Source organism: Spirosoma jeollabukense (assembly GCF_054777855.1).
This window is the reverse complement of the sequence record NZ_BAAHAD010000002.1, coordinates 1,038,084-1,268,769: the sequence shown is the minus strand read 5'-3', so window position 1 is coordinate 1,268,769 and position 230,686 is coordinate 1,038,084. Positions and strand designations below refer to the sequence as shown.

Here is a 230,686-nt window from a genome sequence, read left to right as displayed (position 1 = left end):
GACAAAATTGGCCATGACTGGAAAAACCCCGAGAGCTACAATGCCCTCGACGGATCCGTAGTGGACTGGTAAGTAAGGTATCCATGGGCTTTAGCCCGTGTTGTGACCAGGATGATTCCAGGGCTGAAGCCCGTGGATACCTTATTAAGACTATACAATCAAATCTCCTTTTTTCCTTAATAAACCTATACACATGAAAAAAACTGTAAAACTATTCGTTTTACTGCTGCTTCTGGGGCAAAGCTATGCCTTCGCCCAGAATGCCAGAGTAACCGGTAAAGTTACCGGTCCAGACAATCAGGGATTGCCTGGTGTCAATGTTCAGGTGAGTGGTACAACGACAGGTACCTCCAGCGATGCGGCAGGTAATTTCGCTATCAATGCAGCCAGTAACGCGTCGCTGGTATTTTCAAACATCGGGTATGTGGGTCAGACAGTTCCCATTAACGGGCGTTCGGTGATCAATATCCAGATGGCCGAAGACCAGAAAACACTGAGCGAAGTGGTGGTGGTTGGGTACGGTACGCAGCGCAAAGTCGACGTAACCGGCGCATTAACGGCCATTTCCACCAAAGAATTTGCGCAGCAACCCGTCACGCGGCTGGACCAGGTCTTGCAGGGCCGTGCTGCGGGTGTGCAGGTGAGCCAGACAAATGGCGCACCGGGTGGCGATGCCCGGATCAGGATCAGAGGGGCCAACTCCGTACTGGGCAGCAACAACCCGCTCTATGTCGTGGATGGATTCCTGGGCGCTGATTTCAACTTCGTAAACCCAAACGACATCGAAACCATTCAGATTTTGAAGGATGCCGCATCGACCTCCATTTACGGGAGTCGCGGGGCGAATGGCGTCGTTATCATTACGACCAAGAAAGGGTCTAAAGGCCTTAAAGTTAATTATGAAGGTCAGTTCAGTACGTCGGAAGTTATCAAAAAATATGACGTACTACCGGCTGGTGAATTTGCTGAAATCGTGAACGCCCGTTCTACTGCTGTCGGTACCGGTTTACCATTCACCAGTGACCAGATTGCGCAGTTCAAACAAAATGGCGGCACCGACTGGCAGAGCCTGGTATTCCGGAATGGTAGCGGCCAGCAACACCAGATTACCCTCTCGGGTGGTGGTGATAAAACGACCTTTCTCGTATCAGGGAACTACTTAAACCAAAACGGCATCGTCAATAACAGTGGGTTTAAGCGCTACAACCTGCGGACTAACATAAATACACAAATCAATGATAAACTTTCGTTTCGGTTGAATCTGTGGGGTACGCGCTCGCAAAACCACAATACCCTCGACGGTGGAGCCATCGTTCAGGCATTGGCCTGGGCACCCACAACGCCTGCTTATGGTGCTGATGGGCAGCCTACTTTTACGGACCCGATTGGTTCTGTGTATCGTAATCCGCTGGATTATTTGTATGATCAGTCAGTCGATGCGAACAAGAGTGGCCTCAACATTAACGCCGGGATAAACTACAAACTTCCTATCAAAGGGCTATCGATCGATCTGCAGTATGCCATCAATTACCTGAACACGCAAAACCTGAATCTGAACGGTAAGCGACTCTCGAACAACGTACCAACAGCTAGCCGGTATTCGTCGGAACAGTTGACACTGCAAAACACGAATAACCTGAATTACGACGTCAAAATCGGCGACCACTCGATCAACGCCGTTGCCGTTCTGGAAACGCAGCAGTTCACTGACCGTAACTTTACAGCGAGTGCATCGGGATTACGGTTTCCGCAGTTAGGCTACGACAATCTGGGCCTTAATACCGCGGCTACAGTTGCATCGGCCTATCAGAAATGGACAATCCTTTCGTTGCTGGGTCGTGTCAACTACGGTTACAAGGACAAATATCTGGTCACGGCGGCCGTTCGTCGGGATGGATCATCCAAGTTTGGGTCGGGGAACAAATACAGCGTTTTCCCCTCTGTAGCGGTAGGCTGGCGGTTATCGGAAGAGGAGTTTATCAAAAAACTTAACGTATTCAGCAACCTGAAACTGCGCGGAAGCTGGGGTATGACGGGTAGCCAGGCCCTCGGTGCTTACTCTACGATATCGACGTACAGCACAGCCCAGGTTGCCTACAATAATTCAGCCGCTACGGCGGGCGTGCTGTTAGGCAATCCGGGTAACCCAGATCTAAAATGGGAGACTACCAAGCAGGTCGATGTAGGTTTGGAAGCGGAATTCCTGAACGGTCGGCTACACATTGAAGCGGACTATTTCAAGAAAAATACGTCTGACCTGCTCCTGAACGTAGCGATTCCAAGCTATGCCGGTGGTGGTACTCAAGCCCGGAACGTGGGAGAAGTGGAAAACAAAGGGTTTGAATTTTCGATTGGAGGCACACCCCTGATTGCTGGCAGCTTCCGTTGGGAAACGAATCTGAATTTCTCGACTTTACAGAATAAAGTGCTCGATCTAGGTGGTTATCCAAGGCTTGGTACAGGCACGGGCGTCGGCGGTGGCATGTCCACGACCAACGAGTTTATGCTGATACCAGGGGAGCCGCTGGGTTCTTACTGGGGCCTGAATTATCTGGGCACCTGGAAACCTGGTGAAGCCGATGCGGCTGCCAAGCAAGGCCGCGTACCGGGCGATCCGCATTATCAGGATTTGAACGGCGACAACACCATCACAACGGATGACTTCCAGATTATTGGCCGGGCCTTCCCGAAAGCTACGGGCGGCTGGAACAACACCTTTTCGTACAAAGGGCTGACGCTGAACGTATTCTTCAACGGGGTGTTCGGCGTCGACAAGCTCAACTACACCCGGGCAGCTGCCATGTCGGGGGCGGGTGATGCCCGGCAGTTCATTCTGTCGGAAATCCGGGATTACTACCGACCCGGCAACGAGTCGTCTAACGTACCGGCCTTCACGAAGACATATCAGCCCTTCACGCAGTCGAGCCGGTTTATTGAAGATGGCAGCTTTGTTCGGCTGAAAAACGTCAGTCTGTCCTACAACGTACCAACGAGTTTCCTTAAAAACAAAGCGAACATCCGGGTATTTGCCAGCGCTACAAACCTGTTGACAATCACCAAATACAAAGGTCCAGATCCAGAGTCGGCTCGGGTGGGATCGAACTCCGATACCGCCATCGGTATTGACTACGGTTCTTATCCAAATGCAAAACAATACACACTCGGTATAAACCTGGGCTTCTAAACTCCTTGATAAATCATGAAAAAATTACTCATAATTGGCATGGCGGCTATGCTCACGGCAGGCTGCAAAGGGTACCTTGAAGAAGATACAACCGGGCTCTTATACGGCGGCAACGTTCTCTCAACCCAGGATGGGCTGGAGTCAGCCCTGACGGGCGCCTATCGGGGTCTGGGCAACCAGTGGACCTACGGGTTCCTGCATCCATCGGCCAATGCTGCCGTGCTGGGTGCCGACGACGTAACCACGCACCCAGCCAGTAACAAAGCCGACTGGCGCGAATTCGACCAGTTTAACGTATCGACCACAAACCAGCGTTCGGGCGCCGTTTATAATGGGTGTTATAAAGCGATTCAGGGCGCCAACAACGTCATTAACAACTACGCAAAAACGGTTGGTACCAAAGCGACGATTGATATTATTGCCGGAGAAGCCTTTTTTATTCGTGGGTTCTCCTACTATTGGCTGACCCGCTTTTATGGCAATATTCCGCTGGTCACGGCTGGTGAATATTCGGCCGACCTGTTAACCATCAAAAAATCGACACCCGCTGAAGTGTACGCCCTGATCGTTGAGGATTTGAAGAAAGCCGAAACGATGCTACCAAATACCCGTCGCGATCCGGGTCGGCCCAATGCGGGTTCGGCGAAGGCGTTCCTGGCCGATGTATATCTAACGATGGCTGGCTGGCCGCTGAAGCAAACCGACAAATATGATCTGGCTGCTGCTAAAGCGAAAGAAGTAATCGACAACCGCGCTACGTATGGTTTTGCCCTGATGCCAACGTTTGCCGAGGTCTTTGCGAACGACCCGGCCGTGGCAATCATTCCGGAATCGGTGTTTCAGATCAACGGCTTTACGGGCGGTAGCGGTACGGCAAATGCTACGTATGGTAACACGACCATGCCGGGCGAAGAAGGCGGCTGGGACGACATGTTTGCCGAGCTTAATTTCTTCAAAAATTTCCCATCCGGTCCCCGCAAAAACGCTACGTTCCGGACGCAGTTCGGATTAGGCGCCACTACCATCCCCTGGGAACAGAGTCTGACAAAACACCCATATTACCAGAAATGGTACATTAAGGGCAACATCGTTACGTCCAGCATTTCGCTGCCCACCGTTATGATGCGCTACCCGCACGTACTGACCATTTATGCCGAAGCCAAAGCCCGCGGCACGGGTGGTCCCGACCAGGCTGCGTATGATGCACTCAATGCGGTTCGGTCGCGGGGTTTACCGGCGGGTACAAAAGCCCTGACACCGGGCGACGGTCTCACGGCCGCTCAGTTTGCCGATGCGGTAGTACAGGAACGTGCCTGGGAGTTTGCCTGCGAACGTACGCGCTGGTTTGATCTGGTTCGTCTCGAACAGGTAGAAGCCGCCAACGCAGCCAAAAGCCCTGAGGATCTGCAACCCATCAAACCCATCACCAAGGCAAATTACTGGTTCACGCTGCCGTACACCGACACGTCAATAAATCCGAATCTGTAGGTGAATTGACCCCACCTCAACCCTCCCCTGAAAACCAGGGGAGGGAGCTGGCTAACTCTAATAATTGACTCTTGTATATTCGAGAACTCACCCCTCCCCTTAGTTCAAGGGGAGGGGCTGGGGGTGGGGTAAATTCACATAAAACACGTACCACATTGAAAAAGGCAATTATCGCAACAGTCGCATTTTTCGGGTTAGGTGCCGCGACCTTACCACTGGCCGACTTTCCACAGGCGGAGTTAACCAATGGCCTAATCCAGACATCATTATACTTACCCGATGCATCGGGCGGCTACTATCAGGGTACTCGCTTCGACTGGTCGGGGGCGTTTAAAGATCTGACGTACAAAGGCCATAGTTTCATCGAACCCTGGTTTGAAAACTACGACCCAAAACTGCACGATGCGATTAGCGGACCCGTAGAAGAATTTACGCCACTGGGTTACGCCGATACCAAGCCCGGCGATACGTTCGTGAAGATTGGCGTGGGTACGCTCCGCAAACCCGATGATAAAAACTACGCTTTTGCCAAGTATTACGACGTAGTGGATCAGGGAAAATGGACCATAAAAAAACAAAAAGACCATATTGACTTTACCCATGAATTAACCAGCCCAACAGGCTATGCCTATCGCTACACGAAAACCGTTCGACTGGCGAAAGGCAAACCTGAACTGGTGCTGGAACACAGCCTGAAAAACACCGGCAAATTACCCATCGAGACAAGTACGTATGACCACAACTTCTTCATCATTGACAAACAACCTACCGGCCCAACCGTAAACGTTGAGTTCCCATACACTATAAAGGCCGAGGGAAAAGGCTTCGGTACAACTATTCTGCCTCAGGGGAATCGTCTGGTTTATTCGCGGGATTTAGAGAAAAAAGAACAGGTCTACACGGCTAGTCTGACAGGGTACGACGCTACACCTAAAGGCTATGACATCCGCATCGAAAACCAGAAAACAGGCGCGGGCGTACACATCACCGGCGATCAGCCGCTGGAAAAAATAGTCTACTGGGCCTGCGCCACTACGTCCTGTCCGGAACCGTATATTCATTTGACGGCGGCCCCTGGCCAGGAAGTAAAGTGGAAAATAGCGTATGAGTTTTACGAAAAAGCGAAATAGCTGCCCGGCGTAGTCTCCAGACGCCGGTCGTAGATCGGGCAACGCCTGAACGTAGTCTGGAAAGTACGCTCAACAATGAAAAAAAGCATATAATCTAAAGAATTAACACACAAGCATTCATTCCTTAACCTATACCTAACTAACTCAACTTTCTAATGAACTTCTTATTAAAATCCTCCATCGGAATTCTGGTTCTGGGAGGTTTCCTGTCCGCAAACTGGGCTAATGACGTAGCAAATCCACAAGCACCAGCGGATGACTGGCCAACGTACGGTGGCAATAATGCCGGGAATCGGTACTCCCGATTGACGCAGATCAATACGCAAAATGTGAAGAATCTGACCCTTGCCTGGACCTACGAAACAGGCGACAATGCAACTGCCGGGCAGCGTGGTATGGACATTCAATGCCAGCCGATCGTCGTAAAGGGGGTGCTTTACGGCACATCGCCCCGCATGAAACTCTTTGCCGTCGATGCTGCCACGGGCAAACAACACTGGCAATTTGATCCCTTTGCCAATCCTGAAAAAAGGCCCCGGTTTCACCCGGTCCGTGGCGTTGTGTACTGGGAAGACGGCGACGACAAACGTATATTGTATTCAGTTGGCTCCTATTTATACGCCATCAATGCCTCAACGGGTAAGCTGATCGAGAGCTTCGGCAAGAACGGCGAAGTTGATCTGCACGAAGGTCTGGGCGATAAGGAAACCATCGGGCACGATCTGGCAAACTTCTCAATACGAGTCACCACACCCGGTGTCATTTACAAAGACTTACTGATTACAGGTTCAGCCGTAAACGAAGGTGGCGATGCCCCTCCGGGCTACATCCGGGCGTTTAACGTGCGTACCGGCAAACTAGCCTGGGTATTTCACACCATCCCGCTGCCCGGTGAGTTTGGGTATGAAACCTGGGCAAAAGATTCGTACAAAAAATTGGGTGGTGCCAACTGCTGGGCGGGTATGGTCATCGACGAAAAGCGGGGAATTGTCTACGCAGGCACGGGCTCGCCCTCGGTTGATTTCTACGGCGGTGCCCGGGAAGGGCAGAATCTGTTTGCCAACTGTGTCATCGCTTTGAACGCCGAAACGGGTAAACGGGTGTGGCACTTCCAAACCGTGCACCACGACCTATGGGATCGCGACCTGCCCTGCCCACCCAACCTGATTACGGTTAAACACAATGGCCCCGACGGTCGGCCCCGAATGGTTGATGCGGTAGCGCAGGCCACGAAGGACGGTTACGTATTTGTGTTTGACCGCGATACGGGGAAGCCGCTGTTTCCAGTAAATGAAGTACGCGTTCCCACTTCCCCGGCTTTGCCCGGCGAGAAACCCTGGCCTACCCAGCCCGTTCCGACTAAACCGGCGCCTTTTGTCCGGCAGGAATTAACGGAAGCTGAAATTACGACCCGCACACCCGAAGCCCACGCTTTCGTACTGGACCGGTACAAAAACAGCCGACACGGAAGCAAATACATGCCCCCCAGCGAAGAAGGCACGTTGTATTATGGCTTTGGCGGTGGTGCCGAATGGGGTGGCAATGCGGCCGATCCGGACGGCATTCTGTACCAGAACGCGAACACCATGTTGTGGTGGTTGAAGATGCGGGACAGCCGGATGCAGGGCAAGAACGTAGCGATGACACGCGGTTCGTCTCTTTTTAACACCAACTGTTCGGTATGCCACGGCTTGAGCAGTAAAGGAAGTGCTGAGGCCAAAGCGAGCGCGTCGGCAGCGCAGGCGTATCCTGACCTGACCGATGTAGGCAAGCGGCTGGACCGCGAGCAGATCAACACCCTTCTGGCAACCGGCCGCGGTCGGATGCCGTCATTCGGTCACTTATCCAAAGAAGATCGTGATGCCATCGTCAACTTTTTACTGAAGACAGAAACGAAACCCGCTAGTACGACAGCAGCGCCAGACATTCATAGCTCGGTTGTTACGTCGCCTGTGGCCGAAGGAGCTGATTTCCCATACATGCCGCCCTACCTGAACAATGGAAATACGCAGTTCCGGGATCAGGATAATTATCCGGCCATCAAACCACCCTGGGGGACCCTGAACGCCATTGACCTGAACACCGGCGAATATCTTTGGCAGGTACCCCTGGGTGAATATCCGGACCTGATCAAAAAAGGGCTGCCGCCCACAGGTACCGAAAACCATGGTGGGCCAATTGTGACGGCTGGTGGGCTGGTTTTCATTGCCGCTACGTATGACGAAAAACTTCGGGCCTTTGACAAAAAAACAGGTAAAATCGTGTGGGAATACAAGTTGCCCGCCGGAGGATTTGCTACACCTATTACGTATATGGCCAATGGAAAGCAGTATATCGTAATTGCCGCGGGCGGTACTCGCTATGGTCTCAAGCCAGGTGGTTCTTATGTTGCCTTTGCCTTGCCGTAAGTAGTACTAGAAAACGATAGAAATCATGAAAAACTATCTGTTAGGTTGCGACTGGGGTACGTCCTCTTTTCGGCTACGACTTATAAACACTACTGATATTCAGCTCATTGGAGAAATCACTTCGCAGGAAGGGATTGCCAATACGTTCACATCCTGGAAGGCAAATGGCGAGCCGACAGGGATTTCCAGAGAGCAGTTTTTCCGGGTGCAGCTACAGCGCCAGATTGACCTACTGGCCAAGCAGTTAACCATCAATCTGGATGATATTCCGGTGGTCATTTCCGGTATGGCCTCCTCCTCCATTGGCATGGACGAAGTGCCGTACGCTACGTTACCGTTCCCGACTGATGGTAGCCTGGCCAGCATCAAGCGCCTGGATACGCAGGTTGATTTTGCGCACGACATTATACTCATATCAGGTGTCAGAACGGAGCACGACGTTATGCGCGGGGAGGAAACTCAATTAATTGGCTTGCTCGCTTTATTAGACACTCTACATGTTGATAGTGAAGAGTCGATCCTGATTTTCCCAGGTACGCATTCGAAGCATATTTACATCCAGAATCAGCAGGTAGTCGACCTTCAAACGTTTATGACGGGCGAAGTATTTAACCTCATGTCGCACTACAGTATTCTGAAAGATTCTGTAGAGTCCAACGGTTTGACTGTTTTCGAAGAAAGTGAATTAGACGCCTTTAAAGCTGGTATCAATCAATCGCATGATTCCTCAATTCTCAATAGCCTTTTCAGGGTCAGGACGAATCAATTATTCAATCAATTAACCAAGCGGCAGAATGCGCTTTATTTGAGTGGATTATTAATTGGCAATGAGCTAAAATCACTTATAAACCAGCCGACCTGGCAATTGATTTTATGCAGTGGAAATAATTTATATGAACTGTATAAACTGGCGATGGAAGAACTTCACTTATCGGAACGGACAATTACTATTTCAGCTGATTTAATTGATAAAGCGACGATCGCTGGACAAGTAAAAATAGCCCAGAATCAGCTATTACCTTTAAGCAAATAACAGCATGGCACAAAACGCATTTTCTTGGGAGTTGTTTACAAAAGCGCCAATTGTCGGAATCATCAGGGGGTTATCGGCCGAGGTTGTTAGCCAGATTCTTCCCATCTATCGGGAAGCCGGTCTGACGACCATCGAGATAACCATGAATACCCCCGGTGCGGAAGCGATGATTCAACAGGCGCTGGAAACGAACAGTGAGGGATTGAATATTGGGGCTGGCACAGTTTGTACGAAAGAGGATCTCGACCGGGCGCTGGACGCTGGTGCACAGTTTATTGTCACGCCCATTATCAATAAAAAAGTTATTAAAGCCTGCGTGAAACGTAATGTGCCCATTTTCCCCGGTGCTTTTACACCCACCGAGATTTATAACGCCTGGTCACTTGGTGCTTCGATGGTGAAAGTTTACCCAGCTACGTCTTTAGGCCCCGACTATATAAAAGACCTGAAAGCGCCTATGAATCAGCTCAAAGTCATTCCAACGGGTGGCATTAGCCTCGACAATATGGCCGCTTATTTTAAAGCCGGTGCCAATGGTGTAGGTATTGGTAGTCATCTGTTCGATAAGTCGCTCATTCAGCAGAAAAACTGGTCAGGCTTGAAAGAACATTTTCAGCAATTCGTACAAACAATGATGAATTATAAATAATGAATGAATTTCCTTTAGGCGTATTTATAATTCATCATTTATAACTCTCTATCATGCTCAATTTCAAAATAAAAAATTATCGCTGGCTGATTGTTTTTCTATTATTTGCCGCAACGACAATTAATTACCTCGATCGGCAAATAATTGGTTTATTGAAGCCAATTCTGGAAAAAGAATTTAGCTGGAGTGAAACTGATTTTGCCCATATAGTCATGGCATTTACGGCAGCCTACGCGGTTGGTCTGTTAGGCTTTGGCTGGATCATTGATAAAATAGGAACGAAAGCGGGCTATTCTATTACCATTATTATCTGGAGCATTGCCGGTATGCTTCATGCCGTTGCCCGAAGTGTTACGGGCTTTAGTCTGGCACGTATTGGATTAGGTATTGGCGAAGCCGGAAATTACCCCGCTGCGGTAAAAACGGTGGCCGAATGGTTTCCCAAAAAAGAGCGTGGTCTGGCAACGGGTTTATTTAATGCGGGCACTAGTATTGGCGTTGTGGTAGCCGTAATTATTGTGCCCTGGATTTTAAATCATTTCGGTTGGCACGAAGTTTTCTGGATCACGGGCGCATTAGGTTTTGTCTGGCTACTATTTTGGCTGATCTTTTACGAAATTCCGACCAAACAAACGCGTTTAACCGCCGAAGAGCAACACTATATTGTCAGTGGTCAGGAAGAAACAAGTGGTGAAGAAAACGACAAACATTCGGTCAACTGGTTTAAATTATTTACCTATCCGCAAACCTGGGCCTACATTACGGGCAAGGGATTGATTGACCCGATTTACTGGTTTTTTCTATTTTGGCTTCCCTCCTATTTTGCCACTACGTTTAACCTGGACTTAAAGAAACCAAGTTTCGAATTAATGCTAATTTATACGGCTACCACAATTGGTAGTATCGGCGGTGGATATTTATCATCCTGGCTGATCAAGAACGGATGGCTGACTATTAAAGCCCGCAAAACGGTTTTGCTGGTATTTGCTACGTTAGAACTTTCGGTCATTCTGACTCAATTTGCAACTGATCGCTGGGTGGCTGTTGGGCTTATCAGTCTGGCCGTTGCCCTGCACCAGGCCTGGGCTACGAACGTTTTTACGCTGGCCTCCGACATGTTCCCGAAGCAGGCCGTCAGTTCGGTGGTGGGCATTGGCGGTACGGCGGGTGCGGTAGGTGGTATTCTTTTTCCGATTCTGGTCGGTAGTCTGCTCGATACGTACAAGGCTGCGGGGAATCTGGCGGGAGGCTACAATATATTATTTACCATTTGCGGATTTACCTATCTGGTGGCCTGGCTCATCATCCACCTGCTTACCCGAAACGCCCAACCCATTGATACGAATGAACTGACCGAAGTTAACGTGACACAGGCGCCCGCGCAGGTCTAAAAATTCAACTATTGACGCTGTTTAACTCGCTTAAACGAGGAAACAAGTTAGAGTCATTGAGCCGTGTCGATCATCAAGAGCGTCACGGCTTAATGAAGGGTATACGTTATCGGCTGATCATTTCTTTTCGTAGCGACTCATTATCCCAACCTTCCTCTACTTCCCGAAGCCAGCGGTCGGTTTCGTCGGAACGTATCAGTTCTTCCAGTTCTTTGATTCGGCGTCGGGTTGTATCGAAATACTGGCTGCGATCCCCCCGGACACCGGCCTGTTCTTGTAGGGCGTCTTCGTCGTGCCGACGGAATAACCGCGCCGAACGCTCCGCATAATAGGCCCGACCACCCAATAAACGCATGACATCAACCCCCGTTCGCAGGGACGTATCCAGGGTTTCACGATAGATATGTTCTACACCCGCCCCCAGAAAATCGTAGGCATCCCCCCTATCGTGCGCCCGTACAAAAATGGTTAAATTCGGGAAATGCTTCTTAACGGTCTTCACTAACTCGAGCGATTTATGAGCTGACTCCAAAGCGATTACGATAATTTTGGCCTCATGGGCTCCGGCCGAGTGTAGCAGATCATAACGCGATGCATCTCCATAATACACCTTCAACCCAATTTTTCGCAGGGTTTCTACCCGATCGGCGTCAAAATCCAGTACGGTTGTGCCAACGCCATTGGCGCGCAGAAAACGACCGACGACATTATTGAACGTATCAAATCCGGCAATAATGACCGGGTTCTTTTCTTCGATCCGATCGGCCTCTTTTTCGGGTTGCAAACTCCGGGTGAGCCGGGGCAACAACACCTTCTCGGTAAGCAGAAAAAGAATGGGTGTCAAGGCCATACTAATGGCCACTACGGCGGTCAACACCCCGGCGGTGTAGCTGTTCAGGATGCCGTTCTGCTGCGTGAATGAAAGCAGTACAAACGCAAATTCGCCAATTTGTGAGAGTCCCAGCGCGAATAGCAAGTTCTGATCTTTGGCGAGTTTAAAGCGATTGCCCAACACGCCCAGCACAATCGCCTTTAACGTCATTAAGCCCAACACGAGCCCAGCGATTAGCAGTGGATTATCGAGAATTAATGAAAAATCGACGGACGCACCCACCGAAATAAAGAATAAGCCTAACAGCAATCCCCGGAACGGGCTAATGTCGCTCTCCAACTCGTGTTTGTACTCGCTGTTGGCCAGAACAACGCCCGACACAAAAGCACCCAGGGCCGGACTGAGTCCTACTGATTCCATCAGCCAGGCCACTCCTCCTACCAGGAGAAAAGCAGATGCAATGAATACCTCCCGCAAACCCGTTCGGGCAATGATGCGAAAAACCGGACGCATAACGAACCGCCCCAGCAAAACGACTAATAGCACGGCACCCACTACCGCCAATGGCTGCACCCAACTCGGCAAGCCACTCAACATGGACTCCGTTTCGGCCCCTTCGCCAGCGTGCTCTACCGGAAACGTAGCCAGCAAGGGTAGTATAGCCAGAATGGGAATAACGGCGATATCCTGAAATAACAACACCGAGAACGTCGACTGGCCGGCCGGTGTTTGTATCAAGCCCTTTTCGGTCATGGTTTGTAAAACAATCGCCGTTGACGACATCGCCATAACCATGCCGATTGCCAGCGCTTCCTGCCACGGTAGTCCAACCAGAATTGCTCCGCCCCCAATAACTAGGGAGGTAACCAGCACCTGCAAACCACCCAGACCCACGACCGGCACACGTAGTTTCCAGAGCAATTCGGGTTCCAGTTCCAGGCCAACCAGAAACAGCATGATCACTACGCCAAATTCAGCGACGTGCATAACCCCTTTTCCTTCTTCACCGATCAGCCCCAACACGGCAGGCCCGATCACCATACCCGCTATCAGGTAGCCTAATACCGACCCTAGTCCTAAACGTTTGGCAATGGGAACGAACACGACTCCGGCTGCCAGATAAATAATCGCTTGTTCTAGTACTAAATGACTCATAATGGATAAGGTTGGGTTATTAAGTCGTTGGCATAAACCGATTGTTGCGCAAGGGTTATGTCAATATCATCGGCTGTCAGGCGTTGTACCAGCGTACGATACTGCTGAGCAGCGGCCAGCACTTCTTCATCCGTCATGCGGTGGGTTCCATGCACAGCAAAGGGGGGCAGGTAGATCATTTTACAGAGCGTAGCGGTTCGCTCAAAAGGCGTTAGAAACTGGCGTACCGTGAACTGATGAAATCCGGTTTTGGTATACGCTTCCTGGGGCCCTCCTGACGTAAAAACGTTCATCATCTTTTTGCCAACCAGCGCATTACCCTCCTTGCCATAGGCCCACCCGTGTTCCAGCGTCAGGTCCTCCCACTGTTTGACGATGGCAGGAGCGCTGTACCAGTACATGGGATGATGTAATAAAATATACTCATGACGAAGGAGTAGATCCTGCTCACGGTCGATGTCAATATCAAAATCCGGATACTGTTCGTAGAGATCATTTACCGTCACCGAAGGCAAATCACGCACGGCGTCAATAAGCACTCGGTTGGTTCTTGACTTCTCCAGAGCGGGATGAGCAAAATGAATCAGAACGTTGGACATAAGAACGGGTAGGACAAAATACACGAAGTAACCAGGCAGCCTGCTTCGTGATTTCGTGGCGTTGAGTTTTACTTATTTATCAGGCGAAACTATAATAATACTAAATCTATTGCCAATAACATAAGCAGAACGGCACAATTTTACTTTTTTAGTACTTTACCAAGAATGATACGTATACAAATCGTACCGGCTAATCGAAGAGCAGGTTAACTAAAACATACCTCTTCCGGTTATCTTTTTGCTACCGTTCGGTCAATAGTTGACAAATTGTAACATTTTGTAACTTATCTTACTTTCAGAAGCTGTACTCTATTTTTTAATTATCGCTTATCACCAAGTTATTTACGCATGTGAACTCTTCCTGCCGATTATGTCAACATAAAAAATTGCCCGACTAAGCCTATCAATAACAATTAATTTGAGAGGCATTCGAACCCGAAACGCCACAGGTAAGCACCGACGTACGTACATACGTCTATACTCTGAACTTCGTCATGGAAGATTTCACTCCGGAACAAATTATTGGAATCACGAATAGCTATACAAACATGGCCCGTGCCCTGAATAAATTTCAGGTTATGCACTGGCCGGACCTGACCCTTGAGCAACAATTAGACCTCAATGCCTATCAGAATAGCCTGCTTAACCGAGGACAGGATATTTATACGCGAACGATTCGCCCTGCCTTTAAAAGTGCAAGCGAAATGTCGGCCATTGTTCGGCATGCCACCGACGAAGCGACACTCAGTCTACAACGGATGAACGACCCGGTCGTTGCCCTTAACATTGGCGCGATTACCGTTGCTCTTGCCGCTTATGTAGCCCGGTCGAACGTACGAGGCATTCAGACGGCCCTTCGGGAACTCAGCGAACTTCTACAAATGGAAATAGAGTAAGGGAGAAAAGGGACGAGGGGGACAAAAGGGAGAAAGGATTTGCCTGCGCACATACCCTATTCCCGTTTGTCCCCCTCGTCCCTTTTCTCCCTTTCCTATAGAATCAATCCAGAAGGCGATTTAACACCTACGAGTTCAATGGCAAAGGTCAAATCCTGACCAGCCAATGGATGGTTTGCATCGAGTGTTACGTTCGTATCGGTAAGTTCACGAACAATAACCGGAATAGGTCGTGGATTACCATCTTCGTGCATATTGAGGGTCATGCCCACTTCCAGTGGAATATCATTCGGGATATCCTCTCGGTTCAGCGTAAAGATCATATCTTCATTGGCCGGTCCGTAAGCGTCTTCTACGGGGATGCTAATGGTTTTCTTCTCGCCCTGGTTCATTCCAGCAACGCCTTCATCGAAGCCTTTGATTACCTGTCCACTACCAACAGTGAACTCCAGCGGAGTGCGGCCTTCTGATGAGTCGAAGATTGTACCGTCGGTCAGGGTTCCGGTATAATGCACCTGAACGGTATCGCCAGATTTTGCTTGTGCCATAATGCTACGTGTTTTTTGGTAACGTGCCGTAAAAGTACCGGAACTTCCGGCAAGGTTGGAGCTACACGCTAACTTTTGACCAACTAGCTAGTAAGGGCAAAAGTTCACAATTCAGCCTTTTCCAGGGCCATTAATGAGGCATTTTACCGACTCGTTACCCGGCGTATTACCAGCCTGTGATGCACGATTTTGGTAACTGAGTTTAGCTTAAACCAGCATTTTTTTCAAATTTTCATAACTAGTCGTAATGCTCTCAATGGGCTGTGCCGCTAAATCCTGCTCAACAAAAAAGTACTTTAAACCGGCCGTTTTAGCCGCAGCAAACGCCTTTTTAAAATCGACAACGCCATTACCGACTTCTGTGATGGTTTTAAGATCGGCCTTGATGTCTTTGGTATGCCAGAGTGGAAAACGACCGGGATGCTCATCAAACAATTTAACCGGATCTTTGCCGGCTTTTGTCGCCCAGGCCAGATCTAATTCCATCTTGACCAAGTCCTTATCCGTCTGCGACAGGATCAGATCATACGGCGTTTTGCCACCCTCCACCGGGTCAAATTCCGTAGCGTGGTTATGGTAAGCAAAGCCGATTCCTGCTTTTTTGCAGGCTTCACCCGTTTTCTGAAATACCTCAATCGACTTCTTAATTTCGTCGAGTGTCGCTACGGGCGTACTGGCACAAACCAGATACGTTAATCCACCTTCGCCCGCTTCATCGACAAGCTGCTGGTAGTTATCCCGAAGGCTCAGCAACGGCGGCATTTTGGAAAAATCCATCGATGGACGCGGGGTTGCCCCGGCTTGCCCACCACCCGTTGCTCCCGTAGTGCTACTCGGCGGAGCAGGTCTTGGCTTAAAGGGGGCTCCCATAGCATGATGCGCCCGCCAGGTCATGCCCAGACCTTCCACCAGTGATTTAAATTCTTTCGCTTTATAGCCGTAATAACCACCCCGCAAACTAAACGCCGATTCGATTTCTTTATAGCCAACAGCCGCTACTTTTTCGAGCGTCCCCTTCGGATCGTCGCTCATTGGCTTAAAAAGGGTAAATAGCTGAAGGCCAATTGGAGGGGCAGCCACAGCTGGCAAGAGTGGGCTGCCTTTGGCAAATTGTGGCAATACAAGGCCGGGTAGTGCCAGGCCACCCAGGGTTAGGGCTCCAGCATCCCGCAGGAATGAACGTCTGGTTTTCATAGGTTGGTCATTTGAAACGTAAGACAGGTTTATCAAAGCCCTGGGGCAAAACTCCTTCCGGGCAGTTACTAGGCCGAAAAAGTTGGACTAAGTAACAACTTTTCCCACCGTCGGCGAAAAATAAATTTTGAATATATTGGAAGCTTATATATTATTACAGTAGTTTATACAACGTACTTGGCTTTATGCAATATGGAACCATCAGGTAATGAATTTCTGCGGGGTACCCTGAAAACAATTGTGTTGAAGCTCCTGGCCGAACGAGGTACGTCGGAGCCAACCCGGATGTATGGGTACGAAATTACGCAGGCCGTTAAAGAACGAACGAAGGGCGAAATTGTCCTGTCGTTTGGGGCGTTATATCCCATTTTGCACAAGTTAGAGCAGGAAGGTCTTTTGACAACAGAAACTGAAGAAGTAGAAGGACGACTACGTAAGTATTACTCACTAACACCGCAAGGCACTGAAACGGCTGTCCAGAAAGTCTCTGACTTTGAACGCTTTATGGATACAATGCGTGGTCTGTTGCAACTACCCATTACTTTAGCGACTGGTCACTGAGCCCTACTTAAACCAACCCATAAACCTATACAGAATCATGGAAAAACTCAGCCCGCAACAAATGGCGACGTTGCACAACCACCTGATTCATAGTGGCTCTAATGACGCTCTGGTCGACGAACTGTTAGATCATATTGCCTGCGAGGTAGAATATTACATTTATCTGGGGCTACCGTTTGAGAAAGCGCTGAGCACGGTTCTGGAACAAGCTGATATAAAGGCTGTTCGGCATCTACGTGACACGTATCAGACTGATCTGGCCATGACAGACGAGCAGCTTCAACAGGCAAGTTTGGATGACATCGTGTTTGAGTTCCGCAATAAAGCCTACGGAGCTTACGACTTACGACAGGCGTACCGTACTACGTTGCGAAACGCCTTCATTATGGCCATCGGACTATGTATGATGCTTATGGCTATGATGGACGGTATCAGCCGACGAAGCTGGTCGTACACCAGTCTGGCGGGCATAGTCTGGCTGATTGGCCTCTCTGGCGTTACGTTCGCGGTGTATAGCTGGTATATGCAACGCATGCGTCAGCAGCAGCTCTCACTTAGGTAGTGTAGTTGACACTACTGAAATTAAAAAAGGCGGCCGGATGGCCGCCTTTTTTAATAAGCCCGTGCAAACACGACTCGACCTGTTGAGGGTTTGCCAGAGAAAATGCAAACGCCTTCTTCAGCTTCCTGATCAAACGGGATGCAGCGTATCGTAGCTTTTGTAGCTTCTTTAATCGCTTCTTCGGTTTCGCTGGTACCGTCCCAGTGAGCTAGCAGGAAGCCACCTTTTTCAATCTGCTCTTGAAACTGCTCGAACGTATCGACCCGGAACATATTCGCCTGACGGAACGCCTTTGCCTTCTCGTATATCGTCTGCTGAATATCGTCCAGCAGATTTTTGATACGTTCTGTCAATCCGTCGAAGGACACCGTTTCCTTGATTTTCAGATCACGACGGGCAATTTCAACCGTACCATTTTCCAGGTCACGACCACCCATCGCCAACCGAACGGGCACACCCCGAAGCTCGTATTCTGCAAATTTCCAGCCGGGTTTGTTCGCGTCCGAATCGTCGTATTTTACCGAAATACCAGCTTTCTTTAACTCCTGCACGAGGGGCTTAATTTTCGCCGAAAGGGCGTCCAGTTGTTCTTCAGTACGGTAGATCGGCACGATAACGACCTGAATTGGCGCCAGTTTTGGCGGCAACACCAGCCCGTCGTCGTCGGAGTGCGCCATAATGAGGGCACCCATCAATCGCGTGGAAACGCCCCACGAGGTTCCCCATACGTAATCAAGCTGGTTCTGTTTGTTCAGGAACTGCACATCAAACGCCTTCGCAAAATTCTGTCCCAGAAAATGTGAGGTACCGGCCTGCAGCGCCTTACCATCCTGCATCATCGCTTCAATGCACAACGTATCTTCAGCCCCGGCAAACCGCTCATTAGCGGTTTTAGCGCCTTTTATGACAGGTACGGCCATCCATTCCTCGGCAAACTGTGCATACACGTCAAGCATCTGTCGCGTTTCGGCCTGGGCTTCGTCGGACGTAGCATGAGCGGTATGGCCTTCCTGCCAGAGAAATTCGGTGGTACGCAGAAAAATTCGGGTTCGCATCTCCCAACGTACTACATTAGCCCACTGGTTAATAAGCAATGGCAGATCCCGGTAGGACTGAATCCAGTTTTTGTACGTACTCCAGATAACGGTTTCCGACGTGGGCCGTACGATCAGCTCTTCTTCAAGTTTTGCTTCAGGATCAACAATGATGCCCGAACCATCTTCGGCATTTTTCAGCCGGTAATGCGTCACTACGGCACATTCTTTAGCAAAACCAGCCACGTGCGAGGCTTCTTTGCTTAGGAACGACTTGGGGATAAACAGCGGAAAATAGGCGTTACTATGGCCTGTTTCCTTGAACATATCGTCCAGAGCGCGCTGCATTTTTTCCCAGATCGAAAAGCCGTAGGGTTTGATGACCATACAGCCCCGTACCGCAGAATTTTCGGCCAGATCGGCTCGTTTAATTAACTCATTATACCACTCGGAGTAGTTTTCACTACGGGACGGAATCGCTTTTGCCATGCGTAAGTAAGTCGTCAGTCGATAGTTGATAGTCAAAAGCTACTGGATAATTGTTACAACTCCGTTACTCTTGACTGACGACTAGCGACTATAATTGACTTTTTTTAGAACAGATTAAACCTTTATTAACAAATAGGAATCTAATAACAGAGAACTTGCAAAGATAGGTTTTTATGCTATTTTTGTAATCAAACCGATCAATCCCGTGTTATAGATTGAAAGGACGCTCAATATGAGTTTTTACTACTTTAATTCCCTTGCCAAATGAAAACGCAACGCCTATATAGCTATCTTTCTCTGGCTGCGCTGATGGGGTTCTGGAGTTGTACATCCAGCCGTCAGACGGCCCAGAACACTGGCGAAATGGATGATTTGTATGGCAATAATGGCAACTCTGCCTTGTACGCCAGCAACTCGTCTGATTACTCGTCTCTGTCTCCGCGTCAGCAACGTCAACAACAACGAGCGCTTCGTAATGCCAATCCCGATTATGTCGATGATCAGCAGTATGCAGCCAACGGTACGTCCAACACCGATGAGTATTATTCGGAGTTAAGTACCCGCAAACTGAACCGGGGGTTATCTCCTGATCCGGGCTGGAACGACAACAGCTATAACTCCGGCTTCGTCAATGGCTACAATGCAGCCTCGACGTCTGCCTACAGCTGGAATCGCTGGGGCTTCAACAATACCGGCTTCTACAACGGGTTGGGGCTTGGTTTAGGCTTAGGCATGATGGGCGGTTATGGTGGCTACGGCAGCGGTTTTAACATCGGCTTTGGCAGTCCTTTTTATTCTCCGTTCAATTCACCTTACGGCTACGGTAGTGCGTTTGGGTACAGTCCATTCTATTCACCGTATGGATATGATCCGTTCTATAGTTCCTACGCGTTCGGTGGGTATGGTGGTTACGGCGGATTCTACAACCCATTCTATAGTAGTTACTATGGTGGTGGCTACTACGGAAGCCCTGTTTACGTCAACAATGGCTACGTAGTGGGTGCCGATCCGTATCGCAGCAACCGTACCTCTGGGCCTCGCTTTACCAACGGTGCAGCAGCCCGAAACAGCTATTCGGCTTCGAGGAGTGGTTATAACGGAGATTTCGTAAATACGCCCCGTTCGACGAATAACAATAGTGGCAACGGTCGTGCAGGTGCCTATGCACCAGGTAGTTCGAACAATGCAGCTGTTAATTCAAGAAACGGCAGCAATAACGGATACTACGCAGCTCCTCGCTCTAACAACAGTGGTACGTATTATTACGATAATGGTACAAGTGGCAATGGCGGTCGTTCAAGTGCTAACACAGCTAACACTGCAGTGCCCTCCTACAATAGCAGCCGAGGATCAAACAGCGATTATTACGCTCGTCCACGGCAGAGTGCTCAAAGCTATACACCATCTACAAATGGCTACAGCAATGGTCGGAGCAGTTACCAACAGTCTCAGCAGAGCTATCAACAGCCGAGCTACCAACAGCCAAGCCGCAGTTTCCAGCAATCGCAGCCGAGCTACCAGCAGCCAAGTTACAGCCCCCCAAGCCGTAGCTTTAGTGCACCGAGCTCAGGTGGTGGTGGTTTCTCAGGCGGGGGTGGTCACTCCGGCGGAGGTGGTCGCGGTCCACGTTAATCAAAATATAGTTTTTTCATAAAAAATAAATCCCGTCGGTTAGCCAATCGACGGGATTTTTCGTTTTACTCACAGGAGCGATTAAACGCCAGCAAATAAAGATTGTCTTACAGCTAAAGCGCACCTTTTACCTTATTATAGAAATGAATAAATGCATAGGAATAACCGCGGGCTTTCTATTAACAGCTGCGGTTTCTTACGGGCAGGATTACTCGGCTGATGCCTTCCGTTATTCGGAACAGCCCATTACAGGTACGGCTCGCTTTCAGGGTCTTGGTGGTAACCATGCAGCCTTAGGTGGCGACGCCAGCAATGCCTGGGGCAATGCGGCCGGATTGGGTTTCTACAACCGGTCTGAAATCAGCATCAGCCCATCACTGCGGTTACTAAACAACAGCACGAATTATCTGGGCCAGACAACTAATACGTCAAAATCGTTTCCATTTGTTGGCTCGGCAACGGCTGTTTTTGCGGGAATGCCCAACAATACCTCCAGTCGGGGTCCGCGACGAACGGTTTGGGCAATCAGCTATTCGCGGCAGGCCAGTCTGGGCAATGAGTTTGTAGCGCAAGGCCAAAACAACCGTAGTTCAGTAGTTGATTCGTATATTGAAAATGCGAATGGAACGAGCAGCACTAATTTGGATAGCCAGTATGATTTCAACAACAAGATTGCCTATCCAAATACGTACTCTGACGGTTATACTGTTGGTGGACTTACAGCAGCGGCTTATCAGCATTACCTGATTAATCCATATTCATATCCACAGGATACATTGAGTTACTTCCGTTATGATAATGGCGTTCCCGTTAACCAACGTGCCAGTTTCTCATCCAGTGGAGCCGTGTCGCAATGGGGTGTATCGGTAGCCAGTAATTTTAAGGACAAGTTTTACATCGGTGGCACGCTCGCGCTTTCGCACACGAAATACAACTATACCAGCGTCATCAATGAGCAATATATTGGTGGCCGGGTATTTCGGGGTATTCAGGAAAATACCGATTATTCCGTAACGGGTAATGGTATTAATCTGTCAGTAGGCGCTATTTACCGTGCAGACCAAAACATTCAGTTTGGATTAAATATCATCTCTCCCACCTGGACAACCCGATCGTATCAGGAAACAACTGATCAGTCGCTGACTATTGATCCTATCGGTATTCCAAAACTCGATAATAACGGCAATCCAGTAAATTTCATACCCGACTTAAAAACGATTGCGGTCGCCCCGAATGACTTCAATTTCTCCATTTCTACACCCCTACGGCTGTCGGGTGGTGTCACTTATTTTTTGGGGAAAAGTGGATTCCTGACGGCCACAGCCGAATATGTCAATTATGGTGGCATGCGGGTTAACACAAACTATTATACAGCGGGTGGTGATAATCAGGCATTCAAACAGGATCAGACCAGCTACGTAAAAGGTATCTATCAGAACACGGTTAATTTCCGCGTAGGAGGTGAGTTCAGAAGTGGAATTTTCCGGGCACGCGTGGGTGGCGCTTATTTGCCGAGTGCGTACAAATCGACATTTGACTTACTCGCCCGCAACGGCGACCGCAATACGCTCATGTATTCGGGCGGTCTTGGGGTACGTAATGACCGCTTTTTTGCCGATCTGGCAGGCGTTTTTTACACGACCAAAACGTCCTATACCCCCTATTACCTGAATAATTCAAGTGATTATGCATCAGCCGCGTTAACAAACAAATACGCTAATTTCACTTTATCGGTAGGAGCGTTTTTCTAAAAGGACAATACAAACTGAATTATAAAAAGACGACCACCTTGGTCGTCTTTTTATGTTTATAGCCATTCTCCAAGCCTGTTTAATACGTCATTTTCAGTTGCTTCGCCTGAAATGATAATATTAGCCTGGCTATAAATCGGCAAACGGGTCACGTAGCGCTGCGTTAAGTTTTTCAGCAATTCAGGATCGTTAGGACTGTGAAGCGGCCGATCTTCCTGGGCATGGGACAGCATACGACGAACCAGAATGTCAACCGGTACGTCCAGAAATACGGATACGCCCGTAGCGTTGATGTATTCCATATTTTCGTGGAAACAGGGCATCCCTCCGCCCGTGGAAATTACCAGGCCTGCACCGGGCCGGATAGTACGTAGTACACGTCGTTCAGACTCCCGAAAATAAGCTTCACCTGATTTGGCAAAAATCTCGGCAATTGAGCGACCTTCTTCGCGAATAATAAGTTTATCGGTATCGACGAAACGACATTGCAAGGCGTCTGCAATACGCTTTCCCAGCGTACTTTTGCCCGATGAAGGCATGCCAATAAGGAAGATGTTTTTCATTAATTGAAAGAGCGAATGAGTGAATGAGTGAATGAGTGAGAAGCCATTCGGCTACATTTTTCGCTCATTCGCTCTTTCATTCTTTCGCTCATTTTACTCTTTCTAGTACCTCTGCGGCCTCGGGTGTTCTGTTGTAATGCCACTTGCCAAGAACGGTACCGTTTTTCATCAGCCAGGTACCTGGGTTCGAGCGCATTATTGTTTTCAGAACGGTAGCATCGGCTTTATAATAAGGGACATTTATCAATTGAAACTCTTTTCGAAACGCTTCTATCTCAGCGTCGCTGGTCGATGTAAGGATATATGGTGCTACGTTCGAGCCCTGCAAGCCTTCAACCAGTGATCGAATGGCGGGCAACGTACCGGCATCAATATCTTTTGTGTTTTTGACGATAATGAAGAGTTTATTGCCTTCAAAAGTCTGCTGGGTAAAATCACCTTCATCATTCCAGACGCGATAGTCTGTAATTTTGGGTTTGGCACTTGGATTCACCAGCACCATTTCCTTGAACTTATAGGTCGAATCCGTCGGATACTGCTCGAATTCGCTCTTTTTGCCGTCCTTCTCCATAATATACTTATAGCGAAGTGGCTCCGACGGTTTCATTTCGGAAGGAATATTTTTACCAACTGCATAGGGCAACAAATCCAGCGGAGGCAGAAACTGGACAGCGTAGATGCCAAGTGCCAGCGTTAGAATAATTGTCAGGTTAACCAGCCAACCCGTATTGCGGGAGCGTAACCGGTTTCGATGACCGATGATAAACAAAATCAGCACGGTCAGGACAACATCCTTGCCAAATGAGGTCCACGGTTTAAGTTTGATCGCATCGCCGAAACAACCACAGTCGGTTACCCGATCGAAATAGGCCGAATAGAACGTCAGAAACGTAAAGAACGTAATTAGAAAAAATAAGAGCCAGACCGTCACTTTAGGTTTGTAAGAAGCCAGTAAAGCGACTCCCAGAATGATTTCAGCCGCACAAAACAGCACCGACATAATCAGGGTAAACGGCACCAGCGCCATGAAAAAATTGTGCAGAAACGGTAAGTCCTGCGCAAAGACCTCAAAATATTCCTCAAACTTGATCTGTGTCCCAACGGGGTCGTTCAGTTTAATAAGGCCCGAAAAGATAAAGACAACCCCGACCAGAATCCGGGCGATACGAGCGGCAATAAGCATCGGGGGCGTGCCGGTCTTAACTTTAGGCTGCGTGGTAATTGGGTTCATAGTATGTAATGCGGCCGGGCTGGCGTACCAGCGGAAACCCGCTCTGAAGCTACAATTGCGGGTTGCCACCCGCATTACTTTTTATAAGACAAAAAACCGCGTAATTAATCATGTCCATGTAATTGGCCTCAACGCCTTCTGATACCAACGTATTGCCCCGATTGTCTTCAATCTGCTTCGTACGCAATAATTTCATCAGAATAATATCGGTCATGGAACTCACTCGCATCTCACGCCAGGCCTCGCCGTAGTCATGGTTCTTGGCAAAAAGCAAATCAATTACCTGCCCAATCTGCGCATCGTATAGCTGTTCGAGTTCATCGGTTGGAATATCAGTCCGTGCGTCTTTGGTCAACCGCAACTGAATCAGGGCCATAACGCAGTAATTAATGATCCCGACGAATTCTGGTTCGATGCCCTCGCCAACTTTACTAACTCCCGTTTCCTGCAAAGTACGGATGCGTTGGGCTTTGATGAAAATTTGATCCGTTATGCTTGGCAAGCGTAAAATCCGCCAGGCAGTCCCATAATCTTTATTTTTTTTTAGAAATAAATCTTTGCAGCGTTGGATAACCTGCCGATATTCGGTCTCAGTATTGCTCATAGTCGACAGTCAACAGTCACAAGTAAATAGCAAATCACAGAAACAAATTACTGACCGCAACGGCGGACCGTGACTATCGACCTAATGGCAATTGACTTTTTTTATGCCGAAAGTTACGAAAAAAACGTTGAACTGCCGGGGACGGCTGGTTGATTTGACTACCCCCGCCGTGATGGGTATTCTGAACGTAACACCCGATTCGTTCTTCGCCGGTAGCCGACTTTCGGTTGAAAATAGTATCTCGTCCGCAGCCGTGGACGTTGCCCAACGAATGCTCGGCGACGGTGCTACGTTTTTGGATATTGGTGGCTATTCGACCCGACCGGGTGCTGCCGAAGTCTCCCCAACCGAAGAAGTCGACCGGGTTTTACCCGTCATCGAAGCTATCTTGACAAACTTTCCGGATGCGCTGATTTCGATCGACACCTTTCGGGCATCGGTAGCACGGCAGGCCGTTAACGCGGGAGCGGTCATCATTAACGACGTAGCGGGTGGCACGCTCGATCCGGCCATGTTCCAAACAGTTGTTGCTCTTGACGTGCCTTACATCCTCACGCACATGCGCGGCACACCCCAAACTATGCAGTCGCTGGCCAAGTACACAGATGTTACAACCGAAGTGATTGATGAGCTAGCCGTACGCGTAGCTGAACTTCGGTCTTTTGGTCAAAAAGACATTATTCTGGACCCTGGCTTCGGGTTTGCCAAGACGATTTCACAGAATTTTGACCTGCTACATCACCTGGAGGCTCTTAGGCTATTTGACGAACCATTGCTAGTAGGTGTTTCGCGCAAGACAACCATCTGGAAAACTTTGGCTATCAGCGCCGATGAAGCCTTAAATGGCACCACTGTTCTCAACACAATTGCGCTCACGAAAGGGGCCTCAATACTACGGGTGCATGACGTTCGCGAGGCCGTCCAAGCCATCAGGCTGACACAAGAATTAACTTTTTTTTAAGTTTACTCTTGCGCTTATAAAATCAAAACCCTACTTTTGCATTCCCAAACGACAAGGACTTGTTTGCCGAATGGGAAAAATGATCTGGTAGCTCAGCTGGTAGAGCAATACACTTTTAATGTATGGGTCCTGGGTTCGAATCCCAGCCGGATCACAAAAGACTAAAGCCGCTCGTTTGAGCGGCTTTTTTTATGATACGTTTCCCAAAACATCTAACCGGTATCAGGCAGCGACAACGGGTTACGCTTGTCATGTTGGGCGTAAAATAGTAAAGGATGAAAATAGTTTTCAACTTACAGCTCCCCTTTCAGTAATTCTTCCATTTGTATACCGATTTACTATGAATTCAACTAGATTATACTAGCTTTTTTACATTCATAGGGGCATCAAGTACATTCAAATTGGTATTTTTCAAGAACAATTATAATCAAATTCACAATTGGTACCGTTTACTATTAAATTCTGACAAAAGCTGTTTTTGCCGAATTTTTTTGTTAGTATATTGCATGACTTTGTCACAAACGCTCGTCAGTCCAGTTGCTATCTTCCGATAAATTTACACGCTGGACTACCCTTTAATTTAGATTTTCTCAATAATCGCCCCTGTTTATTGCAATTCTTCAAATAGAAGACCAAGAAACAAGTGGCCTTATCCAACACTGTTACGACCATGTCTGATCAGGTTGACCAATTGGCGGGACTCTACCGCCCCGAGTTTGAACACGACAATTGCGGCATTGGCTTCGTGGCCCATATTAAAGGTCGCAAATCCCATCAAATCGTTTCGGATGCGCTCCAGATGCTTCGGCGGATGGAACACCGGGGCGCCGTTGGCTCTGAGCCTAACTCCGGCGACGGAGCGGGATTACTCATTCAGATTCCACACGAGTTTTTCATCGACGAAACCCGTAAACTGGGTGTTCATCTGCCACCCGCGTTTGAATACGGCGTGGGAATGGTTTATTTTCCGAAAGATGTATGGCTGCGCGAAGAATGCCGGGCCGTACTGAATCGGAAGATGAAGAAACTCGGGCTGGAATTGCTATGCTATCGTGTAGTACCGGTCAACAACAGTGATCTTGGCAACGGTTCGCGCTCGGCGGAGCCGCAAATGGAGCAGGTGTTTATTAAACGCCCGGCCGACGTTACCAATGCCGAAGATTTTGAGCGTAAACTCTACATCCTGCGCAACTCCAGTACCCGTGTCATCAATGAGACCATTGCGGGCGTTGATACGTTCTATTTCTCGTCGCTCTCCTGCCGTACGATTACGTATAAAGGGCAATTGACGACGCTGCAATTAGAACCGTACTTCCCTGATCTTCAGAACGAAGCTGTGGTTTCGGCGCTTGGCGTTGTGCATTCGCGTTTTTCAACCAATACGTTCCCGTCCTGGAAATTGGCGCAACCATTCCGGTATATTGCCCACAACGGTGAAATTAATACCGTACGGGGTAACGTAAACTGGATGAAAGCGGCCGAAGGTCTGCTCGAATCGTCGAAGTTTACGAAAGAAGAGATGGACATGCTGCTGCCCATCTGCGATCAGCGCCAGTCCGACTCGGCCAATCTCGACAATGCCATTGAACTATTAGTCATGAGCGGGCGGTCATTGCCGCACGTCATGATGATGCTCGTGCCTGAAGCCTGGGACGGCAACGATCACATGGATCCCGTTCGGAAGGCGTTTTATGAATTCCACGCAGCCCTGATCGAGCCCTGGGATGGCCCAGCGTCTATTTCGTTTACAGATGGACGTATCGTTGGCGCCACACTTGATCGGAATGGCCTGCGCCCGTCGCGTTTCTGGGTGACCAATGAAGACATCGTTATAATGGCTTCGGAGGTCGGTGTGCTGGATATTGATCCGGCAACGGTCGTTTCGAAAGGCCGCCTGCAGCCCGGCAAAATGTTCCTGGTCGATATGGAACAGGGACGTATCGTATCCGACGAAGAAATTAAAGCGGAAATCTGCGCCCGACAGCCCTATCAGACCTGGCTCTCCGAGAACAAAATAAAGATTCAGGATTTAGAAGCCCCCATCCGGTCATATAATCCTTACGACCCCGCCAAACTGTTGCGGATGCAACAGGCATTCGGTTTAACCTCCGAAGACCTGCGTATGATCCTGGCTCCAATGGTCGAAACAGGCAAGGAAGCCCTTGGTTCGATGGGTATCGACATTCCACTGGCCATACTCTCCGAGCAGAGCCAACACATGAGTCATTACTTCAAACAGTTGTTTGCGCAGGTGACCAACCCGCCCATCGACTCGATTCGGGAGCGGGCTATCATGTCGCTCATCTCATTTGTTGGGGCAACGTATAACCTGCTCAGTGAATCGCCGGAACATTGCCGTCAGGTTGAACTGGAGCAGCCAGTACTAACGACGCAGGAGTTCGACAAACTCCGGTTTATTGACAAACCGAAGTTCCAGGCTAAAACGATTAACTGTCTCTTTACCGCTGATGGAAAAGGGCAGTCGCTCGAACGCGCCCTCGAACGAATTTGCCGATATGCCGAAGATGCCATTCAGGATGGCTATTCCATTCTGGTACTGTCGGACCGGGCCATTGATTCCAGCCACGCGCCCATTCCATCACTGCTTTCGACATCCGCTATTCACCATTACCTGATTCGTCAGGGGTTACGTGGTAAAGTTGGGCTTGTGGTTGAAGCGGGCGATGTTTGGGAAACACACCACGTAGCTACGCTTATTGGCTACGGGGCATCGGGCGTAAATCCCTACATGGCGTTCGAGACGATCGCCAACATGAAGAGCAAAGGGTTGTTGCAGGTTGATTATGACCTCGACAAACTGTTCAAAAACTATGTAAAGGCCGTTAATGGCGAACTGCTCAAGATCTTCTCCAAGATGGGCATTTCAACCCTGCAATCGTATCAGGGTGCTATGATTTTCGAGTGTCTTGGCCTGAATGATGACGTAGTAAGCCGGTATTTCACAGGCACGGTATCGCGTATTGGCGGTATGGGGCTGGACGAAATTGCCCGCGAGATTCTGGTTCGTCACGCCGTTGCGTTCCCTGCCATGCCTGTCTTGGCACCACGTCTGGAAGTTGGTGGTATTTATCAATGGAAACAACGGGGCGAAAAGCACATCTTCAATCCCGATACAATTCACCTGCTACAACAGTCAACACAAAAGAATGATTACTCGATCTTCAAGAAGTACTCCAAACTAATTGACGATCAAACACAGAAGGCCATTACACTACGGGGTGTGATGAAATTCAAGAAAGGAGCCTCTGTCCCGTTAGACGAAGTTGAATCCATTGAAAGCATTTTCAAACGCTTTGCAACGGGTGCGATGTCGTTTGGTTCGATTTCCTGGGAAGCTCACACGACGTTAGCCATTGCCATGAACCGCATTGGTGGTAAAAGCAACTCGGGTGAAGGTGGCGAAGATGAACTGCGCTATAAGCCCCTTGAGAATGGCGACAGCATGAACTCAAGCATTAAGCAGGTAGCCTCGGGCCGGTTTGGCGTAACGAGCTACTACCTGACCAATGCCCGTGAATTGCAAATCAAGATGGCGCAGGGGGCCAAACCCGGTGAAGGTGGACAGTTGCCCGGCTTCAAAGTCGATGACTGGATTGGTCGGACGCGTCACTCGACGCCCGGTGTGGGTCTTATTTCGCCCCCACCCCACCACGACATCTATTCGATTGAAGATTTAGCCCAGCTTATTTCTGACCTCAAAAATGCAAACCGGGCGGCTCGCATCAGCGTCAAGCTTGTGTCGGAAGCCGGGGTTGGTACCATTGCGGCTGGAGTTGCCAAAGCCCATGCCGATCATATCCTGATTTCGGGGCATGACGGTGGAACGGGAGCCTCTCCCCTCTCGTCGATTCGTCACGCGGGGTTACCTTGGGAGCTTGGTCTGGCTGAAGCTCACCAAACGTTGGTTAAAAATAAACTCCGTGGCCGCGTTACGTTGCAAGCCGACGGCCAGATGCGTACAGGTCGTGACCTGGCCATTGCTGCGCTACTGGGCGCTGAAGAATTTGGTGTCGCTACAGCTGCACTGGTAGCCGCCGGTTGCATTATGATGCGAAAGTGTCATTTAAACACTTGCCCGGTTGGTGTTGCCACCCAGAACAAGGAACTGCGTGCGCTGTTTACGGGCAAGCCCGAACACGTAGTGAACATGTTCACCTTCCTGGCGATGGAGCTTCGCGAGATCATGGCCGAACTGGGCTTCCGTACCATCAACGAGATGGTCGGTCAGGCGCAGATGCTCGAACTTCGCGAAAATCTGCCGCACTGGAAATACAAGAAAATTAACCTGAACGCGCTGCTGTACAAAGAGCCAACCAATCTCGACGTAGCGCTGTATAAGCAGGAAGAGCAGAATCACTATTTAGATGACGTCCTTGACCGGAAACTGATCAAAGTAGCGCAACCCGTACTGGATGGTACGACGGTTGGCTCAGGTGAATCGGTTTACGCCGAATTTACAGTCCAAAACATTGACCGTAGTATTGGCACGATGTTGTCCAACGAAATCTCGAAGGTATACGGTGGTCCAGGATTGCCCGATAGTACGATTCATATCAAACTACGGGGTACGGCAGGCCAGAGTTTCGGCGCCTTTAGCACAAGCGGTATTAAACTTGAGCTTGAAGGTGACGCCAATGACTATTTTGGCAAAGGCCTTTGTGGAGCGCAGCTGATTGTGTATCCTGACCGGGTCGCGCAGTTTAAACCCGAAGAAAACAGCATTATCGGGAACGTATCGTTTTATGGTGCCACCTCGGGCGAAGCCTTCATTCGGGGTATGGCTGGGGAGCGGTTCTGCGTTCGTAACTCGGGTGCGAAGGTCGTGGTAGAAGGCGTTGGCGATCACGGCTTGGAATACATGACCGGTGGACTGGTGGTTATTCTTGGAAAGACGGGGTACAATTTCGCAGCTGGCATGTCAGGTGGTGTGGCGTATGTGTTCGATCAGGATGGCACGTTTGCCGCAAAAGTAAACCCCGAAATGGTCAGTCTGGAAAGTGTAAATGACGAAGATCAGGGCATTATTCGGGAGTACATCGAGAAGCATTTCCAGTATACCACCAGCAACGTAGCCCTTTCCCTTATTCAGAACTGGGATGAGCAGATTGGTTCATTTGTCAAAGTAATGCCGGCTGATTTCCGTAAGGCCCTCGCTGGACGGGGCATCTCACTGGCTGATCAGATTCGCGACAAAAACGTAGTGTATCAGGACATAACCGTAGACGTGACGCAGGGGTAATTAAGAAAGTACAATGGGAAAACCTACCGGATTTTTAGAATTTGCGCGTGAATTACCCAAAAAGCGCGACCCGCAACAGCGGATTCATGATTACAAGGAAATTGAAATGCCGTTTTCGGAGGAGGATTCCAAACGGCAGGCAGCCCGTTGTATGGACTGTGGCACGCCCTTCTGTCACAGCGGCTGCCCCCTTGGTAACATTATTCCCGAGTTTAACGATGCGGTTTATGAACAGAACTGGGCGTATGCCTATGAGATTCTGGCCAGCACCAATAACTTCCCGGAGTTTACGGGCCGTATTTGCCCCGCCCCCTGCGAAGCGTCTTGTGTGCTAGGTATTAATAAGCCGCCCGTTGCCATCGAGTTCATCGAAAAATCGATCGCCGAAGTTGCGTTTGAGCAAGGATACGTGACGGCTAAACCACCCAAAGATCGAACCGGCAAACAAGTAGCTGTGATTGGTTCTGGTCCGGCCGGACTGGCAGCCGCAGCCCAGCTCAATAAGGCGGGTCATACCGTAACGCTGTTCGAACGGGCCGACCAGATTGGTGGTTTGCTACGGTACGGCATCCCCGATTTTAAGCTCGAAAAGTGGACGATCGACCGTCGGTTAGCCGTCATGGAAGCCGAAGGGGTTACCTTTAAAACAGGCGTCAATGTTGGTGTAGACCTGAAAGCTAATGACTTACTGGACCAATTTGATCTGGTGATGCTCACCGGTGGTTCTACTGTTCCGCGCGATCTGCCAATTCCCGGCCGCGACCTGAAAGGGGTTTATCCGGCGATGGAGTTCCTCAGCCAGCAGAATAAACGTAACGCCAACCTACCCGTAGAGGTAGATCATCAGGGTAAACCGTATAGTGACGGTGAGTTATTGGCAACGGACAAACATGTTGTTGTGATTGGTGGTGGCGACACCGGTTCCGATTGCGTCGGTACGTCGAACCGGCATGGGGCCAAAAGCGTCACGCAGATTGAACTGATGCCAATGCCCCCCAAAGAGCGGGCGGCTAACACGCCCTGGCCAAACTGGCCTATGATGCTTCGTACCAGCACTTCACACGAGGAAGGCTGCGAGCGGCAATGGTCTATCAATACCAAGGCATTTATTGGCGACGAAAACGGAAATCTGAAGGCGCTACGTCTTGTAGACCTGACCTGGAAAAACGAAAATGGCCGGATGAATATGGTCGAGCTGCCTGGTTCTGAGCGTGACGTTCCCTGCGAATTAGCGCTGTTAGCCGCCGGTTTCCTGCATCCACAACACAACGGCCTCCTTGATGACCTCGGCGTGGAGTATGACGAACGGGGCAATGTGAAAGCAACGAACTACCAGACCACAACGAATCCAAAAGTATTTGCTGCGGGCGACATGCGCCGGGGTCAATCGCTGGTTGTGTGGGCTATTTCGGAAGGCCGCGAAGCCGCCCGGGCCGCCGACTGCTACCTGATGGGCGAAAGCCGACTCGAAGCCAAAGCTGTTTCAATGATAGCGGTTGAGTAAAATTAATTAAACAGGCATAGAAAAGCCGTCCCGATTGTCGGGACGGCTTTTCTATGCCTGTTTTTACAACGTTACGGCTTCTTCTTTCTCATCGAAAAATAGGTAATTCAGCAAATCGCAGTAGGGTTTGATGATCCGGCAACCACGCACGATTTCATCGGCGAAGTTGGGTTTCAGTACCTCTTTGTCAGTGTAGCGATGCAGGAAAAACAGTTCTTTTCGACGTAGTAAATCAATTTCAGGGTGATCGATCGGGTAACCTTTGGGCGACGTTTTCATTACTTCACCCGACGCTTCGGGGAAATACACCTTGAATTCATCAGCCTCAATAATGTTCTTTAGCTCCTCGACATTGTAATCGACCTCCTGCCGGAATTTAGCCAGGTTAGCCGGTGTCGGTTGCCACATGCCCGCGCCCAGAAAAGACTGATTGCCTGGCTGGATATGGACGTAGTAATCAATGCGACCCGAGTGTCGACCGCCGGGACCAATCGCAAATGCCAGATTAGATTTATAGGGTGACTTTTCTTTCGAGAAGCGAATGTCGCGGTTAATGCGAAAGATGCAATCTTTTACGGATGTGTTGGCCAGCGGTTCAAACGAACTCATGCTCGTCAGTACCCGCTCGACTACGTCACAGAGTTCTGTTTTGGCCGCATCGTAGCGAGGTCGGTTCGCATGAAACCACTCACGATTGTTGTTTTGAACGAGTTCGCGCATGAACTCCAGCGTAGGCGCTGTAAAGGCCGCTTTCGAAGCAGATTTTGTTGTCATAACTAATCAAAGATAAGCAATCCTGCCCAATCTTGATTCGATGTCCCCGTCAATTCAGCCCGAAAAGCTGCCGCTTGAATTGACGGGGACAGATGTGCTCCACGGAGCGGAAGGCATTGCTAAAATGCGTCAGGCTGTTGAACCCGGATTCGTAGCAGGCATCCGTAATCGTTTTAGCTGGATTGCTCAAAACAAGTTTGGCCAGTCGGATACGTTCGGTTAGTATAAACTGCGCAGGAGAAACACCCAGCTCGCTTTTGAAGAGCCGGAAGAAATGGGATTTCGACAAACAGGCCTTATCGCTCAGTTCCTCGACCGAGAGGGCTTTAGTCAGGTTCTCCCGGATATAGGCTACTACGTATGCCAGCCGATTCGTGCTGATGTGCTGGCTCGTTTGCCCTAGCAAGCCGTGCCGCACCTGCGTTTGCGATAGCCGGACAATGAGTTCACGTAGGGTGTTTTTGATAAAAAATGGCTTAAACGGATTGTTCTCCCGGAATAGACGTATCAGTTTATCAATTAACGAGCTAATCTCGGTATCGTTCTGCAAGAGGTAGTTCTCCGTATCCAACTGCCACTGGTCGCTGCTTTCGACTCGTGGTACCTGATCGTTCAGTTCAGCGACAGTTTCGCGGATAAAGTCGTCCGAGATCGTCAGCGCAAGGCAGCGGGTGGGATCGTTGGTCGTGGCATCGGGAAAATCAATCTGCATGAGCCGGTCCGACGGCAACAAAAGCGATTCGCCAGGCTGATAATCGAAGGGGTCCATGCTGCTGAGATGCATCACTTTCCGCCCACTCAGCATGCTCGTCATTACGGGCGAATTAAAGCGCAACTGAATCAGCGTGGCCTGTTGAAACGTCTCATACAAGTGTAGTTCGGCCTCATCATGACTGAGTGTCAACTTATTCTCTACCAGGGTGTCCAGCCGGTTTCCCCAGGCACTAACGGCTTCGTTCGTGACGCTTTTTCCTGCTTGTTTCATGATGATCGAGTATGGGAGGATTCCGCAAGTATATGAGAGGATAACGTAAAAATAGTTGTACAATTACAGCAAACTTTGTAAAAAAACCTATTAACTCATATAAACCTATTTCGAAGATGCAAACTGCAGAAGCAACGAGCAAGATTGCGCCCCGGCCCATGTTTAAAACTCAGTATGAGAACTATATTGGGGGCAAATGGGTACCACCTGTTGGAGGAGAATATTTTGATAACCAGTCGCCGGTAGATGGCAGTTTAATAGCCAAAATGCCCCGCTCGAAAGCGGCAGATGTCGATTTGGCCGTTGACGCAGCCCAAAAAGCATTTGAAACCTGGGGTAAGACCTCTGCTACGGAACGTAGTAAAGTACTGCTTCAGATTGCCGACGTCATTGAGCAGAATCTGGAGTTTCTGGCCCGTGTCGAAACGGTCGAGAATGGCAAAGCACTACGTGAAACTATGGCCGCTGACATGCCACTCGTCGTCGATCACTTCCGTTATTTTGCGGGTGTGATCCGGGCGGAAGAAGGTTCAGCCACCGAACTTAACGCTGATACGTTGTCGCTGATTATCAAAGAGCCAATCGGTGTAGTAGGTCAGATTATTCCCTGGAATTTCCCGCTGCTGATGGCCACCTGGAAACTGGCTCCGGCGTTAGCTGCTGGTTGTTGCGTGGTAATTAAGCCAGCTGAGCAGACGCCAACGTCGATCGCCGTTCTGTTCGAGTTGCTGGAAGGTATTGTGCCTCCTGGCGTGGTCAATATCATCCAGGGATTTGGGCCGGAAGCCGGCAAGCCGCTGGCGCAGCACAAACGCGTCAACAAAGTAGCCTTTACGGGCGAAACGACAACCGGTCGGCTTATTATGCAGTATGCGTCCGAAAACCTTATTCCTGTCACTATGGAATTAGGGGGCAAATCGCCCAATATTTTCATGAAATCCGTTGCGGATGCCGATGACGAGTTTTTCGACAAGTGCGTAGAGGGTGCTGTTATGTTTGCGCTCAACCAGGGCGAAATCTGCACCTGTCCATCGCGTCTGCTAGTTCAGGAAGACATTTACGACAAGTTTATGGAGCGGGTGATTCAGCGCACGAAAGCCATTAAACTCGGTCATCCACTGGATCCGGAAACGATGATGGGCGCTCAAGCCAGCAACGATCAGTACGAAAAAATTCTGTCCTACATCGACATCGGCAAAAAAGAAGGCGCTGAAGTCCTGACCGGTGGTGGTCCGGCCGACAGTGTAGAAGGTGGCTATTACATTCAGCCAACAATCTTCAAAGGGCACAATAAAATGCGAATCTTCCAGGAAGAAATATTCGGACCTGTCCTGTCGGTTACTACGTTTAAAGATGCCGCCGAAGCAGTTGCCATTGCCAATGATACGTTGTATGGACTGGGGGCAGGCTTCTGGTCACGCGATGCGCATGAACTATACACGATTCCACGGCAGATTCAGGCAGGTCGCGTGTGGGTGAACTGCTACCACGACTACCCAGCTCACGCACCATTTGGTGGCTACAAGAAATCGGGCTTCGGGCGTGAAAACCACCTGATGATGCTGAACCACTATCGTCAGGTCAAAAACCTGCTGATCTCGTATAGCAAAAACAAATTAGGTTTCTTTTGATTAATCAAAGAGGGAACGAGTGAATGAGCGAAAACTGGATGCGCCGGTTATATGCTTTTTCACTCGTTCAAAATTCCAGTCACTATGAATCGCGTAGACATCACTCCGGCCGCAGCCGACGTATTGAACAAAATCCGCGCTGAGCACGGACCGTTGATGTTTCATCAAAGTGGAGGCTGCTGCGACGGTTCCTCACCGATGTGTTACGAAGCCGGTGATTTCATTATTGGTTCGTCGGATGTGTTGCTGGGCCAGATTGATGGGTGCGACTTCTGGATGTCAGGCGATCAGTTTGAGTATTGGCAATACACCCATCTGACAGTTGACGTAACACCCGGGCGCGGGGCCAGTTTCTCGCTCGAAATTCCGATGGGTGTTCGGTTTCTAATTCGATCCCGCCTGTTCGAACCCGACGAAATGGCCAATTTAACGCCCATACACGTTGGTCCGCTGGAGGAAGTTTAAGCACTAGGACCAGCCAAAAAACGCACTAAAAAGTCGGCTTTAAGGAGCCGACTTTTTGGTATGCCAATACGCCAAAAACGCCAAATAACTATCTGACAATCAGCTTGCTTTTAACGGATCATACTACTATATTCGATTAGTATTCTCTAAACACCTGTAGTTATGAACCTGTTACATCGTGTTGAAAACTGGGGTGATGCGCATCACCCCGCCTGGACAGATGCCCTGCGAATTGTGCTGGGTATTATTCTGGTTTTGAAAGGTGTCAGTTTTATTAGTGACACAGCCTATCTGATGCGTCTGATGGGCGGACTGCATTTTCAGCTTTTTCCCGTAATGGCCGTTCACTACGTAGCCTTTGCTCACTTAGTAGGCGGCTTGCTCATTGCACTTGGCTGTCTGACGCGTCTGATGGCTATTCTTCAACTGCCCATTCTGGTAGCCGCCGTTTTCTTTGTTAACATTCGTCAGGGCTTTTCACCGCTGAATGCGGAACTTTGGCTGTCACTTATCGTGCTGATTCTGTTAATGGTTTTTATCGTACTCGGCTCAGGAAAGTTCTCGATGGACGAATACGTCAGGCAAAACGCCCGTTAACTAATCTGAATCATACTGGCGATCTACGAGGCTTCTAAAATAAACCCAAGTCTGAGTACGCTAAATAGCAAGATCGTGCTGTTTCTGTATAGTGGGCAGAAACAGCACGATCTTATTTTATATCCCCTAACCTAGTTCAATGAACAGTGCAGGGTATTCCTATTTATAATAGTCGACTAGGCATTTCGTATCATACTGGTATCCAGGCGAATTTGCTTCATGAGCGTCGAGAATGCCTGATCACATTTCTCCTGCGTCTTTCTGGAGGCATTATACCGCCGGGTTTCCTTATAAGAAGCATCAAAGGAAGCACCTTCCTTATTTTTGGTATTTACCAGACTTTGCCAGGCACCTTCATACGTACTTTTCTCCGGTACAGGGGGATCGCCTTCAGTAAGTTGATCTTCGGGCGTCATCTGTGCAAGTTCATCCACCAGGATCAGGAGTTCATCCAGGCATCCGTCCACCAAAAAAGGTCTATCAGAGAGGGTTTCAATCTCTCTTATTTTAGCTTTAATCCTCTGCACTTGTTCGACTTTAGTCATATTTCAGTTTGTTACATGTGATGAAGTCCCTCTGTACCAGCCGCTTAGCTTACCCTGCTCGAGATTGGCATCCTTGAGTCATCCGAAGCAGGCGCGGGGCAGTTATTCAACACGTTACAGTTCACACAGGCAAATATACGCCGAAGCTAGCGTTCGTCCCCTGTTTTCCACTGACCATTATAGCGCGTTTGTAATTTATTAACCGATAGCCTAAACAATATAGCTATCTGAACCAGGCTGAAACTAATAAATTTATAGCCTCTGGTAGACCTAGCGGCCACTTGCGCGGCTTAGATCAGGCTCGACAACTTTGGATGACTGATAACCAAAAGCCTGAAATATTCCTGGTTATACTACAATCGCTCAGTAAACGTGATGATTCACTGTTGTTTATTGAATGACTACGTCGCGTTCAAGCGGAATTCCGTCGATAACCGTGCCGTCTCCACGTACTACCTGTATGGTTAGTTGATAACGCCCGGTTGGCAGTGTTCCGGGGAACGTTATTTGTTCAACGCCCGTCGGTGGGTTACTACCAAACGTGACTGTATACACTTGCGCCGGATCGTCTAAACCCGTAAGCCGTAACCGTTTGATTGCCTTACTATCGTTTTGCGTAAATAAATAATAATTTGCGTTGAGACTGTAAGCTACTTCTCTAGCTAACACGATAGGCGTGTCAAACGAATAGGAATCCCCCAGTAGATTTTTAAGTGTCGCTTGTCCGGGCAACGACAACGCTTCAATAATCAGCGGTCGAGCCTGATCACTGATCGTTATGCGCCCGGTCGATGGGGTAGCTACGCCATTGATAAGTAACTGGGCATAATAATAACCGGGGGTAAGATTGATCGCCGTTGGCAGCCGAATACCCGGTTGTTTATCAACGAAGCCCAGCGCATCCAACGTCAGTGCTGGCTGATTACGCCCCAGAATACGAACACTCAACTTATCATCTTTATAGAAATTCGACCCATACAAAAGATAATCACCCGAGTTAAGCTGGAATGTATAATTGGCGTTAAAATTTGCCTGGGTCGTTCCTTTGAGCAGTTGAATGGACTGAGCCAGGGTAGCCGTTCGTCCATTTGGCTTAGTTAACTCGACAGTATAGTCGCCGGGCTTGTAGTAGGTTTCATAGCCATTCAGGTAAATAGACACAATCGTAGCGCCATCTGTTGCAGACGTGCGATCGCAAATCGATTCGCGTCCAAACACCACAACACTTGGCTGAACCCGTTCGCCAGACACCTTATTGATAAGTGTTAACGTGTTGTTTTGGTAGCCAGATCCGTCAACGTAATTATACACCGGCAAGCATATATAGTTAGTCTGGTTACCAACGGAATAGGCCTGAGGACCTGATAACGTACCAAACCTCAGATCGCCAGCAGCCTTCAAAACTATTGTGTATGTGTTCGTTTTGTTGTCACTCGTTCTGACTATCAAGGGAAAGTTACTGGCAACCGCGAAAATATCAAGTACGTAATCGTTCCCATAAGCCACCGTCGTACTGGGTGTCAACGTCAGCGTTGGCTTGAGAAAACTGGCCGAATAGCCTGTCGGTATGGTTACCGTTATTTGTTTGGTATCCTGATTGACCTGGATATTTTGGTCTGGAATGTCAGGAATACGAACGGCCAGAACGCGTGGTTCGCCATTAGGGCCAAAACCCGGATCAACCTCATTTTCTTTCCTGCAGGACTGGGTAAGCAAAAGCAAAGAAAGGCCTAAAAATAGGGTGACGGAATAAAGACTACTCCGGTACCTGATTCGCTGAGTTAACATACGCATCTGCCTGATCACTTATTTTGTTGAAACCAGACAGCTTATCGTTTGTTGTTAAAAACTAACTAATGTCGAAACAAAAAGGCCCTGTTCTGAGCCGTTAACGAACTATATGATTCAGAAAATGTAGCGAATCTCACACCAGGGAATCTCCTCCTGTACCAGGCCTTTGAACACCTCAACCATCTTGCTTTTCAACTGGTGAGCATAGCGGATATTCCATCCTCCAAACTGGCTGACTTTGCTCTCCTGCAACTCGGGCACCCACAGCAATTCCTCAGCTTTTGGATTTATAGCCAGATTCGCCTGGTGTTGCCATTGGTTATGCGTCAGAAAGATCACTTCAGCTTTGAGTTGCGCCCGGACTTCAGGCCGTAAAGCCGCATCAAGCTGGCGAAATAAGTCACGATAATCGTTGCGCCAGGCTTTTCGGTCGCCATCGGGACCGCTATACACGATAACCGGCGAAAAATTGATATGCACCTCATAGCCTGCGTCATAGAAGTCATTGATAGCGGCAATACGTTTCTCAATGCTGTCGGTACGCACATCCACCAGTTTACTCACATGGCTGGGCATCAGGCTAAATCGAATGCGCACTTTATGTTTGGGGTCAAAATCGAGCAGGTCACGGTTGACAAATTTGGTCGCAAAGGTCGCTTTAGCCCGGGGGTGATCGCGGTAGAATTCGAACACCTGCTGAATGCCCTCCGTCAGGTTATAGTCAATCGAAATATCGGAATTACAGCCGATGTCATACGTCCAGTACGTAGCATCGGTTTGATTAGCGGGCTTAGGCCATGCCAATGCCTGAACGTGCTGATCGATGGTTGCCATGTTCTCCTCAACGTTTGTAAACAGCGTGATCGGATTAACATTCTTGTGCCGATCAACGTAGCAGTAGGTGCAGCCGCCAAAGCATCCGTTGGCTAAACTTGGCGCGATATAATCTGCACTCCGGCCACTCCATTTTACATCCCGACTTTTTAGTTTACCCAACACGAGCACATCGGATTTGACCTTGAAATGATTCATGCCCAATTCCGGCAGGCGATTGTGCTGTTTCACTTCAAGTCGTTCTGCATCGGGGAACTGCGCCAGTACGGCTTCTCCACGATCATTGAGGGCATCGGCGGTGTAGAGAATGAGAGACGGTTTGAAATCAGGCATTAAACAGACGTTGAGTGTATATCCTTAATAACGTCTGACAACAACGCTTAGTTCAAAGAATTATTTAGATAATCGTCTGAATAACAAATCTTTATAAAATAAAAACAGGTTTTACTCAGGCTTAATTTTAGCAGGCAGCAAATGGTCTGTGTTCTTTGTAGACGAGTCAAATTTATCCTCGAAAGCAACGGTTCCATCAGGTTGCGAGAAACGAACGAAATCTACCGATCCGGTCCCTTCGAAGTCATAACTAATACCAACAATGTCCTGGGCGACCGTAGGTATGCGGGTTTTATAGGCCATTTTACCACCAACAAACACCTGCATTTGCCCATTTCGAACGTCGCAACGCAGGTCTGTCCACTTCGATAAATCCGTGCCAAAGGCCGACAAATCCGTCGTTTTAGCTTCGGCCGAATGCCCCGCCAGGTAGAGTTGCAAATCGCCAATGCATCCTTTCGCCGACAGTGGAATAGAGAAAATCTCATTCTTGCAAAGAATGGTGATTGTAACGTACTGACAAACGGAGGAACCCTGTTTGACATCACTTTTCAGCCGTGTTTCCAGCGTAAAATTATTATCACGAAGATTCTTGAAGTCCCGAACGTAGCGGTAGCGAACCGTCGGTGGTTGGGGCTGCATGGGAACATTATGCTGCTGAATCAATGCTACCGGCAAACTCAACACGCCATTTCGAATGACCTCGTTTGGTTTGACATAAACGGGTACTGGTTCCTGCATGATCACTACGTGCCAGCCGCCCGACGGAATCAGGAGATCATGCTCCCGAACGATCTGATCGCCCACCACCAGCTTCGCCCGAAAATAGCCAGGATGGTAGTAGATCGAGCTGTGTTCGTGACCGTTCCTGGGTACGGCCTGGCGTCGGCGCGGATCCCACGATTGCTGAATAAACACTGAATCGGTTGGCGAAGCGGTGGCGTCGTAATGAAACACAACCGAGTTCGGAATGCCGCTCGTTACGTATTGACTGCTGAACGAAAAATCATCGGGCGAAAGGGGCGCTCGTTTGACGTAATTTAGAAAAAACAACCCCACACCGACTAGCCCAACAAGCAGTCCCGCTCCCATCCACCAGCGTTTCAAGGTAGATCGGCGTTCTGAACGAACCGGCTCCGATACAATGGGATCAGCGATTTCAGAAGCCGACTCTGGCGCTATTGGTTCTGGCTGCGATGCGCGTTTAAAATGCTGCCAGTTTTCGTATCCTACAAACTGGACCAACGCAGTCAGTGTCGTGGCGGTAGGTGCGGATTTGTACTTCACCCGCCCCCATACCCGCTTGAGAGTCGTAACACTGAGCGACACGCCTGTTTGTTCAGCAATACGTTCGCTGAGCCGCTCAAAATCCTGCGTTGCCCAACTGTCACTACGTCCCCACCCTACCTTCTCTTCGATCAGCCGACGACAACGGATAAGCTCCTGATCTTCCTGTTGGGTTATCATGTTTTCTCTTTATCAGCGGGTTACCCGTTTGTACAAACTTGAACGCAAGTTGAACGACATTGAACGGACCGTTGGCCAGCAAATTCGCAGGTTTGTTTCCGTTCGTTTTACCAAATGTACAGAAACAACCCATGAAAAACTGGCGTCGCGCCCTCATCGGCTGGCTTATTGCGCTCATGCATACAGCCGTTGCTCAACCGAAAATCCCCTACGGAAACAATTCGCAGGCTGGTCATTACCACAACGTAGGTGATGCCAGACTCTATTATGAAATCTACGGAAAAGGTAAGCCCATCGTCCTCCTGCACGGTGGTTTGTTCGGCTACATTGACGAATACGAATTCCTGATACCGAAGCTAGCCCAAACCCATCAGGTAATCGCGATTGGTACCCGAGGCCACGCCAAATCAGAAATTGGTACCAAACCCTTTTCGTATGCTCAATTAGCCGACGATGCCTATGCCGTTATTCGAAGCCTGACCAAAGACAGTGTTCTTGTACTCGGTTTCAGCGACGGTGGTATCACCGGGTATAATCTTACGGCTAAACACCCTGAACTGGTTCGGAAATTGATCGCGGTTGGTTCGCCGAGACGGCCCAGTGATCGGACGCTAAGCACTGAGGAAGAAGGAAAAATGACCACCGAACGACTGGATAAGATCGCGCCTGATTTTGTAAAATCCCGAAAACAGCTCATGCCCGAACCGGCTCGCTGGCCTGAGCTTCTGGATAAGCTGGACCAAATGTGGAATCAGCCCACTTTCATTTCTGACAAAGAACTTCACCAGATCAAATGCCCGGTTCTGGTCATGGCTGGCGATCAGGACCCTTATTTCAAAACCGAAAAGATCACCGAAACCTTTCGGCTGCTTCAACACGGCCAACTCTCTTTAATTCCGAACTGTGGACACGTAGTACTTTACTGCAACTTCCCCGCAGCCTGGGAAGCTATTTTGCCTTTTGTCAAGTAGAATTTTTCGTCTGACCGTGTCGCGATCCAGGTCGTGCATTAGCGAAGCGAAAAGTTTAGTAACCCAATCAACCCATTACATGAAAGCCCAACTAATCACCTTCTTAGTATTCGTCAGCCATTACGTCCTCGCGCAAACGACTGTTCCTTTCGATGATTCACACTGGACAATTGCGGGTAAAATGACAAAAGAATCGTTTCAGGGAAAAGACGGCATTCGCCTGACCGATGGAAAGATCGTTTTGAAAGACAGTACATTTTTAAATGGTACAATCGAGTTTGACATGGCGCTTACTAATACCCGCTATTTCCCCGGATTTGGCTTCCGAATGCGGGACAACAGCAATTATGAAGACGTTTACCTACGTCCACATCGAGTGAACAACCCCGACGCCATGCAATATATGCCGGTCTTTAATGGACAGGAATCCTGGCAACTTTACCACGGCGATGGCTATTCGGCCACCGTAACGTATTCATTAGATGAGTGGATTCATATTAAAATGGTGGTTCGGGGCACGCAGGCAGAGGTATATGTAGGCGATCAGCGTAAGCCTGCGCTGGTGATTCACCAACTAAAACGGGAAGTCAAACCCGGCCGAATTATGCTGGACAACGGCGCTCCGGCACCTGCCATCACGCTATTTGCCAATTTCCAATACACCAAAACGGCTACCCCGACCATGTTAGGGACGTTCAAGCCCGAAGCACCCGCCCAACCCGGTACCATTATGAGTTGGCAGGTTTCTACTACGTTCGACGAGAAGCGGCTACAGACCAGCTACACCATTCCGAAAGATTTGGCTAAACAACTGACGTGGCAAGCTCTGCCGGTCGAATCCTCGGGCATTGCCAACCTGTCCAGAATCAGCAAGTTAGGCGAAGGGGCCAACACGGTTTTTGCGAAAGTGACCATCCTGTCAGACCAACCGCAGATCAGGAAACTCCAGCTTGGCTTCAGCGATCAGGTTAAAGTTTATTGCAATGACCGGTTGCTGTATAGCGGCCAGGATGTTTTCCTGTCCCGAGACTACCGCTTTCTGGGCACCATCGGCTACTTCGACGAGCTTTATCTTGATTTAAAGAAGGGCAAAAACGAACTCTGGATTGCCGTTTCGGAAACCTTCGGAGGCTGGGGTCTCAAAGGAATCATTGCCGATCAAACCGGGATAACAATTGAACTATAAAAGCACGTAACGGGAATCTTCAATTTGCCTGACGTCCAATAATTCATCATTGATTTTATGGTGAGTCTAGTTGTTTAACATGGATTCGAATTCAAAAAAGTTTGAGCATTTTTTGCAACAAGTGTTTGATCTAACAAATGACCTTTGTAACCAATTTAAACTACTTAGCTTATTTATAGTAATTTTGTCGTATGAGTAAACAAGTCAGCCAGTACGACAAGATCTTCAAAGAAAATATAGAAGTCGTCATACCTGGCCTGATGCGAAAAGTACTTGGTATTACAGCCGTTTCGTCTGAGGAATTACCCGATGATATTCAACATACCAAAGAGCGGAAACCAGATGTGTTGAAGAAGATTACTGATGATCAAGGTAAAACATTCGTGTTGCAAATTGAATTCCAAGTAGTTGATGAACCAAAGATGGTTTATCGAATGGCTGAATATTATGTCATGTTAGCGCGTAAATACGAATTACCTGTTGAGCAATTCGTGATTTTCCTGGGCGCATCTGATCCAGAAATGGAAACTCGGCTTGATAGCAATCATATGAAATTTAGTTTTTCTCTTATTTCATTGGCTAACCTTGACTATTGCGTTTTTCTAAAATCTTTTCAACCTGAAGAAGTCGTTTTAGGAATCTTAGCCGATTTTAAAGGAGACAGTCCCGAAAGAGCGTTAAAGCGGATTATTGGCCGTATTGAGGAAACGACAAGGGGTGACTTTTCGTTGAGAAGGTACTTCAATCAGTTGCGTGTGTTAGCGCAATTGCGTAACTTGGAACTAAACTTAAAGAACGCTATGGACAGCATTGCCCAACATATTAATGAGGAAAGAGACGTTCTTTACTTAAGAGGTCTTGATAAAGCAAAAGCGCAAGAACAGGCTAAGTTTGTCACTAATCTATTGATAGAAAGCGATTTCAGTCTGGAACGGATAGCCAAAATTGCAGATGTCTCAGTCGAGTTTGTGACAAACATTCAACACAAACTCTCATCCAATAAGTAAGCTTCCATCTTCTATTACTGATTCGTCAACAGTCTCTATCTTTAGCCAATGGAGCAGCCTGGAAACCTAGCGAACGGCGGCTCAGACATGCGTAAATCTTCGGCGACTCCGCTTTATAAAGCGCGTATCAGGACCAACACCCGGCGATTCTGGTTCATGCAGTTGGTTTATCTGGTGGCGAGTAGCCTTACCCTTTTCGCTATTCTCAGCTTACCGACGAACCAAACCTGGCTCAACACCACTATTGACCGATTCTATAACCAACGACATAAATTAGGGAAGCAGACTGATGTGGCAACCCGAAAACGAGAAGGGTATGGAGACGCTTATGTGTACACCGAACTAATCCGGCAACGCTGTCAACCAGACGATTATTTTCTGATTCCTCCGCAACAGTACCTGATTCGAAAGGCGTACCAGCAAGGCAAGTCGACGGGGTATGCCTGGTTATATCCGAGCGTTTTATATTATCATTTGGGCAAAGCGGTTCATTTGCTGGATATGACGGCTCCAGATTCGCTGTTGCAACGGGCGACGCATACGTTCTGGGTCTACGAGAACAAGATTTTCTTACTGACCTTCAAAGAGCATAACCGGCCGCTGGTGCTTGGCGAATTCAGAAAGTATGACCCGCACTTTTTTGCCTATACGCCCAAACAGGCCCGGGCTTACTATACCCAATCAACACCATGAGCCTGTCAATTGTGCTTGTCGTTATCGGCCAATTCCTGATTGGTTTCGGTTTAATTACTCGCCTGCGCGTGGCCACCAATGGGTTTAGTTTAGCAGGATTGTCCATGCTGGTAGGCATGGGAGTCAGTTCTGTGCTGCCCTTCATCGTGCAGTTTGCTCACCTGCCTATCGCCCCCAAGCCTGTATTTGTAGGTCTGGGCGTCGTAGCGTTTCTATCGCTGTACCTGCTACGTGGTCAGTTGGCTTATCTACGCAAAATAGCTTCATGGCGTCGACTTTCGGTTCGCTTGTGCGAATTGCCTTTCCTAGCCTTCTGGGCGTACCTGTTGTTCATCAGCGCCTGGAAATGTGCATGGTTTCCAAACCAGCCATTCGACACCATCGTTGGGCCAGATCTGGTTGCTACGTTTGCGGTTAAGGAGCATACCCTTGTTTCCTCGGTCTTCACGGAGCATTTGCCTTCGGTCTCGGTTTTCAGCAACCAGCCGTTCTACGCGCCATTTACGGCCATGCAGCAGGTCATTTATTTGCTGGCCGCCGAAGGGCATGGGCCGTTTGCCTTCGGAAAAGTGTGGCTTACGGTTCTGGTACTAGCTTTTGGCGTGTTTCTCTATGCTGAACTCCGCGAACGAATCCATCCGCTCCTGGCGGGGATTTTAGTAACCCTCCTGGCCTGTACCCCCGAACTATTTGCCTATACCTTGCTGGTTCAGACGGACTGGGCCAATGCTGCCTTTTTTGCGGCTGGCGTTATCTTGCTGGAACGATACCTTGAGTCTGACCAACGCCGATATCTGACAGGCAGCACCTTGTTGTTCGCTCTTGCCTGCTGGACACGTACCGAAACCATTTTCTTCGTACCCATTGGCTCATTACTGGTGTTTGCCAAAACGATTCGATCGTCTCCAAAGAAGGCCATTTACCGGTCAGCCTACCTCTTTTTGGGCTGTCTCCTACCAGTACTTTTCTGGAACTACGGCTTTCTCCGCAGCTACGTACCGCTACCTCCTCACACGTCATTAGGATCAATACATGGCATAACGGAAGGTTACGTTGCCCATCTCCTTCAGATTTATAAGAGCATGAACGCACAGGTAGTTTTCGACGCCGATTACTGGAATTATGCCGTACCAACCTTCCTCTTCCTGACCGTGCTCAATATCATTAGTTTCCGCGACAAACATGGACTGAGCCTGCTTATCTGGATAGCCGCCGTCTATGTTCTGTTTGGCTTATTTATTCAGCACATCGACGGTGCAAACATTCCCTACACGTTCCGCCGGGGATTTTTTAAATTGCTGTTTCTGATGTATGTCTATCTCGGCACCACGAGCTTATTTCGCTGGTTTTCGGCCTGGCTTTATCGGTGGGAAGGACGACCCGATAACTCCGCGATTAGCCTACAGTCGGGTTCTTAAAGTTGGGCGCACAGTTTCGTTCGGTACAATTGATTCGCCAGAACGTATCATCACCAAGTAGCGAATCAGTTTTTTTAAGCGTTTAGGTTACCCATACCTTTACGGCGCTCACTTTTTTAACTCATAACCAACTCCTATTCGAGGGAATGTTGTTCGGTCTTTTGTGCATTATGCTATATTAGGTGGACGATCCCGCATACGTATAATACGTATTTCAGGAGACAGAGCTGATGCTCCAGTCGAATAATGTCAACCGACACATTAAAGCAAATACCTGTAATGAAACAACTTGTACTTCCTATTTTCGTATTTGCATTATTGGCCTTTGCTTTTTCATGGGCAGTCAATCAATTCTTACCGGCACTTACCTGGTTCGACATTGATGTGAAAGAAATTATGACAGGGTTTGGTCCTGCGCTGTCCGGCTTGATCTGTTACCGGATTTTCGGCATTCCTAATACGTTCAAACTGTCTTTAGCCGGAAGCAAACCAGCCGTAGTAGGTGGCATTGCTTTTTTGAGTCTTCTGCTTCCGGTTTTATTCAGCCATGAGGCCAATAAAGTTGGGGTGACAGGCCTTGTTTTAACTCAATTCATCTACACGTTGGGCGAAGAATTTGGTTGGCGCCATTATCTGCAAAACGTGGTAGCGGGCTTAACCAAATGGCAACAAGCCCTGATCATCGGGACAATATGGTTTTTCTGGCATTATGCCATCCTGAACGACCCAACAACGATGTTAACCGGAAAACCTGTCCCTTTTTATGTCGGTATTCCTTTATTTGTGGGCTTGTTGGTGTTGCTTTCCAAATTATTCGGCGATATAGTCGTACGGACCCAGGCGGTTTTATTACCTGTTGTGCTGCACTTCATTGGCAAAGTGAGCAATGGATATATTCTGCTGGGTTCCTACATTCTTGTCGTGGCAATCTACCTGATGTGGAATAGAATTGAGTTTAGAAAACAATCGTTAAATTAAATAGCTTGCGTAATTAACTACTACGTATTTTGACTTGCGGCCCAGGGCGAACAGCCCCGTAAAGGCCACTTATGATGACTTGAGTGAACTGATAGCAGATAACCAGTAAAGTAAACCAGTATGACACAGGTAGCAGTAACGCTTAATCCGCATCTTTTCTTTGGTGGAAATTGCCAGGATGCCATGGAGTTTTATAAGGGTATTTTTGGAGGGGAATTAATATTGACTCCTTATAGTGAGGGCCCTGCCGACGCTCATAAAGACCCCAAAGCCAACAGTGCGGAGATGAAGACAAAAATTATGTTTGCCAAGTTAAGTGGCGACATTGTGCTTTTGGCGAGTGATAATCCCCATAACACCGACGCCAAAAACACCGGGCAGTTTGGTTTATCTCTGGAAAGCTCCGATGAGGTTCGATTAAAAGGATACTTTGAAAAACTTGCCGAAAAGGGTCAGATAACGGCTCCACTCATCAAACAGTTCTGGGGAGATACATTTGGTATGGTAACCGACCAATTCGGTGTAAACTGGATGGTTACCATTACTACGTGAGAGTTTAGGCCTGCCCGAAGCCCCATTGTCACCTGATTGACTCACTCAAACTCGATCAGAAATTCAGTCCAGCCAGTTTCGCTGGTTTTTAGTGAGAATGGAAACTGGTGATTCAGCAGCACTTCGCGGGTGAGTGTCAGACCAATGCCCTGTCCGTCGGGTTTGGTACTGTAGAATGGGTTAAACAGATTGACTGCCAGTACCTCGGGAATGGGTTCGCCATTGTCGCGGATGAGCACGTAGCGGGTAGTGCTGATTACCTCTACATGCTGACCCGGTTCGCAGGCTTCGAGTGCGTTTTTCACGATGTTGACCAGTACCTGTTCCATCTGCTCGACATCCACCAGACGAACATTCTCTTCGTTGCTAATGCTGGTCAGCGAAACATTGCGGGCAGCCGCCTGCGGCTGCATCAACCGAACTACGCTTCGCACAATAGCGCTCACATCCATGGGTCGTTTTTGGGGTTGAGGCAAGCGTACTACGTCGGCAAATCGGCGCATGAAGCGATTCAGGCGATCGTTGCGTTCGATCGCTACCCGAACGGCATGTTTCACATCGGGCTCGTTCACATAGGATTGCGTAACGTCGAGAATCGAGTTGACCGCGCCAATGGAGTTGTTCACCTCATGCGCCATCATCCGAATCACTTTACTATACGCTTTTTTCTCCGATGCCAGAATCTCCGGCGTCAGTTCTTCAATCATCAGGAACGACCGCCGGAAACCCCGATCCATGAAGAAAGAACGTAGCACTTTATAGGTTTCCAGGCCGTTCGGCTTCATAATCCGCGACTCACCATCGTCCATATCAGCGAGTTGAGCCAGCAATGAATAGCCAATTTCAGCCAGTTCTTTACCCACTACGTCGTCGGGCTGCACAGAAAGTAGCTGGCTCGCCCTGGGATTGACCGACGCAATGCGACCATCGAAATCAAAGATCAGGATGGCAATGGGGGCTGCTTCGATGAGTTTGTTCAGAAAAAATTGCTGTTCCACCTGCCGCGTACGCTCCTGCCGGAGCTGGTCGATCATGAGGTTATAGACGGTTATCAATTCATCGACTTCCCGATTACCAGTCGGCACGAATTTGACCGTAAAGTCCTTATCTTTAATGGCTTCAATGCCCGATGCGATAAACTCCGAAGGTTGCTGAAATTGCCGGTAAATACGGATAGCGAAATAAAGCGACAACAAGAGGCCAAGTTCGCTGGCAATAAACAGCGGCTTGTTCTGTTGAAATACCAAAAATAACAACCCGGTAATTGCCACATGAACAGCAACGATGTAGAGCAAATAACGGGTGCGAAAACTGACGTGCATAGTTTTTTAAACACAGAGGTAGCCGAGAAAAATACAGAGATAACAGAGAATCTTTTTTTGTATTCTCTGTGCAGGCCCTCCGTTCCCTCTGTGTTTAAGCAACCTACTCCTCTGCATAGGGAATGCCAAATTTCTCTAATCGACGGTAGAGCGCAAAACGGGTAATTCCCAATGCCCGCGCAACTTTAGCAACCCGGTTTTGGTGAAACGCCATCGCCCGCTGAATCATCTGGTATTCCATTTCTTCCAGCGTCATGGTGCCAACGTCTGGCAAAGGGGGTTGGGCCTGGAGCAGAGGGGACGAACCGGATACCAGGTTTCGTTCGAAGTCGTCGGGTTGCAGTTCGTCATTGACTGATAGCAGAACGGTACGTTCAACCCCGTTTTTCAGTTGTCGAATGTTGCCCGGCAACGGGAGGTTTTTCAACCATTTCTGCGCCGATGGACTCACGCGAAGGGCTGGGCGACTATAAATCGTTTTCAGGTTATCGACAAAGTACGAAACGAGCAGAGGAATGTCGCCGGGTCGTTCGCGCAGGGCGGGCAGGTGTACGGTGATGAGGTTGATCCGGTAAAATAAATCCTCACGAAATTGCCCTTTGCTGACCATCTCTTCCAGATTCCGATTTGTCGCACAGATGATACGCACATCCACCGTTCGGGATTTGCTGCTGCCCAGCGGTTCAAAGGTTCGATCCTGCAACACACGTAGCAGTTTGACCTGGCTGGTCATGTCGAGGTCGCCAATCTCGTCCAGAAAAATAGAGCCTTTATTCGCCAGTTCGAACCGACCGACGCGATCCGTTTTAGCATCGGTAAACGCCCCCCGTACGTGTCCAAACAGTTCGCTTTCAAACAGGGTCGATGAGATTCCGCCCAGGTTCACTTTTACAAATGGCTGGCGTTGACGACGGCTGTTCTGATGAATGGCTTCGGCAATAAGTTCTTTACCCGTGCCGCTCTCGCCTGTGATGAGCACCGGCGCATCCGTTGGCGCCACGCGCCCGATGGTCGTCAGGATCGCCAGCAAATTCGGGTCTTCACCTACAATGTTATCGAACCGAAATTGCTGGTCGAGTTTCCGGCGATTGGGTGAGCCAGGGGCTGTCTGAGCCAGATTTAGCGCCGTACGCACCGACTGCACGAGGTATTCATTCTTCCAGGGCTTCGTGATAAAGTCCTTTGCACCGGCTTTCATACCCTCCACGGCGAGGTCGATACTTCCCCAGCCCGTAATCAAAATAACCGGTACGTTCGGCAACCGCTCCCGAATCCGACGTAGCAAACGCAAGCCATCGTCGCCGGACGTATCGACCGAAAAATTCATATCCAGCAGGATCAGTTCGGGCGTTTCTTCATTCAGAATCTCGAACGTCTCGAATGGGCCGTCGGCTACACGCACCGCAAATCCTTCTTTCCGAAACAGCAAGGAAAGTGAGGTTTGAATGGCTATATCGTCGTCAATGATTAAGAGCATGGTGGCAGGGAGCGTGGAGCAAGGGGCAGGAAGCGTGGGGCATGGAACAGACTCTTGCTTTTATTTCCCCGCACCATGCCCCAAGCTCCCTGCTATTTAGGAAGTAGAGCTTTCTGGAAATTATTGATTTTTCGACTGAGATGCTCAAGTTTATCAAACAAGTTTTGCTTTATTTCTTCGGTAATATGCTCACGACGCTGAATAACAACTAGAATATTGGCACACTCGTAGCAGGAACGACGGGCATAATTTAGAAATTGATAAAACTCCTTTGACGATACAGAACCCGATCCCTCACAAATATTATTAGAAACACTCATCGTCGCTCCTCGCAGTTGCTCAGCAAAACGATACAATCGTTTTCCTTCTAAACTATCAGCGATATCAAGTAAATTATCACCGAGTTCAATAGCAAATTGCCAGATTTCCAGGTTTTCAAATCGAAATTGCGTTCTTTTCATAAAGTACACTATAGCTACGTTTAGGCTACAATATACTCTTTTGCAAGAAGTCTAGTGCATGGGGCGCGGTGCAAGGCGCTTGAGGGATGTATCAATGAGTCCAAATTCAAAACTTCGTTCCCAGCGGCACGTTCCCAACCACCAGGCTCCGCGCACCAGGCCCCGCGCTTCATCACTCCTCATGAAGGGCCGTGGCCGGTTGAATCAGCGCGGCTTGCCGACTTGGGAACAAGGCACACAGCGTAACAATACCATAGATGACCAATATCGAAATAATGATGGCCGTTATGTAAACGCCCGATTGTACATCGAAGACGTTCAATAGAGGGAACTGGATGGCAAACAGCAGACCAATAAGCATGGCGAACGTAGCCAGTACCCATATTTCGCCGACGAACTGCGTTGAAATACCGCTCCCCGTAGCCCCCAACGCGCGACGCAATCCAATTTCGCCCCGGCGTTTGGCAATGCTCAGATTCAACACGCCAAACAGGCCAAGGGCTACGTTGATTAACAGGAAACTGCACACAACGAGCGCAATAATAACCGGAACCAGCACCAGATTATGCTGATTCTTTCGCGAATCAGTTAGGTAATCGACTTCCACGCTCCAGCCGGTCAGCATCGACGCAACATCTTTCACAATTTTAGCCTCAAAAACCGCGTCCGTTCCGGGTTTTACTTTAATCAGCATGGTATCATTCCAGGGCTCACTGGCATTCACTAATTCAAATATGGCGGGTTTGTTGGCCATAAATTCACCTTTGGCTTTAAAATTATCGATTATCCCAACAACCCGAAATTTTTCACTTATCACTTTCCCCAACGGATTTTCGTCGCCAAATAATCCCTCTTTGGCCTTTTGGTTGATGACAATCGGCTTGAATTTGCCCACACTATCAACATTCCGGTACCATTTCCCGACAGGCACAGGGATGTCCAGCGTTTTCGCAAAACCCTCATCGGTTACGTACGTATCGGCCGATATTTTCCGCTTGTTATATTCGAAGCCATTGTTCATCTGGTTGGCTGAGAATGGGAAATTACTGCTCATCCGGGACACGGATTCTACCTCGCGGTAGGCCTTCAGTCGTTGCACGATACGTTGTAGCTTATTCGCTACGTCGGTTGTATCCTCATTACTCTTCAGGCTTATAGCCCAGACGTTGTCATACGAGAAACCCAAAGGCTGCCTGTAATTTCTCAGATTGACAACAATCAATGTTGCCAGACCGAAGAGTACCATAAACGAAGCCCAGATTTCGACGATCAGCAAGGAGTGGGCCTTCTTCTTGTTCCAGATTAATGTAAACAGATGATGTAGCATAGGTGATTTGGGGTTGGGCATGGGGCATGGGCATAAAAATCCCCTCTGCCCTATGCTTTTAACGCTTCAGCAATATTAAGTTTCGACATGCGCAGGGCGGGCAACACGCCCGATAAAAGTCCGAAAACCAGGCAAACCAATAGACTGATAACGAACACGTTCACATTGATAGTCAGGTCGGCGTAGGCAATCCAGCCGCTGTTATTGATAAGTTTAATAACAATCAGCGTCAGGATCAGGGCGATGGTTCCGCCAATGAACGTAATGAAAATATTCTCAACGATAAATTGCCAGACCAGTGTTTTCACAGGTGCTCCGAATGCTTTCCGAATGCCTATTTCAGACGCCCGTTCCATTATGCGGCTGACGTTTACGTTCACTAAATTAATAGCCGGCAGGCCCATCAGCATGAACAGAATGAAGCCTATTATTCCGTAAAAAATAGCCTTTAAGCCAGGTCCACCTTCCAGAATGGTGCCTATAAAATTTTCGGCATACGGTTCGGCTTTCACGTCCAGGGTCGCATACTTAAACCCATCCTGAATACCAGGCAACGGGATTCGGCTTATATGGCCCTGAAATTCCTCCTGCATACCTTTCAAATCGGATTTATTTTTAGCCAGCAGGATCGCGACGTAACCACCCCGCATACCACTTCGCTGATAGTTGCTTTTGGGCGTTGTGTAGGGAAAATAAACGTCGGCATACGTAAACGGCCGGGTAACGGGGCTGCCTTTCACAACGCCGATTACCTTATAATGAACGTTTTCTATCTCGACATCTTTACCCACAACGGGCGCATCGGAATGATCAAAATACTGCCTTTTGAAATCGTCCGTAATCACCACTACGTAGTCACCGTTAGTAATATTCTGCTCGTTGAAGGGTTTGCCTTCCAGAAACTCAAAGTCCGTTACCTGCCAGAAATCGGCGTCGGTGAATTTGGTATTGAGTTTGATTTTCTGAGAACCCACGTACGCATTGGAACTATTAACAAACGTACAGAGGGTTACCCGCTCGGGCGTTTTCAATGATTTGGCATACTGGGTCAAAAAATTGAAACTCATTGGTCCCGTTTGTCGGCCGGTCCGACCCGAATCCATTTGGGTCATCTGCATGATATAGAGCGATCTGTCACGTTTTATTTCGGGATAATGACTCCCGAAAATATGATCCAGAAAAGAGGTCAGCACCATCAGCACCGTCAGCGTCAGGCTGATGCCAAAGAGCGTAATGAAGGTATAAAACGGATGCCGCAGCAGTACCTTCCAGGCGATTTTTATGTAGTTTAAAAGCATGTTTAAAGAGCGGAAGAGTGAATGAGTGCAAGAGCGAAAGAATAGTTGGCGAGCTTGTCCGCTCATTCACTCTTTCGCCCTTTCACTCTTTATAATACCTGCGTGCCGTCGAATAAGCGAATAAGTCGGTGTGTGCGTTTGGCCATCTGTTCGTCGTGCGTGACCATCACGATGGTAGCACCGTCGTTGTTCAGTTGTTGCAGGATGTTCATGATTTCGTTGCCCATCGCACTGTCGAGATTGCCGGTTGGTTCATCGGCCAGAATGATGTCGGGGTTGCCCACGATGGCCCGGGCAATGGCCACCCGCTGTTTCTGTCCCCCCGATAATTGCTTCGGGAAATGCTTCACGCGATTACTCAAGCCCACTTTTGTTAGCGCTTCTTTCGCGTATTCCTGACGTGGTCGACCATTTTGCGAGCGATACAGCAGCGGAATCTCCACGTTATCGAGCACCGTCAAATCATTGATCAGGTGGAAGCTCTGAAAAATGAAGCCGATTTTCTGGTTACGTAGCCGGGCCAGTTCCTTGTCGCGGTACTGCGTCACCGGCTGTCCATCCAGTTGGACGGTTCCTTTCGACGGCTCATCCAGCAAGCCCATTACGTTCAGTAACGTACTCTTGCCACAACCTGATGGCCCCATGATGGAGACGAACTCACCCTTCTTGATGTTCAGGTTGATGTTGTTTAGCGCCAGCGTCTCGATGGTACTGGTCCGGTAAACTTTTTCGATGTTTTGGAGTGTGATCATGGATTTTAGCGTTGGGCAGCGGGGATGGGGCAGAGGGTTTAGGGCAGAGGGCGAAAAACTCGCGAACCTTTACTCATTGCCCCATGCCCTTACCCCTTTGCTAGTTTAGTGTTTGTTTCAAAATCATATAAAGTCAGTAAGCGAAGCGTGTAATACGCCTGCCAGTAGTCACGCAAGGCTAAAATTGCATCCCGACGGGCGCGGTCCTTATCCTGGGTGGCAATGCCTAAATCCGTTACGCTGAGATCACTCAGTTTAAAGCGATCCTGCGCAATCTGGTACCGATTCTGTGCAATCTGGTCCGCTTTAGCCGTCAGTGTCACTTGCTGATTCAGCATTTGCAGCAGCGTCACCTGCGTAAAAATTTCCTGCTCGAACGTCAGCTTGTCTTGCTCTACGGTTTGCTGGGTCAGTTCGCTATTCGCTTTGGCCGTTTCGACAATCGCTTTGGTGCGACCCCAGGTCATAATCGGAAGGCTAAACTGGAGTGATACGTATTCTCGATTCTGCGGACTTACATACGCTTCACCCAACCGCCCCCCCTGATTGGATAGTCCATAGCCGCCAACTAACGTAGCATTCAGGCCGTTGTTTTTACGCGCCTTTTCCAGATCCCGGCTGGCTTCCAGCATCCGTCGCCGGAACCCAATGGCTGCCGACCGATTCGAGCCGGCTTCGTCAATTGCTCGTCTTACATCGACCGCAAATACCGGAATCTGATTTGGAATCGCCAGTTCGAGTGGGCGCGTCGGGCCGGTGTCCTCATCGCGATATCCAATAAACGTTTTTAGCTTTAGTGAGGCCACAGCCGCCATTTGCTGGGCGGATGCCAGATCTTTTTCGGCATTCAGTACGCTCAACTGAAGTTGCAGCAAGTCGTTCTGCGAGATCTTACCAAGTTCGAGTTTATGGAGCGCGATTTTGTAAAGCGTGTCGTTGTTCACCCGATTTGTCTCGGCAATCTGTAGATTCACCTGCGCCACCAGCAGATCAAAATACAACGTAGTGGCCGATACCGAAACCTGTTCAAGGTTTTCAATGAATTGCTGATTTCCTTCGGCAAATAACAGCGGCTGAATCCGCCGATCCCAGCGCATGGGGTTGAAGCGAAACAGAGGTTGCGTTAGCTCAATGCCAAATGGCACGACATTATACAGGGTGTTATTCTGGATGAAATTATCGAATCGCTGGAGCTGCGTCTGTACGGAAATTGTTCCGCCCGTTGGCGCAATCGTCTGGCTCAGTGATAGATTCAGAATAGAGTTGTTGTACGATACGGGCTCGAACCGGATGTTGCCATCGGGTTGTACGACCTGAATATAGGAGCGTGTGAAGTTAGGCAACGTACCGTCCAGACTGAGTTGCGGTTTATACTGCGCCAGAAACGAGCGGTACGACCAGATGTTTGTGCGCTGTTGCGTATTGGCCCGTTTTGCCGATACCGACTGTGCCTGAGCCAGTTGCAGTACATCGGTCAATGTCATCGGTTGCGTTTGGCCGAACGTTTGCCCGATTACAGCCAGCCAACCCATCATGAACAGATAAAAACGATTCATAGTGGTTAACGGTTAGTTTTTGGGTCAATCGTGATTTCCTCCAGATGCTCATACTGGCTCAGATCAGTCGTAATAACGCGCTCACCCGCTTGCAACCCATTCTTGATCTCCACGAAATCGAAGTTCGACAAGCCCAGTTCCACCTCCCGACGGTGCGCTACGTTCCCGTCTTTGGGCAGCACATAGATAAACTGCTTCCGTTTACCCTTAAACGCCGGTCCGTTTGCCACGCGCACAGCCCTGGCTACGCGATCCGTAATGACGAACACGTCGGCCTTCATGTTGGGTCGCAACGAGGCATGCGCACTGTTATCCAGTTGAATTACGAACTGAATGATCCCATTTTTGACGGCCGGTTTCACTTGTGTGATCAGCCCGCGCAGGTTGGTTTCGTTGATCTTGACAATCACCGGCAAACCCGACTTCAGCTGTTCGGCATATACGTCGGAACAGGACCCTTCAACCCGGAAACTCCGCAGATCGGCCAGTTTCGCTAATATTTCTCCTTCGTTCACCGATGAGCCAATGTTCTCGTTAACCCAGGTCAGCACACCCGGACGGTCGGCGACAATATCGGCCTGCTTGATTTTATAGGTCAGTTCTTTCAGGCTTTTCTCCTCGATTTGCGCCTGGAGGGTTGTTTCGCGCAGGCTGGCACTCATTGACTGCCGATTGTAGGCAAGGTCGTTCTCCAGTTGTTTTTTCTCCAACTCAGCCACACGTAGTGAATTCTCCGCGCGGGTTACATCTTCGCCGGTGCTCCCTCCTACTTTCTGCAAGCGACGAGCACCATCCAGATCAGCGCGTAGCCGATTGATATTAAGCAATTTGATTTGATCATTCACTTCGGCATCGTAGAGACTTTTGTTGAGTTTCATCCGCAGTTGATCGATGCCATTACGTTTCAACGCCAGTTGATCATTCAGTTTTTCCAGTTCGATTTGCGTCAGGGATTTGTCGAGGTCCAGAATCGGCTGACCGGGTTTTACGGCCGTGCCGGGTGTGAGCAGTACCCGCCGGATGCTGGCCCGAATGGGACTCGTATAGATCTGTTCGTAGGCGGGTATGACTTCACCCGTCGCGTTGAGTGAATTTTCAACGGGACCAATTTCTGCCGTTGCTATCCTGATTTTCTCGGCCTCAACGGAGGTCTTCAGGGCATTGCGAGCCCAGGTCAGCACGAGTGCTAAAGCAACGATAATCGTCACCCCCACGATCCAGTTTCGATTGCGGGAGCGATTCGCGATTTTGGGGGCAAGTTCTTTATCCATCATCTGTGCAGTGTCTCACCTATAAAGGTCCAAACAACGTGCCATGAAACAAATAACTGATTTATAGCACTTTGCAAGATCCTACACTCAAGAAAAATGTGCGATTTCGCGTTCAACTGTGCGATTTCGCACGACCAGGTTGCGGTTTGGCATAGTCTCCGACTATGTCATGGCGTTATCCGGTCTCTGACCGGCCTGATAAGTGTGAGATGAATTAATTGTACTAGCTAGCTCAAACCGGTCGGAGACCGGATAACGCCATGCAACTGAGTGCCGGTTGCTCATCTTCACCAATACGTTTTCTAGTATTTAGCCCTTAGCTTTACAGACTGCTTTCATCATTCTAAAAAAATCCTCAAAATTCCGTGTATTCCTTTATACTCCGTGCATCTCTGTGGCACCATTCATTGACTCAAAACAGGATGCGTTTTAGCCTTACTATCCTTTTTCAATGCTTCTTTTTCCTTTCCTACGCCCAACAGAACCTGGTTCACTACGTCCATCCGTTGATTGGTACCGAAAAAATGGGCCACACCTTTCCGGGAGCTACGGTGCCGTTCGGTTCTGTGCAGCTCAGCCCCGATTCCGATACGTTGTCGTATGAACTGAATGGCAAGTACAACGGGGCTGTCTATAAATACTGTGCGGGCTATAAATACGAAGACAAAACGATTGTTGGTTTCAGTCATACACACTTCAGCGGTACAGGGCATTCCGATCTGGGCGATTTTTTAATTATGCCCACACAGGGACCGTTACAACTAAATCCGGGTGTGGCGTCTGATCCAAAAAGCGGGTACCGATCGGCGTTTTCGCACGCCAATGAAGTGGCCGAAGCTGGCTATTATAAGGTTAAACTCGACGATCATACTATTCTGGCGGAGATGACGGCCTCCAGTCGGGTAGGATTTCATCAGTACACTTTCCCCAAGTCTGATCAATCGCACATTATTCTGGATCTGACGCATGGGATTTACAATTACGGCGATAAAGTTGTCTGGACGTATGTGCGCGTTGTAAATGATACGTTGATTACGGGCTACCGGCAGACCAACGGCTGGGCACGAACGCGAACCGTGTATTTCGCCCTGTCGTTTTCCAAACCGTTCAAGTCATACGGGCAGAAGAACCTGGATAAAGCGCAGGTGTACAAAGGCTTCTGGCGCAAGTTTGACCAGACAAAGAACTTCCCGGAGATTGCGGGCAAGCGCATTCGTATGTATTTCGATTTCGACACCAACGAGGGGGAGAAAGTGCAGCTGAAGATGGCCCTGTCGCCGGTTAGTCAGGAAAATGCCCTCGCCAACATGCAGTCCGAAATTCCGCACTGGAACTTTGACCAAACAAAAACAAAGGCGCAGGCCGACTGGAACCGGGAACTGAACAAAATACAGATCGACGCATCCGAAACCGATAAGGTAAATTTTTATACGTCGCTCTATCACACGTTCATTAACCCAACGATGTACATGGATGCCAACGGCCAGTATAAAGGGCTGGATCAGGGCGTTCATTCAGCAACCGGCTTTACGAATTATACGACGTTTTCGCTTTGGGATACGTACCGGGCACTGCATCCATTTTTCAATCTCATTCAGCCAGCGCGGGCCAACGACATGGTGCAATCCATGCTGATGCATTATGACCAGAGTGCGCTCAAAATGCTGCCCATCTGGTCGCACTATGCCAACGATAACTGGTGCATGAGTGGCTACCACAGCGTATCGGTGCTGGCCGATGCCATTGTAAAAGGAACCTTTAAAGGCGATGCCCAAAAAGCCCTGGATGCCTGTATTGCTACGTCCAATCACCGCAGCTACGAAGGTATCGGCGAGTATATCGACAAGGGCTACGTTCCGGCAGCCAGCAATGGAACGTCGGTATCGAATACCCTTGAGTATGCCTACGACGATTGGTCCATTGCCCAACTGGCGAAGAAACTGAATCGGCAGGATGTATTTGATATGTATCGAAAACGCTCCGAAAACTGGCAGAACGTCTTCGACAAGTCGATAGGTTTCATGCGTCCCCGGCTGGCGGATGGTTCATTCAAAAAAGAGTTTGACGTCTATAAAACGGATGGTCAGGGATTTATCGAAGGCAATTCCTGGAACTTCAGCTTTTTCGTTCCCCAGAATCCGGCCGCGCTGATCCAGTATATGGGCGGCCCTAAAAAATTTACGGCCCGACTTGATACGCTGTTTTCCATGCACTTGCCAGACGAGTTTTTTGCCGAAACTGAAGACATCACCCGTGAAGGCATCATCGGCGGCTACATTCACGGCAACGAACCGGCCCACCACATTGCGTATCTCTACAACTGGACCGATCAGCCGTGGAAAACGCAGGAACGCGTTCGCATGATTCTGAATAAGCAGTACAAATCGACTCCCGACGGCCTGGGCGGCAACGACGATTGTGGCCAGATGAGCGCCTGGTACATGTTTTCGTCGATGGGGTTTTATCCGGTAGCGCCGGGTTCAGAAGAATATTCACTAGGCAGCCCTTCGGTCAAGAGTGCTCAACTGAATCTGGAAAATGGGAAGACGTTCACGGTCGAAGCCATTAATCAGGGCGACAAAAATGTGTATGTGCAAAAAGTGCTGTTGAACGGTCAGCCATTAACAAAACCCGTCATTACCCATTCCGATATTATGAAAGGCGGAAAATTGACGTTTTACATGAGCGCCAAGCCGACAAAAAAATAAAGCGCATCCATTCCCGAACGTTTCCCAAAAGAGCGTTTTTTGTCATCCCGACAACGGAGGGATCTTGGGAAACAGCAAAATAATGACTTGCCCGAAGATCCCTCCGTTGTCGGGATGACAAAATGAAATCAGTTGTCCAGCACCACAACAGCCTTACCGATCACTTTGCGTTCCATCATATCGGTGAGGGCCTGCGGGGCTTCGGCCAATGAATACTGTTTCGAAATGTGGGGCGAAATCTTGCCCTCCATCACCCAGGTGGCGATTTCCTGCATATTTTTCAAACTAAGGGCAGCTTCTTTCTGCGTAAACGCTCCCCAGAATACACCCACCAGCGAACTGCCTTTAAGCAACGCCAGGTTGAGCGGGATCTTAGGAATGTCACCGCCAGCAAAACCCACCACCAGATACCGCCCTCGCCAGGCCAGCGATCGAATCGCGGGTTCAGCCCATTTGTCACCTACGGGATCATACACGACGTCAACGCCCTTGCCCTGCGTGATGTCCTTGATACGTTCGCGTACGTCTTCGGTCAAATAATTAATGAGATGCGTAGCCCCTTTCTCCTGACAAACAGCCAGTTTTTCATCGGTAGACGCGGCTGCAATGACGGTGGCGCCCATAAGTTTACCCAACTCAACAGCGGCTAACCCTACTCCTCCGGCGGCTCCCAGAACTAGCAAAGTTTCCCCGGCTTTTAGCTGGGCACGATCTTTCAGCGCGTGGTAGGACGTACCATAGGCATACAAGGTTGAGGCCCCCGTAACGAAATCCATGCCGTTGGGAATGGGAATAGTGACACGGGCATCCGAAAGCCGCTCCTCGGCCAATCCGCCGTGCGAGCCAAATGTAAATACGTGGTCGCCGGGTTTAAGGTGCGTGACGCCCTCTCCTACAGCTTTCACGACACCCGATGATTCGCTCCCCGGCGAAAACGGCAGGGCTGGCTTGAATTGATACATGTTCCGAATCGTGAGCGTATCCGGGAAATTCAGGCTCGTTGCTTTCACCTGAACCAACACCTCGCCAGGGCCGGGCACAGGTGACGGTACGTCTTCGAGGGTCAAGGTATCGGGCAGGCCATACGCTCGGCAAAGAATCGCTTTCATGTTTACGTTCTTGTTGTACTCAGGGAAGTACGCACAAATTACTCAGATCGCAAACTATTCACCGGATTCATCAGAGCCGCTTTTACGCTCTGGAAGCTGACAGTCAGCAAGGTAATAAGCAAAGCTCCCAGACCCGATGCGGCAAAAATCCACCACGACAACTCAGCACGATAGGTGTATTTCTGAATCCATAACTGCATGAAATACCAGGCCATCGGACCAGCAAGGAGGAGCGAAATAACCACCAATAGAATAAAATCCTGGGAAAGCAATTGCCATAGATTGACAACCGATGCCCCCATAACCTTCCGAATGCCAATCTCTTTGGTCCGTTGCTCCATCACAAACGACGCCAGTCCGAACAAGCCCAGACAACTAATGAAGATGGCAAGCACGGCAAAGAAGCTGGCTAGTTTACCAACACGTTCTTCTTCACCGAATTTCCTGGCATATTCCTGGTCGGCAAATTTGTAGTCGAGCGGGTTATCCGGGTCGTATTTTTTATAAACCGCTTCAATTTTGGCCAGGGCCTCAGAGGCACTTTTCGCTGGATTAATTTTAAGTGTTATCAGCGAAAGTCGCTTGTAGTTAACGAAAAAGATCATCTGTTTAACGGGTTCATACGGCGATTGAGTGATCAGATTCTTAACAACGCCAATCACTTTATATTTCCCGTCGCCCCACTGAATGATTTCATTGATTGGATTTTTCAATCCCATGTACGCCACAGCCGCTTCGTTCAGAATAAATCCGGTGGAATCCGTGGAAAATTCTTTGGAGAAATCGCGTCCTTCTTTTATTTGCCAGTCAATCATCTTTCCAAATTCGTGGGTGACACGTAACGTCACGAATTCATCAGCCATATTCGGGGCTTTGCCTTTCCAGCTTAGCCCACTGTTTGTAACATACGTATTGGTAATGGGCGAATCTGTTGCCGCAACTTCCTCAACGGCTCCAGTGTTCAGCAACTCGTCCCGGAACGTAGCAAAATGAGTAATCAGTTCGTCCGTTTTTATTGGAATCGACAGTAAACTGCTACGGTTATAGCCCACCGGGCGATTCTTGGCAAAATCAATTTGTTGAAAAACGATCAGGGTGCCGATAATTAACGTAATCGAAACGGTGAACTGAACGACAACCAGCACTTTACGGGGAAGTGCCGCCAAACGCCCAACCCGGAAGGTCCCTTTTAATACCTTGATGGGCTGAAAAGAGGACAGATAGATAGCCGGGTAACTACCGGCCACCAAGCTGGTCAATAGGCTGAAGCCAAGAGCCGAAAGCCAGAATACTGGATTGGACCACGGGATACTAATCTGCCTGTCGGCAACCGAATTAAATCCAGGAAGGACAAGTAGAACCAGCAATAGGGCGAGCGCAAACGCGAGGCACACTACCAGAAACGACTCGCTGAAAAACTGCAGCATGATTTGCTTTCGTAGCGAGCCAATGGCCTTCCGAACACCCACTTCTCTGGCCCGTTTCTCGCTCCGGGCCGTACTCAAGTTCATGAAATTGATGCAGGCCAGTAACAGCACGAAAAACCCAATAATACTGAACAGCCAGACGTATTGAATTTGTCCGCCTACGTTTACGCCATTCTTAAACTCCGAATATAAATGCCATTTCGGCATGGGCAGCAGGAACAGTTCGGGCTTAAATCGGGCGTCATCGTTGTTTCTTACTTTATTCAGTTTGGCATCCTTAATAGCAACTGATACTTTGTTCATATTAGCATCATCGGCGATCTGAACAAACGTTTGAAACCAGCTATTTCCCCAGTCAAGCCATTCGGGCAAATTCTTCTTTTTCAGTTCCCAGGGCGCGATAAAGGCTAAATCCTGAAACGTAGAATTCTGTGGCAGATCGGCATAAACGCCAGTTACTTTTACCGCCCATTTCTTGTCAAGGTTGATCAGCTTGTTCAACGGATCTGCCTTCCCAAACAGGGCTTTAGCCGCCGATTCGGACAGCAAAATGGAGAAAGGATCTTTGAGTCCCGCCCGGGTGCCTTTCAACATTGTCAGCGCCAGCATTTCCGTGATGTCGGGTTCAATGAAATTCCCGGATTTCGTGATTTTCTGATTGCCAAGCGATAACAGGTAATTACCCGGATAATCAGCCGTGACGGCGTACTTAAAATGGCCTCCGTAACTACTGCGCAGTTCGGGGGCTAGCTGCATTGCCTGGCCAGACCACGTATCGATTTTATCATTGAACGTCTGATTCTGCATCACCTTCGCAATGGAGTCATAATTTGCGTAGGTCTGGTTGTAGGCGAACTCGTTCCAGACCCACAGCCCAATGAGCATAGCAACCGCCATTCCCGTTGCCAGTCCAGCAATGTTTATCGCAGAATATACCTTGTGCTTAGTGAGGTTTCGAAAGGCGATTTTGAGATAGTTCCGTAGCATAGTTGTATAAGTTAGTCTTGAATATTGAGCATCTTGTCGTTTCATCAGCGAGGGACGTAGCAGACTCACTACATCGCATACATAGCGCCAACGCGCTTTTCGCAGGCCAATCTCCGCCACGCGCTGGTGAAACAGCTCGGACAGATCGCCCTCCATCTCCTCCACTCGATAGGGAGCGCAGAACCAGTTTAGCAGATAGGAGGACCATTTCGGCGGCCCAGACCTGGCTTGCTGTCTCATGACCAGGCCGTGTTTGGAATGGCCTGCCACATCTGATTCCGTACCTGTCGTATCTCCTCCAGGGCACGGCGTCCTAACGTCGTTGCGGAATAAAGCCGCTTCCGGCGCCCTCCGCGCTCGGTTGTCATGCCGCCCATTTCAGACTTAACCAGCCCTTTTTCCTGAAGCCGGTTCAGGGCTGAATGCACCGCCCCCAAATTGACCGAGCGGCCCATCTGTTGCTCAATCTCGTTGACGACAGCTGCTCCGTAGGCATCCCCCGAGCGAATCGCTACCGCAAGTAAAACCACTTCCTCAAACTCGCCTAAGTACGTCCCCTTCATACGCCAACAATTAGTTGTGTAAATGTATAACAAATGCCTTGCCAACATCGAAAAAGGGCCATTTCGAGCAGAAATGGCCCTTTTCTATAGGAAATCCTTATTTACTTGTCCAGAAATGGACAGATTTTGTACGCTCGTGGACAGCTCCACATTATTCACTACGTAGTGATTTGACCGGATTCATCAGGGCCGCTTTAATCGCCTGGTAGCTGACGGTTGCCAGGGCGATGGCGACGGCCAAAACACCCGACACAGCAAACACCCACCACTCAACCTGAATGTGATAGGCAAATTCGTTCAGCCATGTATTGGTGGCCCACCAGGCTACCGGGAAAGCAATGCCATTGGCGATTAAAACCAATTTCAGAAAATCTTTCGAGAGCAAAACGGTGAGATTCATAACACCGGCTCCCAGTACTTTACGCACCCCGATTTCTTTGATACGTTGTTCAGCGGCATAGGTAGCTAGCCCAAAGAGTCCCAGACAGGCAATGAAAATTGTAATCAGGGCTACCCAGATCAATAGCGTCTCACGGCGTTGATCTTCGGCGTAGAAACGCGCCAGCTGCTCATCCAGAAAGTGATACTCTATTAGGTGTGTAGGATCGATTTGGGTCAGCACGGTATTCATTTTGGCCAAGGTTGCCGGAATATCTTTCCCTTCGATTCGTGCCGTAAAGTAGTCGATGTTATGCACCGGATTTTTCTGATAGGCTAATACCAGCGGGGCAATTTTTTGGCGCAGCGACTGAAAATGAAAATCTTTCACAATGCCGATAACGGTTGCTTTGAAAGGCTCGTTAGCCTTATTGAGCGGCCTGTAGCTCCCTCCCATCGCTCGGAATGGTATCTCGACTTGTTGCGCCGATGCTTCTTTAATATTGAGCAGTTTGGCAGCCGTTTCATTCAGGATGACCGAAGATGAATCGATCATACCCCCAAAATTCCGCCCATTTAACAACTGGACTTCAAAGGTTTTGGCGAAATTCTCGTCGGCGCCTATCCAGTAGGCCACATTATCCTCATCGGCACTTCCTTGGGTCCTGATTTTAACGGTTGGAATTATCTTCCATTCGCCCGGTACTCTAGAGGTAGTTGAAACATTTTTGACCGTAGCAATTCGGCCAAATTCACGCTTAATGGTTTCGGCCTCACTTCGCACTTTACTGCTGTTGATATCCACTACCAGCAATAATTCTTTGTTGAAACCCAAATTCTTATTTTTCGCAAACTGGACTTGCTGGAAAAGTACAATCGTGGCGATCATCATGATCACTGAAATCGTAAATTGAAAAACGACCAATCCTTTCCGCAATGACAAACCACCCCTATTTTGGTTTTTCAGGTTCTTCAGTAATAAAAGCGGACTAAATCTTGACAGTAAAAAAGCCGGGTAACTGCCCGATAATAGTCCGGTAATGACAATCGCCAAAAGCATGTAGATCCAGATTCGATAATCGCTGTGAATACCCAACGAGAGTTCTTTATTGGTGAATTCGTTGAAGGCAGGAAGCAATACATTGACCAGCCCCACGGCCAGCATAAACGAGAACATGGTTACGACCAGCGCTTCGGTCAGGAACTGATAGATGAGATGACTTTGAAACGCACCATTGGCTTTCCGTACACCAATTTCTTTCGATCGGCTGGAGGCTCTGGCCGTGGCCAGATTCATGTAATTGATGCACGCAATAAGCAGGACAAACAGGCCAACAATGGCGAATAGTTTGATATAGAGTAACACCCCCTGGCTCATCGCATCCACATTAGCATTCCTGGCTCCGTCCACAATTGCTTCGGAATACAAATGGATATCCGTCAGCGGTTGCAACGTATAGTGCATCGAATGCCCCCTCTCCCACTTCATATGGGCATTCAGTAAATCGGTTATTTTTTTAGCCGCTACCGCCGGACTGGCCTTTTCTTTCAACAGAAAGTACGTAGTGAAATTTTGGGAATCCCAGTCCGATATCCAGGCCGCAAATTCATCGTCGCTACTAATGGTCGCTTCGGAAATGACAGCGTTGAAATTGAAACTCGAATTGCGTGGGTGATTTTTCAGAACAGCCGTTATTTTTAATGGTTTATTCAATTCAAAGTCGACGGTTTTGCCCACAACCTGGGTAGTATTGAAAAGTCGCCGGGCTAATTCCTCGACTATGATGATGGAATTCGGTTCGTTTAGAGCTGACTTACTATCGCCATCAATGACGTCAAAATCAAACATTTTCAACAGTCCGGGTGTACCAAACGTGACCGTTTCCTGAAACGAGTTTTTGTTTTCGGGATTTGTTATGTTAGCTCGTCCGGTTCGGGCAATCCGAGTTGAGTTCTCGATTTCGCCAATGTTTTTCTTTGCTTCTTCGGCTATTTTGTAGCTCGATGCCGCAATTGTGAGGTCTTCGGCAGGTGTTTTTTTATGCTGGATAGCCCGGTAAATGCGGTTTGCCCGGCGGTGTTGCTGGTCAAATGTCAGTTCATCAAAAAGGTATAATCCGATCAATAAAAAACAAGTTATACCGAATGTCAAACCGGCTACATTGAGGGCGGTATACAGTTTGTGCCGGCTTAGGGTTCGAAAAGCCATTTTGAGATAATTTCGTAGCATGTCCGTAAGAGTTGGGTTGGGATATTGATTGGATTGGCGTTTGATAAAAGCCGGTCGTACATAGGCCAGCACTTCCCACCAGTAGCGCCGTCGGGCCTCGGCTTCCCCCCACTGCTGCGAACGCAGGGCGTAACGTTCGTGCAGGTCGCCCAGCACTTCCTCCCGCAGGTAGGGGGCGCAGAAGAGTCGCAGCAGGCGATCAGCCAGACGAGGTGGTTTCATAGTTTTTTTGTAGAGACGCAACCCCTTGCGTCTCCTGACAGGATGGTTTTGTCAATATGAAAAATGATGACGCACAGGAGACGCAACCCCTTGCGTCTCTACTCGGAACGTAGTGATTTGACCGGATTCATCAGGGCCACTTTAATACTTTGGAAGCTGACGGTCAGCAACGTAACCAGCAAGGCACCAACGCCCGAAGCGGCAAAAATCCACCAGGAAATATCCGTTCGGTATTCGTATTTCTGGAGCCAGTTATGGAGAAAATACCAGGCCACAGGCGCAGCAATGACGAAGGAAATAAGGACGAGAACCACAAAGTCTTTCGACAGCAAACTCCACACGTTGAGCACCGATGCTCCGAGCACTTTTCGCACGCCAATCTCTTTGGTCCGTTGCTCGGCCACGAAGGACGCCAGTCCGAACAATCCCAGGCAGGAGATAAAAATGGCCAGGATAGCAAAGACTGAGGCCAGGGTGCCAATACGTTCTTCAGCGGCAAATTTTTTGGCATATTCCTGATCGGCAAATTTGTAGTCGAACGGAGCAGTCGGATTATATTTCTGGAAAACGACGCCAATTTTACTCACTGCCTCGCTGGCACTTATGTTGGGATTCAGTCTGATATTTATGAAGTTACTGGCGAAGGTTCCCAGGTAAAAAAAAGTTTGTCGAGCAGGTTCGTAGGGCGATTCCATCACCATGTCTTTGATGATGCCAATAATTTTGTACCGCAGGTTTCCTTCCCTGATTACTTTTCCTACAGGATTTTTAAGCCCCATAAACTTTACGGCCGCTTCGTTGATGACCATCGCCGACGAATCTGTGCCGAACTCCCGGGTAAAATCCCGGCCTTCTTTAAACTGCCAGCCAACCGTTTTCCCAAACTCGTAACTTACCCCAACAATCGCGAAGTCGGGTTGCTGATTCGGGTCTTTTCCGTCCCAATCAAATCCACCATTCACATTCCAGATGCCCGTTAATGGACTTTCAGATTCAGCGATTTCTGTAACCGCGCCCGATTTAATCAAATCGGCCCGAAAAACGTCGTAATGAGTATGAATATCGGGCGTAGTGGTTTGCACGTACAGTAACCCATTTCGGCTATAGCCAATGGGACGGTTTTGCGCAAACTGAATTTGCCGAAACACGATAACCGTCCCGATAATCAATGTGACTGACACCGTAAACTGAACGACCACCAGCACTTTGCGGGGTACAGCCGCAAAACGCCCCACCCGGAATCGTGATGACGAACCAGTCCCTTTCAGGACTTTAACCGGTTGAAAAGAGGACAGATAAAAGGCGGGGTAGCTCCCTGCCAGTAAACCCGTCAGTACTGTAAAGCCAATTCCCACCAACCAGAATAAAGGAGTTGCCCATAACAAAGTCATCTTTTTGCTGGCCACCTCATTGAAAAAGGGCAGGACGAGTTGTACCAACAGCAATGAAATCACAAAAGCAATAAAAACAACCAGTAAGGATTCGCTCAAAAACTGACCAATCAATTGACTGCGCACTGAACCCACGGCTTTACGAATGCCGACTTCTTTGGCGCGTTTTTCACTACGAGCCGTACTCAAGTTCATGAAATTGATGCACGCCAGTAGCAGTACAAAAACGCCGATGAGCCCAAAAAGCCAGACAAACTGAATTTGTCCACCCACGTTGATGCCATTTTTAAACTCCGAATACAAATGCCAATTGCTCATGGGCTGTAGAAAAATTTCGGGTTTAAATTTGGCCAGCCCCTTATCGACATTGGTCAATTTGGCGTCCTTTATTTTTGCTGAAACCTGCGCCATATCCGCCTGGTCGGCAAGCTGAACAAATAGCTGAAATGAATTATTGTCCCACTTCACCTGGGAGTTTTTCACCCAGTCCCGTATGGCAATATTCACCTGCCAGGGAACCATATAGTCAAGGTTACTCAACTGGCTATTATCGGGTAAATTTTCGTAGACGCCCGTGACTTTAACGGCTATCTGATTATCTATTTTCAGTAGCTTACCAATGGGGTCAGTATCACCAAAAAACGCTTTAGCCACAGATTCGGCCAGCATAATGGAATAGGGTTCATTAAGGCCATTTTTTGTTCCCTTGATCATCGTTAACGAAAACAGATCAGGAGCCTCGGGCTCTATATAATTGCCCGTTCGCCAGAATTTCTTATCCCCAACCGATAAGATGTGCCCCTCCGTCCAGGAGGACAGCAAAACGTGCTTGAAATTGTCACCATACGTAGTGCGCAGTTCATTGGCCAGTGGTATGGGGATGGAAGACCCCGTGAATGTCTCGCCATTGATGGTCTGATGTTGCATAACCTGGGCAATGCGAGCGTAATTTTTGTGGTATTTGTTAAATGATAACTCATCGAAAATCCACAACCCAATAAGTATGGAAACCGCCATACCCACTGCCAATCCACCAATGTTAATAAACGAAGAAACCTTGTTGCGAGCCAGATTTCGAAAGGCGATTTTGAGATAATTTCGTAGCATGTCTGTTAGTGTTGGGTTTGGATATTGACTGGGTTGGCGTTTGATAAAAGCCGGCCGCACATAGGCCAGCACTTCCCGCCAGTAGCGCCGTCGGGCTTTGGTGTCACCCCACTGCTGCGCCCGCAGGGCGTAACGTTCGTGCAGATCCCCCAGCACTTCTTCCCGCAGGTGGGGAGCGCAGAAGAGCTTGAGTAATCGATCAGCTAAGCGGGGTGGTTTGAGGGGTTGATGTTTCATAGACGTAGTACTGGCCGGGACGGCCGACCGTAATAAAGGTTAATCAACTCCACTCCAGCCGGATCGTTGGAATGATACGATCCCACAGCCGATTACGCACCGCCCGTACCTCCTCCAGAATTCGTCCACCCAGGGGCGTCACGGTGAAAAGCCGTTTCCGGCGCCCTCCCCGCTCAGCCGTGGCTTCACCAAGCAGGGAGGTCAGATAGCCTTTCTGCTCCAATCGTTGCAGCGCAGCATGAACTGCGCCTGTACTGACCGGATTTCCCGTTTCCCGTTCAAGCTCTTCGGCAATGACGACCGAATATGCCTTGGGTGAGAGCGCAGCCACGGCCAGCAAAACCACTTCTTCAAACTCGCCTAAATCACTACGTCGCATATCCCAAAAGCTGAGCTATTGATTCTACTATTGCATTACTTCTATTTCGGTATATCAAATGCCCGGCCAAACTAAAAAAAAGGCCATTCCGCGTTGGAATAGCCTTTTTTTAGGTAGTCAATGCATAATTAGTGTCCAGAAACGGACAGTTGACGTACGCTTGTGGACAGAATAAACGGATTGATCACTACGTCATGAAAGTCACTTTTCTCAAACAAAAAAGCATAGCAGACTATCTACCATGCTCTCCAGACCAACTTAATCTAAACTAAGGCGTCTCCCTCCCCCAAAGGAGGAAGGAGATTTGGCCAGTTCATTTTTTTCTCATTTCGGGAAGTCTCTCCCCTCACTTTTTCTCATCTTCTTTTGGTTTTACTGGTAACGCGGGTGATTTCCAGAAGTCAGGTGTCCCGTATTTTCCTTTGGCCAGCTCTCCGCCATACAGCACCGAATTCAGCAGAACACGGTATGTCCCCAGCGGCTGGCCGCGCCACTGAGGCCGGAAACCGATTAGCACTACGTGTCCTTTACCATGCTGCACATCCAGCGACGCGGCATATCCTTGTAGAAACTTTTCTCCCAGCATATAACCCGACCGCAGTGGCGAACCCGACGGAGCAAACTTGGCCAATGCCTGCCCTTTAAAGCCGTCGAGGGTTGCAAACACGGGGCTGTCGTCCACAAAAACAGCGGCTCTGGTGGGCATCCCCGCCATGACCGGATGGTTGGGATCCGTTTCAACTTCCAGCAAGGAGCCGCCCGTAAAATAGTCTTTGCTGCTTACACCCGCCACTACGTTCTTCACCGGCAAGTGGAGCGCGTCAATGGCATAATCGCTGCTTTCGTTCAGGCAGACGAGCGTGCCGCCCTGGCTCACAAAATTGTCCAGATTCGCGGCCCCCAACCCACCCAGACCACCTTCGTAGGCGGGCGGTACAGCCCCTTTCGCGAAACCATCTCTGATATTCCTTGGGCGTTCGGAAGCGATCAGAATCACGTCGAAGCGGTCATTGAGGTTGCCTGCCAGCATGTCGGCATTGGTGACGTTCACGAACGGAAATTCAAATTGCTCCAGTACCCAATGGCTCCAGCCTTCATCCATACTGGCCGTCCAGGGTTTGTAGACCGCAATTCGTGGTTTTACGGTTGAGCCAGACGTATTGGTAGTGAGTTCGGCGGTCACGCCTAAGTCTTTCACCCAAGGTTCCAGCGTTGTTCGGGCTACTCCGCCAACGACGTAGCGTTGGCTGTCTTTGTTGTATTTGACCGTCCCTCCCACTTTCAACGTACGGGTAATTATTTTGAACGCGTTGTTTTCGGCCGGATTCACCCACGCGATTGAGCCCGTACCCGTCAGGCGTCCTTCCGGCGCTTTGATTGCTGACGACACCGGATGGGTATCAAACCCAATTCCCCCCACAAAATCGGCGGGGCTGGCGTCTTTCCGATCATCCGTTTTCCAGTCTTTGCCGGTTCCCGAAACCAGTTGGATCGCTCCTTTCACATCGGCAGAAAGCGGAGTTGTAGCCGGAATTACGTTCAGTTCAAATTGCAGGGGCAATGTCCAACCGGCCGCATCATAGGGTTGCTCAGGCGGGCCACCCGGAAACTCCCGCAGGTCAGGGTACACCTGAACATCGAGCAGTTGCTTGGTCAGTTCGCCATACTCCTGATTCATCGGAATCACCCAGGTACCTTTGGGATAATTCCGACCGTCAAACACTACGTCTTTATTGAGTTGCCCAATGCGAATGCCGTGAAAAGCCAACCGACGCAGCAACTCAACCGGACGTACCGGATCGCGTTGTTTCTGCGGAATAAAATACGCGTAGGGTGGCTCCTGCTCGTATTTTTTGATGGTGTTGCGGCCTGCCTGATAGCGGTTGTACAAAAGCACATCACCGTATTTAGCCGCATAATCGAGTGTCGCCAGCGAAGCCGTCTGCATGTAGGCAATGGCATCGCTGATGCGCCACCATCCACCCGGCCACGGACTCGAATACAACGATTCTATGCGAAACTCATTCTTGTCTTTCGGAAAATCGCGGACGGTATAAAAGTGGGGTGTCGCGTAATTATACAACGCCGTCTCGGTCCAGAATGCGGGGATATTTTGCAGCACCGGCATGTAGTCGATGTAGCCAGGGTACCAGGCGTCGAAACCTGTTCCCATGTGCGTAGCCCCTTTTTGGCCGTTCGATTCCAGGGCCTGCGCCATGGCCATACCGATCATATTCACCTCACGCGCAATGATCGGGGGCGTTTGAGACGCAATGGGTTCGGCAAAAGGTGGCAACCAGATACGTGTTGGAAAAGGCGACGTTTGGTGGTGCACAAAGATGATGTTCGGCTCCCACTCGCGCCAGGTGCGGGTTACTACGCGCGACTCGATCATGTTGAGCATATAAGCATCGCGGTTGTTATCGTGTCCAACGTATTTCTGGTACAGAAACGGTGCCGGCGACACTTCGTAAGGCGTACCAACATTTGATTTGTACCAATCGCCAATCATCGTCTGGCCATCGGGATTGAGCGACGGCCACAACATAAGCACTACGTCATCCAAAATCTTCCTGATCTTTGGATCGTCGGCCTTGCTGAGCATTTCGTAGGCCAGCGAAATCGTATGCTGAGCACCCGCCACTTCCGATGCGTGCAAACCGCCGTCGATGTGTACGAAGGGCTTCCCTTCCATCGACAGCTTTTTGGCTTCTTCGTCCGTCAACCCTGCCGGATGTGCCAGCCGTTGCGCGATGGCCCGGTATTTATCAATGTTATCCAGGTTCTTTTTGGACGAGATCAAGGCAAAATACCAGGGTCGTCCTTCCGAAGTTTCACCTGCATGAACCAGTTTTATCAGGTCACTGGCTTCGTCAAGTCTCTGGAAATACTTGAGTGACTGTTCATACGTTGCGAGTTTAAAGTCTGCGCCGACGGGAAAACCGAGTGTTTCTTCTGGCTTGGGAATGGCTTTTTGCTGAGCCACGGCAAACGAGTTCACCAGCAGTAAAAAGCTGATTATGAACAGACAGGGCCATTTACTAAAGTACAGTGGGTACATTTTCATTAACATATTTTTCAGGTTGTACGTGAAAGGCATTCATTTTTCATTCAATCTCATTCTTTCATATTCACCGGTACGTTGCCATGACGTGCAGGCACCCGCTCAAGAAAATACCCCACGTTCGGCGTAGTCTCTGACTAGGTCGTGGCGTTATCCGGTCTTTGACCGGCATGCGATAAAAACCACGTCAACACATACCGGTCGGAGACCGGATAACACCACGACCTAGTCAGAGACTACGCCGAACACAAATACGTTGCCATGATGTACAGGCATCCGTTCAAGAAAATACCCCGCTGACGTACTGAATAAATCGTCTCTAAGTATGGCCTGTGGCATCGCCTGACGTGATCACTCGCGAACAGGTTAACTGGCTACATCCTACACACCCATACTGTAGCTATTTTGTCGTTAGGCAAATAAATGGCGGTAACCAGTTTAGTGCCATCCCGCATCGGAATATATTGTTCCCGTTTCGTGTAATTGTTTCTGAACCAGGTAGAGTCCGGGGTTCGCGCATTCGTAAGTACGGGTACAAAAAGCAGCAATACGCAATAAAATTCGATTCATTGATTTATTCTGATTAAGTAAGGCGGAGAACGTTTATTTGGCCTTTAGCCATTCAGGCGAAATTTCTGTAAACATAATCAACGCTACGTTAAAAGTTAATTCCGTAAGTTGAGCGAATGGAGAGAAGTCAAAAAAACGTTTCGATTTCTACGTTTAGTACCACGCCTTCAGCGTAGTCTATGATTACGTCGAACACGAAAGTTGATCACACGTTCGGCGTAGTCTCTGACTAGGTCGTCGCGTTATCCGGTCTCCGACCGGTATGCGATAAAAACCACGTCAACACATACCGGTCGGAGACCGGATAACACAACGGCGTAGTCAGAGACTACGCCGAACACGAAAGGTGATCCGAACAAGAAGCAGGCTCAACGGCTAAATACATTAACCCAGCTTGATCAGATTAAGCATTGGGAAAGGGCCAGTGGCAAACGATTGTAGTGTTCCGCCAGTAATCAGGCCACCCAGATCAAGACCTGCAAAACCCATTTTGGTAATCAATTCACCAACCGCTTTTTTGGCATCGGCATCATCACCCGAATAAGCAATTACGCGACTCCCACCGGCTTCGTGCGGATCAGCTTCCAGAAGAGCTACCGGTAACGTATTGAATGCCTTCACGACTTTAGCACCCGGTAGCCAGCTGGACACCACTTCGCTGGACGTTTTCCCCTGAAGATCAACGAGTTTAAAATCGGGCGTGAACGCATTCATGGGGTCAATGACGATACGGCCGTCAAACGAAGGCCATCCGGCTACTGCCTCTTCCAGCTTGGTCCAGGGAAGCGAAATAAAAACGACATCTGCCTGAGCCGCTTCCTCTGTAGTAACTGCTTTTGTGTTACTCCCCAGTTGTTCGACGGCACTCACTAATGATTCTGGACCACGACTGTTGCTAAGAAGCACGTCGTATCCCGCTCTGGCTGCGTGTTTGGCAAAGGCTAAGCCAATGCCACCAGCGCCGATAATTCCAATTTTCATGAGTTTTGATGGTTAAAATTGAGTTGACACAGATTTGGTATCGACAGGGTGCCTGCCGTTTAAAAACCTGACACCCAGACAACACAATAATTTTTGTTCAGTTTCAACTTTCAGCAACGTCTCCTGCATAATTTCCCAGTAGTTACCGTTGAAAAATCCTAATAGAGTCTATTTTGGGCTTTCGCCCACTAGATGATTGCCTGAATTCCGGGATTAGCCAATCAGTGATGGTCGAACGTAGCCCCGTTGCGGTTCCTCATTTCGACTACAAATCCCCGCAATATGCCTACAAACGACGTCTACCACCTGCTGACCTTTGCCGTATCATAAATCAATAAATCATGATACAACAAAATAAACTATCAGGTGCCAGTTCGGCTCAGGCTACAGCGACTAAAGTCTGGTTTATCACGGGCGCTTCACGGGGGTTTGGACGCGTTTGGGCTCAGGCCGCGCTCGAGCGGGGCGATAAAGTAGTGGCCACTGCCCGCAAGCTGGCCAGCCTGGAGGAACTGGCGGATCAATTCGGCGACAACGTGCTAACCCTGGAGCTCGACGTGACCAATCCCGACCAGGTAAAGACAGTCGTCGAACAGGCACATGCTCATTTCGGCCGACTTGATATCGTTCTCAATAATGCCGGGTATTCGCTGGTTGGCACCATTGAAGAAGCCAGCGCGGAGGATATTCGTGCCGTTTACGAAACGAATGTGCTGGGTCCGGTTTCTGTCATTCAGGCGGCCCTGCCGCTGCTGCGAAAGCAGGGTAGCGGTCATATCCTGGGCACATCCAGCAACCTGGGCCATGTGACACTGCCGGTAATCGGTTACTATTGTTCGACAAAATGGGCATTCGAAGCGATTCACGAAAGTCTGGCCGCCGAGATCAAGCCCTTTGGCATTAACGTAACCATCATCGAACCGGGCGCCTACGCCACCGAATTCGGCAGTCCGGAATCGTTGAAATTCGCCCAGGGCCTCGACATCTACGCTGCGTATAAAGCGAACTTTTTCAGCGAGCTTAGAACCCTGGAACGAGGTGATCCGGCTGCAACCCCGGCAGCGCTCTTTAAAGTAGTTGATGCCGAAAATCCCCCTTTACGGTTCTTTTTAGGCAGTCATAATTTGCCTTGGGTACGCACGGCCTATACAGAGCGGTTAGCCACCTGGGAAGCGTGGGAAGATGTTTCCAATTCGGCCCAAGGGCAAGCCAGCTAGGGAACCCCGAAGCTGGAAAATCGTTTAATAAGGCATCCATGATAACCGATAATCGTTTACCTATCGGTTATCATTTTTTGTACTGCGCCATGAAAAAAGAAGAAAACAGCCCTTATAAAATCGAATCGCTAACCGATGCGCACCGGGCGTTTGGTTTGCCGACCCCTCGGCATCCGTTAGTCAGTCTGATCAACGGCCCCCACTCTCAGGTCGACGGGCTCAGGCTTCCCCCCTACCATGTGCTGGGGTTTTATAAAATAGCGTACAAACCAAAACTGAACGGTAAATTAAAATACGGCCAGCATTATTATGACTTTGACGAAGGGGGCTTGTTATTCGCTTCGCCAGGTCAACTAATTGGCAGCCACGACAACGAGGCCACCGCCTGTTCGGCGTATACATTACTCATTCATCCGGATTTCTTTTTAGGATACCCCCTGGCCAGAACCATTAAGCAGTATGGCTTCTTCTCGTATTCCACCCATGAGACGTTGCACCTTTCGGAAGAGGAAAAGGTAACCATCATTGATATCTTCAAAATGATCGACCATGAACTGTTCAGCCGAATCGACGACTCCAGCCAGGATGTTATCATAGCCCAGATAGAGTTGTTACTCAACTACGCCAATCGGTATTACAAACGTCAGTTCATTACCCGCAAAGCCATTAACAATGATCTGTTACAAAAGCTGGAAGAGGTTGTAGAGACTTATTTTAATGATGAGAAATCCTTAAACCAGGGCCTGCCGACGGTTCATTACCTGGCCGAACAGGTCAACCTTTCCCCAAGTTACCTGAGTGACATGTTGCGGTCTTTGATCGGCCAGAATGCGCAGCAGTATGTGCATGCTAAGCTCATCGAGAAAGCAAAAGAGATCTTATCCACCACCAATTTATCCGTCAGTGAAGTAGCGTATACGCTGGGCTTTGAGCATTCCCAATCGTTTAGTAAACTCTTTAAAACCAAAACGCTTCTGTCGCCACAGGCCTTCAGACGGACGTTTAATTGAGTAGATTCGATGCCGCCTATATAAATGTACTACGTGTCAACCTCAATCTGTGGCGTACGGTTTCCTAGCTGTTTGTTGTCCAACCTTATTTTTAGCCCGTAAAACAGACGTAACTCATGACAATAGCCACCTATAATGTGAATGGCATAAACGCCCGATTACCTGTTCTCCTAAGGTGGCTAACCGAAACCACGCCCGATGTCGTCTGTCTACAGGAATTAAAAGCACCCCAGGATAAATTCCCCCAACAAGCTATTCAGGATGCGGGGTACGGCGCCATCTGGAAAGGGCAGAAAAGCTGGAACGGGGTGGCTATTCTTGCGCGGGGCATCGAGCTACAGGAAACACGTAGCACCCTGCCGGGTAATGATCAGGACGAGCAAAGCCGCTATCTGGAAGCTATGGTAAACGGAGTATTGATTGGCTGCCTTTATTTGCCCAATGGCAATCCGGTGCCGGGGCCAAAATTTGACTATAAACTGAGTTGGTTCGACCGATTTATAACCCATGCCACTTCGCTCCTGGAAGCGAACATACCCACCATTTTAGCGGGTGATTTTAATGTCATTCCTACGGCGCTGGATGCCTCTAATCCGGATCGGTGGGTAAATGATGCCCTGTTTCGCCCTGAATCGCGAGCGGCATACTCAACACTACTTGAGGCAGGCTGGATCGACTCCATTCGGAAACTGAACCCTAGTCAGCGGATTTACACGTATTGGGATTATTTTGGTAATGCCTACCAGCGGAATGCCGGTTTGCGCATTGATCATTTACTGGTGAATACGGGCCTTGCTGACTACCTGGTTGAAGCTGGCGTTGACCGATACGTTAGAGGCTGGGAAAAAACCAGCGATCATGCACCAACCTGGATTAGGCTGTCCATATAATTTTCGGAACCAGCGGAATACCGTTTTTCACCCCTATTAAAAATCTACTGCTCAGACGTTTACCCTTCGTGAGTAGCGGGCGTCAGCTCCGAACGTAAATCAACCGGCTCAAAGCCGACAGTCGTTTCCTTTCCGATCATCTGAGCGAACAGTATAAAAACCGGTTTAATGTGATTTTATTTGCAGGACGTACCAGCAGATGGTCTCTTCTTTTTAAATGCTTCAAATCAAAAATTTCAGAAAAGCCTACAACACTCAGGTTGTTCTTCAAATCAATACCTTTTCGATCACACCGGGCATTTCCTGGGTCCGAGGCAGCAACGGATCGGGGAAGAGTACGCTGTTGAAAGCACTAGCTGGCATCACTTCGTTCGAAGGCGATATTATCCTGAATGACCGATTAAACCTAAAAAAACAGTCAGAAGCCTATCGGAGGGTCGTCAATTTTGCCGAAGCTGAGCCTGTATTCCCCGAATTTCTAACTGGAACCGAGCTTATTCAGTTGTTTAAGGTCGCGAAGAACGCCCCTGCCCATCAGGAGGATTTTTATCTGGAAAGTATGCAGATGACGGCTTATGTGGACGAGCCAGTCAGTACCTATTCGAGTGGCATGCTAAAAAAACTTTCCCTGGTGCTGGCTTTTCTGGGGCAGCCTACCTGCGTCCTGCTCGATGAGCCACTGACAACCCTTGACGTCGAATCCCTTCCTATTCTGTATTCATGGATTGCCAGACACTGCCTCCAGCAGGAGACGATCGTTTTGTTATCGTCGCATCAACCGTTCGATGGAGCCCTTCTGCCAACCGTGCGTGAAATACTCGTTGAGCATACCACGATACGGCATAACTCATGAAAAGACCCCTGACCCGAGTACTTCTTAAAGTAGTGGCCAACGGTTTTTATCAGGAACATACCGGCTTTCTGCTATCCCTGTTTATCGTTATTTTTATCAACTTCTTTTATACCAGTGTCCTGAATCAAACCCACCTGACTCAGGAACAAATTATCCAGAATGCCCTGAAATTAGTCATCACGACGGTCAGCGAGCCGCTGGGTGTGGTGTTTCTGGGTAGCGTCTGCCTCCTGTACAGTGTGAAAAGCTGGCAATACGTTGCCGGACGATTGAAAGGCGTGGATGTTCAATTTTTGTTTTACAGCAGTAATGCGTTGAGTCAGGCGCGCCAGATTCAGTCCTGGTCATTCGTGCAGCTTGTCATATCATTACCCATTATTGTCCTGGGTCTATTTGCCATGACCATTGGGTTCACGTTCGGGCACTGGATCATTCCGTTATTGATTCCCGTTTACCTGCTAGCTCTTATTTTATTTACGGCTTCGTACTATACACGACTACTTAATACTACGGTACACGAACCAGTTAACGTAGCGGGATCAGCCAGGCTACGAAGCTGGCCCAAACCGCTTTTCAGTCTGTTTTTATACGAAATTGCCAGCAGCAAACGCGTCACCTATGCCCTGGCCAAAGTAGCCTCGTGGCTTAGTATCGCGCTTATTTACAGTGTATTTCCAGCGTCCCACACGGATGTACGACTGGTGGGGGTTATGAGTTTATGTAGTGCGTTGACGCATGTCATACTCATCTATCAATCGAGCGAATTCGAACTATTCTACCTGCGTTTCGCTCGCAACTTCCCCTACAATCCCTGGCAGTTGTATGGTCAGCAAGCTGCTTTATACAGTTTACTGTTACTACCCGAGATCGTATGGTTTCTGGTTGTTGGCGAGTTCAGCAAAGGCCTGGTTGGTGCCTGTCTGCTGCTAAGTGTAACGTTATTATTTCGTGCTCTTCTCTACGGCCTGGGCCAACGGATGACGTATTATTTACGAGTGGTATTCGGTCTGTTCACGGTTTTTCTCTTAGTCATTCTGTTTGGCTTTACCGAACTGCTTGCCGTTGGTGATGCGGTGGCGGCCTGGGTACTTCTCTATCGCAATCGATACAGGCTTTAGAATAGGGATAGTCGTTTGTTTTCGGGCCTCCACCACTTTGCGAATGCCTGATCCAGGAACTGGTGCCTGGCGGTCATCAGAGCGGCCGTAATTTGATGTTTCGGTACCAGACATTGGTATTCCAGTCCTGCAACCCAATCCGTCCGCTGAACTTTCCTTTCCCGACGGGGGCGTCTTTGAGCTTACTGGCGGCCATACGTTGCTTCCAGTCGGCACTGGTGAGGTCGTGTTCCTGAACGGTGAAGCCGTTTATGGCGACCATCAGTTTGTTCTTTTTCAGACTCACTACCAGCTGGTTCCAGCTTCCAAGGGGCTTAGCCTCCTGCATACGGACATCGGCCAGCCCAAACAGATCGCCGGAGCTGTGCGGATGAGCCGATTCTTTTTGATAGAGGGCATCATCTCCCACCTGAACCTCAAGGCCGGTATCATAAATTTTTTTGTGCTGAGCACTTTCGTCTACAAAGAAAAAGAACCCGCTATTGGTATACTTTTCGATTTTGAACTCTGCTTTAAACTCAAAATCACCCGAAACGAGCGCATCGGTCACTAAATCGCCTGCGTCGCGGGGTGTCGTTGCCGTCGGGGGAACATCCAGATGCAGCACGCCCTGTTCTATTTTCCAGGTTGTGGGAACACCTTTCCCATTATATCGGTGCCAGCCTTTCAGATCACGCCCATCAAAGAGCAACTTCCAGCCTTCTTTCTTTTCCTGGACCGATAAGGTATTGAGGGGTTGCGCCTGTCCAGGCGAACAGGCTAGAAAGATGATTAAACAAAAGGCGGCAATTTTAACGAACATTTGCAGTCGGATTTAAAGTGATATAAATCGGGAGAACTTGTTTCATCAGCAAAGCGCTATTAGCCCTGGACTTACTATGCCGCTTTGAGTCTGGGAACACACCCACCCTGTTCTTAGCCCGCATGGGTCAGCCATACATAACAAGATACGGGTTGACCACAAGGTAGCAAAAGATAACCGGATGAGGTATGAGTTAGTTAACGTAGTATGACGCTTACACCTTCAAATGTTGGATACGCCTGCATTAATTTAAGTCTTCAGGCCGACAAAATCACGACGACTCGGGGCATGATTCGCAAGACGTTTACCGAGCGGGGCCTTGCGTATGCCTCCGAGCTTGCCCTGAAAAACGTACAGGATTTATTAACTATCGTGGACTGGAACCTTCAAAACGGTATCCGGTTATTCCGCATATCATCGGATATATTTCCCTGGGCCTCCGAATACCGACTGGCGGATCTGCCTGATTTTTCCGACATCCGGGCAACACTCGAAGAAATTGGCAGCCGCCCCATCCGTTTAACGACGCATCCGGGTCCGTTCAATCAATTGGCTGGTCAGGGAAACGTACTCGCCAATACCATAAAAGACCTCGAGTATCAATCAGAAGTGTTTGATCTGATGGGGTTACCCCCCTCACACTGGAACAAGATCAACATCCACGTGGGGGGTACGTATGGCGATAAAATGGCAACGATGGCCCGTTTTGCTCAGCAGTTTAACTTACTCTCCGAAAATCTTCGCGCCCGACTAACCGTTGAGAACGATGATCGTCCGAGCCTATACACGGTGGCCGATCTGGTACTGATTTACGAACGTACCGGTATACCGATTGTCTTTGATTACTTTCATCACTCCCTCAACCCTGGTACGCAAACCGAAGAAGAAGCCTTCCTGACCGCCTATGCTACCTGGGACGTGCGACCCGTGTTTCACTTCTCTGATTCACGGCAGGAACGCGAAGATCCTAAGGCCCGGCGCGAAGCGCATGCCGATTGGCTCTACTCGCCGGTGAACACGTATGGCAAAGAGGTGGACATCGTTTTTGAATGCAAGATGAAAGAGAAAGCAATTATGCGTCTGCGAAGTGATCTTTCTAAATCAGTCACTCAGGATTGATTTAGCTGGAGCATTTTTTGCCGAAGTTCCAATCGTCATCTGTGAGTAGCCAATACCCTGGCCTGCTACGGGCCGGGGCGCTCACATCCCCCGGGGGGCGTATGGGGAATATTGAGCCAGGAAACCTCTTCCGGAATCAGGGTTGATCCAGTGCCGGAAGAATCACCTGAAAGACAATTTCGCAGGCTCTATTGCCTAATTTTTCTTACATTCAAAAACAATGCCCAAGACAATAACAACCGTTGATTCATAGTACTCAGTAAACCAGTACGTTATGCCCATAACCAGTTCCCAGGTAAGCCAAAATAAAAAATACTCGATTGTTCAGTACTTCTTACTAGCTGTCATCATTGCGTACTGCCTGCTATGCGCAGTCAAAGGGGGCGATTTCGATGTCTTTCTGAATGCAGCTCAAAAAATGGCATCCCATCAAAACATTTATCGACCACCGTTTATCAAAGGGCTCCAGTATTATTACTCGCCTTTCTTCGCCCTTCTGCTCATTCCATTCAGTTATCTGCCCTTTGTCATCCCTGAATTCGCCTGGTTGTTGCTGTCAACTTTCCTTTTGTACAGAACCTGGGTGCTTGCGAGTCGGTATTTTGAGTTGACGGTTTTAAGCCAGAAGCAGCTTAACGGGTGGATTTTTCTCACGCTCTTCCTGGCGATTCGTTTCTTGCTGTACAACTATTCGATGATCCAGATGACCATATTTCTCATGTGGGCAACCCTGGAGAGCTTGGCCCTAGTTGAGAAACGGCAGTTTATAACAGGTGGCCTATTGTTAGGATTCGCTTGTACAACCAAACTTTTACCGATCTTATTCCTGCCTTATTTACTGTATCGCGGCTACTTGAAAGGCTTCCTGTCTACGGTATTTTTTTTCGGCTTATTCCTGTTCATTCCCGCTTTATTTATTGGCAATCAGTCCAATACGTTCCTCTTACAGGAATGGTGGGTCGTAATTAATCCAGCTAACAAAGAAAACGCCCTGGAATCAGATCTGGGCACCCACAGCCTGGTCAGTTTGATACCGGTCTATTTAACCGAGACGCATAACAAAATCGACATAAAGCGAAATTTTGTTGATCTGTCACCTACGCAGGCCGTTCTAATTACCAATCTCATCCGGCTTGTTTTTGCCCTGGCCACCTTATTTTTCCTGCGAAGTCTGCCTTTCAAACGAAACACGGATAAACTTCAGACGATTTGGGAGTGTGCCTACCTGTTCCTGATTACCCCTTTACTCTTTCCGCATCAACAAAAGTATGCTTTCCTCTACATCCTGCCAGCCATCATTTACTTGCTCTATTACCTGCTGATCATGTTTAAAATAAGGGAAAGTAATAGGTTTACCCTGCTGACCGTGTTTAGTCTGAATGCGCTGATTTTTACGCCTTTTATCTCAAGCGATTTGTTGGGTCGGTATGCGTATGATGTATTACAGCACTTTCGGATCCTTAGTATTTCAACGGTAGGGTTATGCCTGTTACTCGCCCTCTGTAGCGCAACCAAGCTCCGATCGAAACTACTGTATGTTAGCTGATGCCTGTCAATCCGTGTTAATCCATGACTTAATTTGTACACGTTTTTTGGAAAGGTCTACTTGCCTCCGGTATCGAACGTACCGTTCTCCTATTCCAGCGCAAACGAAATGGGCAAATTAAATTTCACCCGAACGGCCCGGCCTGACTGCTTACCGGGTTTCCATCGGGGCATCTTTTGCATGACCCGGATGGCCTCTTCATCGCAGCCAAAGCCAATCCCTTTCAATACCTGTAAATCGGTCAGGCTGCCGTCTGTGTTAACCACGAAGCTAACATAAACCCGGCCTGAGACACCGGCTGAAGCCGCTGCCCGTGGGTAGTGTAGATTGTTACCCAGAAAGATTCGTAAGGCCTCCATGCCGCCGGGAAATTCAGGTTGTTGCTCGACAATCACAAATTCAGTTTCAGCTTTGGACTCGATTTCAAGCGCTTTTTCCTGTACCGTTGGGGCTTTTGTTTCCGGGGCCGCAATCACTTCCACATCACCCGTACCTTCGGCGGTTTCGGTACCGGACGTAGCCTCCTTAAAATCCTCTACCGTAGGCGGCAACGTTTCTTCGACTACATCGGCTTCGGGCATCACAACGAGCGGCAAGTTGCGCACTGTATTGACGGCTGGTGCCTGCTCCGCAGGTGGGATGATAAGGGGTTTTTCAGCGGGGGGCTCGGCAAGCTTTGTCAGCGTTACCTCTTTCATGGACAGCTCGCTATTCACTAAATTTTCAGGCCAGAACCGGGCGTAAAGCGTGGGAGCGGCCAGCGCGGCCAGGAACAAACCGATGCCCAATCCTACGGCACGGGTGATAATTGACCGGTATTGCTGACGTAATACGAACGCACCGTAAGCCCGGTTGCGGTTCTGAAAAATAATCTCGTCGTAGGAGAGCGCGACGGTCTCTGGAGCGTTGACGTGAAGCATGAGCTTGTGGGTTTGGTTTGTAACGCAAGGATGTTCACGGTGCCTAAATTCCACAAAATCAGTTGACGGGAACCTGTCCTTTATCTAGGGTATCAACGTCTTCTCAGAATTAAACGCAGACCAAATCTGTTCCCTGTTCACCTAGTGCCGCTGCTGATTATCGATCCCTTATACGAACATGAAACTGGAGCGTTTTCTTCCCACTGAGCAATTAAGGCCATACGTTAAGGCGTTCATAGTCATTGATAGTGAACAGGGTATGATCAATCGAATCCTGCCCGATACGTCGATTGTGCTGGCGTTTCGCTATAAGGGGATTGTGAGTTACGGAGATGGACAGGATAAAACATACTTGCCGGTATCCGTAGTTACCGGGCTACGTAGCTCACTCCGTTTGATTGACTATGCCAGGGAAACCGCTACGTTGCTGGTTGTCTTTACCGAAGGAGGTGCCGCAGCGTTTTTCAACGAATCACTGCACGAACTGTTTGGCGTTAGTGTGTCACTTGATGAGTTTATACAGCGCCGGTTTGTGAGCGAACTGGAAGAGCAGTTAGCTGAAGCCACTGATAATCAGCAACGTATCAAACTGGTAGACCGATTTCTGCTGGCAAGACTGAACGAACAGCAGAACGATAAACTCATTGCGAAAGCCATTCAGCAGATTCAGCTTGCTAACGGCGCTATCCGAATAAATGATTTAATAACGGCTTTCTCCATCAGCCGGGACCCTTTTGAAAAGCGTTTCCGGCGCGCCGTGGGAACATCGCCCAAACAGTTTTCTACGATTGTTCGACTACGGACGCTTATTCATCAGCATTCTCCCACTCAACGTTTAACTGAGACCGCCTACAAGGCCGGATACTTCGATCAGGCTCATTTTATAAAAGACTTCAAGATGTTCACCGGCGAGGTGCCGCACCTTTTCTTCAAGGGAGGACCGTACTGGTAAATCAGTGATTTTTTACAATTATCAGCGTTCTCATCAGCCTAGTTTTGTGATAGTCAATCCGGTAGTGTTTGACCAAAAACAGAACTATGACGATCATGAACGAGTACATCTTTTTGGTGAGGTTCGGTATGCAAAATAGCTTAACACCCGCGCAACAAAAGCTAAATACAGAAAGCTGGGGTAAGCTGATTCAGGATTGGAAAAACCAGGGCGTTTTTGCGGGAAGTAGCCTCATAACCAAGCCTGGCGTCCTGATTTCAGGGCCGGAACGCGAAGTAAATCAGGGATTTGTGGCTGATGCTGATTTCAGAGTGGTAAGCATTATTCGCGTAACAGCCGTTGATATGGAGGCCGCCGTGGACATGGCAAAGTTATGTCCACCCCTCAATTTTGGCGGTACCGTTGAGATTAGAGAAGCGCAGCCCAGTCCGTTTTCGGCAACCTAGTTAAAGTTGTTACCAATAACGTAGTATTTTTTGCCCGGCCGCACTGGTACGCTGGTGCGGCCGGGCAAAAAAATGACCAGGGGTAGTCCCAGTACTACCGATTTGCTAACGTCACGTAGTCTTTCACTTCCAGGATTCGTTTTTCGTAACCCTGCGTTGCCGTTTTGATCATTGCCAGCCCTAGCTCATGCAAGGTGGAAAAGCCAGCCGGGTAAAGGGCACGGCCAATGGGGTATAGCCAGGCCAGATATCGGTAATAACTCTTCACGTTTTTCTGGCCCGGAACCGCTTTCAAAAAGCCTGGCCGGAACATATAGGCATTTTTGAATAGGCGCATCAGCGCATTCTCGGTAGCGCCTTTCACCCGTGCCCACGCCAGCCGCCCCTTTTCGGTACTATCGGTGCCCGCGCCAGAAACGTAAGTAAATGTCATGTCTGGACTCAGTTTTGCCAGCGTATTGGCTACGTTCAGGGTAAGGTCATATGTCAGGCGCTTATACTCCTCGTCACTCATACCCACTGACGATACACCCAGACAGAAAAAACAGGCATTGTAACCCGTCAGTTGCGGTTCAATGGGAGCCAGGTTAAAGAAATCTCCGTGAATGATTTCTCTTAGTTTAGGGTGCGATACGCCCCCCGGTTTTCGGTTGATGACCAGTACCTGCTCAACATCAGGATGATTCAGGCATTCGAGCAAGACACCTTCGCCCACCATTCCGGTAGCGCCGGTTATTATCGTTTTGATTTTCATGGAATACGTACTGGATAGGTAGCCACGACGAATGACCGCCTTTTTGAACTGAATAAATGTACCGGGTTGACCGACACCATCCAAATTAGCCCAAATAAGTAGTTTACATACCAGCCAGACACTTGTTTTTGTTCCCGTCTGAGCCCTGAAAACAAAAAGGTTTACGTAACGTCATGGCGAATACAAACATAGATAACCACAACTTCGATGCGATTGTGGTCGGATCGGGGATCAGTGGAGGATGGGCGGCTAAAGAATTGACGGATAAGGGCCTGCGAACACTGCTTCTCGATCGGGGACGTAACGTGCAGCACGTAACAGACTACCCCACGGCGATGCTGAATCCCTGGGAGTTTGAACACCGGGGGGAGGTATCGCTTCAGACGAAACAAGCCTACTCGGTGGCTAGCCGGAATTATGCGTTCAACGAAGGAAGTTCACTGTTCTACGCCAGCGACAGCGACCATCCCTATGTGCAGGAAAAGCCCTTCGACTGGATTCAGGGCTATCAGGTGGGTGGGCGGTCGCTCCTGTGGGGACGGCAAACCCAGCGCTGGAGTGACTTTGATTTCAGCGGCCCCGCCCGCGATGGTTTCGCCGTAGACTGGCCCATTCGCTACGTCGACCTGGCGCCCTGGTACAGCCATGTGGAGCGGTTTGTCGGGATTTCGGGCAACCGCGATGGGCTGTCCACGCTGCCCGATGGCGAGTTTTTGCCACCTCATGAAATGAGCTGTGTAGAGACGTATTTCAAACAGAAAATGGGGCAGCATTATCCCGACCGACCGGTTATTATGGGCCGGGCCGCTCACCTGACCCAACCGAATCCCATTCATACCAAACAGGGTCGGGCTCGCTGCCAGCATCGGACGCTATGCGAGCGGGGATGTCCGTTTGGAGGCTATTACAGCAGCAATGCGTCTACCATTCCCTGGGCTTTGAAAACCGGCAAGCTTACGCTACGTCCCGATTCGGTCGTGCATTCCATTATTTATGATCCTGTAAAAGCGAAAGCCACGGGTGTGCGGGTGATCGACGCGCATACCAAACAGATGACTGAATACTACGCTCGTGTGTTGTTTCTCAACGCATCGGCCCTGAACACCAATAAGATTTTACTCAATTCCACTTCCAGTCGATTCCCGAATGGACTGGGCAATGACCATGGCTTACTGGGTAAATTCATCGCGTTTCACAGCTACCGGGGGCGTGTTGCAGGCCAGTATGCCGGTTTTGCCGACACCACTACTTCGGGGCGACGACCCAACAGCAGCTATCTGCCCCGATTCCGGAATGTGATTCACCAGGAGACCGACTTTCTGCGGGGCTACGCCGCTACATTCTCAGCGGGTCGATCTTCGCAAGCCGACCAGAGTGGCTTAGGTGCTGATTTGAAAAGACGTCTGACAAGCAACACACTTGGCCCCTGGTCGGTGCAGTCGAGTATGATGGGCGAAACCATCCCCAAAGAGATCAGCACGGTTCGGCTTGACCCGACGCTGAAAGATCCCTGGGGGATTCCGCAATTGAGCGTGTCGGTGGCCTATGATGAGAACGACGAGAAAATGCTACGTGATTTCTTCGAACAGTTAACAGAGATGTATGAGCGGGCCGGTTTCACGGATATAAAACAGATCGATACCGGGCGAATTCCGGGCAGTGAAAATCACGAAATGGGTGGCGTCCGGATGGGTCGCGACCCAAAAACGTCGTTGCTCAACAAGTGGAATCAGCTTCATACCTGTACCAATGTATTCGTGACTGATGGTGCCTGCATGACCTCCACCTCGACCCAGAATCCATCGCTGACTTACATGGCGTTAACGGCTAGAGCCGCCGATTATGCCGTCCGACAATTGAAAGCTCGAAATCTATAATCGACCTACTTTTTATGCCCTTACTGACGCGTCGATCTGCCCTAAAAACTACGGTTGCGGGATTGGCAACTGCGATGCTGGGACCCGTAATGGGTTTCGATACAAAGAAACCTCAACTCTCTTTTTCGACCCTTGGCTGTCCTAAATGGGATATGGACACGATTCTGAAAACCGCTGTTAAAAGTGGCTATCAAGGTGTCGAGTTTCGAGGGTTGCAGGGGGAATTGGACTTGATCAAATGTCTGGAATTTAGTACGGCGGCCCGGGCAAAGGAGACACGCGACCGGTTTGCGAGTCAAGGCATACGTATCTGCAATTTAGGTTCGTCTGCCCAATTGCATCACGCTGATGTGCAAAAACGAGCTCAACATCTGGACGGTGCCCGGCGATTTATCGACCTGGCGCAGCAACTCAACTGCCCGTACGTGCGGGTATTTCCCGATCAGCTCCCGCCCGATCAACCCCGGGAGAAAACGCTTCAACTCATCAGTGAGGGCTTACTGGAGTTAGGCAAATACGCCAAAGATAAATCGGTCACGGTGTTGCTCGAATCACACGGCGAACTTACCCGAAGTGACCTGCTGGTCCAGATTTTTCAATCGGCCAGTCATCCAAACGTTGGGTTGATCTGGGATATCGTCAACATGTGGGTCGATGCGAAGGAAGCCCCTAAAACGGTCTACGAAAAATTGCATACCCACATCCGGCATGTGCATGTGAAAGACGTCCGAATCGTGGGCGATGCCCATCAGTACGTTCTACTTGGCAAAGGTGAGGCTCCTCTTCGCGAAGCGATCGATGCCCTCAAAGCCGGGGGCTATGGTGGGTATTACAGTTTTGAATGGGAGAAACTCTGGCATCCCGAAATTGAAGATCCAGACGTGGCAATTCCTAACTACCCGACTGCCATGAAGGCGTATTTTTAATTGATTTTGTCATGCTGACGCAGCCGGTGCCGATGCATGACAAAATCAATTAGCCTTAAGGGACTGTCTAAAAATTAGTTTTTAAGCTGTTTCACCCCTAAATCCCCTAAAGGGGACTTGGTTTAACGATGAGTAAAGTCCCCTTTAGGGGATTTAGGGGTGAAACAGCCTGATGAAAAGGAGATTTACAGACCTAAAGGAATGTTTTTAGACACTCTCTAAGACAAAAGTTTCTTTACCTATATTGTCTTTCAATCCGCTTATTTCCAGTGACTAAACCAGTCAATCCTATGCGAGGCCTCTTTTTTGCACTATACTTAACCCTGCTCCTGGCACCCTGCATCCCGCTACTGGCCCAGGATCTGGTCAGCAATCGCCAGCGGGACATTGTCTTCAAATCGGTTAATGTAATTCCGATGGACCAGGAGCGGGTCCTTGAAAATCAAACGGTTGTCGTGAAAGACGGTAAAATAACCGCGCTCGGTACCGATGGGAACGTGAAATATGGTAAAGACGCGTTGGTGGTCGATGCAAAGGGCAAATTCCTGACACCCGGCTGGGCCGAAATCCACGCGCACGTGCCACCCATCGACGATATCGAGCCGATGAAAGAGGTGTTGATCCTGTACCTGGCGAACGGCATCACGACCATTCGGGGGATGCTCGGCCATCCAAGACATCTGGAACTGCGTAGTAAAATTAACAGCGGTGAAATTCTCGGCCCACATTTCTACGCAACGGGTCCATCGTTCAATGGACAAACCGTAAAGACGGCGGAACGCGGTGCCGAGATGGTACGCGAACAGAAAGCGGCTGGTTACGACTACCTGAAATTACACCCCGGTCTTACGAAAGAAACCTTCCCGGCCATTGCCAAAACTGCTAACGAAGTGGGCATTCCGTTCGTGGGGCACGTATCGTTTAATGTGGGCGTCTGGCGGGCAATTGATGCGGGCTATTCCTCCATCGATCATTTAGACGGCTTCGTTGAGGCCCTTGTGCCGCGATCCGATACGCTGGCGGAGCCGGAAACGGGCTTATTTGCTTCCTGGATTGCCTACCGGGCTGATGAAAGCCAGATCCCTAAATTAGTGAACGGATTACGCGAAAAGCATATCCGCGTGGTGCCTACGCAGGCACTAGCCGAGCGCTGGCTTTCGCCCCTGCCGGCCGATGCGTTTACGAACGATCCGGAGATGAAATACATGAAACCCGAGCAGGTGAAGGGCTGGGAGAACACAAAAAAGGGCTATCTCGACAACCCGAATTTCTCGAAAGAACATGCCGAAAAACTGATTCAGATTCGCCGGAAGTTGATTTTAGCCTGTCAGAAAAATGGCGTTGAGCTGTTGCTGGGCTCCGATGCACCCCAAATATTCAACGTACCTGGCTTCTCCATTCATCACGAAATGAAGTACATGGTCGACGCCGGATTGACGCCTTACGAAACACTACGTACGGGCACGGTTAACGTAGCATCGTACCTAAAAAAACCGGATTCCGGCACGATCAAGACGGGTAACGTATCCGATCTGGTCTTGCTCAGTGGTAACCCGTTAAAGGACATCACCCAAACCAAAAATATTGAGGGTGTGATGATTGGCACCAACTGGCTATCAAAAGATTACATCCAAAAGGAACTTAAAAAACTGGAGAAGCAATGATTTTTCGAGAGGATGAACAGGGTTTTAGCCTTCAGTTATTTACGCCTAAAATCCTGTTCATTCGGTAAATCTGTCCATACAGATGCCTCCATTCACCTGCGTAAAAATTGACGGCAAATCTATTCCTGCTCCAGCTTTACTTTAAGTGCTTCCAGCTCACGTTTTTTTACGCTATACAGGCGGTGTTCCCAGCCGCTGGCAAAATAAGTGATACCAAAAAAGATCAGTAGACACAGTGATAGCCAAACCGATTTCCCGCTTTCCCAAAAGCCCAGCAGACTCAGGAGGCCAATCGGTACTATGTTCCATCGCATTAATTGGGACAGACGAACCTGGTAGGTGGCCATTGATATCGCATGGTTGAGTTCGCCGAGCAGCGAACGATCAAATGTATCGCCACTTTTTAGTCGGCGAATCCGACTCACCAGCACATACAAAGCGGTCCCGAGCATCCAGGCCGACATGAGGTACAACGACAGGTTTGTCGGCGGATTAAAATAATTCAGTCCGAGCACAAGGCTTCCAGCGCCCATATTCACTGCCACCAAGAGTAACTCGCTAAAATTGGCGATATGGCTTACCTTTTCCTTCTTCACCAGAATGCGCTTGTGTAAGGCCGTTTCATTAATAACCCAGCGTGACTCATGAGTTTGGGAATCCCAGATTTTTTGCAGTTCGTCAAATTCCATAGTGGTCCTGTTGTTTAGATTTCGTGATAAGCTGTTTTTTAATTCGATTGATTTTCACCCCAACATTTGATTCCGAGATACCAACGATCGTAGCCATCTCTTTGTAGCTGAACCCATCCAGCAGCAAGAGCGTAATGGAGCGATCGACTTCATCGAATTTGTAAATTTCCTCGTAGAGCCATGTCAGGCGTTCGTCAATCTGAACTTTGGTTTCTTGTAAAATAGCCTGTACGTTGTCGAGCGTTTCCTGAGCTTCCGTATGTTTCCGCTCTTTACTCACCCATTTCAAGGCCGTATTGAGCGCTATACGATAGATCCAGGTGGTATTGGACGATTGTTGTCTGAACGCGGGAATGGAGCGCCATACCTGAATAATGATCTCCTGGAAAAGATCGTCCTGATCCATGGCAGTTACAGCATAAGCGCGCACGACTTTAAACATGAGCGACTTATAGCGGCTAAGCCACGTGTCAAAAATATGATTCTGTTCGATTTCACTCATGAGCCCGCTATTTAGTCTATTAGTACTCAACAGAGACTGAATTCTTACACGCGGACGAATTTTTTGAGCGGAACGATTGGCAGACTGTTAATACTATTTACCCGCGCGATAGGCCCGGATTCGACTAAGCGACTGCGGTTTAAAATTACCCGGCAGTCTCCGGAAATCGTTGAAACCCGTCAGCCTGTTGTTTCGTTAGTTCGATCAGTTGCTCCAGTTGTTTTTTGAGGTCTGCTAACGTAGTAACCAGCTGATTTTCCACCTCCTAAACCCCTATCTAGGGTTTTCCCTAAATTTCGACAGCGTTGGGTTTTCACTATTCTACATACCTACCCAATAGTCCTATTTTTGCCAAACAAAATTCTATTTAACAAGATCAGGGCACGAACCTATTGAATTTTCAGCTGGTTATTTTTCAATAAGGCAAGATGCCAAAGCGGTGTTTCTGCACCTAACAAAAGCGTTTTTTAATGATACGAGTACTAATAGCGGATGACCATAATGTTTTTGTTGAGGGCATCGAATCGCTTATTACAGGAGCGCCGGATATTAAAGTAACCGAGCGCTGTTATACGGTCAAATCGGTTATAGAACGCTTGAGTCAGACGACTGTCGATGTGGTGTTACTGGATATTTCATTTCCACAAGTCGACGATGGCCTGGGCCTTTGCGAACACATAACCCGTACCTATCCCAACACAAAAGTGGTAGCCCTAACCATGCACGATGATGCGAGTCTGATTAAACGAGTCGTAAAAAAAGGCGCTAAAGGTTATTTGTTGAAGAATACAACGAAGAATGAGCTATTACAGGCGATCCAGACGGTATACCATGAGAAGCAATATTTCAATGACATTATCATGCACATTCTGCTGAATGATGGCCCGAAGACGCGCAAATCGACAGCTGGAGTTGGTGTCAAGCCGAACCTGACACCCCGCGAATCAGAAGTGCTGACACTCATCGCTCAGGGTCTCACAACACAGCAAATGGCCACTCAATTGTTTGTAAGTGCCAAAGCCGTCGAATTTCACCGCAGTAGTTTACTGCTGAAGTTCGGCGTTCCGAACACGGCCTTGCTAATCAAGAGTGCCATGGAAATGCAGTATATTGATTGATAGACGCTTAGCTGTGATAACTACGTTACGAAAGCCATGTTCTACTTTACCCGTGTGTTCAACATGGTGGTTAACTATTTTTTTGCTTTTTAATACATACAGTGGCGTTCAACCGGTAAAGGCTTCATCGGAGTCTGGGGCAATTGATACGTTAAAACAGGAAATTAGGCAGTTTATTCAAGACAAAAAATATGGAAAGGCGGCAAATGCATACGATCGGTTAGGCGGACTGTACCACCAGCACTATGGGTACAATAAATACACCATGGACTCCTACCTGAATGGCTTAAAATATTACAGCCTGATGGGCGATTCTTTGGGGTATTATAATGAGCACATCGTTATTGGTGATTACTACACGCATGATTACTTCATGCAGTCGTATGCGGAGAAGTACCTGCGGAAAGCCCAACAATATTTTGAGCGAACCCATACTATCCCTAAAGTCATCGAATGCCGACTGGGATTGGCCAATATCGCTCAGAATAAAGAGCCAATGCCCGCCGATCTGCTGACTCAACTGCGCGAAACCGAGCGATTGAGCAGCCAATACAAACAGGCGTATTCACAGGCTTATGCCATGAATCTGCTGGCCAATACCTATTCACGCGTCAAGAAACCTGATTCAGCCGATTATTTCGCTACGAAGAGTCTGGCTATGTCGCGTCAGTTGAACGTTAAGTGGCTCATTGCCCTGAATTACTTTTACCTAGGCATCGTCGAACAGTTCCGCAATCATTCGGCGGAAGCGATTGCAAACTATCAGAAGAGTTTTGACCTGGCTGAAGCAGAGCATAACCTGTCTATGTTACGGGAATTATCCCGACATATGGCCGATAGCTACTCCCGAATGGGTGATAATAAAAACGCGTATGCAGCCTCGTTAAAGGCACTTGATTTCACGAACCAGTTTTACACGTCGGAGCAGACGAAAAGCATTCGATTACAGGAGCTTGATAGTCAGATAAAAACCCTGGCCGTTGAGAAACAACTGATTGAAGAGCAAAGCCACAACCAGCACGTACTGAATTCCATGCTGGCGATTGGCCTGCTGATCAGCGTGTTAGGCGTAGGAGCTTTGGTATTTCTGCGACGCCAGCAAAAGTTGATCGCGCATCAGGAAACGGTTATTGCCCGGCAACAGATTCGGCAATTAGAGCTAAAATCGCTGCGGGCCATGATTGAGGGGCAGGAAGGCGAACGGAGCCGCATTGCCCGTGACCTGCATGATGGCCTGGGTATTCAGCTATCCAGAATCAAGCTGTTCGTTGAGGCACATCAGGAACAATTGCCCTTGTCAGTGAAAGAACCTTTGAACCAGTTTTTAGATGAAGCCTGTACTGAAACCCGGCTGATTTCCAATGATTTGCGGCCCTATGCATTATCTACGTTTGGCCTTATGCCAGCCCTGGAAGACTTGGTACAAAAGCTTAATCTGGTTAATCAGACCAACCTGATTCTGGAACATTACGGTGAAGTTCCAGAGCTGGGCGACGAAGCCTCTGTTATGATCTACCGGGTTGTACAGGAGTTATTGAATAACGCCCTTAAACACGCCCATGCTCAGACGATTACGGTGCAAATCATGACCAGCGACGAAACTACATTGATCAGCGTCGATGATGATGGGCGGGGGGCAGATTTCGAGAATATACCGCCAAAAGGCAATGGCATCGCCAATATTAAATCACGCATTGCTTACCTGGGCGGGCAGGTTATGTGGCAGAGTGAAGCCGGGAAAGGCACCTCTGTCATGATTTCGCTGCCCATGCAGAAGTTACTTAAAGCTACACCAGTCATCAGTTAAGTACCAGTACGTCCGACTGAAAATCAGTCAGCCTGTCTGGTATAATCAGAATTATCTACTAAGTCTATTGTTTAAATTAACTCTCAATTTTTCATGATTAAACATGTGCTTTCGGGGGCTTTCTTCCTGAGTAGCTGGATAGTTGTCCAGGCACAGGAGCAAGCCAGTACTCGTGCAGCTATGGCCAAAAACCCGCCTGCACTGGCAACCATAAAATCGGCAACAGCCAGCACCAATTCACTAGCCGATACAAAGGCGCTGATCAAGGGGGTGGTGTCTGACGAAAAAGGAAATACGCTACCGGGCGCAACCGTATCGGTCAAAGGCACCACGGCGGGAACCACAACCGATGTAGAAGGCCGGTTCTCGATCAATATGCCAGCCGGAGCGAAAGTGCTGGTGATTTCCTTTATCGGCATGAAAACGCAGGAAGTTGAGGTGGGTGCGCGAACCAATCTGAACATTACGCTCCAAACGGCCGACCAGTCGCTGGATGAGGTGGTCGTTCGGATCGGCTACGGCACCGCCAAACGGTCGGATGTTACGTCGTCGATCACGACGGTGAAAGCAGCTGATTTAAAAGACATTCCGGCGGCTGGTATCGATCAGCTACTTCAGGGAAAAGCCGCCGGGGTAACCGTCACCAGCAATGGTGGACAGCCCGGTGGTGGCGTCTCGGTTAAAGTGCGTGGCGTTACGTCGATCAATAGTAATGACCCCTTGTTTGTCATCGACGGGGTGCCGTTTGTAGGCGGCAATACGTCGAATAGCACGGGCTATGCCGGCCTGGGCGGGGGAGATGGTCAGACGGGTAATAGCGTGATGGCCATGCTGAACCCGAACGACATCGAGAGCATCGACGTATTGAAAGATGCCTCAGCCCAGGCTATTTATGGCTCACAGGCGGCCAACGGGGTCATTCTGGTCACCACCAAAAAAGGCAAATCAGGCGAAGGCAAGATCAACTATGAAATGTATACGGGCGTTTCGGAAGTAGCCCGGCGGCTGGATCTGATGAAGTTACCGGATTTTGCCCGGTACCAGAACGAAGTCCTGCCGATCATTGGCAACCCTGTAGCCGATGAGTTTAAAAACCCCGATCTGTTGGGCAACGGTACCGATTGGCAGGAGGCTATGTTCCAGCATGGCAAAATAAACAATCACCAGCTGAGTTTTTCGGGCGGTAAAGACCGGACGACCTATTACCTCTCGCTCAATTATTTCGATAACAAAGGCATATTGCTGGGATCGGATTTTAAACGGTATGCGTCTCGTTTCAGCCTGGATACCCAGTTGAAAAGCTGGGCCAAAGTGGGGATTAGCGCCAACGTATCACGTAGTATCCAGAACGTATCGCTGGCCGATGCCGCCGAAGGAACCATCTGGTGGGGCGCTTCGACCAGCCCACTGACGCCGGTGAAAAATATTGACGGAACCTGGGGCGGTGGCCAAACAGTGGGGGGCGTCCAGTATAATGGGTCAAACCTGGTCGGCAACAGCCAGTTCCGGGGTAATACCAAAACCTCGAACAATATTTTCGGTAGCCTGTACGCCGAGTTGCAGTTCACGAAGGACCTGTCGCTTCGGAACGAACTCTCTTACTCGCTGGGGCAGGACAACAACGTTGCCTTCCAAAAGGCAGGTAACGTTGGTAGTACGTCGTTTCGCAGCAAATTGATTGACTCCCGTTCGGACAGCTATTACTGGTCGCTCACCAATTACCTGAGTTACAACAAAAACCTCAGCAAACATGGGATTCAGGCAACAGTAGGCCATCAGGTACAAAACTCGTATTATCAGTCTATCTCGGGAACCAAAGTGGATTTGCAGGCCAATATTTTCGACCTCAACACGGGTAGTGCCGATCAAACTACCTGGGGCCTGGGCGGGGGCAAAGGCCAGTGGGCCATGGAGTCTTATTTTGCCCGGGCCAACTATACGTATGATGATCGATACTCGCTGTCGGCTAGTTTCCGAACGGACGGTTCGTCGAACTTTGGCCCAAATAACCGCTGGGGCTACTTCCCGGGCGTTTCGGCTGGCTGGACGATCTCGAACGAGAAATTCATGAAAGGGCCCATCGCCAATGTCCTGAGTTACGCCAAATTACGGGTAGGATACGGTGTGGTTGGTAACCAGAACTTCCCCGGTGGGGCGCCCAATCCAGCCTACGTTGGCGCGGTGCAATTCTTCTCCGGCCCGGTGGGTTTCGGCTCATCGAATATGATCAACGGCATTCCCAACCCGGACCTGAAATGGGAGTCCGTCAAAACGGCCAACGCCGGGGTTGATCTGGGCTTCTTTAACGGACGTATTGACGCGACGATTGATGTCTATAAGAAAGTGACGTCCGATATGATCATTTTCCTGACCGGCCCCAATCTGATTGGCGTGGGCGACCAGTGGGACGATTTGAAAGCTCCCCTGGGTAATGCCGGCCAGATGACCAACACGGGTGTCGACATTGGCCTGACAACCACGAACATCAAAAACGATAAATTAAGCTGGAAGTCAAACGTCGTGGTTACGCAATTCACTAATCGCTACGATAAGGCAGCGAGTGCGGCCTCGGCACTGGATGGTAAGGTGTATTACAACAACTACCTGATTACGCACACCACGCCCGGCAGTCCGGTGGGTTCATTCTGGGGATTAAAAACGGATGGTTTATTCCGTACGCAGGCCGAGCTGGACGCCAGTCTCCCGCAGTTTGGCTACAAGGTGAACCAGACCGAAACCTGGCTGGGTGATGTTCGCTTTAAGGATATCAATGGCGATGGCAAGATTGACGCGCAGGATTATACGTTCATTGGTAGTCCATTGCCGAAATTCAGCTGGGGCTTTACGAATACCCTCAATTATGGCGACTTCGATTTCTCGTTGTTCCTACAGGGCAGCCAGGGGGCCAAAGCGTTCAACTTTCTGCGCTGGCAGTTGGAGGGGCTCAATAATGCCTACACCAACCAGCTAAACACCGTAACGGATCGCTATACCGACGCCAACCCGAACGGCGCCTTGCCCCGGTTTACCAATACGAATAAGAACAACACGGCCATGTCGGACCGCTACGTTGAGGACGCATCCTACTGGCGTATTCAGAATATTACACTGGGTTACCGACTGCCAAAAACGCTGGTGAGCAAAGTGCACGTATCGAACCTGCGGATTTACGGGACGATTCAGAACCTGAAAACATTCACCAATTACTCGGGCTACGACCCTGAAATCGGCGCTTTTAACAACAGTATCAAACTGATGAATGTAGACACCGGCCACTATCCAAACCCACGTACGTTCACGATAGGTGCTAATCTGCAATTCTAAAATTAAACTTACCCCCAACCCCTAAAGAGGGCTTCAGTTGATCTCTGAGGCAGGGCAAGCCCCCTTTAGGGGGTTGGGGATAAAAACTAAAGACATGAAAATCAAGCCATTATATGCCCTGATTCTTCCGGCGGTGCTGTTGTCCTCCTGCTCGAAAGATTTCATTGACCGGCCTTCGCTATCGGGCACCACAACCGGAAACTATTACAACAATGCCGACGAAGTACGGGCCGCCACCAGTACGCTCTACAGCGGCCTGCCCTGGCGCAATTACGAAAGCCGGGCGCAGGATGCCATTGGCGACGTAATGGGTGGAAACATGTTTACCTACACCGATGTCGAATACCTGAACTTCTCGGTCTCATCGGCCTCTGATCGCGTTGGCGCGGCCTGGGGTGCGTTTTACAAGATCATTGGCTATGCCAACGTCATGATGAAAACGTTTGAAGAGAAGAAAGCCGCTGGTGGGGGTGCGGCCTACCTGGACCCGGCCATTGCCGAATGTCATTTTATTCGGGGTACCCTGTATTTCTACATTGCCCGTACCTGGGGAGCTGCGCCGATCATTACGGATCCGGGTGCTACGGCTCTATCTGGCAATTTTAACATCCCGCGCTACCTGCAAAAAGACGTGCTTCGGTTTGCGCTCGACGAATTAAAACTGGCCGAAACGGGATTACCCGAATCGGACGTATCGGGCCGGTTGACGAAATATTCGGCGAAGGGTATGATGGCCAAGCTGTATCTGTATAACAAGGATTACGCAAACGCGAAGGCGAAAGCAGAAGAGGTTATCAATTCGGGCAAGTATACGCTGGTGGACGATTACATGGGTATGTTCACCAAAATGAGCCAGAACAATAACGCGGAAACCTTATTCTCGATTCAACACCAACTGGCAGGCGACCCCTGGGGAACGGGCAACATCAAAAATCCAGACCGGGGTGCCGGTGCCTTGCGTACCGCCGAAGCCGATGCCTGGGAAATGTATGTTCCTTCCCTCGATCTGCTGAAGGAATATGAGTTTGGTGATTTGCGCCGGAAATGGTCGGTGATGGAACAGGGCTGGTCGAACCTGAACTGGAAACCCCAACGCGCCAATGCGCCTAAATACAACGCATTCATGGCCAATGGCTTTAAGTATGATACGTTGCAGCCTACGGAAGATGGTGGTAGTTTGAGTCCTACGCGTTCTAACATTGTCAAGTACTTTGCCGGTCCCGGGAAAAGTTTTGGCGGTGAAGCCGTTTTAGGTCAGAATTCGGGCAACAATGTTGTGCTCCTGCGCTATGCCGACATCCTGTTGATTTACGCCGAGGCTACGTTGGCGGGTGCCGCATCGACCACCGATGCCAAAGCGCTCGACGCACTGAATAAAGTAAGGAGCCGGGCCGGCCTGACGCCCAGAACATCCTTTACACTCGACAATATCCTGCACGAACGCCGGGTCGAGTTTGCCTTCGAGGGCGACTACTGGTACGATATTCAGCGGCAGGGATTCGCCAAAGCGAAGTCGATTATTGAGAAGCAAAACCGGGGAACGGTGACGGGATCAAACTACGTCACTACGTTCACAGAAGACAAAATGTTTCTGCCAATCCCGGCGGGTGAGATCGTCCAAGACCCTGAACTGGGAAAAGATCCGGTGCCTTATTACAACTAATTCCCCACAAGCAATCCGATGAAATTGACTAGATTAAATCGCATAGCGGGCTTATTCTTTCTGACGATAGTAACCGCTTTCTCGATAAGCTCCTGCACGAAAGATACGGACGGAAGCCCCCAGATTGCCCCTGGCAACCCCGTCGCTACCAGGCTCATGCCGGACTCGGCGGCTGGTGGATCACTGGTGACCCTCACTGGCACCGGACTGGGAGACATTCGCAGTATCGTTTTTGAAAAAGGGAACGTGCCCGCCGGATTTCAGTCCACACTTAATACGGAAGGGGCCATTCTTTTTCGGGTACCTAGTGAGGTGTTGGGCGGTATGCAGAACATTATTTTCACCAACAGCGCGGGCAACACCCTGAAGGTTCCGTTCAAAGCGCTGGCGTATCCAACCGTGGCGTCGGTCTCAAATTATAATTTCACAAAAGGCACCGTCATCACCCTCACGGGCAACAACTTCGACGACGTTACGGCCGTTACGCTGACGGACTCGGTCAAAGGGATTTCGGACCCCGTAACGGTTGTCTCCAAAGCAAAAACGCAGTTGGTCGTCCAGATGCCGGCTTCGTCATTGAACCGGGCGAACCTTCGGATAACAAATGGCACCGGGCGAATGACTTCCCCGCAGGAATTTGTGAATGTCGATAAAGCCTACCAAGTCTTTACGGATGCGTATGGAACTGGTTTCCAGGATGCTTCCTGGGGAGATGCCGGTGCTGTATCGACCAAAGAGTTTGCTTCAGGAACGGCATCCGTTGGTAAAAACTTTCAGAAAGGCAACTGGCATTTGATCGCGTTTGCCAACAATTCAACATCAGCTATTCCGTACTCGGCTGAGTATACCTACGTAACGGGTTGGATCAAAGGCGCTTCGGCCGATTATTCGCTTTATCTGACGACGGATGCGGGCAAGGCTGGCTTCGGCGATTTTGTTGAGTCGAATAAAATCAACGTAAAAGCGGGTGTTTGGAACTACTTTAAAATCAAGCTCTCTGACATGGACTTCTGGTTGCCGGGAAAAACCCTTAAGCAGGTCGGCTTCCGGATTCAGGGACCCGATAAACAGGACGAAACGTTCTATTTCGATGACATCATGCTGGTAAAATAAAGGAGCGACACATCTTAACTTCCCGAAAGACTGACACTTTCGGGAAGTTTGTTTAGAGATACATTTTACCCCTATGCCATCACGTTCATTGACTAAATTTACGCAGCCTCTTTATCAGAAATTCCCCGTTTCCTGCCTGGCTATTTTTCTCACATACAGCCTTTCCAACTGCAAAGCGGCTGAGCTGACACCGACAATTGACACGGCACAGAAATCAACAACGCCTGTGCTACCAACCAAGCCAGCAAGTCAACTCATTAACCTCCAGGCTACTCCATCAACAAAAAACCTGTTCACGTATTTGACGAGTCAGTATGGGCGTAAAGTAATTTCGGGGCAACAGGATGATGTGGAATACGTACTGGAGAAAACCGGCAAAGAGCCCGCCATTGGCGCATTCGATTTGATGGATTATTCTCCTAGCCGGGTCCAATATGGTACTATACCAACCCGCACCAGCGAAACGATAATTAATTGGGCAAAAAAGGGCGAAGGCCGGGGTATTATCAGCTTGTGCTGGCACTGGAACGCACCAGCAGATTTGATCAATCAAGCGCCGGATAAACTTTGGTGGAGCGGCTTTTACACCCGCGCGACCACGTTCGATCTGGCAGCCGCGTTGGCCGACAAAGACGGGGAACGCTACAAATTTTTGCTACGTGATATTGATACGATTGCGGTCCAACTCAAAAAATTTCAGGAGGCCGACGTACCCATACTCTGGCGACCCCTGCACGAAGCGCCCGGTGGCTGGTTCTGGTGGGGTGCCAAAGGCGCTGGCCCATTCAAAGAACTGTGGCAGATTCTGTACGACCGACTGACCAACTATCATCAGTTGCACAACCTGATCTGGGTATATACCGGCACGGATACCATCCCTGCGGACTGGTATCCTGGTGATCAGTACGTCGATATTGTGGGGCTGGATGTATACGCTGATTCAACCGCCACGCTGAGCGCTAACTGGAGCAGTACGCAAGCGCAGTTCAATGGCAAAAAGCTGGTTACGCTATCAGAAACGGGTAATTTACCCAATCCTGACAAAATTCGTGGTGTTGGCACGTGGTGGTCCTGGTTTGCGGTCTGGACAGGCACGGACTGGATCAGGAAACAACCGCTTGATCTGCTGAAAGCGGCCTATTCAGATGCTGATGTTATTAGCCGGGATGAACTACCGAACTGGCGGCTTCCCTAACAAGGCGTGTGCAATTCCTCTATACCGTGTCCTATGTTTGTCAAGTCACGCTTCCAGCCGGTCAGGCTACTGCTGTTTATAAGTCTGTTGATGGTCAGCCTTGGCTATGCCGGTCCCCGGCCACAACTAATTGATCCAAATGCCACCAGGGAAACCAAAGCGCTCTATCACAATCTGCACAAACTGGCCCGAAAACATATACTGTTCGGGCACCAACATGCTACCGAATACGGTCATGGGTGGAGTGGCGATTCAGGCCGTTCGGATGTTAAATCGGTGACGGGCTCCCATCCCGCCGTTATTGGCATCGACTTCAGTGGTTTATCGGGTCGATCACCCGAAACCATCGAAAAGACAAAGGCATTGCTGCGAAAACAGATTAGTGATACGTATGACCGGGGCGGAGTGGTTACGGTGGCCTGGCATTTTACCAATCCGGTAACTCCCCAAACGGGTTTCAATTGGAAAGATTCGGTTTCGGCACCGGCGGTAGCTAACCTTATACCGGGCGGATCTCATCATGAGCAGTACAAAACAATTCTAAAAACGCTGGGCAGTCTGGCGGTTTCAGCCAAAGGACGGGATGGCAACCAGGTACCTATGTTATTTCGGCCCTACCATGAACTCGACGGAGGCTGGTTCTGGTGGGGAAAGCCTCACTGTACACCAGAAGATTTTAGAGCGCTCTGGCGGTTCACTGTTACCTATCTGCGCGACAGTTTGGAAGTCCACAATTTCCTTTACACCTTTTCGCCGGATTGCCTCTATAAAACCGAAGCGGAGTATCTGGACCGCTACCCCGGCGATGCATGGGTCGATGTGGTGGGCGTAGATAATTACGCTGATTTCGGCCGTAATGGCCATTACAATCTCCCGGCGGGGATTGCCAAACTCAAGATTGTCTCCAACTATGCCCGGAAGGCCGGTAAACTGGCGGCCTTTACGGAAACCGGCCTTGAGTCTATCCCCGACACGACCTGGTGGACAGGTTCACTACTAAGCGCCTTAAAAGCGGAAAAAGTAAAGCTGGCTTACGTATTGGTCTGGCGAAATGATACACGAAGCCCAACCCATTATTACGCTCCCTATCCGGGGCAGGGCAGCGTTCCCGACTTTTTGCGATTTTACCGGGACGCTTATACGCTGTTCGAAGCTGATCTACCCAAACTCTATCGGCGCAGAAAACTGCTTATTTTTTAACGGTCCTGAACCCAGTACAGTAAGTCAGTAGCCCGCAGGCCAACTATCTTTCACTTTCACAGGTTTAACGGGAAAGAAAGCCGCGCCATTTACCGGCCCTTGCGCATTACAATCGTTTACGATCGCACCGGACTTTCCGTTTAATAGAATACTATGAATCTATCGATTACGGGCTACTCGACAGCTTTGTTCGCAACCTGGTACTTCATCGAAGAACTCCGCTTGCTTTTCGATGCCGGCGACGGAGTGGCTCCTACCCTGCTGCAAAAGTCCCGGAAGATTGACCACATTTTTCTGTCACATGCCGATCGGGACCACCTTACCGGTTTACTACGGCTCAATGAACTCATTGCGCGGGAAGGGCTCCCCCGCCTTTACTTCCCGGCGGACGCCCGTTCCATTCCAGCGCTGGAAGATTTCTCAAAGCAGTTCGATACCCGCGTCGGTCAGACAAGCTGGCAGGGATTAGGCCATCAGCAACATGTTTTAATCCAGAAGGACACCTACGTACAGACTCTTCGGAATAACCACGTGGCCATGGCTCAGCCTCAGCAGGTGAAAAGTGTGAGTTATCAGCTCTATCAACTCAAACATAAGCTCAAAGCCGAACTGGCAGGTCTGCCCCAGGCGCAGCTTACCCAGATAGCTCTGGAACATGGTCGGGAAACGATGACCGAGTCGATCCGAACCAATCTGATAGGCTATTCCGGCGATACCCCCGCCGACCAATTGGCACAATGGGATCACACAGGCATCCTGATTCATGAAGCCACCTTTTTACGCCGTGAAGATCTGAAGGAGATAGACCCTACGCGCAACCGTCACAGTACCCTGGAAGAGGTATTAAGGCAGGTGGCTCCCCTGAAAATTGACACCTTGATTCTGGGTCACTTTTCGTCCCGCTACTCCGCCGAGGAGATCGATTTGGCCATCAGGAAATACTGCCGGTACTATAAAGTTCAGATACCTGTTTACCGTTTGTTACCGGGGCAGGTACAGTGGAATATTTTGCAAAGCCAACCAATCAATTAACGAATAACGAAAGGGACTCTGAACGCTTCTGTTACTACGTACCAGCTTAACCTGAAGTCTTTGACGTACAAGCCATCCTGTCATAAACCACCTTCTTTCCTTTCAGCAAAGTCGATTAATTTCTCCTCCATCAAACCTGTAACAGCCACGCTAAAAAGAAGTAAAATCAATCTCGAAAAAACAGTTAGATTATTAATAATCAATTAGTTAACTTTTTACTATTTACTGAACACGGGAGCTATTCGAGGGTTAGTTATGTTATAAATCTGTATGGGTATGCGCCGTTCGGCTCGGTATTTATCCGCTTTTCTACTCCGTTATGACACCTGAATTGTTGCCCCTTTCGTCGGTAAAACCGGACGTTCAACCCCTGATCAAGTCACCTCGTCTGTGGATGCCCAGGCGAGTCGTCTTTACGGCCGACGCCCTCAACGAACCTTATGGACAGGCTATCTACGAGCGCCTTTCAGCCCTTGGCCTGCCCATTGAAGTCGCCAAAAACAACCGCATCACCGGGCTGCGTGGGGCCGATGAGCGGGAGACGTACCGTATTGCCAAAAATACCTTAGCCATTGTGAACGCGCCACCGAGTGCCTTCAAACTCCAGCCCATTCCCCCTTCGGCCGACTGGCAGATGAACCTGGCCGAAGGTTGCCCGGCCCACTGCCATTACTGCTATTTAGCCGGTAGTCTGGCGGGTCCACCCGTCGTGCGGGCCTACGCGAACCTGCCTAAGATGCTCGCTCACACGGCTACCTACGAAGGTACTTACCCACCCAACCGGAGCTGGCAGGGCAATGACGCGAACCGCCCGACCACATTCGAGGTTAGCTGCTATACCGACGTACTGGGCATTGAGCACCTGACTGGTGGTCTGGCCGAGTGCATCCGGTATTACGGAACGCGATCGATGGGTCATCTGCGTTTTGTGTCCAAGTACGACCAGGTGGATAGCCTGCTTGACCTGCCCCATAATGGGCATACCCGCGCCCGCTTCAGCCTCAACGCTGACGTAGTAGCCCGGCGTCTGGAGGGTGGCACAGCGTCGGTAGAGGCCCGGTTGCAGGCGCTCCGAAAACTGGCCCTGCCCAAGGAGTCGGGCGGTGGTGGTTATCCCATTGGCTTGGTCATTGCACCCATCATGCCCATTCCCGATTGGCGCGAACATTACACCATCCTGCTCGACCGCATCGCCGAGGTTATCAATTTTCCCTGCGACATGAACGTTGAGTTTATCAGCCACCGCTTTACCCCTGGTTCGAAAGACGTACTGTTGCAGTGGTACCCGAACACACCGCTGGAAATGGACGAAGCGACGCGGGCCGAAAAGCGCAACAAGTTCGGTGGTACCAAGTACGTGTATCGCCCCGAAGAGATGAAGGAAATGAAGGCTTTCTTCTATGCCGAGTGGCAGAAGCGCTTCCCCGACGCACCTATACTCTACTGGACGTAAGGCAAACGACCCTGTTCATTAAGTAGTAGCAAAACCTTACTGCTTAATGAATTTCACGGTCCGGAGCTGATCGTTTACGGTGGTGTGCAACAGAAAGGTACCCACTGCCTGATGCCGAAGGTCGAAACGCTGCCGTTCTGAACGACCTGCTTTCTGAATGGTAGCCTGCTCGATTAATCGACCACGGGCATCGTATAGCTGCATCCCAATTGATTGATTTTCAGCCCCCGTAATCTCTACCAAAGCCGTTTCGTGCGCAGGATTGCCCAGAACCCGCACCGATAGTTCGGCAGCTGAATCGTCCGCAGCCTGTCTTGCCCGGCCACAGGCGGCCTTACTATTGAACACATACGTAACAACCCGACCCTGTTGACGAGCCCTGAGCAGCAACGGCTGAGCATCGGAGGCCGTACGCAGGGCCGGGTCAACAAATTGATCAGGATTAGTTGTCCAGTCGGTAACCCCACTGGCGGCATACTCGATTGGCGACCCATCTCCTCCCGTACTGTGAAAGGTTATAGCGCCAGTCTGGCAGTTATAGGTCGGGGCAACTAATTTTAACGTATCACCCTGGGCCGTCGGCAGATTTGTACGACAATAAGCACCCAAATCAAAGGAATACCGAACCGTCTGACCGCTTTGTGACGCCTGTATCACAATCACCTTGGGATCGTTGCGTAACGCCTGCTCGACTGTACCAAAAGTATCGGTGCCACTAGTACGCGTGATACCAGGAGCTGTAAACGTAATGGGTGAGCCGTCGCCCCCACTCGTTTGAAATTGAATAAAACCCGTTTGACAGTCATAGATTGGTCGCAACAGGCGAAGCGTCGCAAGCTGGGCTGACGTTCCCAGTTTCAAAATCCAGGTGGCTTTCGCAGCCGTCATTTTTCCCTGTATGTCTCCATCAGTCGACGTCGTGGTACCAATGACCAGGTAGCCGCCATCATCAGTTGGCAGCAAATCAGCCGGCACATCGACCCCTGCCCCCCCAAAGGTTTTAGTCCAGTTGAGCGTAGCCGATATGGAACCGTTTGCAAGCCGAAAGTCACCATTGTTGGTGAGTGCTGTGTCAAGAAAGGTTAGGGTGTTTACGCCGTCACTCGCCAACGAAACGGGCGAATTGAATCCTGGCAGAGACGCCAGCACGGCCCCATCACCCGCCTGGTTTGGCGCAATCGTAATCGCCTGTCCGGCAGCACCCATGCCAGTTCCCAGGGCGATGTACGTATTATCGCTGGCGGGTTTAGCCACCACCGCCAGAATAGCCGTCAGGTTGGGATACAGCTGTTTCCAGGTGAGATTATGCTGCTTATCCAACTGAATGGCGATCCCTTTACTCTCTGTCGTTGCCACATTAACCGCACGGCCGACCAGCAAATAGCCTTGATCGGATACGGGTAAAATCTGACGGATAAGCACCGAAGTGGGTTGGGCGAAATCCGGCAAATTGATTCGCCACTGAGCTACAATATAGCCCTCTGAACTTAGTTTGGTTAGGGCCAGATAGGATCGACTATCCACATACGAACCGGCCACAAGGATACTCCCGTCGGGGTCGGTTGCCAGGCCGGTCGCGGTCAGTTGAACCTGCGGCCCTGCGTCTGCCCGTGCCACCGTTCTGGTCCAGGTGCTGTTGCCAACCGAATCCAGTTTGGTAACGTAGTACCGATTCGCGCCGTCTAAGGCCAGCGCTACAAATCCACCATCGTTTGTTGAGGCCAGCGCCAACGTCTGTTGAACAGCGATCCAATTTGTCGAGCTATCGGCATACGAGCCCGGCACTGACGTTGTCCAGCTCGTCTGCCCGGTCGCAGTGAGAGCCATTACACGGTTACCCACTAAAATACCATAGCCACTACGGGCCGACTTCACTGCACGTAGACTGGATGTCTGGGTCGTGTTGTTTTCGTCAATCACGCGCTGCCATTGGGCAACAGGTGGCTGGAGGGTTTGCGCCTGTGTACTGAACAAACAGCTTACTGCCCAGTACATAGCAAAACCATAAAGCGACTGTATCAGGTAGTGTTGACTCATAGAATGAAGCTAATAATCGGTTTGACTACAGTACGTTTTAGCCCGGTCAAGGTTATAAATACCCCAAAAAATTGAGCTAACGGCGATTCCGTGGTATGAAGCCCAGGGCTTTCGCCCAAGCCTGTCTACAGATCATCACGTAAGCAGGGAGGAGACACGTCCCCTACCCCTGCCTGAAAAATTCTTTTGGTAATAAACCTAACTTTCTGCCTACGCCGATAACCATTTACCAGTCATGCCGTTACCGGAATCAGAAAGCAAACTAACTCAACTTCGTTTATGACTCGACTGACTACACTTCTCAAATCACTGCTCGATTCGCCGACTCAATCACGCCAGGAATTTCTTAAGCTGACCGGACGGGCACTGGCAATCGGTACGGCCGGTGGGGTACTGACGACATACGGACGTAGCAAGGGCGGCTTACCTACGCCGTCTGGCGTTATCCAGGCGGATACCGTTCCGCATATCCAGCCCGTTTCGCCCCCGGCGGTGATTCCGCCGAAGGTAGATGAACCCATTCAGTTGGAACCCATCCGGGGTGCTTCGGACCGACAGACACCCCCAACGCCCTCGCCCCAGCCACCCGACCAACGGGTTGGCTACGCTGTAGTGGGACTGGGTCATTTGGCCCTGGAAAATATTCTGCCCGCCTTTGGACGTAGTCGAAAATCTAAATTAGTAGCGCTGGTCAGTGGAAATCCGCAAAAGCTCCAGAAAGTAGCCCAGCAGTATGGCGTCAAACCCCAGAACTGTTACAGCTATGATACGTACGACCAACTGCGCGACAACCCGGAGGTACAGGTCATCTACATTGTCCTGCCCAACGCCATGCACGCCGAATACACCATTCGCGGGGCACAGGCGGGTAAGCACATTCTGACCGAGAAACCGATGGCCACCTCTTCGGCTGATTGCCAGGCGATGATTGATGCCTGCAAGAAAGCAGATCGCAAACTCATGGTCGCCTATCGAATTCAGTACGAGCCGCACAACCGCTACGTCCGCGAGCTGGTTCGCAAACAGCAGTATGGCGCGCCTAAGTTTATTGAGCTGTTCAATGCGCAGCAGGAGGCCAATCCCAATCACTGGCGCCACATCAGGGCACTGGCCGGGGGCGGAAGTTTGCCAGATATTGGCCTGTACTGCCTCAACACGGCCCGGTTTATTCTGGGCGAAGAACCAACGGAAGTATTTGCCTATCAGTACAGTACGCCCAATAATCCGCTGTTTCGGGAGGTAGAAGAGGTGATGTCCTGGCAAATGCGCTTTCCGAGCGGGATCATTACCAACTGCGGATCACATTATTTCGCTCATGAGTCCCGTCGCTACCGGGTGCTGGCCGAACGGGGCTGGCTGAATATGGAAAATGCCTTTGCCTATAATGGGTTGCAGTTACAGCAATCCTACGCAGAAGGGCAAAATGAACACAGGGATGAGATTGAACTCATGGAAAAAGATCAGTTTGCCACCGAGATGGACCATTTCTCCGATTGCGTCCAGCAGAACAAACAACCGTTTACACCGGGGGAGGAAGGCCTTCAGGATCATAAAATCATGGAAGCCATTTATCAGTCGGCGCAAATGGGCAAGCCTGTTCAGTTGCCCCTTATTACCAAACTTGATCCGTTCCGGGGGCCTGAGCCGCAATTGCAGTAGCTTGCTTTTTCCGCTTTTTATTCCCTGTTGACACCTAGCCAGACAACGGTTATCTGTTTCTGTTTAGGACAGTAAGGTAACGCAAAAAGTTAGGCAATGGCCAGAACAGAACGCTTTAGATACCAGTACAGTATAATCCTGAACAATCGCCTATATCAGGGCGTTAGAGCCAGCAAATCATTACCTTACTTCACAAGAAATTAGTGCACGTTATGAAAACCAAATCAATGAGCCTGGGCCTGATGCTGGCCCTTATTACAACAGGCGCTACGTTCGCTCAACAGAACAGCGGAAATATGAATGCCGGTACGACCAACATGATCGGCAAGGAAACCAAGGCTAACTTCGACAGCCAGAATCAGAAAGGGGCAGCCGCCGTAAGTGCGGTATCAGCAACCCCGGCCAAGCTCTCCAGCGCCGATCAGAATCTGATGATGGAAGTGGCGAAAGGGGGCACGATGCAACTGGAAATGAGCCGGGTGGCGGTACAAAAAGCCAGCAGCCCGGAAGTACGTCAATTTGCGCAGGCCGAAGTCGATGAACAAACCGGCCTGTCGGCAAAATTACAGGAGATCGCCAGTGCCAAAGGGGTTACGTTGCCGTCGGGCCCCGACGCCGAGACGCAAGCCATGGTCACTAAATTACAGGGGGCATCCGGTGCATCGCTGGACAAAATGTACATGGATGAAAGCGGGGTAAAAGGCCATCAAAAACTCGATAAAGTAATGTCAACGGTTGAGTCCACCGCATCGGATGCCAGTTTGAAAGGAGTCGGCAAAGCCGCCCATCCGCTCGTGAAAACACACTTGAAGGTAGCCCAGCAGATTGAGGGTAAGATGTAAATCAACCTGAGGCAATTTAGCCTCGGGGCATTTACTTTCTCCGTGTAGGATGCCTGAGTTATTAAGTCGACAACAGGCCATTTCGTAACGAAATGGCCTGTTTTTTTTAGGGTTTTCGTAAGGCTGCGCTTCCCTTTGCCTCACTATCCACAGGTCATTTCAACCGGCCAAGCTAAAGAGCGGTTAGTCAGGTAAACTGTAAAGGCATGGAAAGTAAAGCAAAACTGGCTGGGCATCCGGCTCATCCAATTCTCATCGTTTTTCCGCTGGGGCTGCTGGCGACTTCCGTCATCTTTGATGGGGCATATTTACTAAATAATAACCCGGACATGATTCGGGTGGCTTACTGGATGATTACAGCCGGACTTCTAGCCGGCGTGGTCGCTGCGGTCCCCGGCTGGATTGACTGGCTGGCTATCCCGACTTCTACACGCGCCAAACGGATCGGTCTGATTCACGGGGCAGGCAACGTAGTGGTGCTGCTGCTCTTCGGGCTAAGCTGGTTTTTGCGAACGGATGAACCTGGCTATCATCCACCGACGCTGGCGCTGGTTAGTTCGGGGCTGGCCTTCATGCTGACGGGTCTGACGGGCTGGCTGGGTGGCGAGCTCATTGATCGGCTGGGGGTTGGTGTAGATGACAATGCGCACCTGAATGCCCCGAGTTCCCTGTCTGGCCGACCAACTGTAAACACGTCGATCAGCCATAGATCCCACCAGGCATGAGTCAACCAAAACCACTTAACCAGACGGCCAAGTACCAGAACTGGCATCGCCATCTGGAAGAAAACCAGCTTACCATCAACGGCATAGATCCATTATACGTCCACCGCGCCCAGAAGGACGACAGCGTTTTATATGCATTGCTCAAGGTAGATGCTCAAACGCCCGAGGGAACGAAAGTTAACCCGATCTGTTTTCTGAAAGGCGATGCCGTATCGATGCTGGTTGTGCTGATTGATCAACAGACAGCCGAAAAATACGTTGTTCTGGTCCGCCAGCGACGTATCAGCGACGGTTCGTTAACGTATGAGCATCCGGCCGGCATGATCGATGAAACGGACGCTTCCCCCTTTGATGTGGCGGTGCGGGAACTGGGCGAAGAAACGGGACTGTCGATTGACCCTTCTCACGTAAAGCCGCTTTTTAGCCGCCCGTTGTTTTCGGCTACGGCTACCAGCGATGAAGCGCTTTATTTCTTCTACTACGAACAGCAAATGGCTTTAGCCGATATTAAAGCACTGGACGGTCAGTCGACGGGTAAGGAAGGGGAAAATGAGCATACACAGTTGCACATCGCTACGTTTCAGGAAGCGCAGGAACGGGTCGCTAACCTGCATGGCGTCCTGGCTCATTTGCTGTATCTGAAACAGGTGGGCGACTATGGCCTGATGAGCCAATTATAAGAAACGTACTACATGAACGACTACGTAACGGTATGAAAAAGGGATGGATTATTGCCTTAGCGCTTTTGCTGATTGGTATCGCTGGTGCCTACATCTGGTATAGCCGACTAAAAAATAACGCTGAGGCCGAAGGTGGTGCCTACGACAATACGCTCAAGCCCCGCGTGGAGATGAGCACAATGGAGATTACCGATATTGATGATGATCGGATCAAAATGAATGTGAAGATGCTCATCGATAACCCGTTACCGGTCGGCTTTAAAGCCCGGCGGCTGGCTTATACGATTTTAATGGCCAACACGCCTATTATTGAAGATAGCTACGAAAAGCCAATTGAGGTAAAATCAGGTGATAGTACATTTGTGACCTTACCGATGGTCGTGCTCAACAAAAAGCTCATGCAGGTGCTGAAAACGTTGGATCGAAAAGACATCGACAGCACAACCTATACCATCCGGAGCCGCTTTGACCTGGACATACCGATTCTGGGTGAGCGCACTTTTCATCCAACCATTACGCGTCGGCTGCCAACCTTTTATTTGCCAAAGATCAAAATTGAAGACATTGATTTTGGCAAACTGGGACTGAAACGCACGGATGTTGCCGCGAAAGTGGCCATCACCAACCAGAACAAGTTTCCCTTTAATTTTACCGATACGCACTACACCGTGTCGATCGACGGGAAAGAAATTGCGGAAGGTGATCAGCCCGAGCCGATTCTGATTAAGAAGCAGGCAACAACGCCGGTCGTTTTTCCCGTTACCATGAAACCCGGCCAGACGCTGGGATTATTGCCCAAGATGTTGTTTGACAAAAAGGACACCCCTTTTCTGGTCACACTCCGCTGCAAACTGATCGACAAAGACGGAAACCTGGCGTTCAAAAATAGTAAGATGCATACCGTAATTCGGGGCACACTAGCCGACTTCAGGAAAGATTGAATCTGGCTTAGTGTACCGAATTCAGGTTACGTTACTGAATAGGCTTCTGCCAGGCTCATTCAGTGATTGACCCGCAGGCTGCATGTATTGCCGTCGTAACCAGTGGCTAAGGCCATCCAGCCCCGGAAACAGTACCCGTTCATTAATGTTGGCCTGATCCAGCTTGTCTCGAATCTCCCATTTTAGTTCTTTGGCAATCGTAATCTTCCGATACGTATCGGGCCGTTGCTCCAGCCAGCTTTTCATGCTCACGGTTGGGCTGGAGATAACCGAAAACAACGCATACTGATTGACGATCCGATCATCGATGGAAGGCGGCTCGAAGAATAGTGCAAACGGCTCTGGTACCTGGCAATCAAACTCCCGGAGTGAACGAATATGGCTCAACATCTCAATCGTGAACACATCGGCTCCTTCGTCTTCCAGTATGTCGCTTAACGTATCGGGCACCTGTTGATGGACTTTTTTATAATCCAGACACCAGATAACCCCATCGCGATCATACCGGCTGAGATTAGCCGTCACAAAGTGCAGGGCTACGTAGGGCGAGAACGTCCAGTCCATCAACCGGGTTGGTAAGCCATGATGTTGAGCCACAGAAAGCCAATACCAGAACGAATCGAGCTCAACGACGTTACGCAGCGCATATTTCTTGAAATTACGCAGCAGATGCCCTTCAACCTGCGCATAGTTTCCACCCATTCGCATCAGCGATGTATCCAGCGTGTAGGCTTCATCGGGCAGCCCCCGAAAGGCAAACGGAGGCCGGAAACGGTGGAGAGCCGGCATCCAGGCGTCTTCATACAAACACGCCATTAACTGGTTCCAACTGGTAGCATGTACAGTAGGCATAAGATAATCTATCCGATGAGTCGATTCAGGCGTTTCGGGATTGGCTGAAAACAACACAGGTTGCGCGAAGGGACCTGCCCGAAGACGGCGTATCGCACAACCTGTGTTGTTTTGTGAACATTAACATTTGTACTAAAAACCCGCATACCGAGGCTTACTGGTTGCGATTTGATTTGCTGGTACTACTGGTAGTACCCGTTGAACCACCCTTGGTCGGAACGCCAGCCGCCTGTTGATTGACTTTTTTGCCTTTTCCCTTACTACCCTGACCGGACGTAGTGCCTGTAGACTGGCCACCGGTACCGCTGCCAGCGCCTGACTGCGAACGCGTTGATCCTGAGCCCATCGATGAGCCACTTTTCTGGCCCGCTGTGGTCGATTGGCCACTTTGCCGGGAGCTGCTGGAACTGGGTACTCCTTCCGCCGTTGGTGTCGGTCGTCGGTCGGGCTGGTTACCACCCGCCTGAGCCCATGCACTTACGGAAGCCACCGCCACCAGCAGAGCAACCGTCATTATAGTCGTTTTCATACGTTGGTTTAGTTTATGCGTTTGTTTGCACGCCGTAAACTAACCGGCTGGATCAGCAAAGCCCTTTTCTTCATTCAACAGAGTGAGGTAATGGGGGCCTTCAGCCGGTTAGGGTGATTTGAATTTATTTTTCGTAAGCAGGCTTGCGCTGTGTCAATAAACCGGCCCCTAATTCGAGTAGACCGAACGTAAGGTGTGGCCAGCTAATCCGTTTGGCAAAACCCAGCAACCAGGGAGAGGCTGCTACGAGTACACCCGTCATGGTATCGACGGTCAGGTGCGTAGCCATCGGTATTCGTTTGGCGAGTCCGGCTTCGTAGTCTGTCAGTGTCGAAAGCCCTAATACGGCGACACCCGTGCCGACAGCTACCCGGCGGGCCGCATCATTCCGAGCGAAGCCAAGCAGCCAGGGCGAAGCAATAAACAAGGCCCCGGTCGTATAATCGAGCAGGCCGTGGACTTTAGTTGGAATTGGTTTCATAACGTAACGGATTTATATAGGGGTAAAAAAAGGTCGTTCATTCCCAACCGGATTTTACGGGTCGATGATCCGGCTGGAAAAGAAGGAAAAGACTGTAGCAGGCTATCACTATGGATCAGGAGTCCTCTCCGGGCGACGTGAGTTTCGCGCCTAAATACTCCCGGTTCAATCGGACGATGGCTTCGATTGGTACGGAAGCCGGACATTCTACCGCACAAGCGCCTATTAACGAACAGGCGCCAAAACCTTCCGCGTCCATCTGGGCGACCATGCGTTCGGCCCGTTCCCGCCGTTCTGACTGGCCCTGGGGCAACAGCGCAAACCGCGACACCTGAGCCCCCACAAACAGCATGGCTGCGGCATTCTTGCAGGCGGCAACGCAGGCACCACAGGCAATGCAGCCGGCAGCATCCATCGTCGATTCCTGGGTTTGGCGAGACACCAGTATTTCGTTGGCATCGGGCGCGGAGCCCGTATTGACCGAAATATAGCCCCCCGCCTGTACGATCCGGTCGAAGGCCGACCGATCAACCGACAGATCCTTGATGATCGGAAAGGCGCGCGCCCGCCAGGGTTCCACAATGATCGTCTCGCCATCCCGAAAACTTCGCATGTATAACTGGCAAACGGCCCCGCCCGTCTGAGGGCCATGCGCCCGGCCATTAACATACATCGAGCAGGAGCCGCAGATGCCTTCCCGACAGTCGTGGTCAAACGTAACGGGCTCCTCCCCTTTTTGGGTTAAACTGCCATTGAGTACGTCGAACATTTCCAGAAACGACATGTCCGGGTCAATATCATCCAGTTTGTAATCAACTAGTTTGCCGGGCGTACTGGCGTTTTTCTGCCGCCAGACTTTCAGTTTTATGTTCATAAAAAATGGTGTTAGTTGGGGGCCCTTATACCGTGCCCTTGTAGTCCCAATGGTCCTTGATGACCGATCCGCTGGCGTCTTTACGTAAGCGTCGGGCGTACTGATCTCCTTTGATGATACCGCGTTCATCGGCCTTACCAACGAACGCAAGGATGGGGTTACCCTCTTCGTCGGTCTTCATCGCTACGTCGTAGCGGCCAAACCGTAGCGCGACCATTTTCGCGGGTTCGTACTGCTTGCTGAGGACTTTCAGGAGCCGTTCGCCTAGTTTCATATGCCTTATACATCAACCAATGACTGGTTATACTACCGCGGTTTTAACCAATCGATTGTTAACAGGAAGCTGAAATGAGGTAACGGAACGCCAACCCCGAGGGCCCCCTGTTGATCGAGTCCGAATCCTCACAATCGCCTTGAAGATGAGGGTAGGGAAGTAGAAAAGGGGTTATAAAATCACCGGATTGGCTATACAATCAAGAAATCTTTGAAAAACGATAATGAAAAAATTTAACGTATTGATTCTGGGACTGGGTCTGGCGGCCTGCTCGACACAGAGCCGCGATAATATGGATAATGGCAGTGCTGCCGGTTTGGGAGACGACCAACTGGCCCGGCGCGTGGCGGGTGTTTACCTACTCAGCACGGATTACCATTATCAGGAGCCCTGTAACTACCTGCCCGAAGAGTTTGTACGGAATCTGTTTCAGTTAGGGGAAAAGGTAGACCTTGAAAAATATAGCGATCCAGACCACTGTGAGTTACGGTGGGGGTCCAACACAATTGGGTTTCACCTGGAGAGTGACAAACCCTTCGAATCTGTTTTTCAGTCAGAATACCACTTCAACAAGCTGTTTGAACCCCAGGCCAACAAAGCTGCCGACCAGAACGCTACGGCTAAACCGACCCAGTTTGGGCCAGCGCCTGAAGGCTCAGGTGCGGAAGTCCCTGCTACTACAACAGACGCCACACCAGCGCAGGATTCGACGCGTGGCGCCGACCCCTCAGGGCCACTGGAGGGGATCACCAGCCCGACACCACCTCTTACGCCACCAGCCCGAAACACGGCTACCGGACTGGCCATTAGTGGCGTGGGCGATAAAGCCATCTGGGAGCCAGGTAAAAAGTCCCTGCACGTATTGTTCAACAATCATGTGTTTAGTGTGGTGGCCCGTATGCCCGGTGATACGGCTAAAATAAGACAGGGGGCCATCGGTTTGGCAAAGCTGGTTATCCATTCGCTCAACGATGATCGAGATCCCAGAGATAATAAATAAATCAAGCTCCGACGTACTGGCTGTTAGATCGATTCACCCCTACTTGGGAACCGTTGCCTTACTTCTCCAGCCGATAAACACGCTTTCAGGTAGTAAGAACAGGTAGCATAAGAACAGGTAGCATAACAAGACGTCACCAACAAAAACCAGTGCAAGCTGGCCACTCAACGCATGAAAAAAATCGCAACAGCCTTCATCGTTCTTATGCTGGCAGGCTATGGCAGCGTTCGGGCTCAGTCGGGTAGTGTTAGCAAAGGGCAGACTGGAGCAGGCCCGACCAATTACGCCCGCAAAGCCAACAGCAGCCAGACGCTGGGCAAAAGCGCGGATAATCCGCAAGACAAGGACCAGCAGCAGAGACGCACAGAAGCGAAAGGGGGAACACCAGCCGCCAGTGGGTCGTCTGCGGGTAGCCACTCATCGACATCTGGTCAGGGCGGTGCCAGATCGAATCAGAAATCCAGCCCTAAAACCAAACGGGCATCATCCTAAATCCGGTACAGAATGTGTACCACCTTCGTCAGTGCTTTTGCTTTTTTATTTTTCTAACCAGACGTCGGCAGGCGTCGTCATTTACCAATTATTCACCTAAATGAGTTTATCATGGCAACTTCGGAAAATCCAGAACACAAAGAAGGTCCCGTAGCTAAAGCAATTGAAAAACAAACCGCTAAACTCCCCTCAGATCTATTTCTGTGGGCTGCTCTGGCCTCCATGGGCGTTTCGGCCTATTTACAGACTACCAGCAACCGCAAAAGTAGTTTATTCGTAGGCCAGTGGGCAGCGCCTTTCCTGCTACTGGGCTTATACAATAAATTGGTCAAGGTAGAGGGGAGCGATTAGCATCAACCCGCTATAACAGAGGCTCGATTACCAGTTGTTGCTCTGGAACAGCTAACGATCCGTTCAGTTAAAAGCCGCATCTGCATCGCAGATGCGGCTTTTAACTGAACGGATCGTTCTAAAACAAGATTTAATATAACTATCTGGCCGCTAAGTTGTTGAACTTTATATTTAGTATACTCTCCCTTTGTATTATGAAAAGCACCGACGGTTATCAGGAAAGTAAAGCAAACTTCAGACGAGCTAAAATGCTGGTCATTGAGGATAATAACGATCAGTGGATGCTGATTCAAAAAGCCATGCAGGACGTTCTTCCAGAGGTGGCTGCCGTCCGGGTTTCTGAACCCGCTCAAGCCGTGCACTTACTGGAGGAATGGCAAACCCAGGAATGGGAAATTCCGAAAATGATATTAATGGACTTGTACCTGCCGGAGAATAGCGATGGCTGGGACCTCCTCCAGCAAATTAAACGGATGCCTTCTCCATTTGATCGAATTCCAATTGTCATGCTGAGTGCATCCGTTTGCAAATCCGACATCAGGACAGCCTACGAATTTGGGGTTTCTTCCTACCTGGTAAAACCCCTTGATTTTCACGAGTGGATCACTTACTTCCGGGAGTTGCGCACCTACTGGTGGGAAACTGTTACGTTGCCCCCGGTACAATACAAGCTCTGATCGGGAAAATCATCTGATACACAGGATCAGGCTTCTGAAAAGCCTGATCTAAAGAGTAGACAAACATACTGGATAAAAGAGCCCTGGCTATTCTTAAAGACCCTTTTTGAGCTTATTTAACCTGGTGCCATTTCGCTCACGGCTCTTTTTTGCCTGCTCATGCATATAGCGACTACTGGTTAAAAGCTTTTCATACTGATCTTTTACGTGAATCCGTACCGATTCATTGGGGTAGGTAGCCATGCGGGCCTGTTGAACGCCAATGAGCGATATCATTTTCTCTAAATAGCCGATCATGTTATCGTAATAAAGCTCCATTTGAGCGTGCCAGTCGTTCATCCGCTGTTTGACGGGCGGCTTACCGGGTACAGACTGAGGGGCCAGGATCAATTGCCACTCCTGTTGTAGTGCGCTAATGTGCGCTTGAATCGGCTGACCGTCAAACGCTTCTACAGGTATCGCTATCCGACCCGTACCATCGATAATTACCGCTTCCTGTAAGATCCAGCCCTCAGCGACCAACTGCGTCAACAGCTCAAAAGCCGACTCGTAGTTGGCAATCGGGTAACCAACGTGATTACATTGGACTTCCCCACTGATTCCACTAAAAAAAAGTATCATAGCGATAATTATTAGTCCTGACGACAAACAAAGCAATAGGTCTGCGTAAAACAATGCTTGCAGCAGTAGCCTGAATTTGTTTCCTTATTCAGCCACTTTTCGACTGGGCTCCTAACAGCGTTGATGTACGGCGGTCAAAGGTAGTATATACCTAGATGAATTAACGAAATTCACAGATAGATTATGCACTAGTTTAGTGATAATTGGCCTTCTTGTAGAACAAGTTACCTTTTAATCAACTAAATTAATTCTAATTACTCGTTTCAGTAAATATACTAACCAAGAAGAGCAAAGTCAACCGCAATAATCTTTAAAAGTTTGGCTTGAACTACCCCGCCAAGCACCACAGCTTGCAACGGATTAATCCATAAAAGAGGGGCGTCCAGAATCTACATCTTCATAAATTATTCTTTTTGATTCGTGGTCGCTTGGGTCTAGGTGCGGGTTCAGCTTTAACAGGTGTTTCAGGCGTGTGGGAACGTTCAGGCCTGGCTGGAGGAGGTGGAGTTTGGTCCATGCTTTTCATGCGTTGACAATTGTTGAATTCTGGTAAGATTAATGAATCAAATTGGTACGTATTTCTTTCTGAGATGTGCTTCACCACTCTGTTAATTCAGCTTCCTGGTAGCCGCTCGTATTGCTTAACATACGTACTGAATTTATCCGGTAAGGGTGCGCAGCTGGCATTAAATCGCTTCTCTTGACGCACGCTATGGTACCAGACGATTGGCTTTTGTCAATGAACCGCTAGCGGTCCCACTAAGTTAAAAATGTATTTTAACAAGTTAGGCAACGCGCCCAGGGCCAAACATTTGGATGATATATATGCACCTGAGGCCCATAAACGAGCTTTTCGGCGGAGGAGAAAAACTTTTTTCAACAAAAAATATTATTTGGAATATAATTCTACTACTGTTCTTATACGTATGCAGACTAATGTTAATGCAAAATCTGGCAGCGATACCACTAAGCAGATAATACTCCTTATCATTGAAGACAATGACGATGTCTGGACAATTATTAGCCTACTACTCAAAAGACAATTGCCCACTGTCAGCTTTCATCGTGTGGTCAATGCCCAACAATCGTTAGACTACCTCGACAAGGCGATGAAGCAGCCCCAGACCTTGCCTAAATTGATTCTACAGAAGTTGTACCTCCCTTTACTTAAGGATGGTTTAGACCTGCTAGAGGGCATACGAGCCAAATTAGCGGCTTATTCGGCCCAGCAAATTCCTATTCTGGTCATGAGCTCATCCGATAACCCTGATGATATTCGCCGGGCTTACCAGGCAGGCGCCAGCAGCTTTTACCGGAAGCCTGTCGACATTCGTCAATGGGATACGTATTTTGAGCGACTACGCCAGTTCTGGCTGGAATCCGTGACGTTGCCCATCACGTAGCAGCTTCATTCTTATGTAAAGGTTGAATCGGCATTCGCACCCGAAACAGAGTTCCGCGGCCTGAAACACTTTCTATTTCCAGACTGGCGCCAATCAATTCACAAAGTCGTTTTACGATCTGTAGACCAACCCCTTCTCCCTTGTCTCGCAGAGATGCCGACGACTGATCGGCTAACAGATCGTCCGGTAGCTTATGGTCCTGACTGGGCTGGGCCGAGACGGGCTGACTCTCATCCGGCGATAGAACACTGGTCGGCTCAACCACGGGTTTTAGCTGTTTGTGAAAGAACTCCAGCAAATTTGTGGGTAAGCCAGGGCCCGAGTCCTGAACACTGAAGCCCCAGCGCCAATCGTTTTCGGTCGACCAGGATACCGATATCATACCTGGTCGGTCGATGTTGGATGGGGTGTACTTTAGCGCATTCACCACTAGATTCTGGGCAATCCGGTATAGTTTGAGCCGATCTACTTTGACCACTAAAGAGGCTGGTCCATCGGCGCGTAAAATAAGGCCTCGTTCGATAGCCGTAGGCTGAACACTGTCGACTAATTCTGATAGTAGCTGAGCCGCATCAAATTCCTCCACTTGAAGGGGTTCATGACCGGCTTCCAGGCGAGCCAGGTCCATCAAGCCCGTCAGTAATGATTGAACGTTGGCCAGGTTTCGGTTCAGCATATCGACGAACTGCTGCCTTTCCTCGGGACTTAACCCCTCAGTCTGAAGCAAATAAGCAGCGCCCATACTCAACCCCAGTCCACTACGCAAATCGTGGGAAGAGGTACGTAGCAAATCCCCCCGCTGACGGGACAGGTTTTCCATTTGCTGCAATGCCTGTTCCAGACTAGCCGCCCGGTTAGCCGCTTCCAGCCGCTGGAGTTCATCGTGTTTGCTGATACTGCCGCCAATGGTTTCATTCATCAACAGCATAATCTGTTGCTGAGTCTCTATAATAACATCAGGGTCTATCTTGGGAAACAACTGACGGAATAGTTTCAACTCGTCGAACAAGACAACGGACAAATGATTGAACTCTTTTAATAAGTTGGGCAACTCCTGCGACTTTTGCCAGCGTTGTAAGCCGTGCGATTGGGCCGTTACGATGGGGCTGATTTCCGGCTTATTGCCTCGTAATAGCTGCTCAAGCGAATCCAGGATAATCGGTATCAGATTATTAAATTCTTCCCGGCTCAGAATAGCTATTTTCTTGAGGGCGGGATCAGCTTCGCAGGCCGTTCGCCAGTTATTCAGCAATGTCTCGCGCCGATTAAATAAATAGGCGATCAATTCATCGAGTGCCCGTTGGTGATCCGCAGCTTGAGAATCCATATCGTTCGATGTTTGGTGCTTATAGTTCCAGCGTAAATTAAGTGTTAATTACGCGAGTATAGTAAGGACGGATACCGTTCACGAACCAGAGATTACTAAATACAAATGAGTATTTACCAATAAATTAAGGTTGCTTACTAAGCATAATCTTGGCCGAGTCCGATTTAAGGATAAAGCCCTTTTCCTGTTTTTGAACAGCATACGCCTGGTTATCGATAACCAGGCTATCCTTTTCAACTTTCCAGCGAAACGGCGTATCTTTTGATACCATGCCCATCTGAACATGGTTTACTCCCTTTCCGTCTTCACCAAAATTATAGACGGCCTTCGAGGCCATGAGCTTAGCTAAGGTTGTGCTATCAAGCCCGCGGGTAGAGTCGATGTTGTAAGTAGCTAAAAACTGCTTGCTAACGAAATCCAGCTCCCGAACGCCCGTGTCGCAGGCCGCCAGTAAGCCAAGCAAAAGTATCCAGCTACTTTTTGTCTTATAGGTCATAAAAAGGCATATTTTGAGGTGTTGAGTAAACAGACAGCACGTAGTACCCGACCTAAGTCGCCCTAATTAGGTCAGGTAATACGTATTGACCAAAATCGTCAATAAATCGTTCATGCTCCAGATTAACGTTATGCAGAAAGAGCTGTTCGAATCCCAACGCAATATCTTCCTCCAACCAGGCAAGGTGCTGGCTGGTGTCGGCCGAGATACGGACCATTTTATCGACTTCCTGTAGATTAACCAGCTCGCCCAGATCATCGAACTGCTCGGGTAGCCGCAGGTCCGTCAGCACCGAATTCGGGAAGATATTGGCCCGCCACTGGTCATAAGCGCCCTGCCGGGCAAGGTCATCCGTAGCGCCATAGGAGAGTTGCACTTTCAGTTGCATGGGTTTGCCTTCTCCCCCGCCCCGCCGGAAAGCGTCCACGACCTCCCGAAGTTTTTCTGGCGGTTGCGAAATGGTCAGCAGTCCGTCGGCCCACCCCCCTACCCATTCGGCGGTTTTGCTGGTCACGGCGGCCCCGAACAGCAACGGTTTTTTGTCGGGATTGCTATAGAGCCTTGCTTCCTCCACGGTCACAAGGCCTTTGTGCGTAACGGTCTGTCCGTCCCATAAAGCCCGGATGATATCGACACATTCTTTCAGGCGGGCATTGCGGTCGGCTTTGGCGGGCCAGGGCTGTCCGGTGATGTGTTCATTGAGCAATTGCCCGGTGCCAACGGCCATCCAGAACCGCTCGGGGAACATGTCGGCCAACGTAGCAGCCGCCTGCGCAATAATGGCCGGATGATAGCGCTGTCCGGGAGCATTCACCACCCCGAAGGAAAGCGACGTAGCCTGCAAAGCGGCCCCCAACCAGGACCAGGCAAACCCGCTTTCGCCCTGCCGGTTGCTCCAGGGATGGAAATGGTCAGAAGAGGAAGCGGCCGTAAAGCCTGCCTGCTGCGCCCGTTGTACATAATCGAGTAACGTACTGGGGGTAAACTGTTCGTGGGATGCGTGATAACCAATTTTTATCTTACTCATTGCTTGTTATGAATACAGGGTGTAAATCCGGCAGTTATCGGTCGTAGACGGTCGTCCATTCGCGTAGCTGTTCCTCAACAGCCGGACTAAGTTGTTCGGGCAATACCCGCCAGGTCCAGTTGCTGGCCGCTGAAGCCGGGGTATTCAGCCGGGCCGATTCATCCAGTCCCAGTACGTCGGGCAAGGGCAAAATCACGGTATTGGCCACGGATGCATAGGCTAATCGGGCCAGAACCCGGTGCACATCGTCCTCCGAAACGGGATGACCAACGTAGCGTTCCAACTGGCGAACCTGTTCTTTTTTCGTATCCTGCCGATACCAGCCGCGGCTGGTGTTATTATCATGCGTACCGGTATAGGCAATCGAATTGGGCGTATGGTGATGCAGCGTGTTTACCGTTTGGGGCATATCCTCACCAAACCCAAACTGAATCACCTTCATACCCGGCAGGCCAAACTCATCCCGCAGGGCATACACATCCGGCCCAATTTCACCCAGATCTTCGGCCACGAACGGCAGCTCGCCCAGCTCGTTCTGTACCGTTCGGAAAAAGTCAGCCCCGGGCCCTGGTTTCCATTCGCCGTTTTTGGCCGTATGTTCGTCGGCGTGAACTTCCCAATAGCTGGCAAAAGCCCTGAAATGATCCAGCCGTAGCAGATCATAGCGTTCCTGGTTTTTGCGAAGTCGCCTTACCCACCAGTCAAACTCCTGTTTCTGAAGTGTGTCTCACCGAAAAATGGGCATACCCCACCGCTGGCCATCGGCGTTAAAATAGTCGGGAGGCACACCGGCTACGTGCGTCATAGCCCCTTCTTCATCCAGCTTAAACAAATGGGGATGCGCCCACACATCCACCGAATCGTAGTTCACATAAAAAGGCAAATCACCGAACAACTGAATCCCCAGGGTATTGCAGTAGGTTTTCAGCGTTTCCCACTGGTTATCGAACACAAACTGAAACCATTGCACCTGTCGGATGGCCGCCTGCTGTTCGTTTCGAAACGTCGTCAAGGCTTTCGGTTGGCGTAATTTGTAAGCTTCGGGCCACTTGTGCCAGGGCTGGTTATCGAACTGTTGTTTTAGCACGGCGAACAGGGTAAAATCATCCAGCCAGTACGCTTCCTGCTCACAAAACGCATTAAATGCCTCGGTTTGCCGGTCTGATTGCTTCGCCTGAAACGTTTGATAAGCCTTTGTCAGGAGTGCTTCCTTTACCTTTGTAACGGCATCGTAATCAACCTTTTGCGTGAAAGGCTGCTCATGATCGACCAAGTCTGCCGCGTCAAGAAACCCCTCCCGCACCAGCAAAGCGGGGCTGATCAACAGGGGATTACCCGCCATGCTCGACGTCGCGCTGTAGGGCGAATAGCCACAGTCGGCGGCTATTGTATTAAGCGGTAACACCTGCCAGTAGGTTTGCTTGCCCCGGCTCAGAAAATCCGCAAAAGCGAAGGCTTCCGGACCAAAATCGCCAATGCCAAAGGGCGACGGAAGCGACGTTACCGGCATCAGGATACCGGCGCTACGTTCGTGGGGTTGTTTCTCCAGTTTGAGTACCGCCAGCGGCAGGACGTTGAACAACTCTGCAACGGCAATCCCGTTTTCGACCTTGCCATCGCTGTTCAGCAGTCGGTTCTGCCACGTGTCGGGGGCTTCGGCGGGCAGACTTATGCGTGTATCTTTCCAGTCGATCGAAAACACATCATCGGTTTGCTGGCTGCCCAATTGAGCAACGCCCAGCGGTACGGCAATTACGTACCAGACCTGTTCATACCGTCGGGCGAAAGCCAGCACATGCTTTTTATAACGCCCCTCCACCGGCAGCGGAACGTAGTGACCTTTGGCGAAGAGATCGGGATGCTGACTGCGTTCCGTCAGCAGCGTATGGATCAGCCAGAGTTTAATGCGGGCATCGTACCGGTTTTTCCATAAATCGGTCCAGTTTGGCGCTGCATTGTCGGCGGTCAGTTCATCCAGTCCTTCCTGACGGATCGCAAAATCCACGGGACGCCGATTGTCGGGATCCACCAGGCTAAGGTCCCAGCCTTCGCAGCCCTGGTAAATATCGGGTACGCCCGGACAGGTGCATTTGAGCAGCACCTGCGCCAGTGAGTTGATGATACCAAAATCGGCTATCCGCTGGTGGAACGCCTGAAAACTGGCCCAGAAAGGACGCTTCCTGTCCAGTAACCGGAGGGCAAAGGCTTTGGTAGCGCCTTCGTAGGCTTCATTCGGCGCCCCGTAGGTTGAGTTTCGCTTGGCTTCCCGCATTGCTTTTTGAAGGTACTCCGTCAGGCGATCCGGAAAAGCTTCCTCCTCCACACTTGGCGCATCGATGTCGTCCGAGGCAGAAGCCGATGCGGTGGTGGGCATTGGGTAAGCGCCCACCAGCGTCTGATAAATAAAGTACTCGTCGTTCGGGTCAGGTGCGCCTTCATCGGGCAAATCGGCATTACCGGAATCCGTTTCTTTAAGCGGCTGATTGAGCGTTTGCCACGCCCGCACATTGGCAATCCACTCATCCGTTACCTCCGTAAGCACATTCAGGCGGCTTCGCACATCCTCACCCCGTTTGGTATCGTGCGTCGACGTAGCGTTGAGGGCCAATGGCCAATGCACCTGACGGTCAATCATTTTCTGATGAAAATCATCGGCCGTCAGGCCAAAATAGTCGGGAGAGTCGCCCACTTCATCATGGCCGATAAAGCGGTTATAGGTGTACATGAGCGTATCTTCAACGCCCTTGGCCATCAGCGGCCCCGTAAACTGCATACAACGCTGATAGAAGCGCAGTGCCCGCTCGTTGTAGTCATCCTCGCCCGCCTGTGGTTTCTTAAGTAAAACTTCTTCCAGCACATCAACGGCAGCGGTTAGTTCTTTGTTGCGCTTCCGGATTCGGGCAAAAATGGCCTCCACGGCGGTGGTTTCCGGCTGACTCAAGGGCATCTGATTGCCATAATACCGGTATACGGGACACTGAATCAGAAATTCCCCAATCGCGGCTTTCAGTTTGTCCGTCGATACGTTCGCGAATACCTCCTCATCGATCAGGTTTAGTGACTGAAAACGGGCCACCAGATTGTCCAGCTCGCCATTCATGTGTTCGTAAAGGATGTAGGCTTTCTTGTCGTACAACTCCTGGCGAACCGCCATTTTCTCACCCAGTAATGACTGGTAAAACCGGGTAAAGCTGGTTTCGCTGCTGGTTCGGGTAAAGAGGTTGTTCACCATCGACAGGTACGCGTAGCCCGTTGCTCCTTGAACCGGCCAATACGTAGGCAGTTCTTCGTCGTTTTGCAGGATTTTCTCGACAACGATATAGGCATCTTCACCCGCCAGTTTGCGCAGTCGCTCCAGGTACTGGCTCGGGTCATAGAGCCCGTCAATATGATCGATCCGTAACCCCTGAAAAACACCGGATTCGAGCAGCGCTTTGGGCAGTTGATGAACGGCCTCAAAAACGGCCGGGTCCTGTATATTCAGGCAGATCAGGGAATTGACCGTGAAAAACCGCCGGAAATTGATCTGCTGATCGGTTTCGCCATGATAACACAACCGGTATTCCTGCTCATCAGCAATCTGCTGAATACAGGCGGGGGTTGCATTGACAGTTTTCAGACAACGCTTGACGTACGCTTTACCTGCGGTCTCCTTCATCAGCCCGGCCAGTGTTTCCAGACACGTAGCATATTGCCGGGCGTAGGCGTCGGTCTTACGGAGTTTTTGAAGCTTGCTGATGTTGTCCAGCAATGTCTGAACAGCGTCTGTGGGGCGCTGCGAATCGGCGGTCAGAATGGTTGCATACGAACGCAGATGCAGCGGATAGGCCGTTTCGAAATAGCGGACCTCGAACTTCCCATCCTGGTACGCAACCGTCAGGTCGCCCTGGTCAATTACCTCCGCCAGTGGCGCCCCCAGAAACGGGACCATCAGACGCCCTTTATGCACCGGACTCGTCCAGTCTATATCAAAAAAAGAGGCATACGCTGATCGTTGACCTTTCTCCAGCACATCCATCAGCCACGTATTATTCGGATGGAAGGCCATGTGGTTGGGAACAATGTCCTGTATCCAGCGCATCCCCCGCTTCGTAAGCTGCTGGCTTATGGCTTTTAGCTGCGCCAGCGTCCCGATTTCGGGATTGATCCGCTGTGGATTGACCGAATCATACCCATGTACACTACCCGGCACAGCCTCGAAAATTGGCGAGGCATAGATCGTCCGAACGCCCAGTTTATCCAGATAGGGAATGATACGTTCGAAATTACGAAAGGTAAAGCCGCTGTGAAATTGGAGCCGGTAGGTGGAAACGGGATTGTTCATGATGTTGTGCGTAAATGATAATCGATTCGGGTTGACATAGTACAGCCTCGGAACCGGATACGGATTCGGGCGCTGAACCAGGCTGCGATTTGTCTGGCAACTGCCATTGCTGGTCGGCCGAGTCGAGTAATTTCTGCCAGGGTGTATCCATATCTCCAATAGTAGGAATAGGTATGGTTCGGGATTGTTTGGAAAAATTCATCAGACAGAGCACTTGCTGATCCTCATACCAGCGGTGTACAATCAGGGTTTCCTGCTCCTGATCGCAGAAAACGGCCAGTTGCCGACGGTCCAGATGATACAGGGCCGGTAACTGCTGACGTAGCGCAATCAGGGTCTGGTAGTATCGGAGCAAGCATTGATGCGGTTCCTGTTCCAATAGATTCCATTGTAGTTTGGCTTGTTCATACGTCTCATCACTTTGTGGGTCGGGCACTTCCCCATCCGAATGAAAAGCGGCAAACTCTGCCTTTCGCCCTTGCCGAACGGATTCGACTAATTCAGGCTCGGAATGACTCACGAAGTAAAAGAACGGACTGGTTTCCGCCCATTCTTCACCCATGAACAACAGCGGAATGTAGGGGCTAATCAGCACGGCTCCCGCCAGTAATTTAAGGGCCTCGTAGCTATACAGGGTGCTCGACCGCTCGCCCAGCTTACGGTTGCCGACCTGATCGTGATTCTGGGAAAAGACAATAAATTGCTCTCCAGGGTTAGTCTCGGCTTTCCGACCGAATAGCTTCTGGCGCACTTCCGAATACTGTCCATCATAGACATAGCCATCCTGGTACGCTTTGGCCAAATGGGCAATTCCGTTAAAATCGGAATAATACCCAATTTTCGCTTCCCCTATCGCCACCCGCAGGGCATGATGAAATTCATCCATCCATTGGGAATCCATGCCGTAGCCTTCATGAGACAGTGGGTTAATGAAGCGAGGATCGTTCAGATCGCTTTCAACCAATAAGTAATAACGTCGTCCGGTAACGGCCATCAACCGGTCAACTTCAGCCCGAAGCTCCTGCAGAATGTGAACCGGACTAAAATCCTTGATCGCATGAACCGCATCCAGGCGCAGGGCGTCTACGTGAAAATCCCGGAACCACATCAGCGCATTTTCAATGACGTAGCGCCTGACCCCATCGCACAGGGCGTCATCAAAATTGACCGCCTTTCCCCAGGGTGTGCAGTACTTATCCGTCAGGTATGGTCCAAACTCGCCCAGGTAATTTCCTTCGGGTCCAAAGTGATTATACACAACGTCGAGCACGACGGCAATCCCTTTGTGGTGGCAGGTATTAATCAGGTGTTGCAGGGCACTCGCTCCACCATAGGAACTTTGCGCGGCATAGGTATACACCCCATCGTAGCCCCAGTTGCGCGAGTCCGAAAACTGAGCGATGGGCATAAGTTCTATGGCGTTCACGCCCAAAGCTTTCAGATAATCCAGTTTGCTTTCCAGCGACTGGAACGTGCCCCCCGGGGTGAACGTACCCGTATGAAGTTCATAGAGCAGGTAATTTTCCAGCGGAGGATTCACCCAGCTCTGATCTTCCCAGTAAAAAGAGGACGTATCAACGGCCTGTGAGGGTCCATGTACGCCCTGTGGCTGGCAAAGTGAGGTTGGATCAGGGAAATCCTGCTCACCATTCACTAGATACGTATACAGATCGCCCGGCCTGAGCTGGTCGGTGGTGAGGTGCCAGTACCCTAGTTCAGTGCTTTTCAGGGGGATGGCAGTTGGTTGCCCATAAATTTTTATCGCCAGGTGTTTAGCCAGCGGAGCCCACACCTCCACCTGGGCTTGATGAGCTGATGGAAAGCTAACCCCAAGGGATCGCTTGTCTACTTGATTCAACATAGTATTGGTAACATGTGTACAACAGAACCCCATTTTTTACCCCTTCGACAGAGCCAAAAGGATCATCGACGTATGCATACAAGAACTCGTACGGGGTTAGCTGCGCTTATTGATGAGCCGGTGTAATAAGGCAACGGCCATAAAACAGCTTATTCAGGCCATGGGTTTGTGTAAATAGGACGCGATCCGTTCCAGTCGATTTATGCACCGACGAACCGTATCCATTTTCCGGGCACGGGATACCCAGATCAGCGATCGAGTTTTTGGTCGCTGATTTAAAGCGCTAATTGCAGGGTGTCAATTTGAAAAATTTGGATTACCAAGTCGCTGGATTATTTCGACGAGCCAATCAGCAGCACATGTTTGAACGTAGCGTTACGACCGGCCCCGATCAACCCAATCTGTTGACCGGCTAAGGGCTGCACCCGACGGGTTTGAATCTTTTCACCATTAATAAAAAAGTCAATGATGCCGCCAGTTTTTGTGATCTTCAGTTTATTGATATTCTTATCGATAAACTGATTAAATACGAAATCTTCAGGATTGATTGGCTTCTTGTCCTGTACGTACTGAACAGTGAATTTAGAGAAATTATTTATCTGTAAGACGTAGTACTGATCGACTTCTCCTCCCACCATAATACCCGCGCTGGGTGGATTGTCGCCGGTACTTTCTATCGTGGACTCCAACGTAAAATCACTTCCATTGAGGTCAATCGGAGTTGTCACCAGGCTTGCCGCGTCGATCTCTTTTTTTTCTGTCTGAATCTGATAGCCACCAGGTACCAGGGTAAACGTACCTGTCTTTGTTTTAACGGTTTTCCAGCCGTGCTGGTTGTCAACGAAGGTTTCGCGCCATATAATTCGTCCTTTAGCCGCTTCAGGATTGGCTGTCCTGCCGGGCGTTTTAGCCTCAAAGAGTGGTAAGGTATTGATCCGTACGGCGACACTTTTTGCCGAGACGGTTCCCTGGGCCTGTGCGGTAGACAGGCTTAGTAAGATAGCGCCTATAAAACAGGATGTTTTCATAAGTTGAAACCGAGACAGGATTTAATCAAAATTTGTGTCTGATGGCTACGACAGGCGTTGTGCCAACGGCCGCTATACTAACCTGCGTGCGGGGCGGAGTCCATCTGGTACTCACACTGCCGGAACGCTGATTCTGCAAGCCGCGCAGGAGAGTCGCCGTTACGTCAATCGCCCAGATAGCTACTGCGCCAGCGGTGCACAGAATGGCCGTATGATTGGCGTTGTTGGCTTTGGTGTATGCAGCATCGGCGATACCTTGCTCGGTGAAGCGGGGCAGCGCTTTGTATTCGTTGTAATCCTTTTGCGACTGACTACGTTGCGTAAGACCATAGATCAACAATCCTGCATACACTACGGTGACCGCTGGCCGGACGCCGATTTTGTGATCAGGTTGAACGAAAATATTACCAATACCGGGCGCCAGTGCCGACAGAAGGGCATTGGCAGGCCCACCGCCTTTTTTCACCACACTCGTGTTAGATGAGGTAGCCTGTCTGGCTGCAGCAACGCGCGCTGACGGTTCTTTCTTCGGCGCGGGGTCTACATCAAGATTCTTGGTTTCCACCGTCTTGGCTGACCCGGCGATTGTCCCGGATGTGGGCTTACTGACCGGGGTAGATTGGACGGGGGCTACAGCGGCAGGTTCCGGATCCGTCTGAGCGATGGCGACAGGGTTACCCGCGCGCGCCCTGCCCGACGCCCCGGCCATGGGAGCCGATTGTGGCAGTCGGCCCCGGGCTAGTTTAATTAGTACCGTAACAACGACATCTTCATTGATCTTGTAGGCATCTTTTACAATATCCCAATAGATGGTTTTATCGGTACCGGCAGCCACCTTACGGCCCAAATCCCCCGTAAGACTGATCGGTGTCAATCGACCCGATTTCAGGCCATTTATGGCCACGTAAACAGAATCTTCCGAAGCAATTCCCTGCACGTCATACTGCGTGACCAGCATGCCTTCGGCGTTGAGCGACACCCGCACGTTGCTGACACGTACCTGAGCCGAAGCGGTAAGAGAGATAAGAAAAAGAAGCGTAAGGTGAAGAGGACGCATAATGAAGTTCTTACGGGGCAGTTTTAAAGGTGAGGACTCTCCCTGAGCCTACCGCGGATACATTATTCACTTGTTGGGTAGCGCCGAAGGCCTGATAGTAATACGTAGTGTTAGGTTCCAGTGGAGTCGCGTAGTTGACCGGATCAGTGCTTCTGTCCGTGGTCGTGAACGTATACTCCTGAAGCGCGGGGTTTGTCTGTTGGATGAACATGATCTTGTCCTTTCCCGGATCGAGTGGTGTTGTCTTTCCATACACTATCCCAACCCGGTACAGGGGCGTAGTAAAGGACTGAAGCGTCATCTTCAGTACGGCGCTGGTTTTGGTGATTGACAAACTGGCACCCGTTGTGACTATTGGCGCAACAGCCACTGTGGCTGTTGCGCCCGTTTTAAAGCTGCTTACGGTGCCCATAGCCAACTTTTCTGTGCCGGGAACATTGTTTACTTGCTGGGTAACGCCAAAGGCCTGGTAGTAATACGTAGTATTGGCCTCTAAAGGCGTAGCGTAATTAACCGGGTCGGTATCCTTATTGGTCGTCGCGAATGAGTACTCCTGTAGCGCGGGATTGGTCTGCTGAAGGAACATAATCTTGTCCTTTCCCGGATCGAGCGTGGTGGTCTTTCCGTAAACTATGCCAATCCGGTATAAAGGGGGTGTATACGACTGAAGCGTCATTTTCAGCACGGCGCTGTTACTGGTGATCGATTCGGAGCCACCCGTCACCACCACCGGCGCAACGGCCGCTAACGGCGCGGTCTTGAAACTGCTTACGGCGCCCACGGCCAACTTCTCCGTGCCGGGAACGTTATTGACCTGTTGGGTAACCCCGAAGGCCTGATAGTAATACGTAGTGTTAGGTTCCAGCGGAGTTGCGTAATTGACTGGGTCGGTGCTTTTATCCGTGGTCGTGAACGTATACTCCTGAAGGGCCGGGTTTGTCTGCTGAATGAACATGATCTTGTCCTTGCCAGGGTCGAGTGTGGCCGTCTTTCCATACACGACGCCGATCCGGTACAGAGGGGGCGTGTAGGATTGGAGCGTCATCTTCAGCACGGCACTGGTGGTAGTGATTGACGCCGAGCCCCCCGTTACCACCACCGGCGCCACGGCGACTGGCTGCGTCGTCGTGAAGCTTTTGGGAGCCCCGTATTGCGGGTCCGTTTTATCGGTTTTACAGTAGGCCCGAACGTAGTAAACTTTCCCAGGTCCCAGCCCACCCTGAACAACCGCAAAAGGCGTGGTGACGACTGCAGTTATAGTTCGTGTCGTATCGATCCGCCGAAGGTTATCGGCAATCGTCGGTACGGATTTGGTGTCCGAATAACAATAACCAAACTCCGTTATGGTCATGCTACGTCCCAGGCTCGTAAAACGCATACCCAGCGTGGCCTTATTCGTCGAGATACTGGCCGGGTCCAGGGTTTCAACCTGGGGCGGTATCTGCTGATCGACGGTAATGGATTGCGACTTGTCAACCTGATCGCCACAGCGGTTGCTTAGAGTCAGTTTAACCGTGTAGGTGCCCGCAGCCGCGTAGCTATGCGTCACGGTCTCACCGGTTTGCACCGCCGTATTGTCCCCATAGTTCCAGGACGCGGTTTCTACGTCGCCCGTTTTGTTGGACAAACTCAACGTAACACTTAACTGATTGGTGGTCACAAGGATGTCGGCTGATGGCTTGGTACAAGGCTTTTCGAAGTCTACCTTATCAAGATTCCATTTGCACCCTGTTAGTAACAATAATCCTACTAGATATAGATAGCTGTATGTATTTCTGACCATCATCTCATTAAAACAGTACGTTGAATTTGTGAGGCTAACGTAATTAGGTAAGCATAAACCACTGGCTTGTAATTCAATGGTTAAATTTAGAGAGGAATGCAGTACACTAATTACCGTTAAATAAATGCGGAATGAAATGCTTCCGCTTAATTGAAAATCCCTGTACCGTCAGAATGAGAATGCTATTTTTGGTATATCGAGCCTGCTTAATCGGTAAAACACCTTCCTATGCGTCGACTGTTCTTTTGGCTGATAATCATGTTGAGCGGGTCTGGTTATGCAACCGGACAGACGCTCCACGCCCTGATTCTTGCAGATACCAACGATGATTTTATTGGCTCAGGGTGTGCGGCAGACATCCGCACCATGCAGGCACAGATTACCACCATTGGGGCGGCCATTCAGTATACGGTTCACCTGACGATTTTACAGGATGCTCAATTCAGTCAGGCCGCGCTGACGACGTATCTACAAGCGCTGAAGCCGGGACCTGATGACGTAGTACTAACCTACTATACAGGGCATGGCTACACCACTACCGACCGCTTGAGCAATTGGCCGCTATTAAAAATGAGCGGTCCGACGTTAGCGCTCGATCAACTCCATGCTCAGTTAAGTACCAAGCAGGCCCGCTTCTGCCTGACCATTGGCGACTGCTGCAATAACATCGCCCGTCCCCGATCCGTCCTGGTTAGAAATCTGGTGGTCGAAGACCAGAAAACGATCGCTTCGCACTACAAAGCCCTGTTCCAGCAGGCCCGGGGCGACGTACTGGTCGCCAGTTGCAGCCGGGGTGAGTGTTCCTACGCCGATGCCACCGACGGCAGCTACTACACCCAGGCGTTTAAGACCGCCCTCGACTGCGCCGTTCATTATAATAATACGGCGAATTGGCGCGAAGTACTGGCCGACGCCCAAAACCGGGTCATGGCCTTTGTGGGGCCACGCGGCCGTCAGACACCCTTGTACCAGCTCAACCTGATTGCCACTGAGCCGACGGCCACCACAACGGCATCACAGGCTACCACAACAATCGCTCCGGTTAATCAGCCGGTCAGGCCAGCGATGCAGCCAATGAGTTCTGCGGTAAAGCCCCCACCACTCGCCATCGACGTTATCAATCACTACCTGAACGATCTGGCCGATGAACAGGTGCCAGCGACCATCCGGCTCAAGCGTCTGCAGGAGGCCTATCGTTACTTCGACCCTCAGGCGCGCGTGACAATTTATATCGACCAGACGCTGGTGGAGGTACAGCCCATTTCGCAGGTAATTGAACGATTATGTATTAATGCAAACCGTATACGAACAATTAATCTGATCGAGAACCGATCTCAGCGTAATTCGGATGCCAGTCGGTACGCGGTCATTACCATTCAGGAAATCTGGAATTAATACCCATTCAACAATGATTCGATTTGCCTTAGTCCTGTTTTATACAATTCTCTTTACGACAAGCTCAGTCGGCTGGGCGCAGGTACGTACCAAAAATCTGGAGGTTGTCGACGAGAAAACAACGTTGAGCAACGCGGAACTGGCTTCCTTCAAAATGCTGGCCAGCCAGAAGGTCAATGAACTCGAAAATTATATCAGCACCGTAGGCGACAAGGAACAGAACGAAACGCTACGTGACCTGGCCATTAAAAACGCAGAGAAACTATTTATCGATACGGCTACGATTGAAGTCTCCAGGGTCGTGAATGGTAAGGTCGTTCGGGTAACGCGCCTGCCCGTACGTCAGTACTTCTTCCGGCTGAAAGCCCTGCCGTATAAGAAGGTGAATATCACCTATTACGACGTGGCCTACATTCGGGATTATCAGAAAAGCGCGAATGGCAACTACGTAGCACAAGCCACGATTTTCCAGCAGTTTGAAGGGTTGGATGCTAAAGGCCGACTCCGGTACAAGGACAAACAGGCCAAAAACGTGACGGTGCTTTTGACGGACCTGATGGACGAGTTCTATGCCAATCACCGCTGGACACTTCGCCTGGGCGACATCCGGCTGGCCGAAACCAGGTAAAATCAGTATCTCACCCACAGACAATGACGCTCATGCTATGAATCGCCTGTTTTACACTATCCTGCCTGCTTTAGCCCTGCTTCATGCAGCCTGTCATCGACCGGCCCAGGTAGCTACCGATCCACTGAGCCTGGACATTTATAAAAAGGTGCAGTTAGTGGTCAGCTCGGCCAATCGGCTGAGCGGGAAAGCGGGAAAGCAGCCACCGGTAGAGACCACCGTAGGCCAGTGGAAACCGCTGTTCTCGGAGTCGGGCTACATCGTCGTCATACCGCGCCAGGGTGAGCAGGTAAAATTAAGTCTGGACGATTTTGCCCAGCGTTGCCAGACCCAACGGCACCACTACGCCTTTGACCGAACGACGCTGAACCATTACAGTAATTTCGAACAAGGGGTTGACAAAAAGTTCTTTGCCGACAACCAGGTGTACCACGATGTCAGAGACTTTACTTTCAAGGGCGAGCCTATTGCCAGCCGCGAGTCATTTGTCAAACAACCCTTCGCTGCGAAACCCGCAGACGACTTCTGGCAGATTTATATCCTGGCTGTCCAGGAACGCTAACATCCAAAAAGCTATGAAAATCAATTCGTTATTACTTCTAAATCTCTTATTACTAACGTACTGCCTGCACGCCCAGCCCCGAGGGAGCGGTCTTGACTACGACAAAAAAAAGGTAGCGAAACAAGCGTCAAAGCCTTTGCTCATTAAAGGTGATTATGCCAATCTGCCCACCAGCGTCTCGTTTGAACAGTACGCGCCCACCACCGGCGATCAGGGTGCCTACATGACGGGGGTAGCCTTTGCCACCAGCTACCACATGCGCACCATGATAGCCGCGATTCAGGGCGGTATCACCAATACCCAGCAGATTACCCAGATGGTGTTTTCGCCTTCCTACATTTATGAGCAGCTGAAGTACGAAAGTGGGATGGACTGCAAAAGCAAGATCAATGCGTTTGATGCGCTCGATCTGGTTAAGGATAAGGGCGTTGCTACGTTGAAAACGGTGCCGTATCAGTGTGGCATTAAGATTTCTACCAATGCCGATGATGAGGCCGCCAACTACCGGATTGCCGACTACCAGACCTTGTTCAAGGCGGATGAAACGAACGCTTATGTCAAGATTCAAACGGTCAAGAAAGCCCTCTCCGAAGGGTTTCCGGTGCTCATGGCCACCTACTGCCCCCCTTCTTTTTATAACCTGGGCAAAAAAGGCGTTTGGGAACCCGCTCCAACCGAAAAGCCGACCGACAGCATGGACAAAAATATGATGGTGGTGGTGGGCTACGATGACAAAAAACTGAAAGATGGGGCCTTCCGGGTGCTGAATAGCTGGGGCAGCAAATGGGGCGACCGGGGGTTCTGCTGGGTTAAATACGCGGACTGGGCGAACTACGTCCTGTTTGCCGTTCAGGTGTATCCAACACTCAAAAGCCAGCCAGCGGCTGCTACCGAAAGCACGGCCGAACCGGTTGGACCCGTCGCGTTACAGGGCAAAGTATCTTTTCAAACGACCGACAATATGGTCATGCCAGCAGGTCGACTTTTGCTACGTAACCTGGAGGTTGATAATGGGGGCGCGAAAAAGGCCGACTCCTCGCCCAGCCCGGCTCCTGGGGAAGACCTGGTGGCCTACCGCATGAAAAACGCGTATTCGTCGGGGACACGATTCCGGATGCTGGTCAATAACGCATTTCCGGCCTATGTATACGCCTTTGCCACGGACCTGGGCGGGGAGGTTCACAAGATTCTACCGGCCAGCGACGACACCAGCCCCCTGCTGGGGAAAAATAATACAGTGGCGTTCCCCTCCGAAAGCGGAGCGATTCGAATGGACAACAACCCCGGCAAAGACTATCTGTTAATTCTGTACTCACAGAAACCACTGGATGCCAGCCTGTTGATGGCGAAGATGAGTCAGACAGGCGGTGGCCTAAGCGCTAAAATCCGGGCGGCTCTCGGCAACGAGCTGATGCCCGCCAAATACATCAGCTATACGCCCGACGACGTGGGTTTTGCCGTCAATGCCCAGGCTAAAGGGAGTGTAGTGCCGCTCATGGTTGAAATTACGCATCGATAACCAACAAATTGTTTGCTTCATGCACCCACTGCGGCTCATACCGATACTCCTGTTATACGGGCTGGCTATGCCACCAGCCTGGGCGCAGCTATTTCCCAACGAACGCGAACAGGCAGCGCATGAGGAGGTAATCCAGCTTTTAGAGCGGTATTCGGATGGATTGAACGCCATCGGAAACCCTGACGAAGACCTTGACGAACGGAAAACCTACTACGTTGGGGAGTTCAAGAAAGTGTTCCGGCAACCCGAGGTGTTGGTCTTCAATGACATTGAGCCAAATCGACGTAGTGGCAATGATCTACCGGCCGATCGCTACGCGGTTAATCACATCATCTGGTTCCCTAAAAGCGGTATCACGACTCGACTGAATACAAAGGAAATTACGTTTTCGCCCATTCAGAAGACGGCCTCGGGTAACCTGTTTGTCAACGCCTACGTGACCAAAAACGTTAAAGGTCGGTTTATGGATCGCGAGCTTCAATCGACCAGTCACCGGCTCGAGTTTCGGGTCGGGTTGGTTGATAAAGGCCGTTACTTCAGCGATTTTCGCATCATCGGCGTTACCGAAATTCCTGACACTACTACGTCACCCAAGTCGTTACCGGATAAAAATGCCACCGTTTCGGTGATGAGTCCCGTTAATCCGACCACCTTTCATCAGACGCTGGCCACGCTGGTTGACCTGGCGATGAAAAGCGGATTACCCAAAGGTCTGCCCATTCGGGTTGAAAAGTTTACCTACGCCAAAACAGGCTTGTGCAGTCAATTTTCGAAGGTATTGAATAATTTTCTGGTCGTACGACTGCGGGAGCAACCGGGCCTGATTGTATTGCCCCCACCCGCCGATTTGCCCGCCGGTGCCCGGACCCCACCTGCCGACCCCGCGTCGATACGTATCGAAGGCTCCTTTACCGATGACAATGACCACCTGGCGCTGCAACTCAACTGGACCGATCTGCAAACAAAGAAACGTACGTCTATACCTGTGCAGACCGTACCGCTGACCGAAGCACTGGCGCTGAAAGCACCGTTGCGGCCCGATAATTTAGGGCAGGCGGTGGCAATGCAGAAGGCGCTGCAAAAGGACAGCATCCGAAGTGATTTTGAGGTATCGGTTCTGACCAACCGGGGCAATGGCCGGTTAACGTTTACGGAGGGCGATTCGCTGAAGCTATACGTCCGGGCTGCGAAACCCTGCTATCTGCGCTTTATCTACCACACCGCCGACGGTCAGCATGTGCTGCTCGATGACAACTATTACGTTGATTCGCTGAACGTAAACCGCTACGTCAAAATCCAGAAGTTTTTCACCGTTACCGAACCGTTTGGCACGGAGGTGCTACAACTCAACGCAGCTACACGACCCTTCCCGGCACTAACCCTGCACCAGGAAGCGGGCTTTGCGATCATTACAGACGATATTCCAACGATCAACCAGAAAAACCGTCGGGCGGGTGATGCGACCAACATTCGTCGGGCCGAAACCTGGCTCACGCTGACGACAACCCAGAAATTAAAATAGACAGGCCATATTTATGAAAGACAATATCCTTCTACTGTTGCTCAGCCTGCTGGTTACGCGCGTCGGTGCCCAGCAACTGGACATTAATACGGGTGGGCACAAAGCGTCTGTCCGGCAGGTACTAACGACGCTGGATGGCAAGTATCTGCTGTCGGCCGGTGAGGATAAAACCATTAAGCTCTGGAACGCGCAGACCGGCAACGTAGCGGAGGAAATCCGGGGGCAGACCGGCGCCGATAACGCTGGCAAAATCTACACGCTGGCGCTCTCGCCGGACAACAAACTACTGGCGGCTGGCGGCTGGCTCGGCTCCGCACCGGATTCTGTGGGCATCATCCGCATCTACGATTTCCCCTCCCGTAAGCTGATTGGCTTGCTGCAGGGCGTACATCGGGATGTGGTGCTGACACTGGCGTTCACCTCCGATGGGCAGGAATTAATTTCCGGCGCTGCCGATCAAACGGTAGCGATCTGGTCCATGAAGACCCGGAAACTTATACGGTCTGTGGTGGGCCATACTAGTGAAGTACGGGGCGTCTGTACGTTTGGCGACCGGATTGTGAGCGTTGGACAGGACCAGAAAATCTGCCTCTGGCGGAAATCGGACGGCAAATTACTCCGGCGCACCGATGGCAAAGCTAGTCTGGAATCGGTCGTCTACTCCCCCGCTCTGGCGCGCATATTGGTGGGAAATGCCGACGGCGAACTATTGGTGCTGGACACGCAACTGACCGAGCGCCAACGGATTCAAAACGGTACCGTGCCGCTTGGCTTGGCCGTCTCGCCCAACGGGCAGCGCGTCATTTGTGGCATCTACGGTGGCAATGCCACCAGTAATGTATACCAGAGTCTGCGGGATACTACGTTGGTAAAAATCGCTACGTTCGGCAAAAACCTTAACACAGCCAAAGCCGTGGCTTTTTTATCCAATGACATGGTCGTCACGGCGGGCGGCTATAACCAGGAACTACTGGTGTGGCAAGCCAACGATAAAGGCGGAGGAAAACTGCTGAGTGAATTAGGCGGCAAAGGCCGCATTAACTGGGGTGTAGGGTTGAATGGCACCCGAATAGGCTATGCGAATACCTATACCGACGGGCGGGGGCAGTCGACGCTGACCAGTGCGTTCGACTGGAAAAATCAGGGCATCACGGCCGTAACACCGGGCGAAAAATTTGGTCAGTTACCCGTTACGTCCGGCGACTACAGCCTGGTTACGGATTCCGACGGCACGGGCGAAGCTAAACTGCTAACCCTGATGCACAAAGGCAAGGCGGTAGCCACGATCCGGCGCGACGACACCGACGGATTCCGTCATAATGTGTGGGGGTTCTTACCGGATGGTAAACTGTTCCTGTCGGGCGGGGCAAAAGGTGTTTTGAGGGCCTATAACCTGAAAGGACAGGAAGTTGCCCAGCTACGGGGCCATCAGGACGAAATCTGGGGATTAGGGGCCTCTACCGATGGAAAGCGGCTCGTGTCCGGTTCCGCCGACCAGACGATACGTATCTGGAATACAGCCAGTTTTCAGACGAACAACCTCGCCGAACCACTGGCCAGCCTTTTCATTGGTACGGATGGGGAATGGGTAATGTGGCACCCGACCGGCTATTACGATGCCTCTCCCGATGGCGAAAAATACATCGGGTGGTTAGTGAACCGGGGCGCTCTGTCAAACGCCGACTATTACCCCGTGGCCAACTATCGGGAGGCATTTTATAATCCCGAATTGATCCAGAAAGTACTGGAAACGGGTAATTTAGAGGCCTCGCTGGCGGCTGTCAACGAAAAGAAACGGGACATCAAAGCCATGTCGCCCCCGCAATTTCGCTGGATCGAACCTACGGCAGAAGTGGTTGTCTCGACTGAGCTGTTCACACTCCGGGCCGAAGTGCTGTCAGAAAGTGCTGTCGATCAGATTAAGGTGCTGCTCAATGGCCGGCCTGTAGCCGAAGAGCGGGGCCTGAAAACCGGCAGTACTGCCAAAGCTACAGCCGTCGAACGGACGATAAAGCTGCTGGAGGGCGATAACGAACTGCGAATATTTGCCAAGAACAAAGATGCGGAGGCACTTTCCGAACGCAAACTCATTACCTACGTACCAGCCGTGAAGAAAGCGCTCAACAACCGCACGCTCTATGTATTGGCCATTGGCATCTCGAAATACAATGATCCCAGCGTTAGCCTACACTATGCCGACAAAGACGCGGATGCCCTCAGTGCCAGCCTATTAGGCCAGAAGGGTGGTTTGTTCAATGAGGTGAAAGTAACTACGCTGACCAATGAAAAAGCAACAGCGCGAGAAATCAGGAAGGCATTGCAGAAACTGACCCGCGATGTGACGCAAACGGATATGGCGATTATCAGCATTGCTTCTCATGGCGTCAACGGCACCGGCAAGGATTTCTATATCGTTCCCAGCGATGTGGAACTCGATAACCTGGAAGCAACCGCCATTCGTGATGAGGACATCCGGCATTCTATCGAAAATATGCCCTGTAAAGTCCTTGTTTTTCTGGATGCCTGCCACAGTGGAAGTTTCGGCAAAACCCAGGTGGCAACGCGGGCGCTGACGACGTCGATGGATGAAGTCGTCCGTGATTTTACCTCAGCGGGCGTTGGGGCTACCGTATTTGCGTCCTCGACCGGCAACGAAAAATCGCAGGAGTCCGACGACTGGAAGCACGGGGCTTTCACCAAAGCGCTGCTCGATGGCCTCGACGGCAAAGCGGATTATGACCATAACGGCGTGATTTATACGAAGGAACTGGATGCGTACATTACCCAACGCGTGAAAGAACTCACGGGCGGCACCCAGCATCCACGCACCTATAACACGGCCGATATCAACGATTTCCCCATTTATATTATCAAGTAATTTGTTTACACCTCTATGCAGCCTCTTAACCAAGCCGACCGCGCTATTGCTACCCGCCGATTTATCATTTTTTACACAGTCTCACTGCTCGTTGTGCTGGGGGCTGCCTATCTGTTATTCAGCGCACCCGGTCAATTGTTGAAACAGGAAAATGATCGACTGAAGGCGACTATGAACGAGCAGGCCCGAATTATTGAACGCCTGGAAACGATGAACCGAACCCTTAAAGACATAGAGGTGACGGATCAATCGCTGGCGGCTGCCACAAATGAGGTTATGAAAGCGGATGGTATCCGGCGGGCGCAGGAACAGTCGGCCAATGTGCAGGCAGCCCTGTATGAAGTCAAGCGCGATTCGGCCATGCTGGCCAATGAGATCAGTAAACGGCTGTCGCGGGCGGTTGTTACGTCCTTCGATGCCCTGTTGACCTACCGCCATACAATCGGTATTCTGCGGGATGCTAACCTGAAAAATGGCAATAGCACTGCCGAAATTGAACGACTCTCGGCCGATCTGCGCTCGGCGAATCAGCAAGTGACGATGCTACAGGGATTGCTGGCCTCTAAACCCAGCGGTGGCGGTGGCGGAGGGGCACCTGCACCCCGACCGGCAGCGGCTCCAGCTGGTGGCGGAGGCATTGCTCCGGCCGTCGTCGAGGACTTACGCTTTCAGCTTGACCTGGCTCGTGCCGAATGTGATTATACCCGGGCGAATGAGATACGCCTGAAAAGTCCCGCCGAACGCCAGCGGCTCTACACGACGTCCATCACTACGTTCCAGCGTTTAGTCGAAAACGCCAGCGGGCCTACCAAACAACAAGCCCAGGAACGACTTACCGAAGCCACTAGTAAAGTCAATCGGTTACGGGCGGGTGATTTGTAAACAGCTTCTTATGAATGAGCCCTTTACAAATTTACAGCACTAACTGACCGAGCGCATAATGCATAAATACGGCCCTGGCAAGGGCCAAAAAGACCCTTTTGACCGCTTAATAAATAGAAATTACCGTTTAATTACCAGCTCAGGGGATATACCAGCCCGTCGGGATAAATTACATCACATTCCTGAACCCTTATGCTCACTCTTTCGTACACCGAGGAACTCCGCCGGGCTGTCGGTATCGCACAGGCCATTGCCCGGGAGCACCAGCATCTGACGTTTTCGCCGGGTCATCTGCTCGTGGGGCTGCTCCACAACGATGTGGGGCTGTCCTCGCAATTAACAGGCTGGAATATTGACGTACCCTACCTCCGGGATTGGGCGGATATTCGGGTCGAAAGCTACCCGAAATCGGCACGGACAACCGAAGAACCCGCCGGTGATCCTAAGGTTCGTGCCTTGATGGAAGTGTCGGACGTAGTGCGGATGAAGCTCGGCGAGACAGAGCTGACGCCCATCGCGGTCCTGACGGCCATGTGTAAACCCGACGTAGCGTTTAGCCGCGATCAGCTTAAATCGTTCCCGCTGACAGAGAACCAACTGCTCGAAAAGGCACTGGCCGATGTGGACTTTCAACAGGCCATCAGCGGGTCGTCGGGTGGCGCTGCCAACAACGGAAAAAGCAGCAATGGCCAGACCACTCCTGCTGAGACGGCAGCAACCGGAAAAACGCTTTTCAAATTCTGTATTGACCGGACGGCATCGGCCCGCGAGGGCAAGCTTGACCCCATCGTTGGGCGCGATCGCGAGACCCGGCAGATGATCGAAATCCTGGGGCGTCGACTCAAGCCGAATGTGATCATTACGGGCGAACCAGGGGTGGGCAAAACGGCGCTGGTCGAAGGACTGGCCCAGCAGATTATCGCGGGCAATGTGCCTCCTCACCTCAAACATGCCCAATTGTTTCAGCTAGACATGGGGTCGCTGATAGCCGGAGCGTCGTATAAAGGTGAAATTGAAGACCGGCTGAAAGGTATTCTGGCCGACCTGAAGCAGTTTGACCGGGCGCTGCTGTTCATCGATGAAATACACGTATTGATGGACCCGAATGGCGGAGCCGTGGGGTTGGTTAATCAACTAAAGCCCGAACTGGCCCGGGGTGAACTGACGCTGATCGGCGCAACGACCAACGACGAATACCGCAAATACCTCGAAAAAGATGAAGCCTTTGCCCGCCGATTCGAAGTGCTGGCCGTTGAGGAGCCCGATGAACAGACGGCCATCCGAATGGTGCAGACCCTGTTGCCGTTATTCGAAAAACACCATCAGATTGGCGTAGCCCACAACACCGTTGCTGAAACGGTTCGATTGGCGAAGCGATACCTCAAAGGCCGTCGACTCCCCGATGCGGCCATTGACCTGATCGACCGCACAATGGCCGCCATGAAGATGGCCGCCGAAACGACACAGCCCGAAATTGACCGGCTACGCCTTGAACTAGTCGCGATTCGGGAGAGAGTCGACATAGGTGATCCACTAGCGTCTATGCCTGACGTTCGCTGGTTCGAGCGGCAGTTGAAAAACCGGCTCAGCCCCGTTTTGCTGGGGCAACTGGAAGAAGAGCTACAAACGGATTCGTTTGAATTACCCGACGCGCTGGCCGACCATCTAGCCTTGCTTCTAGATAAGCTGGAAACCCTTGGCGAACAGGTTCGCGAGAAAGTCGAACCCGCCGAAGTGGCGGCTGTAGTGGCTAACCGCACGGGCATTCCGCTCGGGAAAATTCAATCCAAAGAGCGCGATCGGTTACTGGCACTGGACGAGCATCTGAAACAACGGGTTGTGGGTCAGGATCATGCGGTGAAGATTATTGCCGATGCCATTCTGGAAAACCGCTCGGGCTTAAGCCGCCCCGGTCAACCGATTGGTTCGTTTTTCTTCTCCGGCCCCACGGGTACCGGCAAAACTGAACTGGCAAAATCCATGGCCGATTTTCTGTTCAACGACGAGCGCGCCCTGATTCGGTTCGACATGTCGGAGTTCAAGGAAGAGCACTCGGCGGCCTTGCTCTACGGCGCTCCTCCGGGCTACGTTGGGTACGAAGAAGGTGGTTTGTTAGTCACAAAAATTCGGCAGCAACCCTTTGCCGTTGTGCTATTCGACGAGATTGAAAAAGCCCATCCGTCGGTGTTCGACATTTTCCTGCAAATCCTGGATGAAGGGCTTCTGCACGACCGGCTCGGCCGCGAGGGCGACTTCTCGAACGCGATCATCCTGTTCACCTCAAATATTGGCAGTGACTACGTAGTCGAGAAGGCAGCCAAAGGCGAAATCGTAGCGTCGAACGAACTGCTCGACATCATGGGGCGCTACTTCCGACCGGAATTTTTAGGTCGCCTGACGGAAATCATTCCGTTTCAGCCGATTTCGGAAGAGGCCATTGTGAGCATTTTCAATATCCAGTTGACATCGTTGCTGAAAATGCTCGACAAACAGGGTATTACCGTTACACTTTCGGACGAAGCCCGTCGGCAACTCGCCCTGGAAGGCTACACACCCAAATATGGGGCCCGACCACTACGTGGTGTGATCCGCAACCGGCTTCGCCGACCGCTTTCCCGCATGATCGTATCCGGTGAGATTGGGAAAGGGAGTTCGTTGCACCTGACGACCAACGAAGCAGGAGAACTGACGTTCGAAACCGTACAGATGACCGTTTAATCAGTCATTTGTTTCCCTAAAAAACGGGTCCACGACTAATAAATGCAATCCATAGACCAGTCTGCTAATGTCACATTTCTTTGATGCTACTACCGGTGTACCGCTGCTTACCTGTCCGCTTCAGGTTGGACAGAAAAAAACGGTTGGCTTGTTTGGGGGTGATTTTTCTGGAAATGACCTGGGCGTTTTTATTGACCAGAGTGTCGTAAAAATACAGGAAAAGAAGCGCCAGGCTAATTTCAGGTATTTTGATTTGACGGGCCTGACAACTGGTCAGTCGGTGCTGCATGCTTTCGCGGGTCTGTATGATTATGCCTTGCCCATTCCGGTTACTGTAACGAAAAAGATGTTTACCCCACAGGGTAAGCTAGCGCAGCGGCAAGCGGTTGTCAATGAGGCACGTAGCCACGTTGGTAAAGCGCACTATCTGTGGGGAACGGCCGGAAATACCCCTGGTCTGGGCGACGGCGCTAAATACAAACCGAAAGTTGCCCTGATGCAGACCGACTCGTTCAACCCAGGCGACCCGTCCGTGCTGACCGCGTTCACTACGGTTGACGGGTTAAACACCTGCGCTGGTTCGTCGAACAATTTTCCGCAACGATCGGCTCTGGAAACCAATGCTTACCTCCTGGCCGGGCTGGCTCTCCCTGTCGCCAATCTAACCCCCCGAACCTACAAATTCAATGGCCTGACAAAACTCATCGGCAGTAGTGGCAACGGAATCGTTTGGGGTGAGGTGTGCACGGGCAAAAAACACTTCGATTGCATTGGCTTCGTCAATTATTGCTATGACCGCAATGTCGTAGCGGGTCGGTATCCCTTCGGGACCAGCATTGTGGAATTAATGACGAACTCGGCCAACTATAGTTTGGTAGAGGTGTCTGACCCTAAAGACGTACTCAACGGTGATATTATTGGACAGTATACAACTGCGGCTGGCTGGCATCACATCGGCATGGTGTATCTGGAAGGTAATGCGACTAAAGTAGTGCAGGCGGCTGATTCGCCAATTGGCATTACGGATACAGACGTGTATAACCCATCATCCCCTGGTGCCTGGACCAAGCGGGTTCGGATGCTGGATATGATGCTTTAATCGGGAACGAGTCCATATGTAAACCCGGCAAATGCATCAATAAGTGACATAGCCACAAGACAAATCTTTTAAAATGATAAAAAATGGCGGTTGGTAAAGTAGTAGCAGCCTGGGCAGCGGGCAAAGTCGGTCATCGGGTTGGCGATGGACAATGCTGGACATTCGCGGAAAATGCGCTTAAAAATGCGAACGCCAAGACGTCGAACGACATCATGGGGGCCGACGGCGTCAACTCCGATGCGGATTACGTCTGGGGAACGCCCGTATCCCTGGCGAACTTAATGCCCGGTGATATTATCCAGTTCAACTATTACACGGTGCATGTCGACGCAGCCGATGGCAGCTGGTGGGAAGAAACGCGGGGTGAGCCACGACACACGGCCATTGTAGCCTCCGTGGGGGCGAATGGGAAGGTTGTTGTCTATGAACAAAATATCCCGGATGGCGGAGCCGTCAAAAAAACCACCCTCTATTTTAAAAATACAGACAGCGTTACAGTCGGCGGCAACTGGTGGTTTTACCGGCCCATCCCTAAATAGTAGAGCTCAACCCACTGATATACAGACCAACGAAAAGCCTTACTCAATAAATCAAGTTACTTACATTCCAGCTCATGGCAGTCAATAAACCCCAGATCGGTGGAGTTATTATCCCCGAAGAAACCAGCGAGGCCATTAAGTTCCTCCAGGAGAATAAAACGGCGATAGTCGGCAAATTCACCGCCGATTCAATGAGCCAGGCCCCCGTTCAGGGTGTGCAGAAATTACAGGATGCGTTCGATACGTTTCAGCCAGAGGTCGACGTAACGCACGAAACCGAAGACGGTCAGGAAGTCAACGAAACGCTGTTTTTTCAGAACCTGACGGCGTTCAGCAAGCAGGGCATCATTGACCAGAGCGCTTTTTTACAGGCGCTTCAATCGCAGGAAGATAACTACCAGAGCCTGATCAAGCGATTGATGTCGAACAAAGCTTTCCAGAAACTACTCGCTGATCCGCAGGCCAAACAGGCGTTTATCGACGCATTGAATACCATGGCGCAAGAACTTGAGGATGCCGATACTAATTAATTGAACTGCTGCCCCACTCATCCAAAAACGCAATATACACCATGGCAAAAGAAGAACAGAACCGGGAGAATGCCCCCTTAGTGAAGGAACGACTTGCCGAGCAAAAATCGGCCCGGCCCCTAACGGAAAGCGTGCAGCAGTTGACCAAGTATGGTGGATTTGAATTCATCAAAACGATCGTGGATGGCACCGAAAACATGGACCCGTCCAAGAAAGCACGCAAAAGCATTTTTCTGACCGAAGACGACAATAAGCCGGACCGAAAAAAACTCAAAAAACGGCTACAGGATTTCGCCGAGTTGCTGGCAGCCCATGACAACGTAGCCGACATGATTGCCGAGGCCGAACAGAAAGCAGCCTCGGCCAGCCAGACGCTCAAGACGAACCTGGCCAACGTGCTGACCCAGACCGAAGAGCTGGAAGCCTCGTATCGATCGCTATCGCTGTTTTTTGAAAACGCGGAATCTGAAAAGATCAAAAACCTTGTCCTGTTCGACGCCGGAAACGACCAGACCACCGACGCTGACGGATTCAGTAATCCAACGGGAATTTTTGAGCAGGTCGCGAAAGAATTGCGCGATGGCTATGACAAACTCGATCTCTCCGAGAACTACTCACTGCTCGTGTTGCCGGGCTGGCTCAAGAAAAATACGATCATTGACAAATGGGCTTCGCTGGCGCATCAGAACAAGGTCATGATGCTGACCGATTACCGACATCTGGATGATCCCGACAGCGTCGAAGCTACGTTCGAGCGCGACAAGCTAACCGGTGCCGACCCGCAAAAAGCAAACGTAATGATGCCCTGCAACTGGATCGTAGGCCGCGAAGCTTATACTGAACTGGGCCAGGACGAACACCTCTACGTATCACCGGCCATGGCGCTGGCGGGCATGCTTTGGGGTGGACATATTGCCCAGCCGTCGGCCGGGGTGCAGCATGGTAAGCTCAAAATGGCCAGCGGTGTGCGGTTCAGCATGCGCAAAGGGGAAATTGCTCAACTCGAAGATAAAGGCCTGATTCCCATGGTCTATGAATATGGGCGCGTCATTCCTTTTTCGGCCAAAACGCTCTTCAACGGCGACAACGTAGGCTTACAAACCTACAGCGTCGTGCGGGTATTCGACTGGATTGGGAAAGTCTTTCAGGATTTCCTGAATCGCCGGACCTTCGAGAACATCGATAACAAGATGCTGGAGGAAATCAAAGGTCAGGTCGCCAGTTTTCTGGCCACAATCCGGGGGCCGGGCAAGATCATCGAGGATTTTAGCGGCCTCGACATCCGGCGCCACCCAACGAATCCAACGCACGTGATCGTGAACGTCAAGCTAAAGCCGTTCTTTCCGGCCAAGGTATTTGAAATCAACCTGACTGGTACCAAAGGCCAGTGGGATACTGACTTAAAACAATAACCAATTAATTCTAACGCGTAAAAACCACGTACTATAATGGCACACAAGTCAACGTTGAAAATCGACGGCAAAGAGTATGAAGTGCTCTCTCTTTCGTACAGTTTTCATCAGCATGTAAATCCAAACACCAACGAAACTACCTCAGAAGTATTCGGCGGCAACATCGACGTTTCGATTGAAACCCGCAACGCTGATGCCAAAATTATTGAGCTGATGGTGTTACCGCACAAAGACGACATCAGCGGAAGCATTGAGTTGAAGAACCAGAAGGGCGAAGAGCTGCGAACGATCAAATTCGATCACTCGGCCATTATCAACTTCAGCGAGTCATTCAGTTTATCGGGCTCGGGCTCGGGTACGCAAAGTTTTACGATCTGTTCCCGCGATCTGGACGTGAACGGGCAGAAACTGAAATTACTGCGGGAGTAAGATGGAGTAATTTGACTGAACAGGTTTCCGACAAACGTCAGGTTTGTCGGAAACCTGACCTTATTATTCACACTACGTTGATCTGCTTTCATGGTACTTAATGAAACCTTGACGTTCAATCAGCTTGAAGACAGTATTCGTAAGTCGTTCAATGGCCTGACGGCTAAGCATGAGCGTATAAGAACGGGAATGCTGCTGTATAAATTTACGGACTATGAGGTGTTCAATCCGAGTGGTCGGATTACGCCCTTCTGGGGCACGATGGAAGACCTCGTTGATCTGTTGGCTTATAGCAAAAAGAAAGGCAAAACTCTGCTTGACTGTATCCGGCAGCGCAATGCGGTGCTACATAACTGGAACGGTCTGAATTCGCTGGTAGTCGTCAGGATTAGTCAGGACGTATTCGGTTTCACAGGCAATATCGGCCCGCAAACCGAAAAAGGGTACGGTAAAGAGGGCGAAACGTATGCCCGGCATTTTACAAGCCCGATTTCGCTATGGGGCGGAGCTAGTCAGGTGTATTTGCCCGGCTTACAACGGCAGCATATTTCGGAGGTTATTCCTGCCGAAACGGTATTGATCCGGGATGATGCCAGCGACATTCTGGCGTTCCTGACTGATTTAGTATTGGTTTGATTCTGGTGTATAACAGTAAAAGTCCAGCATGCTATCGAAGCTAAACCATCAAATTTCATTTATTAATTTCCTGACAATCAATTTACAAATGGTTGATTTGTTAGGTCTTGCTGCATGTTGGCGTCAAGAATGGAGTATTAAAAATCATGCTTTTTACGCACAAATGCCAGATGAAGTAAAGGAGGTGAATACGTTCAGTCTTGAAATAAAAGGTATTATTTCTCGGGTACGAATCGGTGGACACCTAAAATCCGATGTTTAACCATGTCATCCACAAAATCCCCTATCATTCTGGGCTTTGAGCCGGGCGAAAGCCTATCCTCTCTGAACTCCATTATAGTGGGGGTTGGCTGGTCCTGGGGAACGGTTACCATGCCATTTACACCACTTGAGTTTACGCCTGAACGTATTGCGAAAGCACTGGGTCCCGGAAGCGGTTATTTAAATGGCCATCTCCCCCTGACCAATCAAGCCTTTTACGAGGATACATATACCAAGCTACCGCTGGTTGAACAGAAGAAATTCTGGGGCACAAAAAATAGTGTAACCAAGCAGGTGCGCGGTGTTGCCGTTGGTATTAGCGGAGGGAAGTTACTGGCAGACGCAGCCGAAGCCGCTTTAAAAGGAGTTGTGTTAGGCGCTGCTAAACTTGGCCTTAAAGTAATTATCAGAAAAATCATAGAAAAACATTTAAAGACCGTTTCCCTCGATGCGCTGCAATCCTCAACGAGTGGCGATGCTACGTTATACGGGTTGAATGGAAATGATACGTATAATCTATACATGATTGACTTTAACCGGGAGACAAACATATTTTTCATCAATGCGGGTATCGGCGCCATCGCGGCTGCCTCCCTGAATCTAGCGTTCTTTGGGTATTTTCCATCCATGCCAAGCACGATGCCACTTCAGGATTTACCCGACTATCTGTGGGATTGCTCTAATAAAGCCATTGCCTTTACGGTAATAAATGATGCGGCTCTTGGCCTGATTATGCCGGGTGCCAATGTATCGGTCATTTCTTCCTGATGCGGAATTTTTCATCCGGGAATCCCACACGCAGTTGATTCATCTTTACTAGCCAATGCCTTTATGCCTTCCACAACGCAACTTATTGCCACAGCTGACGTAACTATCAACGGCATACAATTACCTCGTTTCAACAGTATTTATCTGAATCAGCCGTTCGAGAGTCACCATACGTTCGAGATCAGCCTGTCGCCGGATATGTTGCCCAACCGCACGGCTGTGGTTCGACTTAATGACCTGGCCGACAGCTTTGTAGGAGAACAGATCACGATCAGGTTTAAACAGGGCATGTCAGTTGGCGGCAAAGTGAACGGTCAGCAGGGACAGTTATTTCGGGGTATTGTTACGTCGGTAAGGTTGTCCAGATCGCAGTCGAGCACAACCTCAGTCATCATTTCAGGAAGCAGCCCCACCATTTTACTCTGCGCTGGCAAAACGATCCGCTCGTTTACCGACATGACGCTGAAAGATATTGTCAGTAAGCTAACGGGGGCGGCTGGGCTGACCAGCAAGATTGATCCCGATTTAACGGTGCCTTTTTCATACACCGCACAATATGAAGAGGATGAATATACTTTTTTACAGCGCAAAGCGCAGACATGGGGCGAATGGATGTATTATGATGGCGAGACATTCATCTTCGGCAAAAAAGCCCGCCCATCCGTCCCGCCCGTTGCGCTGACCCTGGGCGTTAATCTGTTCGATATGGAATATGCCCTGCGGGTAACTCCACTCAACAGCAAGTGGCTGAACGATAACTTTTTAGACAATACGAAGAATCAGGCTCCTTCGTCCTCCCCGGTCGATGGCCTTCAGACGTCGGCCAAGATAGCCGCCGATAAATCCGAAAAACTATTCAACGTTATACCGACGATGGTTAATCCGGGTCTACATTCGAGCAGCAGCCTGCAGGACGTAGCCAAACGTAACAAAGCGAAACAGGCCAATGAGCTGGCCGTTTTGCAGGGTCGAACGCCCGAAATGGAACTCCGGGTAGGCGGCCTGGTCAAAATAAAAGAAGGTGTTTATGATGTCGCCGATGCTAAATTAGGGGCCGTCAAATTAGACACCATCGACTATGGTCAGTTCATTGTCACGCGCCTGACCCACTACGTCGATGCCAGGGGCGTGTATCAGGCGACCTTTGAGGCTATCCCGGAGGCTGCCGACCATCCGCCCGTTGAATATAACGTTCCTCCTTATGTACTCAGAACCGATCTCGCTATTGTCAAGGACATAAACGATCCCGATGAGCTGGGACGGGTAAAGCTGCAGTTCTCCTGGCAAAAAGACGATAATCAAACAACGGATTGGGTCACCCTATCGCATCCCATGAGCGGTAAGGATCGGGGCGTTTATTTTATCCCTGAACTGGAGGAAAATGTGTGGGTCGACTACATGTTTGGCGACCCTGACTTTCCTTTCGTCATTAGTTCCTGGTATCATCTGGACGCCAAACCCGGCGAATTATATAACAAAGAGAACAACATCAAGGGTATCGTTACCCGCAGTGGGAACCACATCGTTCTTAACGATGAATCGGGGAAGGAAAGCATCAAGATCTATAATAAAGACAAGAAGAACAGCATCGAACTCTCGCTCGATGGCACGCACATCACCATCAAGAGCAATGGTAACATCAATCTTCAGGCGGGTGGCGAGATCAACATGAGTGCGGGCGGTAACATCAGCATAGAATCCAAGAAAAACGTTGCCATGTTGGCAACCGACTCCATTGATATGGTGACAGATACGGGGGACATTGACCTGATTTCGGGCAAAAAACTAACGCTTATCGCTGGTACTGACTTAGCCGAATCGGGGAAAACCATAGACATCTCGTCCGATACAACCGCTGCGGTTAAGGCGAGTGTTGCACTCACGCTCGACGGTGGGCCATCGACTACGATTAAAGGGGGTATGGTCATGATTAATTAAGATAATCTGGGGTCACTACGTTTTTATAAACCCATCTGCCAATAACAAATGAATTGCTGATGCCTGACTATTACTCCATACCACCCTCGTTCGGTGCGCTGACCAGACGTCAGCCACTCGAGAAATTGTCGCTTGAAGAATCGGTGGCGCAAAACATTGCGCTCTATCTGGCCACCCGGCCCAGCGAATACCACTACGATCCGGCCTACGGCTGCATCATCCATAACTATGACTTTCAGGAACTCAACGAAACGCCCAGTAAAGATCAGATCAAACGATCCATTGAAGAGTATCTGCGTAAGTTCGACAACCGTATCGAGCCAGAACGCGTAACCATTGAAGTGGCGGATGTAGAGGAAAAAATAGATGGCCGAAATCCGCGCGTTTGCCGCTATATTCAAATTGTCGTCCAGTGTCGACTGACCCAAACCCGTGAACGATTGCCCGAAATGAAATTCCGGGTAGTCCTTTACTCATAAACCCAACCCTATGACTCCGCAACGTCAACGATCCCGCGAGGCCATTCGCAGTGAGATGATTCGGGAAGTAGCCCAGCTCTGGAACTTCGACGAGTCGGAGATGGCCGTGGAGAGTTTCGACCCGCTGGTTGGGTTGTTGCTGGGTGCTTTTGCCACCGGCATTGAAGGATTGCATCATGAATTGCAGAACTCGCGCAATCGTATCGTGCAGCGACTGGCCCAGCTGCTCACGCCCGACGTAATGACCGGCCCGCAGCCCGCGCACGCGCTGATGCGCACGCACGTCATCGACCCCTCGTTTGACGTATTACCCACGCATCCGTTTTCGTGCAATGTCGGGGGGAAAGATACTTACTTTTCGGCAGCTGGCTCTTTCACACTGTACAATGCGAAGATCAAAACCCTGGTCGTTCAGAACAAGATAAAAGAGTACGGTCCTTCGCCAAAGGAGTCGTTTATGAACCAGATTCTACCCGGTAATCAGTGCTGGCTAGGGCTGACGGTTGACGCCGACCTGGAATCGTTCGAGAATCTGCTGTTGTTTTTCGACTGGCGAAATGATCCGTTACGTTCGGTGCATCTGGAACAGGTGGCCGCCACTCGACTGTGGCTAAATAATACCGAACTGCTCGTGCAGCCGGGTTTGCCCGAAAATTTCCATTCTAATAAGGGCACACTTTCCGACCGAATCCATGAACAGGTACGACGGTACTACGGTCGGCATATTTTGTCGGTCAGCAGTATCTCGAAACAGACGAACGACGTAGTGCCGCTAAGCGATTGCCGTCAGAAATGCCCGCCCCAATTGAGTCAGGGATTGGCCGCCGAGGAATCGGTTAAGTTTTTCTCGCAGGAATTAGTCTGGCTGAACATTCAGTTTCCCGAAAGCCTGGCCGACGAGGTTACCTATCGGACCCAGATCGAGATCAATGCCTTTCCGGTTGTGAACCGCAAACTCTGCCTCGATACCCCCGATATTCGGCCGCTGTTCAATGTGTTCCCGGTTCGGCTCGACGCTCAGGAGTCGTTTCTGGAAATGGTGGATGTCGAAACCAGCACCGGACTAAAAATCAACGAAGCGCAGCAGATCACCCGCGACGGTCAGAACCAGTATGTATTACGGCAGGGCGGCATTACCCGCTTCGACGAGCGGGATGGCTACGACATTGTTTCGTACCTGATTACGTTGCTCCGCGACGAAAGCGCCATGTTCAGTTCGCTGGGACGTAGCGAGCTGGAGAGTGAGATAGACGAAATCAGGAAACGTCTCGAAAAAATCAATACCGTCATTGGCGAAGGTGGCCCGCAAACTACCTATCTTACTGTAAAAACAACGGAGAAAACGGGTCGGCTGACGGTAAAGTTCTGGAGTACGCGCGGTGAGTTAGCCAATCGGATTCCGTTTGGCACTAAACTCAGCAAGGACCGAAGTCAAATCGTTTTTTCGGACGAAGAATCAGTGCTCATCACTACGTCGACCGGTGGCAAACAGCGACTTAAACCCGATGAGAACCTGCCCGTTTTCCGGCAGGCGCTGCTAACCCGGGGGCGGGTCGTAACGGTTGAAGATATCAAAGCGGTTTGCTTTGCCGAATTGGGCGACAACCTTCGGGCGGTTACAGTCACGAAGGGTCTTTCAACGGGCATTATGAAAACGCAGGGATTGATTCGGACGATTGACGTGATTCTGACGCCTAACCCGGCCAAATCTTTGCCAGCCGACCAATGGGATGAGTATTGCCACCGCCTTAAACACCTTATTGAACAACAGTCATTTGCCGCAATGCCTTACCGGGTGTTAGTAAAGAATTAATTCATTTATGCTACGAACGGCTGACATAGAAGCGCTTCTGAATCAGGTAACCACCCGGCGGTTGAAGTTCGAGAACGTAGTGAATGAATTACTGGATGACGGTTTGATCACCAAACGGGAACTGATAATCAGCCCGGAACGAACCTCGGCCTATAATTTCGAGCGGGATATTCAGGCGATTCAGGACCGATCGGATGATCGACAGGCAACGCGCTGGCAGATCGGGATTCCACGCGATGGGTTTTATGATACGTTGCCCGAGCGCCTGTTTCACCGGGCAAAAAAACGAACAAAAGACCAGGATGAGTGGGACGAGATACGTCAGGAGGAAGAGAAACAGGAGCAGGAATCCCGGCACTTTTTCCTGCCGTTCGACAACGAGTTCAATCACCAGCGAGCGGCCATTGCCCGGTTTGAAACCCGGACGCTGGCGGGCGATGATGAGCTACTGGTATCGGAACTACTGAAGCTTGTGGCGCCCGATGCGAAGGTGTATTCACTAACGAACCAGCAGAAACTGACGCTGTTTTTACTGATTACTCAGGCCCATCAGCTTGTAGGAAACTGGGAACAGACCGCTTTCTATTTCGGGCGTTTTTTGCAGGCCCCCGTACAGATTCAATACGGTCGGCAAATGGTTTCCGTTAATCGGCAGACCCCGCAAGCTACCGACTGGCAACCGGCCAGACTGGGCGACGGTCGACTGGGTCTGGACTGGGTATTGCCGCAGCCCGATTTGATCGACGACGGCGGACTGGTTCGGCTAACAGTTGGCCCCCTGACCGACAGCCAGTTGCAGAACTTCCTGCCGGGTGGCCTTGGCCTTCAACAGGTTGGCTTACTGGCTGGCTACCTGTTTCCGGCGGATGCCGACTGGCGGATGGATATAGTGGCCAACGCCGTCAACGATGTGTTTAGCTTATCGGCCAGTGAAACCGCCGGCCGATTGGGCATGACCACTACGTTGACCTGATTCGTCAGGAGCAAAACGAGTTTACAGGATTAAGATGATGAACTGACACGAATACATAGAACTTGCTTTACGGATGAAAACAGAGGTTATACTCCCCATTATCGTTTATAGTGTCGTGGCCCTTCTGTGCCTGATCGGGCTGGTTATGCGGCATTCGGGAAAAGAAATCTTCACGAAAAAACTGCTGGCTTATACTGTCGGTATCATAGCCGTTTCGGCTGGCTTAGGGGCAATTATGTTCCGTGTGGGTTCGCTCGTACTGGCTTTTTATCTCATCGAAGCGCTGGCGCTGGGTCTGGGGATTGTGCACGTAGTACTCTCACGAAAACTGTTCTCCTTCCTGCCAACGGGCGGATTCTGGTCAGAGTTGTTATTGGCTGCTTTTGCCGTATTGCTGATTGGTGCGTCATTTTCTGCCATGTTTGGCTGGCTTACGCCATCTGGTCTGCCTGCCTCCTTGCTCGTGACGGGCTTAGTACCGTTTCTGATTCCAGTATTAATGCTATACGCCCTGTACGCCTGGAATGCCATTCCGCCGAAGATCTACAAAAAATGGTTTTACCCGATTGAGCGGCCCGTGCCCTTAGTCGAGTTAGACAATACCCTGCGGCTGAATTTTCTGGTAACCAAGCGGCCCGATGCGCCCGTCTCGAATCGCTTTACGGTGACGCTGCCCGCCGACCGGACACTCGATGAACTGTTTCAATTTATGATTTACTCACATAATCATGAGGAAGACCCGGAGCACCCGATTCTGTATCACGAAGACAATACAGAAGGTACGTTGCTGGGCTGGATTTTCTACCGCGAATCGTGGGGAGGCTGGGTAAAAACCTATTTTGACCCGTCGCTGTCCTTGCTTCGAAATGGTCTCAAGCCTGAAGACACTATTATTGCCAGGAGTTTTAGTAATTAACAGCATTTCGTTGGTATACGTAGCACCAACCAGAATTGCGCTGTACTTATGCTATTTGATTGCTTTTCACTAAAGTACTTATGCTCCCCGAACTGACGCACTGGCCCGTAAACTGGGCCGACGGTATGAAAATATCACGGTCGCATCTGATCGCGAACGACAATGCCCTGCGCGATGCCGTGCGTGACGCCACGGGCTTATTACTCACCAGTTACAATTACGGTCTGTTATCGCCACCGACAGGGCAAGAAAGCCCTTTGTTGCTTACCTGCGATGGAAGCGAACTCACGCTGTCGATCTGCCGGGCCATTACACCGGGTGGGGCACGGATTGACTTTGACGGAGCACGCACGCTTCCCCTTCGGTTGCCGCTGTCAAACGTTCGGGAACAATGGCAACGGGCGAATCATACAATGGGCTATATCGTACTGGATATTAACCCGTTTGAGCCGCAACCCTGGGGCCAACCTGATCCTGAAGAAGTACCGCTACGTTACCCTTACACGCAACCCACCTGCCGACTGAGCGTATTGACGGCATCCATGCTGGCACCCGGTATGTCGGCGGGCTATCATTTGCCCATTGGCAAGTTACTACTGAGCGGGGGCCAGTTCTCGCTGGACAGTACGTATCTGCCGCCCTGCCGCTCGGTGGGTGCCTGGCCTGCGTTTCGCCAGCATCACCAGACGATCGGTAAAAACCTTGGTAAGATTGCTGATTTTGCGACGACGGTGATTGGGAGGGTGCGAACGAATGCCCGATCGGGACAGGCTAACCTGCTGGCCTCCAGCATTGGCTATTTGGCGGAAGCCACCGCACGAGTAATGAGTGATCATCTGGATGCTTATGATATGCGTGGGCAGGACGAATCGCCCCTGTTTATCGTTGAACTGGGTGTCCGACTGGCCCGAACGTTGAAGCTTGCCATTAAAAGTACCCCCGATCAGGAGCGGGATACGATGTTTAATTATTTCAAAAACTGGTGCAACGTCAGTCCAGCCGAATTCGAAACATCGCTACAGAATCTGCTGGAAGAAGACTATTTGCATGCCGATTGCCAACCCATGATCGCCCACTTTTATAATCTGACCGATAAATTAATTGCGCTATACAGTAAATTGAGTGAATTAAACTACGTCGAAAAAGAGCGCGGCACGATTTATCAGGAAAAGCAGGAACTGGACCAACAACCCACCAAACGCAAAGGCATCTGGGGGTAAACCCATCTCCAATTGTCCAGCAGCCACAAATCGAACAATCACACCTTAAATGGATAAGTAGAATGGGACTTCCAGCCGCCCGAGTGCTCGATATGCATATCTGCCCGATGGTTACACCGGGCCTTCCACCGGTTCCTCACGTAGGTGGACCAATTACGGGTCCCGGTACACCAACCGTCTTGATTGGCGGACAGCCAGCCGCCTGTGCGGGAGACCTCTGTACTTGTGTGGGGCCTCCATCCAGTATCATTATGGGGTCTGTAACCGTATTGATTGGTGGCAAACCTGCCGCCCGCGTCGGCGATCCAACAGCGCACGGTGGAACGATTATGCCACCGGGTTGCCCAACCGTTTTAATTGGCGGTTAATTTTCGAGTGGAGTTATGGCAACGCTGTTAACCCTCTCTGGAGTCTACCCTCGTTGGTGATCTTCATATACTTCTCCAGGTTGAAGGCAACTGCCGCTATCAGCAACCCTTTTGCTTCAGACTCATAGCGGAAGCCTTCGATTTGGGGCTAATATTGGCCGAAGCCGGGTATCCAGCCAGACGCCACGGATCGATCGAAAGATTACCTGTATAGCCATAGAATTGGCTAGCGACCTTATAAATGAAAGTCGGATCGAGCGTCTCTAGCCGATGGTAGTTATTGAGGGCTGAACTATTGCTCCGGGCAAATCCCTTCGTCTCGTGGTGAGGAAGGTTCATGTAAGACAGTTATCCAGGCAACATTTCTGTACAGTGTACCCAACAACTTAGCGGCCAAAATCCATAGCAGTCCGTAAAAGCGACATTTACGTTTCGTTAACATTCTTTTACAAGCTCTCGAACAGCTCTTAGCACAAAGACTTGTAGGTTTGTTGAAATCCTTGAAAAAGAGAAATGTCTAAACTCGCCTACGTATGGGCTTTATTACTGTTTGTTTTTTGTGCTTCCTGTAAAGGACAAGCCAAAAATAACTTACCAAAAGATAGTACCAAGTCTAAAACCAAAGACACCGTCACTTCTTACGGGCCTACCACAATGGTCCGGAACATAAAAAATGGCAGAAATGGTACTGTTTTGATTGCGGCATCATTTGCTGGTGTTTTTCGATACGATGGGAAATTGTTCACCAATCTTACAAGTAGAGTAGGTTCCCGCCGATTCTGGGATGTTCTGGAAGATCGACGCGGAAACCTTTGGTTCGCTTCTACTGATTCAGGTGTTTATTATTACAATGGGAAATCCTTTCAACAGTTTACCACCAGGGAGGGGCTTGCCCATAATGCGGTTATGTCTATTTATGAAGATAAAGCCGGCATTATCTGGTTTGGCACGGGAGGTGGAGTAAGCCGTTATGATGGAAAATCCTTCCGAAATTTTACAACGAAAGAAGGACTTTCCCACAACGATATTACTACTATCCTGGAAGACAAAACTGGGAAATTATGGGTTGGTACCAGGGGCGATGCCTGTTTTTATGATGGTAAAACATTCACCATTTTCAGGAACAAAGACGGCAAAGCCTTTTACAATGTTTGGTCGATAGTCGAAGACAGAAAAGGCAATATTTGGCTCGGTGGGTCGATAGTCAAAGATAGACAAGGCAATCATTTGTTCGTTGAAGAGGGTCTTTGGCGCTATGACGGCAGTACCTTCACTAAGGTATCGCCGAGAGGTGCCTCTTTTATAATCGAAGATAAAAAAGGAAACATCTGGACTACTGGTAGCGTAAACCCTCCTACTGGGAAGGTCTGGGCACTTTCCCGTTATGATCAAAAATACTTGTACACTAAAAAGCCTGCTGTAACCGAAATAATGTCACTAGAAGGAACGGGAATGCTTTGTGGTATTTTGGAAGCTAAAGATGGACGTATTTGGTTTGGATCTTTGACTGGCGTGTATCGTTATGATGGAAAGACCATCACGGACTTTAAAAGTAAACAGAAGTAATATGCATGCCATCTCATCATTCGCCCTATTTAAGCAGTAGCTCCGGGCAAATCCCTTCATCTCGTGATAAGGTCCTATTTATGAGAGTAGGCAGTTTGTGTCAATAAGACTTGGACTAGTATCGCACACGGCCTCTAATGCCGCTTGCTGTGAATGTAGAGTAAGGGCCGTTGACCACAGAGGGCCAAAAAATTATTACTAAACGTGGCCATACTTTCGTAGCCCACATCGGTAGCCAGTTGTGCTACGTTGTCATGACCCATCTCAATTAGTTCCAGGGCGCGCATGATCCGGGCGATCTTACAATATGTCGAAAACGAGCTGCCCAACTCTTGCCGGAAAAGTCGACTCAGGCTACGCGCCGATAAGCCGAATTCACGGGATAACCACAGGAAACTGATGGGGTGGGCCAAGTGTTCCTGGATGTACGACGTAACGGCTAGCAGTTTGGGATGCCTCGTTGAGGGCAAACTAACCCGTATCGACTTTTCCAGTTCGCCCGGCAAGACATCCTCCAGCGCCTGCAAAAACCGAATCGCCTGGGTTTCATCAATTGGTTCCTGTCTCCACCGTTCGGTATAGAGGATCATTTCCCGCAATAAAGTCGAAACTGGAAATACGGCCATCGTCTGGCGTAAACACATCTTATCCGCATCCACCGGAAAGCAAATAGCGCGCATAAGCAGTTGGGAGTTGGTGGACCAGGTTGCATGATACGCATTGGGAGGTATCCATACCCCATACCAGCCGGGAATAAGCACCTGTTTTTCTTGACTACTTACGTGGAGGCAGCCTTTTTCAGCATACATCAGTTGTCCCCATTCATGTTGATGCCAATCGGACTGAAAACAGCCCAGTTGTTGATGAAAACTAATAAATGAATTACTAGCCTGCTCAATAAGCGCAGAACAGCTGATGGGTTGGTTAGACATGGCCGATACAAACAAAAAGTAGTCTTTTTTGCGTAATTTCTCAAAGATAAGAACTGCTAGCTTTGTGCTTCATCTAATCCTATTGGTTTACTACAAATGGTCTCACATCCCAATACAGAATTGGTCCACCGCTTTTTTCAAGCCTATGCCACCAATGACTTATCCGCCATTGAAACGATTCTCGCCCCAACGATTCAATGGCACATTCCAGGCCAGCATCCTTTAAGTGGGGTAAAGAAGGGGATTGATGAAGTATTGACGTATTTTAAGCAACTAGGTAAGGCCGCTTTTGGGGCTAGTCCGATTGTGATGGGCGTTAATGAGCACTACGTGATTGACTGTCATCAAAACTGGAGTGCACTGGATGGTGTCGACAACCTGAATGCGATGTCCTGTTTACTGTGGAAGATTGAAGAAGGAAAGATTACGGAAGTATATAATTTTCCGCAAGACCAACATCAGGTAGATGCTTTCTTCTCAAAACTGTATGCATAATTACGCTGGAACAGACCTGTTTAGGGTCTGTTCCAGTAGCCAGCAAACGGATTGACAATGAGACTAAACCGTTGGGCTTCACGATGGCGTCTGATAGTCGCCCTTGTTCATTCAGTAGGACACTAGCCGCTTCAAAACCAGCTGGTAAATTTCTCCATCAGGCACCGGCACAGGCTTATCAACCGCTTGGCTATTAGCTGTTGAGATGAACAAATCACAGCGATTTGATTACCTATTCGCCGATACATGGCCCGGCAAATACCATCTTCTTGCCGAAGCGATTAGCCTGCTTAATCCGGGTAATCAACCAGCAGCAGGCGAGGATGCGTCATTCCCGGGAGAAATAAAAATCTTGATCTATTGCCCGTTCCTGGCCTCCGTGGCTTTGGTCAGCATGGCCGGTAAAGTGGTATAATCGATAGGTTTCAACAGGTGCCCGTCAAAGCCCGCTGCCCAGCTGCGCTGCTTATCGGCTTCCTGTCCGAAACCCGTCATGGCGATTAGGGGCAACGATTGACCCCAGGCTTGCTGGCGAATCTGCCGACACACGGCATAGCCATCCATATCAGGCATGCCGATATCGAGTAACACTACGTCCGGCCTCATCGCTTCGGCAACAGCGATTCCCTCCTGGCCACTGTAACACACCTGGACCTCATAACCCAGTATCTGCAGGATTTTAGCCGTTATATCCGCTAATTCCTGATTATCATCTACTAATAATACCTGCATACGATCTGGATGAATGGGCGATGTAGCCGTCACGGAGGGCTCCACCGATGAAGTTTCCACGAATAAGGGAAGCTGCACCACAAACGTGCTGCCCTGACCCCGTCCGGCACTCTGGGCCACTATCCGGCCCTCATGCCTTTCGACAATCTGCTTGACGACCGCCAAGCCTAACCCCAACCCCCCATGGGGTCGGTCCAGCGAGGTATCCCCCTGCACGAACACCTCAAAAATGGCCGTCAACTCCTCGGGGGGGATACCCACCCCGTCATCGGTAACCCGCAAAACAGCCTGGGTCCCTTCCGGCACCAGGTTTACCCACACATGCCCTCCTTCATCGGTATACTTGGCCCCATTGGTCAGTAAGTTCATCAGCATTTGGGCCAGTCGAGCTTCATCCCCAAGGACCAACAGCGGGCCCTGTGGAAGGTGCCAGCTTAGGTAGCGCCCCCGTTCCTGGTAGAGCGGGCGGGCCGCATCAACGGTCTGGGCGACCACCCCCACCAGCTCGGTCGGCTGGCGCTGAATCTTGATCTTGCCCTGTCGAATTCGACTCACATCCAGTAAATCATCGACCATACGTTCTAACTGCTTTACTTGTCGGATCATCTGAGCGACCCCTTGGGCATAGCTCATCGTTTCGTCCTGGCCCTGAGTCAGGTCCAGATAGAACAATGTGTTGGCCAGAATCGCTAGGGGGTTACGCAGCTCGTGGCCCAGCATGGCCATGAACTCATCCTTGCGCTTATCTTCCTGGCGCAGGGCTTGTTCGGCACGGGCTCGTTCCAGGGCCGCCCAGGTACGCTCCGCCGTTTCTTCAACCAGGGCCACTTCCTGCGCCGTCCACTGGCGTGGCTGACCATGATGCACCGTTAGGCTAGCCACCCAGCGTCCCCCTTTGCGCAAGGGGATACCAATAATGGAGACGACCCCAGCGGCCAGATACGACCGCAAGTGCTCATCGGATTCGTCTACTTGATGGATATCGGCTAACACCAGCGTTTGGCCCAGGCGTTGCGAGTCCGGCGTTTTGCCGAAATCGCTCAATCGAAAGCGGCCAACCATCTGGGGAAAGTTGTTTTGCACATAGTTGTCGGTAATAACAAAATGAGCCTCATCGGCTTCTACTTCAGCATATAACACGCGGTCCACCTGCAAGTGCTGGCCCAGGATTTGCAGAGCCGTCCTCTGAATTTGCCTGGCGTCGGCCAGCGGTCGAAGCGCATCGCTCAGCCTCAACAGATAGGCCTGTTGGATTTCCGCTTTTTTGCGTTGGGTGATATTTTCAAACAGGACGCCGATCCAGTAGGGCTCCTCCTGTTTAACCCGAAACACATCGACGGCCATCCATTGATCGAGTAGCGTCACATAGTACTCAAAATGAGTAGGTTGTCCCGTCGAGGCAACGCGGTCAAGTCGTCCAGTCTATGGACCTGCGGTTGGTTGATCCCCTGTCGGATCGTTTTGCCCACTATCTGATGAAGTCCAAGCAGTTGATCAAAGGCGAGATTGGTCAGCAGATAGCGAAAATCGGGAGGAGCGGATGGCCGCGTGGGCATTTTCTCCAGCAGGCAAAAGCCCTGTTCCATTTGGGCAAAGGCCATCGTATAAATGGAGTCGAAGGGATTGGGTGCCGGATGGGGTTGCTGATCAGTAAAAGGCATAGTAAAGCCGATGAGTCTAACAAACCTATCTCCTATGGGTATAGTCTAATTTGAAAGTAAACCAGATTTACCTGGTTTGTGGAGCCAATTTGTTTAAAATATGAGTAAACGGTCTACTGGTCAGCAAAAAAAGTGAGCGTTTGGGTTGGCACCACGCAAGACTACTATCCTGAACTTTCCGTCTTAAAGTGCAGAAAAAGGCTATCTGTAAGTAGATCTGGCCTGACAATGCCTAAATCATCAAGGTAATCATTTATCTGACTTCTTAGATAAGTACGAGGCTAGTCTCTTTAAATGCCCGTTTTAAGTGAGGATAGCGGATCAAACGTCACAACTACCAACGTTAGTTAAATAATGTCGCAATGTGTTATCCACTTCGGTGGCCTGGTCAAAAACCAACGTATCATTAATCCATCTTTACTTGAGTTATGATGCAGCATCAGCCCTAAGTCACGCATTGAGGTAATAGCAGCTATATACTACTAAAAGCAGCACCAAATCTTGATCCGAGATAATCCGCACATCAATTGATGCTGACCAATAAGTGAATAGCAGAAGGATATACTGTTAATTGAAATGGGATAATTTCAGCTACTCGGCCAGGAACTGTTGATTTTGAACAGGCCTATTTCCCTCCTGGATATACTGGCTATATAGTAGCCGAGCGGACTCCCACCGGGCTAAGAACATCCCCCCGGTGCTCTTATTTCGTCTAGAAATAACCTGTTATTGATAATTTGCAGGGTGAGAACTTTGTAACATCCTCATCTGGAAAAACCCTGCAAAAAGCACATCACTGTTGATCCGCAAGACTTTCCACAAAGTGGATCTATAAGGCTATCTGGCATGCGGACAGCAATGCCGCGCCGTTTTTCCCCTCGCCCCGGCTGCTTTCCAGCGCAATTGTTTAAATCAGGGTTGGGTTTTGGGACAGCAGGCAGGTCGCTCGGTAGCCGTGGGGCCGTTACCTAAATTTAGTTGACTGACTACCTCATTAGGCCTGTTTAGGCTGGCCTGGTAAACCAAAAAAATAGTAACTTCTCCATGCCTAAGCCGATCGTCATATGAAGATCTTACTAGTGGTATGGGGAAGTAGCTTACTCCTGATCAGTGGGGGGAGTATGGGGTGGGCTCAACGCCAATCTCCGACAAAGAGTCTGGTTGGGGGACTGACCGCTGAATATTTCAACGGTCCTAACTTTGAACACAAAATACTGACCCGAATTGATCCCCAGGTTGATTTTGACTGGAACTGGCAGTACCCAGCACCCGGTGTACAACGGGAATATTTCTCCGTGCGATGGAGCGGCAAGCTATATGCCCCTATATCGGGAACGTATCGCTTCAAAGCCACCGTGGATGATGGGGTACGGGTCTGGGTGGGGAATAAACTGGTCATCAACGAATGGCGCAAACAGGATGACAGTCAATTTGTGGGCGAAATCACCTTAAAAGCGCACCAATACTACACCCTGCGCATTGAGTACTACAACGACTGGAAAGGCAGCGTTATCTCCGTATTCTGGGAACCTCCTCAGAGATCGCGCGGACTAAGCCTTGCCTCAACAGGCACTCAAGTAATCCCCGCGCAGTATTTATTTACTCGGCCTATACTACCAGATCCGCCTATGGCCGCTAAGCTTGGTAAGCTTAACCCACTCAAGCCAACGGTCAGCTATCGGTCTGGTTTGACGGCGACTCCCAATCGGGTTCCAACCAAACCGGTCGGGTTGTCTTCCCCACCGAAACCTGCTCCGGTTAAAGAGCTAACGAGTCCTGGCGCGGAGGCCGCTACAACGCCGGATCAGTCGTTCGACCATTTATCCGTTGGTGAAGCAGTGGTGCTTCAGGGGGTGTTTTTTGTTCAAAGCCAGTATGAGTTACTTCCAGCTTCGTACCTGGCCCTGGATAGGTTAGTTAAGGCATTACGGCTGCATCCGGCCTGGGAGATTGAAGTAAGCGGTCATACGGATAATGTTGGCGACAAGCGATTGAACCAGGCGCTGTCCGAACAGCGGGCTAAAGTAGTAGCCAGCTATCTAACCCGGCATGGGATCGCCGAAGAGCGGCTGACAATTCGGGGGTACGGGGGGAGCCGTCCGCTGGTAGCGAATACAACCGAAGACCAGCGGGCTCAAAACCGACGGGTTGAACTAGTGATCAAATAAAGGCAAAAAAATAGCGCTTAAGCGCTAGTATCTATCTATTATTTATACATTGAACCTGTTTAGGATTATTCTTCTACAGGTTCACTATCTGGTTTTGTCAGTCTGCTTTACCGGCACGGGCCGCCCCGCCTAAATCCCCTAAAGGGGACTTTACTCAGGCACGCACCAAGTCCCCTTTAGGGGATTTAGGCGGGGCGGCCCGTGCCGGTAAAGCAGACTAGAAAGAATAATCCTAAACAGCTTCATTATTTCCGGTTTATGACCTGCTGCAACAGCCGCTCCAGCTGAGCCTGTTTTTTTTCAAGCCCTCCCATCCTTGTACGTTGCGATTGCAACTCCTGGGCTTGCTGCTGGTTGGTCTTTTCTAGCTGAATACTATAAAGAGTAAGCTCCTCAATCTTCTCCAGCAAAGTAGCGTTCAGTTTGGTTAAATCTACGCCCTTCTGAACGACCTCCTCCGCAGAGGGAATACCGGGTAAATGACCATGCTGATTAATATACAAAGCAACAGCACTCAGGGGACGTAACGCATAAGCTGGGCGGAACACCTTGTCGCTCCATTCAGTCGCACTGTTGATCCTGAGTTGATAGCGGGCTTTGAGCACATCCCCCTTTTCGTTGACGGTTAGAAACTGATCCGTAGCTTGTACAGGTTGGCTCTGACTGGTCAGGTTGGTCAGTCGCAGGCCACTTTCATCGGGTGACTCACCAACTACCTCCAGCCGGTTTCCTGGAGCGGACGTACCAATACCAACATTGGCTTGATTACCCAGAATCAGGGCGTTGCTGATGGCCACCCGCGAACCAGCACCAATAGCCGTAGCATTGTGCAGGCCTTCCTCCGCCTGGCTATTATAACCCATTAGCACATTGTCATTGCCATCCGTAACGGCTGTCCCGGAAGAGGGTCCAATGATAATGTTGTTGCTACCCGTGGTCACGTTAAAACCGGCCTGATAGCCCACGAATGTATTATTGCTGCCCGTTGTATTATTACCACCGGTGGAAGCGCCCATGAATGTATTGTTAAGGCCGCTATTGTTGCTCGAACCCGCATTGCTGCCCACAAACGTATTATACTTCCCATTATCATTGCTGTAACCGGCCTGCCCCCCTAGAAATGTATTATTAGAGCCGGTTGAATTGCTGATGCCCGCCAGGGAACCCGTGAAGGTGTTGAGTGAACCGGTTGTGTTGGAATACCCGGCCTGGTTACCACTAAAGACATTGCTGGTACCGGTCGTATTGGCATAACCTGAGTTATAGCCCACAAACGTATTGTTGGAGGCCTGGTTTTTATAGCCTGCCGAACTGCCCAGCATGGTGTTTGCGCTGCCATAAAAGGTGGTGTAGCCCGCCTGGTAGCCAATCAGCACGTTCTCATTCCCGCCATAATTGCTATAGCCTGCCGACTGGCCAATAATGGTATTCAACGTGCCATAGGTTGATTGACTGGCCGCTTTGGAGCCGATGAAGATATTGTCGGAAGCGGTACTACTAAAACCCGCTGAATCGCCAATCATGACTGTGTTGTGGCTGCTTAGGCTTTTATAACCTGCTTGCGTGCCAATCCAGGTATTGCTGTAACCGGCTGTCAGTGAATTTCCCACCAGGAATCCCAGGAAGGTATTTCTGTTGCCCGTAACATTATTCGTTCCCGTGTTAAAGCCCAAAAACACGTTTTCGCTCCCAGTTTGATTGTCAAAGCCAGTGGCATACCCGATAAAGGTATTGGACGTTCCAGTTTTGTTGGCGCTGCCTGTGCCGTAGCCAATAAAGGTCCCATAATTACCGGTGGTGTTATTTCGGCCAGCCGCAGCACCAATGAAAGTATTTTGGCCTCCACTCATCGTTAAATTGCCTGCACTGCTGCCGATCAAGGTGTTGAAAGAGCTGGGGGTTGCCGAGTTAGCGGTATTGGCTACATAGTTATATTGAGCCAAAAGGCAGTGAGTCGAGAGCAGAAATACGACTAAGGAAAGATGTTTCATACGACCGGGTCGGGAATTTAAAGCGAGTCAATTTTATACAACACAATAAGGTAAAGGAGAAAGAGCAAATCCTGTAAGGGCAACTATAAAGTGAGGTCACTTTTTATTTTACGGTTGCCTATGTTTTGTCCTGTCCTGACTTCTCTGGCGCTTTCAGGACTGGGCAAAGTAGCAGAAGGTTAGTATATACATAAGGTCCGGCACTACCCGTAATGAGCCCTCACTGCCAGGCTAAAACCAGGCGGATTTGCCAGACCTATCTCAAAGGTTAATTCTGGAGAAACGAGCTGCTCTTCAGGAATACTCCCGAAGTACTAAAAACGGGCGTCGATTTAAAATCGACACTGCTTATCAGCGGTTTATATAAACACTATACGAGAATAGGAATATCGGTCATTAGTCATATCATAACGGCCTGTACTGAATTTTAATCAGTCTACTACGCAAATTTGGCAGTTCGCCAGCTTTCCATTTCTGGCGCTAGACCGCTTCCTTAATTTTGTCCGCAAGTGAACAGAGCATGTCCAGTTACGGACAGTGCCTGTACACCGAACAACTCACAAACCACTGACAATCAACAGTAAAATTAGTTGGCACAATCGTTGGCTTATACTAATCAACTCAGTAAACAACAAGTAAAACCTTAAAACACACACGACCATGTTACTTCCCCTAATGAACCAGGTTGCTACGTCCCTTTTGTTAAGTGCGGCTACCCTCCTTAACCCAACCAATCCTACTACGCCCAAGAACCTTTCTTTCGATGCCAGTGCCTACGTGACGGTCAATAACGAAATACGGGTGGCCGTCCAAAAGTCAACGGATGTACCAGTTGTGATCTTTCTGCGGGGTAAAGACCACCAGATCCTGTTTCAGCAGAACCTGGGCAAGAAAGATGCTAAGTACGCGGTGAAATTGAATGTCGATGAACTGGGCGACGGGCAGTATGAACTGGAAGTCAAATCCAGCGAAGGCAGTATTGTTAAGGAGTTGAATCTGTCTACTCAGCCTGTTCAGAGAGCCACTCGTGTTATAGCGATGCAGTAGGAAAAGACTAACCCTTGAGTCAAGGAAAAAGCCCGGCGCTGGCCGGGCTTTTTGTGTCTACAGATTGACTGATTAAGAACGGAGTATGATGGTGTCACTAGCTCAAACTGGCGAGCGCTGGCGAAGTATTCATCTACTAAGGAGAGCTATACATCCTCCAATGAGGGGGGTCACCAATTCGAAGCAGCTCACTGGTTTCTCTTTATCCAGCGTACTACCATACCGGCTAAACCTACCTGAAGGGTTCTGTATGTTTAGTCGCTCTATTTTACGCTGTGTGGCAATTTCCAAAGTTTATAACAATTGCGTATTGCGTAACCAACTAAGCTCAGGCAGGAGCCAACTCCACCTGCAAGGGCAATAGAATCGTTATCTGGGTATATTGTTCCTCCACTGAGTCGACACTCATCTGGCCCTGAAGATTCGTCTCTACCACTTCTTTGCTCAGATATAAGCTCAGGCCAGTGCCTTTGGCTGTGGCCTTGGTCGTAAAAAAGGGGCTAAACAACTGCTTTTGTTCGGTGGTTCGTATCCCCCGCCCGTTGTCTCTTACCTGAATTCGTACCTGATCATCGACCACTTGGGTACTCACTTCCAGCCGGGGCTTGAAGTCTACTACTCGCTTAGACTTTTCCAGCAGGGTGTAAAACGAGTTATCCATTAACCGATCCAGTACATCAGCAAACTCAACGGGCAATAAATTCACCGGAAGCGGTTGAGAAGCTAGAGTTACGTCCAGCTCGATTGGCACACTGGGTGTATAGACATCTAAGGCTTTTTGGTAGGAGGTATCAGCCTGCCGGGCTATGTAGGGATTCACGTCCATTAAAACATAACTCGACGAGCGCTTTTTGAGCAGTTTTTGCATATCCTGTAAAATGCGGGCGGTGCTGTTGCCATGCTCATGGATCTTGGTCAAATTATGTTCCAGCATCGTAGCGGCAGCGTCTAGTTCATGCTGCTCATCGGGAGAAAACACAGGTTGGTGTTTCTGCGTCACCGTTTGCATTTCCTGAAGCAACTCCTGGCCACTCAGTGAGAAGTTATTGATGTAGTTGAGGGGATTTAGCATACGATCCATAATGCCTTTGGTCAATTTTCCCAGAGAGGCCATTTTCTCTTGCTGAATGAGCTGCGTCTGGGTACTTTTCAACTCCGCCAACGACTGTTTCAACTGAGCCGTCCGCAGGGCTACCTGTTGCTCCAGGGTTTCATTCTGATTGGCTAACAGTTGCTGTTTTTCCCGTTCCTGAGCCTGCATCAGCGCCGAAAGGTGTTCCACCTGCTTCAACTTTTTAGCCAGTGAGCGGTTAGTTTTGGCAAACTGGCTGGCTAGAAATAGCGTGATACTCAGAGGTAAGCTGAGCGTACCGACATTGAAGAAAACCTGAACTATTATAAATTTTATAGCGGGGCTGGCCGACAACAGCGGAATTACCAGAGCGGCACTAATCAACAGCACAAATCCAGCGGCCCCAATGGTTAGTATCCAGTATTCTTTGCCCCGGTTCCGGGCGGCTAGTAAAAGCAGTCGGGTTGATTCGATATCGGTTAGGATCAGCGCTAGAATAGTGGCCAGGTCAGTGGGCATAGCCACTTGCAGGATGAATAAAATAAGATAAACAGTAAAGCCAGCAAGAGCCGTATAAAAGACAAAACCGATTCGTTTCTTAAACAGGGTATAAACAGCTCCTAAAATGAAGAGGTGAGCCCCGAAGATAAAGATCCACTGGGCGATGGCACTATTCATGCGATCCGCTACACTATGGACGTATTGATAGAGTATGGGTTGGTTCAGATAAATGGCAGCGGCAAAAAAGCAATACAGGCTAAACCACAGATTTGCTTTGTGAGGGGGATACAATACGTAAAATAGCAAGTGCAGCAGGGCGAGAATCAAAAACAGACCTACCTTGAAATAGTCAAAGAACATAAGATCAAAGTTTCCACTACTGTCGATACGGTTTTGATTCCGTTGATCCGCCTGGTGGAGCCGAATGAGCAGGAAGGGATTGGGCCGGTCGAAGAATTTTAAATAACGAATACCCGGCTGGAGGGCAAAGCGCACGGCCAGTACCTGATCGGATTGTGGGCCTAGTTGAAAATGAATCGTTTGCCCTAAGGCCTGGTTAGCGCCCGACGGGTTATACGCCTTTACCTGGTTGGGGTCTGTGCTGAGTTGACCGAAGCCGCCAATGCGTTGTCCATTTAGGTAAAGCTGGGAGGCAACCTGCTGTTCAATCAGCATACTGATCACTTTTCCCCGCAAGGCCGAATCCACCCGCATATGCAGCCGTAGCCAGCCGCTACTTATTGAATGCTCTTTGACTAGCTCCGTAATCTCCTGGCTAGGATCAATCTTCCGCCAATGCTGATCCTCAACCTCAGGACTCGCCCAGTCCGGGTTATCACCATCGTGCCATCGCCAGCCCTGGTTGAGCACGATGCCCTGGACGGGTAGACTGTCCAGGCTAAAAAAGGGCCTGGTGCTGGCAGGAAGTTTAGGCTGAGCAAAACTTGCGTTAGCAACCAGGCCACAAAGCAGGCAAGTCAATAAACGTCGAATCATGGATGGAAAAAGGAAGGACAGTCAAAGCTACTATACTGACATGTAGTCGAAGAAAACAACTTACTAAGTGGCTAGTTACTTTGCTCATTCTGACTGGTGTGCACCTGTCAAGGCAGTGGCAAAGTTAGAGGGTAGAGCCATTTGGCTACCCGATCAAAAGTAAGCCAGTGCTGACTTATGGACTAGTAGAATCTTCTGAGGAGATGTTTTTTGGAGATAGCTGGTATGATTGAGCTTATACTAAACACACGTCGAATTGAAGCCATGCTCCGTCCGGTGTGGCTTTTTCTTTAGTAGTTTAACGTTAACGCGGTTAACGTCTTACCTTCCCCTTCTTGAATGGCTAGCAGGCTTGATCAGGAGCCACAAGCCTCGCCATCCATTACACCAGCCTCGATGCTGTCTTTACCTGCCACTACGTTGGCTCAGTACGTTGTGCCAGCCGCGCCAGGGTTTCACTGATGCGACGCCTGGAAATCAGTAGCAGATGACCATCAGCCAGCCTTAGGTAAACGGTCTTGTTATCCACCTTCCTGATTTGCTCGATATAGCCAGGATTGACCAAGGTAGACTTACTCAGACGAACAAAGGTTGGTAGTTGTTCTTCAAACCATTTCAGTGTACGACTGACTAATAAGGATTCAGTATGAGACTCTAAATAAACCTTTGTGTAGTTCCCGTCTCCCTCCAGGCGTACAATGAGTTGAGCGTTACGAACATGACGGTAACCTGGTAGTAAAAAGGGAATTTCCGGTCTGGATGAAGGATGCATGCTTACGCATTAAAAGTGAATAGGCCTTAAGTGGCCCATTCACAACCCATTTTCGTTTCAACACCCCTGATTATCAGGGTGGACAAAAATAGGAATTTTGGCCTACATATAGTTACTCTTATATTGAAAAATTACCAATCAATAATATATATGTTTTTAATTTTATCAATTTTTTAAATTAATAAATTGAATTAAGATACATAAACGATATTAACAATATTTAATGTCATTGCGGCTACTGACTTACAGCCACTTTCGATTGTTTTGGGAACCCGCTTCTCGTACTAATGCCTACCACCTCACTTAAAGGTCGTTGTTTCCGTAGTGGATGTCTTCGGTTAACAGCTAAGCCGTATTTCACTATCAACCTGGCCATCTTATCGAGGCTGTTTTATTTTTGACCCGGAAACTTCCCTAAATAAACTTTTTCTATCATATCTGGTTAGGTTCATATATCAAATCGCAATTGATGTAAAAAGAGGTATTCGTTACAGCCATTCTTCACTTGAAGGATGGTTGTCTAGTTGCTTCTTCTGCGCTTTACCTGATCATAAGCCAGCAAATGGACATCGGTAAGTAGTGAACGCACTAGTGGCCGTATCATCAAAGCTTTGAGAAGCCGCAACTTACCAGTCGTTTCAACCCTGCACTTCTATTCAGGATTGAAGAGGGAATCAAAAACCGTTTGGCAGCCACTATCGTACGTATCGGTATGCGCTACGTTACTCCCTACCACTACGCCAAGTTGTGTGGTCTGACTAGACAGGCCATCTATAACCGGATCAATACGGGTACCCTACCCATAGTTTTGCTGGAAGGACCAGCAGGTGAGCCGCTTCGTTACATTGATGTGGAATCTCACCCCCCATGCCGGAAGCCTTGGGGTGGCGGCAGGCCCAGGAAAGGGTGAGCGCTGTACATACCGCTTATTAGGGGCTTAAAGAGACGATCTTACCTGAATACTTAATCATACTGGACTATCTAACGAGTCTCGTTAGAAACGCGACTCATTAGATAAATACTATATTTGCCTATGCATAAGGCACTTAGTAGGCACCATTCCAGTGATCACGCGCGGCTAGTTCTAGCAAAAACGCTGGCTATTATTTCAGGCAAATGGCGACTACGGATCATTTATCAACTCGCTGGGCAGAACCTCAGTTATACTGACCTGCACCGCTCAAATCCTGAGGTCAGCGAGAAAGTATTAATCGATGAACTTAACGAATTAGTAGCGCTGAGGTTTCTGCAAAAAGAATCCTTTCGGAAAGTTCGCACACGTGTTGAATACAGTCTAACAGAGAGGGCGCGTAGCATAATGCCTGTTCTCGATCAGCTTACTCAGGCTGTTGATGAGTTTTTGATTTGACAAAAGCTGATTGCCCGTATTTTATATTTTCCCGTGCATAACATTCTTCTATACACGGGAAAATATAAACAGGCAACTGAAGAAACGGTTAGTAAGGGTCAGGTACCATCGGCGTAAGCGCCTGGGTCTGGATGGTCCCGTTGGGGTACACCGTCACGGCGTTCTGGATCGCCGATTTACCCAGAGACCACTGATTGCTACCTACAAAATGGTCGTCGATGCTGGCCACCACCTTGGCATTAACCGCCGAGGCCAGGTAGCGCATAAACTTGACGCCCTGTCCATTCGGATTGCCCGTATACTTACCCAACTTTTTGACGCGGCCGGGTTGCTGCATATCCACATGCAGAGTCGTTTCACTGGCGATGGCGCAGGAATGCAATTCGACCCGGCCAGCCGAATCGAAGTAACCCCGTAACGTCCACCATTCATAAACGTTGTCCTCATTGTAGACTTTGCCCAGAAAAAATGCCCCACTGTCGCCATGCGCTACAATCCGCAGGATGTGGATTTTGTTGGGGCCAATCTGTTGCTTGATCCATTGAACAACATCCCCCGCTGACATGCCGAAGGGGACAAGGAGTTTGTAGGTTGTCATATAATTCACCCTCTTCCCATCATCCGACCGATAGAGGGTAGCAAAGTTCTTATCGACGCTGTCGAAGAGATGTACACAAACGGATTGATAGCCAGCCATATAGGTCGGGAATTACAGGATTAAAAGCGTTAACTTCAGATGAACCGCCACAGGCTATGCAGATCGATAGCGCGGATCTGAGACCAGGTAGATCAGACCCGGTCTCAGGCATGGGCGGTAGATAAAACCGGTGTGGATACGGTAGATGTAAAGAACTTCACCAAGTAAATAAATCGAAGCGCTGAGGGCTTGAAGTATTTATTCTACGGTTGATCTGACCCGTTTTACCTGCCTAACCCGGAACCTATAACCCTAAGAGATATTGAAACCAGTATTGTATAAGTGCGCAGCAATCTATATAGTTTGTGTAGGAAACGTGGTCGCCACAACATCATTTGCCTTTCGAAGAAGGCGATTAACCAATCGTTTATAACAAATACCCCAGGTCGATTAGTTGATTAGCATAAAACTTGTTCTGGAAAAAAAATGGAGACGATAATTGCTTACTGGGATACGGAAAATAATGATAATCGAGCCTATGCTTCCTGTCCACATTGCAAGGGTGAGATGTGCCTGCCTGCCCAAAGCTTGCGGCATGTCAAACCCTACACGCCTGTCCCTTCCTTTAACTATTCATTGAGTTGTGCTACGTGTAAGATCCAGTTTCAGGTGAGTCAAGTGCTGGTCTGAAGCTTATTTTGTCCTTACAATACGGGTAGGATGTAGAGACCGTTTCCTTGTGTAGGCATATCTTTGGAAGAAAACGTCTTCAATAAGCGATATGAGTGTGACGGAAAAAAGGCTCCTGAACAAATGTTTAGGAGCCTTTTTTCCGTCACACTCCCTTACTTTTTAAAATAGTCTATTTTGTCCGCATCCGTGTTGTTAGTAATCTTCACCTCCCCACCAGTAACTTCAGCAACTGAGGCAGTGATCGTTAAGCTCCCTTTAGTATTGCCAGGCGTGTTTACCCCCGTCAAACCAAACGAGCTTTTGCTGTTGCCAGGCAGCCCCTGGGTATTGGTAAGGATATAGAACGTATTATCCGAGAGCGCATCAAAACTCCACTGGCCATTCTGCACCGTTTTACCTCCCACAACCGTCGAGGATCCACTAAAGCTTAAGACGACCATCGGATCTTTGGTAATAAAGACCCTCACAGTACCATTGGTCGGTGCCGCATTGAGTTCGAACACCTCCACGACCACACTAAAATTGGTTGTACCATAGTGGATGGCAGGCGAGGCTGACAGAGTAGGAGCCAGATCAGGCAAGGCACTAGCCGTTACCACCATTATATCCTTATTAGTAAACGTATTAGACACCGTGTGCAAGTTGGCATTAAGCGAACTGGCTGTCGTTACCGTCAACGATGAAACCGCATTGGGGGCATAAGCCAGTTGCAAGCTTGATTCCCCATATCCGTTGAGTTCGGCTGGCAGGTAGGCTACGTCCGCCCTACCCGAAAAGAGTAGCGGAGCGCTTAACCGATAAACCCGGCTGATGCTGCCAGGACTGCCCGTAACAGCCGAAGGACTCTTCTGAATCGCATTGTTGGTGATGGGCAGGGTAGCACTTGGCGTGAGCGTGAGCCCCGTGACGGTCAGGGGCGTTCCAGGTAAAATGGTCAACGCCTGGCTGCCTACCGTCAGTTGAGCCGATGCTCGCAGAACCACGAGCAGAGCGGGAAAAAGCAGATATACATTCATAAATTAGTTTGATTTCAAGCCTTAGGGGCAATTGATTGATAGAGCTTGTGCAGCGGTTCAGCCAGGCCTGCTAGCGGCTGGTATAGGAGGTACCGATGCGACCGCCATGACCTTAGTTACTCTGCACAGGCGTTGCCAAGATAAAGCTGCCCGCCTTTAAGATAAAGTCTATATTGGCGGTATTAGTCGTAGCCCTGGCAGCCTGCACCGTTAACGTACCGGCGGTTGTAGTAGAAATCATGGTAAAAAACTCGAATCGAACCCCAAGTGATGTGGTGGCCGTAACGCCAAAACCAGCCGTTTCCGTGTCATACCCCCCACTACTCGTAAAGGCAGTTCCAGCCAGATAACTTCCACTATAAACCACAGCACCGATGGGATTGCTGGCCGTCCCAGTGTAGGTAAAGCGGTAAGTGGAAGGAGCATTAGCGGTGGCACCGGGGACTCGCTGACCGAACATGGTGCCTCTTATAAAATACGTCTTTCCGGCCTCCAGGGTTATACTGGCGGCATTGACATAGGTAGGAGATGTTGTATTAACCGTTACATCACTGCCCAATAACTTATAAAATGGCGCATTCGTGCTGCCGGGCGCTGCCCAGCTTCCATCACCTCGTAGATACGTAGTAGCGCTGGGCGTACCCGTGGCCGACACTTTAGCGATGGTCACCGATGCATCCGCTATTTTAGTAGTCCCCACGGCCCCATTGGCCAGTTTGGCTGTCGTCACGGCATCGTTAGCCAGGGTGGCCGCTCCCGTGGCCGATAAGGTCAGATCCCCCGTTACGGTTTTGGGCGTTTGGGGAGCATAAGGGCTGGCTGCGCCCGTCAAATACACCTGTCCGCCCGTGGTGCCGTTAACAAATCCTTGACCGGTTGTACCATTGGTGCCGTTGAGCGTTGTCCAGGCAGAGCCGTTGTAGAAATAAAAGCCGGGGGTATTGTCCGACTGGTAAATCATCAATCCAGTGGCCGGGCTGGTAATGGCATTGCGTTCATCGCGGGACATGCGCGGGATCAATACCCCTTGCTTATTGCTGGTTACATCCAGGATAGCGGAAGGATCTGGGATCGGATTGTTGATGCCTACCCCAAGATTACTTTGGGCTAACGTGGCTGCCGTACAGGACGTAAACAGGATGGCTGTAAAAAATGCTTTCATTAAGTAGAGAAACGTTTTTAGTGAAAATAAGAATGATAACAGACCGACTCTCGTCTTTAGTAACCACCTACCTGCTGGTCTTATACCAAAACGGCAAGACGAAAGGCACTGTGATCAGTTGCAAAACAGATACAATCTTGATTACCAGGCTATCGTTGAAAGGCCATTCGGTACGATTTACTACCCAGGGTTTGACGCAAACGGGGAGTGTAAGGGGGTGAGTATCTAGAATTTGTGCGTAGACGACCGAAATTAAGGTGTCAAGAGTAGTCACAAAGAAGCGAACCGATTAGCTAATTCAAAAAGCCCCTGGAAATTGTGTAACCTGAATCAAGCAAATGCACGCTCCCACATTAGAAGGCACTGCTGCGTGAGGTGTTCTGGCTAGTGGGGAAACGTAGTCATTGTTTGAGATGCCGCCGGCGTTGATTCGGGCTTTCCCGTCGAGGAATTTAGGCTATTGGTAGCCGTTAAGCTTAAGAGGAGGAATGCGAACGGCAGCACAACTACGGGCCGACATGATACGTTGCGACTGACTTTGCAGATGAAGCCCAACTATTTAACGCATGGAACACCACCAGATGGATGGAAGTCTTGTATGTAACGTAACCACTAAGGCTGTTGGCAACATTTAGTTCACCGATATCAGCACCCCTTCCGTAAACTCCATGCCGAAAATGTGGAGCATATACCAGCGGGTAGCGCTGTAGGGGCCGGGGATAGCATAAAAATCCATGCAGGGTTTAATCATGATACGGTCCGCTGTTACGGTGGAGGAAGAAGCTTACGGATACTAGACTAGAAATCAGGGTAAGGGTCACTAAATGAATACCACTTACCAGACGTATTCATTTAGTGACCTTCCAAACGACCCTGCCCCTCGAGTTTACCCGTTGATCCGGTTTACATCGTCCGATCAATCCCACAGGCAACACCAACAATCCCTTGCCATAGGTACTCTGGAACGCTTAGCTTGCCACCGGCAATACTACTTTACCAGATACACCTAAGAAAGTAACTAGAGTGGCTGTTGCAAAAGGCTGAAAGCTTCCGACGTATAGAGAAAGCCTATGCAGGTATTGAGTCTGGCAATAGCCACGATGATTATATAACAGATTTAAGTCACTTTGATAAATAACGGCCAAAGCTTAAGTTGACGTAGGCGGGCGAAGACAGCGTGTAATCCCAGTGATGGTAAACCAGAACTGAAGCAGGCACTACTACATTAACATCAAAGTAACTATGTTGAAATACTCGACGCTGCATCCCTAACTGAAGATAAGCATACCGTACATAATTGAACGACTCCGTAATCGAGCCATCATTGACTGGCTACCGTACTAGATTGCCCTTATAGTAGCGATCAAGTTCAGTAGCTAAAGGAAAACGAACATATTTAAGCCGGGAGAATACGACATTGTGGGTGTGCAAGGCTACATAATAGCTAAAAAAACTATGCGGATCCATACGCTGTCTCATTCGGCGGCCTACGGGAAAATAGTATCGCAAATCAATTGGGTTTTCTAAGGAATAGTACTTTGTCAAGTGATTAAAGCCATAGTTATTTTCCAGACCCGTTAGTAAGGTTAACCCACCAACTAATTTCTTCTCTAGAAGCCCATTCAAAGCGAGCGTATGATAAAAGCCAGTAAAGCTAGCTTGCCGAAGCAAGGGCAAGCTGAAGCCAATTTTAACCAGTAAATTGGCAACAGGGAATGGGGTTCTAGGTAAGACTTGATCGGTAGTTGAATCAATTTTCTGCCCCCAATAAGCTGGCCGGGATTGAGCCTGTAAATCAATAGCTATTGACAGTAGCGCCACCACAACTAGTTTCATACATGGTAGATGTTGGTTTCTGTTTTCAATAGTTAAGTACAAATGAATAGAATTTAACTACAGACTCATCAGACTTGTTGTGGTGGGTTAATTTTGTATCATGAAACTATCCATTGATGACTTGAAAAACGAACGCCAGTAGCGTTCGGCCACTGGACTGGATCAAAAACGCTTTGCCGAACTACTCCTTTGGGTAGAGCAATCCTACAAGTACCTGTTTGGCCAACCCATCCAGGAACGGCAAGCAGAATGTTCAGAAGTTTCCCATCTAAATACCTAACCGATCTGTTGTTCTTTACTTATTTAGGTTAAAATCAGGACTTACCGCACCGGCGGCCCGGCTATGATTTGATCGGTGTAGTAAGGGGTATGGATGGCTCAACCGCCAAGCAACTACAGGGCCTGAAGAATGTCTTCAACCGCATCCGGCTGCTTCACCAGTTTAAAAATGTTGGCGTAGACAGGCTGTTTATATTGATGATAGAGGGCGTCAAATGCGTCTACTTGACTGGTAGCGAGCACCTGTAGTATTTCGAGTTCAGACGTTGCTGGCTACTTTATCGCATAATCACTATCTACAAGTATGACTTTGCTCTTGCTTTTTGCCTACAGGAGTCTGTAGCAATGGATATTCTAAAAATCAGCACTACAAATGAAGTATACTACAAAATTAAGCAATACTGCCTAAGTAACGTTTTATGAACTTGTTAATAGGTAGTAATGAAGCTGTTTAGGGTTTATCTTCTACAGGTTCACTATCTCGTTTTGTCAGTCTGTTCTACCGGCACGGGCCGCCCCGCCTAAATCCCCTAAAGGGGACTTGGTTCGAGCATGAGTAAAGTCCCCTTTAGGGGATTTAGGCGGGGCGGCCCGTGCCGGTAGAACAGACTAGAAAGAATAATCCTAAACAGGTTCACTAAAACTTTGGGGATTCACCTATTGATACTCGAAGGAAAGGTTGAGCTAATTTCATGATGACACTTGATTTAACCGGCATCAACACCAAAACGGCACTTCATTACCTGCTAAAGGCAGAACTCCATTTTCCGGATTGGTACGGCGTAAGCTGGGATGCCTTCTGGGATTGCATCGTGGCTATTGCCGAAATGCCCCAGCAAGTAACCCTCACCAACTGGGAAGAATTTGCCAGACAGTGTCCCCGTGATATGGCCATTTTGCGACAGATTATTCAAGATTATGGGGAGACAATGGCGCCCAAATGCATTGTGCTGGCATAGCTCTTTTAGGACCGGACCCTATGTATTTCCTGTCCGCTCCTTCACCGGTTGCTATTCTAATGGCCAATCCCTTATCTGACTTGTCAAAGGCAATGTACCTCTTTATCAACCACTTCCTCTTGATAGAATTGATCGACAAAATCGTAATAACGGTTTTAAATAAGAATCTGTGGCCGAAGAAAAGCCAAACCAATTGGTATTTAGCAGGTTATTCTTCATCAACTATCTAAATACGTATTGACGATGGGCTACGTCTTTAAGCAACAGGAATCCATTGCTACCAATATAAATCGCATCCTCTCCGAAGAAGTCAGGGCGGCTCTGGACGCCTTGGAAAATCCGGGAGAGGCTACTGGAGAGGCAATTCATAGCATACGAAAACGAATTAAAAAGATCAGAGCCCTATTTCGATTAATCCGTAATGGGCTCAAAGAAAAAGACTTTAAACGGGCCAATACCTATTATCGATCAATTGGCCAGCAGCTGTCTTCGCTCAGGGATGCCACCGTCATGCTTAAAACCCTGGACAATCTTCGGCAGGCTCAACCAGCTAACGTGTCTCCTAAGGTATTTACCACTCTTCACAAAGCGTTGCTCGTTCAGCAGAAGCAAGCTACCAACGCGTTTTTTGATGATCCCACCCAGCTTAGCGAGGTCATCCAGGCTTTGGAGGAAGCTTCCCATCGGGTTGTCGGTTTGTCTAAACGCCATAAAGGCTTTCGGTTGATGGCGCCAAATCTGAAAAGCATCTATCAGCGGGCGCGTAAGGCCCTGAAAGTAGCCACCCATGAACCCAGTATTGATCATTGGCATGAACTACGAAAAGAGATAAAAACGCTCTGGTATCACACTCGGCTGCTACAGCCGATCTGGCCGACTCTTTTTAAGGCCTATGAGCACGAATTGGGGCACTTAGGAGAGCTGTTAGGGGATGACCATGATTTCGGCGTACTGGCCCAGGTGATTGAGTCAGACCGGCTTTTGGTACGTAGTCAACAAACAAAAGAAGCCTTACTACAAGGATTGCATGAGCAACGCACCCAGTTACAAGCCCAGATTTATCCCTTAGCCAACCGCTTATTGGTGGAAAAGGCCCCTGTGTTTGTGAAACGGTTCCAGCAGCCCTGGAACCTTTGGAAAGCAGAAGGTGAGCTCGAAACAGTAGACCAGCGTCAAGCAGCCTAAAACGACTATCATGGGCATCGAAATTGAACGAAAGTTTCTGGTTAAAGGCGACGATTGGAAAAAACAGGGAGAGGGCCAGCTTTACCAGCAGGGGTATCTGAGCGATCATCCAGACCGAACCGTGCGGGTACGTACCGTAGCAGACAAAGGCTATCTAACCATCAAAGGGAGAAGCTCAGGAGCCAGTCGGGCTGAATATGAGTATCCTATCCCCTATTCCGATGCCCAATTTATGCTCGATCAACTATGCGAGAAGCCTATTATTGAAAAAATCCGCTATCGAATTGACTATGAAGGACTCGTCTGGGAGGTCGATGAATTTCAAAGGGAAAATGCGGGTCTGGTGGTTGCGGAGGTCGAACTAACGGATGAACAGCAGGCAATCAAGCTTCCTGCCTGGGTAGATCGGGAGGTAACAGGTGATGCCAGCTATTATAACGCCAATCTGTTTAAACATCCTTTTTCAACCTGGAACCAATCAGATGCTCGGTAAGCTCCCTTAAATGCAAAAAGAGGGTGGCACGGGCCACCCTCTTTTTGCCGAGTATACAAGATCAATAGCCCGAATTCTGGTACATACCGGTTGGGTTCAGTTTAACTTCATTGAACGGAATCGGGTAGTAATAATCTTTTGTACCAACGTTGTTGAGTTGTGCTGCGCCAAAATCGGCCTGGCTCTTAGCTTTGAAATAGGTAACCAGTTCAGCGGGTGTGAAGAAGCGTAACAGGTCAAACCAGCGCTGGTTCTCGAACGCCAATTCAACACGCCGTTCGTGCAGAATGGCCAGTTTAAGCGTCGGATATTTAGCGTTGTAGGCTGCATTTGTTTTAGCTACGTTGTACAGCGGCAATTTTGCCCGCTCCCGTACCTGATCCAGAAAACCGATGGCGGTTGCCTCATCACCCAGATACATATTCACTTCGGCCAGCATCAGCACAACATCAGCGTAGCGGATCAGTAACCAATCGTTCCCGCCGTAGCCGTTGGTGCCAGCCGTCGAACTGGCATCCCGAAACTTGGTGATGAAATAATCTTTGACAACGGCTGCGTTCGCATATTTGATCGAGAAATCTTTTCGGACGTCGCCCTCTTCGTACTCTTTTACCAGGTCCGGGGTTACGTTACCACCTGGTCCGGTGCTGGTCCGCAACGAATTGATCGTCTCACCCTGGGCCTGGTTATTGTAGGCAATGCTCGACGAATAGTTGATGTCGCTCTGGCGGTAAACGATCTGAAAAATGGCTTCCGGATTCGTCGTTTTTTTTGCTACGTCAAATACGTCAGCATAGGAAATTTCCTTCAGCGTCCCAAACGTCCGTTTGCTGTAGGCATTGGTTAGATAGGTTTTTGCCTGATTGAGGTTAGCCGTCCGGTTGGCCTGATCCAGCGTTGTGGCCATCGTCAGATAAACCTGCCCCAGGAGCGCATGTCCGGCTACTTTTGACACCCGTCCTTTGTCAGCATTGGCTCGAACGTCGGGTAGCGAACTATTCACGACATCCGTTAAATCAGCCACGATCTGTGCGTAGACGGTCTCTTTTTTCTCACGGAACGTATTGGCAAGGACCTCATCCGTGGTCGTGAGTGGCTTTGTAACGAGCGGCACATCGCCCCATTTCCGAACCAGATGGAAATATATTAAAGCCCGAATAAATTTGGCTTCTGCCTGATACTGATTTTTTGTAGCCGCATTCGTATACGTAACGTTTTCAGAACCAGCCAGTACGTCGTTGGCGCGGGTGATGATCTGATAAAGCGCTGTCCAGTGCGTTTGCAGGTACGAATTGCTGGGCAGCAGCGAGAAATCGTTAAATTGAAACGGCTCACCCGCGTTCGACTGGTTATCGTTACGACCCGTGTTGTCTGAGCGTTCTTCCGAAAAAAGCGTACTTCCTTCGGCAATCCCGTTGTTGTTACGTAAGCCGTTATAGACACCATTCAGCGCCAGCAATACGTCGTTTTCGGTCTTGTAATACTCAGCCGTTGCGACGGCATTTGGGTTGGTTTCAATCAGAAAATCCTGATTGCATGACCCCAGTGTCAAAAGGGCCAACAGGGATAGTGTTCGAAGCGATGATGTATGAAGCATGATAGATTGATGCTGAGTTATTTATAGCTTGATTTTACCCTTAAATCCTCTACAGGGGACTTTGCCCGTACTTAGATTAAATCCCCTGTATGGGATTTAGGGGTTTTAGACGTTAGCGGTAAAATGCATTTATTAAAATGAGATACGTGCCCCGACATTATAGCCGCGGGCCAGCGGGTATTTTCCGTAGTCGACGCCGGGAGCCAGGTTGGCCCCGTTGTTGAAATCCACCTCAGGATTGTATCCTTTGTATTTGGTTATCGTAAACGCGTTGTTGACATTGACATATAAGCGCAAACCGCTAACCCGAACTTTGCTCAGCAACGTAGCAGGCAGGTTATATCCCAGGGTAATATTCGCGCAGCGGAGGTAAGAGCCATTTTGCAGATAGAAAGTCGACAGGCGCGTACTATTGCTTTGCGTACCGCCCCGCGATGCCCGGAACACCTGGCCATTGCCTGGCTCAGTTTCGGAACGATACCGGTTGGCCACGACCGAATACTGGTTACCCGACCCTTCCATATTGTAGAGGTAATAATCCTGGCCGTCGAGTACCTGATTCCCATACGTACCGTTGAACGAAGCATTCGCGTCGAAAGCCTTATAACTCGCCGTGACGGAGAACCCGTACGTAAATTTCGGATAGGGTGTACCAATTACCTGTTTATCAGCATCATTCACAACGCCATCGCCATTCACATCCTGGAAAATCAGATCACCGGGACGAAGTGGATTTGTGGAGGCCGTTGAGCGAGCAGGTCCTTTCAGAACATACCCCGCCGGAAACGATTGGGTAGCTGCATTATATACTGCATTATCAGCGGCCAGATTATCGACATCGGACTGACGCACCATGCCAATCACCTTAAAGCCGTAGAACGACCCAACGGGTTGCCCTTCCTGCGTAATGTGGGTAATGTATGACCGTTCAGCACCAGCAGCCAGAATGGTGTTGGCACCGCCCATGTTCAGCACTTTATTCTGATTCAACGCGATATTGCCGCTCAGATTCAGCTTAAAATCCTGGGTCGATATAGCCCGGCCGTCGATCTGCAACTCGATCCCTTTGTTCTGAATGTTTGAATTGCGTAAATTAGTTAGAATGCTGGTTGTACCCGAAATAGCTGAAATAGGCTGGTTGAACAGCAAGTTATAGGAGTTACTGAGATACCCGTTGGCAATCAACAGGAGCCGATTATTGAACAGGCCAACATCCAGCCCCAGGTTAAACTGTGACGTTGATTCCCAGCCGAGCCGCTGATCTTTGATAGGCCCGGAATAAAACGCGGTCTGTACGGTACCCGACCCAAAAACGGCTCCCGTTGGACTGGCCACGGTTTGTAGATAGTTATAGTTACCGACGTTATAATTACCGGTCAATCCCCAGCTTGCCCGGAGTTTCAGCGTGGACGCTGCCCCCAGCCAATCCGTATAGAACGGTTCGTTTGAGATGGTCCAGCCTCCCGACACCGACGGGAAGTAGCCCCACCGATTCAACGGACCGAAGCGCGATGAACCGTCCGTCCGGAAAGTAGCCGTCAGGAAGTACCGCTCATCGTAATTATATTCCGCTCGGGCCAGATACGAGAGCAGCGTTTCTTCCTGTTTCCCTGTTCCGGTAAAGCCAACGCTACTGGTGCTCAGGCTTGTTCCGGTCAGGCCCGCGCCACTGGTAGCGGTATTCAGGTAGAAGTTGGTTGCGTCGGCCCCTTTGGCCGTAATTTCCTGAACGGCATCACTTTGAAAACCCTGGGCCGACACGCTGATCTGATCAAGATTTGTTTTCTGCGCCGTATACCCGACTAACCCATTCACCCGATGTTTACCGAACTGCTTTGTGTACGTCGCGGTAAACTCCGCCAGCAGGTTCTGCGTATTGAGTGTCAGGGCGGATGCCGTTGCCGCGGCAATCGCCTGGGGCGAATACGGCGGGTTATTTCCATTGCTCAGGCTGGTTGGCAGGTAATACTCAAACTTCTCGTTATAGGTCTGAAAACCCAGATTGGCTCTCGCAACCAGTCCCGGAATAATTTCATAGCTGGCCGTACCGTTGTAGGTTCCCCGCAATCCTTTTCGGGTAATGTTGGTTTCTTCAGCCAGCGCTACCGGATTCTCAATCGTCTGATAACCATACGCCGATTGCTGGGCGGCCATCTCGTTTTTGATCAGATTTCCATTATCGTCACGAGCCCGGAACGTAGGCGCATAAATCAAGGCGCCCAGAATTGGCCCCTGGTTAAAGCGTCCTTCCTGCACTTCACGGCTGTTGGTCGACGTAACGAAAATGCTGGTGCCTACTTTAAACTTCTTGCTGATGTCGGCGTCGATATTCGCCCGAACATTCAATCGGTCCTGTTTCGTCGCGACGATGATGCCCTGCTGGTTCTGATACCCACCACTGATCAGATAGCGTACGCCATTGTTTCCACCTGAGAAGCTGAGGTTATGGCGGCTGAACGGAGCACTGCGGTATAGTTCGTCCTGCCAGTCGGTGTTGTATTTGGGGGTAATAAGTTTCTGGTTGGCAAAATCATAAAACTCCGTCGGAATACTCAATGAACCAGCGTTGCCGACCTTGGCGATACGTGTTGCATTATCATCCGAAAACATCGCATCCGTCCAGGATTTGCCACTATTCTGCACCAGATCACGGTAGGTGTTATTACGGCCGTCAATCACCAGTTGCGCAAAGCCACTGGCATCCAGCAGATCAACTTTCTTGGCCAGTTGGTTGATGCCGTACTGATATTCGTAATCAAATTTACCTTTCCCCTCTTTCCCCCGTTTGGTCGTGATCAGGACGACGCCACCCGAGGCCCGCGAACCATAAATAGCGGCCGAAGCGGCATCTTTCAAAATGTCGATGCTTTCAATGTCATTCGGATTAATGAACACATCGTTACCCGCCGGAAAGCCGTCGATGACGTAAAGCGGATCGGAGTTGGCGTTGATCGAGCCGATCCCCCGCACCCGAATTTTGGTGCTTACATAGGGCGCACCGCTCACCTGTGAGACCTGCACACCCGCCAGTTTTCCCACCAGTGCCTGGCCGAGCGTGGGAGCCGCTATGTTCAGTTCACGCGCTTTTACATTGGAAATAGCACCGGTAACATCACTCTTTCGCAGCGTCTGGTAACCCACTGCGACTACCTCGCTCAACTGATTTACGTCTTCTTTCAACGTTACGTTCAGCGTAGGTTGTGAGCCAACGACTAGCTCCTGCGTGGCGAAGCCCACTGACGAAAAAACGAGTGTAGCGCCTGCGCTAACCTCCATCGAGAACTGACCTGTGGCATCTGTTACGGTACCCTTTCGAGTCTGTTCTTCGACAATATTAACACCGGGAATCGGTTGATTTTTTTCGTCCGTTACCGTACCGCTTACGCGAATCAAACGGCCAATATGACCGTTTAAACGTTGATCAGCCTGCGCCTTCTGGTGGGCCAGTGGGCTGATGAGCAGAAGCAAAAGCAGCAGTCTGCTCAATTGAATTGAGTAGTGATTCATCACACGTTTTATACTTGTTGGATTGGTTGTATTACTTGATTAAGTACTGCATGCCTTACCAGGAAAGGCGCATAAAATTCACGTTGTTGCTACGCGACGATGTAACGGCCAGACCTGACGTCAGATCGCCCAGGAGCGCAAAGCCTTCCAACTCATCGACTTTGTCTATATCAATGGTTTTCAGGACTTCCTCACGACCTGATTCGATTGATTTTTTCAAATCCAGAAAGGTAAAGCGCCATTTGCGGCCTTCAATCTGATTCTGAATCAGTACCAGTATCCCTTTGGAAGGTATCCAGTGCAGGTTCTGCACCCAGGGCGAACAGGAAAATTTCTTTACGAGGACACCCGGTTCACTTGTCTTTTTCGCTTTTGCCAGCGCTACTGGATCGTAGAGTCGTACTTCATTCGCTTTGTCTCCATAATCCGCCGTTGCTACGTACCACTTGTCCTGGTAGCGGACATACTCGGGCCGAGTGCCCTGAATACAGGCATCGTCCTCAATCGTATTCAGCAAATTTTCGTCAAGGGTTCCGGTACGTAGTAACCCAGCCCAGTTGACGAGGTAGATAATAGCGCGCCATTTTGTTCCTTCGGGATTTAACCGAATGCTATTACCGATGAAGGCTGGGCCGGTCTGGTTGTAGGCAATACCCGTCGGATGATTGATGACGTCTTTGCCATCAACGGTCAATTTGATTTCCTGCCCGGTATACGTTAGCACGTCTGCACCTGGTGTGTAGGTTCGAATTATCCCTACTTCACGGTCGCCGTATAGATAAACTTTATTTTGCTGGTAACTAACCCCCTGACAAGCCCCCAGCGAATCGATGGTTTTTGTGGAGGTCAGGGCTAGGGTAATAGGCAAGTTTGCTACTGAAAATACCCCTGTCAGGCCAGCCGCGAAGAAGAGTAAAATCTTCAGCATTCGTTCATTTACGTTGATGACGTGGTAAACAGCTTATCCTTGATTACGTAGCAGGCCCAAAAAAGATATGCTACGTAAGATGACCGGTATCGCTGTTTAAAAGTGCAAAGAACGGGGTCAGGCATTACCTGAATTTTAATCAAGTGTTTTCAAACTGTTAAGCTTTCCAGGGCTTCATCATGATTTGACAACCGTGTGACATTTACCAATTGATGGTGTACAATCAACGATAGTTATGATCTTATGCTGAACACGATATTTTCAGAAACATGCTGATAATCAAGTCAATAAAATACAGTTCCCGAAGAACCATTAGTACAGAAGTTGCTATCGAGGTAACCGCGTTTCAGGTCGACATTCAACAAACTGAGCCCGCCCGTTTCGTGGTCGGCTACGATGATAACCAGCGTTTAACCGTTTGAGTCGGCAAACCGAATGGCATCTACAAGGGTCTGATCAACGTCCAGCATTTTCTGCACAACGCAGTACGTATCATTGGCATGACTTCCAAAATCTACAGGTAACTGCATATAAAAACAGCCAGCATCTAGCAGGTGCTGGCTGTTGCCTTAATTTGTACTTAAACCTATGAGGAAATAGAATTAAATTACCCTTTCGAAAGGTACTACCTTTGATTAAATCAGCAAGGTTAACAAATAGTGAAGCCTTATTCGAGCTCGGCGGCTGGCTCAGTGGCTTGAGCTGGCTCAGATTGTTCTTTCCTGACTTTTTTCTTTTCTTTTTTACTTCGTTTGTCTTTGTCACGATCCTTCTTCGGCTCTCCCTCCACCTGTTGAAGAAGGAGTTTAGCAATGGCTTCCACTTGCGCTAGTTGGTGTTCAACCTTTTGGTGGGCCTCGGCAGATTTCCTTACTTTTTTAGTGACAAATTACTTCCTGGTCCAGTTCCTGTTGAACAGCGCTGGCAAACGCCATGTAATCCGATTTTCGATAACCTTCCGTCGACAAAGCTCCTGAAGGCGGGGTAAACCTTGCGTATACCCGCTGGCAGGCATCCCACAGTTCAGGGTTCATAGCGATTTTATACTGCCGGATGGGCGTGTCTTCTCCAAACCAAAGACTGATGATATTGCCGGACGTGAATTTTAAAATGGGATGGTTCATACGTTGACTGGCTTGACCATTGATTAACTGATCACAAACTTATCCAATTGCTTCTTTCTGATCTGTTAAGAAATCGTGAAGCTACCCAAGTGCTATACCATAGGAAGATTACGTCAAATCCAGGAACGTAACAGCGTAGCGTATTCAGGAGTTGGCTAATGGGTTAACCTGTAACGGACTAGTAGTATACGTTTTGATTCTATGCGCTTCCAGTTAACACTCAATACAGGTAAACCGACCCGTACTTGCTGGCGAATCAATATTTTTGACCGCCTAAGCCCGGAATAGGAAAGACTCATTAGTTTTAGTGGCGATTTTATACCCTAACCGCTTCAAACCCATTCAGGAGCTATGACAAAACAATAGCTACACCCATATTTTAACCAAAAACCGGCATTGATCCCATTTTTAAGCTCAGTGAAGACTCCTCAACCGAGATGAACCCGTTTGTAGCTGCACGTATGGCCTTTCTTAAACGAAACGTCCAAGAAGTAGCTCGTCATATTGCTAACATACAGCCGTCAACCTGGCGACTGATGTGTTTTCTTGGCGTAAGTCCAGTCTTGACTTTTTTTTTAGATATTGTGCAGTGACCCTCCTATCACCAGACAGGGACCGCATAGGTTAATTAATGTACGATCGTGAGCGGTTGATTAGTGTACAGGTAAAGGTCTAATTAGTTTTAAGCCGAGACATTTCACGCAAACTTTAGTCTTCAGCCAGCCAGCTTAACGCATTTGTTAACACCAGGGTGGCGTAGTCAGGATCGTTGCCCATCTCGGCCAGTTCGACCAACCGCAATACACCAGTCAGGATCGAAATTCGCTCTCGATCAAGTCGATAGCCGGTAATCTGTTCATAGGCCGTGATAACCCGTCCGGTGAGATCGGGCGAAATAAAGCTGGTGTATATAAACTCCTGATGCAGCTCCCCAAAGCCAGCATCCCCAAAGTCATATAGCCCACCTAGCTGTTGACGGGCATGATCAAACGCCATGTTCCAGCCGTGACCGTCAAAATATCCATAGATGATGCCGTACGGATCATCAGCCAGATGTGCCCATTGATCCAGCGTTTTTTCAGCTTTTAGGAGATGAGCGTTGGATAAATATGGTCGAATACCTGTCTGAATGATGGCAGGCGTTGGCCACGGGTCTAGTGGCTGCGCTCCTGCTGCTTGCAGTAAGGCGGGATCGATAGCGTGAAGCTCCGCATAAAATCGGGCTAGTTCTTCGGCTAAGCGTTGTTTTGCGCTGTTATCCAGCCATTCATAGTGAGTAGTGATTAAATGATCCCCTTTGAGTTTGGTGTGTTTGGAAAAGGGCTGGGGTGTGTCAAAAAAGGCGAGATCAGGGACGGCCAGGGTTAACTTTGGGCGAACAACGGCCAGCATGGCGGCTTCTCGGCGTAAGGCGTCGACCCCCTCCTGGTCACGAGGAAATTTAAAAATTAGCTCGTCATCCACGTCCACAGCTATTGAATCCCACCCCAAGGTCAGCAGGGTAAACGAAGCATTACCCAGCTCCGGGAAACGAGAAATGATCACTGTCTGGAACATCTCTAGCATAGTTGATAGCCGGTCATGGCCGTTGATATGGGTTTACAAGGAGTCAAGTTATCAACATCTTTTCTCGTACTTTGTCTGCTTCCAGAAAATAGAACCTGACTTCTATCAGGTGATGCATAGCGGCCCGTCAGAAATTGGCAATAAGAAACTGTATGTTATCGATTCGAGCGATTCTCTTCAATTGATTGACCCCCTAGTTGACACCCGGCGGTTTGTTCAAAAGAGTGTCTATAAACCCTGGACCTTTCAGCGAACGGAAATCGATGTGGATGACCGTTTTTTGATTCCCCAGGCTCGTTATTGGATTCAGGCTAAAAGAAATACTTTTTCTAGTTCAGTTAGAATTAGTTCACAAAGTTGAAAGTTAGTTAGTAGACTAGTATCCAGGCGAAACTTGGTAAACATCGTGGATTATCTAAAGGTCAAATCTCACAAATTGAAAGCCAACACGGCCAAAAAACTGTTTAGAAGCGAGAGTTTAGTTTACTTATTTACTGTAAAGAAAACCGACAAACCCTTTTTATAGGTATGTTATGCAATCGGCACTACGTTATCAACTGCCAAAAAAAGCGATCAAGACCGACTGCCCAGCCTGTGGACCCAAGCACCGAAGGACGTTAAGCCGTTACGTAAATACGCGAACGGGTGAACCCTTGCCAGTAGCGTACGGTCGATGTGATCGCGAAAGTAACTGCGGCTACCACCTTAGTCCCTATCACAAAGGCCCGTCGGGATTGAGTTATGCCGATGAAGTCAAACAGCTTACAGGCAACGAATCATTACCTCGTGAATGGTTTGCCGTTGCCGGAAAGCTGCTGCGTAAAGGGTTTAGTCAGGCAAACATACTAACGGTCATCTGTAGACAGGAAGGAGCAACAATTGAGCAGGCCGAACGGGTTGTGAAGTACATAGTTGATAAATCGTCAACACCAACGCTTCAACAGCCGCAAACAAATAGCCATGTCGTAAAGGATGAGCTTGTGTATAGTATTCCTGATGAAGTGTTTCAGCAGTCCTTAGGTCATTACGAAAGGAATCAGTTCGCTCGGCTGCTGCGCAATCATTTTGGGCCCGACGTAGCGGATACATTACTGAAGCAGTTTCAGATCGGAACATCAAGCTATTGGCCGGGCGCTTGTGTGTTCTGGTATATAGATGAGCAGGGGCGCAAACGGGGCGGCCAAATTAAACTATTCGATGATACGTTTCATACGGCAAAGTACGTGGATCAGCACGGCGAAAAACGGACAAAAACCAGTTGGGTCCATGCTGCCTATGCCCGTCGGTGTGATGACCAGAAAAAGCCGTATCCCGCCTGGCTAACCGATTATTTAGACGAACGTAACGACGTCCAGAAATCGCCCTGCCTGTTTGGGTTACCACAACTGTTGACGGCCCCTGCCGACAAACCAATTGCGGTAGTCGAAGCGCCTAAAACGGCGGTTCTCTGTACGCCCTACTTCCAGGGTTTTATCTGGTTAGCGGTTGGGGCGTTATCCTATCTGAACGCCGAACGGATGGCCCCGTTGACAGGGCGAAATGTGATCCTGTTCCCCGATTTATCCAAAGATGGTACTGCATTTGCCCGGTGGAGTCGTACTGCTGATGAATTGCGCCTGCAGGGCTTAAACGTGACCGTCTCCGATTATCTGGAACTACGGGCGACCGACGAACAAAAAATAGCCGGATTAGACCTGGCAGATTATTTACTCGAACAGTAAAGCGGTTGCCAGCTGGTTTTGTTTTTCCACTCAAACAGCTTCCGCAGGTTAGTTTTGTCGAAGGCAAACGTAGCATCGCGTTCAGCTACAAATCGGTCGTAGTCCGGGTTTTCGGACAAATAATCGTACGTCTTTGCCCAGTAGTCAATAAACACGGCCCAGTTAGCTGCCGGTTGCCGGTGTAGGATAAACGCATTCGTTGGTTGACGTTCCATGCGCTATAATCGCTGATTGTTCTTGTAAACAGTGAAATCCAACTCTTTGAGCTTTTTTTGAGCTATGTCCGGGTTGTAGTTTGTCACGGTAAATTCTACTGGCAGATTATCGTAGTGGGTTGACGTGGCAAAACAATAAGCCCGGCGAATGACCTCTTTGGGCGGGAACGGATGCCCTTCGATAATTACGGTGCGGGTTCTTGACGCTTTCTTTCCGTCAGCCGGGTTGACCAGTAAATAACGACCTGCTTGCAAGACGTGCTCACACCGAATTTTATCCAGAAACTGTCTCATATACATTAGGCCAACTCATCCGCAACGATTTGTTTTCCTGCAAATGCCTCTCGCAAGATCACCTGCATCAAACGCCCAACCTCAGCCTGTTGCTGCTTGTTTTCGATTTCTGATACGTTTTTTTTCATTTCCTGAAGCCGGAGGTGTGGATCAATAGAAGGCTACAGTATAAGGAGATATAAACCAGAATATAATGGCTTAGTATCAATATATCCATACCAGTAAACAAGATACTATGGTCTGATTAAAACATAAGGATGCAAGCTAACAGATTTGAAAGTGGGTTAGATGTATTGCAACCTGTATGGCAAGTACATAAAAAAAGCACTTACGCATTAAACGTAAGTGCTTGATTTTCAATGAGCCAGTGGAGGGATTCGAACCCCCGACGCGCTTTCGCATCCTGATTACAAATCAGTTTCCATAGCAAAACAGGACAAAACACACCAAAGCAAAAACCTGCTTATATGCGCTTTTAAGGCCTATTACTATAAAAATTTTTCGTCCTATTTCTGGCAATTACGGAAGCTTGTATGCAAATTTGTATGCAAACGAGACAGATGCCTGACACAGCGTTCGGCATGCCTGATTCGTAGTAGTTAGCCATACAATGAGCGCAACAGCCAACTTCTATTTTGATACCCGCAGGCAGAAACAGGATGGAACCTTCCCGGTGAAGTTGCGCATCACCTACCAGCGTCAGCAGCGATACTACCCTACGGAGATTAACCTGACTCAAGAGCAATGGACGAAAGTTAGTTCACTCAAGCCTCGGGAGGATTTCATCAAAGATACCAAGGCTATGCTGGGAGCCATTATCCGACGGGCAGAACGAGTAATCTCAGCCCTACCAGTTTTTAGTTTTGAAGAATTTGAAAAGCGCTATAGCACTAGTAGCCCCAACGACCGTCCCGACAATGTAGTGATCGTTTTTGAGCAGTACCTGCAAGCGCTTAACGAAGAAGGACGAGCGGGCACGGCTAACAGCTATAAAGATGGCTTGACAGCGGTTAAAGCTTACCATAACAGTAAGAAGCCCCTCCCCTTCTCGGCCATTACACCCGTCTGGTTAAAGGGCTTCGAGCAATGGATGACGGGCAAAGGACGCTCTCTAACTACAGTTGGCATCTATCTCCGTAGCCTGAGAACCATCTACAACCGGGCTATCGAAGACGGTATCATCGACCGGGATGCTTATCCATTTTCCAAACGCCGGTACCAGATACCTTCAGGCCGAAATATTAAAAAAGCACTGACGCTTTCTGACATCGAAAAGATTTACAACTACCCGGCTGAGGAAGGCAGCAGTGAGGAGCGTTACCGCGACTTTTGGCTATTCTCCTACCTGTGTAATGGCATGAATCCGAAAGATATTGGTCGGTTAACGTATAGCCAGATCGATGGTAATTATATTCGGTTTGTACGGGCGAAAACGGAACGTACAAAACGGGATGCTCTACCAATCAGCATTCCTCTAACCGAAGAAGTACGAGCTATTATTGACCGCTGGGGTCAACGACCTATCAAGCCCAATCAATATGTGTTTTCGATCCTGACCCCTGGCCTGACACCCCAGCAGGAAGTAGGCAAGATCCGGCAGTTCGTCAAGATGACCAATATCTATATCCGGCAGATAGCCAAAGCGGTTGGGTTGGAGAAGGATATAACTACTTACACAGCCCGCCATTCATTTGCTACGATTCTGAAGCGCTCCGGAGCCCCTACCGAATTTATCAGTGAAAGCTTAGGGCATCAAAGTGTAAGTACGACGAAGAATTACCTGGATAGTTTCGAGGACGAAATAAAGCACCAATATGCAAATGCGCTGACATCATTTAAAAAAACAACTTAAAATGGAAGTGAAATATTTTGATGAGTTTTTAAGCCTGATGCAAGCGTATGTAAAAACACAGCGGTTGTATTATGAACATAAGGGTGATTATAAAAGGCTTAACGGAATGCCTCATAATTTCTCGGAATTGGAACGAATAGTTTCCCGTAAGTTACATGATGAATATACCCGTTTGTTGGATGACCAATGGCAAGGGAGTTTGATTACCTATAATCAGGCGTTTGTAAAATTCGCTAGGCAGTATAATATTGAAATAATAAAGTATTCAGAAAAAGCAACAGAGCAAAACAAAGCTACCAAGGCATATTGTCAAGAAAGGCTATTTCAAATGGTTAATGAAAGTAGTGTAGACCCAGGAAAATATAGACAATATCAAACAGCTTATGAAAACAGTATTGACGCAATGCTATATCGACAAAATCAATCTTTTGTTAATGCTTATAATAAGATAGAAAAGGAACTTAAGCGTTGGACAAAAGACACATTCGGAATTGAAGATAAAATATTAACAGAGAAACCAAATTCTATATCTTTCTCTCCTCCAACAATAAATTTTAACCATGACGCTCAATTGAGGCTTCAACAAGCTCTTAAAGAATTTATAGCTATTGAAGCTCAACGTCTTTACTTAAAAGAATTGTTAGCTGGTAAGGTAGCTTCTGGTACTATTGTCGTCAACCAACAGCAAAATAGCTTGGTATATGTTTTTAGACAAGCGAAAGACGCTGGGCACTGCAATGAAGATAAAACGAAAATCCGAGACTGGCTTTTACATTGGTTTCGCGTATTTGACGGTAAGGAAGTAAAGGCACTAACACCTAGGACTGTTTATGATGCTTTAACGAAAGACACGAAACCGGCTAAAAATAAACGAATACATTACAAGCCTTAAAAATATAATACCGCAGTGCGTACCGCACGTATTGCGGTGCGGTATTTTTCCTCTATTCCTTTGCCATCGGCTTTCATAACCCAGCCGATGTATGACAGTTGATTTTCAGAAACTCCAAAATGAGGTAAGTGAAACGCACCGGCTTGTGCTCTTTCTCCTCGACCGGCTTGATCAGCCCACTCTTTCTACTACGCCTGCGGACGAATTGCTGTCTGTTGGACAGGCCGCGGATTTACTTAATCTGACTTCTGCCACCGTATACGGCATGGTCTATGAGAAGCGAATTCCATTCTGTAAGCCCCCCGGTAGTAGTCGCCTTTACTTTGTGCGGTCCGAACTTCTGGAATGGGTTAGAAATGGCCGAAAAGCAACTGCGGAAGAATTAGATGAGCAAGCTCGTCTCCAATTAGCTACTCGGCTTGATCGTCGTAAACAGTCTAAAAGCCGCAAGGAACCTCAAGCGGTATGATAGTCTCGAACATCTCCTCAGAACGGTCAAATCTGCCACCCGTTTTACTCACTCAAATTGCATCCGAAATCAAGTCGGCTGGCGGCTCAATCTGGTTGCTCCAACGGTTTGACTATGGTTCGCTTCTTCGCGCTGAGTTTGGCAGAAAGCAATTTCGCGTTGTCATTCCGCCACTTACAGCAACTCTCTCCGCTCCTATTCCAGACGAGGGTCACTCCTTGCTTCACGTTGTCAAAGACCTAGCTGCACTTCGCGCCTGGCTCAAAACCGTATGCCTCTCCAATTAGCTAACCCCTAACGCAAAACGGGCCAGCTAGCCGCCACAGCTCTGACCCGTTTTTAACTCTTTCGAAATGACACTCGAAGATACAAAATCGCAAACTTCATTCAAAAGCGGAACGCTCAATTTTTCGTGTAAAGAAAGCTATGTGGCTGACAATTTTCAGTTGACAACACCGAAAGATGTGCTTTCTAATGCAAAAGGCGAAGTGAACCAGCAAAAGATGATGCGCCTTCAAAGTTTACTGGGGGAGGCTCGCAAACAGTTCATTATGAACTCGTTTTCCCTATCGTATCCAGCCGGTATAATAGGTTTAGATGGGAAGATCGAATCCTTTAGTGGACTCATCAGTATTAGTATAAAAGGAACGGCTGACCGATCATTGGCCGACATACGGACGCTGCTAAAGCGGACTCCTTACGTCTACCTGATCAAAAGCAACATTGAAGAAAGTGGCTTATATGTTTGGATGCAGGCGGAAGAAATACCCGTCGATGAAGAACACTACCAAGCTTACTTCAACGCAGCCCTCAGGCTATTAAGAAACGAAGGCATTACCGACAGCGAACTATCACTAGCTGACTCAAATCCATTAGCTCCCTGCTGGGAAGCATACGATGGAGAAATCTGGACTGATTTTTATCCTATTGCTAAAATCTCCCTGGCATTTATCCCTACTAACGAACCTGATACTGAATCGAAACCAAACACCTTTGCTAACTCAACGGACACGATTCTGGACGCTCTACATGCTGAACGGCAAAGAGCGGAGGAAGAGCAGGCTCAAGATGAAGGGGAGGAACCTCAGTCAGAAAATTCGGTCAATGATCCACAAAACATTGGATTACTGACGATTCGTTCGGCCAATGGCTGGATAGAAGAAGCTAAGTCCAAACCGATACCCAAAATGCTATTCGATGAATTCTGGCTTGAGGGTGAAATCTGCATCTTGTTTGCCGAGGCCAATCAGGGTAAAACGATTCTGGCCGTGCAAATATGTGACAGCATTAGTCGGGGCAAGACAATCAAAGGGCTCCGTATGGAAGCCCAAATACAAACTGTTCTCTACTTCGATTTTGAATTATCCTCTAAACAGTTTGAAGCCCGCTACTCCGAAGACTTTACGAATCACCACCGCTGGCATGATAATTTTAAACGGATCGAGATCAATCCAGATGTTGACATTCCTGATGGAAACTCCTTTGAAGATTACCTGAATGAGTCAATGGAAGCAGCTATCCAAACTACCGGTGCCAAGGTCCTCGTCGTTGACAATATCACGTATTTACGAAGCGATACGGAGTCGGCCAAGGACGCTGGGCCACTAATGAAATATCTAAAAACCTTAAAGCAGAAGCATGGCCTTAGTCTATTGATTTTGGCTCACTGCCCCAAGCGAGATGCCTCCCGACCACTAACCCGTAATGACTTACAAGGCTCGGCCCGGTTAAATCAGTTTGCCGATTCGATGATTGCCTTAGGAGCCAGTGCAAAGGATAGTCAACTGAAATATCTTAAGCAGGTCAAGGTTCGATCCACCGCCTACAAGTATGATTCTGATAATGTAATCGTCTGTCAGATTGTCAAACAGAACAGTTTTCTGATGCTCGAACAGCTTCGTTTTTCAGCCGAGTTAGAGCATTTAAAACAGCCCACAGAGAAGGATATAGCCAATCTTCCGGAACAGGTCCAAGCGCTGAAAGATCAGCACAAAACCCAAATGCAGATTGCCGATGAACTAGGTATCTCTCAGCCCAAAGTGAGCCGAATTCTAGCAAAGCTGGCAGCTAATAAATGATATATCCATCCTATTTATTCACTGAATAGGAGTGAATAGAAGTGAATAAAACAGAGCAAATTATTCAGTCTTATTCATCTCTATTCAGTAAATAAAACAAACAAAATACTTTTAAATTACTGATTACCAGCAAGATAACTTGAAAATCTTTTATTCACTATGAATAATGTACTGATGAATAAACCGAGCAAATTATTCACGATGAATAAAGTTTCGCACATATTCAGTCCGCCTAAATCGCCAAATCTCCAAGAGTTGGCAGACCAGTTAGAAGAGGAATGTGGTACGGCCATTCTGGAAGAACTGACTGGCCAAACACTTACCCATAAAAGCCAGCCCGTCCGCTTGTTTGACCAAACAGCCAGGACTGCTGAAGCTTACTATCCAGCAGATGAAAATGAGAAACCCTACATCCAGAATCATCAGGAAGGGAAGCGATGGTATCCGGTCACGGCCTGGATGGCAGCCTACAATGTAGATTGGAAAACGGCAGTACAAGATCTGACGAAGCGGTATTTGGGGGCTGCTTCCTTTTCAGGCAAACGGGCTGTACGCTCAGGACCATCCATCGGTTCAGCCAAAAAGCTACCTGCTAGTTATCACGATCCCGCTTTTGTGGCAGAAACACAAACGGGTTATGAGCGCAACAATTTTGCCATTTACCTCCGACGGCTTTTGGGCGTCCCAGTGGCCGATGAATTACTAGCTCGTTTCCGGGTTGGCACCTGGCCGGGTGGAGTAGCTAAGGAGTGGCAACGGTGTACGGTCTTCTGGCAGATTGATGAGCAGGAAAGGGTTCACGCCGGGAAGATTCTCTACTATAGTCCGGGGGGTAAACGGATGAAAGAGAAGAACCATGACTTTTCCCAACCGGCCTGGGCCCATCGCCTGATTGGCCTAACAGGGTTCCACCTGGAGCAGACACTATTTGGCTTACATCAGTTACGCGATCAATCCGAAACGAAACCCATAGCCATCGTGGAAAGTGAGAAAACAGCCATTGTTTGTACAGCCTTCGAGCCCGGTTTTATCTGGTTAGCCTGTGGGGGGCTGAGCAACTTAAATGCGGAGAAGTGTAAGCCACTGGCCGGACGTCCAATCGTCTTATTCCCGGATTTAGGTGGTCTGGCTTTATGGACTAAGAAGGCGGATGAACTACGACGTTTGGGCTATACCGTTAGCGTCTCCCAGATTTTAGAAAAGCAGGCAACACGACTGGAACGACGCGCGGGTTGGGACTTGGCCGACTACCTGACTCAGCACCGTTGCGACGACACGGGCCGAGTCTTAAATGAGCCAGATGGCTATCCGGCTTTGTGGGATTGCGAGTCACTGAATCCACTACCAACCATCAAGGTACTTTCTCTCACCGATTATTTAAATCAAGCATGATAAACGTAGACAACCCAACCCCTAGTCAGGTGGCTCAGATGGCTGGCGTACAGAAACGTCGATTGGCCGACTTACAGCAATTGCCCCATTGGTCCAACTCACAATTCGAAGAAGTCCTTTTTTGCATGCAGACCTGGAGTGAGGAGCAGCAGGAGTGGATTCATCAGGTTGAGCCGATCTGCCAACTAGCCTTCGATGTCCGGGTACCCAAAGCCTACGCGGACAAACTTGGGCAACTCATCAACCACTGGCGGGATAGTGGCCAGCTTTCAACCACCTCAACTTAGCCGTAATCATGACTGAAATTCAAACGACCTATACCACCGTCCGTAACTACGACGAGCAAACCATTCGTATTCAACGCTATCCCTACAAAAAAGCATGAACAAGCCAAGTATAACCGAGCCCTTCTGGGTACAGGCCACCATCGGAGATTGCCATCCTTTCTTTGCTCAATTGCACCGGCTCTGCTCGAAGGCAACGACCCGTCAACTGCGAAGTATGACCAAACTCCTCACCGCCAAACAGATCATCACGCTGGACGATGCGGATATGTGGGTCGAGAACACAGGCTTTTCAGAGGACGAACGCAAGCTAAAAGATCACCTGGAATCCTTTGCCATTAGCGGCTTTCAGCTGGACTCCTTCCGCACGGCCGATGGCTCAGGCGTCTACTACCGAGACGATCAGTACTGCTTTTCGATGCTGCAAAAAATGGAGGCTGGGTTCATTCCTGCGCCCAATATTGCCCTGGATCGACAGAACACGCCGGTCTATAATCAGGCGGGCCATCTACTGGATGTATTCGTACCGATTTTGCAAGAAGGTGTCCTGGGTATTTCTAAATGAATTGTCCCGGTCCATAAACAGCCCTACCCATGAAACACGCACGTAAACTAAAATCAACCCCCTCACCGGTATGGGTCGAATTTGCTTCCCCCAACCAGCCTACCCATTGGCAACGAGTGAGCCGATTACTCGCCCTGGCCTCAGAGTCCGAACGAATCAACCTCCTGCATAAATTCAGGACGGGCCAGCAAGTTGTGTTTGAGAAATCAGGGATCTGTATACAAACGGCTCCTATGTCAAGCCTTGACCGTAAGCGGCTAACGCACCTGTTGAGCTTTGAGGCCAGCGGGTTTAAGCTGATCGCCTTTGATCAGGGTATGGCACTGTATGGTAAGGGGCTGGAAAGCTATCACTGTATGGCCGAAGCCATCGAGCGCGGCTTCCTCCCAGTGGCGGGTATTCATCTAAACCCAAACAACACCCCCATTTATAATAAGCAGGGTGAGCTGATTAACGTGATGGTGCTGGTGAATCAGGAGCACTCCAGCTTTTATCTCAATCCGACTTTGTCGGGTCAACAGGATTCCGTTACCCCATCAACCTCTTGTGCTCCTATGAAGATGTTCACCTTGTTTTATGCTGATTACCAGTTAGCTCCGGCCTTTGAGGGCCACCACGTTCGCCAGCCTGGAACCGAACCGCATTCGATGTTACCCGAACAGATTTTGTTGCATGCGCCCCTGAATCCCAATACGGCTAAGACTATTCATACCGCAGCCAAAGCCCGTACCGGCCAGCGGGGTTGTGTGTTTTGGGTTGAATGGCAACCTAGCGCCTTACGACGCACCTACTGCGCCTTTGAAAAAAGTGGTGAGGACACTTATCTGTTGGTATTTATTCAGCCCAAACGCGGCCATCAGTACCCTTTCCGCTTAGCCGTGGCTCTGGTAGACGAAGCGTTTCCAATACCGGCCAAACTCTGGGGGATCATCGCAGATCAATTAGCGGCTTTTCCTCCACTTACGCCGAAAAAACAACCAGCCTAATAGTAGACAGCAAATCACATACGAACCCTTTTAACAAATCACCTTGTAAACAACTCCGTAAACAACAACGACTAATGGCAAACCCCTTGAATCAGTACAGTCCCATACAGAGTGCGTTAGCGCTCCTACAACCCACCATCAGCTACGCCCAGAAACGGGCCGATGCTGACCGGAATCTGGCCTTGCAGTCGGCTATGACCCAGCAAAGCCAGCAGCAGGTCGAAATGGCCAAGCAACAGGCACTCCTCCAACAACAGGCACAAGCCCAATTGTTTAACGTACCCTTCTTGCCGAAGGATCATGAACGCTGGCAGCTTCACCTCGACCAGCTGAAAAAGACGATACGCAACCGGGTGGAAAATGATTTTGGTGGGGATCACGAAACCTATGCCAAAACGATGCTCGATCAGGACATTCAAAACTTTGCTTTGGAGGCCCAGCGATCCCCCTTGTACGCCAACGCTTTGCAGCGACGCAGCAACTTCGTGCAGGCCCAGAAGGATGCCGAAAGCGGCAAGATATTTCGCTCAGTACAGTATAAGCTCACTAATGGGCAGACCAAAGTAGCGCCCTGGGAACAGGCGTACCTGGATTTCTCCAACGGTGATACCGAAGAGTTACCATACCAGGGCGCTTTCAAGGTAGATGGCAAATGGCGTAAACACTTTGATGACGTGTACTCGCCACGCGTCGATAAGCTGGGTAAGTTTCGGCCTGACCAGGCGACACCCCAGGAAATAGCGGCAGCCCTGACGGCTACCGAAGGACTCACGGCGCAGGACGCCATGGAGTATTTACAACGTACCGGTCCGATGCTGGCTCCGGTGTATTATAAACATGATGCGGTGAATCCCTTTGAGGCTGAGCGTACCAAACAAGGTTGGGCCAATATCGCCTTAAGCAAAGAGCGCAATCAGATTGCCCGGGATCGCAATGCCATCGCCAAGAATGCTTCGGGACAGGGGGCTGTCAGTGACTGGAATATTACCATGTCGCAGCCTAATATCCGGACTGTAGACCGGTTTGGCAATCCGGGAGCGGTACCCGTATCCGTCTACGATGGCGATATGAAACCGCTGAGTCCCCAGCAGGCGGGCTTTAGCTCGCTGGTAGGCTTTGATGGCGGTCTGATTCGGGATAAACTTCTCTCGATGCTACCGGGTGTAAGGCCCAATAAAGACAAGGCTACCGGTCAGACGGTGTTCAATACCAACTCCCTGGGTAAGGTGCACGTCGTGGTGCCCAATCAGGCGGGCGGTCTGGATGCCCGACAGGCGGATCTATCGGGTCTGAATGTGAAAGTGGTCAGTGTGGGCGATGTGTTTGTGGACGACAGCAAACGCTCCGAACTGGAGAAGACGACGGGCAGCCACCGGGTCAAAGTGCAGGCGGTGGTCCGGCTTTCGTCCGATGAAGCCAAGAAGGCCCGCTCCGGCAAACTCTTTCAGGGAGCGGTACCCTTTCGCAGTGATGGATTGCCCGGCTTCAACTCCGACACACCCACCGGCAAAGGAGCCGCCGTCTTTGTGGGCGAAGTCGATGGCGTCAAATACTACGATGTGCCAGTCTTGATCGACCATAAGCTGACGGCCGCCCAGTACCAGCAGATCAACCAGCGCAACCCCATTTTTAATAAATCCGGCCAGATCGGCGCGACCGAATCCCTCTACGATGGCGGTACGGGTGGCGGCTTATACGATAATGACGACTAGCTCAATCGATTCACCCAACCGTAACCAACACGCTCTAAACAACAACGACTCATGCAACCAGCTCCCTCAAAACCAATACCCAAACTAGCTCCCTTACCCATTCCCGCCGACGTAGCGGCCAAAATGAAAGCCACGGGCGGCAATGACCCAGCGGCTTTTGCCGCCCGGCTCAACGCCATGCCCCGTGACCAGGCCGAAAGCGTCTGGGCCAATACGATTGACTACTACCGAGGCGGCTCCAATACGGTACAGGCCGTTGGTTCGTATCATGTGGGTAAGTCTGGCTACGCCGAGCAAAGGGCTAAACAGACGGGCAATCCCAACTGGACAGCCTTCGATGATCTGGGCGCAAACTTCAAAAACGCTTACGTCGATCTGGCCCAGGGCGTCACCGATGTGATACCCTCCATTGCGGACTTTGCCGTCTCGGCGGTGAGTAACCCGTCTGACACGAGTTGGTATCGCAAATGGGATGATGCCACGGACAAATACTTTGATAAAGCGAAATTCTACGTCAGCCCCGAAGCGCAGGCGGGTATTTACGACGAGAAGACCGGCATCAATACGCGGGCGCTGGCGGCTAGTCTGGGCACAATGGCGGGCTACATTACTTCCACCATGATTCCCCTGGTAGGTCAGGTCGGACGAGCTGGACAGGCAGCGTCAGCGGGCACACTGGCGATGCGAATGCTGACTGACCCGCGCCTGCAATCGGCTGCCATTGGTTTTTTTGAGCAGTTGCCGGGAGCGAAAGAGGCCGCTTTAAGGGCAGGATACTCCCGTAATCAAGCCGCTCTGTGGACGTTGCCGTTTGCCGCTGCCATGTCTGCGCTGGAGTTCAAAGGAGCCGACGCGTTGATGGAAACGCTGAAGCTGGCACCGGGTGAAGCCAGCAGTATCGTGCGTCAACTCTCGAAAGAAGCCGCTGCCGATGGCTTTCAGTCCCTGGCGGGAAAGGAACTCTCGGAAGAAGCGTTCAAAGATGTATTGAACGTAGCGGGTAAGTCCTTTTTTGACCGGCTCAAGCAGCCCGAAGTGCGTAATGTGATCTTAGCGCAAATCAAGTCGGGGGCTAAATCCGAAGCCTTTGAAGAAGGGGCGCAGAGCGTGACTGAATCGGCCATGCAGAAGCTGTTCGATACGTATTACGGGAATGATGCCCTGGGTGGTAAGGGCTTTGATCCGACCCTGCAAAGTGCCTTGATTCAGGCGGCAACGGGAACGGCCATGGGTGGGCTGGCGGGTGGCTTGATGCGGGGCTTCTTTTCGGGAACACCGACCCATATTGGCCAGGAAACTATCTGGGGTAAACTGGATACGGACGTTCGGCAGTTTCAGGCGAAACATCCTGACGTGGATATTCTGGGCGAGAACGAAGGCTTTGCTTCCCCGCGTTCGAGGCTCGGTACGTATAAAATTGCCGCTCAGCTCCACGCCGATGGACAATTGGATGACCGTCAATACGGTCAGGCTTTATCGACACTGGACCGAATGGTAGGTGTGTCATCACGACTGGCTAGAACGAATAGTGATGCATCCACTAGGTTTGCTTTATTCAATCTGGACAATCAACAGCAGCAGTGGGAACAACGCTTGCAAAACGAAGTGCAGGCTCCCATGCAACGACTGACTGAGTTAGCTGATGAGCGATTACCCGGTCAGTGGGTTCCGAAGGATGATTTATCGACGCTCGATCAGGCCGAAGCGCACGATCTGATCCATCAGGAGTTACCGCGTAAAGCGCAGTTAGCTGAAGCCATCAACAACACCATCAAACAGTCGGTGGCGGGGCTGATGAATCCGCAGACCCGAGCGCAAACCTTGAAGTCATACAAGCCTACACTGGAGGCACTGGCCGATCAGTGGGATAATCGCAATTCAATCGAGCCACAACAGCCTTCGGGTCCTGATCAGTTTGCCGAGCACGATGTAGCAGACCTCAGCCAAACAATGGATACGCCCGATGGCCGGTTTGTGCTGGCCAATGGTCCGACTGGCCGTCAGGTACTCAGAGTGGAAACGGCTACCGATGGCGCACAGACTGATGTGACAGAAGACACTGATCCGACGGTGGGACGCTTCAAAGGGTATAAACTCCCCTCGAAGGGACGGCCAAATGTAAGCCTTCATCCCATTGCCGATCAGACCCGGCACGACGAACTGCTTGATGCCTTTGATCGCAATGCGGATGTAGCGGAACCCTACATGAACTGGCGAAGTCGGCTATCCGAAAATTATCAGGACAATGACCTAGATGGCTTGCGCCAAGCCGAAGCCGTTTACCAAAAAGAAGTAAACGAACTACCTAGTGATGCGCCCGATTGGCAGAAACAAGATTTGGCTCGCAAAGGACAGTGGCTCAAGGCTGCAATGGCTTCACAGGCGTCCAATCCATCGGAAGCCGGTTATGGCTGGGCTGATTGGGCAGAGAGCTATTTGGGCGATCAGATGCAGCAAGCCGGTATTACCCGTGATGATCTGGCCGCACTGCCCACCGAATTGCAGTCCAGTGTAACCGGGGCCTTGCAGTCGGGTGATTATGGACAGGCGCAGAACTTAATCAAGCAATCTCAAAACGGGCAAACCAGCCTAGCATTCAATGACTCCTTACCAACCCCCTCAGAGCCGGATACCCTATCTGCTCGGCTTGCAGCAGAAGAAGAACGCGGCAGGCTTATTGAGAATGCAACAAACCTTGCCCCAGACTTACTTGGCGGGCCAGCAATCCTTGACCAAATTGAACAAATTATTAACACCGGAGACATCCCCGCTGATTCCGAACAGCAACTTGTGGACCTGCTTGAGCAAACAACGCGAAGCCTGGATGAAGCATCAGCAATCAACACTGCGCTTACTTGGGCAGAATCCGGCCAGCCTGACGGCCCTGAAGCGGGAACTAGCCAGTCAGAAACGGCAGGCGATCCAACTACCGACCAGTCCACCCAGTCAGCAACAGACGGACGGCCTACGGGCGAACCCGCCAGCCCAGCGCCGGTTGGGACCAGCCCGGATGTGGTAGAGAAGACAAAGAAACGTAGTGGCAACAAGCAGCCTGATGTAATTGAGCGTCAGCCACGGGATTTACACGAAGCGATCCTTTCCTACTTTGCTAAAGGAAACCGGTTGCGCCGATCTGATCTGGCGCAGTATGGTGATCCGAATTTGATGAAAACAGCAAAGGGGGGCAATCCCTATCTGGCCTATACAGCTGGGGATGATAAAGCGCCTTCGCTGGATCTGCTGGCTCGCTCGATTGTTGAAGAGAGCTTGGGGCAGAATATGGACGCTACTGATGAACAGGCGGTGATGCAGCATATTATCGACACCGTGCAGTCGTTCTCGCATAATGGTGGCCCCAAGCAGCAGTTGATCAGTTATCAACAAGAGCAAGTTCAGGCCGAACTAGGCCAATCGGATGCAGTGGTAGCAGATACAACGGCCATGACACCAATCCAGTTGATGGAGCCATTAATGGCGGGCATGGATCAGGCAGGCGTACCCGTCGGCATACAAGACCAACTCATTGACATTGTAGCCGAAAACTACGTTACGGCGGATGGGTTGGACTGGGTGGGTGTCATCCATCTCCTACGAGCAAATGGTATATTTGAGCGTTACCAAGGATTACGCGACACGCTACTGCCCTTGTTGGACGATGTGGCTCAACAAGTACCATTGACTAATAAAGAATATACCGAGTGGTCACAGCTAACATTCGCCGAGCAGGAATCAAGCCGGATGAGTGCTGAAGCCTGGGAACATCTTGGCGAGTTGCAAGCCTTATCAAATGAAGACTATAACCAGTTAACCGACTTATTTTATGGAATCGAATCAAATGCCCCAACAACCACAACAGCCAGAAATACCACTCGATCCACAGACGCAGCCGGATTGGAATCCGAACGTAGTCAAAATGGCTCAGCGAGCGAAGACGCTGGGTTACCTGGCCAGAGAGATGACACGTCGGGAGGAAGCGGGTCAGACACCACCCCTGATAGACTGGAGCCAGACCGAGTAATTGAGTTAAGCCCTGAGCAGCAGGATCGTATTAAGACTATCCATAGTGAATACGAGAACGCTATTGCCCGGCTGACTCAGGAGAACGATCAATTAACCCGTCAGGCCGACAAGCTACGTACCCGCACTCAGACGGAAGAAAGTTATACCAATACCGATCCTTATGTAGATGCGTTAACCAAAGCACAGGCAGCCGCCCAAAAAGCGGTAGCTGTCTATACAAATGGCATATTCCCCCTTCCCAATTCAAGTGATCTGCTGGTAGCAAAGAATGGTCAGCTCGTAGACGTGGGGTATAATGCAGGCAATGGTTTTGTTTCGGCGGGTATTCCCATCGAACAATACTTATCCCGCAATCCAGCAGTTGCCCAAACATACGAGGATCTAAAGGCTAGTGCGGAAAGTCAGCTTTCGGCTATTACCAGCCCGGATGTAGTTGATTTCTTCGCGGGTTTACGGGGCAAAACCAAACAGGAGGCCGATCAGCTAGCCAAGACTAGCCCGCTGCGTCGCCTAATTGAGCCGACCCTGGCCACCGTCAAACGCTCGGATACAGACTCACCACAATCCATTAGTGAAGCGGCTGACATTGCCGATGCGGCTCAGCAGAAGCTGTCTGACATGGAGGCCCAACTAGCCACCAATCAGACTATCATAGCTAATCTGCAAGCCACCCGTGAGCAGGCTGTTGAGTTGGCTCTAGCCGCTCCTGAACAAACTAGCTTATTCACCTCGGAGATTTCCAGTCAGACGATTGATACCGAAAATGAAGCTCTGGCGGTGGAGGAGCTAGCCGACCAGCAGGTAAAAGCACCAACGGAGACTAATGAAGAATTGTCCGCCGAACAGCAAGCCGAAGCCGATGAGACGCTGGAAAAACTGTCTGACTTTGGCCAGAAAATTGGCGCTGCCCGCAAAGACACCGCTGAGCGAGGCTACAAACTGGGCAAGAAAGAAGGTGACAAACAACCGGGTTGGGCCAAGAAATACAAAGTGTTTGCGGGGAAGGACGGCACGTTTGATGTGGCCCAAGTGAATGGGAGCTTCATGCGGACCCTCAAACGGGGCTTTAAAACCGAGCAACAAGCCTACGATTCGATTCCCCTGGTTGAGGTGGCCAGCAATCACCGGGTGTACCAGAAAGCCGAGGGCAACTACGCTATTTACCGGGTGTATAGTAACGGAAAAGTCTGGGATGTGCAGGATGGCTTCCCGACCCGTGAAGCCGCCTTGCAGTACATGGCTGAACACGCTACTGAGATTATTGGCAAAAAGTCCCCCGTCATCGAGCGCCCTCATCTGGATTCCATTCAGCGAACGGGCAAGGATTACCGGAACGGCAAGAATGCCACCCCTCAATTGCTACTCGATACGTTCGGTTTCCGGGGCGGAGAATTTGGTAACTGGCTGGCGGCTGACGAGCGGCAGGAAGTGTTGAACCTGGCCTATGATGCCTTTATGGACCTGGCCACTGCGTTAGATGTACCGCCACGGGCGCTGAGTCTGGGGGGTGAACTCTCGATTGGATTTGGCAGCCGTGGTAAGGGTTTGTCCGGTGCCGCTGCCCACTATGAAACCAGCCGGGCCGTTATCAACCTCACGAAGGTCAAAGGGGCCGGTTCACTGGCTCACGAGTGGTTCCACGGTCTGGATAATTACCTGGCTAAACAGGATGGCAAAGCCTCATCCCAGCGAAATGAGCAGGGTGTTTTTGACGTACCTAGTAAAGACCGGGTGTACTTTTCACATGGTAAATCGCTGGTTCGCTCCGGGGTTCGAAAAGAACTAGCGGAGGCATTTGAGGCCATCTGGAAAGCCCTATCTACGAAGACGGTGGAGAAAGCGGCTGATGTGAGCAAAACGCAGGATGCGGTTACCCGAACGGGTAAAACGCTGAGTAAGGCGCTAGCTGACCTGCGTAGCACCCTGACCCGTGAGTCGTCGTATGGCCGGAAAAAGAAGCCCGCTACACCCGAGCAGTTAGACCAATTTGACCAGCTAGCCAGTGAGTTAGTGGCTGGCAGTATTGGTGAACGGGCCTGGTACGCCCGCGAGAAATCTCGCTTCAACGGGGATTATTATTATGCTACCGAGAAAGCTTTGTACGATGTGGTCAAAGAAGCCAGGGGTAGTAAAGTGGGCCAGTATGATAACGTCAGCAGTGAATTGGTTCGGTATCAACGGGCACTGACTGAAAATGGACGAGCTGAATCAGGCGCTTTACAGACAGCCAGTGTCAAAACGGATTTTGTGGCCAATGCTCAGAAGTTAGATGCCAGCCGGGCAGCGCCTTATTGGTCTTCTCCGCATGAGCTAATGGCCCGAGCGTTTGAAGCCTTCGTACAGGATAAAATCGCCCAGAAAGGCCAGGCTAGTCAATACCTGATCCACGGCGCAGATAACCTGTTCTACGCCCTTTTTGGGGAAAAGCCATACCCAGAAGGTCAGGAGCGAGTGGATATTACCAACGCGTTTCAGCACCTGTTTGACACCATCGAAGCACAAACCGATGCCAACAATGTCGTAATTTTAACCGAGTCAAACCCGGATTATCATGACCACCTCTCAAAAAGCTACGGTTCGCAGGCTCTCTTCCGGGAAGCGAAACAGCGATTATTTAATGGACTTAAGAATCAGGTACTGGTGGAATCGGTACTTGCAGCTGACGGGGGTACCAATCATCATCGAGGACTTTCCCAGTTACGGGCGCGTATCCAGCAAAGAACGGTTATACAGGGATACCAAGAGTCTGGTTATGTCAACTTTGCGGGCACTCGGGTCCAATCCCACGCCGACCTCGTAGATCTGTTTCAGATTCATCGTTCCCCGTTGATTGAGAAAGGCCACGTAGTGCTTGTCAAAAACGGAGTCATTGTGGGCAACGTCGCTATCACGGCAGGTCTACCAGCCGCTACCAGCCTGGGAACGGGTAGCTACGTTCAGTCGCTGATTGATGCCTACCAGGCCGATGGCTATTACCTGCTGCACAATCACCCCTCGGGCAACCACCAAGTATCTCAGCACGACGTCAACACCACGGCCAAGCTAACCGAGCAAACCAGCGTTCCCATGTTAGGTTCAGTCGTCATTGACACGGATAAATATTCAGTGATTGATCATCTGGGAAATGTCGCTGAACTGGATTACAAAAACCCACCCGCTCAGCTTTATAATGAGCGTATAAACATTAGTGGCAAAAATCCAGCCGCCAATATGTTTCTGGTCGCTAAAGCCCTCTTGAAGGATGCAGACTACGACCATGTGCTGATCGGTATCGATTCTTCCTTTGGGGTAGCAGGATACGATGTGATGGAGGATGTTCATGACCTGTCAGGCCGTAGTCAGCGATTGGGTCAGGCAACGGGAGCCAGCCGGTTTGTACTACTTAGTACGGCCAGTCGAGCGCAGGAAATGCCCTATTTGCCCGCTACGTTTATGGACTACATTGTGGTCGATGAACAGAGCCGGGCGGCAGCCCCAGGCTTTGGCAATGTGAACTACAACCAGGCTGTCGCCTATACCGTCACGGGTGTATCGGGCAGTGCCGTGACGCGGGACTTTACCAACCTGGATGTGCAGGAGGCAGTACCTACCGTTAGTGAGCCGATTGATCAACTCATTTACGGCAATACGCCACTGACTTCCAATCAGCCAACGCGTCCCCTGCTAAACGTGGAAGCCCAGTCGCTAGCGACGCTATCAAGTTTATATGCCCCCAAAAGTGATGCCCGTAAACAGTTGCTGGCTTTGCCGGTCGCCGATATTGCCGCCATATTGAAACGGCAATGGGAACCCGTAATTCGGGAACTACTAGCCCTGGCACCGGAGAGTAAAACCGTTGCTACGCTGCAAAAAGTCAGATCAACCGGAGCCTTGATAAATGCTCAGGGTGAACTGGATAACCAAGCACTATTGGCCCTGGCCGCTGAGCTAAAAGCGGGCAGACCCAAAGGCAGTGAAGCGACCGGACGCCTGCGGGATTTGCTCTGGCAGGGAGGAGTTGGCGGAAGACCCGATGTGTTGACCACGTATACCCAGGCCATCCACAGTAGTGAATATTTAATCATTGACCAGCACGGTCAGTACCAGGCCGCTGATTTAACCAGTGAACAGCAGGACTTAGCGCAGTCCCTTCAGAAGATTGATCCTGAAAACGTATCAGGTCCGGCTAAATATGTTTCGAAATTACTAACATCCAAGTTTGGCTCGAATCTGTTTCTGCCTGAAACCGTAGGACACATTCTATCGGGCAATGCTGGGTCCGCCTTTCGGCAGATTACCAAGACGATCCGTCGGGAGTATGTCGAGCGAGCGGCGGAGGTCACGTTAGTACGCCAACGGCAACTGTCTGACCTAACGAAAAAGCTAGCGGGTTTATCTGTATTTGATGGCAAGGCATCAGCATCGTCCGTTAAAACGTTGGATTTCGAAGGCTGGATTGACGGCAAGAAAATGACGGTTAGTTTACCCGTGGCGGCTTACCTGGATTTATATCGCACGATCAAAACACAATTAGCTTCAGCGGGCAAATCGTCGGCCCTGGCCGAGCTAACGCCAACGGGTAGTCTCGTTCGGCAGCGTGTTGGTCTGGATGCGAACAATCAGGCAGTGACGGGTGAATACGGCTGGGTGTATGTGGACCCCTCGGAGGAAGCGGCTGTACCTAAAACGATTCTTATCAGCGAAGCTACGTTCAATCAGCTTGAAAAGAGGCTGCAAACCGACTACGGGGATGTACTCTCAGCTGTGGAAGACTTCTTTAGCTATTCCGTAGCGAGGGAGTATCTCTCGGAGATCAACACGATTCTGACGGGTGAGCCCTTCGTGCTGGAAGCGGATTATCATCCAACGGCCAAATACACGCCAGCGGGCAAACGCAACAACGTGGGTCAGGGCAGTGCGCTCTTAACCGAAGCCCGCATTTTGCAGACGCGTAAAACGCCCCCGCTCCGAGTTGTTGGCCAGGACGTACTCGCTAGACTGGAGAATTATACCCGGCAGGAGAACACGTTTATTGAATCCGCCGTCACCATCGAGAATCTACGGCGTTGGCGCAATCGGCACGCGGAAACACTGGATAAAACAGCCTGGACGCGGGAGTGGGTAGTGCCCTATTTGGAAGCGCTGGAAGCGGATCTGAATAATCCTTCGGGCAGTCTGGATAAGTCGGATTCCTTCAGTGAATTCAAGATCGCAGGCGTAGATGTGGGGCTCAAAGCCTGGGTAAGGAGACTTACCCGGTCAAACTTCGGGGGTAATCTGACCATGCCGATCAAGCAGCTCTCTACGTATCTGAATTTGTTTCATGCCGGAGTCATCGAGAACCCATTCATCTTACAGGCAGGCAAGGAACTCCTCAGACTCGGTATTGACGCCTACCGGCCTGCCCGGCAGACAGCAGGCAATGATCTATTTGGGAATGAACTGGCCGAAGTGCCGTATCTGAAAGAGATTGCCACCAATCCCTATGCGGCCACGCTGCTGAGTCGGATACTGGGCCAAAACGATACGTATCTGGGTGCGCCATCGGTGGATGATTTCTCAGTCAACGCGAAAGACGCTTCTGTCCAAGCCGTTCGAAAAGGTATTCACGAGGTAGCGGACGTAGCGCTGCGGGGCATGCGAGCCGCTGACCGGGCGAATTTGATCGTTACGTATCTCTCGGCTAAATATCAGGTGCAGGCTGAAATTGCGGCAGGTCGTTTTGGTCAAACCATCCCACTGGATAGTGAAAAAGCCCAACGGCGGATTGCGGATCTGGCGACCGAAGCTATGTACGTGACCAACCAGATGAGTGCCCAGAGTGATCAGACACCGCTGGCGCGTAGTCGAAGTATCTTTTCGATGCTGGTAGGCCTGTATTCGGGCCAGACCCAACGGCTGTTAAACTCGGTGCTTACCTCGGCTGCCGACTACATTCATGCCTCGGATGGAGTGGACAAGCAAAAAGCGTTAGAGCAACTACTCTGGCGGGGAGGCAACATGATTGTATTGAATGCGGTGCTGATGGGGGTGATCAATGCGTTGTGGCGAGGGTTAACCAATGCCCTGACCGGCGAGGAGGATGAAGCCCCGGTCGAATCATTTGCCTGGGATGTGTCCCGGAATTTGCTCACCACGTTTCCCTCGGTGCCGACGGAAGCGTTGGCTGTACTCACCACGCGATTCGACAGTGCTCCCTGGTCAGATGAGTTTTTATCCTACCCAGCGGCTGATTCGTTTGATCGCCTGGTGAAAGGGCTGGAAGCAGGCTACAACTACATGGGCGAGGATGATCCCCAGAAGCAGGCCAAGCAATTGAATGCCATGAGTCAGAACATTGTGAGCAGCACCACCCGGCTGATGGGGGTGCCAAGTGCTTTACCCAAACTGATGCTCAAAGTAGCGCAGGGAAAGAAAGAACCAAAGGCTAGTGAGAGTGCTGAGTTCGTGAATATGGTGCCGTAATCAAAGTGATTATGGTAGATACTTGCCACTTATGCTAATGCCCTACTTGCCAAATAATCCTGGTAAGTAGGGCATATTTTATTTCGTAACAAAATATAAGTAGTAACCCTAAAAAAGACCTTTAGCATCAGTGGGATACGTAAAGCACTGCTTATCTCACCTTGCTACCATTACTTAGCTTTATCGGCTATCATATAGACCTTTTAATGTCATTCAGGTCCTTGCTTTTGTAAAAACGTAAACATACCTAATCACAGAAAACAATGGGATTTTTTGATTTTTTGAAGAAGAAGGAACTTGAAGAGATTGAAAATCTCAAATCACAACTTAGCCGTTATCAAGCAATTATTGATGTAGAAGCGGAAGTAATTAAACAACAAAATGAGTTGGAGCAGCTAATTGGCGCAAAAAACGCCGAGATAATATCTGCCGAAGAAAATCTTAGTGCCTTAAATTCTGACTATAAAGCTGCTTTGGGTACGTATGCCAAACTACGTAAAGAAGTTAGTCTTTTTGAATCTAAGTTAGATTTGATTGAATTTGGGGTATACGAACCGGTGTACGATTTTGAAAAGTCCGATGAGTATAGAGCTGAGCAAAACAGAATTATTGACCGTCAAAAGTCAATGATCAGTGCAGATACGGCTGCTACTTGTAGTACTCAATGGACAGTGGCAGGAAGTGAGGCAAAAGGTAGGGCGGTAGTTAAAGTTTATAAAAAATTGATGCTCAGGGCCTTCAATGGCGAATGTGACGTGATGATTGCCAAAGTAAAATGGAACAACATCAATCAAATGAAGGAGCGTATACAAAAGCTATTCGATGCCATAAATAAATTAGGAGAGGGGTTCAATGTTTATATAAATAGGCCATACCTTGATTTAAAGGTAAAAGAACTCGTCTTGGAACATGAGTATCAACTTAAAAGGCAGCAGGAGAAAGAAGCCATGAGGGCCATTCAGGAGGAATTGCGCGAAGAAGAGAAAGCAAGAAGAGAATTTGAACAGGCACAGAGGGAGGCGGAAAAAGAAGAAGCGAATTATCAAAAAGCGTTAGAAAAGGCCAGAAGAGAATTTGAATTGTCAACAGGTGACAAATACGACAAGCTGCAATCTCAAATTATAAGCCTGGAACAGGCGCTCAGAGATGCACAAGAAAAAAAGGAGCGAGCATTATCGATGGCCCAGCAAACGAAACGTGGGCACGTTTACGTGATTTCAAATATTGGTTCCTTTGGAGAAAACGTCTATAAAATTGGCATGACAAGGCGCTTAGAGCCATTGGACCGAGTTCGAGAGTTAGGCGATGCTTCTGTCCCATTCCAGTTCGATATTCATGCTATGATCTATTCTGATGAGGCACGGACGCTCGAAAATGGATTACATAAAGCCTTTTCCGATAAAAAGGTAAACATGCTGAATTACCGGAAAGAGTTCTTCAACGTCTCGCTGGATGAAATTGAGGGGAAAATTAAAGAGTTAGGATTCGAGGGCGAATTCATCAAATTGCCCGAAGCAATGGAATACAGAGAGACATTAGCAATTATTGACAAGTTAAACTCTCAGGTAGAACCCATGAGTGTTGAGCAGATTATTGCAGAGGAGTTTCCAAGTAGTTTAGTCTGATGTCAACTCATAATCAATGGTACTTATGCGACTATTCCTTTTTTTATAAACTCCTATGACCGAATATCAAACTCCCAAAGACCGAGCGTACACGGATACTCTCATTAAATCGGCACCCAAAGAGGCTGCCGCCTTCCTTAATCTCAAACATACTGCCGAACGGAAGGATGGTGTCATTCCTATCAAATATCGGGAACTGATGTCCGTGGCAGTTGCGCTGACCACGCAATGCGCCTACTGCATCGAATCTCACATCCAGAATGCGGTTCAGGCCGGTGCCACGCGCGAAGAGATTGCTGAAACCGTATTTATTGCGGCAGCACTTCGAGCAGGCGGTGCTGTTGGCAATGGTCTAATGGCCATGCGCCTTTTCGAAGAAGCCAGCACAAGTACCGTTTAGCCCTACTGGATTCCATTTAGTTATCGACTAACCTTACTTCACGTCACAGTATTATTGAGCCGACAAGAAATAACGAGTATTAATGCATCCGTTATTTTAATAATTGCTAAATGGCAACATCATTCGCTAAGATTCACATTGGAAAACCATTAGATGATGGCATCAATGCAGAAGATTTGGTTACCTACTTTGCTGTAGAAAATGACGAATCACTTACGCTTGAATTCAAAAGCTATTACGCCAAAGATAAACTGAGTCTTGATGGGATTTTACGTACAGTTGCAGCATTCCTCAATTCAGAAGGTGGATTATTGGTTTTTGGGGCGCCACACGACATTGCCGTCAATGACCATTATAGAACCGTAAAGGGAGATTTAACACCTATCCCTAGCAGTATCACAACCAAAGACAGTATTATCAGGGCTATTTCTGATAACATATCTTATATGCCCACTGGTATACGTGTCGAATCGGTCTTGATGCCTGGTAGCGGATTTGTTTATCTGATTGAGGTACAGGAAAGCTCGAACAAACCGCATCAATACAAAAAACAATATCCTGTACGGCTGGATGGTCAGAGTGTGGCAGCCCCGCATTATTTGGTTGAAGCATTGTTCAAGCAAGAAAGGGTATCTAATTTATCTCTCGGGATTGATCTATTCCCTGTTGTTGCACTAGCAAACAATACGCTGTATAAATCTATAATCAATGCAGATATGACTATCAATATAGAATCTGCCACACCGTATGATACTGATTCGAACGTCTACTGTTCTATAAACCTTTTGGCAGGCTCAGAAGGGGCTTTTTATCCATTGTATTCAGGACAACGAACAAGCCTTGACGCGAAAACTCTGTTTATTCAGAAAGTAGCAGATATGGTAGCTTACGGTTTACCTGCAAGCGAAAAGATCCGCCTTGAAATTCCAACGATTAAGGGATTTTGTGATAATCCATTTACACGAATACTTATACTATATGGCGCTTCAAACAGACCAACCAAATCTGTAGCTTATGAGATAGAGTACCAACTAAATAGTGAATTCAGCCATTTACAATCAGTAGCAATAATCAGAAAGGAAGAAATCCGAGACTATAAATTTGAATGATTTTTATTTAAGCTGAAGACCATCCCTATTCATCCCCTATTCATCCATCCTTTCTCCCCTTCCCACATTGATCCCCCTTTCAACTCCATAACTTCCCAGTATTCCCATTAAAACTACCCGCCCTGCTACAATCTACATACTGTATATTTATTGTCACACATTGAGACAATAGAAGACAAATACAACTAAAAATGGTAGTACAATCTATACATGGTATAATACAGTCTTTCTTTAGTACCTACATATAGTGAATAGCAGAAGGGCAGTAGATTCTATGTAAAGGGTCGATAAGGCGATTCGACTATTCACTATCGGTTTTAAATAAGGGACTCCTTCCCCCTGCATATACTGACGATATAGTGGCAGAGCGGGACTCCAAGCTATATAAAAACATACCCCCCGGTCCGCTTTTTTTGTCCAGAAATAAACACGGATGTTTTTTTTGCAGGGTTGAAAAGATATACCACCACTTATCAGCCGATATGCTGAAAATACAATGACTTATGGGCTACTAGACAACTCACAAAAACCCAGTAACCATTGGTCTAAAAGATCAGAACTCAAATAACCATTGGTCTATAAGACTATCCACCCGTCTGGGAGCGAAGCCGCGCTGTTTTTTCCCTCGCCCCGGCTACTTTCCAGCGTGGTTGTCTAAGGAATCCCTTATGTATTGATGGTGGGTCTGGCTGTAATTGGATCTTGTTTTGGAACGAATGCTATCGATAGTAATAGATAAGGGGATTGGTATGGCTCTATGTCTTAGCTGTACGTCGCCGGAGTTGGCGTCGTTGAGGATCAAGTAGTTATAATAGATAGCTGTAAACCTCGTCTTGATACGTCACCCAAAACGGGGACGTTGAGAACCAGCTATTTAGCCAACTCAACGTTGAGTTGGCATTGTGAATCAGCTAGTTGAGCCGCGTTCACTGCCTCCGCTTCAAACGTAATCAGTCCAAAAGCGCACGACCGCAGGAGGAGGCAGTGCCGGTGTCACAAGTAGGGTAGTTTGCCTACACATTCAGTTTCTCCGACAATCGCTTAGCAAAATATGACTCCCCAAAGTTGGGGGCACGTAAAGCCATAGATAATTAAGATCAATCTTGAGTGACAAATACCGGCTTTTCCACTTTATACATTGATTTTCAATGGCGTTAGTAATCCTAACGCTATCTCTTTTTAGGACTTCGTTTACAAAAGCATTTTACTTTCAAATTACTGTAATACATCACCCTGCTGGTCGCTAGGGGTAAATAAAATAGAGTATATAGACAACTTACGAATATCATTCCCGGAACGGGAAAATCCCGTAGCGTTGACTTTCAAATGGTTATAGACAAGTTCTCGGTAAAGGCTTAATTGTTTTCCTATAAAAAATATAGAATTGTGTATCAGTACACATTATAATATTTATCTTTAAATAAAAGCAAAATACGTCTATGTCAGAGATTACAGAACGAGTCGGACAACTAATTCGAGAGACACGAAAAGCAAAGGGATTAACCCAAAAGGAGTTAGGGAAAAAGATTGGCGTAGCAGAAGCAACATTAAGTCGTTTCGAAAATGGAAATCAGAACTTAACCTTGGAAACACTACATCGCCTATCTAATGCCTTAGGAGTTAATCTTTCAGTAACTTTTGAATAAATTTTCTCTTCGAACATGTATTTTAATGTAAGTTTCTTAATATTGGTTAGCAATCAGAAATAGAACAGGATAAAGGTTACCTACAAATTTTTCCGCTAGTCGCTAAAGCAAATAGGTAAAACCTCTTGGCTGTGAATGATTGGGAGTGGGATGGATTTCCTTGCTTTCTAACGAACCCTTATCATGCCAACGAAAAAAAAGTACTCAGGAAAGGAGAGTTCTACTTCCTCCCTTGAGCAAACCACTAATCCTGAATCTCAATCAACTAATACCAATCAGGATTCAAGTTCTCTGAAGTCACACGCTGAGCCTCTCCTTCAGAAAAGCGAGAGAAGTAAATCCGATCTGTCTAATCGACCACGTAAATACAGTCGCCAGTCATTAGCCCAACGAAGCCTACCACTTACTATTCGGTTCAAATTAATCAAACCTACCAAAGGACAGGAATTCCGCAACCCACACCCCTTAATGGCCACAGTCCGCGTACGGCAGGGTGAAAAACTACAATCCGCAGAAACTTACCTAGATAATTCCCTGGTCATTAATCCCGCCAACTGGTCAAATGAGAGGCAACTCAGCTGCTTACCTGGTGATCCACTTAATCGAAAACTAGCTGCGGTTAAGAAAAAGGCCAAACGAATTTATCAAAAACAGGAGGATGCCGGGTTCGTCCCTAGTGCCAAGTCGATTTCCCTGGAACTAATAACCGGAGAAACACCTGAGTTAATCAAGGGTAAATGGGGCTATTCTCAACCCACCTATGATCCTAAAAGTGCTTATAAACTCATGAAGGAATTGACGCCCCAGAGTTCATTGGCTCTTGCCTACCAAGCCTATACCGCCTATTTACACACGAAAAAGAATACGGCTGGGGGCTTGTCAGATATCACCTTAGGCCGCTGGGCAAGGGGCCTGAAATTGCTGAATGCTTTTGCCGATGCCACTGAAGTACCGTTGCCAGTTGTGAGTAAAATTAGTCTGGGCTGGGCCAAGCGTTTTCATACCTGGCTGCAAACCCAGATTGGCGGACCAAAATGCCTTAAGCCCATCAGTATCAGCCAAGCTACCCGGTTTGTGCTTAAGATCTCAAACGTGCTCGACTGGATGATTGAGGAGGATCTGATAACCACCAATCCAATTAGTCGAATAGGGTGGCCAAAATCACCGGACAAAGAGGTCCTTTTTTTAGAGGCTGAACACGTACACCACCTGCTAACCCTGGATTTGAAGGGGACAAAAGGAATTACTTACTGGTGGTTTCTATTGATGTGCTGCACCGGAATGGACTATCTGGATGCGATTGATTATGCTAAAAATCGAAAAGCATTCGAGGTGCTTGGGCCAGCTGGCTGGAAAATAGTGGGCCATCGCCATAAACCCCCTCATAGCGAATATCACTTACCACTACTTAATGAGGTAAATGCACTGTTTAATATGTGGCCAAATGGACCCATTCGTTTAACCAGCAACTGCTTAAATCAATATACCCATCAAATTCAAAAGGACCTTGGTATCCCTTGGCGTATTACTATCAAGACAGCTCGAAAAACGTTTGGCAGTTTGATGTTAGCCGCCGGGCATCGAATTGCCGACGTGAGCTTAATGCTTGGCCATCGGAGTATTTCAACGACGGAAAAATATTATGTCAAAGTGCGTGGTACCTCTATTGACCGGAGCATGGAGCGCGTACAGGTTAACATCAGCGAATTAGCCGCTAACCAAGTCAGCAAGCTGCCTCCCATGTAAACAGGGTACCGGTCTTAGCCCCCCAACTGCTGTATCCGCATATCCAAGGATTGAATTATTTCCTGTTTAAGCTCCTTCAACTGCTCAACTGTGGTCAGTGCGGTTGACAACTGTTTATCTCTCAAGGGCTCACCTTCGCCCCGGAGTAAATATTCGGCGGATATCCGTGGTTCAACGGTGCATATACTGACCAATGTATCATAGCCAGGATTACGGGAGCCGTTTGCAAAAGCATACATAGTTGGCACATTTAAGCCATAAGCAAGCGCAAAAGCATTGGGTGTTGTATTCAACGCATCGAGAATAGCCTTGATTCGCGTAACGGGTTCTGTCATGTGAAGCTATTTTTTATTATAAATTTAACGACATTAAAGTTAAATACACAGAAACTATAACATTTTATAAATTTCAGGTAGTTATACTTGCTTTATACTATAAAATAAGGTAGTTTTACTTCACGATATTATAGGAACGAAAACGGCTGTATAGAATCAGATATGATTGCCCAGCCTAACGGTAGATACCTTGTTTATCTATGGAATAGCCCCAACGCTACGAATCTTGGCAGATAAAGCGGAGGGGCTATGTGTCACACTTTAACATCTATCAAAATGAACACGGAGCAAAACTACGTGGGTAGGGATTCCCATGCAAACACCAACCAGAAATCGGGCCAAAACACCCAAGAAGAGCTTCCTCAAGTTTCCGAGGAGGGCCGTACTTTAGAAAGAACTACGCTTCTTTCCCTGCGTAAATGGGCAGTAGACACGCTCGCTTATGCTGAAAAAGGTAAATTTTTGGCAGCCTTTGAAAAAAGAAGTGTACGACGTAGCTTGACGGCTTACATAGAACTCTTAGATAGTCATGTTTACAGAACGCGGATTGGAGAAGGCATTTTCACTATTTCAATTGAAGAGGCCAACGAATCAATAGCAGATCACTTGCAATATCAGGCTGAAATCAACAAAGAGATGAGTTGGTTTGAATTAGCTCCTTATCCCCTTCCTGATCATATCCATGCTAAACCTAGTGAATGGCGGGATAGACACTCGTTCCGAGCCTTTCATGATAAGATGAGCCCTATGATTAACAAGGGTGATAGCTTATCCTGTGTGATCATTGACCAAGCTGATTATAAGAAAGACAGCGTAGTGGTTGTTTTTTTTCGGCAGCGAAAAAACAGACTACGTAAACTCAGCTTTGGCCGAGTCAAGAAAGTGGATGCTAATTCCATTACGCTGGGGTATGACCATCCAGACTGCAAAGAAGATTACATCACTATACCCCTACGAATGGTCCTGTTCGTGCTAAAGGTTGAAAGCGCTCAAGCACCTTCTAAACCGGTAAAATAATCGCTACACCTATGAAAACGACCCTAACTGATACCGAATTCGAGAAACAACTGATCGCCCTGTGCGAAGCCTACGGCGTCCACGAATTTGCTATCTATGGACGCTTTGCCCAGACCATTGACGCTAAGGGCAACCTCTGCCCACCTAACCGGTACATCTGGTCCAATGGCGAGCCGATGATAGCCGCTGAAGCTGAATATCACCTGGGCCTGATAGCCGAAGGGCAGGAGCCCTGACCATTTAGAGTAGTCTTTCTGAACACTAACTATATCCAAATAATAAGATAACGGTCCTACCATTGTTGGCAGGACCGTTATCATTTCAAGTCAGGCTTGATCAGGAGCCACAAGCTTCACATTCCTCCCCATTACGTTGGGCTTCAATAATACAAGCGGCCCGACTCTGGTTGATGTTCTAACCGACAACCTGCTTAAGTTAATTGATGATTGTTCTCAATCACTTTACTAAGGCTTTGAACATACCTTTTTGAAAGGAAGCAGCCTCGGTTTGCGTGACGACGACTACCTCAAAGGTGCCCTCAACCGCTTTTTGGGCGGCATTATACCCTGTCACCCGGATCCAGCCGCTGCTACGGCCAGTAGACGTATACGTTTTAATGATGCTATCGCCCCCCAGTAACCAGTAATACGTAGCCGCGCCATCTTGGCCAGCACTTCCGCCGGTACGGTCACCATGCGGGTAGTAGGAGTGTATAGTACCGTACCCACCGATCCCTGCGGTAGCTATTGGTACGGCGAAACGGAAGAGTACTGCCTAGTCATCAAACCGGCCTGTAGCGTTCCTGTGGCCAGCCTGGGCGGAAGTGCTACCCTGACCAGCGGCCAAACCACGACGCTTACGGCTAGTTTGATGGGTACCCCTCCCTTTTCATTGACCGTCAACGCCAGTCCTGGGGTACCCCTCAGCTTTACGGGGATTGCTACGTCCTTCTTTAGTTTCACCGTAACGCCGGCCGTCAGCACCACCTATACGATAGCCCAAGTCGTCAATGCGTGTGGCGTGAACTCCTCCAGCGATGCTGTTATGGTCACGGTCAATCCCTGTACCATCCTGTATACACTCAAAGCTGGCGATTGGGATGACCCTACGGTTTGGTCCTGCCACCAGCTACCTAGCCCGAACGATCTGGTGCAGATCGGTCATCGGATAACCGTTCCAAATAACTTTATAGCCCGTGCCCTCCGGGTACTGTATAGCCCCGGAGGGCAGTTGATTTTCATCTCGACGGCCCGGTTGGCGTTGGATGTTCAGCCTTAGCTGCCTGGCTGGACTATCAAAACATTCCGGTCGAGCTGCCGCGCCTTTCCTCGAAGGATAGCGGTAAGCAGTCGACTCAACAAAGCTGACCCTCCAGCTAAGTCTCGTGAAACTTAGGGCCGAGCCATAGCCAATCCTAAGAGAGTTTCCTAAAAGAGGAGCGAGCTAAAAGGCGCTTGTCGCGCCAGCGTTACTTCTCGAAATATTGAACAGAGGTTGAAGCAGCGTTATTGCTCGCAACCGTATCACCCACGCTCGAAACAAGCGCAGTGAGGCTTAATAAACCTCTCGTATTGCCAGGTGTGATCACGCCACTCAAGCCTACCCGAGAAGAATTGCCGCCCGCAATAACGATGCTGGACGTCAGAATCCAAAAGTTAGGATTGCTATTATCAAAGCTCCAATTGGCATTTTGCACCAAACCGGTCCCCACAAAGGTAGCGGTGGGATCAAACGTAAAGTTGACTAAAGGATCTTTGGACAGATAGACAGTGATGGTTCCGACGGTGGGTACTTGACTAAGGTTGAACACCGATATTCGAGCGGTCAGATTGGTGGTGCCGTAGGTAGTAGTAGGCGAAACGTTGAGAAGGATTGAAAGGTCAGGGCTGCCAGTTCGTTTGACCCGGTTACCAGCTGCATCGTACTCGAAAGTGGCCTGAGCGTAGCTGAGTTGAGCCACAAAACACAGGCAAAGAAGTAGAGAAAGGTTTTTCACGATTGGAAAATTAGTGTGAATAAACAGATGGATAAATTGTCACAATTGAATTTCATTTTTATTTGCGATGGGGTATTTATCAAATTCATTGAAAAGTTTTCCTTCTTTTATAGAGCAATTCGTTTGTCTACTGTAAACTCACAGTCACTTAGTTGCACTTTTCAGGTCAGTTACCTAATGAACATATAGGTCTTCTTCATGCATACCTTTAAAATTGAATAGGTTTTCGTCTACTTTTTTATTGACTTGCTAGTTGAATTTCAGCCAAAGGACTCAGTTACACTACTGTAATGAAGTGCCTCTATATTCTTTTATAATAAAGAGACTTGAAGAATTTTCATTTACGACTTCTCTCAAGAAGTCTTTATCTGTGCTTAATAAATCTATATTTAAATGGCCAGATATTTTTATAATAAACTGTAATTCGCCGTGCGAAATGTCTAAATTTTTATACAAAAAAGCGTCTTCATTAAATACGGCAAATGGATATGAAATTAAATCCTTGGAAAAATTTAGTATATCATCCTTCGTAAAAATTAATGCCCCCTTAAATGCATTTGGAATATTATTCTGTTTGAATAATCCTCGTAAAGATGGCAGGTTATCCTCGTCATTAGGAAACCATTTCAGATCTTTATCATCGTGATTTACAATCCAGAAAGAATCGTTATTGAGTCTTAAAATTATATCTTTAAATAAACTCTCATAAACCTCAACGAATTTCGTTAAATCCTTTTTTTGGCTTTCACTTGCCAATTGAAATGAGACCCCATACCATTTAGCAGGTGAATCAGAATCATCGCCTAAATATTCAATATATTGCCCTCTATCATAAGGAAGGACTTTTTTTACGTTCTTTTTAAATTCTATCATAATTCTTGCCTTTTTAATAATTAAAGATGCCAATTATGGAATTGGTATTAAGTTTCGTGGTGGGAAAAGTCTACTTCCCTCAGAAATGATAAGATATATTGTTAGTGCTGTTCCACTTAAGCCAACCGCTTCACCTATTCTATTGATCATGCCTGGATCAATCGCCCGTTGGACAAATGGGTATACAGGAGTATAGTTTCCTCCTTTAGGTTCTTGTCGATCCCAATGTGGAGCATGTGTTCCTTTGTGGTCATCTGGCACCCAAATACGCCCTTTTTTATCAATCCATCCACTTCCCGACCCATTTGGATTTCGCACTTTTCTATCTCCACCTCTAGGAGACTCATATTCTGGATGATTAGGTGGATTTTTCTTCATATCTTCCAATGAGGGTTTCTCCGGCCCATCTCCCCCCTGATTAGTTGGCGGATCAAACAGTTGATGTGCTACATGATTAAAGGTGGTTACAATCCCCGCTTGTGCGGCCCCTTGCCAGAAATTACCTCCAAACACCGCCGAGATCGTACCACCCGTTATGGCAGAAGCACCAATCATGGCCGCACCTTTCAGGTTTAATCCGCCCGTCGCACTGCCCATCAAGGACCCGGCCGCACTGGTCAGAAAACCTCGCCCAAACTCGCCACCCTGAGCCGAAGAAACGAAACCACCTACCAATCCGTGAGCCGCCACCTGAAAGGACGCCTGTAGAATTGGATTGGTAATGCCTTGAGCCACCTCGCCGATCCCCGTTGCAAAACCTGCCGTGACGGCTCCTGAGATGGCCGAGAACGCAAATTGACCCCAATCCCAATTGTTAAACCCGCCATCGCTGAAGGCCACACTCAAGGTATAACCCAAGGCACCGATCAGCGCCCCCAGCAAGGGATTGTTTCCATCTGGATCAGTATACTTTAAGGGGTTATTAAATCCATACGAATATCGATTAAAACCCTGTGTACTGAAAGGGTCCTGCACAAAATTATCCGGGCTTAGCACTCGTCCCACCACGGGGTCATACAGCCGACCGTTCATGTTGATCAGGTTAAACTCCATCAGGTGCTCATGCCCCGTGTAGCCCCGGTACAACCAATCGGGTGTGCCGCTTACCCCCGTGTAGGCCCAGGTAATGGGGTCGCGTCGTCGGCCCCAGGCATCGAAGTTCTGCTCAAACTCGACCGTGCCACCGGCGTTGGTCACCGTCAGGATTGAGCCTAGGTGATCGGTATAGACATAGTGGTAGGCAGCCGTGGCTAGATTATTATTTTCTACGACCACGATGGCGATCAGGCCTGCGGGACTATCGATGTAATGGATGTCCCGATTGGGGCTGCCCACCTTAAGATCCTTTTCATAACCCGGCCCTACGTAATAACGCGTACGCTGCAAGGTGTTGTTCTGCTTCAGGATCCCCTTGATCCGATTATAATCGGCACCGTAGGTGTAGGTTAACTCGTAGTTGTTCTCCGTCAGCTTCTCGGGTTGCAAAAAGGCAGTGTAGATAATATCCTGTTGCAGAGCCAGAATGACATTCGTCGGGTTAGTCACAGCCAAGACCGCATTGGGCTTGCCAGCTAAGTAGCTGTAGGTGCCCGCATCAGTTTTGCTGCTGATGTTACCGTTGGCACTGTAGTTGATTGCCTGCCCCGTCAGGCCCAGTACCGTCGAGCCGGTCAACCGGTTGAGGTTATCATAGGTAAAACTCTCCTCCAGGCTGGTGGTATGGCTATCGTCTTTCCGTTTGGTGAGATTGCCCGTACTTAAGTCCCAGGTTAGTTTCAGATCCTGCACACCCTGCGTGTAGTATTGTTTAGGCATCCCATACTCATAAGTCATGCTGGTGGTTTTGCCATTGCCCCGGTTGAACAACAGGGGCTGTCCCTGCCCGTTCTGGGTGACGGCCGTGAACAAGGCATCGTTGCTGCTGTTGGTAATAACCGTGGCAAAACCATTGCCATCATAGGCATGGTTAGTATAAAAGCCCGAGGGGTAGATTTTTTTCGTAACATCCCCGTAGGTGTTATACACATACCCAGTGGTGTAGGAGGTGTTATCAATGGTTTCGGTGCTGCTGCTCAGCCGCCCATACCCGTCATAGGTGTACTCTGTTACGTTCCCGGCAAAGCCCGTTACTTTCTTGATCTGGTTGACAGCCGCGGTTCCTGCCGGGTAGTATTCGGTAGCGGTGGTTCCTTCGGTACCCGTGCGGGTGGTCACTCGCCCCATCGAATCGTAGACCAAATTGCTAACCTTGCCATTGGCATTGGTCTGTTGGGTCAACTCCCCGGCCGCATTGTATACGTAGGTGGTCGTACCTGCGTTCTGGTCGATGAGCTTGGTCTGACGCCCATAGTCATCGTATTCATGCACAACGGGCGTGGCCGACCCTTGCTTCACCGACAGCAGGTTTCCCTGCGAGTTGTAGATGTAGGTCAGTATACCACCGTTATCCGTGGCCGAAATGGTCTGACCGCTGGCATCGGTCTCCTTGCTACTGGCTTGTCCTGCTGGATTGGTCGTCGTTATGGTCAGCTTCCCGTTTACATCGTAGTTGTAGCCAATCGACGTTGTACCCATCCCCGTCACATTTACCGAAGAAGCCCGATTGTAGTCGTCGTAGCTGGTGGCGGTCGTAACCACCTGGGTATCGTTGGCGTTATGCGGCTGAATGCTGGTTGCTACATTACCCCTGGCATCGTAGGTTTGGCTCTGAGTGATGGCCAGCCCATTGAAGCCTTCGGTTTCTTTTTTCACCTCCCGGCCCAATACGTCCATCCAGGTCTTGACATCCGGCTTGCCAGGATGCTGCACCTGGTTGTAGTAAACCGCTCCGTTGGTTTGATCCCAGCCCCAGCTTTGGGTGATGGCGTAGCCTTCGGGCAAGCTGGTTTGGGTGGTACGGCCCCAGGCATCATACTGGTAGGACGTTGTTAGGCCATCGATGCCCGTACTTGTCAGGGGTTTTCCCCATTTAGCATCATAGGTAGCCGAATTACTTTGCCCTAGTACGTTAGTCGAGCTCAGTGTAAAGCGGCCTTTGGCGTCATAGGTTGAGGACGCCGTGCGGGCAGACATGCCCGCGGGCGTGACGGAAGTATTGGTAAGGTTACCGAGCGTGTTGTAGCCATAGGTCGTAACTACATTCTGCGCTAAGCCCGAAAAGTCGGTTTTTTTAGTGATTTGACCGAGGGTATTGTACTCGAAAGTGGTGGTGACCTCGTAGGGCGTTTGGGCCCCACGCGTTTTACGGGTGGTCGTGGTGGTGGGTTTTGCGGCAATTGGCGTACCAAACTGCCCGAACTGGGTCGTAGTGGTGGTGGTTTCCACGCCGTTATCGGCGGTACTAATGGTTACATTGCCATTCGTGTCATAGGTATTGCTGCTGTTGCTGGTACGTTTCTCAAAATAATTGTCGGTATGCGTGCCGTTGACCCGATACCAGTAGCGTTTGTTGCCCAAGGGGACCCACTCATTAGTCAGAGTCGTCTGGCTCATCAACCCATTCCGGTTGATAGTGGTGGATTTGGGGGCTAGAGCAAAGAAGGTGGTATTGAACTCGTTGGCCGATACGGTCGTATAACCCGTGATGAGATTAGTTGTGCTCACGCTGGTGAAGCCCAGTAAGCCCTTTCCCGCCCGGTGGAACCGGGCATCGCTGTAACTGTACTGAATGGTTGAGATTCCGCCGATGCCGTTCTGAGATTTAAATTCCGAAACGGCATACAGGGCGGGCTGGATCGAATTGACCGGATAATTGCCAACTCCTTTCTGATAAAAGCTTCCCCCAGCCGTCAGGTTCTGGTAGACCCATTCGGTCACGTGGTTAAACCCATTGCTGACTTTTTGTAAGAGGTTATTCGTGCCATCTTTGTTAAAGAGCGTATAGTAAAGATTCGTACCGCCGGAAGAAACCAAGTCCGTTTTTCCGTCCCCATTGAAATCCACCGGAGAATCTACAATGTAAGTAACAGTTGACGGACGGCCATAACCTTCCTGAGTCTGCTCAAGGTAGGAGAGTTGTTTGTAGGTAAAGGAATCACCTTGACTGTAATAGATGTCTGTTCCGGTGAAAGTATGGATATCGTAACCAGTTGAGTTCGGATAATTTATAATTCGACTCCACTTGTAATAGAGGTCCGATTTCCCATCGCCATTATAATCGCCTACGATTATATTATCACTCTGGCTAACAACAGGTGGGCTACTTGGCCATGACTGTACTAAAGCTAACGAACTCTGGTTAAATCCATCCCCAGTAGAAATCGCTTTGGTAACAGAAGAAAAATCGAATGGGGCTTGAATAAGGTCCGTTTTCCCGTCCCCGTTAAAATCGCCAAAGAAAAGATACTGATTAGCGATTGGGAAGGTGCCATTATAAAGTCGTATTGCCGTATTACCCTCAAATGTAAAAACTTCACAGATGTTATTTTTAATAAGCATCAGGTCCGTTTTTCCATCCCCATTGAAATCAAGCGTATTGATATCACTGGCCGTTGCCCAGGTGGTAGGTGGAAAACTGGTTGTTCCCGGGATAGCTATGCTGCCGCAGGAGCCTCCAGCAATGTAATTACTACAGAGAAAGGGTTCAAAGCTTCCCGCTACGTTTCCCAGTATGGTAATGTATTCGGAGATACCATCGCCATCAAAATCACCGAGGTAGAAAAATTTGTTATTTAAAGGAATGCGATAATAATTCGGTTGCACTGATCTAATATGCGACACGAAGGAAGTACCCCCGTTGGTGCTTTCATAAATCGTTATGTTTTCCAGTTTAGATTCTGTTCCATTGTTACTAATATTTAACATCAATATATCATCCAAACCGTCCCCGGTAAAATCGCTGGGCAGAAACGTTTTGGAATTGGGAATCTCCTGTTTATTAACCAGGGTGGAGCCGGTAGTAAGGGTCTGAGAAGCTATTTGCGTGTACCCGGTACCTGTCGCATTTGCCTTATAGATGGAAAAGCTATCAAAATAAGAAATATCAAGGCTAGTGGATGATTGGTGAGCGGCCA

At 49.5% G+C, this 230,686-nt stretch carries 186 protein-coding genes, 1 tRNA gene and 1 pseudogene (2 of these 188 only partly in view); 112 read left to right on the top strand and 76 right to left on the bottom strand.

From position 1 onward, the window contains the following. The 8 genes from dgoD to ACYVEA_RS13585 form a co-directional block, all read left to right on the top strand. Window positions 1-72: the 3' portion of a galactonate dehydratase gene (gene dgoD / locus ACYVEA_RS13620; protein WP_461113977.1), read on the top strand. 1,176 nt of this gene lie to the left of the window's left edge; only the last 72 of its 1,248 coding nucleotides appear in the window; the start codon falls outside the window, past its left edge; its stop codon occupies window positions 70-72. Window positions 73-193: 121 nt separating this feature from the next. Further along, window positions 194-3,184, top strand: coding sequence for a SusC/RagA family TonB-linked outer membrane protein (locus tag ACYVEA_RS13615; protein ID WP_461113976.1), 2,991 nt, complete (start codon window positions 194-196; stop codon window positions 3,182-3,184). Window positions 3,185-3,199: 15 nt separating this feature from the next. Next, a complete protein-coding gene (locus ACYVEA_RS13610) occupies window positions 3,200-4,672 on the top strand; it encodes a RagB/SusD family nutrient uptake outer membrane protein (RefSeq protein ID WP_461113975.1) in 1,473 nt (490 codons plus the stop codon). Window positions 4,673-4,827: 155 nt separating this feature from the next. Then, window positions 4,828-5,802, top strand: a complete 975-nt coding sequence (locus tag ACYVEA_RS13605; RefSeq protein ID WP_461113974.1) for a hypothetical protein — start codon at window positions 4,828-4,830, stop codon at window positions 5,800-5,802. A gap of 155 nt (window positions 5,803-5,957) precedes the next feature. Beyond that, the gene (locus ACYVEA_RS13600) at window positions 5,958-8,210 is read left to right on the top strand and encodes an outer membrane protein assembly factor BamB family protein (RefSeq protein ID WP_461113973.1); all 2,253 of its coding nucleotides are present in this window, start codon (window positions 5,958-5,960) and stop codon (window positions 8,208-8,210) included. 25 nt (window positions 8,211-8,235) lie between these two features. Then, on the top strand, window positions 8,236-9,243 hold the full coding sequence (locus tag ACYVEA_RS13595) for a 2-dehydro-3-deoxygalactonokinase (RefSeq protein WP_461113972.1): 1,008 nt from the start codon (window positions 8,236-8,238) through the stop codon (window positions 9,241-9,243). A 4-nt stretch (window positions 9,244-9,247) separates the two neighbouring features. Further along, entirely contained in the window at window positions 9,248-9,892 is a 645-nt protein-coding gene (locus ACYVEA_RS13590; protein ID WP_461113971.1) for a bifunctional 4-hydroxy-2-oxoglutarate aldolase/2-dehydro-3-deoxy-phosphogluconate aldolase, read from the top strand. 53 nt (window positions 9,893-9,945) lie between these two features. After that, window positions 9,946-11,283 carry an MFS transporter gene (locus tag ACYVEA_RS13585; protein WP_461113970.1) on the top strand — a complete coding sequence of 446 codons (1,338 nt, stop codon included), beginning with the start codon at window positions 9,946-9,948 and terminating at the stop codon, window positions 11,281-11,283. Window positions 11,284-11,389: 106 nt separating this feature from the next. Here the strand turns inward: ACYVEA_RS13585 and ACYVEA_RS13580 are convergent, their stop codons facing one another. Both ACYVEA_RS13580 and ACYVEA_RS13575 read right to left on the bottom strand, forming a co-directional pair. Then, entirely contained in the window at window positions 11,390-13,270 is a 1,881-nt protein-coding gene (locus ACYVEA_RS13580; RefSeq protein WP_461113969.1) for a monovalent cation:proton antiporter-2 (CPA2) family protein, read from the bottom strand. Next, window positions 13,267-13,869, bottom strand: coding sequence for an NAD(P)H-dependent oxidoreductase (locus ACYVEA_RS13575; RefSeq protein WP_461113968.1), 603 nt, complete (start codon window positions 13,867-13,869; stop codon window positions 13,267-13,269). Before ACYVEA_RS13575 ends, ACYVEA_RS13580 begins: the two co-directional genes overlap by 4 nt. Window positions 13,870-14,363: 494 nt before the next feature. Between ACYVEA_RS13575 and ACYVEA_RS13570 the strand changes: the two genes are divergently transcribed. Further along, window positions 14,364-14,765, top strand: a complete 402-nt coding sequence (locus tag ACYVEA_RS13570; protein ID WP_461113967.1) for a hypothetical protein — start codon at window positions 14,364-14,366, stop codon at window positions 14,763-14,765. Between the two features lie 95 nt (window positions 14,766-14,860). On the opposite strand, the gene ACYVEA_RS13565 is transcribed toward ACYVEA_RS13570, so the two are convergent. Both ACYVEA_RS13565 and ACYVEA_RS13560 read right to left on the bottom strand, forming a co-directional pair. Continuing rightward, window positions 14,861-15,313 (bottom strand): FKBP-type peptidyl-prolyl cis-trans isomerase, encoded by a 453-nt coding sequence (locus ACYVEA_RS13565; protein WP_461113966.1) that lies wholly within the window; start codon window positions 15,311-15,313, stop codon window positions 14,861-14,863. A 207-nt stretch (window positions 15,314-15,520) separates the two neighbouring features. Next, the gene (locus ACYVEA_RS13560) at window positions 15,521-16,507 is read right to left on the bottom strand and encodes a sugar phosphate isomerase/epimerase family protein (RefSeq protein WP_461113965.1); all 987 of its coding nucleotides are present in this window, start codon (window positions 16,505-16,507) and stop codon (window positions 15,521-15,523) included. A gap of 192 nt (window positions 16,508-16,699) precedes the next feature. On the opposite strand from ACYVEA_RS13560, the gene ACYVEA_RS13555 reads away from it, so the two are divergent. Then, entirely contained in the window at window positions 16,700-17,068 is a 369-nt protein-coding gene (locus tag ACYVEA_RS13555; RefSeq protein WP_461113964.1) for a PadR family transcriptional regulator, read from the top strand. Window positions 17,069-17,105: 37 nt separating this feature from the next. Beyond that, a complete protein-coding gene (locus ACYVEA_RS13550; RefSeq protein WP_461113963.1) occupies window positions 17,106-17,630 on the top strand; it encodes a hypothetical protein in 525 nt (174 codons plus the stop codon). Window positions 17,631-17,680: 50 nt separating this feature from the next. On the opposite strand, the gene proS is transcribed toward ACYVEA_RS13550, so the two are convergent. Continuing rightward, window positions 17,681-19,153, bottom strand: a complete 1,473-nt coding sequence (proS, locus tag ACYVEA_RS13545; RefSeq protein ID WP_461113962.1) for a proline--tRNA ligase — start codon at window positions 19,151-19,153, stop codon at window positions 17,681-17,683. Between the two features lie 264 nt (window positions 19,154-19,417). Between proS and ACYVEA_RS13540 the strand changes: the two genes are divergently transcribed. Together ACYVEA_RS13540 and ACYVEA_RS13535 are read left to right on the top strand one after the other, a co-directional pair. Further along, window positions 19,418-20,785, top strand: a complete 1,368-nt coding sequence (locus ACYVEA_RS13540) for a hypothetical protein (protein ID WP_461113961.1) — start codon at window positions 19,418-19,420, stop codon at window positions 20,783-20,785. 143 nt (window positions 20,786-20,928) lie between these two features. Continuing rightward, window positions 20,929-22,536: a hypothetical protein gene (locus ACYVEA_RS13535; RefSeq protein ID WP_461113960.1), complete on the top strand. Its 1,608-nt coding sequence runs from the start codon at window positions 20,929-20,931 to the stop codon at window positions 22,534-22,536. 56 nt (window positions 22,537-22,592) lie between these two features. On the opposite strand, the gene ACYVEA_RS13530 is transcribed toward ACYVEA_RS13535, so the two are convergent. The 3 genes from ACYVEA_RS13530 to ACYVEA_RS13520 form a co-directional block, all read right to left on the bottom strand. Further along, the gene (locus tag ACYVEA_RS13530) at window positions 22,593-23,099 is read right to left on the bottom strand and encodes a shikimate kinase (RefSeq protein WP_461113959.1); all 507 of its coding nucleotides are present in this window, start codon (window positions 23,097-23,099) and stop codon (window positions 22,593-22,595) included. Window positions 23,100-23,187: 88 nt separating this feature from the next. After that, complete coding sequence (locus ACYVEA_RS13525) at window positions 23,188-24,330, bottom strand: BT_3928 family protein (RefSeq protein ID WP_461113958.1); 1,143 nt, start codon at window positions 24,328-24,330, stop codon at window positions 23,188-23,190. Window positions 24,331-24,379: 49 nt separating this feature from the next. Further along, window positions 24,380-24,934 (bottom strand): DUF1599 domain-containing protein, encoded by a 555-nt coding sequence (locus tag ACYVEA_RS13520; protein ID WP_461113957.1) that lies wholly within the window; start codon window positions 24,932-24,934, stop codon window positions 24,380-24,382. Window positions 24,935-25,037: 103 nt separating this feature from the next. Between ACYVEA_RS13520 and folP the strand changes: the two genes are divergently transcribed. From folP to ACYVEA_RS13500, 4 genes are all read left to right on the top strand, one after another. Then, on the top strand, window positions 25,038-25,895 hold the full coding sequence (folP, locus tag ACYVEA_RS13515; protein WP_461113956.1) for a dihydropteroate synthase: 858 nt from the start codon (window positions 25,038-25,040) through the stop codon (window positions 25,893-25,895). An 81-nt stretch (window positions 25,896-25,976) separates the two neighbouring features. Then, a tRNA-Lys gene (locus ACYVEA_RS13510) sits at window positions 25,977-26,049 on the top strand. Between the two features lie 516 nt (window positions 26,050-26,565). Beyond that, window positions 26,566-31,155, top strand: coding sequence for a glutamate synthase large subunit (gltB, locus tag ACYVEA_RS13505; protein ID WP_461113955.1), 4,590 nt, complete (start codon window positions 26,566-26,568; stop codon window positions 31,153-31,155). A 13-nt stretch (window positions 31,156-31,168) separates the two neighbouring features. Further along, complete coding sequence (locus ACYVEA_RS13500) at window positions 31,169-32,659, top strand: glutamate synthase subunit beta (RefSeq protein WP_461113954.1); 1,491 nt, start codon at window positions 31,169-31,171, stop codon at window positions 32,657-32,659. 63 nt (window positions 32,660-32,722) lie between these two features. Here the strand turns inward: ACYVEA_RS13500 and ACYVEA_RS13495 are convergent, their stop codons facing one another. After that, window positions 32,723-33,433: a DUF2461 domain-containing protein gene (locus tag ACYVEA_RS13495; RefSeq protein WP_461113953.1), complete on the bottom strand. Its 711-nt coding sequence runs from the start codon at window positions 33,431-33,433 to the stop codon at window positions 32,723-32,725. Between the two features lie 49 nt (window positions 33,434-33,482). Beyond that, on the bottom strand, window positions 33,483-34,418 hold the full coding sequence (locus ACYVEA_RS13490) for an AraC family transcriptional regulator (RefSeq protein WP_461113952.1): 936 nt from the start codon (window positions 34,416-34,418) through the stop codon (window positions 33,483-33,485). Between the two features lie 116 nt (window positions 34,419-34,534). Here ACYVEA_RS13490 and ACYVEA_RS13485 point away from each other — a divergent pair, with 116 nt between their 5' ends. From ACYVEA_RS13485 to ACYVEA_RS13475, 3 genes are all read left to right on the top strand, one after another. Further along, window positions 34,535-36,049 (top strand): aldehyde dehydrogenase family protein, encoded by a 1,515-nt coding sequence (locus tag ACYVEA_RS13485; protein ID WP_461113951.1) that lies wholly within the window; start codon window positions 34,535-34,537, stop codon window positions 36,047-36,049. Window positions 36,050-36,133: 84 nt separating this feature from the next. Further along, entirely contained in the window at window positions 36,134-36,514 is a 381-nt protein-coding gene (locus tag ACYVEA_RS13480) for a DUF779 domain-containing protein (RefSeq protein WP_461113950.1), read from the top strand. A 162-nt stretch (window positions 36,515-36,676) separates the two neighbouring features. Next, window positions 36,677-37,111: a DoxX family protein gene (locus ACYVEA_RS13475; RefSeq protein WP_461113949.1), complete on the top strand. Its 435-nt coding sequence runs from the start codon at window positions 36,677-36,679 to the stop codon at window positions 37,109-37,111. Between the two features lie 176 nt (window positions 37,112-37,287). Here the strand turns inward: ACYVEA_RS13475 and ACYVEA_RS13470 are convergent, their stop codons facing one another. The 4 genes from ACYVEA_RS13470 to ACYVEA_RS13455 form a co-directional block, all read right to left on the bottom strand. Then, window positions 37,288-37,656: a hypothetical protein gene (locus ACYVEA_RS13470; RefSeq protein ID WP_461113948.1), complete on the bottom strand. Its 369-nt coding sequence runs from the start codon at window positions 37,654-37,656 to the stop codon at window positions 37,288-37,290. A 390-nt stretch (window positions 37,657-38,046) separates the two neighbouring features. Beyond that, complete coding sequence (locus ACYVEA_RS13465) at window positions 38,047-39,372, bottom strand: hypothetical protein (RefSeq protein ID WP_461113947.1); 1,326 nt, start codon at window positions 39,370-39,372, stop codon at window positions 38,047-38,049. A gap of 189 nt (window positions 39,373-39,561) precedes the next feature. Continuing rightward, window positions 39,562-40,614, bottom strand: coding sequence for a spore photoproduct lyase family protein (locus ACYVEA_RS13460; RefSeq protein ID WP_461113946.1), 1,053 nt, complete (start codon window positions 40,612-40,614; stop codon window positions 39,562-39,564). A gap of 111 nt (window positions 40,615-40,725) precedes the next feature. Then, the gene (locus ACYVEA_RS13455) at window positions 40,726-42,081 is read right to left on the bottom strand and encodes a hypothetical protein (protein WP_461113945.1); all 1,356 of its coding nucleotides are present in this window, start codon (window positions 42,079-42,081) and stop codon (window positions 40,726-40,728) included. Window positions 42,082-42,212: 131 nt separating this feature from the next. Between ACYVEA_RS13455 and ACYVEA_RS13450 the strand changes: the two genes are divergently transcribed. The 7 genes from ACYVEA_RS13450 to ACYVEA_RS13420 all read left to right on the top strand — a co-directional run bounded on the left by ACYVEA_RS13450 (window position 42,213) and on the right by ACYVEA_RS13420 (window position 48,886). After that, the gene (locus tag ACYVEA_RS13450; protein WP_461113944.1) at window positions 42,213-43,052 is read left to right on the top strand and encodes an alpha/beta fold hydrolase; all 840 of its coding nucleotides are present in this window, start codon (window positions 42,213-42,215) and stop codon (window positions 43,050-43,052) included. Between the two features lie 79 nt (window positions 43,053-43,131). Beyond that, window positions 43,132-44,238, top strand: coding sequence for a LamG domain-containing protein (locus ACYVEA_RS13445; RefSeq protein ID WP_461113943.1), 1,107 nt, complete (start codon window positions 43,132-43,134; stop codon window positions 44,236-44,238). A gap of 191 nt (window positions 44,239-44,429) precedes the next feature. Beyond that, a complete protein-coding gene (locus ACYVEA_RS13440) occupies window positions 44,430-45,245 on the top strand; it encodes an RpnC/YadD family protein (RefSeq protein WP_461113942.1) in 816 nt (271 codons plus the stop codon). A 48-nt stretch (window positions 45,246-45,293) separates the two neighbouring features. After that, entirely contained in the window at window positions 45,294-45,938 is a 645-nt protein-coding gene (locus tag ACYVEA_RS13435) for a hypothetical protein (RefSeq protein ID WP_461113941.1), read from the top strand. Next, window positions 45,935-47,356, top strand: coding sequence for a glycosyltransferase family 39 protein (locus tag ACYVEA_RS13430; protein ID WP_461113940.1), 1,422 nt, complete (start codon window positions 45,935-45,937; stop codon window positions 47,354-47,356). The genes ACYVEA_RS13435 and ACYVEA_RS13430 overlap by 4 nt, the downstream gene beginning before the upstream one ends. A gap of 279 nt (window positions 47,357-47,635) precedes the next feature. Next, window positions 47,636-48,334 (top strand): CPBP family glutamic-type intramembrane protease, encoded by a 699-nt coding sequence (locus ACYVEA_RS13425; RefSeq protein WP_461113939.1) that lies wholly within the window; start codon window positions 47,636-47,638, stop codon window positions 48,332-48,334. A 120-nt stretch (window positions 48,335-48,454) separates the two neighbouring features. Beyond that, entirely contained in the window at window positions 48,455-48,886 is a 432-nt protein-coding gene (locus tag ACYVEA_RS13420) for a VOC family protein (protein ID WP_461113938.1), read from the top strand. A gap of 41 nt (window positions 48,887-48,927) precedes the next feature. Here the strand turns inward: ACYVEA_RS13420 and ACYVEA_RS13415 are convergent, their stop codons facing one another. The 9 genes from ACYVEA_RS13415 to ACYVEA_RS13375 all read right to left on the bottom strand — a co-directional run bounded on the left by ACYVEA_RS13415 (window position 48,928) and on the right by ACYVEA_RS13375 (window position 58,350). Next, window positions 48,928-50,208 (bottom strand): sensor histidine kinase, encoded by a 1,281-nt coding sequence (locus ACYVEA_RS13415; RefSeq protein WP_461113937.1) that lies wholly within the window; start codon window positions 50,206-50,208, stop codon window positions 48,928-48,930. Window positions 50,209-50,311: 103 nt separating this feature from the next. Further along, window positions 50,312-51,685, bottom strand: coding sequence for a sigma-54-dependent transcriptional regulator (locus ACYVEA_RS13410; protein WP_461113936.1), 1,374 nt, complete (start codon window positions 51,683-51,685; stop codon window positions 50,312-50,314). 92 nt (window positions 51,686-51,777) lie between these two features. After that, window positions 51,778-52,146, bottom strand: coding sequence for a four helix bundle protein (locus tag ACYVEA_RS13405; RefSeq protein ID WP_461113935.1), 369 nt, complete (start codon window positions 52,144-52,146; stop codon window positions 51,778-51,780). Window positions 52,147-52,197: 51 nt separating this feature from the next. Beyond that, entirely contained in the window at window positions 52,198-52,329 is a 132-nt protein-coding gene (locus ACYVEA_RS13400; RefSeq protein WP_461113934.1) for a hypothetical protein, read from the bottom strand. Beyond that, a complete protein-coding gene (locus ACYVEA_RS13395; protein WP_461113933.1) occupies window positions 52,319-53,473 on the bottom strand; it encodes an ABC transporter permease in 1,155 nt (384 codons plus the stop codon). The genes ACYVEA_RS13400 and ACYVEA_RS13395 overlap by 11 nt, the downstream gene beginning before the upstream one ends. A 50-nt stretch (window positions 53,474-53,523) precedes the next feature. Then, window positions 53,524-54,771, bottom strand: coding sequence for an ABC transporter permease (locus ACYVEA_RS13390; RefSeq protein ID WP_461113932.1), 1,248 nt, complete (start codon window positions 54,769-54,771; stop codon window positions 53,524-53,526). A gap of 89 nt (window positions 54,772-54,860) precedes the next feature. Beyond that, window positions 54,861-55,523, bottom strand: a complete 663-nt coding sequence (locus tag ACYVEA_RS13385; protein ID WP_461113931.1) for an ABC transporter ATP-binding protein — start codon at window positions 55,521-55,523, stop codon at window positions 54,861-54,863. 89 nt (window positions 55,524-55,612) lie between these two features. Next, complete coding sequence (locus ACYVEA_RS13380) at window positions 55,613-57,079, bottom strand: TolC family protein (RefSeq protein WP_461113930.1); 1,467 nt, start codon at window positions 57,077-57,079, stop codon at window positions 55,613-55,615. Between the two features lie 5 nt (window positions 57,080-57,084). Then, window positions 57,085-58,350 carry an efflux RND transporter periplasmic adaptor subunit gene (locus ACYVEA_RS13375; RefSeq protein WP_461113929.1) on the bottom strand — a complete coding sequence of 422 codons (1,266 nt, stop codon included), beginning with the start codon at window positions 58,348-58,350 and terminating at the stop codon, window positions 57,085-57,087. A 422-nt stretch (window positions 58,351-58,772) separates the two neighbouring features. On the opposite strand from ACYVEA_RS13375, the gene ACYVEA_RS13370 reads away from it, so the two are divergent. After that, window positions 58,773-61,058, top strand: coding sequence for a GH92 family glycosyl hydrolase (locus ACYVEA_RS13370; RefSeq protein ID WP_461113928.1), 2,286 nt, complete (start codon window positions 58,773-58,775; stop codon window positions 61,056-61,058). Between the two features lie 128 nt (window positions 61,059-61,186). Here ACYVEA_RS13370 and ACYVEA_RS13365 read toward each other — a convergent pair whose 3' ends face one another. The 8 genes from ACYVEA_RS13365 to ACYVEA_RS13330 all read right to left on the bottom strand — a co-directional run bounded on the left by ACYVEA_RS13365 (window position 61,187) and on the right by ACYVEA_RS13330 (window position 75,703). Then, the gene (locus tag ACYVEA_RS13365; protein ID WP_461113927.1) at window positions 61,187-62,167 is read right to left on the bottom strand and encodes an NADPH:quinone oxidoreductase family protein; all 981 of its coding nucleotides are present in this window, start codon (window positions 62,165-62,167) and stop codon (window positions 61,187-61,189) included. A 38-nt stretch (window positions 62,168-62,205) separates the two neighbouring features. Then, a complete protein-coding gene (locus ACYVEA_RS13360; protein ID WP_461113926.1) occupies window positions 62,206-64,821 on the bottom strand; it encodes an FtsX-like permease family protein in 2,616 nt (871 codons plus the stop codon). Then, a complete protein-coding gene (locus ACYVEA_RS13355; RefSeq protein ID WP_461113925.1) occupies window positions 64,818-65,144 on the bottom strand; it encodes a PadR family transcriptional regulator in 327 nt (108 codons plus the stop codon). Before ACYVEA_RS13355 ends, ACYVEA_RS13360 begins: the two co-directional genes overlap by 4 nt. A 151-nt stretch (window positions 65,145-65,295) precedes the next feature. Continuing rightward, entirely contained in the window at window positions 65,296-67,974 is a 2,679-nt protein-coding gene (locus ACYVEA_RS13350) for an ABC transporter permease (RefSeq protein ID WP_461113924.1), read from the bottom strand. A 98-nt stretch (window positions 67,975-68,072) separates the two neighbouring features. Continuing rightward, complete coding sequence (locus tag ACYVEA_RS13345; protein WP_461113923.1) at window positions 68,073-70,709, bottom strand: ABC transporter permease; 2,637 nt, start codon at window positions 70,707-70,709, stop codon at window positions 68,073-68,075. 43 nt (window positions 70,710-70,752) lie between these two features. Continuing rightward, window positions 70,753-71,088 carry a PadR family transcriptional regulator gene (locus tag ACYVEA_RS13340; RefSeq protein WP_461113922.1) on the bottom strand — a complete coding sequence of 112 codons (336 nt, stop codon included), beginning with the start codon at window positions 71,086-71,088 and terminating at the stop codon, window positions 70,753-70,755. A 346-nt stretch (window positions 71,089-71,434) separates the two neighbouring features. After that, on the bottom strand, window positions 71,435-74,089 hold the full coding sequence (locus ACYVEA_RS13335) for a M14 family metallopeptidase (protein WP_461113921.1): 2,655 nt from the start codon (window positions 74,087-74,089) through the stop codon (window positions 71,435-71,437). Between the two features lie 1,017 nt (window positions 74,090-75,106). Next, window positions 75,107-75,703: an NADPH-dependent F420 reductase gene (locus tag ACYVEA_RS13330; protein WP_461113920.1), complete on the bottom strand. Its 597-nt coding sequence runs from the start codon at window positions 75,701-75,703 to the stop codon at window positions 75,107-75,109. A gap of 341 nt (window positions 75,704-76,044) precedes the next feature. On the opposite strand from ACYVEA_RS13330, the gene ACYVEA_RS13325 reads away from it, so the two are divergent. The 5 genes from ACYVEA_RS13325 (at window position 76,045) to ACYVEA_RS13305 (ending at window position 80,791) form a co-directional block, all read left to right on the top strand. After that, window positions 76,045-76,920 (top strand): SDR family NAD(P)-dependent oxidoreductase, encoded by an 876-nt coding sequence (locus tag ACYVEA_RS13325; RefSeq protein ID WP_461113919.1) that lies wholly within the window; start codon window positions 76,045-76,047, stop codon window positions 76,918-76,920. 89 nt (window positions 76,921-77,009) lie between these two features. After that, window positions 77,010-77,930, top strand: coding sequence for a helix-turn-helix domain-containing protein (locus tag ACYVEA_RS13320; protein ID WP_461113918.1), 921 nt, complete (start codon window positions 77,010-77,012; stop codon window positions 77,928-77,930). A gap of 116 nt (window positions 77,931-78,046) precedes the next feature. Further along, window positions 78,047-78,820 (top strand): exodeoxyribonuclease III, encoded by a 774-nt coding sequence (xth, locus tag ACYVEA_RS13315; RefSeq protein ID WP_461113917.1) that lies wholly within the window; start codon window positions 78,047-78,049, stop codon window positions 78,818-78,820. Between the two features lie 217 nt (window positions 78,821-79,037). Further along, window positions 79,038-79,673, top strand: a complete 636-nt coding sequence (locus tag ACYVEA_RS13310) for an ABC transporter ATP-binding protein (RefSeq protein WP_461113916.1) — start codon at window positions 79,038-79,040, stop codon at window positions 79,671-79,673. After that, window positions 79,670-80,791, top strand: coding sequence for a hypothetical protein (locus ACYVEA_RS13305; protein WP_461113915.1), 1,122 nt, complete (start codon window positions 79,670-79,672; stop codon window positions 80,789-80,791). Before ACYVEA_RS13310 ends, ACYVEA_RS13305 begins: the two co-directional genes overlap by 4 nt. A gap of 76 nt (window positions 80,792-80,867) precedes the next feature. Here the strand turns inward: ACYVEA_RS13305 and ACYVEA_RS13300 are convergent, their stop codons facing one another. Beyond that, entirely contained in the window at window positions 80,868-81,593 is a 726-nt protein-coding gene (locus ACYVEA_RS13300; RefSeq protein WP_461113914.1) for a 3-keto-disaccharide hydrolase, read from the bottom strand. A 207-nt stretch (window positions 81,594-81,800) separates the two neighbouring features. Here ACYVEA_RS13300 and uvsE point away from each other — a divergent pair, with 207 nt between their 5' ends. Beyond that, window positions 81,801-82,712: a UV DNA damage repair endonuclease UvsE gene (gene uvsE, locus ACYVEA_RS13295; protein WP_461113913.1), complete on the top strand. Its 912-nt coding sequence runs from the start codon at window positions 81,801-81,803 to the stop codon at window positions 82,710-82,712. 274 nt (window positions 82,713-82,986) lie between these two features. Further along, window positions 82,987-84,258, top strand: a complete 1,272-nt coding sequence (locus ACYVEA_RS13290; RefSeq protein WP_461113912.1) for a glycosyltransferase family 87 protein — start codon at window positions 82,987-82,989, stop codon at window positions 84,256-84,258. 89 nt (window positions 84,259-84,347) lie between these two features. On the opposite strand, the gene ACYVEA_RS13285 is transcribed toward ACYVEA_RS13290, so the two are convergent. Beyond that, window positions 84,348-85,178 (bottom strand): energy transducer TonB, encoded by an 831-nt coding sequence (locus ACYVEA_RS13285; RefSeq protein ID WP_461113911.1) that lies wholly within the window; start codon window positions 85,176-85,178, stop codon window positions 84,348-84,350. Between the two features lie 178 nt (window positions 85,179-85,356). On the opposite strand from ACYVEA_RS13285, the gene ACYVEA_RS13280 reads away from it, so the two are divergent. Both ACYVEA_RS13280 and ACYVEA_RS13275 read left to right on the top strand, forming a co-directional pair. Then, the gene (locus ACYVEA_RS13280) at window positions 85,357-86,130 is read left to right on the top strand and encodes an AraC family transcriptional regulator (protein WP_461113910.1); all 774 of its coding nucleotides are present in this window, start codon (window positions 85,357-85,359) and stop codon (window positions 86,128-86,130) included. 95 nt (window positions 86,131-86,225) lie between these two features. Beyond that, complete coding sequence (locus ACYVEA_RS13275; RefSeq protein ID WP_461113909.1) at window positions 86,226-86,576, top strand: YciI family protein; 351 nt, start codon at window positions 86,226-86,228, stop codon at window positions 86,574-86,576. A gap of 94 nt (window positions 86,577-86,670) precedes the next feature. On the opposite strand, the gene ACYVEA_RS13270 is transcribed toward ACYVEA_RS13275, so the two are convergent. Further along, a complete protein-coding gene (locus tag ACYVEA_RS13270; protein ID WP_461113908.1) occupies window positions 86,671-87,330 on the bottom strand; it encodes an NAD-dependent epimerase/dehydratase family protein in 660 nt (219 codons plus the stop codon). A 173-nt stretch (window positions 87,331-87,503) separates the two neighbouring features. Here ACYVEA_RS13270 and ACYVEA_RS13265 point away from each other — a divergent pair, with 173 nt between their 5' ends. The 3 genes from ACYVEA_RS13265 (at window position 87,504) to ACYVEA_RS13255 (ending at window position 91,797) form a co-directional block, all read left to right on the top strand. Next, window positions 87,504-89,207, top strand: a complete 1,704-nt coding sequence (locus ACYVEA_RS13265) for a GMC oxidoreductase (protein ID WP_461113907.1) — start codon at window positions 87,504-87,506, stop codon at window positions 89,205-89,207. 14 nt (window positions 89,208-89,221) lie between these two features. Further along, the gene (locus tag ACYVEA_RS13260; protein WP_461113906.1) at window positions 89,222-90,133 is read left to right on the top strand and encodes a sugar phosphate isomerase/epimerase family protein; all 912 of its coding nucleotides are present in this window, start codon (window positions 89,222-89,224) and stop codon (window positions 90,131-90,133) included. A gap of 290 nt (window positions 90,134-90,423) precedes the next feature. Next, entirely contained in the window at window positions 90,424-91,797 is a 1,374-nt protein-coding gene (locus ACYVEA_RS13255; RefSeq protein ID WP_461113905.1) for an amidohydrolase family protein, read from the top strand. A gap of 119 nt (window positions 91,798-91,916) precedes the next feature. Here the strand turns inward: ACYVEA_RS13255 and ACYVEA_RS13250 are convergent, their stop codons facing one another. Further along, window positions 91,917-92,486, bottom strand: coding sequence for a hypothetical protein (locus ACYVEA_RS13250; RefSeq protein WP_461113904.1), 570 nt, complete (start codon window positions 92,484-92,486; stop codon window positions 91,917-91,919). Next, on the bottom strand, window positions 92,476-92,988 hold the full coding sequence (locus tag ACYVEA_RS13245; protein WP_461113903.1) for an RNA polymerase sigma factor: 513 nt from the start codon (window positions 92,986-92,988) through the stop codon (window positions 92,476-92,478). The genes ACYVEA_RS13250 and ACYVEA_RS13245 overlap by 11 nt, the downstream gene beginning before the upstream one ends. Before the next feature lie 470 nt (window positions 92,989-93,458). Between ACYVEA_RS13245 and ACYVEA_RS13240 the strand changes: the two genes are divergently transcribed. The 9 genes from ACYVEA_RS13240 to ACYVEA_RS13200 all read left to right on the top strand — a co-directional run bounded on the left by ACYVEA_RS13240 (window position 93,459) and on the right by ACYVEA_RS13200 (window position 106,893). Continuing rightward, window positions 93,459-94,106 carry a response regulator gene (locus tag ACYVEA_RS13240; RefSeq protein ID WP_461113902.1) on the top strand — a complete coding sequence of 216 codons (648 nt, stop codon included), beginning with the start codon at window positions 93,459-93,461 and terminating at the stop codon, window positions 94,104-94,106. A gap of 82 nt (window positions 94,107-94,188) precedes the next feature. Continuing rightward, window positions 94,189-95,913, top strand: coding sequence for a tetratricopeptide repeat-containing sensor histidine kinase (locus tag ACYVEA_RS13235; protein ID WP_461113901.1), 1,725 nt, complete (start codon window positions 94,189-94,191; stop codon window positions 95,911-95,913). Between the two features lie 93 nt (window positions 95,914-96,006). Then, a complete protein-coding gene (locus ACYVEA_RS13230) occupies window positions 96,007-99,237 on the top strand; it encodes a SusC/RagA family TonB-linked outer membrane protein (RefSeq protein WP_461113900.1) in 3,231 nt (1,076 codons plus the stop codon). A gap of 94 nt (window positions 99,238-99,331) precedes the next feature. Further along, window positions 99,332-100,900: a RagB/SusD family nutrient uptake outer membrane protein gene (locus tag ACYVEA_RS13225; RefSeq protein WP_461113899.1), complete on the top strand. Its 1,569-nt coding sequence runs from the start codon at window positions 99,332-99,334 to the stop codon at window positions 100,898-100,900. Window positions 100,901-100,918: 18 nt separating this feature from the next. After that, on the top strand, window positions 100,919-102,013 hold the full coding sequence (locus tag ACYVEA_RS13220) for an IPT/TIG domain-containing protein (RefSeq protein ID WP_461113898.1): 1,095 nt from the start codon (window positions 100,919-100,921) through the stop codon (window positions 102,011-102,013). Between the two features lie 73 nt (window positions 102,014-102,086). Next, a complete protein-coding gene (locus ACYVEA_RS13215; RefSeq protein ID WP_461113897.1) occupies window positions 102,087-103,208 on the top strand; it encodes a glycosyl hydrolase in 1,122 nt (373 codons plus the stop codon). Between the two features lie 33 nt (window positions 103,209-103,241). Continuing rightward, window positions 103,242-104,408 (top strand): glycoside hydrolase family 26 protein, encoded by a 1,167-nt coding sequence (locus ACYVEA_RS13210; protein WP_461113896.1) that lies wholly within the window; start codon window positions 103,242-103,244, stop codon window positions 104,406-104,408. A gap of 153 nt (window positions 104,409-104,561) precedes the next feature. Further along, a complete protein-coding gene (locus tag ACYVEA_RS13205) occupies window positions 104,562-105,440 on the top strand; it encodes an MBL fold metallo-hydrolase (RefSeq protein ID WP_461113895.1) in 879 nt (292 codons plus the stop codon). Window positions 105,441-105,759: 319 nt separating this feature from the next. Further along, window positions 105,760-106,893 carry a spore photoproduct lyase family protein gene (locus tag ACYVEA_RS13200; RefSeq protein ID WP_461113894.1) on the top strand — a complete coding sequence of 378 codons (1,134 nt, stop codon included), beginning with the start codon at window positions 105,760-105,762 and terminating at the stop codon, window positions 106,891-106,893. 36 nt (window positions 106,894-106,929) lie between these two features. Here the strand turns inward: ACYVEA_RS13200 and ACYVEA_RS13195 are convergent, their stop codons facing one another. Further along, the gene (locus ACYVEA_RS13195) at window positions 106,930-108,930 is read right to left on the bottom strand and encodes a T9SS type A sorting domain-containing protein (RefSeq protein ID WP_461113893.1); all 2,001 of its coding nucleotides are present in this window, start codon (window positions 108,928-108,930) and stop codon (window positions 106,930-106,932) included. Window positions 108,931-109,209: 279 nt separating this feature from the next. Between ACYVEA_RS13195 and ACYVEA_RS13190 the strand changes: the two genes are divergently transcribed. The 5 genes from ACYVEA_RS13190 to ACYVEA_RS13170 all read left to right on the top strand — a co-directional run bounded on the left by ACYVEA_RS13190 (window position 109,210) and on the right by ACYVEA_RS13170 (window position 113,777). Next, complete coding sequence (locus ACYVEA_RS13190) at window positions 109,210-110,589, top strand: Gfo/Idh/MocA family protein (protein WP_461113892.1); 1,380 nt, start codon at window positions 109,210-109,212, stop codon at window positions 110,587-110,589. 212 nt (window positions 110,590-110,801) lie between these two features. After that, window positions 110,802-111,431: a DUF4142 domain-containing protein gene (locus ACYVEA_RS13185; RefSeq protein ID WP_461113891.1), complete on the top strand. Its 630-nt coding sequence runs from the start codon at window positions 110,802-110,804 to the stop codon at window positions 111,429-111,431. 206 nt (window positions 111,432-111,637) lie between these two features. Beyond that, window positions 111,638-112,156 carry a DUF2231 domain-containing protein gene (locus ACYVEA_RS13180; RefSeq protein WP_461113890.1) on the top strand — a complete coding sequence of 173 codons (519 nt, stop codon included), beginning with the start codon at window positions 111,638-111,640 and terminating at the stop codon, window positions 112,154-112,156. Then, window positions 112,153-112,836, top strand: coding sequence for an NUDIX hydrolase (locus ACYVEA_RS13175; protein WP_461113889.1), 684 nt, complete (start codon window positions 112,153-112,155; stop codon window positions 112,834-112,836). Before ACYVEA_RS13180 ends, ACYVEA_RS13175 begins: the two co-directional genes overlap by 4 nt. A gap of 32 nt (window positions 112,837-112,868) precedes the next feature. Further along, a complete protein-coding gene (locus ACYVEA_RS13170) occupies window positions 112,869-113,777 on the top strand; it encodes an LEA/WHy family protein (RefSeq protein ID WP_461113888.1) in 909 nt (302 codons plus the stop codon). 21 nt (window positions 113,778-113,798) lie between these two features. Here the strand turns inward: ACYVEA_RS13170 and ACYVEA_RS13165 are convergent, their stop codons facing one another. The 5 genes from ACYVEA_RS13165 to ACYVEA_RS13145 form a co-directional block, all read right to left on the bottom strand. Next, window positions 113,799-114,629, bottom strand: coding sequence for an FRG domain-containing protein (locus ACYVEA_RS13165; protein WP_461113887.1), 831 nt, complete (start codon window positions 114,627-114,629; stop codon window positions 113,799-113,801). A gap of 154 nt (window positions 114,630-114,783) precedes the next feature. Further along, window positions 114,784-115,158, bottom strand: a complete 375-nt coding sequence (locus ACYVEA_RS13160) for a hypothetical protein (protein WP_461113886.1) — start codon at window positions 115,156-115,158, stop codon at window positions 114,784-114,786. A gap of 124 nt (window positions 115,159-115,282) precedes the next feature. Continuing rightward, window positions 115,283-115,639: an SPW repeat domain-containing protein gene (locus ACYVEA_RS13155; protein WP_461113885.1), complete on the bottom strand. Its 357-nt coding sequence runs from the start codon at window positions 115,637-115,639 to the stop codon at window positions 115,283-115,285. Window positions 115,640-115,754: 115 nt separating this feature from the next. Beyond that, a complete protein-coding gene (locus ACYVEA_RS13150; RefSeq protein ID WP_461113884.1) occupies window positions 115,755-116,513 on the bottom strand; it encodes a succinate dehydrogenase/fumarate reductase iron-sulfur subunit in 759 nt (252 codons plus the stop codon). A gap of 25 nt (window positions 116,514-116,538) precedes the next feature. Then, window positions 116,539-116,787, bottom strand: coding sequence for a hypothetical protein (locus tag ACYVEA_RS13145; RefSeq protein WP_461113883.1), 249 nt, complete (start codon window positions 116,785-116,787; stop codon window positions 116,539-116,541). A gap of 223 nt (window positions 116,788-117,010) precedes the next feature. Between ACYVEA_RS13145 and ACYVEA_RS13140 the strand changes: the two genes are divergently transcribed. The 4 genes from ACYVEA_RS13140 to ACYVEA_RS13125 all read left to right on the top strand — a co-directional run bounded on the left by ACYVEA_RS13140 (window position 117,011) and on the right by ACYVEA_RS13125 (window position 119,307). Continuing rightward, complete coding sequence (locus tag ACYVEA_RS13140; RefSeq protein WP_461113882.1) at window positions 117,011-117,787, top strand: hypothetical protein; 777 nt, start codon at window positions 117,011-117,013, stop codon at window positions 117,785-117,787. Between the two features lie 171 nt (window positions 117,788-117,958). After that, complete coding sequence (locus ACYVEA_RS13135; protein WP_461113881.1) at window positions 117,959-118,279, top strand: hypothetical protein; 321 nt, start codon at window positions 117,959-117,961, stop codon at window positions 118,277-118,279. A gap of 111 nt (window positions 118,280-118,390) precedes the next feature. Beyond that, on the top strand, window positions 118,391-118,630 hold the full coding sequence (locus ACYVEA_RS13130) for a hypothetical protein (protein WP_461113880.1): 240 nt from the start codon (window positions 118,391-118,393) through the stop codon (window positions 118,628-118,630). A 194-nt stretch (window positions 118,631-118,824) separates the two neighbouring features. Continuing rightward, window positions 118,825-119,307 (top strand): response regulator, encoded by a 483-nt coding sequence (locus ACYVEA_RS13125; RefSeq protein WP_461113879.1) that lies wholly within the window; start codon window positions 118,825-118,827, stop codon window positions 119,305-119,307. 93 nt (window positions 119,308-119,400) lie between these two features. Here ACYVEA_RS13125 and ACYVEA_RS13120 read toward each other — a convergent pair whose 3' ends face one another. After that, window positions 119,401-119,928: a hypothetical protein gene (locus ACYVEA_RS13120; RefSeq protein ID WP_461113878.1), complete on the bottom strand. Its 528-nt coding sequence runs from the start codon at window positions 119,926-119,928 to the stop codon at window positions 119,401-119,403. A gap of 926 nt (window positions 119,929-120,854) precedes the next feature. Here ACYVEA_RS13120 and ACYVEA_RS13115 point away from each other — a divergent pair. Next, a complete protein-coding gene (locus tag ACYVEA_RS13115) occupies window positions 120,855-121,331 on the top strand; it encodes a response regulator (protein WP_461113877.1) in 477 nt (158 codons plus the stop codon). Here ACYVEA_RS13115 and ACYVEA_RS13110 read toward each other — a convergent pair. The 8 genes and pseudogenes from ACYVEA_RS13110 to ACYVEA_RS13075 all read right to left on the bottom strand — a co-directional run bounded on the left by ACYVEA_RS13110 (window position 121,324) and on the right by ACYVEA_RS13075 (window position 134,111). Next, complete coding sequence (locus ACYVEA_RS13110; RefSeq protein WP_461113876.1) at window positions 121,324-122,658, bottom strand: sensor histidine kinase; 1,335 nt, start codon at window positions 122,656-122,658, stop codon at window positions 121,324-121,326. The two genes, ACYVEA_RS13115 and ACYVEA_RS13110, sit on opposite strands and share 8 nt — an antisense overlap. Before the next feature lie 124 nt (window positions 122,659-122,782). Continuing rightward, on the bottom strand, window positions 122,783-123,154 hold the full coding sequence (locus ACYVEA_RS13105; protein ID WP_461113875.1) for a hypothetical protein: 372 nt from the start codon (window positions 123,152-123,154) through the stop codon (window positions 122,783-122,785). 52 nt (window positions 123,155-123,206) lie between these two features. Then, window positions 123,207-124,181: a TIGR03885 family FMN-dependent LLM class oxidoreductase gene (locus tag ACYVEA_RS13100; protein WP_461113874.1), complete on the bottom strand. Its 975-nt coding sequence runs from the start codon at window positions 124,179-124,181 to the stop codon at window positions 123,207-123,209. 34 nt (window positions 124,182-124,215) lie between these two features. Next, a pseudogene (gene treY / locus ACYVEA_RS13095) lies at window positions 124,216-128,505 on the bottom strand (malto-oligosyltrehalose synthase). After that, the gene (gene treZ, locus ACYVEA_RS13090) at window positions 128,447-130,366 is read right to left on the bottom strand and encodes a malto-oligosyltrehalose trehalohydrolase (RefSeq protein ID WP_461113873.1); all 1,920 of its coding nucleotides are present in this window, start codon (window positions 130,364-130,366) and stop codon (window positions 128,447-128,449) included. The pseudogene treY and the gene treZ overlap by 59 nt, the downstream one beginning before the upstream one ends. A 332-nt stretch (window positions 130,367-130,698) precedes the next feature. Continuing rightward, window positions 130,699-131,394: a hypothetical protein gene (locus ACYVEA_RS13085; RefSeq protein ID WP_461113872.1), complete on the bottom strand. Its 696-nt coding sequence runs from the start codon at window positions 131,392-131,394 to the stop codon at window positions 130,699-130,701. 25 nt (window positions 131,395-131,419) lie between these two features. Continuing rightward, window positions 131,420-132,451 carry a hypothetical protein gene (locus ACYVEA_RS13080; protein WP_461113871.1) on the bottom strand — a complete coding sequence of 344 codons (1,032 nt, stop codon included), beginning with the start codon at window positions 132,449-132,451 and terminating at the stop codon, window positions 131,420-131,422. Window positions 132,452-132,461: 10 nt separating this feature from the next. Next, a complete protein-coding gene (locus tag ACYVEA_RS13075) occupies window positions 132,462-134,111 on the bottom strand; it encodes a PKD domain-containing protein (RefSeq protein ID WP_461113870.1) in 1,650 nt (549 codons plus the stop codon). Window positions 134,112-134,462: 351 nt separating this feature from the next. Here ACYVEA_RS13075 and ACYVEA_RS13070 point away from each other — a divergent pair, with 351 nt between their 5' ends. From ACYVEA_RS13070 to ACYVEA_RS12960, 23 genes are all read left to right on the top strand, one after another. Continuing rightward, window positions 134,463-135,629 carry a caspase family protein gene (locus ACYVEA_RS13070; protein WP_461113869.1) on the top strand — a complete coding sequence of 389 codons (1,167 nt, stop codon included), beginning with the start codon at window positions 134,463-134,465 and terminating at the stop codon, window positions 135,627-135,629. Between the two features lie 13 nt (window positions 135,630-135,642). Continuing rightward, the gene (locus ACYVEA_RS13065) at window positions 135,643-136,257 is read left to right on the top strand and encodes a hypothetical protein (protein ID WP_461113868.1); all 615 of its coding nucleotides are present in this window, start codon (window positions 135,643-135,645) and stop codon (window positions 136,255-136,257) included. A 37-nt stretch (window positions 136,258-136,294) separates the two neighbouring features. Further along, window positions 136,295-136,819, top strand: a complete 525-nt coding sequence (locus ACYVEA_RS13060; protein WP_461113867.1) for a hypothetical protein — start codon at window positions 136,295-136,297, stop codon at window positions 136,817-136,819. Window positions 136,820-136,832: 13 nt separating this feature from the next. Next, window positions 136,833-138,338, top strand: coding sequence for a C1 family peptidase (locus tag ACYVEA_RS13055; protein WP_461113866.1), 1,506 nt, complete (start codon window positions 136,833-136,835; stop codon window positions 138,336-138,338). A 19-nt stretch (window positions 138,339-138,357) separates the two neighbouring features. Further along, on the top strand, window positions 138,358-139,860 hold the full coding sequence (locus tag ACYVEA_RS13050; RefSeq protein ID WP_461113865.1) for a hypothetical protein: 1,503 nt from the start codon (window positions 138,358-138,360) through the stop codon (window positions 139,858-139,860). Window positions 139,861-139,873: 13 nt separating this feature from the next. Next, on the top strand, window positions 139,874-142,738 hold the full coding sequence (locus tag ACYVEA_RS13045) for a caspase family protein (RefSeq protein ID WP_461113864.1): 2,865 nt from the start codon (window positions 139,874-139,876) through the stop codon (window positions 142,736-142,738). A 15-nt stretch (window positions 142,739-142,753) separates the two neighbouring features. Beyond that, a complete protein-coding gene (locus tag ACYVEA_RS13040; RefSeq protein WP_461113863.1) occupies window positions 142,754-143,620 on the top strand; it encodes a hypothetical protein in 867 nt (288 codons plus the stop codon). Between the two features lie 192 nt (window positions 143,621-143,812). Further along, on the top strand, window positions 143,813-146,338 hold the full coding sequence (locus tag ACYVEA_RS13035) for an ATP-dependent Clp protease ATP-binding subunit (protein ID WP_461113862.1): 2,526 nt from the start codon (window positions 143,813-143,815) through the stop codon (window positions 146,336-146,338). A gap of 67 nt (window positions 146,339-146,405) precedes the next feature. Next, window positions 146,406-147,437 carry a hypothetical protein gene (locus tag ACYVEA_RS13030; protein ID WP_461113861.1) on the top strand — a complete coding sequence of 344 codons (1,032 nt, stop codon included), beginning with the start codon at window positions 146,406-146,408 and terminating at the stop codon, window positions 147,435-147,437. Window positions 147,438-147,520: 83 nt separating this feature from the next. Then, on the top strand, window positions 147,521-147,976 hold the full coding sequence (locus tag ACYVEA_RS13025) for a hypothetical protein (RefSeq protein ID WP_461113860.1): 456 nt from the start codon (window positions 147,521-147,523) through the stop codon (window positions 147,974-147,976). A gap of 74 nt (window positions 147,977-148,050) precedes the next feature. Then, the gene (locus tag ACYVEA_RS13020; protein WP_461113859.1) at window positions 148,051-148,506 is read left to right on the top strand and encodes a hypothetical protein; all 456 of its coding nucleotides are present in this window, start codon (window positions 148,051-148,053) and stop codon (window positions 148,504-148,506) included. Window positions 148,507-148,547: 41 nt separating this feature from the next. Further along, window positions 148,548-149,918, top strand: coding sequence for a type VI secretion system contractile sheath protein TssC (locus tag ACYVEA_RS13015; protein WP_461113858.1), 1,371 nt, complete (start codon window positions 148,548-148,550; stop codon window positions 149,916-149,918). Window positions 149,919-149,954: 36 nt separating this feature from the next. Next, complete coding sequence (gene tssD, locus ACYVEA_RS13010; protein WP_461113857.1) at window positions 149,955-150,347, top strand: type VI secretion system tube protein TssD; 393 nt, start codon at window positions 149,955-149,957, stop codon at window positions 150,345-150,347. Between the two features lie 90 nt (window positions 150,348-150,437). Then, window positions 150,438-150,983, top strand: a complete 546-nt coding sequence (locus ACYVEA_RS13005) for a hypothetical protein (protein ID WP_461113856.1) — start codon at window positions 150,438-150,440, stop codon at window positions 150,981-150,983. Window positions 150,984-151,011: 28 nt separating this feature from the next. After that, a complete protein-coding gene (locus tag ACYVEA_RS13000; protein ID WP_461113855.1) occupies window positions 151,012-151,245 on the top strand; it encodes a hypothetical protein in 234 nt (77 codons plus the stop codon). A gap of 2 nt (window positions 151,246-151,247) precedes the next feature. Further along, on the top strand, window positions 151,248-152,012 hold the full coding sequence (locus ACYVEA_RS12995) for a hypothetical protein (protein ID WP_461113854.1): 765 nt from the start codon (window positions 151,248-151,250) through the stop codon (window positions 152,010-152,012). Between the two features lie 63 nt (window positions 152,013-152,075). Then, the gene (locus ACYVEA_RS12990) at window positions 152,076-153,950 is read left to right on the top strand and encodes a type VI secretion system Vgr family protein (protein ID WP_461113853.1); all 1,875 of its coding nucleotides are present in this window, start codon (window positions 152,076-152,078) and stop codon (window positions 153,948-153,950) included. Window positions 153,951-154,009: 59 nt separating this feature from the next. Continuing rightward, a complete protein-coding gene (locus ACYVEA_RS12985) occupies window positions 154,010-154,429 on the top strand; it encodes a GPW/gp25 family protein (protein WP_461113852.1) in 420 nt (139 codons plus the stop codon). Window positions 154,430-154,439: 10 nt separating this feature from the next. Continuing rightward, window positions 154,440-156,242, top strand: a complete 1,803-nt coding sequence (locus tag ACYVEA_RS12980) for a hypothetical protein (protein WP_461113851.1) — start codon at window positions 154,440-154,442, stop codon at window positions 156,240-156,242. A gap of 7 nt (window positions 156,243-156,249) precedes the next feature. Further along, entirely contained in the window at window positions 156,250-157,215 is a 966-nt protein-coding gene (locus tag ACYVEA_RS12975) for a type VI secretion system baseplate subunit TssG (protein WP_461113850.1), read from the top strand. Between the two features lie 73 nt (window positions 157,216-157,288). Then, a complete protein-coding gene (locus ACYVEA_RS12970; RefSeq protein ID WP_461113849.1) occupies window positions 157,289-158,131 on the top strand; it encodes a TssN family type VI secretion system protein in 843 nt (280 codons plus the stop codon). Window positions 158,132-158,211: 80 nt separating this feature from the next. Then, window positions 158,212-159,351, top strand: coding sequence for a hypothetical protein (locus ACYVEA_RS12965; protein ID WP_461113848.1), 1,140 nt, complete (start codon window positions 158,212-158,214; stop codon window positions 159,349-159,351). Window positions 159,352-159,413: 62 nt separating this feature from the next. Continuing rightward, complete coding sequence (locus ACYVEA_RS12960) at window positions 159,414-159,719, top strand: PAAR domain-containing protein (protein ID WP_461113847.1); 306 nt, start codon at window positions 159,414-159,416, stop codon at window positions 159,717-159,719. A gap of 99 nt (window positions 159,720-159,818) precedes the next feature. Here the strand turns inward: ACYVEA_RS12960 and ACYVEA_RS12955 are convergent, their stop codons facing one another. Beyond that, a complete protein-coding gene (locus ACYVEA_RS12955; RefSeq protein WP_461113846.1) occupies window positions 159,819-160,058 on the bottom strand; it encodes a hypothetical protein in 240 nt (79 codons plus the stop codon). Window positions 160,059-160,232: 174 nt separating this feature from the next. Here ACYVEA_RS12955 and ACYVEA_RS12950 point away from each other — a divergent pair, with 174 nt between their 5' ends. Next, window positions 160,233-161,285 carry a ligand-binding sensor domain-containing protein gene (locus ACYVEA_RS12950; protein WP_461113845.1) on the top strand — a complete coding sequence of 351 codons (1,053 nt, stop codon included), beginning with the start codon at window positions 160,233-160,235 and terminating at the stop codon, window positions 161,283-161,285. 134 nt (window positions 161,286-161,419) lie between these two features. Here the strand turns inward: ACYVEA_RS12950 and ACYVEA_RS12945 are convergent, their stop codons facing one another. Then, complete coding sequence (locus tag ACYVEA_RS12945; protein WP_461113844.1) at window positions 161,420-162,217, bottom strand: helix-turn-helix domain-containing protein; 798 nt, start codon at window positions 162,215-162,217, stop codon at window positions 161,420-161,422. Between the two features lie 96 nt (window positions 162,218-162,313). On the opposite strand from ACYVEA_RS12945, the gene ACYVEA_RS12940 reads away from it, so the two are divergent. Then, window positions 162,314-162,712, top strand: coding sequence for a nuclear transport factor 2 family protein (locus ACYVEA_RS12940; RefSeq protein ID WP_461113843.1), 399 nt, complete (start codon window positions 162,314-162,316; stop codon window positions 162,710-162,712). Between the two features lie 357 nt (window positions 162,713-163,069). On the opposite strand, the gene ACYVEA_RS12935 is transcribed toward ACYVEA_RS12940, so the two are convergent. Both ACYVEA_RS12935 and ACYVEA_RS12930 read right to left on the bottom strand, forming a co-directional pair. Next, window positions 163,070-164,809, bottom strand: coding sequence for an ATP-binding response regulator (locus ACYVEA_RS12935; protein ID WP_461113842.1), 1,740 nt, complete (start codon window positions 164,807-164,809; stop codon window positions 163,070-163,072). Then, window positions 164,806-165,105 carry a hypothetical protein gene (locus ACYVEA_RS12930; RefSeq protein WP_461113841.1) on the bottom strand — a complete coding sequence of 100 codons (300 nt, stop codon included), beginning with the start codon at window positions 165,103-165,105 and terminating at the stop codon, window positions 164,806-164,808. Before ACYVEA_RS12930 ends, ACYVEA_RS12935 begins: the two co-directional genes overlap by 4 nt. 1,064 nt (window positions 165,106-166,169) lie before the next feature. On the opposite strand from ACYVEA_RS12930, the gene ACYVEA_RS12925 reads away from it, so the two are divergent. Next, complete coding sequence (locus tag ACYVEA_RS12925) at window positions 166,170-167,273, top strand: PA14 domain-containing protein (protein ID WP_461113840.1); 1,104 nt, start codon at window positions 166,170-166,172, stop codon at window positions 167,271-167,273. Window positions 167,274-167,518: 245 nt separating this feature from the next. Here the strand turns inward: ACYVEA_RS12925 and ACYVEA_RS12920 are convergent, their stop codons facing one another. Next, window positions 167,519-169,264, bottom strand: coding sequence for a beta strand repeat-containing protein (locus ACYVEA_RS12920; RefSeq protein ID WP_461113839.1), 1,746 nt, complete (start codon window positions 169,262-169,264; stop codon window positions 167,519-167,521). Between the two features lie 660 nt (window positions 169,265-169,924). Here ACYVEA_RS12920 and ACYVEA_RS12915 point away from each other — a divergent pair. Next, window positions 169,925-170,311, top strand: coding sequence for a hypothetical protein (locus ACYVEA_RS12915; RefSeq protein ID WP_461113838.1), 387 nt, complete (start codon window positions 169,925-169,927; stop codon window positions 170,309-170,311). A gap of 328 nt (window positions 170,312-170,639) precedes the next feature. Here ACYVEA_RS12915 and ACYVEA_RS12910 read toward each other — a convergent pair whose 3' ends face one another. Continuing rightward, a complete protein-coding gene (locus ACYVEA_RS12910; protein WP_461113837.1) occupies window positions 170,640-172,880 on the bottom strand; it encodes an ATP-binding protein in 2,241 nt (746 codons plus the stop codon). Window positions 172,881-173,295: 415 nt separating this feature from the next. After that, window positions 173,296-173,652, bottom strand: coding sequence for a LytR/AlgR family response regulator transcription factor (locus tag ACYVEA_RS12905; protein ID WP_461113836.1), 357 nt, complete (start codon window positions 173,650-173,652; stop codon window positions 173,296-173,298). A gap of 685 nt (window positions 173,653-174,337) precedes the next feature. On the opposite strand from ACYVEA_RS12905, the gene ACYVEA_RS12900 reads away from it, so the two are divergent. Together ACYVEA_RS12900 and ACYVEA_RS12895 are read left to right on the top strand one after the other, a co-directional pair. Next, on the top strand, window positions 174,338-174,562 hold the full coding sequence (locus ACYVEA_RS12900; protein ID WP_461113835.1) for a hypothetical protein: 225 nt from the start codon (window positions 174,338-174,340) through the stop codon (window positions 174,560-174,562). Window positions 174,563-174,685: 123 nt separating this feature from the next. Beyond that, window positions 174,686-175,021, top strand: coding sequence for a winged helix-turn-helix transcriptional regulator (locus ACYVEA_RS12895; RefSeq protein ID WP_461113834.1), 336 nt, complete (start codon window positions 174,686-174,688; stop codon window positions 175,019-175,021). Between the two features lie 88 nt (window positions 175,022-175,109). Here the strand turns inward: ACYVEA_RS12895 and ACYVEA_RS12890 are convergent, their stop codons facing one another. Beyond that, window positions 175,110-175,718: a hypothetical protein gene (locus ACYVEA_RS12890; protein ID WP_461113833.1), complete on the bottom strand. Its 609-nt coding sequence runs from the start codon at window positions 175,716-175,718 to the stop codon at window positions 175,110-175,112. 426 nt (window positions 175,719-176,144) lie between these two features. On the opposite strand from ACYVEA_RS12890, the gene ACYVEA_RS12885 reads away from it, so the two are divergent. Further along, complete coding sequence (locus ACYVEA_RS12885; protein WP_461113832.1) at window positions 176,145-176,348, top strand: hypothetical protein; 204 nt, start codon at window positions 176,145-176,147, stop codon at window positions 176,346-176,348. A 155-nt stretch (window positions 176,349-176,503) separates the two neighbouring features. Here the strand turns inward: ACYVEA_RS12885 and ACYVEA_RS12880 are convergent, their stop codons facing one another. The 4 genes from ACYVEA_RS12880 to ACYVEA_RS12865 form a co-directional block, all read right to left on the bottom strand. Next, window positions 176,504-177,367 (bottom strand): hypothetical protein, encoded by an 864-nt coding sequence (locus ACYVEA_RS12880; protein WP_461113831.1) that lies wholly within the window; start codon window positions 177,365-177,367, stop codon window positions 176,504-176,506. 112 nt (window positions 177,368-177,479) lie between these two features. Next, window positions 177,480-178,529: a hypothetical protein gene (locus ACYVEA_RS12875; protein WP_461113830.1), complete on the bottom strand. Its 1,050-nt coding sequence runs from the start codon at window positions 178,527-178,529 to the stop codon at window positions 177,480-177,482. Window positions 178,530-179,861: 1,332 nt separating this feature from the next. After that, window positions 179,862-180,365: a hypothetical protein gene (locus ACYVEA_RS12870; protein ID WP_461113829.1), complete on the bottom strand. Its 504-nt coding sequence runs from the start codon at window positions 180,363-180,365 to the stop codon at window positions 179,862-179,864. 393 nt (window positions 180,366-180,758) lie between these two features. Then, a complete protein-coding gene (locus tag ACYVEA_RS12865; RefSeq protein ID WP_461113828.1) occupies window positions 180,759-180,887 on the bottom strand; it encodes a hypothetical protein in 129 nt (42 codons plus the stop codon). Window positions 180,888-181,336: 449 nt separating this feature from the next. On the opposite strand from ACYVEA_RS12865, the gene ACYVEA_RS12860 reads away from it, so the two are divergent. From ACYVEA_RS12860 to ACYVEA_RS12850, 3 genes are all read left to right on the top strand, one after another. Continuing rightward, window positions 181,337-181,603 carry a barstar family protein gene (locus ACYVEA_RS12860; protein WP_461113827.1) on the top strand — a complete coding sequence of 89 codons (267 nt, stop codon included), beginning with the start codon at window positions 181,337-181,339 and terminating at the stop codon, window positions 181,601-181,603. A 243-nt stretch (window positions 181,604-181,846) separates the two neighbouring features. Continuing rightward, entirely contained in the window at window positions 181,847-182,788 is a 942-nt protein-coding gene (locus ACYVEA_RS12855; RefSeq protein ID WP_461113826.1) for a CHAD domain-containing protein, read from the top strand. Window positions 182,789-182,798: 10 nt separating this feature from the next. After that, window positions 182,799-183,281 carry a CYTH domain-containing protein gene (locus tag ACYVEA_RS12850; RefSeq protein ID WP_461113825.1) on the top strand — a complete coding sequence of 161 codons (483 nt, stop codon included), beginning with the start codon at window positions 182,799-182,801 and terminating at the stop codon, window positions 183,279-183,281. Between the two features lie 61 nt (window positions 183,282-183,342). On the opposite strand, the gene ACYVEA_RS12845 is transcribed toward ACYVEA_RS12850, so the two are convergent. The 6 genes from ACYVEA_RS12845 to ACYVEA_RS12820 all read right to left on the bottom strand — a co-directional run bounded on the left by ACYVEA_RS12845 (window position 183,343) and on the right by ACYVEA_RS12820 (window position 192,003). Then, window positions 183,343-184,878 (bottom strand): RagB/SusD family nutrient uptake outer membrane protein, encoded by a 1,536-nt coding sequence (locus ACYVEA_RS12845; RefSeq protein ID WP_461113824.1) that lies wholly within the window; start codon window positions 184,876-184,878, stop codon window positions 183,343-183,345. A gap of 132 nt (window positions 184,879-185,010) precedes the next feature. Then, window positions 185,011-188,385, bottom strand: a complete 3,375-nt coding sequence (locus tag ACYVEA_RS12840; RefSeq protein ID WP_461113823.1) for a SusC/RagA family TonB-linked outer membrane protein — start codon at window positions 188,383-188,385, stop codon at window positions 185,011-185,013. Between the two features lie 55 nt (window positions 188,386-188,440). Beyond that, window positions 188,441-189,313 (bottom strand): hypothetical protein, encoded by an 873-nt coding sequence (locus tag ACYVEA_RS12835; RefSeq protein WP_461113822.1) that lies wholly within the window; start codon window positions 189,311-189,313, stop codon window positions 188,441-188,443. Between the two features lie 667 nt (window positions 189,314-189,980). After that, window positions 189,981-190,136 carry a hypothetical protein gene (locus tag ACYVEA_RS12830; RefSeq protein ID WP_461113821.1) on the bottom strand — a complete coding sequence of 52 codons (156 nt, stop codon included), beginning with the start codon at window positions 190,134-190,136 and terminating at the stop codon, window positions 189,981-189,983. 55 nt (window positions 190,137-190,191) lie between these two features. Continuing rightward, a complete protein-coding gene (locus ACYVEA_RS12825) occupies window positions 190,192-190,437 on the bottom strand; it encodes a hypothetical protein (protein WP_461113820.1) in 246 nt (81 codons plus the stop codon). 708 nt (window positions 190,438-191,145) lie between these two features. After that, complete coding sequence (locus ACYVEA_RS12820; RefSeq protein WP_461113819.1) at window positions 191,146-192,003, bottom strand: phosphotransferase family protein; 858 nt, start codon at window positions 192,001-192,003, stop codon at window positions 191,146-191,148. Window positions 192,004-192,536: 533 nt separating this feature from the next. Here ACYVEA_RS12820 and ACYVEA_RS12815 point away from each other — a divergent pair. Beyond that, complete coding sequence (locus ACYVEA_RS12815) at window positions 192,537-193,724, top strand: DUF6371 domain-containing protein (protein WP_461113818.1); 1,188 nt, start codon at window positions 192,537-192,539, stop codon at window positions 193,722-193,724. On the opposite strand, the gene ACYVEA_RS12810 is transcribed toward ACYVEA_RS12815, so the two are convergent. The 3 genes from ACYVEA_RS12810 to ACYVEA_RS12800 are packed head-to-tail and all read right to left on the bottom strand — an operon-like array spanning window position 193,706 to window position 194,361. Next, a complete protein-coding gene (locus ACYVEA_RS12810) occupies window positions 193,706-193,939 on the bottom strand; it encodes a hypothetical protein (RefSeq protein ID WP_461113817.1) in 234 nt (77 codons plus the stop codon). The genes ACYVEA_RS12815 and ACYVEA_RS12810 overlap by 19 nt on opposite strands. 3 nt (window positions 193,940-193,942) lie before the next feature. Beyond that, a complete protein-coding gene (locus tag ACYVEA_RS12805; RefSeq protein WP_461113816.1) occupies window positions 193,943-194,233 on the bottom strand; it encodes a hypothetical protein in 291 nt (96 codons plus the stop codon). Window positions 194,234-194,238: 5 nt separating this feature from the next. Beyond that, window positions 194,239-194,361 (bottom strand): hypothetical protein, encoded by a 123-nt coding sequence (locus tag ACYVEA_RS12800; protein WP_461113815.1) that lies wholly within the window; start codon window positions 194,359-194,361, stop codon window positions 194,239-194,241. 482 nt (window positions 194,362-194,843) lie between these two features. On the opposite strand from ACYVEA_RS12800, the gene ACYVEA_RS12795 reads away from it, so the two are divergent. From ACYVEA_RS12795 to ACYVEA_RS12720, 16 genes are all read left to right on the top strand, one after another. Then, the gene (locus tag ACYVEA_RS12795; RefSeq protein WP_461113814.1) at window positions 194,844-196,085 is read left to right on the top strand and encodes a phage integrase SAM-like domain-containing protein; all 1,242 of its coding nucleotides are present in this window, start codon (window positions 194,844-194,846) and stop codon (window positions 196,083-196,085) included. Between the two features lies 1 nt (window position 196,086). Next, window positions 196,087-196,977 carry a hypothetical protein gene (locus tag ACYVEA_RS12790; RefSeq protein ID WP_461113813.1) on the top strand — a complete coding sequence of 297 codons (891 nt, stop codon included), beginning with the start codon at window positions 196,087-196,089 and terminating at the stop codon, window positions 196,975-196,977. A 91-nt stretch (window positions 196,978-197,068) separates the two neighbouring features. Continuing rightward, window positions 197,069-197,446 (top strand): helix-turn-helix transcriptional regulator, encoded by a 378-nt coding sequence (locus tag ACYVEA_RS12785; protein ID WP_461113812.1) that lies wholly within the window; start codon window positions 197,069-197,071, stop codon window positions 197,444-197,446. Then, window positions 197,443-197,733: a hypothetical protein gene (locus ACYVEA_RS12780; protein ID WP_461113811.1), complete on the top strand. Its 291-nt coding sequence runs from the start codon at window positions 197,443-197,445 to the stop codon at window positions 197,731-197,733. The genes ACYVEA_RS12785 and ACYVEA_RS12780 overlap by 4 nt, the downstream gene beginning before the upstream one ends. A gap of 66 nt (window positions 197,734-197,799) precedes the next feature. After that, entirely contained in the window at window positions 197,800-199,524 is a 1,725-nt protein-coding gene (locus ACYVEA_RS12775; protein ID WP_461113810.1) for an AAA family ATPase, read from the top strand. A 159-nt stretch (window positions 199,525-199,683) separates the two neighbouring features. Continuing rightward, window positions 199,684-200,916, top strand: coding sequence for a DUF6371 domain-containing protein (locus ACYVEA_RS12770; protein ID WP_461113809.1), 1,233 nt, complete (start codon window positions 199,684-199,686; stop codon window positions 200,914-200,916). Further along, complete coding sequence (locus tag ACYVEA_RS12765) at window positions 200,913-201,203, top strand: hypothetical protein (protein ID WP_461113808.1); 291 nt, start codon at window positions 200,913-200,915, stop codon at window positions 201,201-201,203. Before ACYVEA_RS12770 ends, ACYVEA_RS12765 begins: the two co-directional genes overlap by 4 nt. Before the next feature lie 94 nt (window positions 201,204-201,297). After that, the gene (locus tag ACYVEA_RS12760; protein WP_461113807.1) at window positions 201,298-201,765 is read left to right on the top strand and encodes a hypothetical protein; all 468 of its coding nucleotides are present in this window, start codon (window positions 201,298-201,300) and stop codon (window positions 201,763-201,765) included. 29 nt (window positions 201,766-201,794) lie between these two features. Then, complete coding sequence (locus tag ACYVEA_RS12755; RefSeq protein WP_461113806.1) at window positions 201,795-202,751, top strand: hypothetical protein; 957 nt, start codon at window positions 201,795-201,797, stop codon at window positions 202,749-202,751. Between the two features lie 74 nt (window positions 202,752-202,825). Beyond that, window positions 202,826-204,463: a hypothetical protein gene (locus ACYVEA_RS12750; RefSeq protein WP_461113805.1), complete on the top strand. Its 1,638-nt coding sequence runs from the start codon at window positions 202,826-202,828 to the stop codon at window positions 204,461-204,463. Window positions 204,464-204,514: 51 nt separating this feature from the next. Further along, window positions 204,515-214,927 (top strand): LPD1 domain-containing protein, encoded by a 10,413-nt coding sequence (locus ACYVEA_RS12745; RefSeq protein ID WP_461113804.1) that lies wholly within the window; start codon window positions 204,515-204,517, stop codon window positions 214,925-214,927. Between the two features lie 263 nt (window positions 214,928-215,190). Further along, complete coding sequence (locus tag ACYVEA_RS12740; RefSeq protein WP_461113803.1) at window positions 215,191-216,552, top strand: DUF4041 domain-containing protein; 1,362 nt, start codon at window positions 215,191-215,193, stop codon at window positions 216,550-216,552. A 55-nt stretch (window positions 216,553-216,607) separates the two neighbouring features. Further along, complete coding sequence (locus ACYVEA_RS12735; RefSeq protein WP_461113802.1) at window positions 216,608-216,952, top strand: carboxymuconolactone decarboxylase family protein; 345 nt, start codon at window positions 216,608-216,610, stop codon at window positions 216,950-216,952. A gap of 110 nt (window positions 216,953-217,062) precedes the next feature. Then, on the top strand, window positions 217,063-218,061 hold the full coding sequence (locus ACYVEA_RS12730; RefSeq protein ID WP_461113801.1) for an AlbA family DNA-binding domain-containing protein: 999 nt from the start codon (window positions 217,063-217,065) through the stop codon (window positions 218,059-218,061). Window positions 218,062-219,500: 1,439 nt separating this feature from the next. Continuing rightward, window positions 219,501-219,707, top strand: a complete 207-nt coding sequence (locus ACYVEA_RS12725; RefSeq protein ID WP_461113800.1) for a helix-turn-helix domain-containing protein — start codon at window positions 219,501-219,503, stop codon at window positions 219,705-219,707. Window positions 219,708-219,890: 183 nt separating this feature from the next. Next, window positions 219,891-221,453 carry a tyrosine-type recombinase/integrase gene (locus tag ACYVEA_RS12720; RefSeq protein ID WP_461113799.1) on the top strand — a complete coding sequence of 521 codons (1,563 nt, stop codon included), beginning with the start codon at window positions 219,891-219,893 and terminating at the stop codon, window positions 221,451-221,453. Between the two features lie 14 nt (window positions 221,454-221,467). Here ACYVEA_RS12720 and ACYVEA_RS12715 read toward each other — a convergent pair whose 3' ends face one another. Continuing rightward, the gene (locus tag ACYVEA_RS12715; RefSeq protein WP_461113798.1) at window positions 221,468-221,788 is read right to left on the bottom strand and encodes a hypothetical protein; all 321 of its coding nucleotides are present in this window, start codon (window positions 221,786-221,788) and stop codon (window positions 221,468-221,470) included. Window positions 221,789-222,064: 276 nt separating this feature from the next. Here ACYVEA_RS12715 and ACYVEA_RS12710 point away from each other — a divergent pair, with 276 nt between their 5' ends. From ACYVEA_RS12710 to ACYVEA_RS12700, 3 genes are all read left to right on the top strand, one after another. Then, entirely contained in the window at window positions 222,065-222,805 is a 741-nt protein-coding gene (locus ACYVEA_RS12710; RefSeq protein WP_461113797.1) for a hypothetical protein, read from the top strand. Window positions 222,806-222,816: 11 nt separating this feature from the next. Further along, window positions 222,817-223,041, top strand: coding sequence for a hypothetical protein (locus ACYVEA_RS12705; RefSeq protein WP_461113796.1), 225 nt, complete (start codon window positions 222,817-222,819; stop codon window positions 223,039-223,041). A gap of 427 nt (window positions 223,042-223,468) precedes the next feature. Next, the gene (locus ACYVEA_RS12700) at window positions 223,469-224,083 is read left to right on the top strand and encodes a GEVED domain-containing protein (RefSeq protein ID WP_461113795.1); all 615 of its coding nucleotides are present in this window, start codon (window positions 223,469-223,471) and stop codon (window positions 224,081-224,083) included. A gap of 190 nt (window positions 224,084-224,273) precedes the next feature. On the opposite strand, the gene ACYVEA_RS12695 is transcribed toward ACYVEA_RS12700, so the two are convergent. The 3 genes from ACYVEA_RS12695 to ACYVEA_RS12685 all read right to left on the bottom strand — a co-directional run. After that, window positions 224,274-224,801, bottom strand: a complete 528-nt coding sequence (locus ACYVEA_RS12695; protein WP_461113794.1) for a hypothetical protein — start codon at window positions 224,799-224,801, stop codon at window positions 224,274-224,276. 282 nt (window positions 224,802-225,083) lie between these two features. Next, a complete protein-coding gene (locus tag ACYVEA_RS12690; RefSeq protein ID WP_461113793.1) occupies window positions 225,084-225,707 on the bottom strand; it encodes a hypothetical protein in 624 nt (207 codons plus the stop codon). Beyond that, window positions 225,708-230,686: the 3' portion of an FG-GAP-like repeat-containing protein gene (locus ACYVEA_RS12685; protein WP_461113792.1), read on the bottom strand. The gene runs 1,108 nt beyond the window's last position; the window shows 4,979 of its 6,087 coding nt (coding positions 1,109-6,087); its start codon lies off the right edge, out of view; its stop codon occupies window positions 225,708-225,710.

What these genes read in the sequence shown, in the direction of transcription:
- ACYVEA_RS13615 (WP_461113976.1), top strand. Translation starts at nt 194, where the DNA reads ATGAAAAAAACTGTAAAACTATTCGTTTTACTGCTGCTTCTGGGGCAA.
- ACYVEA_RS13610 (WP_461113975.1), top strand. Translation starts at nt 3,200, where the DNA reads ATGAAAAAATTACTCATAATTGGCATGGCGGCTATGCTCACGGCAGGC.
- ACYVEA_RS13600 (WP_461113973.1), top strand. Translation starts at nt 5,958, where the DNA reads ATGAACTTCTTATTAAAATCCTCCATCGGAATTCTGGTTCTGGGAGGT.
- ACYVEA_RS13595 (WP_461113972.1), top strand. Translation starts at nt 8,236, where the DNA reads ATGAAAAACTATCTGTTAGGTTGCGACTGGGGTACGTCCTCTTTTCGG.
- ACYVEA_RS13590 (WP_461113971.1), top strand. Translation starts at nt 9,248, where the DNA reads ATGGCACAAAACGCATTTTCTTGGGAGTTGTTTACAAAAGCGCCAATT.
- ACYVEA_RS13585 (WP_461113970.1), top strand. Translation starts at nt 9,946, where the DNA reads ATGCTCAATTTCAAAATAAAAAATTATCGCTGGCTGATTGTTTTTCTA.
- ACYVEA_RS13580 (WP_461113969.1), bottom strand. Translation starts at nt 13,270, where the DNA reads ATGAGTCATTTAGTACTAGAACAAGCGATTATTTATCTGGCAGCCGGA.
- ACYVEA_RS13575 (WP_461113968.1), bottom strand. Translation starts at nt 13,869, where the DNA reads ATGTCCAACGTTCTGATTCATTTTGCTCATCCCGCTCTGGAGAAGTCA.
- ACYVEA_RS13570 (WP_461113967.1), top strand. Translation starts at nt 14,364, where the DNA reads ATGGAAGATTTCACTCCGGAACAAATTATTGGAATCACGAATAGCTAT.
- ACYVEA_RS13565 (WP_461113966.1), bottom strand. Translation starts at nt 15,313, where the DNA reads ATGGCACAAGCAAAATCTGGCGATACCGTTCAGGTGCATTATACCGGA.
- ACYVEA_RS13560 (WP_461113965.1), bottom strand. Translation starts at nt 16,507, where the DNA reads ATGAAAACCAGACGTTCATTCCTGCGGGATGCTGGAGCCCTAACCCTG.
- ACYVEA_RS13555 (WP_461113964.1), top strand. Translation starts at nt 16,700, where the DNA reads ATGGAACCATCAGGTAATGAATTTCTGCGGGGTACCCTGAAAACAATT.
- ACYVEA_RS13550 (WP_461113963.1), top strand. Translation starts at nt 17,106, where the DNA reads ATGGAAAAACTCAGCCCGCAACAAATGGCGACGTTGCACAACCACCTG.
- proS (WP_461113962.1), bottom strand. Translation starts at nt 19,153, where the DNA reads ATGGCAAAAGCGATTCCGTCCCGTAGTGAAAACTACTCCGAGTGGTAT.
- ACYVEA_RS13540 (WP_461113961.1), top strand. Translation starts at nt 19,418, where the DNA reads ATGAAAACGCAACGCCTATATAGCTATCTTTCTCTGGCTGCGCTGATG.
- ACYVEA_RS13535 (WP_461113960.1), top strand. Translation starts at nt 20,929, where the DNA reads ATGAATAAATGCATAGGAATAACCGCGGGCTTTCTATTAACAGCTGCG.
- ACYVEA_RS13530 (WP_461113959.1), bottom strand. Translation starts at nt 23,099, where the DNA reads ATGAAAAACATCTTCCTTATTGGCATGCCTTCATCGGGCAAAAGTACG.
- ACYVEA_RS13525 (WP_461113958.1), bottom strand. Translation starts at nt 24,330, where the DNA reads ATGAACCCAATTACCACGCAGCCTAAAGTTAAGACCGGCACGCCCCCG.
- ACYVEA_RS13520 (WP_461113957.1), bottom strand. Translation starts at nt 24,934, where the DNA reads ATGAGCAATACTGAGACCGAATATCGGCAGGTTATCCAACGCTGCAAA.
- folP (WP_461113956.1), top strand. Translation starts at nt 25,038, where the DNA reads ATGCCGAAAGTTACGAAAAAAACGTTGAACTGCCGGGGACGGCTGGTT.
- gltB (WP_461113955.1), top strand. Translation starts at nt 26,566, where the DNA reads ATGTCTGATCAGGTTGACCAATTGGCGGGACTCTACCGCCCCGAGTTT.
- ACYVEA_RS13500 (WP_461113954.1), top strand. Translation starts at nt 31,169, where the DNA reads ATGGGAAAACCTACCGGATTTTTAGAATTTGCGCGTGAATTACCCAAA.
- ACYVEA_RS13495 (WP_461113953.1), bottom strand. Translation starts at nt 33,433, where the DNA reads ATGACAACAAAATCTGCTTCGAAAGCGGCCTTTACAGCGCCTACGCTG.
- ACYVEA_RS13490 (WP_461113952.1), bottom strand. Translation starts at nt 34,418, where the DNA reads ATGAAACAAGCAGGAAAAAGCGTCACGAACGAAGCCGTTAGTGCCTGG.
- ACYVEA_RS13485 (WP_461113951.1), top strand. Translation starts at nt 34,535, where the DNA reads ATGCAAACTGCAGAAGCAACGAGCAAGATTGCGCCCCGGCCCATGTTT.
- ACYVEA_RS13480 (WP_461113950.1), top strand. Translation starts at nt 36,134, where the DNA reads ATGAATCGCGTAGACATCACTCCGGCCGCAGCCGACGTATTGAACAAA.
- ACYVEA_RS13475 (WP_461113949.1), top strand. Translation starts at nt 36,677, where the DNA reads ATGAACCTGTTACATCGTGTTGAAAACTGGGGTGATGCGCATCACCCC.
- ACYVEA_RS13470 (WP_461113948.1), bottom strand. Translation starts at nt 37,656, where the DNA reads ATGACTAAAGTCGAACAAGTGCAGAGGATTAAAGCTAAAATAAGAGAG.
- ACYVEA_RS13460 (WP_461113946.1), bottom strand. Translation starts at nt 40,614, where the DNA reads ATGCCTGATTTCAAACCGTCTCTCATTCTCTACACCGCCGATGCCCTC.
- ACYVEA_RS13455 (WP_461113945.1), bottom strand. Translation starts at nt 42,081, where the DNA reads ATGATAACCCAACAGGAAGATCAGGAGCTTATCCGTTGTCGTCGGCTG.
- ACYVEA_RS13450 (WP_461113944.1), top strand. Translation starts at nt 42,213, where the DNA reads ATGAAAAACTGGCGTCGCGCCCTCATCGGCTGGCTTATTGCGCTCATG.
- ACYVEA_RS13445 (WP_461113943.1), top strand. Translation starts at nt 43,132, where the DNA reads ATGAAAGCCCAACTAATCACCTTCTTAGTATTCGTCAGCCATTACGTC.
- ACYVEA_RS13440 (WP_461113942.1), top strand. Translation starts at nt 44,430, where the DNA reads ATGAGTAAACAAGTCAGCCAGTACGACAAGATCTTCAAAGAAAATATA.
- ACYVEA_RS13435 (WP_461113941.1), top strand. Translation starts at nt 45,294, where the DNA reads ATGGAGCAGCCTGGAAACCTAGCGAACGGCGGCTCAGACATGCGTAAA.
- ACYVEA_RS13430 (WP_461113940.1), top strand. Translation starts at nt 45,935, where the DNA reads ATGAGCCTGTCAATTGTGCTTGTCGTTATCGGCCAATTCCTGATTGGT.
- ACYVEA_RS13425 (WP_461113939.1), top strand. Translation starts at nt 47,636, where the DNA reads ATGAAACAACTTGTACTTCCTATTTTCGTATTTGCATTATTGGCCTTT.
- ACYVEA_RS13420 (WP_461113938.1), top strand. Translation starts at nt 48,455, where the DNA reads ATGACACAGGTAGCAGTAACGCTTAATCCGCATCTTTTCTTTGGTGGA.
- ACYVEA_RS13415 (WP_461113937.1), bottom strand. Translation starts at nt 50,208, where the DNA reads ATGCACGTCAGTTTTCGCACCCGTTATTTGCTCTACATCGTTGCTGTT.
- ACYVEA_RS13410 (WP_461113936.1), bottom strand. Translation starts at nt 51,685, where the DNA reads ATGCTCTTAATCATTGACGACGATATAGCCATTCAAACCTCACTTTCC.
- ACYVEA_RS13405 (WP_461113935.1), bottom strand. Translation starts at nt 52,146, where the DNA reads ATGAAAAGAACGCAATTTCGATTTGAAAACCTGGAAATCTGGCAATTT.
- ACYVEA_RS13400 (WP_461113934.1), bottom strand. Translation starts at nt 52,329, where the DNA reads ATGAGGAGTGATGAAGCGCGGGGCCTGGTGCGCGGAGCCTGGTGGTTG.
- ACYVEA_RS13395 (WP_461113933.1), bottom strand. Translation starts at nt 53,473, where the DNA reads ATGCTACATCATCTGTTTACATTAATCTGGAACAAGAAGAAGGCCCAC.
- ACYVEA_RS13390 (WP_461113932.1), bottom strand. Translation starts at nt 54,771, where the DNA reads ATGCTTTTAAACTACATAAAAATCGCCTGGAAGGTACTGCTGCGGCAT.
- ACYVEA_RS13385 (WP_461113931.1), bottom strand. Translation starts at nt 55,523, where the DNA reads ATGATCACACTCCAAAACATCGAAAAAGTTTACCGGACCAGTACCATC.
- ACYVEA_RS13380 (WP_461113930.1), bottom strand. Translation starts at nt 57,079, where the DNA reads ATGAATCGTTTTTATCTGTTCATGATGGGTTGGCTGGCTGTAATCGGG.
- ACYVEA_RS13375 (WP_461113929.1), bottom strand. Translation starts at nt 58,350, where the DNA reads ATGGATAAAGAACTTGCCCCCAAAATCGCGAATCGCTCCCGCAATCGA.
- ACYVEA_RS13370 (WP_461113928.1), top strand. Translation starts at nt 58,773, where the DNA reads ATGCGTTTTAGCCTTACTATCCTTTTTCAATGCTTCTTTTTCCTTTCC.
- ACYVEA_RS13365 (WP_461113927.1), bottom strand. Translation starts at nt 62,167, where the DNA reads ATGAAAGCGATTCTTTGCCGAGCGTATGGCCTGCCCGATACCTTGACC.
- ACYVEA_RS13360 (WP_461113926.1), bottom strand. Translation starts at nt 64,821, where the DNA reads ATGAGACAGCAAGCCAGGTCTGGGCCGCCGAAATGGTCCTCCTATCTG.
- ACYVEA_RS13355 (WP_461113925.1), bottom strand. Translation starts at nt 65,144, where the DNA reads ATGAAGGGGACGTACTTAGGCGAGTTTGAGGAAGTGGTTTTACTTGCG.
- ACYVEA_RS13350 (WP_461113924.1), bottom strand. Translation starts at nt 67,974, where the DNA reads ATGAAACCACCTCGTCTGGCTGATCGCCTGCTGCGACTCTTCTGCGCC.
- ACYVEA_RS13345 (WP_461113923.1), bottom strand. Translation starts at nt 70,709, where the DNA reads ATGAAACATCAACCCCTCAAACCACCCCGCTTAGCTGATCGATTACTC.
- ACYVEA_RS13340 (WP_461113922.1), bottom strand. Translation starts at nt 71,088, where the DNA reads ATGCGACGTAGTGATTTAGGCGAGTTTGAAGAAGTGGTTTTGCTGGCC.
- ACYVEA_RS13330 (WP_461113920.1), bottom strand. Translation starts at nt 75,703, where the DNA reads ATGAAAATTGGAATTATCGGCGCTGGTGGCATTGGCTTAGCCTTTGCC.
- ACYVEA_RS13325 (WP_461113919.1), top strand. Translation starts at nt 76,045, where the DNA reads ATGATACAACAAAATAAACTATCAGGTGCCAGTTCGGCTCAGGCTACA.
- ACYVEA_RS13320 (WP_461113918.1), top strand. Translation starts at nt 77,010, where the DNA reads ATGAAAAAAGAAGAAAACAGCCCTTATAAAATCGAATCGCTAACCGAT.
- xth (WP_461113917.1), top strand. Translation starts at nt 78,047, where the DNA reads ATGACAATAGCCACCTATAATGTGAATGGCATAAACGCCCGATTACCT.
- ACYVEA_RS13310 (WP_461113916.1), top strand. Translation starts at nt 79,038, where the DNA reads ATGCTTCAAATCAAAAATTTCAGAAAAGCCTACAACACTCAGGTTGTT.
- ACYVEA_RS13305 (WP_461113915.1), top strand. Translation starts at nt 79,670, where the DNA reads ATGAAAAGACCCCTGACCCGAGTACTTCTTAAAGTAGTGGCCAACGGT.
- ACYVEA_RS13300 (WP_461113914.1), bottom strand. Translation starts at nt 81,593, where the DNA reads ATGTTCGTTAAAATTGCCGCCTTTTGTTTAATCATCTTTCTAGCCTGT.
- uvsE (WP_461113913.1), top strand. Translation starts at nt 81,801, where the DNA reads ATGACGCTTACACCTTCAAATGTTGGATACGCCTGCATTAATTTAAGT.
- ACYVEA_RS13290 (WP_461113912.1), top strand. Translation starts at nt 82,987, where the DNA reads ATGCCCATAACCAGTTCCCAGGTAAGCCAAAATAAAAAATACTCGATT.
- ACYVEA_RS13285 (WP_461113911.1), bottom strand. Translation starts at nt 85,178, where the DNA reads ATGCTTCACGTCAACGCTCCAGAGACCGTCGCGCTCTCCTACGACGAG.
- ACYVEA_RS13280 (WP_461113910.1), top strand. Translation starts at nt 85,357, where the DNA reads ATGAAACTGGAGCGTTTTCTTCCCACTGAGCAATTAAGGCCATACGTT.
- ACYVEA_RS13275 (WP_461113909.1), top strand. Translation starts at nt 86,226, where the DNA reads ATGAACGAGTACATCTTTTTGGTGAGGTTCGGTATGCAAAATAGCTTA.
- ACYVEA_RS13270 (WP_461113908.1), bottom strand. Translation starts at nt 87,330, where the DNA reads ATGAAAATCAAAACGATAATAACCGGCGCTACCGGAATGGTGGGCGAA.
- ACYVEA_RS13265 (WP_461113907.1), top strand. Translation starts at nt 87,504, where the DNA reads ATGGCGAATACAAACATAGATAACCACAACTTCGATGCGATTGTGGTC.
- ACYVEA_RS13260 (WP_461113906.1), top strand. Translation starts at nt 89,222, where the DNA reads ATGCCCTTACTGACGCGTCGATCTGCCCTAAAAACTACGGTTGCGGGA.
- ACYVEA_RS13255 (WP_461113905.1), top strand. Translation starts at nt 90,424, where the DNA reads ATGCGAGGCCTCTTTTTTGCACTATACTTAACCCTGCTCCTGGCACCC.
- ACYVEA_RS13250 (WP_461113904.1), bottom strand. Translation starts at nt 92,486, where the DNA reads ATGGAATTTGACGAACTGCAAAAAATCTGGGATTCCCAAACTCATGAG.
- ACYVEA_RS13245 (WP_461113903.1), bottom strand. Translation starts at nt 92,988, where the DNA reads ATGAGTGAAATCGAACAGAATCATATTTTTGACACGTGGCTTAGCCGC.
- ACYVEA_RS13240 (WP_461113902.1), top strand. Translation starts at nt 93,459, where the DNA reads ATGATACGAGTACTAATAGCGGATGACCATAATGTTTTTGTTGAGGGC.
- ACYVEA_RS13230 (WP_461113900.1), top strand. Translation starts at nt 96,007, where the DNA reads ATGATTAAACATGTGCTTTCGGGGGCTTTCTTCCTGAGTAGCTGGATA.
- ACYVEA_RS13225 (WP_461113899.1), top strand. Translation starts at nt 99,332, where the DNA reads ATGAAAATCAAGCCATTATATGCCCTGATTCTTCCGGCGGTGCTGTTG.
- ACYVEA_RS13220 (WP_461113898.1), top strand. Translation starts at nt 100,919, where the DNA reads ATGAAATTGACTAGATTAAATCGCATAGCGGGCTTATTCTTTCTGACG.
- ACYVEA_RS13215 (WP_461113897.1), top strand. Translation starts at nt 102,087, where the DNA reads ATGCCATCACGTTCATTGACTAAATTTACGCAGCCTCTTTATCAGAAA.
- ACYVEA_RS13210 (WP_461113896.1), top strand. Translation starts at nt 103,242, where the DNA reads ATGTTTGTCAAGTCACGCTTCCAGCCGGTCAGGCTACTGCTGTTTATA.
- ACYVEA_RS13205 (WP_461113895.1), top strand. Translation starts at nt 104,562, where the DNA reads ATGAATCTATCGATTACGGGCTACTCGACAGCTTTGTTCGCAACCTGG.
- ACYVEA_RS13200 (WP_461113894.1), top strand. Translation starts at nt 105,760, where the DNA reads ATGACACCTGAATTGTTGCCCCTTTCGTCGGTAAAACCGGACGTTCAA.
- ACYVEA_RS13195 (WP_461113893.1), bottom strand. Translation starts at nt 108,930, where the DNA reads ATGAGTCAACACTACCTGATACAGTCGCTTTATGGTTTTGCTATGTAC.
- ACYVEA_RS13190 (WP_461113892.1), top strand. Translation starts at nt 109,210, where the DNA reads ATGACTCGACTGACTACACTTCTCAAATCACTGCTCGATTCGCCGACT.
- ACYVEA_RS13185 (WP_461113891.1), top strand. Translation starts at nt 110,802, where the DNA reads ATGAAAACCAAATCAATGAGCCTGGGCCTGATGCTGGCCCTTATTACA.
- ACYVEA_RS13180 (WP_461113890.1), top strand. Translation starts at nt 111,638, where the DNA reads ATGGAAAGTAAAGCAAAACTGGCTGGGCATCCGGCTCATCCAATTCTC.
- ACYVEA_RS13175 (WP_461113889.1), top strand. Translation starts at nt 112,153, where the DNA reads ATGAGTCAACCAAAACCACTTAACCAGACGGCCAAGTACCAGAACTGG.
- ACYVEA_RS13170 (WP_461113888.1), top strand. Translation starts at nt 112,869, where the DNA reads ATGAAAAAGGGATGGATTATTGCCTTAGCGCTTTTGCTGATTGGTATC.
- ACYVEA_RS13165 (WP_461113887.1), bottom strand. Translation starts at nt 114,629, where the DNA reads ATGCCTACTGTACATGCTACCAGTTGGAACCAGTTAATGGCGTGTTTG.
- ACYVEA_RS13160 (WP_461113886.1), bottom strand. Translation starts at nt 115,158, where the DNA reads ATGAAAACGACTATAATGACGGTTGCTCTGCTGGTGGCGGTGGCTTCC.
- ACYVEA_RS13155 (WP_461113885.1), bottom strand. Translation starts at nt 115,639, where the DNA reads ATGAAACCAATTCCAACTAAAGTCCACGGCCTGCTCGATTATACGACC.
- ACYVEA_RS13150 (WP_461113884.1), bottom strand. Translation starts at nt 116,513, where the DNA reads ATGAACATAAAACTGAAAGTCTGGCGGCAGAAAAACGCCAGTACGCCC.
- ACYVEA_RS13145 (WP_461113883.1), bottom strand. Translation starts at nt 116,787, where the DNA reads ATGAAACTAGGCGAACGGCTCCTGAAAGTCCTCAGCAAGCAGTACGAA.
- ACYVEA_RS13140 (WP_461113882.1), top strand. Translation starts at nt 117,011, where the DNA reads ATGAAAAAATTTAACGTATTGATTCTGGGACTGGGTCTGGCGGCCTGC.
- ACYVEA_RS13135 (WP_461113881.1), top strand. Translation starts at nt 117,959, where the DNA reads ATGAAAAAAATCGCAACAGCCTTCATCGTTCTTATGCTGGCAGGCTAT.
- ACYVEA_RS13130 (WP_461113880.1), top strand. Translation starts at nt 118,391, where the DNA reads ATGGCAACTTCGGAAAATCCAGAACACAAAGAAGGTCCCGTAGCTAAA.
- ACYVEA_RS13125 (WP_461113879.1), top strand. Translation starts at nt 118,825, where the DNA reads ATGAAAAGCACCGACGGTTATCAGGAAAGTAAAGCAAACTTCAGACGA.
- ACYVEA_RS13120 (WP_461113878.1), bottom strand. Translation starts at nt 119,928, where the DNA reads ATGATACTTTTTTTTAGTGGAATCAGTGGGGAAGTCCAATGTAATCAC.
- ACYVEA_RS13115 (WP_461113877.1), top strand. Translation starts at nt 120,855, where the DNA reads ATGCAGACTAATGTTAATGCAAAATCTGGCAGCGATACCACTAAGCAG.
- ACYVEA_RS13110 (WP_461113876.1), bottom strand. Translation starts at nt 122,658, where the DNA reads ATGGATTCTCAAGCTGCGGATCACCAACGGGCACTCGATGAATTGATC.
- ACYVEA_RS13105 (WP_461113875.1), bottom strand. Translation starts at nt 123,154, where the DNA reads ATGACCTATAAGACAAAAAGTAGCTGGATACTTTTGCTTGGCTTACTG.
- ACYVEA_RS13100 (WP_461113874.1), bottom strand. Translation starts at nt 124,181, where the DNA reads ATGAGTAAGATAAAAATTGGTTATCACGCATCCCACGAACAGTTTACC.
- treZ (WP_461113873.1), bottom strand. Translation starts at nt 130,366, where the DNA reads ATGTTGAATCAAGTAGACAAGCGATCCCTTGGGGTTAGCTTTCCATCA.
- ACYVEA_RS13085 (WP_461113872.1), bottom strand. Translation starts at nt 131,394, where the DNA reads ATGAAAACATCCTGTTTTATAGGCGCTATCTTACTAAGCCTGTCTACC.
- ACYVEA_RS13080 (WP_461113871.1), bottom strand. Translation starts at nt 132,451, where the DNA reads ATGCGTCCTCTTCACCTTACGCTTCTTTTTCTTATCTCTCTTACCGCT.
- ACYVEA_RS13070 (WP_461113869.1), top strand. Translation starts at nt 134,463, where the DNA reads ATGCGTCGACTGTTCTTTTGGCTGATAATCATGTTGAGCGGGTCTGGT.
- ACYVEA_RS13065 (WP_461113868.1), top strand. Translation starts at nt 135,643, where the DNA reads ATGATTCGATTTGCCTTAGTCCTGTTTTATACAATTCTCTTTACGACA.
- ACYVEA_RS13060 (WP_461113867.1), top strand. Translation starts at nt 136,295, where the DNA reads ATGAATCGCCTGTTTTACACTATCCTGCCTGCTTTAGCCCTGCTTCAT.
- ACYVEA_RS13055 (WP_461113866.1), top strand. Translation starts at nt 136,833, where the DNA reads ATGAAAATCAATTCGTTATTACTTCTAAATCTCTTATTACTAACGTAC.
- ACYVEA_RS13050 (WP_461113865.1), top strand. Translation starts at nt 138,358, where the DNA reads ATGCACCCACTGCGGCTCATACCGATACTCCTGTTATACGGGCTGGCT.
- ACYVEA_RS13045 (WP_461113864.1), top strand. Translation starts at nt 139,874, where the DNA reads ATGAAAGACAATATCCTTCTACTGTTGCTCAGCCTGCTGGTTACGCGC.
- ACYVEA_RS13040 (WP_461113863.1), top strand. Translation starts at nt 142,754, where the DNA reads ATGCAGCCTCTTAACCAAGCCGACCGCGCTATTGCTACCCGCCGATTT.
- ACYVEA_RS13035 (WP_461113862.1), top strand. Translation starts at nt 143,813, where the DNA reads ATGCTCACTCTTTCGTACACCGAGGAACTCCGCCGGGCTGTCGGTATC.
- ACYVEA_RS13030 (WP_461113861.1), top strand. Translation starts at nt 146,406, where the DNA reads ATGTCACATTTCTTTGATGCTACTACCGGTGTACCGCTGCTTACCTGT.
- ACYVEA_RS13025 (WP_461113860.1), top strand. Translation starts at nt 147,521, where the DNA reads ATGGCGGTTGGTAAAGTAGTAGCAGCCTGGGCAGCGGGCAAAGTCGGT.
- ACYVEA_RS13020 (WP_461113859.1), top strand. Translation starts at nt 148,051, where the DNA reads ATGGCAGTCAATAAACCCCAGATCGGTGGAGTTATTATCCCCGAAGAA.
- ACYVEA_RS13015 (WP_461113858.1), top strand. Translation starts at nt 148,548, where the DNA reads ATGGCAAAAGAAGAACAGAACCGGGAGAATGCCCCCTTAGTGAAGGAA.
- tssD (WP_461113857.1), top strand. Translation starts at nt 149,955, where the DNA reads ATGGCACACAAGTCAACGTTGAAAATCGACGGCAAAGAGTATGAAGTG.
- ACYVEA_RS13005 (WP_461113856.1), top strand. Translation starts at nt 150,438, where the DNA reads ATGGTACTTAATGAAACCTTGACGTTCAATCAGCTTGAAGACAGTATT.
- ACYVEA_RS13000 (WP_461113855.1), top strand. Translation starts at nt 151,012, where the DNA reads ATGCTATCGAAGCTAAACCATCAAATTTCATTTATTAATTTCCTGACA.
- ACYVEA_RS12995 (WP_461113854.1), top strand. Translation starts at nt 151,248, where the DNA reads ATGTCATCCACAAAATCCCCTATCATTCTGGGCTTTGAGCCGGGCGAA.
- ACYVEA_RS12990 (WP_461113853.1), top strand. Translation starts at nt 152,076, where the DNA reads ATGCCTTCCACAACGCAACTTATTGCCACAGCTGACGTAACTATCAAC.
- ACYVEA_RS12985 (WP_461113852.1), top strand. Translation starts at nt 154,010, where the DNA reads ATGCCTGACTATTACTCCATACCACCCTCGTTCGGTGCGCTGACCAGA.
- ACYVEA_RS12980 (WP_461113851.1), top strand. Translation starts at nt 154,440, where the DNA reads ATGACTCCGCAACGTCAACGATCCCGCGAGGCCATTCGCAGTGAGATG.
- ACYVEA_RS12975 (WP_461113850.1), top strand. Translation starts at nt 156,250, where the DNA reads ATGCTACGAACGGCTGACATAGAAGCGCTTCTGAATCAGGTAACCACC.
- ACYVEA_RS12970 (WP_461113849.1), top strand. Translation starts at nt 157,289, where the DNA reads ATGAAAACAGAGGTTATACTCCCCATTATCGTTTATAGTGTCGTGGCC.
- ACYVEA_RS12965 (WP_461113848.1), top strand. Translation starts at nt 158,212, where the DNA reads ATGCTCCCCGAACTGACGCACTGGCCCGTAAACTGGGCCGACGGTATG.
- ACYVEA_RS12960 (WP_461113847.1), top strand. Translation starts at nt 159,414, where the DNA reads ATGGGACTTCCAGCCGCCCGAGTGCTCGATATGCATATCTGCCCGATG.
- ACYVEA_RS12955 (WP_461113846.1), bottom strand. Translation starts at nt 160,058, where the DNA reads ATGAACCTTCCTCACCACGAGACGAAGGGATTTGCCCGGAGCAATAGT.
- ACYVEA_RS12950 (WP_461113845.1), top strand. Translation starts at nt 160,233, where the DNA reads ATGTCTAAACTCGCCTACGTATGGGCTTTATTACTGTTTGTTTTTTGT.
- ACYVEA_RS12945 (WP_461113844.1), bottom strand. Translation starts at nt 162,217, where the DNA reads ATGTCTAACCAACCCATCAGCTGTTCTGCGCTTATTGAGCAGGCTAGT.
- ACYVEA_RS12940 (WP_461113843.1), top strand. Translation starts at nt 162,314, where the DNA reads ATGGTCTCACATCCCAATACAGAATTGGTCCACCGCTTTTTTCAAGCC.
- ACYVEA_RS12930 (WP_461113841.1), bottom strand. Translation starts at nt 165,105, where the DNA reads ATGCCTTTTACTGATCAGCAACCCCATCCGGCACCCAATCCCTTCGAC.
- ACYVEA_RS12925 (WP_461113840.1), top strand. Translation starts at nt 166,170, where the DNA reads ATGAAGATCTTACTAGTGGTATGGGGAAGTAGCTTACTCCTGATCAGT.
- ACYVEA_RS12920 (WP_461113839.1), bottom strand. Translation starts at nt 169,264, where the DNA reads ATGAAACATCTTTCCTTAGTCGTATTTCTGCTCTCGACTCACTGCCTT.
- ACYVEA_RS12915 (WP_461113838.1), top strand. Translation starts at nt 169,925, where the DNA reads ATGTTACTTCCCCTAATGAACCAGGTTGCTACGTCCCTTTTGTTAAGT.
- ACYVEA_RS12910 (WP_461113837.1), bottom strand. Translation starts at nt 172,880, where the DNA reads ATGATTCGACGTTTATTGACTTGCCTGCTTTGTGGCCTGGTTGCTAAC.
- ACYVEA_RS12905 (WP_461113836.1), bottom strand. Translation starts at nt 173,652, where the DNA reads ATGCATCCTTCATCCAGACCGGAAATTCCCTTTTTACTACCAGGTTAC.
- ACYVEA_RS12895 (WP_461113834.1), top strand. Translation starts at nt 174,686, where the DNA reads ATGCATAAGGCACTTAGTAGGCACCATTCCAGTGATCACGCGCGGCTA.
- ACYVEA_RS12890 (WP_461113833.1), bottom strand. Translation starts at nt 175,718, where the DNA reads ATGGCTGGCTATCAATCCGTTTGTGTACATCTCTTCGACAGCGTCGAT.
- ACYVEA_RS12885 (WP_461113832.1), top strand. Translation starts at nt 176,145, where the DNA reads ATGGAGACGATAATTGCTTACTGGGATACGGAAAATAATGATAATCGA.
- ACYVEA_RS12880 (WP_461113831.1), bottom strand. Translation starts at nt 177,367, where the DNA reads ATGAATGTATATCTGCTTTTTCCCGCTCTGCTCGTGGTTCTGCGAGCA.
- ACYVEA_RS12875 (WP_461113830.1), bottom strand. Translation starts at nt 178,529, where the DNA reads ATGAAAGCATTTTTTACAGCCATCCTGTTTACGTCCTGTACGGCAGCC.
- ACYVEA_RS12870 (WP_461113829.1), bottom strand. Translation starts at nt 180,365, where the DNA reads ATGAAACTAGTTGTGGTGGCGCTACTGTCAATAGCTATTGATTTACAG.
- ACYVEA_RS12860 (WP_461113827.1), top strand. Translation starts at nt 181,337, where the DNA reads ATGATGACACTTGATTTAACCGGCATCAACACCAAAACGGCACTTCAT.
- ACYVEA_RS12855 (WP_461113826.1), top strand. Translation starts at nt 181,847, where the DNA reads ATGGGCTACGTCTTTAAGCAACAGGAATCCATTGCTACCAATATAAAT.
- ACYVEA_RS12850 (WP_461113825.1), top strand. Translation starts at nt 182,799, where the DNA reads ATGGGCATCGAAATTGAACGAAAGTTTCTGGTTAAAGGCGACGATTGG.
- ACYVEA_RS12845 (WP_461113824.1), bottom strand. Translation starts at nt 184,878, where the DNA reads ATGCTTCATACATCATCGCTTCGAACACTATCCCTGTTGGCCCTTTTG.
- ACYVEA_RS12840 (WP_461113823.1), bottom strand. Translation starts at nt 188,385, where the DNA reads ATGAATCACTACTCAATTCAATTGAGCAGACTGCTGCTTTTGCTTCTG.
- ACYVEA_RS12835 (WP_461113822.1), bottom strand. Translation starts at nt 189,313, where the DNA reads ATGCTGAAGATTTTACTCTTCTTCGCGGCTGGCCTGACAGGGGTATTT.
- ACYVEA_RS12825 (WP_461113820.1), bottom strand. Translation starts at nt 190,437, where the DNA reads ATGAACCATCCCATTTTAAAATTCACGTCCGGCAATATCATCAGTCTT.
- ACYVEA_RS12820 (WP_461113819.1), bottom strand. Translation starts at nt 192,003, where the DNA reads ATGCTAGAGATGTTCCAGACAGTGATCATTTCTCGTTTCCCGGAGCTG.
- ACYVEA_RS12815 (WP_461113818.1), top strand. Translation starts at nt 192,537, where the DNA reads ATGCAATCGGCACTACGTTATCAACTGCCAAAAAAAGCGATCAAGACC.
- ACYVEA_RS12810 (WP_461113817.1), bottom strand. Translation starts at nt 193,939, where the DNA reads ATGGAACGTCAACCAACGAATGCGTTTATCCTACACCGGCAACCGGCA.
- ACYVEA_RS12805 (WP_461113816.1), bottom strand. Translation starts at nt 194,233, where the DNA reads ATGAGACAGTTTCTGGATAAAATTCGGTGTGAGCACGTCTTGCAAGCA.
- ACYVEA_RS12800 (WP_461113815.1), bottom strand. Translation starts at nt 194,361, where the DNA reads ATGAAAAAAAACGTATCAGAAATCGAAAACAAGCAGCAACAGGCTGAG.
- ACYVEA_RS12795 (WP_461113814.1), top strand. Translation starts at nt 194,844, where the DNA reads ATGAGCGCAACAGCCAACTTCTATTTTGATACCCGCAGGCAGAAACAG.
- ACYVEA_RS12790 (WP_461113813.1), top strand. Translation starts at nt 196,087, where the DNA reads ATGGAAGTGAAATATTTTGATGAGTTTTTAAGCCTGATGCAAGCGTAT.
- ACYVEA_RS12785 (WP_461113812.1), top strand. Translation starts at nt 197,069, where the DNA reads ATGACAGTTGATTTTCAGAAACTCCAAAATGAGGTAAGTGAAACGCAC.
- ACYVEA_RS12780 (WP_461113811.1), top strand. Translation starts at nt 197,443, where the DNA reads ATGATAGTCTCGAACATCTCCTCAGAACGGTCAAATCTGCCACCCGTT.
- ACYVEA_RS12775 (WP_461113810.1), top strand. Translation starts at nt 197,800, where the DNA reads ATGACACTCGAAGATACAAAATCGCAAACTTCATTCAAAAGCGGAACG.
- ACYVEA_RS12770 (WP_461113809.1), top strand. Translation starts at nt 199,684, where the DNA reads ATGAATAATGTACTGATGAATAAACCGAGCAAATTATTCACGATGAAT.
- ACYVEA_RS12765 (WP_461113808.1), top strand. Translation starts at nt 200,913, where the DNA reads ATGATAAACGTAGACAACCCAACCCCTAGTCAGGTGGCTCAGATGGCT.
- ACYVEA_RS12760 (WP_461113807.1), top strand. Translation starts at nt 201,298, where the DNA reads ATGAACAAGCCAAGTATAACCGAGCCCTTCTGGGTACAGGCCACCATC.
- ACYVEA_RS12755 (WP_461113806.1), top strand. Translation starts at nt 201,795, where the DNA reads ATGAAACACGCACGTAAACTAAAATCAACCCCCTCACCGGTATGGGTC.
- ACYVEA_RS12750 (WP_461113805.1), top strand. Translation starts at nt 202,826, where the DNA reads ATGGCAAACCCCTTGAATCAGTACAGTCCCATACAGAGTGCGTTAGCG.
- ACYVEA_RS12745 (WP_461113804.1), top strand. Translation starts at nt 204,515, where the DNA reads ATGCAACCAGCTCCCTCAAAACCAATACCCAAACTAGCTCCCTTACCC.
- ACYVEA_RS12740 (WP_461113803.1), top strand. Translation starts at nt 215,191, where the DNA reads ATGGGATTTTTTGATTTTTTGAAGAAGAAGGAACTTGAAGAGATTGAA.
- ACYVEA_RS12735 (WP_461113802.1), top strand. Translation starts at nt 216,608, where the DNA reads ATGACCGAATATCAAACTCCCAAAGACCGAGCGTACACGGATACTCTC.
- ACYVEA_RS12730 (WP_461113801.1), top strand. Translation starts at nt 217,063, where the DNA reads ATGGCAACATCATTCGCTAAGATTCACATTGGAAAACCATTAGATGAT.
- ACYVEA_RS12725 (WP_461113800.1), top strand. Translation starts at nt 219,501, where the DNA reads ATGTCAGAGATTACAGAACGAGTCGGACAACTAATTCGAGAGACACGA.
- ACYVEA_RS12720 (WP_461113799.1), top strand. Translation starts at nt 219,891, where the DNA reads ATGCCAACGAAAAAAAAGTACTCAGGAAAGGAGAGTTCTACTTCCTCC.
- ACYVEA_RS12715 (WP_461113798.1), bottom strand. Translation starts at nt 221,788, where the DNA reads ATGACAGAACCCGTTACGCGAATCAAGGCTATTCTCGATGCGTTGAAT.
- ACYVEA_RS12710 (WP_461113797.1), top strand. Translation starts at nt 222,065, where the DNA reads ATGAACACGGAGCAAAACTACGTGGGTAGGGATTCCCATGCAAACACC.
- ACYVEA_RS12705 (WP_461113796.1), top strand. Translation starts at nt 222,817, where the DNA reads ATGAAAACGACCCTAACTGATACCGAATTCGAGAAACAACTGATCGCC.